This window comes from Chitinophaga vietnamensis (genome assembly GCF_902167635.1).
GTDB lineage: Bacteria > Bacteroidota > Bacteroidia > Chitinophagales > Chitinophagaceae > Chitinophaga > Chitinophaga vietnamensis.
The window spans coordinates 1-230,686 of sequence record NZ_CABHMS010000007.1 but is presented as its reverse complement, the minus strand read 5'-3'; the positions used below and the strand labels follow the sequence as shown (position 1 = coordinate 230,686).

Genomic DNA, 230,686 nt, shown 5'->3' with positions numbered 1-230,686 from the left:
TCAACGGCAACATCCGCAAATCCACTTTTGATGCGCTCGTGGCAAACGATACCATCAGCTGGATCACCGCCGCCAGCGGCCTGGTGAGCAGTGGCGCCTCTCTCGATCTGGAAACGTTTTCATTCACGCCGCGCAGCGGCAAATACGTTCGTATTGTAGGGCATGGCAACAGTACCAACCTCTGGAACAGCTATACAGAAGTAAAAGTGCAAACCGGCGCCCTCGCCGCCAGCAAAACAGCCGATAACAGCATTGTTCTGAACGCCTATCCCAACCCGTTCACCACCAACGTTACCACTTCTTTCATACTCAAACAGGCCGGCCATACCTCCCTGCTCATATACGATATCAACGGCAAAGTGGTAAAAGTACTGGCCAACGGCCTGCTGCCCGCCGGCGCGCACACCATCCCCTTCGATGCCGGCAGCCTGCCCCCGGGTGTTTATATCCTGCAACTCGGCTGTAACGGAAAGGTATATACGAAAAAAGTGCAGAAGCAATAGCGAAGGTTGTCTGGCTCAGGATTATAGGATTGAAAGGATTACCAGGATTTTTTTTGTCAGGATTAAAAAAGGATTCTTGAAGATTGATGGGAAGATCAACGAGGTTCCAGCCCTTGAAGCGCTTTGAGCGCTTCAAGGGCTATCGTCGCGAAGATCTTCTTATCAATCTTCAAGAATCCTTTTTTAATCCTGACAAAAAAAATCCTGGTAATCCTTTCAATCCTATAATCCTGAGCCAGACAACCTTCGCTCAAAAAGCATATATTTATGCAAACGTATCTTATGCGGCAGACCCAAATACCATCTTCGCGGAGTGTTGTAGAATCCATCCTGGTGCTGCTTTTGCTGCTGGGGTTGCTGTATGCATTGTATGATGTACTGAAAGTATTTTTTGGAGTATTCACTTTTGCGTTGATCTTTTTTGTTTCATTTTCACAACCCTATGAGTGGCTGGTACGCAAGCTCAACAAGCGCCGCAAACTGGCGGCAGTGCTGTATGCGGTAGTGTTGGTGATCATTGTGGCCTTACCCTTGATATACCTGGTTGCTGCACTGGGACGGCATTTGAAAGATACCTTGCTGCTCATCGATGATATTCGGGTGAATGGCTTGCCGCCTTTGCCGGATGGCATCACGCATATGCCGATGGTAGGCGAGAGCGTTGCTGCTTTCTGGCAGCAGCTGCGCGATAATCCCAAGGAAACGATTGCTGGTTATGAACACCATATCCGGATGGTATTGCGGCACCTGCTCAGTGGCGGTGCAGGCATATTGGGCGCAGCTGCACAGTTTGTGCTGGGCATCTTTATCTCTGCGTTTATGCTGGTGAGCGGACAGAAATTTTTCCAACCGTTGAAAACTACTTTGCAGCATCTGCTCGGTCGCCGCGACGGGCTTACCCTGATGAATGCCACCGCCAGCGCGATCAAAGGCGTATCTATTGGCGTGATGGGAACTGCTTTTATTGCAACGGTTATTTCCTGGATCGGCTTCACGATCGCAGGCGTGCATTATACTTTGTTGCTGTCGGCCCTGGTGTTTTTCTGTGTGCTGATACAAGTAGGCCCGCTGGTGGTGTGGCTGCCGCTCATCATCTGGATGGCTACGCAAGGGCATCCGGGCATGACGGTATTCCTCGCCATCTATGGCGCTGGCCTGCTCGTGGTGGATGCAATCCTCAAGCCGGTGCTCATTGCCAAGAGCGGCGGCAAGCTGCCGTTCATGGTGCTGTTCCTTGGCGTGATCGGCGGTTTGGCGGCATGGGGCTTTACAGGTATGTTCAAAGGCGCTATCATACTGGCAGTATTCCATACCGTATTCAAATCCTGGCTGGCACGAAAGGCCATACGGACGCGCCGTCACAACGATCCGCCGGCTGGTCAGGATATGTTAGTCATCTGATGATAAAAAGCAATAAACGACGGAGGGATTATCAACAGATAGCGGTATATTTAATGTAATATATCAACCATCATTTCATGTCACTATTGCGTTCCTACCGCGCACGTTCCGTCGATATCCTGCGCGGCATCGTGATGATCATTATGGCGCTGGATCATACACGTGATTATTTTCATGTTACAGCCATGACGGCCGATCCCCTGAATGCCGCCACCACTTCGCCAGCTTTGTATTTTACCCGTTGGGTCACACATTTCTGCGCGCCGGTGTTCGTGTTCTTGTCAGGGCTTTCCGCTTATCTCTCTTCACAAAAGAAATCTCCCGGCGAAGCCGCCGGCGGGCTCGTCAAACGTGGCCTGTGGCTGGTGTTCGTGGAAATAGCGATCATCACGATGGGGCTCACCTTCAACCCGCACTACGGATTTATCATCCTGCAGGTGATATGGGCCATCAGCTGGAGCATGGTGCTACTGGGCATCTTCAGCCGTATCTCTTTCCGGCTGGTGCTGGTAACAGGCATCCTGCTCTGTTGCGGACATAATATCACAGACCTCCTCAAACTGCCACAGGCCGGCGCCGCCGGCAACTGGTGGCATCTGTTGTTAACGGCAAGAGGTACCGTGATCGTGTTATCGCCCACGCATCTCGTCGGTGATTTCTACGCCATCCTGCCATGGACGGGCATCATGTTCCTTGGCTATTGCACCGGCACGCTCTACCGCGAATCCTATCCGGCAGAGAAAAGACAAAGACTCATCCGCAGTGCCGGTTTTGCCTTGATAGCGCTCTTCTTTGTATTGCGCTTTATCAATGTTTACGGCGATCCGGTACCCTGGCAAAAGCAAGACAGTTTCCTGAAAACGTTATATGTATTTTTTGACGTGAGCAAATACCCGCCTTCTCTGATGTATGATTGCATCACGCTGGGATCCGCACTGGTACTGCTTTCCCTCCTCGAGCAGGTACGCGGCAAATGGGCGGCTGTAGCAGAAGTATATGGCAGCGTGCCGTTCTTTTACTATGTGCTCCATTTCTATCTTCTGCATACCTTACTGGTAGTAGTGTTTTTCGCTACCGGCCATAGTGCGGACCAGATCGCGAATGTGCCTTTCTATTTCCGGCCGCAACAATTTGGTTTCAGTCTGCCGGTGGTGTATCTCATCTGGATCGCAGTGGTAGCCTCCTTGTATTATCCCTGCCGCTGGTTCCGGCGTTATAAGCAGGAACACCGGCAATGGTGGTTGCGCTACGTATAGGCGTAGGCGTGGTGACAGTATGGATACTGTATGGATCAAGCCAGTCATAAGCCGGTATAGAGTATGGTTACAGCTATTTCGTAACAAACCACTACAAAATAAATGCTGCATAAATCTGCCGCCCCTACGGGGCTGATTGTAGCGTAGATCGCATTTTGGTACCCGGGTTGACGCCCGGGCCTACCGGGCTAACGCTCCTACGGAGCTGATCGTAGCGTAGATCATACCCACGCGGGGCGTGATTAATACGATCGTTACCGCCCCGTAGGGGCGGCAGATTGGTAGGATGTGATGCCTGCTACCAATATATCGCCCCCTAGGGGCGAAAACCCGGTAAAAAATCGGCGATCTACGCTGCGATCAGCTCCGTAGGAGCGTCAGCCCGGGCATCAAAATGTGTAAACCCGTGGCAATAAATTCCGGCGCACCGAATTCATCTCACATCAAGAGATTTAAAAAAGTCTTGTTATCTTTAGTGTATGCAATATGCACAGATACCGCCACCTGATTTTTTGAGGCACCATGTCCGCTACTTCTGGACGCTGGAAAGCAGCGCCACAGAGACTTTGCCAAAAGTGTTCGGCCCGGTGGTGGATGGCTGTCCCGGCCTGATGTTCCAGCAACCGGATATGGGCGCTTTTTCCCAGGGAAACAAGCAGCTGGCGGATATCGCGATATATGGGCAGTCTACCAAACATTCAGTGCTCACCTTCACCGGGCAGTTGCACCTGGTTGGTATTGTATTCTATCCCAATGCACTGAAATCCATCTTTGGTATCAATGCCGGCGAATTAACGAATGCCTGTACAGACCTGGAGCTGCTGCCCGCCCGCCAGACTGCCGAATTATCCGGCAAATTGCAGCATGCGAGTTCGCTGACAGAACAGATCAACATCTTGTCGGATTATCTCTTTAAACAGATCGCTTCCAATCAACAGGAGAATGATCTTACCCAATATGCGATTGCGCAGATCGCCAAAACAAAAGGCGCCATCTCTTTAAAAGATCTGCAGGACGATCTGCGGATGACGGAGAGAAGTTTTGAACGCCGTTTCAAAGAACATGTAGGTATCACCCCAAAATTGTTCTCGCGCATATGCCGCTTCCAGGCCTCCCTGAGCCAGTTGCGCGCCAATCACTACAGCAAGCTGTCGGATGTGGCATTTGAAAATGACTATGCCGACCAATCTCACTTCATCCGCACCTTCAAAGAGTTCACCGGGTTCTCTCCTTATCAATACCAGAAACAACTGGAAGAAGTAGCGGAAAATTTCACCCTGTTCATCAATTAATGCCGCGTGTCGGATTTGTTCTATTTTAAGGTATGACCTTGTTCTAGTTTTGTGTTATCAATTTATCACACACTATGAACAAGCAAAACTTTTCACTCGTACTCGCATTCATGACTACCGCTTTAATGGCGGGCCTTTTCTATGGCTTTTCCGTGGCCGTTAATCCCGGCCTGGGTATGCTGACGGATCAACAATATATCGCTGCTTTTCAGGCGATCAATATTGCGATCATCAACCCTGCATTTATGTTTTGTTTCCTGGGGGCGGGCGCTTTCCTGGTATGGGCTACAGTGGCGCATCGTCGTTCGCCGCGTTTCCGCTGGCTGCTGATCGCTACCTTGTTGTATGTGATAGGCGTGCTGTTCATCACCTCTGCTTTCAACGTTCCGATGAACGACGCCATCGCAAAGTTCCAGCTGGCAGGCGCCACGCCGCAGCAGATGGCCGCTGCCCGCACGCAGTTTGAAGGCCCCTGGAATGGCTGGCATACCGTGCGCACCTGGGCCAATATCCTCGCTGCGCTGGCCTGCATTATTGCCGTTTTACAACCCGCGAAATACCAGGATTGACAGGGAGCAGGCCGGCAAGATGCCAAAAAGGCGCATGATCCAAACTGGTGAAGATTTTGAGCCAGCCCATGTATGGAAAATATTATCTCATTACTCGCACAAAATACCGCCAACGATACGGCCCTGCTGGATGCTTATTCCAGGACCATCACCGGCGTAGTGGGCACTGTAGCTGAATCTGTGGTACACATAGAAGTACAGAAAAAGGTGGCCAACAGGAATACCCCGGAGCGCAGAACGCAAGCTGGTACCGGCTCCGGGTTCATCATCTCCTCCGATGGTTTTATCATCACCAATAATCACGTAGTGGAGCAGGCCGAAAGTATCCGCGTATCTTTCGTGGATGGGCGCAAGGTAAATGCAGAGGTCAAAGGCGCCGATCCTTCTACGGACCTGGCAGTGCTGAAGATCGATGAAACCGGCCTCAAAGCCTTGACGCTGGCGGATTCCTCCACTTTGCAGGTAGGACAGATCGCCATCGCGATCGGTAACCCGATGGGTTTGCAATACACCGTTACCGCCGGCGTGGTGAGCGCTTTGGGACGTACGCTGCGCGCCAGCAACGGCCGCCTGATCGATAACGTGATCCAGACAGACGCAGCGCTCAATCCCGGCAACAGCGGCGGCCCGCTGGTAAATTCAAGCGGACAGGTGATCGGCGTGAACACCGCCATGATCGCCTCTGCACAAGGGCTTTGCTTCGCCATCTCCTCTAACCTGGCCGCACAGATTGCAGGACAGCTGATCCTGCATGGCCGCATCCGCCGGGCGCAGCTGGGTGTTGCCGCACAGCCGGTGAACCTCAGCAACCGCATGGTGGCAGCCAATAAACTGAATGCCCACACCGGCGTGTATGTGTTCGAGATCGTGCCCGATGGCAATTTCTATAACAGTGAGCTGCATATCGGTGATATCATTATCTCCTTCGATCACCAGCCCGTGGCTACGGTCGACGACCTGCACCAGTTACTGTCGGCCAACCAGATCGGCCGCCGTGTGATAGTGGAAGTGCTGAGAGGCGGACATAAGACAAATGTAACAGTAATACCCGGCGAAACGGCCAGCTGAGCGGCTGCCCGGTAAATTACCCCCCTGAGAATGTCCGATATGGCCCGCTTGCAAGCCGGCAAAGGACACTACTTTTATCTTGCAAACCCGATGCAATGAGAAAAGTAGTTTTATCCGCCAACGTGACCCTGGACGGTTTTATGTCCGGGCCTAACGGAGAGCTGGATTGGCATTTCTGTAACTGGAATGAAGAGCTGGGCGTATATGCCTACGAACAGTTACACACGATGGATACGATCCTCGTAGGCCGCCGTACCTATGAAACCATGGCCAGCCACTGGCCACATGCTTCGCGCCACAACGGGGCAAAGCAACAGGATATTGCATTTGCCGACCGTATGAACCAGCTGCCTAAAATAGTGTTCTCCACTACGCTCAAAAAAGTATACTGGAATAATTCAAGACTGGTGAAAGATCATATCAGCGAAGAGGTCCAGCGTCTCAAGCGGCAACCCGGCATGGATATGATCATGTGGGGCGGCGTAGGTATTGTATCCAGCTTCGTAAAGCTCAACCTGATCGATGAGTACCGCATCTTTGTAAGCCCGGTGGTGATAGGCCGCGGCAAGCCGCTCTTCCGCGAGGCCTTACAACAACAGCAACTACGGCTGTTGGAAGTAAGGCCTTTCAGCAATGGCGTGGTATTGTGCCGGTATCTCAAGGGGTTTTAAAATTTCAGCACCGCAATTAGTGCAGCCGTTACCGTTAGTGTCAGCAGCGTGATGATCGTTTTCCTGCTGGGTAGTTTGTTGCCGCCGATGGCATTGATCACCGTTACGGCCAGGAACAGCCCCGTCTTGGGCACTACCTTGTAATAGTTGATAGCAGGGTATTTCAGCGCTACCAGCGCGATGCCGGTGAGCAGGATAGTGATACCCAGTATCAAGCCGGTATACTCTTTCTTTACCGGCGGTACCCTTAACATGGATACAAGCAAAGCCACATAGGCAAGGAAGGCACAGAAATGTACGAGCAGCAGGATATTGAAGAACAACATTATTTTGTTTTTGAAGTGGTGAGCAGATAATAAGGTCCGAGGAGCAGGCACAGCACAACAGCAACGGCGTGCGCGATCAGCCGGGCAGGAATATGATCGGGATGCATATACACTATGCTGAAATCAACTGCAGGTATGATAACGGCGAGCAGCAGCACCCAGCCGAGGCCGCGGTATTCGCGGGTGAACAGCAGCACGCACAATATCAACCCGTAACAGAGGTCGCGTATACCTTTGATATAATGGAAAGAGGCATCGCTGGTGCTGACATGGATGCCGAACTGCCATTCACTTTCCTGCGGGCTCAACAGAAAATGTGCGCCGATATAGATCAGGCAAATACCCGTTAAGAGGGAGAGTACGAAGGCGGTTGTTTTAGTAGCTTGTTTCATGATGTTCATTTTTTATGATCACAAAACTAGCGGCCACCCGGAAGGATTTCATGCACCTGGGTTAATAAATCAGGTAGCTGCCAATCTTTTCCTGATACGGCTGAGCGACTGTGGTTTCACGCCTACATAAGAGGAGATATAGTATTGCGGCAAACGTTGCAGCAGGTCGGGATAGGTGGCCATGAACCGCAGGTAGCGCTGTTCCGGCGAATCGATGTACATCGAATGTACTTTGCTGATGGCATCTACATAAATCATCTCACAGGCCAGCCGGCCAAATTTCTGTCCTTCCCTGATCGTCTCATATAATATTTGCAGGTCATCATAAGAGATGATATACAGGAGGCTGTCTTCAATAGCCTGTATGCTCCTGGTAGAGATGGAATGATCGAGGAAGCTCTGATAATTGCAGACAAAATCATATTCTTTCCCGAAGTCGAAGATGAGCTCTTCGCCATCGTGGTTGGTGAAGTACCTGACCAGTCCCTGTTCTATGAAGCCTACTTCGCGGCATACCTGGCCTTCGCGGAGGAAGTAGCTGCCTTTGGGATAATGTTTTTCTTTAAAGAGATGGCTTACCTGTATTTTTTCAGCATCATCCAGGTGAATGAAATGTTGTATGGCAGTGAGGAGCGAATGCATGATAAAAATTATGTTGCCCGAAGATAAAGTTAATCCCGGGCAACACAATGGTATTACATCACTTTGATAACGGCGGATACCTGCTCATCGCTAAAGCCTGCGTCCATGGCTTTTTTGAAGAGGGTTTGCAGCAGTCCGGGGAAATGAGTGTCGATACCGGTTTCGCGGGCATGCGCTATCAGCATGTCGGCGCCGGCGGCACAGGTTTTCACGGAGCTTTGCGGTTGGCTGTGATCTTTGGCAACGATCTTGTCGCCGCTGTCGCGGATCATTTCGCCGAGGGCGGGCCACATTTGGCTCACGAGATGATTGAAAGCCGCTTCAGGTATGCGTTCCGCCTGACTGATGCGCATACCGTGCAGGAAGCCGGTGATGGCGCCGAAGAGGGTGGACAGCAGGGCGAAGTCCCAGGCAGAGGCTACGCCGGCATCATCGCCCATCAGGAGGAGGTTGCCGCCGAGTGCCTTCAGCACCGCTTCACTTTGCGTATAGGCGGCAGCGTTACCCGACAGGAAGATGGTGGTATCCGGACGGCCCATCTGTGGCGGGGTAGCGAGGATAGCGCCATCGAGATAATGGATGCCATGGCCCGCAGCCCAGGCGGCTGCTTTCCTGCCAGCCTCGGGCGTGCCGGTGCTGAGCTGTACCAATGTTTTGTTTTTGAGCGCCTGCCTTACTTCCGGCTGATCGAGCAATTGTTCAGTGGTGGCGTAGTCGGCTACACAAACGATGATCACGGAGCTGGCCGCTACGGCTGATGCTACATCTTGCGCTAAAGTAGCGCCCTGCTGTACGAGCGCCGCCGCCTTGTCGGCCGATCTGTTCCATACGGTTACCTGATATCCATTTTTCAGCAGCAAGGCTGCCAGTACGGAGCCCATTGCGCCAAGACCTATGACGGTGGCCGTTTTGGTGTTGTTGGTCATATATGCATAATTTGCTGCAAAGTGACGCCAATCAAGGTTTGTAAACAATAAGGGTGAAAATTTGCGGGTAGGGATAATTTTTTCCCTGCGGGTAATTTTAAACCATAGGCGTAAATTTGTGATGCCTAATACGAACCTTATGTACGAGAAAAAAATGCGGAAAACATTTGCTTGTGGCATGTCGGTGATTATGGAGATCATCGGCGGCAAATGGAAGGCCTATCTGATACATTGCATCAATCATGGCGTGCGCCGCCCCAGCGACCTGCAACGCCGCATCCATACGGCTTCCCGCCGGGTGCTCAACTTGCAATTGCGCGAACTGGAAGATCATGGCATCATCAAAAGAACCATCTATGCCGAGCTGCCGCTGCGCGTGGAATATTACCTGACCGATTTTGGAGAATCATTGCTGCCTGTGATCGCTGCCATGGAAACCTGGGGTGATCAGTATCTCGACACCTTCAACTTACTGGAAGAAGAGCGCCGTGCAAAAAAGGCGTCCTGACAATCATGGAAACATATACGCTTGAACAACCGGTAGCCGTATGCTGCCTTACAGTTGCCACTTACCCTGCTGGCGTGGCCGAAGCCTTTGATGCATTGGAGCTCCGCCTGCAAGGCTTTGAAGGGCGTTCCCTTTTCGGGCTGCTGTTCCGTGAAGATAATGGCCCCTTGTTTAAAGTGGCCGTATCCGCGCTGTATGATGGCGAAGCGGAGGCCTATGGCTGCGAAAGCTATACCATCGCCGGTGGCAAATATATTACAGCCACCATCACAGCATGGATGTGCCATCTGGAAAAGATTGATGAAGCATTTGATGTATTGGAAGAGGATCCGCGCATAGATAGCGCCGCGCCCTTGCTGTCGTGGTATCGAAGTGGAGAGGAGATGATTTGTATGGTGAGAATTAAATAAGACGAACCCCGCGTATGTTGCCTCTCATGCTATCTTTGTGGTATCATTTCGCACTTGGAAAATAAATATGGTAAATAAAACAAATATGGCAGTATCTGTTTAATTTTTGTCATTGCAGACAAGTGCCGGATGTGGTACTTTTGGGTATGGCTGATAACAAAAAACTAATTGTAATCGTTTCGCTGCCCGGTACCCGTTTGCTCACGCTGGCAGGGCCTTCCGACGTATTCGGCCTGGCGGCGACCTACAGCAATAACGAGGAATATGAAGTGATGATTGCAGCGGCCACCGTGTCCAGACAGGTGCATACCAATTCCGGTATTGACCTGCTCACGCCGGCCTCTGTACATGAGATCAGGAAAAAGATCGATACGCTCATCATCATCGGCTACAACCTGCCGGAAGAAAGTGAAGACTATAAGAAATTTTATCAATGGCTACAACGCCGGGCGCCGCAGATACGCAGGATCGGTTCGGTGTGCGTCAGCACTTTTGTGTTGGCAAAAGCGGGGCTGCTGCATAACAAGCGCGCCACAACGCACTGGGAGCGCTATGAGCAGCTGCAAAGCATGTATCCCGATATCCAGGTAGATACCACTCCTTTCTTTATCAAAGACGGTAACATCTATACTTCCGGCGGCGTTACTTCCGGCATTGACCTGGCGCTGGCGATGGTGGAAGAAGACCTCGGCCGCGAACTGGCCCTGCGCGTGGCGCGCAAGATGGTGGTGCATCTCAAACGCCCAGGTAACCAGTCGCAGTTTGGTGCGCTGCTGCCCGACTATGAGCTGAACAGTCACCTGTTGCGTAAGCTGCGCCCCTGGATCATGGACCATATCGATGAAGACCTGCGCGTGGAGCAGATGGCGGATTACATGAACATGAGCGCCCGCAATTTTGCAAGAGTATTTTTGAAAGATACCGGTCTAACACCGGCAAAATTCATCGAAAAGCTGCGCCTGGAGCTGGCCCGCAACTATCTTGAAAACAGCGACCTGAATATTGAACAGATCGCGGTGAAGTGCGGCCTCGGCGGCCTCGTGTCGATGCGCCGCGTCTTTTTACGGCACCTGGAAGTGTCGCCCAGTACCTACCGGAATAGTTTCCGCACCTCGCTGGCCCTGAACTGATCTATCATCTACCAAAAAAATTATAATCATGAAAGTCGCAATCAATGGATTCGGACGTATCGGAAGAATGACGATGAGAGTCCTGCAACAGCAGCCGGGCGTAGAAGTAGTAGCCATCAATGACCTGGCCGATATCAAAACCCTCACACATCTTTTCAAGCATGATACGGCACATGGAAAATTTCCGGGCGTCGTTACGGAAGATGGCCGTCATATTATCATCAACGGCAAACCGGTTTTATTGTTGAATGAAAGAGACCCGCTGAAACTGCCCTGGGGCGAGCTGGGCGTGCATGCGGTGATTGAATCCACCGGCCGCTTTACCCAGCGGGAGCAGGCGGCTGCGCACCTCCAGGCTGGCGCCAAAAAAGTGCTGATCACTGCGCCGGCCAGCGGCGGCGTGAAAACCGTTGTGGACGGCGTGAACAATCATATCATCTCCCCGGAAGATGAAATATTATCTTCCGCTTCCTGTACCACCAACTGCATTGCCCCGGTGCTGCACCTGCTGGATAAGGAATACGGTATTGAATCCGGTTACATGACCACCATCCATGCTTTCACGATGGACCAGATGTTGCAGGATGGTCCGCACAAAGACCTGCGCCGCGCCCGTGCTGCTACGCAATCCATCATCCCCACTACTACCGGCGCAGCTAAAGCTATCGGCGATGTGCTGCCGCAGCTCAAAGGCAAGCTGGATGGCTTCTCTTACCGTGTGCCGGTGATCGACGGTTCTATCGCCGAGCTGACCGTTAATCTCCGGAAAACGCCTACAGCAGCGGAAATCAACGCTATGCTGAAAGCGCATGCCGAAGGCGATATGCTTGGCATCATGGAATATTCCGATGAGCCATTGGTATCTTCCGATATTCTTGGCAATACGCATTCCGCGATCGTAGACAGTCTGCTCACAAGGATCATCGGTAACACTGCGAAAGTGGTAGCATGGTATGATAATGAAGTGGGTATTTCCAACCGGCTGGCAGCGCTGGTGTCAACCTTATAAAGAAGCATTCACAGGGCTGGTGTGCAGTATATCCGTTACCGTTAGTCCGGGCGGTATCCTGTACACCGGTATGCTGATGCCGTATTTGTGACAGCACTGCCGGATGGCGGTGTCGATCTGTTCCAGTGAGTATCTTGATGAAAAGTGCCCCAGTATCAGCTTGCCGATCCGGATATGGCTGACCATCTCCATCACTTCTTCCAGTGTGCTGTGTTTGTTGGCATGCGGTTTCTCTTTGATCTTTTCTGTTCCGCCAAGGAAGGTGGCTTCGTGGATGAGCACTTCGCTGCCATCGAAGCGTTGCCAGTCTTCCACGGGGGTGTCGCCGGAGTAGGCGAGGAGGGTATCACGTACTTCCATGGTGGTGTGCGCCTTGCCGCGTTCCATGATGATGCGGCGCAGTTCTTCCGGTGGTAGTTGCGCGAGTTCGGGTATTACTTTCTGGCGGGTTTGTATGAGCAGGTAGCTGAGGCTGCGGGTGATGTGATCCGCTGCGGGCACATGCCCGTTGCGGACAGGTTTTACCAGCAGGTCGTCGCGCAGCCAGATTTCATCCGTTGCTGATACGGGTTTCCAGATAGCGCCTGATACATGTGGGTCGAATAAGACGGAGAACTGTTGCAGGGCTGGAAAGGAGCGGCTATCGCGCGGGTAGCAGATCACCGGATATCCTTCGCGCGCATTGAGCTGGTTGAGTTGCAGCAGGCCGGTGAGATGGTCTCTGTCGGCATGTGAGATGAACACATGATCGATCTTCCGGCTTTTTTGCAGCAATGCGGAGATCAGGCCATCGCCGGCATCGAAGAGGATGCCTGCTTCTTCCACAAAATACCAGGTGGAAAAGAGCGCGGTGGAATATCCGGTGATCGTGAGGTGCATGTTATGATTCGTTCCCTTTCTTAGCGCCAGGGTAGCGGCCTCGCAGCCATTTGATCTGGCCGTTGTGATTGGATTCGTGTTCTACTACGTGGAAAAATTTGCAGTAGTTGTTGGTGGGGCCCCAGAACCATTTATCGTCGGTGGCGAGCAGCCATTGGTCGTCTCTCTTCTTCAGTTCCTCCAGGGTATGGTTGCGTACTTCATCGAGCGTGTCGAGGTAGAATTTAAGGTCGTGGCCTTTGATCTCTTTGCGGCCGGCGTCGCCCAGTTCGGAGGCGGCATGCCAGCGTTTTTTTTCGGCGTCGGGCCAGGCGCCCCATTTCAGTCCGTCGAAGCAGTGCATCTGGTAGAAACGTTCGGTGGCGGCCAGGTGCAGCAGCATGGCGCCGATGGTGTTGGCTTTATCGTCGAAGAGGAAGTCGAGTTCTTCCTGGTGCATGCCTTGTACAGACATCAGTACAACATTGCGCATCCAGTTCATCATGGATACGAGTGTGCCTATCTGCGGGCTGTAGCCGGGTTTGGGGCCTACGAAATTGATATTATCGGCAGTGCCGCTCATCACGGCTGGCGCTGAGAAGCCGGCCAGTGGCAGGATGCCGAGGCCTGCGGCCAGTATGGAGCCGGATCTCAGGAAGTCCCTGCGGCTATGGGTGGTGTCAGGTGTTCTCATATTTTGGTGCTTGTGTATAAAGATCAATATTTTTTTGCCAGCTCGCGGCATTGTTTTTCAAAGAAGAAAGCGCGTGGAAAGTTGCTGGTACTGTAAGCTACATTTTCCAGCATCACGATGCTCAGGTGTTTAGCCGGGTAGTAGAGATTGAGGGAGATGAATCCGCCATCGATGTAGCCGGTATGCCAGAAGGCCGTGGCGCCGTCGTTTTCATCGCTCATAATACCATAACTGTAATGGTTATTGCCAAATACGCTGTGCGTGTAGGCGGAACCGTTAGTGGTCATGTGCCGGTAGCTGCTGTCGGACAGGAGTTGGCCGCCATGCAGCAGTTCATTCCATTTCGCGAGGTCGGCTGCATTGGTGATGATGCCGGCGGGAGCCAGCGGTATGCGGTAGGGGCCTGTGTTGGTGTGCAGGCTGCCATCGGGCATTTCTTTGTGACCGGCCACCAGGTGTGCGGCATGCAGCGAGGCGGTGGTATGTTTTAACCCATAGCGCTGAAACAGGCTGTTGGCCAGCGTTTCGAAGGATTGGCCACTTACTTTCTCCAATATCTTTTCCAGGAGGCTGTAGTCGATATTCGCATAAGCAAAACGGGAACCAGCGGGAAATGCCAGCGCAGCGTCGAGATCGATACCATTGGGAGAGGTAAGGCCTGAAGTATGATTGAGCAACTGATGAATGGTGACGCTATCGGCCCAGGGGTATTGCAGATCGGGCAGGTAGCGCTTTACCGGGATGTTCAGTTGCAGCATGCCTTTATCTACCAGTTGCAGCACCATCACGGCGGTGAACTGTTTGCTCACGGAGGCGATGATGAACTGATCCTCCATTTGTAATGGCGGAGAGTCTTTATCGCCACGTACGCCATGGGCCAGTTGATAAATGGTTTTACCATTTTGGGAGATGAGGACCACGCCATTGAAGGGTCGTGGCTGAACAAGCCGGAACAGGGAATCCAGTTGGGCGGTGGCTGTATGAAAACAGCAGACGATTAACAGCAGGAGCCAGCAGGCGCGCATAGGTGCTTACTTTTTTCTTTCTTTCAATAGTTGGAAGGTATGGTCCAGCGAGGCGATATTTTCCCAGCTGCCGTGGCCGGGGATCACATATGCCGGATGCGGAAAACGTTTTTGTACGTTGCGGATGGAGGCGGGCCAGGCTTCGAGATTGGCTTCCGCGATGTAACCGAGGCCGGTATCTTCTGTACATTTTACGAAACATCCACCATACAGGACTTTATTTTGCGGTAGCCATAGCACGATGTTATCGGCCGTATGGCCTGGGCCGGGATAGTAGGTCTGGATGCGGCATCCACCGATATTAAAGGTAGTATCTTTCAGAAACCGGTAGGCGGCGGTATGCTCATGATGCACCACGCAGGTATCATACGTTTCCTGTGATGACCAGGTAGCGATACCTTCCCTTTGCAATATGCCGAATCCGCCGGTACGGTCGCCATGGGAATGTGTGGCAATGCACAGCACCACCTTTTGATGATGCCTGGCGTAGATGCTGTCCAGCAGCGGCTTGCATTCGGTAGTGTCCCAGGGGCTGTCGAGCAGTACAGCGCCTTTCGGTGTGAGCACATACAGGCCGTTGGCCGGTACGGGTTCTGATCGATACATGTTCCATGACGTGAACACGTAGCAGTTGCCCGTGAGATGGGAGATGCGCAGTGATGGCTTCTTTGATTGCGCGAAAAGCAGCATGGGCAGGCACCATGCCAGTAGTGTAGCACCTAGTTTTCTTGTGAGTAGCATGAAATTTTTGTTGAGGTATAAAGGTAAGATTATGGGGAGAGAATAGTAGTTTTATTTGAGATCTTTTTTTGATTTTTGCGGTATGAGAAAAAATAGAATAGCGCGGAAAGAAGTAGGACGGATCAGCATTGTGGCGATATTGCTTGGCTGGGTCTATGCCTTCCTGTACCAGATGGTGATAGTAAGCATGGCAGGCACATTAGTAGATAATTCTGGAAAATCTTAAAACACCTATAGATTCAGCGAGATTTGCTTGGACAGTGATGCTGATCCAGTCGAAGTGGTTGGTCTGTTTTCAGCTGGCATTTATTTCTCTTGCCGTCTGGCTGATATGCACACGTGGGAAAGGGTGGAAGGAGTGGCTTATATCATGGGGAACATTGACGACTGTTTTTGTAGCAGGGAGTAAGTTCATTTAATGATGGCTGTCGGAAAAAAAAGAAGATTCCCTGTTGGTAGCAAGTAGCAGTCAACGGATATTGATGCTTGGGAAATACTTTTCGGAGTTCAAAATTCAACAAAGACAAACTGGTTTTCTAAACTATTTTGACAGGATCAAAATATTTCAAAAAATGTAACATTAAAGTTGTATTATCGCCCTCGATTAATATTGTTTTCTTTGTAGTGTGTAGCATTTCGACTTAATTATGAAGTTCCTGTATCTATTTGTTTTGACCCTGATCCTTCAATTGTCTGTGACGTACGCGCAGGACAGTACCGTGCATAAAGCATTAAAAGTTCCCGATAAATATTTTTCTGAAGTAAACCGCAAGGCTTCCCGACTGGAAAGTCAGGTCACCAAACGTTCGCAGCAGGCCCTGAGCCGGATGATGAAGGAAGAAGACCGCATGCGCCGCCGCCTGATGGGAATGGACTCTTCAGCTGCCAGGCGCCTGTTCAGCCGCTCTGCCGATTCACTGGCTAACCTGAAACAACGGTTGCGTGGTAAACTGGGTAAGGTGCCCGGCGCTAACATGCTGGCCGGTAATATGTACCTGGATTCCCTGCAAAATTCGCTGGCATTTTTAAAAGACTCCAAAGGCTTGCTGAATCAGTCGAAAGGCCTTAGCGACAAGCTCAATGGCTCCATGCAATCTATCGATCAGCTGAAAGAAAAATTGCAAGCGGCGGAAGAGATCAAAGCGTATATCCGTGAGCGTAAGAAACTGTTACAGGAGCAGCTGTCGCAATACACTGGCTTCACCAAGGATCTGCAAAAGATGAACAAGGAAGCCTATTACTATGCGCAACAGCTGAAAGAATATAAAGAGATCTTTAAAGACAAGAAGAAAGCCGAACGGAAAGTGATGGAGGCCATCACCAAGGTGCCTGCATTCAACGACTTTATGCAGAAACATTCCTACCTCGCCAGCCTGTTCAACATACAAGGCGGCGGCGGTGGCGCCACGCCCAACCTCGAAGGGCTGCAAACCCGTTCACAAGTGGAAAGGCTGATCCAGCAAAGGATCGGCAATGGCCCCAATGCTTCGGCAGCGGTGAGTCAGCAGATGGCAGAAGCCCGCAGCAAGTTCGATGAGCTCAAAAGCAAATTCCCCGATCTCGACAATGCCGGCGAAATGCCCAACTTCAAGCCCAATGAAATGAAGACCAAGAGCTTCCTGCAACGCCTGGAATTCGGCAGCAACATACAGTTCCAGCGTAGCACCAAGTTCTTCCCCAGCACCAGCGACCTCGCCGGACAGGTAGCCTACCGCTTTCACAAAAACGGTAGCCTGGGCATCGGCGCTTCCTACAAATTGGGTATGGGCACCGGCTTCGATCACATACAGTTCACAAGCCAGGGCCTCGGCATCCGTTCATTTATAGACTGGAAGCTGAAAGGCACCTTTTTCATGAATGGCGGCTATGAACAGAACTATCAACCCGAATATACCTCTATACCCAATGGCGCCGGTCAGCAATGGACATCCAGCGCCTTATTGGGCATCAGCAAAAAATACAAGATCAACTCCAAACTGAAAGGGAGCGTGATGCTGCTCTTTGATTTTCTGTACAATCAGCATGTACCTATGACCGATCCTGTGAAGTTGAGGATGGGGTATAATTTTTAATAACCGGAAAATATATCTGTACTTTTTTAACCCTGGGCTCAAAGCCCTTTTAAACCGTGCTTGTGAAGTTTAGACTATTATTATTCGCACTATTTTCGTGTTTCATTGTAAATGCGCAAAATCAGAATCCATTTAATGTTACCAACATTTTCCCGCCTACGCCGGAAGCTTCTGCCATGGGGAAATATATAGAAATGCCGGTGGGATTGAGTACCGGGACTCCGGAAATCAATATTCCTTTGTATACGCTCCAGCAAGGTAAGTTATCAGTGCCGGTAGGATTGAGTTATAATGCCAGTGGTATCAAAGTGGAAGAAACGGCTTCCTGGACGGGGCTGGGATGGAACTTGCGTGGCGGAGGCTCCATCAATCGTGTTGTACGCGGGTTGCCGGACGATGTTGACCCATATGGATATATGTATACACCCAAAACAGTTGAATATATTATTGGATTGGACCATACCAGTCGGGAATATTACGATATCATGTACACGAATTATGCACGAGGAACACTGGATATCGAGCCCGATGTATTTATGTTCTCTGTACCCGGTTACTCGGGCCGCTTTTATTTTGATCAACAGGAAAAGAAATTCATCCTGACGCCATTACAAAGGATCAAAATAGACTATCAGGTGGATGCGAACAATCGCATAAAGGCATTTCAACTAACAATGCCAAATGGAATGAAATATTATTTCGGTATATCCAAAGATAATCTGAGACAGGCAACAGATGTAGTTCAGAATAACTTCGTTACCAATAAAAGTACGCCGGGTGGGATTTCTTTAGGCGAACCCGATAATACCGCACCGCACATTAGTGCATGGCAGTTGATGGATATTGTTTCTCCTGAGAATCGCATTATTAGTTACAGCTATGAAACGTATCGGGCTACTGATTTTGGTCGGGGTTCGGAAGTGAAAGACTTCGCTCAGGCAGGCAGATGTCAGGCAGTTACCGGAAATGTTACTACTTCTTATTATAAGCAATTGACCTCTAAATCAATACTCCGGAGTATTGTGAGCGACAACGTTACTGTGAATTTTATCCGTTCTGCTGCCAACAGGCTTGATGTAATGGGAGAAGGGAAACAACTGGATAGCATTGTTGTAATAAACTCGGCAAACACCAGAGTGAAAAATTTCGTTTTCGACTACGACTACTTTGTGAGTAGTGAAACAAGTGATATCCTGTGCCCGGGTGTCGGGAATGTAACAAATATTGTCAAGCGACGGCTCTACCTGAAATCATTGAGAGAGGTGAGCCTTGATAATGCTCTTCAGCTCTCCCATATATTCACATATAATACGAGCCCTTCATTACCCAATAGATTGTCCGCTTCACAGGATTTGTGGGGATACTACAACGGCAAAAGTAATAGTCAGATGATCCCCGCATTTGAAGCACAAGGGTTGGATGGTGCTGATAGGACGGTGAGTCTGCCTGAAGCAATGGCTGGAACGTTGTCGCGAATACAGTATCCAGGCGGGGGGACTTCTTCATTCACTTATGAAAGTAATACTGTGGATGGCAGTAATATGAACTTGTTGAAGAATGGATTTCAACTTTCCGGAAGAATAAATCGGGCTTATTTTTTTTATAAAGCCAATCAATTTCAGCAGCCGCCGGGATCGAATATATATATAGATACCTTTACAGTAGGCAATAGTGCTCCTGGCACCTCAGGACTCATCGTGGCTAAGGGCTGCGATGCATTTAATACTATCAGTTGCCCGCTGAAAATCACTATTACAGGAATAACAGATCCTTCATATTATTTATGGATTAAGCACCCTCAAATCAAAGGCCCGCTAGCCCCTGGAAAGTATCAAATCAAAACAATCGTTGACTCGGACAAACCTGATCAGGATTTTCAGGTGGAAGTATATTGGCAGGAATTAGATTCAAATTATATCAAAAATCTTATCGTGGGGGGGCTGCGTGTAAAGAAAGTTATCAATGAAGATGGCTACGGTGGACGATTGGTAAAACAATTCGAGTATAAGGACTTCGAGAAGCCGGGCAATAGTAGCGGATTACTGAAGAATATACCAGTTTTTGCGTTTAATATTTATTGTGGAATATCAGGTGAAACGATGCCTTCGGTATTGAGACGCGCTTCGCAAAATGCATTGCCGCTATTCGCCAATGATGGACAAGGTATCGTTTACAGAAATGTTACAGAATACCGGGATGAAAATAACGCCAACATGAAGACTGAATATGAGTTCTCTTATGATTTCCTTGGCTTTGTCGAACCCAGTACCAAATATCCTTACCCTGCAAACGTTGCAGCTGATTGGCGTACAGGTATTTTGGAACGAAAACGTGAGTATGAAAAACTTAGTAATAATACATATCGGATACTGACAAATAATTATTGGTTCTATGGAAATCATGATACCTACTTTAAGTATCATGACATCAGGATCAGCCCGGATGCCAGCTATCAGACCTATAGCTCCGCTTTAGGGCAATTCGCTACAGAGTGGTATACATTGGATTCGACTGTCAATAAATACTATACCTATAATGTCGATGGTAGTCTGCAGGCTGAAATACGAGATGTTATAGCTAACTATTATAACAAGGCTAACAATTATACACTATCAAATACACGAGCCATTAATAGTAAAGGCGGAATCATAGAGGACAGGACATGGTATCCTGGCGACTACAATGATATTACAGGCTATGGTTTTAATACATTGGTTGGTAAAAATATCGTAGAGGTACCTGTTAAACAGGAGACCTCCGTTGCTGGTAAACTAGTGAAGGGACAGGTATACAAGTATAATTCAAATGGACAACCTGTTAATCTTTTTGCGTATGAAAATGTGAATCCCAGAGATACATTATCACATGATAGAAATGTAGTAGTACCTGTCGATTATAAATTGAGGACTATTGCTGCTTATGAACCTTCCAAGGGAAATATGACCTTGGTATTGAATACAGATGATATTCCACAATCCATTATCTGGGACTATGCCGGCAATTATCCAATAGCACAATTCAGGAATGCCGATAGTTCTTCTATTGCTTATACTTCCTTCGAGGCCGATGGAAAAGGTTATTGGTCTTATGCTGGCCCTACCTATACTGCCGCAAAAGCCATAACTGGCAAAAGGTACTATGATTTGGCTGGCGGTCCTGTTACGCGATCCGGATTGCAGACAGGTACTAACTATATAGTTTCCTACTGGACCAAAAACACGAGCGCATTGAATATTGCGGGAACAACCAGCACAGTAAAAGGCAGAAGTTTCAATGGGTGGAACTATTTCGAGCATCGGATTACGGGCGTGAATAGTGTATCTCTTGCTGGTAGTGGGTTTCTTGATGAAGTGAAAATTTACCCCGCAAATGCGCAGTCTGTGACCTATACTTATGAACCTGAAATCGGGGTAACCAGCCAATGTGATGCCAAAGGACAGATCAGTTATTATGAGTATGATGCATTAGGTAGATTGGTAACTGTGCGAGACCTCGATGGAAACATACTCAAGAGAATAAGTTACGAATACAAAGCCCCTGTCACACAATAATTTTATCCATTTTAATAGCACTAACTTGAAAAAATATATTTATATATTAGGTGTGGCGAGTATTTTGAGTACCAAAATATCGCATGCCCAAAATATCCCCGACCCTTCCGTTGTGCGTCGTGCTGCTACGCCAGCCACTACCCCCGGCGCCTATACGAATACTACGGTGAACTATATACGCACCTGGGAGCCGAGTGCGCCTTTGTCTGATACAGCCGCTGTGACGGCTGCTGCGCGTACTGTTAAAGAAGTAAAGCAGAACACCCAGTACTTTGATGGCCTGGGCCGGCCATTACAAACGGTGGCTAAAGGGATGAGCAATAGCGGTAACGATATTGTAACGCCAATGGTGTACGACGAGTTCGGCCGGGAGCAGTTCAAGTACCTGCCTTATGCTGCGCAAGGCGCCAGTGACGGGAAGTTCAAGACAGATCCCTTTAATACACAAAAAACATTTTATCAGAATGCCGGTTTGAATCCCGGTGCAGCAGGGGAGAGCATTTATTATAGCCAGGTAGAATTTGAAGCCTCGCCGCTGAATCGTGTGCTGGGTACCTATGCAGCAGGTAATAGCTGGGCCAAAGGCAATGGCCACGGCGCTTCGCAACAGTATCTTGTGAACACTGTTACGGATTCAGTCCGCATCTGGACGATGCCGGCGAGTGGCTATCCAACTACCACGGCCGTTTATGCAGCAGGACAGTTGTACAAGAATGTAACCGTGGATGAAAACCGCGGCCAGGTAATAGAGTTCAAGGATAAAGAGAATCATGTAGTGTTGAAGAAGGTACAGCTGAGCGGAGTGAATGGAACCGGCCATATGGGTTGGCTTTGTACTTACTATATCTATGATGATCTTGGTAATCTCCGCTTTGTGATCCCTCCACTGGCGGTAGAGAAGATCACCAGTAATTGGAATGTAAATACTGTGGCCTCAGAATTGTGTTTCCAGTATACTTATGATGGCCGTAACCGTATGATCGTAAAACAGGTACCCGGCGCCGGCCCCGTGGAAATGGTATATGATCTGCGCGACAGACTGGTGTTTACCAGAGATAATAACTTGAGTAATAAGAACCAGTGGCTGGTCACTTTCTACGATAACCTGAACCGGCCGGTGGAAACGGCGATATATGCCTCTTCCTCTTCCCGCGATGCGCTGCAAACAACGATGAACGGGGTATCCGGCACTACCGGCGCCACCAGTTATACTGTACCACGTGTGGCGGATCTGGTAGTAGCTACCAATGACCGTAATCTCTATGAGGCTTCTAACAGCATCAGCGTAGAAAATGGCTTCGATTCCAACAGCGGCGCTGAACTGGATATGGTGATCAATACCAGCCCCAGCATGGATGTAGTGAATATAACGGTGAGCAACCCGCTGCCTAATATTCCCGCATCATCGCTCACACCGCTTACATATACGTTCTACGATAATTATAATTTCTCCGGCGCACAGGCGGCTGTTAGCGCCGATTTTACCAAACCAGCCCCCACCGGAGATTACTACGAACCGGTGAGCAATAGCAGCATGACAAAAGGCCTGGTAACGGGGACGCGTACACGAATTTTAAATACCAACACCTGGCTCACCACTACCACTTATTACAACGACAAAGGCCGTGTGTCACAAGTGATCAGCGACAACGCCTCCGGCGGCCAGGATATACTCACTACGCGTTATGATTTCAGCGGCAAGGTGTTAAGCACTTATCACCGCCACAAGAATCCGCGTAGTGGCGCCACCCCGCAAACCACGGTGCTCACCACGATGGCCTACAGCGATGCCGGCCGCCTGCTCAGCGTCAAGAAAAAACTCAATGATCAGGACAGTCTTGAACGCACAGTTGCCCTCAACGATTACGATGAGCTGGGACAGCTGAAAACAAAGAAGTTGGGAATCAACGGTACGAGTGCGCCACTGGAGCAGCTTTCCTATGAATACAATATCCGTGGCTGGCTGCGCAGCATCAGCAAGGATTATCTCAATGGCAGCACTACCGCATCCCACTTTGGTCAGGAGCTGAACTACGATTATGGTTTCAAGGATAGCACTTTCAATGGTAACATTTCCGGTATCCGTTGGAAAGGCTGGAATGACCCTACACCACGGGCCTATGGCTACAACTACGATAGCACCAACCGCCTGGTGAGCGCTAATTTCAGTCAGCAGAATGCTGCCGGCGCGGCCTGGACCAAAGATAACATCAATTTCTCCACCGACTGGATCACCTATGACGCCAATGGTAATATTAACAAGATGAGCCAGTGGGGCATGGATGGCGTGACCAAATCACAGATAGATCGTCTCGCCTATACTTACCGCCCCAATAGTAACAAACTGGCTGCTGTGTATGATTCCAGCGCTGTTACCACGCCGCTCGGCGATTTCAAAAACGGCGCCAACACCGGCGATGACTACGACTACGACGCTATGGGCAACCTGAAACAAGACCTGAACAAAGGCATCGCCTCTATCGTCTACAACCACCTGAACCTGCCTACAGACATCACGATCACCAACAAAGGCACGATCAGTTATCAATACGATGCAGCGGGTAACAAACTGAAAAAGATCGTCACTGACAACACCGGCGGCGCCTCAAAAGTGACCACCACGGACTATATCAGCGGTTTCGTGTATCAAAATGATACCTTGCAATTTGCTTCCCATGAAGAAGGCCGTGTGCGGCTGGTATATAAAACCAACCAATCACCCATGTATATCTACGATTATTTTGTCAAAGACCACCTGGGCAATACCCGCCTGGTGCTCACAGAGAAAAATGACGTAAGCATCTACGCCGCTACCATGGAAGCCCCGATGGCCGCCACTGAAACCGCCTTGTTCAGCAACATCGACAATACCCGTGCCGCCAAGCCAGCAGGCTATCCCGCAGATGAAAGCACCGGTAAGAATGAATCTGTTGCCAAACTGAATGCAGAAAGTGGTGGCAAAAAGATCGGCCCATCCATTGTGCTGCGCGTCATGGCCGGCGATACGATCCAGATCGGCGCTAAGGCCTTCTACAAATCGCAGGGCCCGAACAAAAAGTCCGATGCCAACCCGGAAAACATGCTGGCAGACCTGATTCAGGCCTTCGGTGGCAACGGTTCTTCCAGCAATACGCACGGTGCAGCTTTGGATAACACCACACCTTTCAATAACAACTTCTACAACAACGACTATCGTCACCTGAAAGAAAAGGACCCGAATCAAAACCGCAATGACAAACCGAAAGCCTATCTAAATTTCGTTTTGTTCGACGATCAGTTTAAATTAGTAGATGAGAACAGCGGGGTAAAACAGGTACAAGGCGAACCTGATCAGCTGCAAACACTGGCGCAGGATAAGATGCCGATCAAGAAAAGCGGCTTCCTGTATGTATACACCAGCAACGAAAGTGTGCAGCCCGTGTACTTTGACAACCTGGTGGTAACGCAGGCCAGCGGCCCGGTATTGGAGGAAACGCACTACTATCCGTTTGGACTCACCATGAGTGGAATAAGTTCAAATGCGCTGAAAGGAAGTAACTATCCTGAAAATAGGTTGAAGTATAATGGCAAGGAGTTGCAGAGTAAAGAGTTCAATGATGGTAGCGGTCTGGAGTGGTATGATTATGGAGCGAGGATGTATGATGCGCAGATAGGGAGGTGGCATACTGTTGACCCTCTTGCGGAGAAAATGAGGAGATGGTCACCATATAATTATGCCTTTGATAATCCTATTAGATTCATAGATCCTGATGGAATGGCACCATTTACAGATTACTATAACCTTAATGGCAAAATGGTAAAGCATGTTGATGATGGTAAAACTGATAAAGTAATGCTTCTGACGTTTAGTAAGAAAGAAGCAGATGTGAATACAGCAATTGACAACGGCCACACGTTAAAGAATCCAGGAGCCTCGCTAACGGATAAAATGGAAGATGCTTATACCAAAACAGAGGGAAATGGAAAAGAGCATTACTTTGCAGTAGGTAATGAGGGCAAAATATCAAAGACAGTGGAAGGATCAGAGGGAAAAGTTGAGAATAAAGAGATAATGGATGCAAGGAAAGATCTGGTGGCTCAAGGAGATTTATTTAATTATGATGCTCACACCCATCCTCTGGAAAAAGATCAGAATGGAAATATTGTCAATGTGGGTACGCCTAATCCATCCCAGGCAGACATGTCGGGCTCAGATACTAGACCTAATATTGTTCTGGGATATACACAAACTGTTACTCCTCCACCTGCTGGTCAAATAGGTGGTAGTGGAACGGTGGAAACCAAAAGGACAATCGGGTTTTATAACTCTGGTGGAACTATAATTACAATAAAATTTAATGATTTTAAAGACGCAGTAAAAAAGATAAATAAATAAAAATTAATTTATGAAATTAACGTATTCAGTAGTTTTTTGTCTTTTATTACTGCTGCTACTTCAAACAAGTTCCTGTAATCATCATATTGATAAAGTAACAGGAGAAAAGAAGATGCAAATAATGCAGGGTGATATGACCTTTTATCCGGACAGTAATATATTGATCTATAGAAGTGGTGTCGGGTTAAGGATGGATAACGAGGTTTTAAAACCTAAACCATTTTATGCAAAACTTCCCAAAGGGTTAAAATGGTACTCAATAGCGAACTCACAATCATTTGTGTTTTATTACTCCCATCAGCAGGTAGTTGCTATCAATATAGATTTATCCAATAAAGCATTTATGCGGGATACGATGTATGAACCGACAGGAGCCGAATTAGATAATTTTATCAATAGCAGCACTCCCGATCATGGCAAATATGATATACGCAAGATTAAATTTAATCCTCAAAGAAAGCAACGTGTTATAAAGAAAGAAGCAGCAACGATATTATTATATAATATCACTTCCGAGAACTTTAATAAGTTTAGCGAATATCTGGAGGGGTTTAGATTTTTATAAAATATAAGATTATTTTCCTTTTGCTGATGTCTTTTGGAATATGGGACACGTCAATAGCACAAATACTCGACAAAGCAAAGATCTCGCTCATAAAATAGGTATCACAGCTTGCGGTCTTTTATGCTTTTAATTTTTTAGCGGTAGTAGTAAGCTGAGCTTCTTTTAAGAACGCATCTACCACGCGCAGAATAGTATTACGATCTTCTTCAGAAATTTTATCCAGCAGCTCGGCTTTTCCACCTTGTGCCTGTGTTCAATGTACCCGACCGACTTGCTATATGGAGATTGGGTGCTGTGGGGAGTTGCTTTAACACTGCCTGTGAACATATTTTCACTAGGCATTCGTTACCTGCGGCTTTTTTTATCCCTCTCCCCAAAAAATAAATTTCATTATTATAAGTATACTTATTATATTTGCACGTACAATAAACGCACTATGATAACAGCTACCATCTCCACCACCACTACCGCCGCTACCAGCGCTCAACTCTGGAAACTCATGTCTAACGTAAACGCATGGTCCCAATGGGATGAAGGCGTAGAAACCGCCGAACTGCACGGCAACTTCGCCGCCGGCAACTACTTTACCCTCAAACCTAAAGGCGGCCCTAAAGTGAAAATCCTCATCGAAGAAACCCGCACGAACGCGTATTTCCGCGACAAGACTTCCTTCCCTTTGGCGAAAATGTATGGCGAACACTGGTATGAAGATACCCCCGATGGCACCAGGCTCACCGTTACCATGACCATGAAAGGCTTACTAGCGCCACTCTGGAACAAGATCGTTATGAAAAACATCATCGCCGGAATGGAGGCCGATCTCCAGGCACAGATCAACAACGCTAAAAAATTGCAAGCATGAAATACTGGATCGCAGTGGTATCAAAAGAACACACCATGCGCGGCGTGGCAGGCTGCTTTATGCAGGCCTGCCATGGCAAAGCAGCACCGCTCAGGCGTATGAGCCAGCAAGACTGGGTCATCTTTTATTCTCCCAAACAGTCTATGGCAGGTGCTGAAAAATGCCAGGCCTTCACCGCTATCGGACAAGTAACTGGTGATAACGTATATCCGTTCCGGATGTTCCCGGATTTCATCCCCTTCAGAAGAGACGTACAGTTTTATGATTGCCATGAAACGCCTATCTTGCCGCTTGTAAGTCAACTGGATTTCATCCCTCAGAAAGACAAATGGGGATACCCCTTTCGTTTCGGGTTCCTTGAAATCAATGCGCATGATTTCCATCTTATCAAATCAAAAATGCTACCCGATGAAGAAAGAAGAAAAGATATTCTCTGTTGATAATGCCGACGAAAGCTCCGGCTTCCTGCTATGGCAGGTCACCAGTCTTTGGCAACGTGGCATCCGCAAGGCATTGGAGAAATATGATATCACTCATTCGCAGTTTGTGCTGCTGGCCAGTGCCTTCTGGCTCAGCACGCAGGACCAGCCCGTAACTCAGGTGCTGCTGTCGTCGCATTCCAAAATAGACCCGATGACCACCTCCACAGTGCTCCGCAACCTGCAAAGCAAAGGCTTGCTCAAGCGCAAGGAACATGCTACCGATACCCGCGCCAAAACTGTTGCCCTCACTGAAGAAGGCAAGGCGCTTGTAAAGCAGGCCGTGAAAACGGTAGAGCAATTCGATAAAGAATTTTTCAGTGTGCTGGGCGACAAAACAGGCGCTTTTAACAAGAAGTTGCAAAGCTTGCTGAGCTGGAAAGAATAGCATATTTTCCAGTTATGAAGAGAATAAAATATGCACCTATAGCTGTACTGATCCTGGCACTCGCCTATAGTATTATTGTCACATCGAACTCCAATGTAGTTTTGGTGGCTAAGCACTATGCGGGAATGTTGTTTGTTGCTTTGAGTATTATTTTCCTGATTCGAAAACCACGAATAGGCAGGCACTTGACTTTTGTTACTTTATTACTCGGAACATTGGATGTACTTGAATTTACGCCCACCGTTACCAGGTACTACATTGGATTTACCTTTAGTCATATCAATCCGGAGCTGCAAATACAGGAGTTTTCACTATTGGTAATGCTGCTATTTTTAATAGTGAATATCCCGCTCATCCAATCTTATTTTGAAAAACGGCTAAACCGCACACAATGAAGATCATCATCTACATACTATATGCCTTAATATTATTGCTATACGGCACGAATAGTATCTATTGGGTTATGCAAAGGTTTTCAGTAGTACAATACACCACTACGGAACTATCTTCAGGGTTAACAGCTTTTTATATCATGGTGGCATACGCTCATTACCTGCGTGGCTACGATGTTTATCATGAAAGCTGTACACTCCAATCATCCCGGTATACTCTGCGCATTCCTGCTGCTGGATCTGCTGGCAGTGCCACTGAGTGCAACCATCCTCGCTTTATATCACAACAGTTTGATGGATAGCGCCAGTGATCTGCGAAGTACCATTAATATCAGTCCGGCCTTTGGTGCTGGCGTGCTACTCGCTACCTGTGCCTTCCTGAACCTGCTACTGTGGCTGCCGCTGAGGGTAGGAAGGACGAAATAATGAAATCGAAGCATCATGACAGCGAATATCTGATCATCTGCATCATTAGAAAAATAGTGGATGGCCATCAAGACCATCCACATTAAGGTATCACATCAGAATACTTTCTTCACCACTTTTCCTTTAGCGTCGATGGTTTCAAATAAAGGATTACCGAGTGTGTCTACGGTCAGGCGTATACGAACTTTACCATCCGGACCATTGATCTCCAGGCCGGCAACGCCGTTCACGGTGTGCAGCATCACCCGGTTAACGCCGCTGCCCACGGGGCCGCCAGGTTTCTTGTCATTGATGGCGAAGCCGGAGCGGAAGTGATTGCCTTCAATATCTTCCTGCGTCATCAGGCCGATGGCATCGCTGTTGTTGTAGTCGAAGGCGAGGGCGCGCACACCGGTCTTTTTATCAGGATTGGCCAGCGCGATGCCGCCACATTCATTCCCTTTTTCATCATAAAAGACAAAGCCGGCAGGATTGAATATCCGCTTGTACGTTTTACCTCCTACCAGCGGCGGCGGCATATGCTCTTCATTAGAGATCACGATGCGGTTATGGCCTTGTTCATCCACAATGTTGATACGTTTTACAGATATCTCTTCGAAACTTTCTTTTACATTCCTGAAGGCCATCAGCATCATCGCCAGCGCGATGGTGGTGATACCGGAATAAATCAGCAGGAAACGGTTGGCAGTACTGGTTTTCTTTAACATAAAAACAGGGTAATTGATAAAATTATTTTGGCGGCCTAAATTACAGGTATTATCATTATCACTATGAAATATTTATGTATGTTGCCACGCGCAGCTATGCGCAAAGATATTTCACCTCTGCTGAGGCCTCAGCTGCCAGTATCTCCCCGTATATTTCTCCCGTGGTATCTGCTGCTCCAGCAGCTCCATGATGGCAAGGAACCGCTTTTTAAAATAATAGCTGCGGGATATCTCCAGTTTCCGTTGTGATCCGTCCGTATTTTTATAATACAACATAATATAAGGAGTACTGTATTTCCCCAATAATTCCATATCCGCTTGCTCAATAGCGCTCCAGGGAAAGTCGTGCGGACGCAGGCCGCCTTTCAGGGTAATACCGCTATCGGAAAGGGTGAGCACGAGCCGCGTGTAAGCGTACATAGACCAGGCAAGGAAGAGGAAGATGAGGGTGAGGAAGATGAACATCGGCGATTCGTGGATCATCAGGATCATAGCGCCTGCCATAAACACCATCATCACTGCCATGATACGGAACAGCACCAGCTGGAACCGGGGTAACGTAAAACTTTCGGGTACATACCATTTCATCTGCGCAAGATAAAAAGCATGCGGCTATTTTACAGGTTTTTTATTTACCTTTCTATAGCAGAACCAATGTTTCCGTGTTATGAAAAGTATTTCCTTAGGGCTGCCAGCATTGCCAGCGGGCGCCGGACTGAAAAGGCGTTTCAGCCTGCTCGATACCGTCAGGAACAGGATCAACCTGATGATCTTCTGCGGCGTGTTCAGCTTCCTGTTTATGTACATCTTCCTGCCATTTAATATTAATAAATGGTACGAAGGCCAGGATATTTCACTGGTGCAGGTGTTGCTCATCTTCACTTTGTGCGGACTGACGGCCATGGGCATCTCGCAGTTCGGATTGTACAAACTCCGTTGCAGGCTGCATTTCACCAACAGCACGTATATATGCTGGTTCCTGGGCGAACTGGCCCTCATTGCCGCGATAGTAACCTTGGTAGATGTGTGTATCAGCCCTAACTTCTTCCTCAGCTGGCAGGAGTATACCCATACTTTGCAATATACCTCGCTCATTGTAGCGCTGCCCTATTGCGTGGCATTGCTATGGTTTTATAAAGAAGAGAAATGCGCCCGCCTGCGCGACCTCGAAAGCGCCATCCCGGAAGAAAAAGAGCAGGCACAGGAACAGCACCTGCTGCTTCGCGATGAACATGGCAAGCCGGTGCTCACCCTGCATCCTGCAAAATTACTGATGGTAAAGGCGGAAGATAATTACGTCCACGTCTATTATCTCGCCGGATCATCTCTCAAAAAAGAATTGATCCGCACCGCACTGAAAAAAGTGGAAGCAGATATCGCCGGTTTCGGCTTTGCACGGTCGCACCGTTCCTACCTGGTAAATATCGGCAAGGTGGTATTTTTCCGCAAGCATACCAAAGGGCATTACCTGCATATCGAAGGCCTCGATGATATGGAAGTGCCGGTATCCGGATCCTATCTGCCGGTTTTCATAGAAAGGTTTGCACCGGCCTGCTGATTTCACCCCGCGCAGGCACAATTTCGCCCCAAAGCCCGTGCAATCAGCACTTTAGCAAAAAGGATCAAATATTTTTGGAAGTAAGGATATGAGAATTTCCTGATCGGATCAAATCAAGAAATGCTCACATTCCAAAATCCGAAAATATGCATAGATGCCTACTATTCATCACCGCCTGCCTGTTTGCCTCCCTGATGGCAAATGCGCAAAACGTTATTTCAGGAAATGTGCGTAACAGCGTTACCAAAGAAGCAGTGCCGGCTGTTTCCGTAACAATCAAAGACCGACCCAATGGCGACTACACCAACGACCAGGGAAATTTTCGCTTTTCCACCCGCGCTGTTTATCCCTTTACCCTCATCTTCTCCTCGCTCGGATTTGAAACAAAAGAACTGGTGGTAAATAGCGCGGGCGCCATCCGCATCGAGCTGGAACCCGTATCTGTACTGGGAAAGGAGGTAGTGGTTTCCGCCAGCCGCAACGTACAGAAGAAAATTGAATCACCGGTTACCATCGAAAGGATCGGCAACAAAGACATCATCAACTCGCCACAGCCCAACTACTATAATATGTTACAGGGACTGAAAGGAGTAGACATCACCACATCCAGCCTCACCTTCACCACGGTCACCACCCGCGGGTTCAATACCAGCGGCAATACCAATTTCACACAGATCGTGGACGGGATGGACAACCAGGCCCCCGGCCTCAACTTCGCACTGGGCGCAGCCATCGGCCTCACCGAACTGGACGTCGATAACCTCGAAGTACTGTCTGGCGCTTCCTCCGCACTCTACGGCTCCCGCGGCCTCAACGGCACCATGGTGATGACCGGCAAAGACCCTTTTAAATACCAGGGCCTCAGCGTGCAGATCACACAAGGGGTGAACCATATTAAAAAAGGTGTCGCCAATGATCCTGTCGGGCCATCTCCATACTACGACTGGACCCTTCGCTGGGGTAAAAAAGTCAACGACAAGATCGCCTTCAAACTCAACGTGCAATACGTTCAGGGCAAAGACTGGGTAGCCGCCGATACCACCAACACCAATGGCCCCGGCTCTCAATATACCGATCCGAATTACAACGGCGTCAATTTCTACGGCAGCAAGACCTCTGTAGATATCAACCCTTTCCTGCAAGGCGCGCTGGCGCAGAACCCTGCACTGGCGCCCATCATCAACCCCTTGCTGGACAGCGCCAACAACTATGTAGCCCGCACCGGCTATCCCGAACACGGTTACCTCAGCAGCGACGCCAAACTGTTTAAGGCCAATGCAGAAGTGCGCTTCAAACTCACTTCCCGCCTGCAACTCATTACCAGCGCCACTTTCGGCAAGGGTAACGCCGTGTATAGCAACGATACCCGCTACGCGCTCACAGGCTATGAGCTGGGGCAATACCGCATTGAGCTGCGGAGCCAGCGCTGGTTTGTGCGCGCTTATTCCACCACCGAAAATTCCGGTAACACGATTATTGCCAGTCCTACCGCACAACTGATCAACGAAGCCTGGAAGCCCAGCTACAACGCCAATACCGGCGATGGCTGGTATCCGCAATATGTTGGCGCGCTCCTGCAGGCCATGGCCGCCGGCAGCAGCTATACTGATGCCAGCATGATCGCGCGCCGCTTCGCGGACCAGGGCCGCCCCGACGCCGGCAGTCCACTGTTCCTGCACCTGAAAGACAGCATCGCCGGCAAGCCTACGTCGCAGGGCGGCACCCTCTTTCTCGATAAAAGCCGTTTGCACAACGCCGAAGCGCAATATAATTTCAGTGACCTGATCAAATTTGCGCAGGTGATCGCGGGCCTCAACTATCGCCTGTACCGCCTCAACTCTAAAGGCACGCTATTCCCGGATAACGATGGGCCCATCGATGTAGCGGAATACAGCGCCTATGTGCAGGCGACCAAAAAAGTGATCCGGGAAAAATTAAGTCTCAGCGCTGCCCTGCGTTATGATAAAAATACCCTCTTTGAAAAGCCGCGCATCACCACGCGCACCTCCGCCGTGTTTGAAGCCGCTAAAGAGAATTATATCCGCTTCTCCTATCAGAATGCTTATAGTTTTCCATCGAACATACAATCGCTGCAAAGCACGCCCATTGATTATAACAGCTTTGCCTCCGGCGGCTCCGGGCGCTTGCTCAACGGCGTATACCAATTCGATAAATACCCGGCCTACACACTGGAAAGCGTAACGAAATACCAGAAAAGCAACAACCCCGCCGACCTGCAAAAATTTGTGCTGAAAGATATCAAGCCGCAGTCCGTAGATGCGTTCGAGTTAGGCTACTCCGCCTTGCTGGGCGGCCATGTGCTCGTTGATGTGCTCGGCTATTATTCTACCTGGAAGAACTTCATCGGCTATACGAATGTTGCCAATACGCCCGGCTCCGACGATGTCACGAAATTCAAGGACCACAGCACTTATGTGCAATACAACATCGCCTACAATGGCGCCGAAGGAGTGAATACTTATGGTTATGCCGCCAGCGTGGAAGTGGACCTCACGCATCATTTTATGGCGAAAGCGAACTTCTCGTCCGACTTCCTCAAGAACAGGAACAACAGCCAGGTGAATAATTTCAATACGCCGAATTACAAGTTCAATATAGATTTTGGCAATGAAGGCTTTGGCAAAAAACAACGTTACTCTTTTGCTACCACTTTCCGTTACCGGCCCGCATACTATTACCAGATCGGCTTTGGCAGCGGCACGGTACCTGCATCTGCTGTGGTAGATGCACAGATAAGTTATAAATTGCTACAGGCACATTCGAAAATAAAGCTGGGCGCTACCAATCTCACTAATACCTATTACAGAACAGGCTTTGGCAGCCCCGGTATCGGCGGTATGTATTACGTCACCTTCGCTTACAATGTATTCTGATCATCTCCCGAAAAAATCATTCTTATGCAGTTATATCGTTATAAACACTATCTGTTACTGGCGGCATCAGCATGGCTGATGGCCTGCAACCAGGGGAAACCCGCTAACGACAATGGTTTCCGGCATCAGCTCTCTTTTGGTCCCGGCGATGAAGCTAAAATCGTAGAGGCTTTTCTCACCATGAAAGACAGCAGCGAAGTATCCTTGCAGCCCGGCACCTACAAGTTCGATAATCTCAGTCTGGCCCAGCTGAAAAATATCAGCATCAAAGGCGCCGGCCCCGATAAAACCATCTTCGACTTCTCCGCGCAAAGTCAGGGTGGGGAAGGCATCCGCGTGACCGACGTAAAAGGATTTCATATCGATGGCATGACGCTCCGCGACTCCAAAGGAGATCTCATCAAGATCAACAAGAGCGAAGATGTGGTGATCACCAACCTGCACGCCATCTGGCAGGTAGCGGATTCCGCCAGCGGCGGCTATGCCATCTATCCCGTGATGTGCAAACGTGTGCTGGTGGAAAACTGCTATGCGCAAGGCGCTTCCGATGCGGGCATCTACGTCGGACAAACCGACAGCGCCATCGTGCGTAAATGCAAAGCTTTTAAAAATGTGGCCGGCTGCGAGATAGAAAATACTTCCAATGCACAGGTATATGATAACGAATTTTGGGGCAACACGGCAGGCTTTCTCATCTTCGACCTGCCAGACCTCTCCAAACGTGGTGGTCATGTAAAAGCCTACAACAATTATTTTCACGACAACAACGAAAAGAACTTCGCTAAATCCGGCAGCTTCGGCAGTACCTGGGGCGTTGGCAATGCCGCACCCGGCAGTGGAGTGGTGATACTTGCCGCATCAGATATCGAGCTGTATAACAACCGTATCATCAACAATAATTCCAGCGTAATATCAGTGGTATCAGGATTTTTTATTGATGAGAAAGCAGGAGAGAAGATGAACGATCACTATTTCCCGATCCCGAAAAATGTATCGATCCATGATAATGACCTGCAGATTGCAGACAGCTTCCCGCCTGCGGTATATGAGCATCACACCGGTAAAGTGCTGGTGGCCATTGAGCAGCAGCTGAAAGCGCAGGACCCTGCCCGTAAGAACAAACGCATACCTTTCATTACCTGGGATGGTATCAGCACCAACATCCTCACACATGGCACGGCGGCCAATCCTGATTCGTTGTGCATCCGTCAAAAGCAGGATAATCTTTTTGTAAATGCAGATGCGATGAATATCATGAAGAAAAACTGGCGCCCGACAACAGATGTGTCGCCGTTTGTTTGTAAATAATTTTTTGAGAGATGAGGAAACGATGCATTTTATTTTTAGGGATAGCACTCCTTTTTGCCTGTCAGCAAAAGGGAGCGTATACCCGCCACAGTGGCCCGTTTGAGTTCAAAGAAAAACTGTCCGACTATGGCTTTTTCACCGGTACACTGAAAGCGCTCACGCCGCGCAGGGGCGTGGAAAATTATGAACTGGCCACGCCCTTATTCACCGACTATGCCGTGAAAGACCGTTTCATTGTACTGCCCGCAGGAACGGCCTTGCAGTACAAAGATGCCGGCCTGCCTGATTTTCCGGACTCCACTTTCATTGTAAAGAACTTCGCCTATACGAATCCATCGCATCAGAAGGTGATGATAGAAACGCGTATCCTGTTTAAAGATCCATATGATCAGCAGTGGAAGGTGATGAACTATCTCTGGAAAGATGATCAGTCCGACGCCGTGAAATGGATCGTTGGTAAAAAGATACCCATCACTTTCCTCGACGACAGCGGCCAGCAGCAGTCTACCACTTACCAGATGCCTAACACCAATGATTGCAAACGTTGTCATATTAACAACAGCGTTCTTACGCCGATAGGTCCGAAGCTGCGCAATCTCAACTTCACGCGCAAAGGCGCTGCCACCAATCAATTGCAGCAATGGGCTTCATCAGGTATCCTCAAAGGATTGCCGGCGCTCAGCGAAGTAGCGCAGCTGCCCGCCTGGCAGGATAGCATTCATTTCACCGTCAGCCAGCGCGCCCGCGCCTACCTCGATGTAAATTGTGCGCACTGCCACATCAAAGGCGGCGATGCTTACAACACCGGCCTTTTCCTCAACTATGATGCACCCGACGAACATCTCGGTTTGCTCAAATCGCCCGTTTCCGCCGGCGGCGGCGCTGGTGGCCTCAACTACGATATCATCCCCGGCGATGCCGCCCACTCCATCCTCCCATATCGCATGAACAGCACCGAGCCCGGCACCGCCATGCCTGAACTCGCCCGCACCGTCATCCACAAAGAAGGCGTGGCGTTGATCACGAAATGGATTAACGAAATGAAGAAGTAGCGCGAAGGTTGTCTTTGCTCAGGATTATTTTGATTGAAAGGATTGCCATGATTTTTTTACAGGATTTCTGAAGATTAAAAAAAGGATTCGCGAAGATCAAATCGAAAATCTTTCTTAATCTTTAAAAATCCTGTAAAAAAAATCATGGTAATCCTTTCAATCAAAATAATCCTGAGCAAAGACAACCTTCGCGTTCTATCATAGAAAAGTCAAAATTCCTAACCTTCCTCTTCCTTGCTTCGTTTTATTTCCGAACTTGATCACCTAACCATTCCCCTTAAAGAACCATGACTCCAAAGTATTTACCAGCCATTATTTTATTACTGTTACTACATGTGAATGTCCGTTCGCAGGAGCGATGGAGTATTGCGCGTGCCGCCGCCTGGTATCAGCAGCAGCCCTGGCCCGTGGGAGCTAATTTTACGCCGTCTACTGCCGTGAACCAGCTGGAAATGTGGCAGGCCGCTACTTTTGATACGGCTACCATCAACCGGGAGTTGGGCTATGCGGAAAGTATTGGTATGAATTGCATGCGGGTATATCTGCATCATGTGGCCTGGGCTGATGATCCCGAAGGCTTCAAACGGCGCATGGGACAGTATCTGAGCATTGCGGCCGCGCATCATATCAAAACCGTGTTCGTTTTTTTTGATGATTGCTGGAATGATCATTATGCTTCCGGTCCGCAGCCGGCGCCGCTGCCAGCGAGGCACAACAGCCGCTGGCTCAAAGATCCCGGCAACCGCATCGACTCCCTGCCACTGCTGATGGACACCCTGCAACATTACGTGACCGATGTGCTGCAAACCTTCCGCAATGATGACCGCATCCTGATGTGGGACCTCTACAATGAGCCGGGCCATTTCGGCCACGGCGCCAAAAGCTGGCCCCTGCTTCGTAATGTGGTGGCCTGGGCCAGGGCGGTGCCGCTGCAACAGCCTATCACCATTGGCATCTGGCGTAAAGAGTTCAGCGATTTCAATCAGTACCAGCTGGCGCAATCGGATGTGATCACCTTTCACAATTATGCCGACAGCGCCTCCATGCAGGGCGCTATTGATACGCTGCTCGCCAGCGGCCGCCCCATCATCTGCACCGAATATATGAAAAGACCCAATGGCAGCAGGTTCGCTACGCATCTACCTATGATGAAAAAAAATAAAGTGGGAGCTATCAACTGGGGCCTGGTGGCCGGTAAAACGCAGACCAACTACCCGCAGGGTAAGCCTGAAACGCTGGAGGAGCCTGCACTTTGGTATCATGATATCTTCCGGCCCAATGGCGCGCCCTTCGATCCGGCAGAAACAAAACTGATCCATGAAATGACCGCTGCCGACTGATTTTCCCGATCGCGTAAATGGTTTTCCCGTTACGAGCAGGGCCGCTAATGGATATGCTGTTCCTTTGCAAAAAAATTAGCAGCATTGAAACAGGTTTATACAATTATCGGCCTGCTGCTCCTTAACCTGACTGTACTGGCACAAACTGGAACTATCAAAGGAAAGATCAGCACCGCAGACGGACAACCGGCAGCTTATGTAACGGTTGGCGTAAAAGACACAAAGAAAGGCACTATCACAGATGAAGCAGGTAGCTTCATCCTCAAAAATGTGAAAGCTGGCAGCCATGTATTGGTCATATCCTTTACCGGCATGCAAACCCTCCATAATACCGTCACCGTTATTGCAGACAAACCTACGGAAGTGGCCTACACCCTGCAATCCACTTCCAGCCAGCTCGGCGAAGTAGTGGTAGACGGTACCCGCACCCGCACCATCAATAAAAGACCTGTCACCATCGGTAAATTGCCCGTTCCCGCGATGGACCTGCCACAGAGCGTGGCCATCATTGGACATGAAGTACTGGAAGATCAACAGGCGCAACGCCTCAGCGATGTGGTGAAGAATGTGAATGGTATCTATATGGCCTCACAGCGCGCCGGCACGCAGGAAACCTTTAATGCCCGCGGCTATGGTTTCTCTTCTACCAATATGTTCAAAAATGGTACTCGTGTAAATGCCGGCGCCATGCCCGAAATGAGCTCCCTCGAAAGAGTGGAAATACTCAAAGGCAGCGCAGCCATCCTCTATGGTAACGTAACACCCGGCGCGGTGATGAACATGGTTACCAAACAACCTAAATTTGATTTCGGCGGCGAAGTGAACCTCCGCGCCGGCAGCTATGGCCTCTTCAAACCCGCTTTCGACGTATATGGCCCGCTGTCAAAAAATATCGCCTTCCGTGTAAACGGTACCTTTGAAACGGCCGACAGCTACCGCGATCAGGTACATTCCAAACGCTATTACGTAAATCCGTCTTTCCTCTTTAACCTCGGCAAAAAAACGACGCTGCTGGTACAAGGCGATTACCTCAAACATGATTTCACTCCTGATTTCGGTATCGGCTCCATCGCCGACACCGCCATCATCAAAGTGCCACGCAACACCTTCTACGGCGCGCCATGGCAATACGCGCACACCCAACAGGCTACCACATCTGCTACGCTGAAACACCAGCTGAACGACCGCTGGGCCATCAATGCTACCGTAGCCTATTCCAAATACCAGCGCGATTATTATTCCATCGAGCGTATACAAGCCACTAAAGACAGTCTGTGGAAACGTCCGCTGGGACGTAACGCTACCAACGAAGATTACTACGCCGCACAGATCGACCTCACCGGTAAATTCAGCACTGGCTCCATAGAACACACAGTGCTGGCGGGTGTAGACGGCGACAGGTATCTCACCGGTAACTATGTTTACGGCGTTCCTGCTTCTTACGATGTAGTGAATGTATACGATCTTAATAAATATCCCCGTCGTACTGATATGCCGGGCGATACCCTCAAAACACGCAACAACAATCCGATCAATCGTGTAGGCGTGTACGTGCAAGACCTGATCAGCATCTCCGAAAAGCTGAAAGTATTGGCTGGCGTGCGTTTCTCTTACCTGCAAACCGCAGAACAGGAAACGTATAATTTCCTGACCAACAAGAACAGCACTACCCAGAAGGCAAGATACGACCATGCCTTCTCTCCCAAGCTGGGCATCGTGTACAAGCCAACGCCCAACACGGCGCTCTTTGCCAGCTACTCCAACTCATTTACACCCAACAATGCGCTGGACATCTACGGCAAACAATTGCCTCCTTCCCTGATCGATCAGTATGAAGCAGGTGTGAAGAATGATTTCTTCCATGGTTTGTTATCTGTGAACCTTACCCTGTACCGCATCAAGAATAACAACTACGCACAAACGGCGCCATTCGACTCTGCCGGCAAACCCAACAACAATACGGCTATCAAGGCGCTGATCGGTGAAACATTGAGCCAGGGCGTAGAAGTGGATATTGCAGGCCATCCGTTGCCAGGACTGGACGTGATCGCAGGTTACAGCTATAACAACATGACCATCGAAAATACACCGGGCAAGTTCGGCAGCTCAGTATCCGGCGAGCGACTGGTAGGTAACCCGAATCACACCGCCAATGCCAGCGTGTTCTATACGTTGCAACAAACCAGGCTCAAAGGGCTGAAAGTGGGTGCAGGCTTCTATTACCTCGGACAACGTTTCGCAGGATGGAACAATACCCTCGATGCCAACGGCAACATCGCCAAAAACAGGTTGATCTCCGTACCAGGCTATGCTACGCTGGATCTCAGCGCTGGCTATAACTTCAAACGTTTTGCCGTAATGGGCAAGGTGTCTAACATCACCAACACCTATAACTATTACGTGCATGAGAACTACAGCATCAACCCGATCCCGCCAACACAGTTTACCGGAACAGTATCTTACAGGTTCTAGTTCGCATCAATAGCAGAGAGGTCCCACCCTTAGGGTGGGACCTCTCTGCTATTGATGCTTTTATTGTACTTTTGCGGCAATGCAAAAAGAAAAGTTCATGGCAGACCAGTTGCTCGCCAACCTGGGAATTGATACGCTCAACGAGATGCAACAAGCATCTATCGCTGCCAATACGCAACATGATGATGTAATATTGTTGTCGGCCACCGGCTCCGGCAAAACGCTCGCTTTCCTGCTGCCTGTAGTGGCTTTGCTGGACCGCGCCAGCAAAAAAACGCAGGCACTCATTGTAGTGCCTTCCCGCGAGCTGGCCTTACAGATAGAAAAGGTTTTCCGCCAGATGGGCAGCGGCTACAAGATCACTGCCTGCTACGGCGGCCACCTGCGCGAAACAGAAGAGAACAACCTCATCGAAGCGCCTGCCGTGATCGTTGGTACGCCTGGTCGCCTCGGCGATCATATCCGCCGTGGTAACATCACCACCGACAGCATCACCACCCTGGTGCTCGACGAATTTGATAAAACCCTGGAACTCGGCTTCCAGGAAGAAGTGTCGTTTATTACGGAGCAATTGCCCGCCGTAAAAAAACATATCCTCACTTCTGCCACAGAAGCCGTGGAGATACCGGCCTTCGTAGCGCTGAAAGACCCTGCCAGACTGAATTTCCTGCCAGAAGGCGGCGCACCTGCAGAACGTCTGGCTATTAAAAAGGTATTATCTCCCGAAAATGATAAAGTGGATACGCTCTTCCGTCTTATCTGTCATCTCGGCAATCGTTCTACTATCGTGTTCTGCAATCACCGCGAAGCGGTAGAACGTACCAGCGCACTGCTGGCCGAAAAAGGGATCATCAACACTTTCTATCATGGCGCCATGGAACAGCGGGATCGCGACAGCGCCCTTTGCAAGTTCCGCAATGGCAGCGTGAATGTGCTGGTCACCACCGACCTCGCCGCACGCGGGCTGGATATTCCTAATATCCGTTATATCATTCATTACCACCTGCCGCATACGCAGGATAGTTTCGTGCACCGCAACGGTCGCACCGCCCGCATGGAAGCCAGTGGTACCGCCATTATCATCCTCTCGCCTGAAGAAACGCTGATGCCTTACATCACGGAAGAAGTGGAAGAGATCACACTGCCGGAAAAAGCAGTGCTGCCCGACAAACCCAAATGGACCACGCTTTTCATTGCCGCCGGCAAGAAAGACAAGGTGAACAAGATCGATATCGTCGGTTTTCTTACCAACAAAGGAAGATTGAAGAAAGAAGATGTGGGGCTGATAGAAGTGAAGGACTTCTTTTCCTTTGTGGCCGTTGTGAAATCGAAGGTGAGCCATACTTTGCAGCTCATCAAAGATGAAAAGATCAAGAATAAAAAAGTGAAGATAGATGTAGCAAAATAAAACAGAAGGTCCCGGTTAGCCGGGACCTTCTGTTTTTACGCCGTGAATGATTGTGTAACCTCGATCAGGCCTACAATATGATCGTTGAATGTTTCCAGTTCTTCCGCCGGCACCCATAGTTCGTTATGGATCTCGCCGCCAACATTTTCTACTTTGAATTGCTTCACGTAATCTGTTTGTACGGCAAAGCGTGTAACAAAGCCGGCGCCATAGGCCGGCACATTCCATTCCACAGATATCTGGATAGCGTATGCTTCATTCATCACCGGGTAAAAGATAGGCTGGTCGGGCAATCGCGGCGGAAAACGTTTCCATCCGGATTCTTCGATGAGTGCCAGTTCTTTAGCGCCCACAGGGCGATACAATATCGTAAGTTCCATACATCAGGTTATTTATCTAATTTCACAAGATACAAATTATGCATATGCCAGTGAAGCCCGATATCCCGCAATTTGTGCTTACTAATTTCCGGCAGGAACACCGCCAGGAGAACGATAGCAGCCACTTTGGCTACAGCAATCTGCCCGATAGCAAGAAGATCAAAGGCTTTGAAATATATTCCAGCGAAGGCGTGAAGCCGGCGCTGGGCCCGCTCAAATCATTGTTCTACCGTATGAGCTTTTCCGTGAAAGGCAGTGTGGATGTGCAGATCGGGCTGGAAGAATTTTCCTGCCGCCCGGGCTCTGTGGCTTTCACCTTTCCGGGTCAGGTGTTCAGTAAAAGGAATATCAGCGCAGATGCTTTCGGGTATTATATCCTGTTTGATAAAGATTTTATGGAAGAGGTGATGCCGGCCGACCGTCTTGTGCAGGAATTTCCTTTCTTTGATTACAGCGGCATGCCGCATGTGGTATTGCCGCTGGAGGTAGTGGCCGCAACCGAAGACCTGCTTAAAAAGATGAATGAAGAAGTGCAGGAGATGCGCACTGGTAGAGAGAAGGCGATAAAGATGTACCTCTATCTTTTGTTGCTCGGCGTGAAACGTTGCTACGATACGCAGCAACCCGCCACCAATGGAAATGATTACCTGGTGGCGCGTTTCCGCAAACTGGTGAGCCAGCATTTTCTCACTAAAAGAAAAGTATCTGATTATGCAGAGCTGTTGAATGTGACGGCCAACCATCTTAACAGAACGGTGAAGAATAGCACCGGTAATACAGCTTCTGCGGCCATTTCAGAGATGCTGTTGCGCGAAGCAAAAGCGGTGCTTAAATATACAGATGCATCTGTTTCAGAAGTATCCTATCAACTGGATTTCAGCGATCCCGCGGCTTTCAGCCGTTTCTTCCGCGAGCAAACGGGCATTACCCCGATGGCTTTCCGCCGCAATGCATGATCGGGTTAATACAATGCATAATTGAGCCAATGATCCCCACTGTTTTCTGTTGCAATTTTGTTGTACTAAAAATTACAACATGAGCACCTCATTTGAAAACAGGAAAGTAGTGATCGCTGGCGGCTCTTCAGGCATTGGCCTGGCCACCGCAAAATTGTTGGCCAAAGAGAAAGCGGCAGTAACCATCACCGGCAGATCGGCAGACAGGCTGGAAGCCGCCACCAGGGAGGTGGAGGGCTTACAATCAGCGGTGCTCGACAGCTGCAACCGTGCAGCTATTGATAGTTTCTTTGCAGGCTATGGCCCGGTAGATCACCTGGTGGTGGCGCTCAGCGGCGCCAAGGGTGGTGGCCTGTTTGCCGATCTCTCTTTAGACGAACTGCGCGAAGGCTTCGAAGGCAAGTTCTGGCCGCAGCTGAACACTATACAGGCGGCATTGCCTTATCTGCAAAAGAATGGTAGTATTACGCTTATCAGTGCTATTTCTTCCGTGGCTGCTTTGCCCGGCACTTCCGGTCTGGCTGCTATCAACGGCGCGCTGGAGCTGATGGTGCCTGGCATCGCCAAAGAGATACAACCCTTACGGATAAACGCTGTTTCACCTGGCGTAGTAGATACTCCCTGGTGGGATTTCCTCCCCGAAGCAGCCAGGAAAGAGGCTTTCGGACAGTTTGCCAGTCAAACTGCCGTAGGCAGGGTAGGGCAGCCTGAAGAAGTGGCCGATGCCATTGTGTTCCTGATGCGGAATGGTAATATAACTGGAACGGTTATACGTTGCGATGGCGGTTTGCATCTTTAAAATGCTTAAGCCCTTGAAGCGCTTTAAGCGCTTCAAGGGCTTAAGCTACTACTTTGGTTGTGGGTGCAGCTATTGAGATCACTGTTTTTCTTTTCCTCAGCCGGCGTACCAGCTGCAAAGCCGCTTGGCTGCTCAGGTCCTGGTCTACGGGCTTTCCGTCGATAATAATTATTGGTTTGCAACAAACACGCTGCCTGTTTGTGTCTGCGCGCAGTATGATACGATCCGGCATTGGCTGTTGCAGGCAGGTGGCAGTATCTGTCAGTAAGCATTTCCAGCTGTTGCTGTGGAGGACATTGCTGTAAGGTGTGCAGCCATTGTTCATGCGCTTCGCAGGTGGTGATCAATGGCGGCTTTGCGCTATCTATGATATTCACCATGGCTTGTTGATGCATCCATTGCTTTCTAAGGCTATCCGTTTGCCGGGCGGTAGGCCTGTGTTGGGCAGGGGAGGCGGCTTTCAGCACTTGCAGCCGGTTGGCCGCCTGTCCGCTGTATAACGTTGACGCCAGTACGAATAGGATGGTGAGCAATCGTTTCATACCTGAAAGATAATCTTATTCCATTAAGGATACTGATAACTCACTTCCATCATCACACCAGGTTCGAGAAAGCAATAAAAGGTATAGCTGTTGCGTATCTTCCCGGGTGCGCGATCCGCCTGCACGGAGCTGTTTTGTAGTTGCCGGAAACATGCATCCACCGCCTCGGTGGAGTCCAGGAAAAATCCGAAGTGGAAGTTATCAGGATACATGGGCGTAGCCTTTCTGTTGGCCATGAGCACGAGGGTGAAGCCCGCCTCATTGGCTAGCACCACAATATCATTATTGCCTTTGGTTTCGATAGTGCGGAAACCGAGGCAGCGGGTGAAGATGTCAGTTGCGGCTGGTACATCGGCCAGCGGCAGGTTAAGATGATTGATAGTCATAGTATGTTTTTAATTAACGAACATTCGTTCGTTTTTATGATAAAAATTTTTTAAGGTTTCAATGCTTTAATCACGCGTTCAAAGGCCTGTTTCAATTTCTGTTCGCTGAGCGAGAAGGGTTTGCCCGACATATTACTATTATCCAGGTGAAATTTCACCAGTACATAAAAAGGTCCGTAAGCCAGGGCCCAGAACACTTCTACCGGCAGATCGGCGAGCTGTTTCTTTTTCACGGCGTTCTTCACAAAGCGGCGCATGGCATTGCGGAACACCTCTTCCTTTACGATCTGCTGATGGATCAGTGGCGAGTTGCGGAATTGTTCCGAAAAGTGGAAGTGCATAGGATGCCTGGCCACATATTTCAAACGGTTCTTCCATTGCAGCCAGAGGCCCGCTTCAAAGTCCATTTCCGGATCAAAATTGCGCAGCGTTTCCGTTGCAAATACCGCCGACACCTCCGCATAGAGCTGATTGAGCAGATCTTCCCGGTTCTTGAAATAAATGTAGATCGTAGATACAGAAATACCCACCGCCTTCGCCAGCTTATGCATGCTCAGGCCATCAAAGCCCTCCTCCACAATCATCGCAATCGCCCGCTCCCGGATCGCAGCTTCTTTCTGTTCATCTCTTGTTCTCATGATGCAAATATAAACGAATAATTGTTCTTTTAAGTGGATTTTAGCGAGGTTTGTCTTACTCAGGATTATAAAGATTTAAAGGATTAGCAGGTTTTTTTTAATCCTGTAAAAAAAAACCTGCTAATCCTTTAAATCTTTATAATCCTGAGTAAGACAAACTTCGCTTCCGGCCGCCAGTTCATACGCTTCTTTGCCGGGAAGGAATACACGTGCGCTAAGTGTGCCTTGCAAGGTGATGTGATCGCCTTTGATCTCGAGCCAGCTGCCTTCGCGGAGGCCGAGCACAGGGATATTGTTTTGTGTATGAAACTCACGGATACGGGTTTCGCGCGTTTCACCCATGTGCTGTGAGCCGGGAAGAGGATCGAGGTAATGCGGGTTGAGGTTGAAGGGAATGAGCCTCATAGTAGTGAAACTGGGCGGATATACGATGGGCATATCGTTGGTGGTTTGCATGTTCACGCCGCCAATGTTGCTGCCAGCGCTACAGCCCATATAAGGTTTGCCCGCTTCTACAGCGGATTTCAGCGGCAGCATCAGGTCTTGCTCATGAAGTTGTTTTACCAGGAGGAAGGTGTTACCGCCGCCAGTGAAAAATCCCTGTGCCTGTTGCAAGGCTGTCTTTTTATCTTGAAAAGTATGTAAGCCACGTACATGGATGCCGATCCTGGCAAAAGCCGCTGCCGCCTTTGCGGTGTAGTCGTCGTGTGAAATGCCGCCTGGACGGGCATATGGAATGAAAATGATCTCCGTGATGCCCGCATATAAGGTTTGCATTACCGGTTGCAGGTAAGCCAGGTATTCTTCCCCAAATAAAGTGGAAGTACTGGCCAGTACAATATGCTTCATGCGAAAAAAAATTTATCAAAAGTAAGTGAAGCTCCGGAAAAAAATTATATTTGATACGGAACCATAATGAGTGCACTATTCGGGCCATGTCATTTTTTTGTCGGTAGCATAGGGTAAATGAAGCCAACACTAAAAAAGATTGTCATAAATTTTTCAAAAATTAAAGAGGCATATTGACGTCGGTTTTACGCTTATTATTTTGTGTACGATAGTGAAGTGAAAAAGGAACAATGAAAATTTTTATCAACCAGTAAATTAACGATTGTAGTAACCACGATTGTGATGTAACAACATCCCTATCAAAACCAGACCCAAAATCAACGTGTAGCAAAGGAGCTGTAGTAGTAGCTGGAAATTCAAGAGAACATATCATGCCTCGTAGTGTATCTGCGCAACATGCGTATATACCTGCCTGTATGAACACGTTGGCGGCGCCGCACCCGCCAGGGAGAGCTATGTGTATTTGTCATTCTAAAAATATGAGAACAATGAAAAAGCGTTACGAAAAACGTATGCCGCGCAAAGCTGCGCCCATACCGGATTTTACCACCGTGCCTTCGCGGGTTTCATAACAACATATAGCTGAAAAACGGCGGCGTTCCGCCTGTGCACAGACATTGCAAAATGCCTGAATAGGACACTGTTGCCTACCATGAATCATTTTAAATATGTAATAGCCATGAGAGATCACCTTTCCACGCGCTTACGGGAAAAGAAGCGGCGCCGGATCTTTTCGCTGCTAACTGCCTGTTGCGTGCTGCCTGTTATCTGTTGCGCCGGCCCGCAACAGGCCATGGCAGCGCCTCAACAAACACCTGCTGCGGCCCGGGACTCCGTTCCCGCCACAGGAGATTCCACTGTTATCTCCGAATATGATGTGATACGCACCATCAACAGAAGAACAGCCCCAACTGTATTCAGGAACAATGATACGCTGGCCCTTGGCCAAACTGCCCTTTATCCCTATACCTCTGTACAACAGATGATGAAAGGTAATATCAGGGGCCTTTACGTGCAAGAGCCCAGTGGCGAACCTGGAACAGAACAATTCATGTATGTACGCGGTACGGCCATGCCACTGCTATCCAAAAGAGAAGTATACCAGGTGCAACCTGCAGTATACGTAAATGGCGTGCCGCTCGTCCAGGATAATACGATTATCTTCGATATCCAACGCAGCGAACGCAATCGCCTGGGGCCCGCCACCAACCTGTTGGCCGCCGTGAACCCTGACAATATACAGGAGATACAGGTGTTTAAAGATGCCAGCGCCATCAGCCTCTTCGGCCCACGCGGCGCCAACGGCGTGATCAACATCATCACCAAAAACGCTTCCAGCGGGCAACGCCGTATCAGCGTGAACAGCTACTTCGGCATCAACCTCTATGATCCTGTATTCACCACGAACGGCCAATATGAAAATCGCTTCCGCAAACCGTACTATGAAAAGTATGCGAAAACCGGCGACTCGCTCAGCTTCCCTTCCTGGCTCCGCGACTCTTCCAATGCGAGCTATTTCGGCCGCTCCAACTGGACAGATCTCTACTTCCGCAATACCACACAACATACCGTGAATGCCAGCATCTCCGGCGGCTCCGAAAGAGCTAACTTCCGCTTCTATGGCGACGAAACAAGGGCCAACGGCATCGCGGATAATACCCGGCTCGATAAATACTCCGCGTCGTTCATCGTAAATATGTCGCCCATCAAGTGGCTCATGGCCTCCGCCATGGTCAATGCCACACGCCTCGACCGGCAACGCAATACCGCTATGCAGGACCGCTTCGATGAAACGGCCTACATCCCGGATATCAGCAGCCCGCTGTCGCCCGACAAAAGCGCCTATGGCGACTATCTCAGTAACTTTAACAAAGGATTCGATAAGAATCATGTAAACAGCATACAGGGTACCTTCTCTCTCGCATTTGCGTTTAACCGTTTCCGTTATACTTCCCGTCTTCTCTACGACTACAACGAAAACCGCCGCGATGTGTTCTGGCCCGGCACCCTCATGGATGGCGCCAATTACGCCTCCAACTATTATGGCGGCAACCAGCGCGTAGGCTTCGAAAACGTCGTAGACTATGAATACAGCCCCTCCAGGGATCATCGCTTCAGCTTTGAGGCAGGACAATCATTACAGGCAGACCTCTATAAATATACCTACGAGCGCGCTTACAAAGGTATCAGCGACCGTATCAAAGTAAATATCGTGGAAAGCGATGCGAATAAAGCCAACTATCTCGCACCACTGTTCTTCGCCAATCAACTCGTTTACCGTTATATCGATAATGAAAAACAAAGGCTGCTGTCTTTCTACGGCCATGTGAAATACAACTATCGCGATATCTTCCGTCTCTCACTCACCCTGCGTAGCGACGGATCCTCACTGGTAGCGTCTTCCAGGCGATGGCTGTTCACGCCTGCCATCGGCGCGGAGTGGAATATGAAACAACATTTCCTGCAGGATCAGCCAGCGATCAGTGACCTTAGCGTACATGCCTCCTGGGGCCGCATAGGCCGGCTGCCCGGCGACGACCGATTCGCTGCAGGCCCCCAATATAAAGTGGACCTCGGCACCAGCGGCAATCCCAACATGTACTCTTACGCAGGCGTAGCGGGCATCTCACGGCCTTACTCTTATGGATGGGTAGGAGAGAACGTAGGATGGTCCTATGCAGATATCCTCACCATCGGCGCCAACACCGCCTTCTTCAACAACCGCCTCCGCATCGAAGCAGACTATTATTCGAAGAACGACAAGAACATGCTGCTGCCGATGCCGGTGGTAGCAGAATCTGGCTACATCAGCGCATATATGAGCGGCATGCAGGTAAACAACAGCGGCGTGGAACTCGGCATCGCGGGAGAGGTGATCCGCAGTAAAAATTTCCAGTGGACACCCAGCTTCAGTGCAGCATACAACAAAAATGAGCTGAAAGCCTTGCCCAATGGGGCCAGAGAGCTCATCATCGGCGACCGGAAATTTGAAGTGGGCAAAGCGGTAGATCAGTTCTGGCTATACGAAAACCAGGGCATCTACAACAGCAACAGCGAAGTGCCCATCAACCCGAAAACCAATATGCCGCTGAGTTTCAAAGGCGTGGCTTTCACTGCCGGCGATGCCAGGTGGCGCGATGTGAACGGAGATTATATCATCGATGATAAAGATAAAACGATGACCGGCCACAGCATGCCCGTGTATACCGGCAACTTCTGCAATACATTCCGTTATAAACAAGTGGACCTCTCCTTCTCTTTCTACTTCGCCGGAGGCCATAGTATCCTCAACAGCAAAACCGCTACACGGCTGGATTTCATCAACCACGACGGACAATCCAACATAGAGTCGGTGAAGGATATCACTTACTGGCAACGTCCGGAAAATATGAAAAGCTATCCGCTGTATAATCCGTGGAGCGCGGTGATCCCATACCGGGCAGACCAGGACCTGTTCCTCGAGCGCGCCACTTTCGTGAAGTTGCGCAGCATATCGCTGGGATATGACCTCGCCGGCAGCAAGTGGTTAAGCAGGGTAGCGCCAGGCGTCAAACGCTGCTACGTATATGCCACCGGTAATAACCTGCTTACGTTCAGCGGCTACAGTGGCGGCGATCCCGAGCTGAGCTACTACAATGGCTACGATAACGGCTATACGATCCCTATTCCGAAAACGTATACCGTAGGATTGAAACTGGATCTTTAATCATTTGTCATCTCATGCGTATGAATAATATATTTCGTTCAGTAAGAAAAGCCGCCCTGGCATTGGCACTCACGGCCACGGGCGTGTCGTGCAGCAAGATACTGGATGTAAAGTCCACCCGGCTGGTGACCGATAAAGATTTCTGGTCTACCGTGCAGGATGCACGTAGCAGTCTCATTGGCGTATATGGCCTCACCCGTGCCGCCCTCGCCGACAATGCCGCCTTCTGGATGTATGGCGAGTTTCGTAAAGGCGATTTTGTGCCGGTGTCACGTGCCGATCTCAAGGCGGTAGTGAACAACGAGCTGAATGTATCTTTTCCGCAATTGCAATCGTTGAAAAGCTGGCGCCGTTTTTATGCCGCTATCAACGCTGCTAACCTGTTCATCGAACGTTCGGGTAATATTGTAGCGAAGGACGCTTTTTATACCGCGGCCAACCATCGCCTGGACATAGCGCAGGCAAGGGCTTTGCGGGCATTCCTCTATTTTTATATGGTGCGTGTGTGGGGAGATGTGCCGCTGATCGTCACTTCTTATGATGGCCAGTTTCCGCAGTTGCCGCGCACACCGCAGGCCACCGTGCTCGATTTTGCAGAGAAAGAACTGGTAGCTGCTGCGAAAGATCTGCCCTTTATCTACCAGAGCGGCGATCCACAGATGCCCGGCGAGCTGTATTTCAATCAGGGATACGGTTTCTGGAAAGGCACGCTGGTGAACAAGATCAGCGCCTATGCCGTGCTGGCGCACATCGCAGCCTGGCAGCAGCATTACACCGATGTAATGTCCTATACACAATTCATCCTCGACAATTACACGCAAGCCGGTACCACCTTCACACCAAAAACAGAAGAGCTGTGCAGGAGCGACAGCGGATTTTTTGCACGCACAGGCCCCAGTCAGATACTCAATTTCGCTTTCGATTATAACAATTCAGAAGGCGTAACCGAAGGGCATTTGCAGGAGTATACCCTCGCGCAACCCATTACCAGCAACCGTTTGCCGGCGATGTATGTACCGCGCGATTCTATCCTGTCTTATTTCAACTGGCCCGGCGATGAGCGTTTCAGCATCAACCTGAATACCGGCTATCCGCTCACAGAATATTATTTCACCAACTACAATACCACTACACCGGTGTTCAGCAAGATCAAGATCATTGAAGATGGAAAGGCCGACAAAGGCATCTTCCGCATGTATAATGCTACCATGATGTTTTCACGCATGGAAGAGTTGATGTTGCTCCGCGCAGAAGCTGCCGTGGTAACCAACAATCCTGTGGAAGCAAACCAGTGGCTATCGGCGGTGATGGTGAGCCGGGGGATTGTAAGCCCGTCTTTCAAAGGCAAAGATATGCTCGACGAAATTTTCAGGGAGAGAAGGAGAGAGTTGATGGGAGAGGGATGGCGCTGGTACGACCAGGTACGCTATGCACGCCTGCGGCCCGGCAGGAGCGCCCTGGCGCCTTTGCTGAACAATGGCGGTATCTACTGGCCACTCGCCGATGAAGTGCTGGCGGCCAATCCCAAGCTCGTACAAAATTCTTATTGGCTTAAATAATCATGGCAATGCAGAAACGAAATATCTATAGCATACTGTGCTTTTCGCTGCTGGCAGCATGGCTGCTGGCAGGCTGCCAGAAAGATGGCGGCTACAAAGAATATTCAAAGGGTGTTACCCAGGTGGATGCTAACATGTACGACTATCTGAAAAGTAAGACCGGCGTATTTGACTCGATGGTGGTAGTGATGGACCGCCTCGGGCTGAAACGTGTGATGAGCAACACACAGATCACTGTGTTCGGCGCTACCAATACCAGCTTCGCTACGGCCCTGGGCAACCTGAATGTGCTGCGCCGCAAGCAGGGCCTGGCTCCTGTATCGCTTAATACCATCGATCTCAAAAACCTGGATACGCTCTTCTGCCGTTATGTGGTGCCTGGCGTATACCCGGCCGACAGTTTGCGCGAGTTCCCCGACGGACGCGGTATCAATTCGCTCAAATACAGCAGGGAGGTGAATTTGCAGCTGTTCACACAATCCGCCTCCGGGTTCTCCGGCGGCGGCCCGAAGTACATCATCTACAGCGATACCAAGGGCTCCTTCTACATCAGCAAATGGGTAAGGGCCAACACGATGTCGATGGACACTTACGTGAGGAATGGCGTATTGCACATCCTGAGCGGAGATCACGAGTTCGGATTCAATGAGTTCATCAGCAGGTTTGACAAATAAATTGATTTACCATGAAAAGATTGCAGCTACTGTTGGCAGCAGCCGGCCTGATAGGCACACAGGCCTGTGTGAAAGTGCCTGCTGATGTGGATTACATCAGCCCGGGCGCAGGCTACAACCAGACCACCTTTGAGCCGGTATTGGGCAGAACATCGCTCCTGCCCGGCGATCCGCAAACCAATATCTTCAATGCCGACCACTCCACCTTGCCGCTCACGTTCAAAGTGATGAACGTGCGCACGGCAGCAGGAGAGCCGGTAGATATCTTCAATAAAACATTTCCGGTGCTGGTGTGGAAAGAAGCCTATACCGGACTGGAAAAAACAAGGGAAGAGATAGAGAAAAAACGTACGATAGAAGAGCACCATCTCTTTGAAGTGCGGGAGCATTCCGGGCAGTTCGTGATGTGGACGCCCATCGATCCTGCTTATCTCAATGCCGTAAAAGTGCAGCCAGACCCCGGGTATAGGTTCGATGTGGAAGTATCCAACAGCGGCGGTACTAAAATGATCCGTAACATGGAGCTGAAACCTTTGCGGCAGCAGCCTTACGAGCCGAACACCATCGATCCGGTAACAGGCAATTCCTATGGTACCAACAACCCCAACCTCGTGGTCAACATCAAAGCAAAGAACTCGGACTACTATATGGGCAACAGCGCTATCAAACTGATCTTCTACAAGGATCCGAAATCGACCGGCAACAGCCTTACGTTCGAGTTCCGCGATTCTTCCTACAATCCCATCGATCCGAAAATGTTCGGCGATACCAAATGGGAAGAAGTAGTGCATCACTTTGGCGCCGCGCAGTTTGCGCCGGATGGCGTTACCTACGACGTGGCTTATCCCGTTCCACTAACGCCCTTGCCTACACGCTATACGAATAACCTGGGCAACCGCGCGCATGTGCAGTTCAGCTACAGTCGTATAGGCGTGGCCGGTATACGGGAAACAGCTTTGCTGGGCACCGACCTCGCCATCTATGAGCCGGGCAACTGGCGCGTGATCTTCTGGTTCTGGGCAAGAAATCCTGATTTCTCAAACAATTGACCACAGGAGAGATACAAATAATATCATCAATGATAAAATCAGACCTTCATGTATAAGTATACTTTTATACCAGGGAAGATGAAGCGGTTGCTTTACCTGTTGCTGGCGCTCATGCTGGCGGGTAGCGCATCTGCGCAAACAAACACGGTGACGGTGAAAGGTGTTGTCTATGAAAAAGGTAACAGCAATCCTATCCCTGGTGTGGTCATCTTCACCGGCAAACCGCCGAAAGGCGTGGGCGCCAGCGGCGGCGATGGCTCCTTCACCGTAAATGTGCCGGAGGGCGCCGATATCAGCTTCCAGGCCATGGGCTTCGGCGCTATGACCGTGAAAGCCAAAGCCGGAGAGATGATGCGCATCTATCTCTCCGTAAAAGAAAATAAACTCAATGAACAGGTGGTGATCGGCTATCAGCGCAAAACAAAAGAAACCACCACCGGTTCCACTGTGCTCATCAGCGGTAAAGACCTGCAGAACGTACCAGTATCGAACGTACTCGAACTGCTGCAAGGCAGAGTAGCCGGTATGAACATTCAGAACAACACCGGCGCACCCGGTTATGCCGGCACCATACAGATGCGTGGCCTTTCATCCCTGCGTATCTCCGGCTCCGGTGATAACGCCTTCCTCAGCCCCACTTCACCTTTGTATGTGATCGATGGCGTACCCATCGATCCTAATTCCGGTTATGAATATGGTTTCAACCAGGCAGGCCCGGGATTGAATCCGCTCTCACTCATCCCGCCGGAAGATATCGAAAGCATACAAGTGCTGAAAGATGCGCAGGCCACCTCGCTATATGGCTCCCGTGGCGCTTATGGCGTCATGCTCATCAACACCAAGCGTGGTAAATCCAAAGTGCCTATTGTGCAGTATAGCGGTAACTTCTTCATCAGCATACCGCCTACTTTGCGTAAAGTAATTGGTGGTAATGAAGAAAGACGCCAGCGCATCTGGCAAGTGCTCAATTATACCGACTCCCTGAAATATGCGCAGGCAGATATCAACAACACGCCCTTCCTGGCAGATAGTCTTAACCCGTATTACAACAACTCTACCAACTGGCAGGGATTGTTCTACAAATACACCTACAACCAAACGCACAACGTACAGGTATCCGGTGGCGACGACCGTTTCAATTATAAAGTGAACCTCGGTTACTATAATGAAAAAGGTATCCTGAAGAATACAGACTTCAACCGCTACAGCCTCAGCACCAACATGCAATACAGGCCCACGCCGCGTTTGAAGATATTTGCCGCCATCACTACCAGTTTGGGGCAGAACAGCAAAGGCAGTGGTAACGGTATCACACAATCAGACGTGGGCAAGGCCGGCCGGCAGTCGTCCTTATTGCCGCCGCCAGGTTTCTATTCCTCTTCTGCCAGCGCCATATCGGCCCTGCGCAATGATAATACCAACAAAACGGCCAACGTGCGCACCAATGTGGATGTGGATTATGAACTGTACAGGGGCTTACACCTCACCAGTACTTTCTCTTATGAGAATACAACGGGTACGGAAGATAATTTCATACCGGCCGCCATCAACAACAACTACTCCGAAGTACGGGCATTCAACGACCGTAATACTTCGCTGTACAGCCGCAGCGGCATCTCTTATTTCAAATCGTATAACGATAAACATAACTTCACGCTGTCGGCCTTCAATGAGCTGAACAAAGTGGGCTATCAGGCCACCATGCTGCGTATGCGCGGTACGCCGAATGATAACCTGCACGGGCCTATCGGCTCCGGCGGATTTTCAGATGCCGGCGGCATCCTGGATAATGCCAAAGATTTCCGCAGCGCTTCTTTCGCCGCCTCCTTCAGCTACAACTACATTCAGAAGTACATGCTGGACCTCTCGTTCCGTCGCGATGCTTCTTCCACCACAGGTAAGAGCACGCCTTATTCCAACAACCCTTCTGTTGGCGTGAGGTGGAACTTTAATAAGGAGAATACGCTGAAAGACCTGTCGTGGCTCGATTACGGCTCTCTCCGCGCGAGCTGGGGCCGCAACGTAACGCCGCAGGGCACCATCTTCGATGCCTACGGCGTATACAACGACCGTAACGGCGGCCGTTATAACGACCGTCCGATGAGTGGTATTGAATACGACTGGTTACCGAATGCCAACATGAAACCCGCTACCACCACGCAGCTCAATGGCGGTCTTGAACTAGGCCTCTGGAGAGGCAAGCTGCAGGCGGAGTTTGACGCCTATGTGAAACATGTGGACAATATGCTGATGGACCTTGCATTGCCTACCAGCAGCGGGTTCAGCAAAGTGCAAACCAATGATGCAGGCCTGATGGACGTAGGCTTCGAATGGACCTTCACCTACCGCCCGCTGCCCGCCACCAGCAAGTTTAACTGGACCATCGGCTTCAATGGCGCGCTTAACAGAGACTATCTCACTTACCTGCCCGGAGGCGCCAGGGAACTGATAAAATATGATGATGCCAACAACCAGAGCATCCTGTACCGGGTAGGCCGCAACAGCCTTACAAACGTATTGCTCTATAACCGCGGTGTATACGCCGATGCCGCCAGCGTGCCCGTTGATCCCGCTACCGGCCGCCCGATACTCGTGGCAGACGCCAAAGGACAGAACTTCTATCCCATGCGCCCCGGCGATCCGCGCTGGGTAGACCTCGACGGCAATTACATCATTAACGGTAACGACTATATTTATGCAGGTAACTCACAACCGCTGATCACCGGTGGTTTGAACTCCTTCCTGCAATACAAGGCCTGGTCGCTCAACGTGGTGGCATCATACACCGCTATCCGTGATATCCTTACCAATGCCACTGCCGCCAGGTTTGCGAGCTTCTCTACACCCCTGACTAAAAACAGTGATGGTATCCTCTCCGGGCTCGTACCCATCGATGATTATAATTACTGGACCAAGCCGGGCGACAAAGCGCAGTATCCTAACCCTTACGACTATACGCGTTTTGGAAAGGTGCGCCCTTACCGGGTGGACCAGACCCTGTTTGAAGAAGACGGTTCTTATTTCAAGATACAGTACATCACGGTGGCCTACACCATCCCGCGCGACCGTACCATCCGCTGGGGCATCACCTCCTGCCGTACATACGTGACCGTTACTAATCCCTGGCTCTTCACCCGCTACAGCGGGCCTAACCCGGAGAATGTGTCCGGGCTGGGCAGGGACCAGGCAGATGGTTACCCGATCCGGAAAACAGTGACCCTCGGGTTGAATGTACAGTTCTAGTTAAACAATTATTCAAGCAATTAAACTGAGATATATGAAGCGTTTTGTTATGGTGATAGGAATGGCAGCCTTGCTGTGCACCAGCAATACAGGATGCAAGAAATTCCTGGATGCAGAATCGCCCACCAAAGAATCCGGCGCCAGTTTCTGGAAAACGAGGTCGGATGTGGAGCGTTTCACCAACAACCTCTATGGTGAGATCGCGGATGTGTTGCTCAATAACTCTTTCTTCCTGGCGGCGGAGTTCCGTTGTGGCATCTACCGTCAAACCGCCCGTTCCCGCTCGATCTGGGGCCGTCCGTACTACGATTACCTCGTGTACAACAACCTCAAGGCGCTCATGCAGGACTATTGGAACCAGTGGTTCCATTTCAACGATATTCCCAACTGGCAGGGATACTACCGCGTAATACAATCCGCCGGTATCCTCACCGACCGTATCGATGATATCCCCGGCTCGGAAATATCGGCAACGGATAAACGAAGATACAAGGCCGAAGCAGTATGGGTAAGGAACTTCCTGTACTTCGTGATGGTACGTCTCTATGGCGATGTGCCTTATTACAACAAGCCTTATTTCAATGAGATCATCGGCCGTACGAGATTCACCGATGTGCTCAATGCCTGCATCGCAGATATGGCGCAGTATAAAGACGATCTGCCCTGGGCTTATACCGATCCGAAGATGAAGGCCGTACGCCCCACCCGTGGCGCCGCCATCGTACTGATGATGCACATGAACATGTGGAATGCCGGCTTCGACGAAGGTAACAAGGATAAGTACTACAAAGCGGTAGCCGCGCTCGGCAAAGAGCTGATCGAACAGAACGGCGGCGCACACCGGCTGCTTACTGTATCAGAGTTCCGGCAGCTGTTCAGGGGTGGATCACAGGAAGGCATATTTGAGCTCACACAGAACGTGAACTATGGCGAAGTACGCGGCCTCGGCTACCAGTACCTCAATGACAATGTGCTGGAACATGCCGGTGGTGGCTACTCTTACGTGAACTATGTAGGCAAGTTCATGGAAAAAATGTATCCACCCGGCGTGGCCGACAAACGCAAAGACCTCTGGTTTGACGCCAACACCATGTACCGCGAAGGCAACCTGGTAGAGTTCCGCAAGTTCATCGGCAACACAGGCAGTAACATTGCCTTTGATGGTAACCTTATCGTATTCCGTTATGCAGATGCCATCCTGCTGGCAGCAGAAGCCAACGCAGAACTGGGCGATGAAGGAGAGGCCACACGCCTGCTCAACATCATCCGCGCACGTGCGGAAACAGCGCCCTACACCGGCGGTGGCGGCACCGAACTGAAAGACGCCATCTTCTGGGAACGCGCCAAAGAACTGATGGGAGAGGGCCATGCCTTCTATGACCTGGTACGCACGCACCGCATCCTCAACTCTGAATACTGCACGGCGCCCATTTCGCAATCGGCATTCCAGCGCGGCGCCTGGACCTGGCCCATCGCGGAGAGCGCGCTGACCAACAATCCACTGATGAAACTGAATGAATACTGGCGTTAAACTTAAAGCTGTATGAACATGAAAAAATATGCTTTGCCGCTCATGGCGGGTTTCGCAGTAGTAGTGATGCTGCTCACCGCCTGTAAAAAAGATTATTACCAGGATACCGGCCACGCCAATGGCAAGTTCAATGGCACCGTGCTGCAATACCTGCAAGCCAAACCGGAATATTTCAGCGACTTGTTGAAAGTGATCAAGCTGGCAGGTATGGAAGATATTTTCCAGAAAGAGAACATCACCTTCTTTGCACCGGCCAATCCCTGTTTCGATACTACCCTGAAGTATGTGAATGCGCAACTGTTCCTCATGGGAAAAGATACGATCAAAACGCTGGAACAGGTGCCGCCAGTGATCTGGCGCGAGATGCTCGGTCGTTACATCTTCAAAGGGAAGCTGATGCTCAATGATATTCCACAGGTAGATTTCACCAATTTCAAAACCTACAACGGCGTGTATACGCGCACGTATGACGGGCAAACCATGCACCTCGGCGTAGTGTACAACAGTGAAGGCGGCGCACAATATGTAGGCTATCGGCAGCTGCATATCTCGTATGATCCCAGCCCGGCGCAAACGAGCCCGCCGCCTTACCGTGCGCCCGTAGCCTCGGTGAATATTGAGCCAACGAACGGCGTAGTACATGCCCTGGCATTTACGCGGCATCCGTTCGGGTTCTCCTGGTTTGAATTTCTCTCCCGTATCAATCAATACGGCTTGTTGGGAAAATGATCATCTACCTAAAATATCCAGCTAATGCAAATGATCAAAAAACATATGTACCTGCTGCTGTTAGTTGCCTTGGCAGCCGCTTGTAAAAAAGATAACGAAACGGTATACCCCGATCCGTATGCCGGCGGCAAACCACCGCTGGGCGTGGTGTTCAGCACGGAGCTGCCATCGCCGGCCGTAGGCTCTTCCGGTGATAAAGTGACTTTCAAGGTAACAGGACTGTTGCCTTATAAAGACTCCCTGCATTTTTTCCTTTCCGGCCAGCAGGCGCAGGTAACATCGGTGACAGATAACAGCATCACTGTAGTGGTGCCGCCTGCCGCCAGCTCCGGCACCGGATCGGTGAATATCGGCCAGCAAACATTTTATACAGCTGTATTCAAGGTAAAAGGGAAAGCCAGGATAGATAATACATTCAAATCGGGCACCGGCACCGATCAAAGTATCAACCAGCTCATAGCTACGTCTGATAACCGCTACCTGCTGCTGGGCGCTTTTAAAGTGTATAACAGCAATGGCATCGGCAACCCGCTCAATGGTATCGCGATGATTGAAAAGCATGGTGATTTTGTTGCCGCGTTCAAGACCGATTCGGCGGTAGGCCGCACAGGCATGATATCCAGCGGTATCCAGCTCTCCGATAATAAATTCATCCTCGGTGGATTCTTTGACCGCTATGGCTACCGCAAAGAACTGAACAATGTGGTGCGCATACATCCTGCCGGATTGATAGATACCGCAGTTGTGCAGATCATTCCTGCCGACGATGCCGCTGGCAGCACAGATCCTGCCCAGCAGGAGAACCGCTCGAAAGATACCGTATCAGCCCTGAATGGCGGCGTTACAGGCCAGGTGAGTAATATGTATCAATCGGGCAACCGCGTGCTGATGCTGGGTAACTTCTACGGCTATGTGCAGTACTTCTACAAGAACTCCACTAAAACGCAGCGCACCATCGACCGCCGCGATATCAACAGTGTAGCGGCTATCGACCGGAATGGCAATCTCGATTCTACCTACCACTATGATCTTAACATGCACAGGGGTAAACCCGGCGCTGCCGGCTTCCTAACAGACGGCGCCCTGCTGCCCGATGGCAGGCTGGTGGTAGGCGGCTTTTTCAACAAGTTCGACAATGTATCCGCTGCTAACATTGCCTGCCTGGATGTTAATGGTAATATAGACGGATCGTTCAAAGCAGGTACCGGTGCGAATGACAGGATCTATTCCCTTCGCTACAACAAGAATACGAAGAAGATCATCGTTACCGGCAACTTCACCACTTTCAACGGGGTGCCTTGCAATGGTATCGTGATGTTGAATGAAGATGGATCGATGGTGACCAGCTTCCAGTCACGCACCTTCACCGGCGGCGTACCTAATCACGCCATCCAGCTGAACAACGGCAAACTGGTGGTGGCAGGCAATTTCGAGAAATATGACGGCTATGTGCGCCGCGGGCTGATGATCCTCAACCCTGATGGCTCGCTGGCCGCCGGTTATAATAACACCGGTATGCTGGCAGGTTTTGTAAACGGTATGGTAGAATCAGTATCCGCGGAAGGAGAGCCCGCCGTGATCATATACGGCAGCATCGTCGCCTTCGACAACACCAGTGTGGGCAATATTTTCAGGCTGGTTTTAGAGAAATAATTCAGTAATCACCACAATCAGATCATAGTATGAAAAAGATGATTCCGCTACTGGGTGTTGCCGCGATGCTCGCTTTCGGCGCTTGTAACAAGGATAGCCAGGGCGTGTTGCGGGAACAGGAATATAACAACGATCCCGGCAAGCTGTCGGGCAAGCCTAAAGTGCTGGTGCTGGTGGTAGATGGCGCCAGAGGCCTTACGCTGCAATCCATCAAGCCGCCGGTGATCTGGAACCTGCGCGACAGCGCCGTGTTCTCCTGGAATGGTATTTCCGATACATCCGGCGCCAACGGCGCCGGATGGGCCGATATATTGACCGGCGTTACCAGCGCCAAACACAAGGTTAACGGTAACGACTACACGCATGCTGACCTGGCTACCTATCCCGTGTTCAGTAAAAGACTGAAAGATGCCGGCGCTAATATCCGCACGGCGGCCTTTTGCGCCTCCGCCGCGCTGAGCCAGCAAGTCGTGGGTAACAACATGGATGAAAACAAACTGCTCGCCTCCGACGATGCCGTTAGCGCCGCCGTGATCAATGAACTGGGTAATGACAATGCCGGTATCGTATTCGCTGAATTTAACGGCGTAGATGCCGCCGGTAAACAATATGGTTACGATGAATCGGTATCGCAATACACTGATGCCATCTACCAGGCCGATGCACGTATCGGTGATATCATGACCGCCCTGCGCGCCCGCAAAAATATCGGTAATGAAAACTGGCTGGTGGTGGTCACCTCCAACCACGGCGGCCCCTGGCCGGTACGCCCGGAAGATAATGACGGCACACCGTTCTCCAACCCGGTACAAAATACTTTCACCTTCTTCTTCAACCCGCGCTTTGAAAGCCAGGTGATCGTACGTCCGGAAAATATCCGTGTGCCCTATGAAGGCAGCGAAGTACGCCTCTTTGGTCCTCCGGATAATAACGTGCGCGCAGAGATCAACGATGGTAATTTTTATAACATCAACGGCCGTAACATGACCTTCGAAGCCAAAGTGAAGTTCATGCCCGGGCCTAATAATAACTATACCTACACCTGGCCGCCGTTCTTCGGGAAATGTACGCAACGTTCCGGCACAAACCCGGGCTGGGCCTTCTTCCGCAATGGCCGTAACATCTCCTTCTATGTAGCGGATGGCTCACAGAAAGCAGAAATAGGCGGGGGTGATTATGCTGACGGCAGCTGGCATACCATCAGCGGCACCGTGGAGATCAGCGGTACCACCGTGAAAACCGCGCTGTTCATAGATGGCGATAACAAAGCAACCGGCCAGATCGTGAATGCGAATATCGCCGGTCTCTCCACCACCAAAAATACCGTGCTGGGCTACTTTGAAGCCGTGTTCTCTACACAGTACATCGATATGTACGTGTCTGATGTTCGTATATTCAATACCGTAGTTTCTGATGAGAACATCAAACGCTGGGCGTCCCGCACCTATGTGAACGCCTCGCATCCCAACTTCAATAACCTGATCGGCTACTGGCCCTGCCTGGATGGACAAGGCGCTGTATTTGCCGACAAGAGCCCATCGAAAAAGAATTTCTCGCTGCTCGGAAAATACAAGTGGGAAGCCTTCAGCGATGCCAGCGGATACCTCTTCCCGGTAATACCCTTCCAGGAAAAATATGTGCCCAACCCGGCAGATATTCCCTTCGCGATCTTCGACTGGCTGCATATACCGGTACAGGCGGATTGGGGCCTCGACGGCAAAGCCTGGCCCGCCCGCTACCGCGATTTTCCGAACACCACGAAATAATCAAAGGCATTCAACTTAAAACACTGATCAATGAAAATATCCATTACCAGGACCGTTGCAGGTATATCGTTGTTGCTGCTGATGATCTCGGCCTGTAAGAAAGATTATAATTATAAAGATGGCTACAATACGCCGCTGAAAAAAGATACCACTGGCCTCGGCGGCGTGGATACCAGCATGCTCAGGATCGACAGCAGCGGGTTTCCCGACGCGCGCAAATTCCCGGGGCTGGTATCTGTAGTAGAGCCGCGCTTGCAGAACGTTCAAGTGACCCTCGATCTCAATTACAAGATCGCCTCCCCGCAGATACGTATCAGCGTACCGCCCGGCCAGTGGCTCAGCACCGGCTACTACGCCGCTCCCGGCGAACTGGTGAAGATTGAAATGCCACAAGGCGCCGAAGGCATGACCGTACAGGTAGGATCGCATACAGATAATATAAACGGCAAATATCCGCAACTACGTGCAGGCGTGATCGTTACCAACAAGACCGTACTGCCCGGCGTGAACTATATCCGCAATATCTACGGAGGGCTTATCTACCTGATCCCCACAGGCCCTTCTAACAAAAAGATCACCGTAACACTCAGTAATGTGTGCAAATCGCCCGACTTCGTGCTCGGTGAAAGCGCTGATGCCACCTGGAAAGAGCAGGTACGCCACTCACAGGTGCCGGTATTGGAATTGCGCGGCAAACGCTTCATCATGACCCTTTACCGCAAAGTGCTGATAGGCATGTTGGATAATTTCAGCGCCGATGCCGTGGTGAGAAAATGGGACGAGGTGATAGAGAAAGATTACCACGAATGGTACGGCCTCTCTGATAATCCTGCTGATCCGATAGACCAGGCGCCAGGCACGCCGCACCGCTTTGTGCTCGATATCCAGATATCGGCGGGGAGCGGCCATAATGGCTATCCTTGCATGGCGTACCTCGACTGGCACAGTGAGTTCCTCGATACAGCTGCCATCAACCACGGCGCCAGCTGGGGGCCTTTCCACGAGGTAGGCCACAACTTCCAGATGAATGACATGTGGAGCTGGAGCGGCCCCGATGGCCTTGGCGAAACTTCCAACAACCTTTTCGTTTTCCAGATCGCACAACGTCATGGATTAAAACCGCCACGCGTGTATGACCCGGTCCAGAACTTCGTTGGCAGCGCGCTCGACTGGGTGAACAAAGGCGATACCACCCGGCCCTTTTCACAGATCACCGATGTGTTTCAGCGCCTCGTGCCCTTTGTACAGCTGTTCCAACGTTACGGCTATGGCATGATGGGATATATCTGTAAAGAAGCCCGCCACGAACAAAGGTTGTCATACATCAACGAAGTGAAGAAAAATTTCTTCTACGTAAAAGCCAGTCGCTACGCAGGTGTGAACCTGAAGCCTTTCTTCACGCATTGGGGCATTAACGTGTCCGCCGCGGCACAGGCCGATGTAAGCGACCTGCCGCTGCTGACAGAAGAGATATGGAAGAACGATATCAGGTAATTATCTAGAAAAAAATTATGCGCATGATCTCTGTAAAATATCTGAGGAGATGTACACTCGCCGCCACCATGCTGCTGGCGGCCTGTACAAAGGTGGGGCTGGTATCCAGCGATAATACACCGCAACCGAAGTTCTCCGACAAAAGTAAGGTGCTGGTGATCATAGTGGACGGACTGTCGGGCCTGGAGCTGAAAAAGGCCGTACCGCCTGTGCTTCAGGGGATGATGGAACACAGTACCTATAGTTATGAATCGCTGGCCGACAGCGTCACCAACGATGGCGCCTCCTGGGCCAATATCCTGACCGGTGTAAGCGTGGCTAAAAATAATATCCGTGATAGCACGCTCACGCCGCGATCCGCCAGTGGCGCGCGTTATGCGCCTTTTTTGTCGCTGGTGAAAAAATCGGGGCAGCGTAACCTCAAAACCGTATCTGTAACGGGTTGGGAACAATTGCACAAAACTTTGCTGGCCGATGTGGTAACGAAAGTGACTACGAAAGATGATGATGCCGTAGTGCGCGACTCTGCAGTTGCACATCTGAAAAAAGATAGCCTGGACCTGATGTTCGCACATTTCAACAGCATCAACAAAGCCGGTCGCGCTTCGGCCTTCAGCGCATCTTCGCCGGCCTATGCTGCTGCCATCACTAAGGTGGACGGCTATATTGGCAGCCTCATTGATGCGATGAAAAGCCGCCCTGATTTTGCGAATGAGAACTGGCTCGTGATCGTGCAGTCCACACATGGCGGTATCGATAACAGCTATGGTGGCGACTCTAACGAGGAGATGAATTGTTTCTCCCTGTTCTATTGCCCGGATCTGTTCAGGCACCAGGTCGATATGCCACAGGCCATCAAATACGGTGTGCGCATGTATGACCAGGGCGCATCAGCAGTAAATGCGGTGTTGGGAGATAAGAGCATGTATAATTTCGGCAGCACGGGTAACTATACCATAGAGTGTAAGATGCGTACTGCTACCGCGGGCTTTACCGCCAACTATCCTGCGTTCCTGTCCAAGCGTGCCTCCTTTGATGGCGGCGTGCCTGGCTGGTGTTTCTTCCAGGAAGGCAGCTACTGGCAAATTAATTTCGGCCGTAAATCCGGCGGCAATATCCAATGCAAGGGAGCTAATATGAACAATGCGCTCTGGCATCAGCTTACGGCGGTGATCTATACAGATGCCAACAAGAAGCGATGGGTGAAAACCTTTACCGATGGTGTTTTCAACAACCGTAAGGAGATCACGGCCATCGGCGATGTAACTACTACAGCGCCACTCACGATGGGGTATATCCCGGGGTCGCTGGGTACGCCGGAAAACATGTATATGACAGACGTACGCATCTGGGCAGATTCGCTGGCAGAAGATGTGATCACGAAATATTCCTGCACCAATGTGATCGATGCCTCGCATCCTTACTACGGTAAATTGATCGGCTACTGGCCTTGCAAGGAGCGTAAAGGCGGCGTATTCCGCAATATGGCGCCGGGCGCCAGGGGTAAGGATTTCGCGTTACAAGGCGGCTATACCTGGGACCTGCTGGATTATGTGTTGCCCTGCGCCGGTAACATCGATCTGCAAACACCACCCTATAGTTCCGAAGTATTTTACCAGATCGCCTACTGGCTCAATTTGCAGATCAATCCCGAGTGGGAGGTCAGCGGCCGCCTGTGGCTTAAATTCTTCTAACCTTAAATGATCGCATTATGCAGAAATTAATATCAGGACATATACGCGGTGGCGTGATAGCGGTGGCAGTGGCACTGGCGGCAGGTTTCAGCGCCTGCAAGAAAGAGGCGCCCTCGCTGGCGCATTACGACCGCGACTCGGTTGATCAAACTTTCGGTGGCGCCAGGTTGCGCAAGAAAAAGGTGCTGCTGATCGGCATCGATGGCGCACCGGGCAAGCTGGTGCAAAGTATCAACCCTTCCGTGATCGCCAGCCTGCTGCCACATAGCGTATATACGTGGAGCGGCGTAAATGATACCGTATCTACTGTCGCCGCCGGCTGGGCAGGGCTCACCACTGGTATGCCTTATCTCAAGCACCAGATCGGCGACAGCACGCTCATACCCAAATCTGTCGAGGGTGGCCATAGCGATATCAAATACTACGAGAGCTTTATTCACTACCTGAAAGCAGATGACAGCAAGACGAAAGTGACTGCCATCACACAATGGGAAGATCTTAACAACTTCCTGCTCAACCAGGCCGATAAAGTGATCAATGTAAGTCGTACGGATGGCGACAAAGGCGTGGCCAATGCCGCCATTGCACAACTTGCGAACGGCAGCGAGCAAGTTGTGATCGCAAATTTCAGCAGCCCTGCTAAAGCGGGACTGCAAGCGGGTTTCAGCGATAATCCGGTGTACCGGCAAGCCATCACCGATGTGGATAGTTATATCGGGAAGATGATGGACGCCCTGAAGGCGCGTAAAGATACCGCCAATGAAGACTGGCTCGTGGTGATACAATCTACCAGTGGCGGTTACGCCCAACAGATGGGGGGCAAATCGGAAATGGAACGTAGTACTTTCACGGTATTTTACAGTCCGCTCATCGTGCCCGGCAAAGTAGACGGGCCTCGTATGATGGACTATGGCGTGCGCTATCATGGCGGCGATCCGGGCTATGTGCGTGCGGAAAACAATGACGGCGGCCTTTACAACCCCGGCAGCGGCAACATGACAATAGAGGCGCAGGTGAAATTCAACAAAGGGCCTAATGGCAACTATCAATTTACCTTTCCGCCTTTCCTCACCAAGTGTGTACGCCTGGATGGAACGATCCCGGGCTGGTCTTTTTACCGCAGTTATGATAAAGTAGTATTCGTGATGCAGGATGGCGCCAACGCTACCGAAACAGAGATGTCGCAGGGCATCAACGATGGTAATTTCCATTCGATAGCCGCTACTATCACACATACCAACGATGCAACTAACGGTCACGTATATACGGCAAATGTGTACATGGACGGTATTCCTGCCGGTACCGGCAAGATCCTGCATGGCGCGCCAACACTGGAGTCGCCCAGTCCGCTTATTATCGGCTATAACCCTGAAGTATGGTACCCCGATAACGTAGTGGACATGTACATGGCCAATGTACGCATCTGGAACGCTGCGCTGCCGGCAGATGTGGTGAAGAAGTATGCTTTCATCACCGATATCGACGCGGCACATCCGAACTATAAAAACCTGATCGGTAACTGGCGCAGTAATGACAAGAGCGGCAACAAGCTCAAAGACAGCAGTCCTTCAAAGAAAGATTTCACCATCGTAGGCAATTACAGCTGGGATTTTGTGGGCGCTGCGCTGGATAAGACAGATCCGGCCCCGTCTATCTTTGATGTGGTGCCATCTATTATGGACTGGATCGGTATTACATTGCAGGGCAACGACAAGCCCGCTGGCAAGAGCTGGTTGAGGATTGTTGGGAACAAGTAAAATATTATTTGATCCGGGTTACCGCCTCGCCGGGGTGGTGGCCCGGTAAACTTTTGCGGATCAGCTGAAGATGCGCGTTGGCATCTGTGCCGTAGTTCGGGAACCAGTCGTAGATAAATTGGCGAATGCCTCGTTTTCCAAAACAAATTAATCCGTTTCGAAAGATTTTAATTGTATAAATGACAATTATTTCTTTTTTTTGGGAGAGATATACATTCCCGTTATGCAACAACCACGTTTTTTGATACAGGCGCTCATGTGCCTGTTGTTACTGACACAGCGCACGGCTGCGCAAAATACTGTTTCTCTCCGTCAGGACGCCGCAGCGCCGGTGATCAGCCGTAACATCTACGGACATTTTGCCGAGCACCTCGGACACTGCATCTATGGCGGCTTTTACGTAGGCGACACCGCGCATATTCCCAATACCGCCGGCGTACGCAATGATGTGATCGCCGCATTGCGCAATCTGAAGATACCTAACCTGCGCTGGCCAGGTGGCTGCTTTGCCGATACCTATCACTGGAAAGATGGCATCGGTCCGAAAGACAAGCGGCCCGCTATTGTAAACGCCTGGTGGGGCGGCGTTACAGAGAATAATAGTTTCGGCACCCACGACTTCCTCGACATGTGCGAGCGCCTCGGCGCAGAGCCTTACCTGGCGGGCAATGTAGGCAGCGGCACCGTGCAGGAGCTGGCCGACTGGGTACAGTACGTGAACTTCAGCGGTCAAAGCCCGATGTCGCAGCTTCGGGAGAAAAATGGCCGTAAAGATGCCTGGAAAGTACATTTCTGGGGCGTAGGCAACGAAGCCTGGGGCTGTGGCGGCAACATGCGCCCCGAATACTACGCGGACGTGTACCGCAAATACGCCACCTTCATGAGCGCGGCGCCCGCCGGCGGAAAGCTTTTCCGCATTGCCTCCGGCGCCAACTCTTCCGATTATAACTGGACAGAAGTGCTCATGAAGAACATCCCGCATCATATGCTGGAAGGTATCGCGCTGCATCACTATGCCGTAATCAACTGGGACAATAAAAGCGATGCCGTCAACTATTCCGAGCAGGAATATTTCCGTACCATGCAATCGGCACTGCGCATGGAAGAGCTGATCAACAAGCATTCCGCCATCATGGATAAATATGACCCAGGGAAGAAAATAGCGCTGGTGGTAGATGAGTGGGGAGGATGGTATAATGTGGAAGCCGGTACCAACCCGGGTTTCCTGTACCAGCAAAACACCATGCGCGACGCCATGATCGCCGGCGTTACCCTCAACATCTTCAATAACCACGCCGACCGCGTGCGGATGGCCAACCTCGCACAAGCCATAAATGTGCTGCAATCCGTGATCCTCACCAAAGGCGATTCCATGCTGCTGACGCCTACCTATCATGTGATGGAGATGTACAATGTGCACCAGGACGCCACCCTGATACCCGTACAGGCTAACGTAAACGTATACACGTACCAGGGAGAATCGCTGCCGGCCGTTTCCGTATCCGCTTCAAAGAACAAAGCAGGCATCACACATATCTCGCTGGTGAATATCGATGCCAGCCGCCCGCAGGAGATCAGCATCAACACCGGCGGCCAGCAGTACCATAAAGTGAGCGGCCGCATACTTCGCGCTGCAAAATTGCAGGATTATAATACCTTTGCGAAACCTGACAGGATCAAGCCTGCTTCCTTTAAAGATGTTACCTTGGGAAGCAGCATACAGGTAAAACTGCCTCCATTTTCTGTAGTAGTGCTGGAGCTGCAGTAAACACAACCAGGTTATGAAAAGATATGCCCACCAGACAAGATTGTTACTCGCTGTAGATTGTATCCTCTTTGGCTTCGATGGCCAGGATCTGAAAGTGCTGCTCATCAGGCGCGGCTTCGAGCCCTGCAAAGGCCGCTGGAGCCTGATGGGCGGTTTCGTGCAGGAAGAAGAAAGCGCCGATGATGCCGCCGCCCGCGTGCTCAAAGACCTGAGCGGCCTCGATGACATCTACATGGAACAATTGCAGCTGTTCAGCGCCCCTGGCCGCGATAGCGTAGAGCGCACCGTATCGCTGGCATATTTTGCATTGATAGATATCCGCAAATACCAACAGCCGCTGCGCACCGATTTCCATGCAGAATGGTTCTCCATACATCATCACCCGGAACTGATCTTCGATCACAACGAAATGGTGCAAACAGCCATCACACAGCTGCGACTCAAAGCGGCCATACAACCGCTGCTCATGGAACTGCTGCCCACCCGCTTCACCATGCCACAACTGCAACAACTATACGAAAGCGTGTATGATACCGCCCTCGACAAAGGGAACTTCAGCCGCAAGATGCTCGCCTCCGGCCTGCTCGTAAAACTCAATGATAAAGACATGGAAGGATCACGGAAAGGCGCCTTCTACTACCGCATCGATCGCAAGAAGTATAGGGATGTTTTCCGCTTTTGATCTGAAAGCAGAAAATTGCCTATATTCATCGATCGTTAAATACCAAAATAGTATACGTTATGGAAATGAAAACCAGGGCAATAGCTGCTCTCTTTGTAACCGGCGCCGCAGTGCTGGGTTCCTGTAACAACCACTCCACTTCGACGGAAAACACGAAAGACACGACCATGACCACCACCGCCAATCCGCGCCACTATGGCGAAACAGACGGGCAGGAAGTATTGCAATACACCCTGCAAAACCAGCAAGGCACCATCGTAAAAATATTGAACTATGGCGGCATCGTCACCGATATCATTACCGCCGATAAAAATGGCAACAAAGGCAATGTGGTGCTCAACTACGACACACTGGCCGGCTACCAGCAGAAAGGACAGCCTTACTTCGGCGCCCTCATCGGCCGTTATGCCAACCGCATCGCCAACGCCGCCTTCAAACTGGATGGCAAAGAATACAAACTCGCGCCTAACGACCACGGCAACACGCTGCATGGCGGTCTTAAAGGTTTCGATAAAGTGATCTGGAACGCCACCCTGCGTGGCGACAGCAGCCTCACGCTTTCCTACACCAGCAAAGACGGTGAAGAAGGCTACCCTGGCGCCTTGCAGGCAACGGTAGTGTACACGCTCACTCCCGACAATGCCCTGCAGATCGCCTACAAAGCTACTGCCGACAAACCCACACCGGTGAATCTCACCAATCACAGTTATTTCAATCTCTCTGCCGGCAGCGATAGCACCATCCTCGGTCATGAGCTGCAACTCAATGCCAGCAAATACACGCCCGTTAACGACAAACTCATTCCCGACGGCCGCCAGCTCCCCGTGAAAGGCACGCCGATGGACTTCACCACCGCCAAAAAAGTGGGCGCCGACATCGACAAAGTAAAAGGCGGCTTCGATCACAACTGGGTCCTTGATAAAAAAGCAGGCGCCCTCGAAACAGCAGCCACCCTCTATCATCCTGGCAGCGGGCGTTTCATGGAAGTGCTCACCACAGAACCCGGCATCCAGTTCTATTCCGGTAACTTCCTTGATGGTACCCTCACCCACACCGGTAACCGCAAATACCCGCAACATGCAGGCCTTTGCCTCGAAACACAGCATTTCCCGGACTCTCCCAACCAGCCTACTTTTCCAAATGTCATCCTCAAACCCGGCGAAACATACACACAAACAACAGTGTACAGGTTTAGTGTGAAGTAGCACGCGAAGGTTGTCTTGCTCAGGATTATAAATGATTGAAAGGATTAGCAGGATTTTTTTACGGGATTAATAAAGATTGAAGGAGATTGGCGGGAAGATCAACGAGGTTCCACCTCTTGAAGCGCTTTGGGCGCTTCAAGAGCTATCGTCGAAAAGATCTCCCCATCAATCTCCTTCAATCTTTATTAATCCTGTAAAAAAAATCCTGCTAATCCTTTCAATCATTTATAATCCTGAGCAAGACAACCTACGCTAAATCCTTCGCGTAACTCCGCGGGGCCTTTCCGGTGACGCTTTTGAATACGCGGTTGAAGTTGGCGATGCTATTGAAGCCGCAGCGGTAGGCTACATCGGCGATGCTGTCGAAAGAGCCATTGGTGAGGGCTTTGCAGGCTTCGTTTACGCGTACTTCGTTCAGGAAGGAGACAAAAGTGAGGCGCGTGTGCTTTTTGAAATAGCGGCAGAAGGCCTGGGGCGTCATATGGGCTTCGCGGGCAATATCTTCCAGGCGTATCTCATTGTCGAAGTGCTGCATGATATAGTTATAGATCGCGCCGATGCGGATACCTTCCTGTTCATTGGTGACGGCCAGTTTGGAGCCGGTGATCAGGGGTTGCAGATCTTTCATGGTCAGGAAACGGTGCAACAGCTCTGTGAAGGCGAGGAACTGCGCAATACCTTGTGTAGTGTGGATCTTGCGCATATGTGCGGCTACGGCGGCGGCATGGGCTGCGGGAATCTTGCAGCCATTGCGGCATTGTTCTATCAGGGATCGTACCTTTTTAAATTCGGGCAGGTCCAGCAAGGGTTTCAGCTTGCCTTCCGGGTTGAAGAATACGGTGAGGGCTTCGGCGTTCTTTTTATTTTTGACGTTGGTAGCGGTGTCGCTGCTTTTGAATACATGCGGCTGATTGCTGCCGATCCAGTAGATTTCATCAGGCCGGAAGGTATGCATGTTATTTTCCACGATCAGCGTGCCTTCGCCGCGCTGTACCCAGGTGAGCTGAATCTCTTCATGCCGGTGCAGGTGCGGGTAGAAATAGGGCAGCTGGTCTTTCTGCGTAATGATCGTTTTGTCATGCGCTACAGGTATCGTAAACTGTAATACTTTCATTGCGTGGTATTCTCCGCCTGAAAGATAACAAAAAAAGAGGCGGGGCTAGCCCGCCTCTTGCTGTTATTTGAAATTTGGATTCTGGATGATCACCCCTTTGCTTCGGTCTATTTCCTGTTGAGGTATGGGGAAATAGTAGTTTTTAGGCCGGGCAAAGGTGCGCGGAGCGCCGCCCCGCGTGATGACGTTGCCGGCGTAATCGAGTTTGGGCTGATTATACAGCGATACAATATCGATCAGTTTGGCCTTGTCCCAGCGGAGGAGGTCCTGGTGGCGTTCATTTTCGCCACAGAGCTCTACGCGGCGTTCGTGCATGAGCGCTTTCATATCGGCGCCTTTGATATCCGGTAATGCGGCGGAGGCGCGGCGGCGTACGGCCCTGATCTCGGCATCGCCAGCGCCCGGGCCACCCGTGCGGATCTTGGCCTCCGCTACCAGCAGGTAGATATCGGCGGAACGGAGCAGCGGCGTTTTCAGTGAGTAGTTAAGACCACCGGAAGGTTTCCAGGAACAGAACTTCTTATAGTGATAGCCCGACCAGGAGAGATCGGCAGTATAGGTAGCGATCTCGGTGCCGATGTCTATCTTGTCGCCAGGCTTCATGATGCAGACATCTTTGCGCGGATCGCCGGTTTCAAATTCATCTACCAGCCCTTTGGTAGGGTAGAAGAAGCTCCAACCGTTCCATTTACGGGGCGCATGATAGGTGATGAAGTCGGAATAGCCGCCGCCATCCAGCGTTTGCACGGCAAAGAGCATCTCTGAATTGTTGCCGGTGGCCGGACTGAAATTATCTGCATAATTGGCCGCTAATGCATAGTTAGGATTGCTAATTACTTTGGAGCCGAATGCTATTGCTTTATCGAGCTTTTCCCAGTTCATATATAATTTACAGAGGAAGCCCCAGGCGGTACCTTTGCTCACGCGGCCTTTGTCGGCGCTGCCATAGCTTTCAGGCAGCAGGTCGGCGGCAGCGAGCAGGTCGCGCTCTATCTGTGCACGTAAAGTATCTGCGTTTACTTTCGGTTTATTATAATTGCCTTTCGCTACATCATCTTCCGTGATCATCGGCGCTTCGCCATAGATCAGCAGCAGGCGCCAGTAGGAGAAGGCGCGGAAGAAATGCGCTTCGCCCAGGCAGCGGCTCTTGATGGCGGGGTCGATGTCTGTGATCTTCGGAATGTACATCAGGGCATTGTTGGCGCGGTTGATCGTCTCATATTTCCATCTCCATCCCACTCTTACGCTGTAGGTAGAAGGGTCGTAGGTGAAATCTTCTATCACCGCATCGTAATCGTGGTCGCCACCTCTTACCTGGTCGTCCGAGCAGTTATCGAATACAAATTCGTTGAAGCCGGTATAATCTTCTTCCAGTAAAACGTTGTAGATGCCGGTGATGCCGTCGACGGCATCGCTCTGGTTACGCCAGTAGTTGCCGGTGGTGTAGTTACCTTTGGGTTGTACGTCCAGCACGCTTTTGCAGGCAGACAGTGACAGTGCTGCGAGCAATAATATATGAGATAGTTTTATCCTTTGCATGGTTTGATGTTTAGAAGTTGAGAGTAGCACCGAAGGTGAAAGTCCTGGCTTGCGGGTAGGCCGCTACATCCACGCCGCGTTGGCGGTTGCCGTCGCTGGTACCGCTGGAACCGTTGCCGCTGAAACCCAGTTCTGGCGTCAATCCGCTGTAGTGGGTGAGGATGAAGAGATTTTGTGCAGCCACGTATACACGAATATCGGAGATGCCGGAGTGGCCCCATACTTTCGCGGGGATGGTGTATCCCAGCGCCACATTGCGCAGCGTGAAATAGTTGCCGTTTTCAACGAAGCGGTCGGAGGTGCGGTTATTCTGGTTGGCATTGCCGAGCGTCATGCGCGGCACGGTGTTGCTGGTGCCGGGGCCATGCCAACGTTGAAGGGCGTCTGCATAAAGGTTATATGGATAGTTAGCATCCATGCCTTGCATTTTGTCGGCATTGAAAAGTTTTACGCCGCTTACGCCTGCGAAAGACAGACTAAGGTCGAAGCCTTTCCAGCTGGCGCCTGCCTGTATGCCGTACACCATTTTCGGGTTGGGATCGCCGAGGTACACGCGGTCTTTTTCATCGATCACGCCATCCCCATTTGTATCCAGGAAACGCACGTCGCCAGGCTTGATGCTGCCTTTGTTCGGGTCTTTCGCGATGTTGGGATCTTTGTCGATATCAGCCTGTGTTTGATAGATGCCATCGGTTTTCCAGCCATAGAAAGAAGCGATGGGCTGGCCTTCGTAGGTGCGTGATATCTCTTGTCCCTGGCGGCCATACAATGAAGAAGAGATATAGCTGCCCGCTTCATACAAGCGTGTAACGCGGTTTTTGATGAAGGAAGCATTGGCGCCGATGTTGTAATGGAAATCGCCATTGCCGCCATTGTAGCTCAGTTCCACTTCCCATCCTTTGTTATTCAGTGCGCCGATGTTCCGGTCGGGGATATCGGCGGTGCCGTGCAGATCCAGTTCTGGCGCGGGTACCAGCATGTCGGTGGTATTTTTGTTGAACCAGGTAACAGTGGCATTGAGTTTATTCTGGAAGAAGCCCGCTTCAACGCTGATGTTGGTCATCTCTGCTTTCTCCCAGGTGATGGCGGGATTGGCGAGACGGGCATTCCACACGCCGGTGTAAGGGTTATCACCGAAAGCATAGCGGCGATCTTTATTCACTGGCGCGAGGAATTGGAAATCGGCCACATTCTGATTACCCAGCTGTCCCCATCCACCGGTGATCTTCAGGTTGCTTACAAATTTCACATTATTGCGGAAGAAGTCTTCGTCTGAAACGCGCCACCCTGCGGAGAAAGCGGGGAAATAGCCCCAGCGTTTATCCGGCGGGAAGCGGGAGGAGCCGTCTGCACGGAAGGTGAGGGTGAGGAGGTATTTATCTTTATAGCCATAGAAGCCTCTTACAAATCCTGATGCGATGGCGCTGGCAGGATTGAAGTTGCCGGTGGCGTCGTGGATATCATTACCATTGCTAAGTACGCGCTGGTCGGGCGATTCATCGTTGAAGCCCCAACGGTCGGCACGGAAGAAATAGCCATTGAAAGTTTGCTGAGAGTAACCGCCGGTAACGGTGATATGATGTTTCTGTGCCAGTATTTTGTTGTAGGTGAGGAAAACCTCTTCGAGCTGCGAGCCATTGGTTTCGCTGCGGTTCCAGAGTTCGGCATGGTCGCGGGTGCGGGTCTGGTCGAGCACTTTAGGGCTCCAGCTATATTGGTTGATGATGCTGCCATCATAGGCGTAGTTGCCACGCAGGGTGAGGCCGTCGATGATCTCAAGTTCGGCATATACGTTGCCGAGCATGCGGTAGTTTTTGATCCAGCCATCAGACGTTTCAGCGGTATACACCGGGTTGTTGATATCGCCGAGTTCATTGCTGGCTTTGGAAGAGCCCCAGCTGCCATCAGGATTATGTACCGGGATGGCAGGGTTGAAGCGCAGCGCGCTGAAGATAAGGCCTGTTTGCGAAGAGTAGGTATCGAAGCCGTTGTTTTCGCGGTAGGTGAGCTGCAGGTTTTCTCCTATCTTGAAACGCTTGCCCAGCTTGTGTTCTGAGTTGATGCGCACAGAGTATCTTTTGAAATAGGTGTTAACGATCAATCCTTTCTCATCATAATATCCTGCGCTGAACATATAGTTGGAGCGGGCGTTGCCACCGCGCAAGCTGGCATCTGCGTTGGTAACGCTGCCGCTGCGGAGCAGGGCACGTTGCCAGTCGGTGCGTTGCGTGCTGTAGTAAGGGTCCTGCCAGAGCGGATCTACGGGCACGCCATCGTTAGTATAGCGTTCGCGTTTGAGCATGGCCAGGTCGGGTGCGGTGAGCAGGTCTACATAGCGGACGGTATTGGAAACGCCGCGATATACGTTCACGGTGGCTTTGAGCTTTTCGCCATAGGTACCTTTTTTAGTGGTGATGATCACTACGCCGTTGGCGGCGCGGGTACCGTAGATGGCGGAAGAGGAGGCATCTTTGAGTATCTCCATGGAGGCGATATCATTCGGGCTTACGTCACTGATGCCGCTGGCGGGCACGCCGTCGATGATCACGAGTGGTTCGGAATTGTTGATGGTACCGGTACCGCGTATACGAATACTGGGGGTAGTGCCGGGAGAGCCGTCGGAGCGGACGATGTCTACGCCGCTTACGCGGCCCTGAATGGCCTGTGCGGCATCACTTACGGGCAGGTTTTTGATATCGCTGCCTTTTACAGACGAGATGGTACCGGTTACGTCGCGTTTGTTCTGCACGCCATAGCCTACTACCACTACTTCGCCAAGACCTTTAGTGCTGGCCTGTAAGGATACATTGATCACCTGCTGGCCGTTGATGGCGATGGTTTGCGCCTGATAGCCCACATAGGTGAAAGACAGGTTGGTGGCGGTTTCCGGTACTTTGATGCTGAAGGCGCCTTTGGCATCGGTGCTGGTGCCGGCCCCGGTGCCAGCTGCGGTGACAGTTACGCCCGGTAGTCCGTTACCATCATCAGCACTGGTGACCTTGCCGGTGATGGTCTTCTGGGCGAAGGCGGCGGTGGCTGCAAATAATAGCGTGAGCAGCAGCAAGCCTTTTCTGTAAAAGAGTGATAGCCTCATAAGGAAATAGATAAAAGGTGAATGAAAGTGTGTGTGTTGACTGGAATGAATCGCTGGTAGGTGTTGGTTTTTCGTTAGAACTAAATCGATTGAGCAAATGGTGATAATAGCTACACGTTTTTCATATTCTCGGACGAAAGATAATATTTTTGATGAATGGTAGTAGGGGGAGGGGAGTTATTTTTTCTTTCTGTTCTGCTTATCTACTCCAAAAAATAAAATATACTTTGTATTGCAAAGTACTTTTTATTTTATAGTTTTGTGCTGTTCTAAACCCTGTATCATGGAAAGCACTGTTTCAAAGCCGGACAGCATCTGGTGGATAGGCCTTGGTTTGCTGCTGATGGCGTTCGGCGTGTTCTGCACCGGCGTTATTGTCAGCGATGAATTTTCTCTCTTCCTTGCGGTACATATCTTCACTGGTATTTACCTTGTCATCTATCTGGCATCTGGTAAATGGCGAAGAGGGAGAGGTGGAATTACTCACCTGTCATTATTGCTGGGCATGTTGATGATCGACGCATGGTTGATGAACAGGGAGATGAAAGTGTTTGACACGCCGGTACCCTGGTTTACCATTATGAATGTACTCATCTGTGTAAATGCCATCCTGTTGCCCTTTTCGGGGCAGTGGCCTCAATGGATAAGGATACTACTGAGTATTGTTACTGGATTATCGGTTAGCTTGTTGTGCTATCTCTCTATCTTCTTGCTCCCCTTGTACCCGCTCAGTGTAATTGGCTGTATCCTTTTCCTTTTTTCAATTGTTACCTTTTGTCCTCTTTTTTATCTGTGGTTGAATGTAGTGGCGATAAAAAGATTTATATGGAGAGATAAATATTGCCGCTATGCCTGTTTGGGTACGATCGCGGCCGCAGCGTTATGGACGGGCATATTTTCCATTGGTTACGTGATCGACAAGAACGGGATGGAACGCATTTATTCCATGCCAGTCAACAATCAACAAATGAGCGTACCAGCCTGGGTGCCGGTGGCGCAACGTATGCCAAGCGGCCGCATGGCGGAGCTGGTGCTGAAATGCGGTATTACTTATAGCGCACCGGTAGCTGATTTTGGCGAACTGGATTGGGTGCCAAAACGCTACAACGAAAAACGGATGCATGATCCTTTATTAATGATCGCCGCATTTTTTGGCGGCCGCTCCATTATCAATGAAGAAGACCGTATCCGTTTGCTGGAAGTAATGTACGACAAGCGCCATCAAGCTACTGAGCAATTGTGGAGCGGCGACGGCTTGCACACCACTGACGTACAAACCCGTGCGGAGGTGTGGCCCGACCAGCATGTGGCTTATACGGAACGCACGATCAGTGTAAGAAATAACAGCGAAGGCTGGAGCAATACGGGAGAAGCGCTCTATACATTTTATCTTCCTCCCGGCGCGACCGTCACATCGCTTTCCCTGTGGATCAATGGCAAGGAGGAGAAAGCCTTGCTCACCACAAAAGATACCGCTGTTAAGGCTTACACGCAGATAGTACGGAGAGAGAGGCGTGATCCGGCCGTCGTGCATTGGCAGGAAGGCAACCGTGTTACATTGCGGGTATTCCCTGTTACACGTGGAGAAGCAGAACGCAAGTTCAGGATCGGTATCACCTCGCCCTTACAGTTGGATAATAACCAGCTTGTATACCAACCAGGCTGGTTTGAAGGCCCCGACTGGCACGGCGCACCGGAACGGGTAAAAGTGATGCTGGCCTCCACTCCGCAATATATAAGCCTGCCTTACGGTTTCGGCCGCACCAATAATGAAATTGACTACAGTGGTAGTTATAGTAATGACTGGGAGCTGCGTTTCAGCAACGAGAAACCACCACGCGGCACTTTTACGTTTAGTGGTCAACGTTATAGTATCTTGTCTTACCAACCTGCCTTCGAACATTTCATCCCGGATGAAGTTTATCTTGATATCAGTAACAACTGGACATATGCAGCATATACAACACTATTGCAGGCCCTGGGCAAAAAGCCGGCGTATGTTTTCCATCCGGTAAAAGGCAAAACACTGATCAGCGCCGATAACAAGCAGCAGTTGTTCGATGAACTGCACCGTAACCGTTTCTCTTTATTCCCTTTCCAGTTATTGCTTTCGCCTGAAAAGTCGCTGGTGATCACCAGTTCGGGGAAATATGCTCCACAGCTGAGTGACCTGGATTCATCGCAATTCCGCAACGATGTCCGCGCTTTCTTCTCGCAGCGCCGGGTGCGGGTATTCGACCTGGCCGCTCGCCCTTCTCCCTATCTGGCAGCCTTGTGGGATACCAGGTCGCTGATATACGACAGTGGCGATCTGCGCGCCCTGCTTGCACAAATGAGTCAGGGCATTTTCCTTCGGTTGCAGGACAATGCCACCGAAGTTACTTTACCTGCCGCCGGTATCAGCATTGTACAAACAGCCGATACAACGCTGCCTGCTTGTACGGCGCCCGACCACCTGGCCCGGCTGTTTGCTTTCAATCATGTAATGCAGCAGCTGGGGCCGAAAGCTACGGACGATCATCCTGCTTTTGATCCGGCATTGTTGGCAGAGGCGCAACAGGCCAATGTGGTGTCGCCTGTTTCGAGTCTCATAGTACTGGAAACGCAGCAGGACTATGAGCACTTCAATATTTCCGAAAGCATCAATAGTTTGAAGAATGCAGCGCTGCGGGGCCATGGAGCGGTACCGGAGCCGCATGAGTGGGCGTTATTTATCGTAGCGCTGTGCTTCCTGGGGTATGTGCGTTATGGCAAACTGATCATCAAAAAAGAAGCATGATAACGTTAATGTATATACGCTACCGGATGATTACAGGCGGCTTGCTGATAGTCTTATACGCTATAATGATGATCCAGCGTTTATCGGATTATTTCCAATGGCGGAGCGCCGCCTTTGCATTGGGAATGCTTACAGTGGCTGTTGTTTGGAGAGTTGAGCGGCAAAGCGCCGGCAGTTTCCGTTTTGGATGGATATCTGCGATATGCTTGCTGCTGGCCTTTCTACTGCCAGTATATACTTTACAATATGCAGCCTTGGTAACCGGCCTGTTTTTTATTGTGGAAACGTTTTTCGGCAGAATAGACAAACTCCTGATCCTGGCGGCGTTATTCATCGCCCCGGTAATGGAATATGCTGCAAACGTTTTCAGCTTTCCGGTGAGATTGTGGTTGACGGCTGTGGCAGGAAAGATGATCAGCTGGACAGATCCACAGGTACATACTGCGGGCAATCTGATCATCCGTGGCGACAGGGAGTTTGCGGTGGACCCCGCCTGCATGGGTTTACAGCTGACCATTACCTCGCTGCTTTGCTGCCTCATGGCAGTAGCGATTTATCAACGCCGCTGCCAGCGGAGCTTGCCGTGGATGCCGTTGCTGGCGCTGATCGGCGTGGTATTGTTGCTGGACCTGGTCGCCAATCTTTGCCGGATTATCGTTTTAGTGATGTTTGCATTACCCCCGGGAACAATGGCTCATGAGTTTGTAGGGCTTGTTTCGCTGGGTATTTATACCATCGCTCCCATGGCCTTTCTCGTAAAATGCCTGCTGTATCGTTACGGCAAACCGCCGGTAACGCAAACGTATGCCCGCCGCAGTAGGCAATGGTGGCTATTATGCCTGGCGCCGGCCACAATACTCCTGCCCAAAAAGCTGACAGAAAAGAGCAATATGAAAACGTTTTCATTGCCTGGCTATGAAAGCACACAGTTGACAACAGGCATTACCCGCCTCTATTCCCAGGAGGCGCTCATCTATATCAAACCTATACCAGGATTTTATTTTACGGATCATCAACCTATGATATGCTGGAAAGGAAGCGGGTTTGAATGCAGGCAAATGCAACAAGACAATATAGATGGCGTAGATGTATATACCGGCATATTACAACGTAATAAAGAGAGATTATACACAGCCTGGTGGTATGAGAATGGTTTTCACAGAAGTATCAGTCAGCTGGAATGGAGATGGGATGCGCTTCGCAGCGGCCGTCATTATTATCTCGTAAATATCACCACAGCGTCGGAAACATTATTGCGGGAGAAAGTTCATGATTTTCTCCATATCTGCCGCATCCCTACTGCATCGCATACACCACAATATTCACCCCGAACTTCGTATTATCCTCTGCCATAAAACGCTTGTTCCTGAAATCATAATCCCATTCGCAGCCATAGTCTTTATTGCTGTACAGCACACCGATGCGGCCATTCACCTCAATCGCCTTGAGGTATTCATGTACAAGGTCATCTCCCCAGCCATTGAGTTCAAAGCTGGTATTGGGCGGACCTTGCTCGAAACGGAAAAAGGAATGATAGATAGGGTGGTGCTGTGGTATCTTTTTAAGCGCGCCTTTGCCAAACAGGCTAGCCATCTGCGTTTCAAAGGAGCGGGCAAAAAGCCCGTCGATATCATGGTTGCAATCGTCTACAAAAACAAAACCGCCACGCAGCACATATTGTTTGAAATTATTGGCTTCCTGCGCATCAAATTGTACGAGCTTATGGCCACTGAGATAACAGAAGGGATACTGAAATATCTCTGCACTGCCAAGGTCGATCACCTTCTCTTGTGGCGCTACAGGAATAGTGGTGTATTCGATCAGCGAATTGAGGATGTTGGAAGGCATCCGCTGATCGGTGTCCCAGTCGCCCGACCGGTATCTTAGTCTTACAAAAGTAAATACGTTCCCTTGCATGCGCTTATCCTTGGCTGTTACCGTCAATCTAATTTATTTTTTAAATTTCATCTTTTTATTTCAAATTTAAAACAATAGCTTTCTAACAGCTAACGCGTTACTATATGCTTAATGAGAAAACGTTGCAACAGTTGCTGGACAAACTGCCGCGGCTGAAACAAGAGATACGTAAGGTGATCGTAGGACAGGAAGCCGTGCTGGATGAAGTGCTGGTAGCCTTGCTGGCGGGTGGCCATTGCCTGCTCGAAGGCGTGCCGGGGCTGGCCAAAACATTGCTGGTACGCACGCTGTCGCAAGCGCTGCACCTGCCTTTCCGCCGCATACAATTCACCCCCGATCTCATGCCTACGGATATCATCGGTACGGAAGTGCTGGAAGAAGATCATGCTACCGGCAAACGTTTTTTCAAATTCAACAAAGGACCGCTCTTCGCTAATATCATCCTTGCTGATGAGATCAATCGTACGCCGCCGAAAACACAATCGGCCCTGCTGGAGGCGATGCAGGAATTTGAAGTGACTTATGCAGGGCAAACGTATGCGCTCGACAAGCCATTTTTTATTCTCGCTACACAGAACCCGATAGAGCAATCCGGCACCTATCCTTTGCCGGAAGCGCAGCTCGACCGCTTTCTTCTGTACATAAAGATCGGCTACCCTTCCGAGCAGGAAGAAACTGCGATCCTCACAGGTACCACCGGCACACAACAAACTGTGATACAGCCTGTGCTCGATGGCGAGGAGATCCGCCAGCTGCAACAACTTGTGCGCGAGGTGTCCATCGATGCCGACCTGGTCAGTTATGTAAGTCGCCTGGTGCGTGCCACCCGTCCGGATACTACCGTCAACGCCTATGTGAAAGAATGGGTGAGATGGGGCGCCGGCCCACGTGCCGGACAAGCGCTCATCCTAACCGCCAAAGCATTTTCGTTGTGCCGTGGCCGTTATACCGTCACGATAGATGATATTAAAGCAATGGCCTTTCCTGTGCTGCGCCATCGCATCCTGATGAACTTCAGGGCCGAAGCCGAAGGCGTAACGCCCGACCAGGTAACCGCCACCTTGTTACAACAGATCGAAAGAACTGCCACCCGCTTATCCTGATCATTATGAGCCGCCTGCTGGACCCGAAAACGATACTGGCCATCAAAGACCTGCCACTCGCCGCAAGAACAGTGGTGGATGGCTTCATGGCAGGCATCCATACCAGCAGGATGAAAGGCGCCGGACTGGAATTCAGCCAGTACCGCAGCTATCAGCCCGGAGATGACCTACGTTGGCTCGATTGGAAAATGTACGCACGGTCCGACCGCTACTATATCCGCGAATCCGAAATGGAAACAAGTATCGCGGTACGCCTGGTGATCGATGCGAGCAACTCCATGCGCCACCAGGAAGAGGGGATCGTGAAGATCGAATATGCCCGCTACCTTGCGGCTGCCCTGGGCTATCTTTCCCATTTACAGGGAGATGCCACCGGACTGTCCGTGCTGCAACAGGGACAGCTCGTCAATATGGACCCACGCCGCGAAGCGCAACAGATGGCCCGCTTCTACTACCAGTTAGAACAGATCAGCTCCGGTGGACGCTTTGCCGCGCCCGCACATTATCGTGATCTGATAACGGGAACGAATACACGCCAGCTGATTATTTTCATTACCGATTATTACGAGCGGGAGGGAGAGATCACCGCGCTGCTGCAAACACTGGCAGCGCAACGCCATGAGGTAATGGTGTTCCAGCTACTGGGCCGGCAGGAGAGAGAAGGGCATTTTACCGGGTATCAGGCAGTGGAAGACCTGGAGACAGGAGAGATCATGGCGATAGATAATATCGCTAACGGGGAAGACTATACGAATAATTTCAATCAATATATTAACGCCTTGCGCAGCCGCCTGCTGGAAAAGAATATCTGGTACAGGCAGCTGTGGCTACAGGAACCGCTGGATACCGCCCTGCGCGATGTGCTGAACCAGCGCAATAAAATGAGGAGATAAGTATTGCTGCAATTGCTACAACCCATATGGATGCTGATGACTGCCGGGATCGCTGTTCCGGTGTTCATTCATTTGTGGCGCCGCCGCCCCGGCAAAGTGCTCAAAGTAGGCAGCGTACAGCTGTTACAGGCGGCATCTGTACGGCATGCGCGCAGCACACGTATTTCAGAATGGTGGCTCTTACTGCTGCGTTGCCTGCTGATCCTGCTGCTGGCATTGCTCTTGTCGGCGCCCGTATGGCAGCAATCCATCGATGCCCGCTCACAACGCGGCTGGGTACTGGTGGAGAAAGGCGCCTATCCTCATTTTCAACATACAGTAGATTCGCTGTTGCAGGCAGGCTATCGTTTGCATAACTGGGACACTTCTTTCGGCAGCACCAATGTGCAATCCTTGTCAGGCATAGATACCGCGCAAATACCCTATTGGCAGCTGTTAACTCTCTTGCAAGAGAAAGTGCCGCCCGACCTGCCGCTTTACCTCTTTACCGGCAATCGCCTCAGCCGCTTCTCCGGCGCACGCCCGGAACTGGCCCTGCAACTGCATTGGAGCACCTACACTCCCGCAGACTCCATTACTCACTGGAACGCCTATACGTATCCTGTTAGCAAGGATAGCGTTTATACGATTACCGGCGCCGCTACACCCACCGGTGTGACTTATACCGGCAAAACGGCTGCAGGCAGCGATAGCGGCATCTGCCGCATCAGCATCTTCGCAGATAATAACGCCGACGCAGCTTATGTGGCTGCGGCATTGCAAGCCTTGCAGCAATACACCCGGCGGAACATGCAGGTGGAAGTGGTTACGGCAGCGGCGCAATTACCGCCTTCGCCAAACTGGCTCTGGTGGCTGTCAGAAAAGTCCCTGCCGCCCGGTGTCAAAGCCTTGCATACCGTGCGCTATGCACCTGGCAAACCACAGTATTACCACGCTTATTTACAAGGTTCGGACATCGCCGTAAATGCGCATATCCCTGCAAACGATAGCGCTGCCTTATGGCGCGACAGCTACGGTAATTCCCTTTTGTCTGCTAACGGAAACGATTATACGTTATATACCCATATCCATCCCTCATGGACTGAAATGCCCTGGAGCAGCGTATTTCCGCAATACCTGCTGCCGCTTTTCTTCCCGGAACAGGATACCCTGCTGCAAGACCGCCGCCAGATAGCGCCGGACCAAATAATGCCGGCACAAAAAGAGCCCGGTAATACCAACAAGTCATTCACGGTGCTTAGCTCCCTGGAACAGCCCTGCTGGATACTTCTCCTGCTGGTTTTTTGCATGGAAAGATATCTGTCTGCCAGACGGAAAAAGGAGGATGCACATGAATAACGCAAGAGGATATACGAAGATAGAAAGCGTCCGCCGCCGCTGGAACATCATCAAACTGCTGGCCATCCTGCTGCAATCCTTGGCTGTAGCGGCGCTCGGCTGGTCGCTGTTCGGCGCCCGGGGCATATGGGCGAGTATAGTCGCACTGGCCTTGCTGCTGTATCTTTTCCGGCGCAAACCTTTGCAAAGGGAAGAGGTAGCGCGTTACCTGGATCAAACGTTTCCGCAGCTGGAAGACAGTTCCGCACTTCACCTGCTCCCATCGGCAGCGTTGAACATGTTGCAACGTTTGCAGCTGGAAAAAACAACCGGGCCAATGGAGCAACTATTGCTACCCCGCAGTTTCTATAAACCGCTGCTGCGTGCTGCCGTAGTATTACTGGCAGCCATGGTTGCAAGCGCGGCGATCCGCTACTGGCGGCCATCATGGCAGCAGCGGGCCGCTGCTGCTGACCAAACAACTATCCCCGAAAAAATATTGCCCGGCATCACGCAGGTGAAAGTGCGGATCATACCACCCGCATATACGAAACTACCTGCCCGCGAACAGGCCGCTTTTCATATCAGGGCGGAAGATAGTGCCCAACTGCGCTGGGAGCTGCATACCAACCACGCCGTGAAGCAGCTGGCATTGCTTTTCAGCGACAGCACCCGTATTAATCTGCAACCCGATGCCGACAGCACTACGTGGACGGCTACACGCCTGCTGCAACATCCCGGCTTTTACCAGGTGCAGCTGGACAAAGATCTCTCCGAATTTTATCAGCTGGAAATGATCCCCGATCAGCCGCCCACCGTGAAGATCTCATCGCCACAACCTTATACCGTCATCGACTTTGGCATGCCATTAAAGGTAGCAGTGAAAGCCGCCATTGCCGACGACTACGGCATCCGCGATGCCGTGCTCCACGCCACTATTACCAGCGGCAGCGGGGAAGCCATACGCTTCCGCGATACCCAGTTCGTATTTGACCAGTCACTGAATGCCCACCTGCCGCGTTATGAACTGAGCCGTCAGCTCAACCTCGGCGCATTGCACCTCCAACCCGGCGATGAGCTTTATTTTCATATAGCCGTTACCGATAGCCGCCGCCAGCAAACCCTGTCAGACGTTTATATCGTTACCCTGCCAGATACGGCCCAATTGTTCAATCTCGAAGGAGTGGCCAACGGCGTTAACATCAAACCGGAATATTTCCGCAGCCAGCGGCAGATCATTATTGAAACAGAACAATTGATAAGGGAGAGAGACAGTTTGCCGGTAGAGAAATTCAAAGACCGCAGCAATGGCCTCGGCACAGATCAGAAGCTGCTCCGCCTGCGCTACGGCAAATTCCTGGGCGAAGAGTCGGAATCTAATGTAGGCGATTCCCGTGTAGCGGAAGAAGACGATCACGACCACGGTCAGCATGCGCCGGAAAAAAATGATGCCAGCGATTTCGGTAATGCCGCTAAAATACTGGACGAGTTTACAGACAAGCACGACAATGCCGAAGATGCATCTTTCTTTGAGCCAGCCGTAAAGCAGCAGCTCAAAGCCACGCTCAATGAAATGTGGAAAGCCGAATTGCAATTGCGTCTCTTCAAACCGCAGGACGCCCTGCCTTTTGAATACAAAGCCCTGCGCCTGCTCAAGGACCTGCAACAGAAGTCACGCGCATACGTTGCTAAAACAGGCGTGAAAACCACACCGCTGAAACCGGAGAAGCGCCTCAGCGGCGAGCTGGATAAAATAGACCCGTTGGTATTGAAAGATGAAATGCAGGTAAAAGACGATAAGCACATACTACGTATAGCCTTGTCCGTGTTAGATCATACAGGTCCGTACGATGCGGCTTCGCTGGCCGTATTGCAGCAGGCATTGCCGGCGCTCGGCAGTCGCGCAGCGGCGGAGCCGGCAGCCTTCCTGCCAGCCATGGAGGCGCTGTCGCGCATCGTGCAGGGCAAAAGCAAAAGTGCGACGGATGCCGCCGCCGCACAGCGGGGGCTTTTGAAAATGTTGCCGGCGCCGCTTGCGCCGCAGCCGGATACGCGCACGCCGCAAAACCGCCTGCAACAATACTATTGGAAAAACCTTTATCAGCGCAAAGGAACATGAACTATTGGAACGATATCGTGATGGGCGCCGGCATAGTGCTACTGCTGGTGTTGCTGCGGCAGGAATACCGGCGGCCCGGTAAACGGCGCCTTCTCTTCCGGCTGATAGCCACCACCATCGCGGTAGGCAGTCTCGTGATGTTAGCATGGCCTGTTTATCTTCCCAAAAAAAATACAAGGCCCGCAAATAATGTCCGTACTCCGGAGCAGGCATCGAAAAATGGGTTCATCGCCTGCAACTGGCCACAGCGCCTCGCTTATGGCAAACCTTTGCAGATAAGCGGCCGTTACCGCAATGGCAGCAATGCCGCAGTATGGCTGCAACTGCGCTATGCAGGCCTTACGCAAGACTCGCTGAAAATACCTGCACAAACAGATACTACTTTTTCCCTGCAAACGTTTCCGCCATTCCTGGGGCCAGGCGAATTCGAGCTGAGGGCAGGCAAGCGCAGCGCGCCCGTGCCTGTGGAAGTATTGCCGGTAAAGCGTTTTGGCATACTGTTCCTCGCCGCATCGCCGGATTTTGAAAACCGCTTCCTGGCCGACTGGCTCGGAAAAGGACAGCAGGAGGTAGCCATGCGCACCTTGGTGTCGAAAGGAAAATATGCCACGCGCTTCTTCAACAGGAAAACGATACCGATAGACGTTAATGCCGCCCTGCTCGACCAGTTCGCCCTGGTGATCGCCGATAAACAAGCATTGACCGCCACGGAGTGGAATAACGTGAACGCCTACACGCGTACGCACGACCTGGGCCTTATCATCCGCGGCGACAGCGCCGGCGCCGGCAGTCGCGCCGTGAGCCTGCAACTGAGTGGTGGCGAACGGCTACCGCCCATTGCCGCAGATCCCGCACTGGCAGGGCGTTCCGGCAATACAAAGGTACCCTTGGTGAAAGACAGCGCCGGTAACATATACGTGAGCATGACGATGGAAGGAGCAGGAAAACGTTTGCAGTCGCATATCAACAACACCTATACCTGGCAACTGGCAGGAGAGGAGCGCGCCTATAGCCATTACTGGTCGGCCCTGATCAACGCCGCTATGCGCAGCGAGGAAACGCCCGCCGCTATTACCCTTTCGCCTCAACTGCCAAGGGTAAATGAACCGGTAACCATTACCCTCGCCACCACAGATACTGTAGCAGCGCCGGTGGTAGCCACTAAGAACGGGAATGTTTACCTCGCACAGCACCTGTTGCTGCCCGGCGTATGGACGGGCCGCTACTGGCCCTTGCAAAGCGGCTGGCAAAGTTTCACGGTGGCCGGACAAACCACGCATGGCTATATTTACCAAGCGAGCGATTGGCCGGAATTGATGCCGGAAAAAGCGGAAATGCCTGCCGCCACTGCCAATGCGGCCCGGAAACGTTTGCCCCTGTGGTACTTTGCCCTTGCCCTGGTACTTTCCTGCGCAGGGCTGTGGATAGAGCGGAAATTGTGACAAACGGTTTAAAATAAACAGAAAAAAAATATAGCTTAGGACAATGGTTTGAAGCTATGAGAACACATCTCCGTTATGTGTGTTGCTGTATTGTTTGCAAACCTTTGCCGTATCAACTTAATCTAAATCAAATCTAAACCGGAGGACTTTCTATTGAAACGTAAAGACTTTATCCAGCTTTCCGCAATGGGACTGGGCGCCCTCATGATGCCGAAATTCGCTGCATTCGGCAACCCTGTTGATCCATCCCGTTTTCTGAATGATGGCATCGACGTAAAGGTGAAGAAACAACTGGCGGATGTAGCGCTCAACGCAGCCCGCGCTAAGGGCGCCACCTATGCAGACGTTCGCATAGGACGCTATCTCAACCAGTTCATCGTTACCCGCGAAAATCGTGTGCAGAACATTGCCAACACAGAATCTTTCGGGGTAGGCATCCGCGTAATTGCCAATGGCTGCTGGGGCTTCGCCGCCACCAACAACGTGACGAAAGAAGAGATCGCCAAAGCCGCCGAACGCGCCGTAGCAGTGGCCAAAGCCAACTCCCGCGTGAAGGCCGATCCCGTGCAACTCGCGCCACAAGAAGGCTATGGCGAAGTAGCGTGGAAAACGCCCATCCTGCAAAATACCTTCGCCATCCCCGTGAAAGACAAAGTAGACTTGCTCCTGTCGGTGAATGACGCAGCCCTCAAAGGCGGCGCTAACTTCGTCAATTCTGTGATACTCGCCGTCAACGAACAGAAATATTTCGCTTCCACCGATGGCTCCTACATCGATCAGGATATTCATCGCATCTTCCCCACCTTCACCGTCACGAAAACAGATCGTAGCACCGGCAAGTTCGAAACACGTAAATCGCTCAGCTCACCGGTAGGCATGGGATACGAATACCTCACTGCCTCCGCCGCGGATAAAGTGAGCGGTGTAGTAACACGCTACCGCAACCGCTACGATATGCTGGAAGATGTGAAGAACGCCACCGCGGATGTAGAACAGAAGCTGAAAGCTAAATCAGTAGAGCCGGGCAAATACGATCTCATCCTCGATCCTTCACACCTCTGGCTTACCATCCATGAATCCGTGGCGCACCCCACAGAGCTGGACCGTGTGCTCGGCTATGAAGCCAACTACGCCGGCACCAGTTTCCTTACGCTGGATAAATGGAGATCAGGCAAATTTAACTTCGGCAGCAAACTGGTGAACATCGTGGCCGACAAACTCCAACCCGGATCCCTTGGCGCGGTAGGCTATGACGATGAAGGCGTGAAATGCGGCCAGTGGGACCTCATCAAAGAAGGAGTGCTGGTTAATTACCAGGCCATCCGCGACCAGGCACATATCATCGGGTTGAAACATTCGCAAGGCTGCTGCTACGCCCAAAGCTGGGCGGATGTGCAGTTCCAGCGCATGCCCAACGTCTCCCTGCAACCCGGAAAAGAAAAATTAAGTGTAGATGATATGATCAAAAATGTAGAGAAAGGCATTTACATCATCGGCGACGGCTCTTTCTCCATCGATCAACAACGATATAATTTCCAGTTCGGCGGACAAACATTCTATGAAGTCAGGAACGGAAAAATCACCGGTATGCTCAAAGATGTAGCCTACCAGGCCAATACACAGGAGTTCTGGAATAGTTGTACCGCGATCGCCGACAAGAGCGACTACCGCCTTGGCGGCGCTTTCAATGATGGCAAAGGCCAGCCGGGCCAGTCGAACGCCGTATCGCACGGCAGCGCCACCACCCGCTTCAATGGTGTAAACGTAATCAATACTGCAAGAAAAATCTGATTCAAGCACAATGGCTATACTACATAAAGAAGAAGCGAAAGCGCTGCTGCAAAAAGTGCTTTCTTACTCTAAAGCAGACGAATGCGAAGTGAGCCTCCGTGGCACGGAAGGCGGTAATATCCGCTATGCGCGCAACGCCATCTCCACTGCAGGAGATATCAGCACCCTCACGCTGTCTGTTACCTCTACCTTTGGCAAACGCTCCGGCAGCGCCACCATCAATGAATTTAACGATGCGGCCCTGCAGCGCGTGGTGCAACGCGCCGAAGAACTCGCGAAGCTCGCCCCCGAAAACCCGGAATACATGCCGCTTTTAGGGCCAGCCACTTTCAAAGAGTCCATCGCATTCGTGCCGGCTACCGCCGCTATCACACCGGATAACCGCGCGGATGCTGTAGCAAAGAGCATCGAGGTGGCCAAAGGCGCCAACCTTGAAGCCGCCGGCTTTATCGAAAATACCACGGCCTTCAATGCCGTGCTCAATTCCAAAGGACTTTTCGCATACGATGCAGATACCGGCGTGGTGTTCACCATCACCACCCGCAACAGCGCCGGCACCGGCTCAGGCTATGCCGCGCGCGGCTTCAACGACGTATCCAAACTGGATACTTACGAGGCCACGAAAATAGCCGCTGCCAAAGCGAACAGCTCCGCCGCCGCCAAAGCGCTGGAACCAGGCAAATACACCGTGATCCTCGAACCCGTAGCCGCTACCTACATGCTGGAAAATATGTTCCGCGGCCTCGATGCCCGCAGCGCCGACGAAGGTCGCAGCTTCATGAGCAAACCCGGCGGCGGCAACCGTTTGGGCGAACAGCTCATGGATGAAAAAGTAACCATCTACTCCGATCCCTTTCATCCGGAACTGCCATCGTCTACCTGGAGCCGCGAAGGACAAGCGCTGGAAAAGATCAACTGGATCGAGAATGGCAAAGTTAAAAACCTGATGTACTCCCGCTACTGGGCAGAGAAAAAAGGCGTAGCCCCCGTGCCCATGCCTTCCAATATCATCATGCAGGGCGGTGATGCCTCCCTCGAAGAGCTGATCAAAAGCACCGAGAAAGGGATACTTGTATCCAGGCTGTGGTACATCCGCCTGGTGGATGCCCAGACCCTGCTGCTGACGGGCCTCACCCGCGACGGAACTTTCTACATCGAAAACGGGCAGATCAAACATCCCGTTAAAAATTTCCGATTTAATGAAAGCCCGGTGATCATGCTTAACAACGTAGAAGCCCTGGGCAAGGCAGAAAGAAGCGTGAGCGTGGAATCTTACAGAAGCTATCTCATACCGCCAATGAAAATCCGTGACTTTACATTCACATCATTGTCGGATGCCGTATAAATCGTCATTCTAAAAACCAACAAAAAAGTTGCCGCAATGAAAAGAAGAGACTTCTTACATTACGCCGGCATGGGCATCGGGGCAGGAATGCTTTCGCAGATACCCATCGTCGGAAAGGCGATCCCCTTGGAAACTCCATGGTATAATGTAGATACCTCGAAGAAAAAGGAGATGGCCGATATTGCCCTGAATGCCGCCCGCAGCAAAGGCGCTACGTACACGGATGTACGAATTGGCAGGTATCTCAACCAGTATATCATCACCCGGGAAGACAAGGTAGAGAACATCGTGAATACCGAATCCTTTGGTATCGGTATCCGTGTGATCGCCAATGGCAGCTGGGGCTTTGCTGCCACCGACCAGCTGGATCGTGATAACATCGCTAAAACCGCTGCCCTCGCAGTGGCCATCGCAAAAGAAAATGCCAGGTTGCTTACCACCCCCGTACAACTCGCGCCACAGAAGGGTTACGGCGAAGTGAGCTGGAAAGCGCCTATCGAAAAAAATGCTTTCGAGGTACCCGTGAAAGAAAAAGCCGACCTGCTGTTGTCTGTCAATGATGCAGCCCTCAAAGGCGGCGCTAACTATTGCGGTTCTTATCTCTTCCTGGTGAATGAACAGAAATATTTCGCCAGCAGCGACGGCTCTTATATCGATCAGGATGTACACCGCATCTGGCCTACCTTCCAGATCACCAAGATCGATGCCGCCACCGGCAAGTTTGAAACCAGGCGTGCGCTCAGCGCACCCCGCGGCCTCGGTTATGAATACCTCATCCCGAAAGAATCCGAGAAGATCAAAGGCGTCACTACGTTGTACCGTGACCGTTATGATATGCTGGAAGATGCCCGCCAGGGCGCCGCACAGGTAGGGCAGAAGCTCAAAGCCAAATCTGTAGAACCCGGTAAATATGATCTCATCCTCGATCCTTCGCACCTGTGGCTTACCATCCATGAATCGGTAGGACACCCGACAGAATTGGACCGCGTACTGGGCTATGAAGCCAACTTCGCCGGCACCAGCTTCCTCACGCTAGACAAATGGGAATCGAAGAAATTCAACTTCGGCAGCCCTATCGTAAATATCGTGGCAGATAAACTGCAACCCGGCTCTCTCGGCGCCGTAGGCTACGACGATGAAGGCGTAGGCACCCAGAAATGGGACCTCATTAAAAATGGCGTACTGGTGAACTACCAGGCCATCCGCGATCAGGCGCACATCATCGGCCTGGATCATTCGCAGGGTTGCTGCTACGCGCAAGGCTGGTCGGATGTGCAGTTCCAGCGCATGCCCAACGTATCGCTGCAACCCGGCGCCGCCAAACTCACGCCTGCGGAGATGATCAAGAATGTAGAGAAAGGCATCTTCATCGCCGGCGATGGCTCTTTCTCCATCGATCAGCAACGTTATAATTTCCAGTTTGGCGGACAGATATTCTACGAGATCAAAAACGGCGAGATCGTAGGCATGCTGAAAGATGTAGCTTACCAGAGCAACACACAGGAGTTCTGGAATAGTTGCAAAGCGATCGCGGATGCCCGCGACTACCGCCTCGGCGGCTCTTTCTTCGATGGAAAAGGCCAGCCACAGCAGGTGAGCGCCGTGTCACACGGTTCTTCCACCGCCCGTTTCAATGGAATCAATGTTATTAACACCGCCAGAAAAATTTAATTATGCCTCTACTCACGAAAGAAGAAGCGCAGGCATTATTGAAGAAAGTGCTTGCCTATTCCAAAGCAGATGAATGCCAGGTCAACCTCTATGGCATCGACGGCGGCAATATACGCTACGCCCGTAACGCCGTATCTACCAGCGGTGGCAATAGCAGCGGACAGCTGCAAGTGTCTTCCGCCTTCGGCAAAAGGCTGGGAACAGCCACCATCAACGAATATGATGATGCTTCGCTGGAAAAGGTAGTCCGCCGCTCGGAAGAGCTGGCGCGCCTCGCCCCGGAAAATCCTGAATACATGCCTTTCCTCGGCCCGCAGGATTATGGTCCTGAAGCGCCCACCTTTGAGGCAGCCACTGCTGCCATCGATCCGAAATTCCGCGCAGAAGCCGTAGGCAAGAGCCTGGAGATATCCAAAAGCAACCACCTCATCGCGGCCGGATTTCTCGAGAACGATGCAGCCTACAGCGCCATCATGAACACCAAAGGACTGTTTGCCTACAGCACCAGCACCAATGTCAACTTCAACGTGACCCTGCGCACGGAAGATGGCACCGGCTCCGGCTATGCTTCCCGCGGCTATAACGACGTTAACCAGCTCGATGTAGCCGCCGCCACCAGCATCGCCGCTAAAAAAGCCGCCGGCTCCAAAGGCGCGAAAGCACTGGAACCCGGCAAATATACCGTGATACTGGAACCCGCTGCCGGCGTCGTATTGCTGGAACAACTAGCTTTCAACATGGATGCCCGCAGCGCCGATGAAGGCCGCAGCTTCCTCAGCAAACCCGGTGGCAAAACAAAGCTGGGCGAGAAAATCATGGACGACAGGGTCACCATCTATTCTGATCCCTGGGACAAACGCCTTCCCACCACTCCCTGGAATGGCGATGGCCGCCCGCAGGAGAAAACAGTGTGGATCGATAAAGGCGTCGTGAAAAATATGTACTACTCCCGCTTCTGGGCGCAGAAGAATAATGTGAAAGCCGTACCAGGACCAGATGCCATGATCATGACAGGCGGCGACGCTTCCCTCGAAGACCTGATCAAAAGCACGGAGAAAGGTATCCTCGTAACGCGCCTCTGGTACATCCGCCCGGTAGATCCGCAAACGCTCTTGTTTACAGGCCTCACCCGCGACGGGACTTTCTATATCGAAAATGGTGAGATCAAATTTCCGGTGAAGAACTTCCGCTTCAACGAAAGCCCGGTGATCATGCTCAATAACCTCGAAGCATTAGGCCGGCCGGAACGCATCGTGAGTAGCGAATCCAATGCACATGCGCTCATCCCGCCCCTGAAGATCCGCGATTTCACTTTCACTTCGCTGTCCGACGCTATATAAATATCAACGTTTGGAACGTGCTGCTACAGCGCGTTCCAAACTTATTGTACTATCACTTCCCCGACCGGAGAGACTAACTTCTTATAAGGATCAGCCATAAACAAATCAAGAAAACTGGCCCCTTTCACCCCAAAACCTGGGCCATGGCCACGGTCGTGGATCAGCAGTAACTGACTGTTAGGCATTGTTCGTTTGATAAGCACATTGTAGAACGAGGGGCACCAGGGATCAATATCGCCCGCAGAGATCAATGCCGGCACATTGGAATATACCGGCGTTTTAGCGCTTGCCGGCTCCGGTTGTACTTCCCAACATTTACATATGGCATGATTCACGTTGTTGAAGGCATAACCTGCAAACCAGGGCAGCACCTCGTATTGCCGCCGGACAAGGTCTTCGCTGGAATAGGCGATCTGCTCCGAACAATATACCGACAGGCGCATGCCATAGGCCAGCTGGGTATTATCTGAAAATACATTATCCAGGCTCTCTTTCACATAGGCTTCATGATGGCCGTTTATCAGTTCCAGCATCACGAAGGGCACTTCTTTCACCTGCCTTTCATTCAGGCGGTCGATCACTGCATCCATCAATTGCTGCTTGGTATAATCTACCAAGATATCTTCATTCGTTTTCTTTACCAGGTAATGCATCGTGAAAGTTTTACCTGTAATGTCTGTAAAGTATTGATGGAAGCGGTTCCGGAGGTTTTTGTATACTGCCTGTGCGGAGTCTTTTTCACAATGGCTGAACACCTGTTCAAGTGCTTCATTCATATTGAAAAGTGCATGCTCTTCATAGTTTACAAAACCTGGTAAAGGGGAGTTGAGGAGGAGCGCCTTCACAGCTTCCGGATGATTTCTGGCCACGGTAAGCATCAATCCACCGCTATAGGAGATACCTACCAGGTAGAGTGAATCGAGTGTGAGCGCTTTGCGCAGATCATTGATATCTTCCGCACTCTCGATAGTATTATAGGCAGAGAGATCAATGCCTTGTCCGGCAAGCCTTTTGCGGCAGGCGCGCAGGGCCAGTAGCCGCATGCTGTCTACGGATAGCCGTTCCCGGTAGGCCCTTTGTATGGCAGGCTGCACTTCTTCGCAAGTAAGACAGGGAACGGTATTTTTTGTGCCGCGCTGATCGAGGAAAATAAATCCACCGTAGCTCAGATAATCGGAACGATACTTCACTTGCGTAACTTGACGGGTAGTACTGTATCCCGGGCCGCCGGTACATAGGAGCGCGATGTTTTTGTGCGCATCCTGCGTGTCTCTCCGTATAAAAACAAAAGGCAGTTTAATCGTGCGGCCACGGGGACCTTGCCGGTTCTCCGGTACAATGAGATAGCCGCATTTCGCTACTACGCCGCTATCTATTTTTATCATGCAGGGGCCATATTCAATCTTTGGCGTATAACCCTGCGCTGCCACACTGGTCGCAATAGCAATAAGGATCAATGTTAACAGAGAAGAGCGTTGCATGAGATGGTGGATTGTCTTCCTGAATATAATAAATTATACGATCTCCTCTGTCTCTTCTTTATGCCTGGGCTGATAGTACAGGTAATAATACGCCAATATCAATACCCCGATCGTAAATGGTATCACCGCCAGGTGTTTGTATGTGATGCCGCCATACACATGGTGTTCATCGAAATGGAAAAATTCGCTGATCATCCAGTAGGAGTTGGCGCTGATCCATACGGTGATAGCCAGGTTATGACATAGTTCCGCCACAAACTGCCGGGTGCGCCAGGCGATCACGATGGAGATGATGAGGGTAGGGAAGATCATGGCAATGCCCAGCGGCTTCCAGATCATACACCAGCTCACATCTTTCAGTAACCAGAAAACGATGTGCAGGTTCTCCATTTTGCGGTAGCTTAAGGGAATGCTGTAAACCGGTGATGAAGGCTTGTCTTCACGCATGTTGATAGATTGGTGGATTGGTTGAATGTTGATTGCTTTCTCTCGGGGCACAAAGATATTCTTTATCTTCGTTTTGTTCCAATAATCAGCAATGAACGATTTTTACTGGTCTTCCCACAACACGCGTTTTCATGGTATCAACTGGATACCGGCAGATTTTTCCAGGGTGATGATCATGGTGCATGGCATTGGCGAGCATGTGGGCCGTTACAGTCATGTAGCGGAATACTTCATGCAGCAGGGTTATGCGGTAACGGGCATCGATCATTATGGCCATGGCAAGAGCGATGGCAGGAGGGGCGCCTCCCGCGGAATGGAATTTACCTTCGATTATCTGCAGGCTTTTGTGGCCCATGTAAAAGACCTGTATGGCAAGCCGGTAGTGATGTACGGGCACAGCATGGGCGGCGGGATACTGACCGGTTTTCTCTTACAGCGTCAGCCGCAGCTGCTGGCGGCGGTGATCTCCGCGCCGGCGCTTATCATCGGCATGAGGCCGGGCCCCTTGCTGAAAGGCTTGCTGCGCGTGCTCAGCGCGCTGGCGCCCAACCTGCGCATCAAACAAGGCCTTGACATCAACAAGATATCACATGATCCCGATGCCGTGCAACTATTCCAGCGCGATCCTTTGCGGCATGATAAACTGAGCCTCCGACTCGCAAACGATATGATCCGCAACGGCGCCTGGTGCCTGGAACATGCGCAGGAACTTACCACCAGATCTTTGCTCATCCACGGCGATGCCGACGCCTTTACCGCGGTAGAAGGCTCCCGGCTGTTTGCGCTGCGCGCGCCCGCCACGCTGCTCACCTACAAAGAATGGCCCGGCAGCTATCATGAACTGCATAATGAAACGAATAAAACCGCAGTGTTACAATTCATTTGTGAATGGCTAAGACATGTGTAGGGATTTATGGATTTATGGATTTTTTGATTTACGGATTTGATGGCCCGCTACCGCTCTTCAAATCCGTAAATCAAAAAATTCGAAAATCCCTACATTTGTGGCTTAATTCATCATTATGAAAATCCCTTCATTTAAATTCCTCGTGGCCGCATCCCTGTTGATGATCGGCATGGAAGCCAGTGCACAGGTTGATATCGGCGCAAGAGGCGGTATCAGCATTCCTAAACTCTCCGCGGGAGGTAACGAAAAAAATCCTTTGAACAGCGGCTATAGCTCAAGACTGGGGCCTGATTTCGGCGTTTTCGCAGAGTATCATGTGAGTAAACTTTTTTCCGTACAGGCCATGGTAGAGTATTCATCGCAAGGCGGCCAGAAGAGCGGTTTACAGGCTTATCCCACACCCGACGAGATGAAGCCTTACTTCGCTCCCAATCCGGCGCCTACCTACCTTTACGCTGATTTCAAGAGCGAAGCCAAGCTCAATTACCTGATGGTGCCCATCCTTGCTAAATTTGGCTGGGACCTCGGCAAGCAATCACCCTGGCGCCTATACGTAGATGCAGGCCCGTTCTTCGGCTTCCTGCTCTCTGCCAAACAGGTGACCAGCGGCAGCAGCGCGGTATTCCTCGATCCTGAGGGTAAACAACCCATCACGGCAGCAGGTACACCGTCCTTCGATGCCACCAAGGACATCAAAGACCAGTTGAACACTTTCAACTTCGGCATCAGCGGAAACATAGGACTGGCCTATCATTTCAACCGCAGCCAGATATTTGTGGAAGGCGGCGGTAACTACGGCTTCCTGAATATCCAGAAAGGGCACGACAACGGTAAGAACAATACCGGCGCCGCCACCGTGGTGTTAGGATATGCCTATCGCTTAGGTAAATAAGGCTAAAAGCCCTTGAAACGCCAGGAGCGCTTCAAGGGCTTTTAGATTATCTTTGCTAAAACACCCATCCACATGGTTCGCATTTCCAACGAAAAACTCACCGTCGCCATCGCTGAAAAAGGCGCGGAGCTGCAAAGCATCGTGCGCAACGATAACCACCTCGAATACTTATGGAGCGGCGACCCTGCCTTTTGGGGCAAGAAGAGCCCGGTACTGTTCCCCATCGTAGGCGGACTGAAAAACAACACTTACCATTATAACGGACATGACTACACGCTGGGCCGCCATGGCTTCGCCCGTGATGAAACATTTGTAGTAACAGAACAAGGCGATAACTACGTAGTATTAGCCTTAGCGCACAACGACCATACGCTCAAAGTATATCCTTTCCATTTTATTTTCAGTGTGAGATATATGCTGGAAGATGACCAGCTGCAAGTAAGTTATCATGTAAAGAATATGGGGCATGATGTGATGTTATTCTCTGTAGGGGGGCATCCTGCCTTCCGGGTGCCGTTGACGCCCGATACCGTTTACACCGATTATTATCTTCATTTCAATAAAGAGGAAACCGCGGGCCGCTGGCCTTTATCTGCCGCAGGCCAGATCGAAATGGCGCCGGCTCCTTTGCTGCAACACACGCAGGAGCTGCCTTTATCAAAACCACTGTTCTACGAAGATGCTTTAGTATTCAAAGGGCTGGCTTCTACCGCTATCAGCATCCGTAGCCACAAAACGCCTCACGGCCTCACCCTCGCCTTCGACGGCTTCCCTTACATGGGCATCTGGGCCGCCAAAGATGCCGACTTCGTCTGCATCGAGCCCTGGTGCGGCATCGCCGACAACGTCAACGCCACCGGCGAACTCGCCGCCAAAGAAGGCATCCATTCACTCTCTCCCGGAGAAATATTTGAAAAAACGTGGACAGCCACATTCTATTGATGCGAAGGTTGTCTTGCTCAGGATTATTTTGATTTTAAGGATTACCAGGATTTTTTTATCAGGATTAATGAGAATAAAAAAGGATTCACGAAGATCATTTCGAGATGATCTTCGTGAATCCTTTTTTATTCCAGAAAAAAATCCTGGTAATCCTTAAAATCAAAATAATCCTGAGCAAGACAATCGTCGCGTTAAAAATTATACCCTGCCTTCAGGCCCCAGAAGCCATGGGTGCCGTCTTTGAACCAGGCTTCGTATTTGCCTTCTACATCCAGGCCCAGCAAGCGGACGCCGATACCAGGAGCTACCAGCGCACCTACGCCATTGTTGTAGTCGCCGGTGAATTGCGCAGTACCGCCTTCTACTTTTACATACAGCGGACCTACTAAACTATATCTCAAACCAAGACGGATAGGAATCACTTTGGCAGATGGATAAGTGGTAGTGGTAGTACCGGTAGGCACATCTTTCTTGCCTTTGAAATACATAAAGCTGACGGAACCTACTGCCGTTAAGCCGGCCACCAGTTTAATATCGGCGCCCAAACCAATGCCATAGCCCGTTTGATGGCTATTGCTGAAATCCCCTGTGGGAAAACCCGCTTCAATAAAAGGACCGATACTAAACCTTTTCAATTGCGCCTGCGACGATTGCACACTCGCACAGATCATCAGCAACAGGCTGAAAGATACCAGAATGATTTTTTTCATAAGATCTATTTTTTCAACAGGAAATGGTGAACTAATTATTGGTAAATGTACTGATAATTAGTTGATATTTAAGCTCCCGCGTTGTGCGGGAGCTTAAATATCTACATCATTGCCTCTTCCAGTTGTTGTTGTGCCGCCGCACGGCTTTTAGCCAATACTTCCACTTTGGGCGGAATTAATTTATACACTACCGGCGTTACAATACGTGATAGCAAAGTAGAACTGATCAAACCGCCTATCAACACTATCGCCAGCGGCGCAATCAGCGGATTGGTGGAGATGGCAATGGGAATCAGGCCGCCGATGGCCGTGAGCGAGGTGAGCACGATCGGCAGGAAACGTACCTCACCCGCTTCGCGTATAGCCGCTTCGAGTGAGTGCCCCTGCGCACGCAGCTGATTAGTGAAATCCACCAGCAGGATCGTATTCTTTACCTCTATACCCGCCAGCGCTATCAAACCGATGATCGCCACGAATGATAAAGTATTGCCCGTCATCCACAAGGCGATAGCCGCGCCCACAATGCCCAAAGGTATTACCGACAGCACGATCAGCGTGCTTTTGAAAGTCTTGAATTCCAGCACCAGCACCGCAATGAACATAAATACCGTGACGATGATGATCGTGAGGAAGCCACCGAAAGAATCTTTGCGGCTCTCGATCTCTCCCCCCATTTCATAACTGTAACCATTGGGCAGGTGCAAAGCATCCATCTGTTTGATCACATCTTTGATCACATTATCTACCAGGAAACCTTTCTTCACAAATGCCGTTACGGCTACTACACGGTTCTTTTCCTGGTGGCGGATACTCAACGGAGAGGTTTCCAGTTGCAGGCTCGCCACCTGCGAGAGCGGAATAGCCGTGCCAACGCTGTTGTTGACATACAGATCACGGAACACATCCATCGTGGGCTTGCCATTTTTTTCTTTGGTCACCAGCACATCGTAGTCGTTATCGTTCTTGTCATTGTACTTGCCGAGGTTCACGCCGGCGATGGCCAAACGTACTACCTTATCGATGTTGGCCGTTGGAATGCCCAGCTGCTGCGCTTTTTCACGATCGATGTGTACACGGATATCTGATTTAAGATTGCTCACCGGGTTATTGATATAGATGGTGCCAGGCGTTTTTTCCAGCATACTTTCCACGATGGCGGCCTGCGAACGCAAGGTGTCGAGGTTATCACCAAAGAGGCGCACTTCAACAGGAGCCGCTACCGGCGGGCCTTGCTCAAAGTTCTTCACTTCTACTTTGGCGCCAGGGAAAGGCGTCCATTTTTTGCGCAGCGATTCAATGAGTGCTGTTTTCGTAGCCGGACTGGTATTCGGATCAAGCTGCACAAACAGCTGTGCATAGTCGCTGTGCTCATTTTCCGGTATCTCGTTGTAATAGATGCGGGGATTGCCTTTCCCGATGTTGCTGGCAATATATTTCACCGCCTTCTCTTTCTTCAGCTCCGTTTCCAGTTGCTTCACGATGTTATCGGTATAGGCGAGATTAGATTGCGGTGGCGCGATCACATTCACCAGGAACTGCGGCTTTTCAGAAGAAGGAAAGAGGCTGAACCCTACTGCTTTGAATAAGAACAATGCGCCGCCAAAGATGAACAAAGACACCACGATGGTAATCAGCGGACGTTGCAGGGCTTTGTCGAGCAAACGCGCATAGCTGCCATGGATCAGCCTTTTAAGGGCACGCATAAAAATATTGCCTTCAGGATTACCGGTATGTTCTTTCAGTAAACGGCTGGACAGAAAAGGGATAATAGTGAGCGATACCGCCATAGATGCCAGTACGCTGAAGATCACCGCCAGCGGTAACCCGCGGATGAAATCACCGGCGCCTTCCGGCATGAACACCAAAGGCATAAAGGCGATGATGAGTGCGGCGGTGCAACCGATCACGGCGAGGCCTATCTGTGAAGTGGCTTTCAGCGTGGCTTCGAGGCGACTATGTCCTTCCAGCATCCATCGTTCAATATTCTCTACCACAACAATGCTGTCATCTACCAATAGCCCCAATGCTACTACCAGCCCTACAATGCTCAGCTGGTTGAGGTTGTAGCCGAAGAGTTGCAATAACACGATGCCAATGGAGAGCGATAAAGGAATGGAGATCATCACGATGATGGCGGGCCTTTGCCCCAGTGGCAGCAGTGTGATGGCTACCAGTAATATCGCGATGAGGAAATCCTTGCCAAGCCCGCTCAGCCGGTGGTTCACGGCTTCGGCCTGATCAAAATATTGCACGGCGTCAATGTTGGATGGCAAGGTTTTTTTGAACTGCGCGATCACAGGCTGATAGGCCAGTTGCGTTTTAGTGATGTTCTCGCCCGTCTTCTGCGCAGCAGAAACAATAACGCTGCGGTGGCCGTTCAGTCTTACGAAATACTTCTCATCATCGAAACCATAGTATACACGGGCCAGGTCACGAAGGAAAATATTCTTGCCATTCTGTGCAGATACGATGGTGTTGTTGATTTCATCGAGCGACTGAAAATTGCCGCTGGTTTTGATGTTGAAGCTCTTGTCGCCGGCTTCAATGCTGCCGCCGGGGATGTTGGCCATTTCGCTTTGCAATGCGCCCAAAACCGCGTTCACAGGGACTTTCAGCTGGGCCATTTTGTCGAGTTGCAATTCCACCCGCACCTGCTGATCCGGCAGGCCATGCAGTTTTACATTTTTGAGGGCGGGTACTTTTTCCAGGTCTTCCTGCAATTTTTCTGCATAGTATCGGAGTTTGTCGCGGGAAGCGTTTTCAGAGATCAAGGCTACCTGCAACACGTTCACATCAGAGGGTTCACTCTTCAGTACTTCCATGCTATAGATATCGCCGGGCAGGTCTTTCCGTTTATTGTTGACTTCCCGCACCAGCTCCTGGTATTTCTGATCTACGTTGGAACTGTATTTATATTCCACGCGCAGGGTGGCTACCCCGTCGCTGATATTGGTACGTATGCGTTTGATATCGTCGAGTGCATAGATATCTTTCTCTAGTGGATCTACCACGAGATCTTCCATGTCTTTCGGGCTGGTACCCGGATATACCACTACCACGGTATATTGCGGGGCGCGCATTTCCGGATCTTCCGAGCGGGGCATATTGAGGATGGTGGAGATACCGAGCACGATGATCATGATGAATATCACCAGCGTGAACTGGTAATTCTTGACGGCGTAATTGGATATTTTCATGATGCGGGAGATTATTGGATGATGCGAATAGGGGAGCGGTCTTTCAGGTACGCGCTACCGGAAACGATGAGGGCTTTGGCCTGTTCCATGCCGGCGCTGATGAGCACATTATTTTTTTCCATGCCGGCGATGGTAACAGGTATGCGTTCTGCGGTTTTGTTGTCGTTGGTCACGAAAACGAAGCCGGTGCTGCCATTGCCGTCAAGTAATGCGGCATAGGGAATGCTCCAGGAAGTGTTACCGCTGGTGTTGGCCGTGGTGATATGACAGCGGCCGAACATGCCGGCCGCGATAGCGGCGGGCTTGCTGCCGGTGAGTTGTACGTCGATGATGAAGGTGCCGCTTTGCGGATCGATGCCTTCTGATTTACGTGTAACCGTTCCCGGTAGTACGGTGCCGGGCAGCGATTGTGTTTCGATGGTGGCTTTGTCGCCAGTCTTTACGCTGGCCCATTCATGGTCGCTTACGCCAACGCGCAGCAGCCAGTGGGCATTGCGGGCGCCGTTGGTTTGCAGCACTGCCGTGCCGGCATTTACCAGTTGACCGGTATTGGCAAGTTTATGCAGTACATAACCATCTTGTGTGGCATGGATGGCGGAGTAGCTACGGTTGAACTGTGCGGTGCTGAGTTGCTGGCGGGCCATATCCAGCGCGGTTTTCGCGTTCTGCAATTGTTCCAGCGTAGCTACGCTGTCGTTGTGCAGGTTCTGCGTGCGTTGATAGTCGCGCTGCGCTTTTTCGAAGCCCAGTTGCGCCTGTTGCACCTGTGCATCTATTTCGGTGAGGTTGAGCGTAGCGAGCAGCTGTCCGGTATGTACAGGATCGCCTTCTTTCACGAAGATATTGCTGATGATACCGCCGGTTTTGAAAGAGAGATACACTTCATCGTCGGTGGTGAACTGGCCGGAGGCATTGATAGAGAGGCCTGCGCCCTGGCGTTGCAGTGCCATCACTTTCACCGGGATGATCTCGGTGGAGTCGGTAGTGTTTTGCTCAGGCTTGTGGCCGCAGGAGAAAAGCAATATAGAGAGCGGAAGAATGAGCCATGTGTGTTTCATATAGAGAGCGATTTTTTATTTATTAAGATCGATGTTGTAAGATGCCTGCGCACGTTCTACTGCGGCGAAGGCGGTTTGTACGGAAGCCTGTGCCACGGAGGTTTGCAGGCGTGCCTGGGTAAGTTGGTTCTGGGCATCCAGCAGTTCGATGTAGAGCAGCTGACCGGCCTTGTATACTTTGAGTTGATCGCGGTAATAGCGTTCTGCAAAGGAGAGCTGGCTTTGCGCTGTCTGGTAATTGCGGATGGTGGCGCTATAGTTGTTCACAGCTTCGTATAGCTGTAAGCGTAGTTGATCGGCGGTACGCTCGGAAGCTGTGATGGTGGCCTGTTCATCGATCTGCGCCTGTTTTATTTTGTATTTGTTCCTGTTGGAGGCGAAGAGGTTCCATTCCAGGTTTACGCCAAAGAGATAGTAGCGTGTTTGGTTATCGAAATGTGCCATGGCGCCTTGTGAGCCAAGATCGATGAAGGTGCTGAGTTTCGGGATGAGGTAGGAGCGTTGCAGCTGCTGATTGAGGTGCCAGGCGCTGATAGCATATTTGTATTGCTGCAATTCTTCCCGGCTATTGATGTCGCCGTTGTTGGCGGCAACAGGAATATTGAGCAGGGTGCTGTCCAGCTGGATATCCTTGTCCAGTGTGCGGTTCAGGAGAAAGTTGAAATAGGCGCGGGCATTGTCGCGGGTATTGTTGGCGCGGGTGATATCGGCGCTGATCTTTTCTTTCTCTGTTTGCGAGCGGTATAATGCGGTGTTATTACGCACGCCGTTGCGCACCATGCTTTCGTTGATCCGGATATTTTCTTCGATGAGGCCCAGGGCGCTGTTATAAATGGCTACTGCCTGAGAGGCCTGGTAGTACTGGAAGTACGCGGTTTTGATATCTTGTACCAGCTGGCGTTTGTAAACGTTCAGCGCGGCTTGTTGCTGGGAGAGTTGTTCTCTTTTTATTTTGTTGTTGTAGTAAATTTCGGCGTTGATCAGCGGCAGACTCGCTCTTACTTTCGCATCATAGAAATTGTCGGGGTTGAGCAGGAAGGACTGGTTTGCCAGTTGCGGAAATTTCTGGCTGCTGGTGAGCTGATTGAGGGTATTGTATACCGGGTTGAGCATATCGCCTACCGGCACATCGATGGTGCGGCCGCCTTTCGCTTTGGTATAACTGGCCAGCATGGCTACGTTGGGGCCAAAGAGGCTTTTGGCTTCTTGCAATGCATACAGCGAGCGGTCGAGCTGAAAGTGTTGCTCTTTCAGTCCTTTATTGTTGTTGAAGGCTTCCTGTATGTATTGGTCCAACACAGTGTTCTGGGCAAAGGTGCTGAAACTGGCTATGAGCAGGCCTGTTAACAATGCTCCTTTTGTAATTAATGTTGACATAATGAACAGTGTTTATTGATATCGAAAAAAATAAAGCCTGTAGCGGCTTTGGCGTAATCGTTGTTGATATACTGAACGGTGTTTAATTCTCTCGCTAAAAAAAAGCCCGCGGGCTTTTTATGCTGATGGTGCTTTGATCATCCGGAGGTATTCTTTAACAGCGGCTTCTGTGAAAGGCCGCACCTGATCTTCCGCCAGCTGCGATACTTTGATACGGCAGCGGAGGTTCAGGCTCACCAGGCCGTGTACGAAGCTCCATATCGACAAAGAGGCCATCATCGGGTCTTTGAAGCGGATAAGTTTTTGCTTGATACACGCTGCAACGGTTTGTTCCAGGAAGGAGAAGGCATCTTCTCCGTTCTTCCAGCTCTCTTCTTCTTCTACGGTATTCATCGGCGCTTTGATGATGAACATGAGATCATACATCTCGGGATGATCGTAGGAGAACTGTGTATAGGCCATCCCCAATTGCTCCAGGCGTTTAAAAGGATCTTTGGCGGTTACTTTTTCGCGGAAAGATGCCGCCAGGTAATCGAAGGCTTCGCGCTGCACATCGTACAGCAGCTCGTCTTTGTCCTTATAGTAGAGATACAGCGTAGCCGGACTGTATTCAATCTCATCGGCTATCTTGCGGATAGATACTTTTTCATATCCTTCTTCCACAAACATTTTGATGGCAGCATCTACGATACGCCTCCGCATTTCTGCTTTCTCACGTTCTTTTCTTTCTGATATTCCCACGTTGAAATGTTTACAGTGCAAATATACTGAACGGTGTTTATTATTTCCAAATATTTTTTTGGGAAAGAGAAGAATAAGGCCCGGGCAGGGCCGGAACATCGCGCGGGGCGCGGGTTTGGAGAATGTTATATGCCGCCCCTACGGGGCGTATGGTGTTTGTTCTTCGTGTTTCTACCAATATGTTGCCCCTACGGGGCATATTGATATTTGCTCTTTGTGTTTCTACCAATATGTTGCCCTACGGGGCATATTGATATTTGTTCTTTGTGTTTCTACCAATATGTTGCCCCTACGGGGCATATTGATATTTGTTCTTTGTGTTTCTACCAATATGTTGCCCCTACGGGGCATATTGATATTTGTTCTTTGTGTTTCTACCAATATGTTGCCCCTACGGGGCATATTGATATTTGTTCTTTGTGTTTCTACCAATATGTTGCCCCTACGGGGCGTATGGTGTTTGTTATTCGTGTTTCTACCAATATGTTGCCCCTACGGGGCATATTGATGTTTGTTCTTTGTGTTTTACCGCTATGCCGCCCCTACGGGCATATACGTTCCGCCCCGTAGGGGCGAAATATTGGTAGCATTGGTGCATCTCCGCGCCAGCGCCCCATCGGGGCGCCATATTGGTGGGCCTATCATCTACTCCACAAAAATCTCATCGCAACAAATCGCGGGGCGTTTACCCGCCACATGCCTCCACGCCGGCAAGGCCGCGGGGCATTGCGCGCTCACCCTGATATAACGGGCATTTGCACTCACCGGGAAATTAAAATGTTTGATCTGCACTTCGTAATCTTCCGCGGGCACAGGAATATCCTGCTGGCCCGCTACCGTGTAATGCTGGCCATCCGCGGAGGTTTCCACCAACACATGCGCCGGATGGAAAATATAATGCCGGGGATCGAACAGGAAATTCATGCTTACCTGCTGTATCTTTTTGCTGCTGCCGAGGTCCACGGTAGCGATCATATCTTTATCATAAGTGTACAGCCAATTATAGCTGAAATCTTTGCCGCCGGGAAGTCCGTCGGTAAGCGTGCGTTCCCCTTTGGGCGTGTATTCCGGCGTATAGGCATTGGCCAGTTTCACTGGGGCGCCAAAGGCCAGGCCTTGTACCCAGGCACGGTTGAAGAGCGCCTGCCATTCCTGCGCATAGGTATCCGGTGAAGCGCCGCCTTCTGATAGTTCCTTTACCATGGCCGTTTTGCAGGCGGCCACAAAATGTTGTACCCTGGCGGGCCATTTCGGATTAACCTTAAAGCTGTTGCCATCGGGCAGCAGGTAGCCAAATTTATCGGTGCCATAGGAGCGCGATTGTTGCAATACCGTGTACTCCAGTGGCAGCCGGACCTTCAGCACACGTTTGAGCAATACGGAATCACTGCCGGCAGCAGCTTCGGCTTTGTCGAGCAATACGGAATATTGATCGATCTTTTCGGGCGACAAATAATCCTTCGCACTATACACCGGGCTGCCGTAGATATCCAGTACGGCATGCGTCGATTTTACGGCAGCGCTGAGCGCTTCCTGGTATTGTTGTATATAAGGGCCGGCAGCGCCATAATAGCTCTTGAAGAAAGCCTTGTTGAGGGCCGCCATATCAGCATTGGGCTGCCATAACAGTGACGCCTGTACGTAGCTGTTGTATTCGGCCATATCGCCGTAAGTGTCGCCGCTGCCTTGTGAAAATACGCCCTGCACATGATGCGCGGCAAAGTATTGCAGGTTGGCCTGCAAATGCGTATAGTCCGGAAAAGGAGCGAGGTAATTGGTGAACTGCGTGGTATAGTCCCAGATGAACAGATGATCGGTGAGCGCTTCCCATCCTTGCAGGTGGTTGCGGAACGCCGCAGCGGAAGGCGCCGTGGCCAGCGGCTCCTGACGATATGCATCAATGGTGCTCAACATGATATAAACATTGGGCGCAGGCTTTGTTTTCGGCGGTTTCGCCGTATAGCCATAGGCCAGTGTGGTGAAGCGCTGCTCCGGGAATTGTTGTGCAATGCGGTTCACGAAACGGATCAAAGAGCCGGCAGCACTGCCTTCCGCGGCATCGGCTGCACGGCATTGATCGCAGGTGCAGGCGCCAGGGCCATCTTCTGCGGCGATGGACCAATACATCGCATCGGGATTTTCCCTGATCGCCTTTTTGAAATAAGCCACAGCCAGTTCAAATACTTGCGGGTTGCTCAAACAAAGCTGCATGGGCTGGCGTTTTCCATCTACCAGCGAAAAATATTCCGGATGTTCCGCGAAATATGTTTTAGGCGGCACTATCTTGAAAAAGGAATGTCCCCAAACGCCCCACAAGTCCTCAAAGCGATGCAGACCGTGCCAGTCGAGGTATTCGGGATCGGTGGAAGCAGGGTAGTAGGTTTCGCGGTAAATAAAAGCGGGTTCCCGGAGATCGTTCAATGATCCGGGCAATTGTATATTTTTTTCCTTGGGCACATAGGCGGGTACATCGGCGTCCTTACGGCAATGCATATACGTTTCCAATACATAATACACGCCATGCAACACGCCCTGGCCGCCGCCACCGCGGATGTACAGGTTTTTGTTATGCATGCCGGCGAAGAAGCCATCCGCCTTTATTTTGTCGGGGCCGCTGCTATGATTGGTTTGACCAATAAATACTGCGGGCTCTTGCTGATAGCTACCTTCCGGCACGATGGGTAGCCGGGCGCCGGATATCTTGTTCACCATATCCTGAAACACGGTGGCAGCCTTGCTTTCCGCCTTGGTAGGCGTCGCCGGCGTAACAATCACATAAGCGCTCTTGCCGCCGGATACCAGGCTGATCTCGTTTTCGGGCGGCGTACAACTGTGCACCACCAGCATCGAGGCTAATAATAAACTATTCATCTTCACTAACATTGCGGTAATGGCCGAAAGGTGTTTCAATAATCCGGCCAGTTTCAAATCACGTTGAATATGAGTATGTTTGAATACATTTACGACGAAATTATGCAGAAATGATGAAGCAACAACAAACTTTCACGATCCTGTTGGCAGATGATGGCCCTGGCCAGCTCTTCTCACTGGAACCTGTGCTGGAAGCGGATCATCGCGTAATCATCAAAGTTGCTACCCTGGCGGATGTGGCCTCTCATCTGCCTGTTCATCTCATCATTATGGATGCATCAAAAGGCATCGATATGGCGCCGCAGTTGCAGCACATCCCGCTGCTGCTGCTGCATGCGCCGCTGGATACGCGTTTGGCTCAACTGCAAGTGGATATGTTTGAACGCATGTACCATGAGCAACAGGAAAAAGAAACGCGCATCCGGCAGCAGGAGCAGTTCATGTACATGGCCGTGCATGATCTGAAGTCGCCACTGGCCAGTATTGTAGCCTTATTAGGATTGGTGAATGAGGATGAACAGGTACAAGGCGCACCAGACCTGAAAGAGTATATGCAGATCGTGATGGGGGCTACGCACCATCTTACAGATATGGTTGCATCTATCCTCGATTATACCCGGCAAACCGCTGCACCATTGCAAAAAGAGCATGTATCCGTAGCGGAATTGCTACAAGGCTTGTCTGTGCCGGCACACATACGCATGAGCATCGCGTCGCAGCTGCCGGTATTGTATACCTACCGCGATCGCCTGCAGCAAGTGTTTCAGCAGCTGGTATCGCATGCTGTGCTGCACATGGATAAGCCCCGGGGGGAGATTATGATCGGGGGAGCAGCGCAGGACGATTACTATGCGTTTTTTGTAAGAGACAACGGGCCTGGCCTCACCCGTATTGATACAGATCTTGTCTTCAAATTATTTGAGCGGGTAGAGAAAGATGGTAAAACAAGTACCCGTTTGAATCTTTTCAAACTGTTGGTAGAAGAACAAGGCGGCAAAGTGTGGGTGGATACGCGACCCGGCGAAGGCAGCACCTTTCATTTCCTCTGGCGCAGGTATTGATCTCACTCTTCAAATATCCATAGTCTGCCGCTTATCTGCTGTGTGTTTACGGGCAGGCAGGATACTTTACAGGTTTTATTTTCCGGATCATCGAACTGCCATATCCAGTTACGTATCTCATTATCGGGAGATGCAAAGAGGCGGATGGCTTCTTTGTAAATATCCTGGGTATTGGTGGTGCGGTTGCGCAATTGTGTGAGCGCATCGGAGAGGATCACGGGCAGTTGTTCGCCGGGGCCGGGCAGCTTCAGCAGCTGTGCGCCTTGCTGGTTCACCCATCCGGAAAAGCCGTCGTTGTCGATGAATACCAGCGCATGCGGGATAGTATGCATGATAGCGGCAAAACGTTGTGATAGCTTCCGCAGATAGGATTGCTGCTGTGATTGCAGCCGCAGCTCTTTCATGCGCAGGCGTATTGTTTCCACGCAGGCGGTGAAAGCATCATCGAACGTTTGCATGGCATGCCAGCCAAGGAGTATCACGCTGATATCAGGCGTGGTGCTGCTAACAGGTATGAGCACGGCAGAGGCGCAATGTTGCAGCAGCGCTTGTATGGCGGTACTTTCCTGTGGTACGTCTTTCCACCAGATGGTTTTGAAACCATTCTGATGCAACAGTTTCCTGACGGGGCCGGCTTGAATCACCTTGCCGTTGATGGTAAGGGGTTCGTCTGTCAGCTCCAGTTGCAGTACTACATCGGCATCCATCAATTGTTTCAACAGATCGAGGCTGAAGGCCGGAAGAGGGGATGGTTGTTTGTCCTTGTCCCAATGGGCGGTTTGATTAATAAAATGCAATGCTTTGCGTTCCCAGGAGTCCACGTGAATGATTTATGAGGGATAAAAACGAGGGTTATCTTGACCATCATAAATATAAAAAATAATGGCGAATGAAAAGCCCTTTTTACGGGCCTTTCATTCGCCATTCATCATTATTTTCCTTGCTATTTGGTCACTTTCAGTACCTGGAAGCTGCCAGGAGCCGCTTGAGGCTTGGCGCCGGCGGCGGCAGCCAGCAGATCGGCGGTGGGCAGGTATACGGCATGTGTAGCCGGATCTACCACCAGTGTGCGTGCGCCTTTTTTGGTAGGCACGTTTACAGGTGCGCTGTATTTATCGGCTGATTGCTCTTTGATCACGGTGAGGGTGCCTTCGCCGTTGGCGGCGAAGATATTGTGTTCTGCTTCGTCGAACGCTACGCCATCGCAGCCGTCGCCGATTGGCAGGGTGGTCACTACTTTACCGTTGGTGGCGTTCATCACTACGAGCAGTTTGTTATCGCAACCGGCAAAGAGGCGTTTGGTTTTGGTGTCGATAGCGAGGCCGGTAGGCGCTTCGCCCTTGCCGAGCGGCCAGTGCGCGCCGGCAGTGAAGGTGGTCGCATCTACCACTACGATCTCGCTTTTATCTTCCAGGTTCACATAGATCTTGCCGGCATCATCGCTCACGGCTGTTTCCGGGCGACCGCCAACCGGGATGGTATGCACTACCTGGTCGGTAGCCGGATCGATCACGCTCAGGTCTTTACTTTTACCATTGCAAACGATGATCTTTTTGGAGAAAGCATCATACAAGATGGCATCGGGGTTCTCGCCTGTTTTCACTTCACCCAGCACTTTGTTGCTGTGGATATCGAATACAGTAGCGGTATTCAGCTTGCCGTTAGTAGTATAACCTTTATGGAAGGCAGGCGCAAAACCGATACCATGCACGCCGGTGGTGTTAGGGATCACGCCAACGGAATCGCCGCTGTTCTTGTCCAGGATATTGACCTGCGTGCCGTGAGAGGCGTACAGCTGCTGCGTAACAGGGTTCAGGGCTATGTAATCCCATTTGCCATCGCTTTTGATATGGAAGGTACTGGCTACATGCCAGGACTGAGCCTGTGTGGCACAGGCGGCCAGCAGTGCGGCCGACAGGAAAAGTGCTTTCATATGAACATATACGTTAAGGTTACAAATCTCGAAGGCGATTCTGTATGTAATCTGTAGTCTGGCATCTTTCCGTATATTCTTCATTTTAATTTAACCCGCAATAAAATTTTATTACTTTTGTCCTGTGCTGAAGATAAGAGCCATACTATTGTTAAGCATCTATCTGCTGAACTTCACAGAATGCAACCAGCTGTTGAAGATACCCGTGTTCTTTGCCCACCTGCATGAGCACCGGATGGAAGACCCGCACATCTCCATCATCACATTTATCAAACTGCATTATTTCAGTGGTAATATTCACGACAAGGATTATGACCGCGATATGGAATTGCCATTCAAAACGCATGACTATATCGGTTATGCTGTGATGCCCGCCATCGCGCCACCGGTGAGCTATACCGTTACCGTGCCGTATAGCGGCGATATCCGCATCAACTATCCTTCTTATCTTAACAAGATGCGCCCGGTGATCCCCGGCGCCGATATCTGGCAACCTCCCCGGACCTTCACTGCCGCTTAATCGTCTTTACCATAAACATTTATTACCTTTTCAACACGTTACTTGACGTGAACAGGTACATTTATTGACATGTGCCCTGCGCAGCGCTCCTGCACAGGCATATAATCCATGGGATATGCTCAACCGCATTATTCAGTTTTCCATACGGAACAAGCTGATTATAGGACTATTTATTCTAGCGCTGGTGGCCTGGGGCAGCTACCAGTTTACATTGTTGCCGATCGATGCCGTCCCGGACATTACCGATAACCAGGTACAGGTTATAACGGTAACGCCTGCACTGGGAGCCCCCGATGTGGAACGCCTCATCACCTTCCCGATAGAACAGGCCAACAGCAACATTCCCGGCCTGAAGGAGATACGCAGCTTCTCCCGTTTCGGCCTCTCGCTCGTCACCATCGTTTTCTCCGATAATACCGATGTGTACTGGGCGCGGCAACAGGTGTCCGAACGCCTGCAACAAGTGCAGGCCTCCTTACCAAAAGATGTAGGCACGCCTGAACTGGCGCCGGTAACCACCGGCCTCGGAGAGATCTATCAATATGTGGTGAAACCAAAGCCCGGCTACGAAAACCGGTATGATACCCGCATGCTGCGCAGCATACAGGACTGGATCATCCGCCGCCAGCTGCTTGGCACGCCCGGCGTGGCCGACGTATCCAGCTTCGGCGGTGTGCTCAAACAATATGAAGTGGCCGTAAACCCCGCCAAACTCAAAGCCTTCAATGTAACGCTGCCGGCGCTCTTCGATGCGCTGCAGCAAAACAATCAGAATACCGGCGGCGCTTACATCGAGAAAGGCCCTACGGCACTTTTCATCCGCAGCGAAGGCCTCGCAGGGTCCATAGAAGATATCGCCAACATCGTTGTGAAAACTTCTGAAAAAGGCCTGCCCGTGCTGGTGCGCGACGTGGCCACCGTGAAGATCGGCGGCGCCAACCGCTATGGCGCCATGTGTTACAACGATCAGGGCGAAGTAGCCGGCGCAGTTGTGATGATGCTCAAAGGCGGCAACTCATCTGCCGTCATCAAAGAAGTGAAAAAGAAAGTAGCCGCTATCAGTAAAACATTACCGGAAGGCGTGGAGATAAAACCCTTCCTCGACCGTTCTAAAATGGTGAATCACGCCATCAGCACCGTGAAGAAGAACCTGATGGAAGGCGCGCTGATCGTGGTGTTGGTGCTGGTGTTCTTCCTGGGCAATTTCCGCGCAGGGCTGATCGTGGCATCGGTAATACCGCTGTCCATGCTCTTCGCCGTGATATTGATGAACGCTTTCGGCGTAAGCGGTAACCTCATGAGCCTCGGTGCGCTCGACTTCGGCCTGATCGTAGACGGCGCCGTCATCATCGTGGAAGCCGTGCTGCACAAGCTCACGCAGGGGCGCGACTATGCAGGGGTGCAGCGGGTAGACCAGCAACATATGGATAACGAGGTGAGCACAGCCGCCTCGCGGATGATGAATGCCGCTGTATTCGGGCAGGTCATCATCCTGGTAGTATACCTGCCGATCCTTACACTGCGCGGCATCGAAGGAAAGATGTTCCGCCCGATGGCGCAAACCGTGTCCTTTGCGGTGCTCGGCGCTTTCTTCCTCTCGCTCACCTATGTGCCCATGATGAGCGCTTTGTGCATCAATAAAAAAATATCCCACAAGCAAACGCTGGCCGACCGTATGATGGCATGGCTGGAAAAGGCCTACGGGCGCATGTTACAGCGTGTGATACATTTCAGGAAAACGATGATCCTCACCTGCCTGGTATTACTCGCCTGCGCCGTGTGGTTATTATCAACGATGGGCGGCGAATTTATCCCGCAGCTGGAAGAAGGCGACTTTGCCGTGGATACCCGCGTGCTTACCGGCAGCAGTTTACATACCACCATCAACAGCACGCAACAGGCCGCCAGCGTACTGCTGAAGCACTTCCCCGAAGTGCAGCAGGTAGTAACGAAGATCGGCAGCGGAGAAATACCTACCGACCCGATGCCGATCGAAGCGAGCGATATGATGGTGATCCTGAAAGACAAGAAAGAATGGACTTCTGCCAAAAGTTTTGATGAACTGGCAGAGAAGATGGGAGAGCAGATGGCTACTGTGCCCGGCATTACCACCGGTTTTCAATATCCTGTGCAGATGCGTTTCAATGAACTGATGACTGGCGCCCGTCAGGATGTGGTGTGCAAGATATTCGGTGAAAACCTCGATTCGCTGGCCATCTACGCGGAAAAGCTGGGCGCGCTGTCCAGCACCATACGCGGCGCAAAAAGTTTATACGTAGAAAAAGTAACGGGCATGCCGCAGATCGTAGTGAAATATAAACGCCCGCTCATCGCGCAATACGGCCTCAATATCGCTACGGTGAACCAGGTGCTGAATACTGCTTTCGCAGGACAAAGCACCGGTTATGTATTCGAAGGCGAGCAGCGTTACGACCTCGTGGTGCGCATGGACAGCAGTTTGCGTACACAGGCCGAAGATGTGCGCCAGTTGCTTATCCCCGCACCCAATGGGCAGCAGCTGCCACTGGGCCTGCTGGCGGATATCGAGGTGGTGGATGGTCCTAACCAGATACAGCGCGAAGATGCCAAACGCCGCATCATCGTTGGTTTCAATGTACGTGGCCGCGATGTGCAGAGCGTGGTGGAAGAGCTGCAGGCCAAAGCAGGCCGCCAGCTGCATTTGCCGCCGGGTTACTTTATAACTTATGGCGGCGCCTTTGAGAACCTCGCTGCCGCAAAAGCGCGTTTGGGTATAGCCGTTCCCGTTGCCCTGCTGCTGATATTCCTCTTGTTATATTTTGCATTCGGTTCTATCCGGCAAGGGCTGCTGGTATATTCCGCCATCCCGCTCTCGGCCATCGGCGGGGTGCTGGCGCTGTGGGTGCGGGGCATGCCTTTCAGCATCTCCGCAGGCATCGGCTTTATTGCCTTGTTTGGCGTGGCAGTGCTCAACAGCATTGTATTGATCAGTCATTTTAACCGTTTGAGAAAAGATGGTATGGAAGATATGATGGAGATTATTTCACAAGGCACGAAAGATCGTTTGCGTCCCGTGCTGATGACGGCCATGGTGGCCTCTCTTGGCTTCCTGCCGATGGCGCTGAGCACCGGCGCCGGCGCAGAAGTGCAACGCCCGCTCGCCACTGTGGTGATCGGCGGGCTGGTGACCTCTACGATCCTCACTTTGCTTGTGCTGCCCTCCCTTTACCTGATGTTCGGAAAAGGCCGCAGCAGCAAAGGTGGCGGCGTAGCGGCAGTTGTCATATTGTTGTTAGTATCTGGCACGCCTGCCTTTGCACAACAGCGCATTCCGCTGCCGGCTGCACTGGACATGGCCGCGAAACACAATTATGCCTTACAGGGCAAATCCCTGCAAACGCAGCAACAGCAGGCCTTGCAGCGATCGGGATTCGATCCTTCCAAAGCCATGCTGGGTGCAGAGTATGGGCAGATGAACAGTATCGCCAATGATACGCGTATTGGTATCACGCAGACTATCAGCTTTCCTTCTGTATATACCAGCCAACGCAAAGCTTTGCAGGAAAATTACCGCGCCGCCATGGCCGACCGCCAATGGTCGGAACGAGAGATACAGATCGCAGTGAAACAAAGCTACTACCAACTGTTATGGCTATACGAAAAAGAAAGACTGCTGCATTATGCAGACAGCATCTATGCTTTGTATGTCAATAAAGTAGAACTGGGCTTGAAGCTGGGAGAGAACAATATCGTGGAAACCACGGCAGCACGGCAACAGAGCAGCCAGGTGAAACATCAGCTGCAACAGTTGCAACCCGATATCCAGATCGCCTTGCAACAGTTCAACTTTCTGCTGGGCGAAGTCACCGTGCAATATGCCCCGGAACCTGCGCCGCTGCAATATACGCCGGTCCTCAGCGCCGATACCAGCTGGATCGCGCAACATCCGCTGTTACAGCGGCAACAGCATCTTACCCAAGCGGGCGCTCATCTCTATCAAAAAGAAAAAAGAAAACAGCTTCCTGATCTGATGTTGGGATACAGTAATCAATCGATTATCGGTTACCAGCGCGAGAATGGCGCCGAAACCTACTATGGCGGCGGCAAGCGTTTCTCTGCGGTGCAGGCGGGGGTGGGCATCCCGCTGTTCAACAGCGGCAACCGTGCGCTCATCAAAGCCAGCGCGCTCAATTACCAGCAACTGAAGATAGCCGAGGAGGCTACCCGCGTGCAGCTGCAAAACAGCTATGCCAGCGCATTGGCCAATTACCGCAAACAGGCCGATAACCTGCGCTATTACCGCGATACCGCCCTCGCCCAGTCACAGCAATTACTCGATGCCGCCGCGCAGCAGATCGCGAATGGCAACATCGGTTTCCTGGAATGGGTGCTGCTGGTAAACCAGGGCATCGGCGTACAGAACGATTACCTCAATGCAGAAGATAATTACAACCAGGCTGCCTTCCAGCTGGAAAAGATCACAGGCACGAATTAAAAAAAATTAGTATCATGGAAAAATACCTGGCAGGTTTGATGATATTGCTCGCCGCCTGCGGCGACGCCCGCCAGCCAAAGGCGGCAGAACAAACGAACAATAATAGTAACACCGTTACCCTCAACGATGATCAGCTGAAGAATGCACACCTGACCATCGCTGCACCACAGCAATTGAAGATCAGCCGCACCATTCATCTGAATGGCCTGATCGACGTGCCGCCGCAAAACCTGGTGAGCATCAGCGCGCCGCTGGGCGGTTATGTGAAACAGCTGAAACTATTGCCTGGCATGCACGTCACGAGAGGCGAAGTATTGGCCGTACTGGAAGATATACAGTTCATCCAGCTACAGCAGGACTACCTCGCTGCCAACGCCAAATTACAGTTCCTCGAACAGGAATACCACCGGCAAAAAGAATTGAACCTCAACAAAGTGAGCAGTGATAAACTGTTTCAGCAGGTGCAGGGAGAATATACGGCGCAGCAGGTAACGGTGCGCGCGCTCTCTGAAAAGCTGGCGCTGATCGGCATCCGCGCGGATCGTCTCAGCGAACAGAATATTTCGCGCAGCATACCCGTCACCGCGCCGATCAATGGTTACGTGGCTACGGTGAAAGTGAATACCGGGAAATATATAAGTCCTACTGAGGTGATCTGTGAGCTCATCGATCCCTCCGATATTCATCTCAACCTGAACGTTTTTGAAAAAGATATCAACGCGCTGCAAGTGGGGCAAACCGTAAAAGCCTTTACCAATGAGCATCCGGAAGATATTCATGAAGCGAAGATCATCCTCGTTACCCGCAACCTCGATGCAGAGCGGGCCGGCGAAGTGCATTGTCATTTTGAAAAATATGATACGAAACTGGTGCCTGGCATGTTCATGAATGCAGATGTAGCAGTGAGCGGCGAAGAAGTGCAGGCCGTTCCGGATGATGCCGTACTGCGCTGGGAGAACAAGAACTATGTGTTCATCGCCCGCGATGCGCACACCTTTGAACTGTGGCCGGTGGAGAAAGGCGCTTCCAGCAACGGTTATACCGCTATCACCAGCCCAGGCGGAAAAGCGCTCCCGCAGGAGAAAATAGTAACGGCTAACGCCTACACGCTATTGATGAAGATGAAAAATAAAGTAGAAGAAGAGTAATTGAAAATTTACGGATTTACGGATTTTGGGATTTACGGATTTTCGAATTTGAGAATGGGGCCTTATTTTCGTCCATCAAATCCGAAAATTCGTAAATCAATAAATACCAAAATATTTATGGCTTTTATTTTTGACATGAACGGCACAATGATCAATGACATGACCTATCACCTGGAAGGATGGTATAACATGTTACAGCGGCTGGGTGCTAACCTTGATAAAGAAGCGGTACGTGGGCACATGTATGGCAAGAACGAGGAATTGTTGACCCGTGTTTTCGGAAAAGATCATTTTACATTGGAAGAGATGCGGGAAATTGCGCATGAGAAGGAAGTACTGTACCAGCAAGCGTTCCGGCCGCATCTCGCGCTGATCGAAGGTCTGCCTGCGTTTCTCGACCAGGCGGTGGCGAAACATATTCCCATGGCAATTGGTACGGCCGCTGATACTTTCAATATCAACTATGTGCTGGATAACCTGGATATCCGCCACTATTTCAAAGCGGTGATCAGCGCGGCGGATGTTACGCACAGCAAACCTGATCCCGAGGTTTTCCTGAAAGCCGCTGCTGCCATTGGTGTTGAACCTGGCCGCTGTATCGTATTTGAAGATGCGCCTAAAGGCGTGGAAGCCGCCGCCAACGCCGGTATGAAAGCAGTGGTACTAACAACTATGCATACACGCGACGAATTTGCCGCATACAATAATATCATCGCATTCGTGAATGACTACACTGATCCGGTATTGCAACAATTATTATAAGGGATTTTGGGATTTTGGAATTTATGGATTTAATTGGAGCGGAGATGAACAATGTAGTCATCTCCGCTCCAATTAAATCCATAAATCCGTAAATCCATAAATTCAAAAATTCTATTTCCGGATGCCAAAGCACTGGAGCATCTTGGCATAGATCTCATTGTTTTCGTATACGCCTCTGAACAGTTGGGAGTTAGGACCGTAGGCAAATACCATCACGGGGATACCGGTATGGTCGTTGGTGGCGAAGTGCCCGCGCAGCTGGCCGGTAGCGATATCGCCATCCATGAGGGCAAGGCCGCTGGTTTCATGGTCTGCTGTTACGATCACCGTGGTTTGTTTATCCTGGTCGGCAAAGCGCAGCGCTTCTCCGATGGCTTCGTCGAAGTCGAGCATTTCACGTACGAGGTAGTCCAGGTCGTTGAAGTGGCCGCCATGATCGATGCGGGAGCCTTCCACCATCAGGAAGAAACCTTTGCCGGAGGCGTTCAGTTGCTGCAAAGCCTTTTTCACAGCGCGTTTGAGGTAGTCGCCGCGCCCTTGTTGCATGGAGCCTACCGCTTTATTGCTGAGGATCACCAGGGTCCTGTTTTTCGTTTGTGCGTTCCAGTTATCCAGGTTATCCACTACATAAACGCCTTTGGCGGCGAGCTGTTGCTGCCATTGCGGGCCGAGGTCCTGGTCAAAATCTTCCTTGCCGCCACCTACCGCGAGTTGGAGCGGGCTGGTGGTGAGCGCCTGCGCCAGGAGACGGGTGCTGTCGCGGTCGGTGGTATGACCGTAGAAAGACGCCGGTGTAGCCCCGGTGATTTCTTCGGTCACTACCACGCCGCTCTGGATGCCTTTCGGCGCAAGGGTTTCAGAGAGCACAGGGATAGATACGTATGTTTTGTCCATACCGATCTCGCGGTTATTGGTTTTGACGCCGGTGCCCATGGCGGAGCCGCCGGCGGCGGAATCGGTGTGGTAGTTGTCTATGGATTGTGTTTTGGAAAGCCCCAGCTGCTTCATTTTAAAGAGGCTGAGGGCGCCTTTGTTGGCCGTGTAACCGGCAAACATCTGCGCAAGGCCAGTACCATCGCCGATCATCAGGATCACGTTTTTGGAACGTACCTGTGTAGCATCGGAGGCGTAGGTAGGCGTATATATTTCGTGTACAGGAAGCCCGGCCACAGTGGTTTTGGCGGTATTGCTGATCACGTCGTAGAGTTCTGTGGGCTTATCGGTGCCGATGATGTCTACACCGAGGTCCATTAATTTATAGTAGCAGCTTTTGGAAGAAGGGGCGCCCCAGAAGCGGAAAGGATAGCCTTGTGCATGCGCTTTGTCGATCACCTGTTTTACTTTTTCGAGATCGGCGGGGGTAAGGGTGCCTTTGCCGTTCCATTTTGAGTAATTGGTGAAACTCACACTGACCATAGCGATGCGGGGTTTCAGGCTGGCAGGGTAGGTGCTGTCTGGCCGTCCATCAAAGAAAAAGAGTGGATCGTACTGGTTCCATTCAGCAGCCGGTGGCACATTACCGGAGAGCACGATCTTCACTGCTTCCGGGTTTACGCTACGGTCGAAGTACTGGCGGTACGGTATTAGCAGCTCCTGCAGGGCTTTGAGCGTAGAGCGGCCTTCAGTTTTTATATCTACCAGCAATTGCATCGGGCTGCCATCCGGGTAGGCTTTACCGTTATTAACGGCAAACTGACGCACTACAGGCAGCAGGTACATTTCCTTGAAAGTGCGGAAGGCCTGGATATCTTTATGGTCATGTGCTACATACAGCACACCATCTTTCAAATGTATATCAGCTTCAATAGAACCGAAGCGGAGAGAAGCGGCCTCGTAGAAGGGAGTACTCCGCTCATAATCATTGTGGGAGTGGGCCTGCGCGATACTGTATGTTTTCGTTTGTGCGTGCACGTTAATAGCGAGTATCAGCGCCGGGAGAAGAAACAGCTTTTTCAAAATTTGTAGATTTTCGGATTTTCGAATTTTCGGATTTCCTGATCTGAGATACAGTAAAATAAAATCCCAAAATCCGAAAATCCGAAAATTCTCACATATTTTTTACCAGCCCTGGTTCTGCGCGATCTTGCCGCCGCTGGCGTCAATTTCACGTTGTGGAACAGGCCATACGGCGTTTACCACTGGATCGAAGGTACGGGCGGGCCATATTACTTTCACGGGATCGTAACCATGGAGTGGTTTTGCGTAGGCTGCCTGTGCATCGCCCCATCTTACGAGATCGCGGTGGCGGTCGGCCCATTCGCCGGCCAGCTCGCATCTTCTTTCGTGTTTGAGGTTGGCCATGGTGGCGCCGGTGATGGGTGCAAGACCAGCACGTTTACGGATCATGTTGATCTCGTTATCTGCATTCTTGCCTTGCATCAGCTCTGCTTCTGCTTTGATGAGCAGCACTTCTGCGTAGCGGAGCAGCGGCGGATTCAGCGCTGTGGTGGGGTGGTCGCCATTGCGGCTGAGATAAGTGCCGATTGGATCTTTATAACCAAATGGCTCCATATACTTACGGAACTGATAACCGGAACGGCTGTTGCTGGATTGATATACCATTGAGTCGCCGAAGTATTTGAATTTGTCGCCCGGTTGCAGGATGGTGGCAGCGAGGCGTTTATCGCCCGGCTCATATTCCTGTACCAGTTCACGGGTAGGCATGTAATAGCCCCAGCCATTGTATTTGCCCCAGCCGGTGAGTTCGAGCATTACACCCGGCAGGATGCTGCCCCAGCCGCTGTTACCAGCTGCGGTGCTGTAAGCGGACCAGATGTATTCAGATGTCCAGTTGTTAGCGATGGTGAACACATCAGAGAAATTATCCAACAGGCGGTGTTTGCCGCTGAGGATCACAGAGTCGGCATATCTTTCTGCGTTCGCATAATCTTTCTTATACAGATATGTTTTAGCGAGATAGGCAAAGGCCGCCGTTTTATGTGCGTGGCCGTAGTCTTCCGGCTTGTAAGTATCGAAGTAAGGCAACAGCTCTGCTGCGTGCTTCAGGTCAGTGATAATGGAGTCGTAGTTCACGTTTACGTTAGCTGCTCTCGGTACTACAACGCCTGGAGTAGGATTGTATTTGCTTACGATAGGAACCCCTGCGCGGCTGTCGCCATAGTTATAGGCCAGCTGGAAGTACATCAGGCCGCTAAGGAAGTAAGCTTCGCCAAGATAGCGTTGTTTCAGCTGTGCATCCATATTGATGCCGGGTACATAGCGCAGCACATCGTTGGCGCGTTTGATCACGATATAGCGCAATGACCATTGGCCCTCAGTATAACTGCCACCAATAAACGAAGGATTGAAGTTTTTGATATTCTCGGCTTCCGGTTTACCACGGCCTACTACCATGTCATCACTGGCATCGATGAACCAGAAACATCCACGTCCGTAGAAGTTCTCATCATCAAATTGATCGTATGCAGCATTCATGCCGCTGGTAGCATCCTGCGATGTTTTCCAGAAATTAGCCAGCGAAGGAGAGCCTTCCGGCACAACGTCCAGCTTTTTATTACAAGCACTTGTAAGGGCAATACCAGCAAGTGCAGAAAGGGTATAAATGAGCTTTTTCATTTTCTTGTGTTGCTTGATAGTTTAGAAATTCAGGTTCAGACCTACAAGGAAACCTCTTGCCTGCGGATAACGGCCCAGGTCAATACCGTAAGTATCGGTACCTACTTCAGGATCCATGCCGCTGTATTTGGTGAAGGTGAACAGGTTGTTAGCGGTAACGTATACACGCAGTTTGTTGATGCCTGCACGTTTGATCAAGGCATCGGGCAATGTATAACCGAGTGTCACGTTTTTCACGCGCATATAAGAACCATCTTCGATGTACCAGTCGGAAGTAGTACCGAAGTTACCGTTAGGATCGGTGATGGATACACGTGGAATGTTGGAGCCGGTATTGGTTGGCGTCCAGGCGTTCTTCACATCGGCGAGCAGGTTGTAACCCTGGCCTGTTACGAGTGGCGCAAGACCGGTGTATTTGAGGGCATTGAAGATTTTGTTGCCATGTACGCCCTGTAAGAAAATGTTGATGTCAAAACCTTTGTAGCTGCCGTTGAAGCTCAGGCCATAAGTGAATTTAGGATAAGGAGAGCCAACGAATTGTCTGTCGAGGTTGTCGATCTTGCCATCGCCGTTGGCATCTACAAATTTCAGATCACCCGGACGTGCTTTGGGTTGTATTTTATTACCGTTCTTATCTACATAAGCATCAATCTCTGCCTGGTTCTGGAAGATACCGGCTGTTTTCACTACATAGTAGGAATAGAGCGGATGACCTACTTCTATTCTAACCGGGGTGATGGAACTGCGGATATTGATATCGGAAGTAGGTAATACTTTATCATCAAATCCGAGCGACAATACTTTGTTGTTAATAGTGGAAAGATTACCGCTGATGCTGTATTGGAAGTCGCTGCCCGCTTTGCTGTTGTAGGTCAGCCCCAGCTCGATACCATTATCTCTTACTTCGCCTACGTTAGACCAGGTACCTTTAGGCACGCCGTCTGTGCTCAGTGGTGCGCGCTGACGCAGCATGTCTTGTGTTGTTTTAATATAGTAGTCAGCGTTCAATGTTAACCTGTTGTCGAGGAAACCTGCATCCAGGCCGATATTGGTTTGACGGGAGCTGGCCCATTTGATATTGAGGTTAGCAATGGCGCTTTCAGCATAACCACGGGAGATGGTAGATCCTGTACCAAAGTAAGTGTTGGTTTTTAACAGCAGCGGATTTACAGCACCTGATGGAAGACTGGCGAGGTTACCGAGTTTACCAACGTTACCGCGGATCTTTAGGAAGCTGAGCGCATGATCGATGTAGAGATTCTTTATGAAGTCTTCGTTGGTGATCACCCAGCCGGCAGAAGCAGAGTAGTAGCTGGCGTAGCGGTTCTGCGGCGCTACCAATGAAGAACCATCACGGCGGCCGATGAGTGATAACAGATACCTGCCCTTGTAATCATAGTTCGCACGTGCGAAGTAAGATTCCAACGCGGATTTTTCGATCCCACCCCAGAAGCCATTCGGATCTACGCCGTCAGCATTTTGTGGGTAACGAAATTCGGGCCGTTCGTCGTTGAAGCCAGTTACCAACAGATCGAAATATTCACGTTTAGACTGTTGATAGCTGTAACCTGCCACTACATTTACGCTATGGCCACCAAAATGTTTGTCGTAAGTCAGTGTTTGCTCTGCGAGCAGATCGTTGGAATTGCTATTGTATTGTTCGAGATTGTTGAAGTCGAATTTCTTTCCTGTTTCGAGTACGCGTGAAGTGAAAGTTTTATCTGTTTCAAAAACTTTGTTTATTGCAAGGTTGGAGCGGAAAGTCAGGTCTAATGGCAGTTTAACCTCGATATAAGGATTGATCAGCAAAAAGTTTTTAGGTTTTTTGCTATCCAGTCTTTTCAGGTAAGCAACGGGATTGATCACATCGCCATAAGCATTGGCCCACGCATCAGGCAAGCCGTTGTAGGAGCCGTCAGCTTTGTAAGGCGTTACGCTGGGCGTATAGTACATGGCGGTGAGGAGCGCGCCGGTATAAGCGTTGGTAGTGTTAGCGCCGTTACCGTTGGAGAAAGCATAGGAGAGATTCTCACCGATCTTCAGCCAGGGATTGAACTGGTGCTCGGAATTGAGGCGGAAATTATAACGTTCGTTAAAGGTATTGATCAGGATACCGTCTTGCTTGCGGTAACCGAAGCCCATGAAGTATTTGGATTTATCATTACCGCCGCTGAGGTCTGCGTTGTATTCCTGTACCATGGCGCTTTGCGTGATAGCGTCGAGCCAGTTGGTGCGGGTGATGTTGCCATCCGGGTTTTTAGCAGGATCATAGGCCGGGTTCCTGGCTACGCCGGCGTTGTCATAAGCCTGGTTCATGACATTGTTGAATTCAGCTGCATTCAGCACTTTCAACATTTTATAGGTATGCTGCACGCCCATTTTAGCATCCAGGTTGATGCTCATCTTACCCTGTTTGCCTTTTTTGGTGGTGATGAGGATTACACCGCCGGAGGCGCGTGCGCCGTAAATGGCCGCAGCACCGTCTTTCAGCACAGTCATCGATTCGATATCAGCCGGGTTGATCAAACCATCATAGATAGTACCATCTACTACATACAAAGGGTTTTCACCGTTGATACCGCCTGTACCGCGGATATATACTTTAGGAGCGGAGGTAGGGTCGCCGCCCTGGTTTTGTACTACCACGCCGGGAGCCTTGCCCTGCAATGCTTCTTCCACGCTGTTTACAGAACGGGAGGAGAGCTTGTCGAGCTTCACATCTGTGATAGCGCCGGTGATCTTGGTTTTGCTCTGTGAGCCATAACCTACTACCAGCACCTGGCTCAGCTCTTTGCTGCTCACTTCCATGGTTACATTGATTGGCGCGCCATTGAAGGTAGCCTCTACTGTTTTATAACCTACCATAGAGATGCTGAGGATCACATCGCCGGTATTGGCCGTGCTGATGGAGAAGTTACCGTTTACATCGGTGATGGCGCCTTTGGTAGTGCCTTTGATCACTACTACTGCGCCGATGAGCGGGCCGTTGGCATCCGATACCTTTCCCGTGATCTTGCGCTCCTGGCGTGTTTCGCCTGGTGTAGCGCTACTCCCGGGATAGATGAGGATGGTGTTCTGGCGTTCTTCAAACTGCAAGCCTGTATTGCTCAACAGGTCAGACAGGATATGCGATACGGTTTCATTTTTCCAGGAATGCTGTGCTACCTGCACGTTGGCCAATGCGCGCTGGTCGAAAGAGATCTTTACGCCTCCCTTCTTTTCCAGCGTGGAAATGGCATTCGTAAGACTACCCGTTTTTACTTGCATGCCGGGAACTACATTTTTGAGTGCCTGGCTGTAGGCAGAATAGCTTTCAGCAAAAGGAGCGGTTGCCAGCAATAGCAAAAGCAACGGCTTGATCCCTTTCCGCGGATGCCTGAGATGATGACGCAGTGTTGATTGCATAGTGATTGGTATTAAAGATTGAATGCTGTTGTGGTGACTGTTGTATAGAGATAATTAATAAACTTCGTACTGGTGATCCCCCGTTTTTTTGAAATGTACTTTTGGCGCTACACTGACAGTGGAGATCACATCCAGTTTCTGTTCCAGCGTCATGTTGCTGGTAAGACTGAGGTTCAGCCTTCCCTGTCCGAGGTTGAGATGGCTGCTGAACTGCACGCCATAGAAGCTTTCCAGCTCCCACAGCGCTTGTTGAAGCGTGCTGTTATATAGTATAAGGTCCCCTTTGGTGGAGGCATTGAGCACCGCGGTATCTGTGTGACAGATGAGGGCAGTTTCATGATAATAGAACAATTGCTGCGCGGCCTGCAATGTGCCCAATACCTGGCGTTCGGTGGTCACCTGTACCTTTCCGCTGGCAACGGCGATCCTGGACGGTTGCCCCTTGATATTGCGTACCAGGAACGAGGTGCCTAATACATGTACCTGCAAGGGCCCTGATGCTACGGTGAAAGGCTTTTGCTGATCCTGATGTACATCAAAAAATACCTGTCCCTGCACTTTTACGGTACGGTCATGAGCACTGAACTGCTTTGGATATTCCAGTACGGATGCGGCGCTGAGCCATGCATGCGTACCGTCAGGCAAGATGATATCCTTGCTTTCGCCAATGCCGGTGCGGTATTGCAGCCAGGCGAGGGCAGGGGCTTTGCTTTGCGAAGGATGTTGATGCCACCACCAGGCGCCTGCGATACATAAAGGCAGTAATACCGCAGCAGCAGCCAGTGAGCGGCGCAACCAGGTAATACGGCGTTTCGGCGCCGCGCCGATATGCTGGAACACCGCTGATTTCACGGCGTCCTGTGTTTCCTGTGGCAAAGACGCCGGTGTTTCATCGGCGGCCATCTTATCCAACCAGGTGAAGAGCATCACCACTTCATCTGTGCTGCATTTGCCTTCCCGGTATTTTTTCAGTAAACGGTATATCTCTTCCTGATCCACTATCTGATCGATTTAGCAGATGATCATGTTGTTCATCTGTAGTAAAGTCACACGTCAGAAAACAGATAACTATTCCCTTATTGCACTTAACAATTAGGTAACATTGGATCAGAGAAAGAAAGAAAGGAAAGAAGATCTCAATTGTAGTTTCAGCCGCTGGTTAGCGGTATTGAGCTGGTTGCGGACAGTTTGCTCTGAAGAGCCGGTGATGCCGGCGATTTCCGCTACAGACTTATGTTCGAAGCGGCTCATATGAAATACCTGGCGTATGCGGGGAGGCAGCATGCCTACATGCTGTTGCAGCTGCGTATATATTTCTTTGGTATGTAACTGGTCGGTGGCGTTGACGGTATTTTCGTGTAAGAGTGCGGCAAACTGATGCTCATGCCGGGCGCGGATGTCTTCCCGGCGCAAAGCATTGAGGATACGGAGTTTCAGCAGGAACACCAGGAAGGCCTCCGGTTGCCGGGGCGCCGGTATGGTGCTGCGTTTCTCCCATAATTCAATAAAAAAATTCTGTAACACATCTTTCGCCATTGCCTCATCGTCGATAATGCTGCAAGTGTAGTGCATCAGCTTATCCCAATGGGTGTTGAAAATGCGCTCAAAAGCGGCAGCATCGCCACTTCGGAAATCTTCCCATAATTTGCTGTCAGACATAAATTCCCCTTTACACGTAAAACAGATAAGCACGTCAAAGGTAGGGTCAAAGCTGCTATACTATCCCCTCGCGATTTTATGTTTATGTTAATTGTTGCCCCTGCTTCATGAACGTGGTAAATCGATTTAGACTTGGTTTTTACAAGAATAAAGATATATGTTTCAATAAACGAAAGCAAGAAAAAAAGAATTATAATGTTGGCCAGTTGCGTACGAGTTCATGTAACAGTTTTTGCCCCTCGGGCCATTCGCCCAGCCCGGAATCTGCATTAATATGTCCTTTGGCGCCCAGGTTCACAAAGCGGCTGCCCCAACTTTGGGCAAACTGCTTGCTCCGGGCAATACTGCAATAAGGATCATTGGTGCTGGCCACCACAATATTACGGAAAGGTAATTTGATCATCGGCACAGGGCTGAAGCCTGTAGCCACTTTGGGAAAGTCGGCCCGCTCCGCATCCGCCGGGGCTACCAGCAAGGCGCCGGTGATATGAAGCCTTGTTTGCCGCGCCCAATGCGCCACCGCCATACAAGCGAGGCTATGCGCAGCAATCACCACCTGCGGCCCGGCCGCCTTTACATCTTCTTCTATCTGCGCCACCCAGTCGGCACATACCGGCGCGCTCCAGGAACGCTGCTCAATACGCTTTGTGCCGGGAATCGCTTGCTCCCAGAGGCTTTGCCAATGCGAAGGACCAGAACCGTCAAGGCCCGGCGCTGTAAGAACACTTATCTCCATAAGATAAAGGCGTGGTTAGTAGTGAAAGATAATAAGATAAAAATAAAAAGGTCGAAAGAATTCGACCTTTATTGCTAAATTCCACGTTATGGCACTCAGGTCCATAAAAAGTTCATCAGTTATAGATAATTGATATTGTCGGTATTGTTGGCTTTTTGAGAGAATAGTATTTGTATACAAATGTATGTGATGCTAAAACCATTGTCAAGTATTAGCAGAGATATTTTTATAAAAGCCGGAAAATAGCCGTGGTGGCCTATCTTAGGCTGTCAAGATAATTATACTGTCTCCCCTGTTATAAAATTCTGAAATTATTGATTACTTTTTTGGGAGAATCTGATACAATATGCCACGTTCATTTTTTTCCTGCCTCATCATCGTGATGGGTGGCGCCTGGCTGAATACTGCGGCCGCACAATCGTCTCCACGAACCTTAACGGTTACACTCGATTATTATTATAATCATGAATTTAAAAAAGATAAATCAGGCAATACCCAACGCTGGCACTATACCTGGGAAGACCAGGCCAGCAGCGGTTATTCCATATGGGGCCATATCTTCGACTCGCTCGGCGTAAAGCGGGATACCCTCGCCGCAGCGCCTACAGCGGCCAATTTGCAGCATTCCGATATTTATATGATCACCGATCCGGATACAGAACAGGAATCCCCTTCACCGAATTACATGAATGAAAAAGATGCAGCAGCCATCTACAACTGGGTGAAAGCCGGCGGCGTATTGGTTTTGCTGGAAAACGATTCCCTCAACGCGGAGTTCACGCATTTCAATATTCTCGCAGAACGTTTCGGCATTCACTTCAATGGCGACAGCCGCAATCGTGTACAGGGCCGTCAATGGGAGCAAGGCGCCTTCCTGATCCCGCCGCATCATGAAATTTTCCCGCATGTGCAGAAAGTGTATATCAAGGAATTATCCTCCCTCCGCATACAAGCGCCTGCCCGCGCGGTGTACAAGGATGGCGACCATGTGATCATGGCCGTTGCCAAAGTAGGCAAAGGCGCCGTATTCGCCGTTGGCGACCCCTGGTTCTATAACGAATACACGGATGGCAAACGTTTGCCCGCCGACTACCAGAACTATGAAGCCGCTGTTGATCTCAGCGCATGGCTCATCAGGCAGGCCAGGAAATAATAAAAACTATTGTTGTAAAAAATCAAGGTTCCTGCGGATACCCGCGTATTTGCTGCGTTTCAAGGGAGAGTGGCGGAAGATATGTTTGAACGCTTCTTCGCTCAACTCTTCCCAATCTTTGGTAGTGAAGTTCAATATTTCAGGGATAGGCGTAAACTCGGCCTCCTGGTGCGCTTTGGCGAAACGGTTCCAGGGGCATACATCCTGGCAGGTATCGCAGCCAAACATCCAGTTGTCGAACTGTCCCTTCATCTTCTCAGGGATCAGCTGATCTTTCAGCTCTATTGTAAAATAAGAGATACAACGACTGCCGTCTACCACGCCAGGGGCCACCAGTGCGCCGGTAGGGCAGGCATCCAGGCAACGGGTGCAGCTGCCGCAATAATCGCCCACCGGGCTGTCGTATTCCAGTGGTATATCCGTGATGAGGGTGGCGATAAAAAAGAAGGACCCCGCTTGCTTGTGGATCAGGTTTCCGTTCTTGCCGATCCAGCCCAGGCCGCTGCGCTGCGCCCAGCTGCGTTCCAGCACCGGCGCGGAATCCACGAAGCCGCGGCCCTGCACCGGCCCTATATGCTCCTGCATGCGCAGCAGCATGGTTTTGAGCCGGGCACGTATCACCTCATGGTAATCTTTGCCGTAAGCGTACTTGGAAATTTTAGGAACATCTGCCCGCTGCTGCTCCGAAGGAAAATAATTGAACAGTAAAGTGATCACCGACTGCGCCCCTTCTACCAGTTTCCGCGGATCTATGCGCTTGTCGAAATGGTTCTCCATATACTGCATAGAACCATGCATACCTTTGCCCAGCCAGGATTCCAGCCTGCGGGCATCCTCATCCAGCTGCACCGCCCGCGCAATCCCGCAATGGTCAAAACCCAGCTCCCGCGCCAGCGCCTTTATGAAAGTAGTATGTGTCACAAAGCAAAATTACGAATTACGAATTAAGAATTACGGACCACGCTACGGGTCGTAATTCTTAATTCGTAATTCGTAATTCAAATTATTTTATCTTCGCCCCGGCATTTTATCCCTGCCCCTAAACTGTATGCGCCTTATATCTGTTGTGTTTGTCGCCTGTACCTTCTTGTGTTTGACAGCCCTGAATGTCTTCTCACAAGATAGCAGCAAACTGAAATTTGGAAAAGTATCAAAAGAAGAGTTTAACGTCCAACGTGTCGAAAAAGACACAGGAGCCCACGCTATCGTGATCTCCGAAATCGGCTCCTCCGCATTCGAAACAACGGGAGGCAGCCTCCAGCTGGTCTTCAAAGTTCATCGCCGCCTCAAGATCGTAGACAAGAACGGCTATGACTACGCCACCATCCGCATTGGCCTGTATAAAAGCGATGGCAGGGAAGAAGAAAAACTGAGCAACCTCAAAGCAGCTGCCTATAATCTCGAAAATGGCGAAATCGTAGAAACGAGAATGGAGAATAAAAACGTTTTCTCCGATGCAGTAAGCAAGAACTATAACGTGAAGAAATTCGCTATACCGGCCGTGAAAGAAGGGTCGATCATCGAATATTCCTATACGATCACCTCGCCCTACTTCCAGCACCTGCGCCCCTGGACCTTCCAGAATGATGTGCCCACCCTGTGGAGCGAATACAGCGTAAGCCTGCCCGAGTATTTCGATTATGTGCAGATAGGACAAGGCTTTGAAGACTTCGCCGTGAAAACGAAGACTTCCTCCCGCACCACCTTTTCCTTCCGCGACGATTCGCGCGGCGCCACCGGCCCCTCGCAAACGTTTACCGTTACGCCAAACGTCACCACCTACCGCTGGGCACTGCGCAACGTAGCGCCTATCAGGGATGAAAATTATATCACCACCATCGATAACTATGTCAATAAAATAGAGTTCCAGCTGGCATCTGTCAACTGGCCCGAACAAGCGCCCAAGCCTTTTATGAGCACCTGGCCCAAGCTCATGGAAGACCTGCTCAAAGACGAGGACTTCGGCAGTGCACTGGATAAAAATAACGGCTTCCTCGCCGATGCAGTAGATGAAGCCATCAAAGATGCCAAAACCGATAAAGAAAAAGCAAACAAGATCTATAACTGGGTACGCAGCAATTTCACTTGTACTGATCACTCTTCGCTATGGATGAAGAAATCGCTGAAATCCTTGCTCCACGATAAATCCGGCAACGAAGCCGAGATCAACCTGCTGCTTACCGCCATGCTCAAACGTGCGAAACTGGATGCAAGCCCTATCATCCTCAGTACCCGCGATCACGGTTACGTATATCCGTACTACCCGCTGCTGTCGCGCTTTAACTATGTGATCGCCGGCGTGAACACCGGAGATGAGTTTATCAGCATGGATGCCTCGCATCCCTTGCTGGGCTTCGGTAAGCTGCTCGGTAGCGCCTACAACGGCGATGCCCGTATCGTTAATACCGATGCTACGCCTATGGTCTATTCACCCGACTCCCTGCGCGAACAGGCCTTTACCAGCGTCGTGTTCCACAAGATCGAGAACGGTGAACTGTACGGCGAATTCCAGCAAAGGCCCACCTATCTTAACTCTTACGGCATCCGTAATACCGTGAAGGAGAAAAAGAAAGAAGAATATTTTAAAACGGTAGAGAAGAATTACAATGGAGATGTAGAGTTATCAGATACAGAGATCGAAGGGTTGGACGACCTGGAATCCCCGGTGCTCGTGAGATACAACTTCAAATACAAAATAGGGGAGGACGATGTACTATACCTCAACCCCTTGTTCGGAGAGGCTTACAAGCATAATATCTTCAAGTCGATGGAAAGAAAATTCCCTGTAGAGATGAATGCCGTTTACGACGAAGTATATTCTTTCAACATGCAGGTGCCTCCGGGATATGTGGTGGACGAACTGCCCAAACCCGCTGTGGCCAAGTATAACGAAGATGAAGGCTTCTTCCAGTACCTGATCCAGCAATCAGATGACCGCATCCAGCTGCGTTGCCGTGTGAAACTTGCCAAAGCTGTTTTCCCGCCGGAGGAATATCCCACCCTGCGCCAGTTCTTCGACCTGGTAGTGAAAAAACAGGCAGAACAGATCGTCTTAAAAAAGAAAAAATAATTTATGCCGAAACATTGCATATCCATCATCTGTTTGTTGACAATGCTCGCTGGCAGCGCATTTGCCGGTGAGCCCCTATACCCCGCCAGCGCCATCCCAGCCGCCCTGAAGAAAGACGCGCATGTAGTGGTGCGCACAGATGAAACAGCCTACGAGATCAGCGATCCCGGCAACATGCGGTACACACATCACTATGTGCTCACCGTGCTCGATGAAGGCGGTGCGGATGATGTAAAATTCAGTGAAGACTATAGCAAGAATTTCGATATCCGCTCTATCAGTGGCGCGCTTTATGATGCAGAAGGCAAACTGGTGAAACGCCTGAAACAGAGTGATATCAAGGATTTCGGCTCGCCCGGCGAAGCCAGTCTGATGACCGACACCCGCTACAAGGTACACGAGTTCAATTACAACGTATATCCGTATACGGTAGAATACGAAGTGGAGATGAAAGTGAAATCTGCGTTCTACATGCAACGCTGGATACCACAGGTGCACGACGACTGGACCATTGAACAGGCGCAGCTGACAATAACCACCCCGGCGGATTTCAAACTGATGTACCGTAACTACCTGTATAACGGTCAGCCGGAAACTGCGACAGATAAGGACCTCAAAACCTACAAGTGGACCGTAAAACAAGTACCGGCGCTGAAAGAGGAGAACTATGCCGCAGAGATTTACAAACGTACCACCTGTGTATTGTTGGCCGCCGGCCAGTTCCAGATGGATCGCTACCAGGGCAGCCTCAACTCCTGGAAAGACTTCGGCGCTTTCGGTTACCAACTCAACGAAGGCCGCGATGTGCTGCCCGATAACATGAAACAGAAAGTGCATCAACTTACCGATGGCCTCTCTACAGAAAAAGAAAAGATCAGCGTACTGTATAAATATCTTCAGCAGAACTACCGTTACATCAGCATACAGCTCGGCATCGGCGGCTTGCAAACCTTCGACGCTGTTACTGTCAACAAAACGGGATATGGCGATTGTAAGGCGCTCTCCAACTATATGATGGCCATGCTCAAGGAAGCGGGCATCCGTTCTAACTGCGTATGGATAAGGGCGGGAGAAACGGAACGTTCCTTCCCGGAAGATTTCCCGCTCGACTGGTTCAACCACGTGATCCTTTGTGTACCTGGTAAAGATACTACCTGGCTGGAATGCACCAGCGGTATCCTGCAGCCGGGATACCTGGGTTCCTTTACGGCCAACAGGCCGGCCTTGCTCCTCGATGCGCAAAGCAGCCAGCTGGTACATACGCCGGCTTACGGCATCGAACAAAACCAGCAGTTGCGCCGTATCGATGCCGTGGTAGCGGCATCCGGCGATATCGACATTACGGCTGTCACGCTGCGTACCGGCGAGTTACAGGATGATCAGCGTGCAGAGTTACATTACCTCAGCCGCGAAAAGCGCCTGGAGCGGCTCAAAAGCTCCCTCGATCTTTCCAGCTACGATATTGTAGATTATAATTGCAAGGAACTGGAAACAGCGCTGCCCTCCATCGAAGAGCAACTGAAGATAGCCGGTCACAGCTACGCTACGGTAACGGGTAAACGAATGTTCCTCGTGCCTGATATCCTGAGCCGCACCTCCATCAAACTCGACAAAGATACTGCGCGACAATCGCCCATCCGTTTCATCACCTCCACCCGCATCGTCGATACTGTCGTGATCAAAATACCGGAAGGCTACAAGCTGGAAACACTTCCCGCGCCTGTCATGATGAAGAACAAATTCGGCGCCTACACCTCCATGCTCTCCGTAAAAGATAACACGATCACGTATATACGAAAACTGGAACACTACGCAGGCTCCTTCCCGCCCTCCGATTACCCTGAACTGCTCAAATTCCGCAACACCATCTACAAAGCCGACCGGAGCAGGGTAGTGCTGGTAAAGGAGGAGTAACGCGAAGGTTGTCTGGCTCAGGATTATACTGATTGAAAGGATTACCAGGATTTTTTTTATCAGGATTAATAAAGATTAAAAAAGGATTCGCGAAGATCAAATTGAAATGATCTTCACAAATCCTTTTTTAATCTTTATTAATCCTGATAAAAAAAATCCTGGTAATCCTTTCAATCAGTATAATCCTGAGCCAGACAACCTTCGCTTATTTTTCTCTTACGCTGATAGAAATATGTCTGTCTTTCTTCCTTTCTTCGTCTGGTGCGGTGGCTGCGGCTTTGGCGAATTGTGAGCCATAGCCTTGGGCGCCCAGCAGTTGTGCGGCGTCGGCGTTGAGTTTTTTCAGTGAGGACTCTACGGCTTCGGCACGTTGTCCGGAGAGTTTGAGGTTGATGGTGCTATCGCCGGTGCGATCGGTGTAGCCGCCGATCTTGATCTTTGTTTTAGGGAAGGCCTTGAGGATGGCGGCGATGTTGCCTACCTGTTTCATGCTTTCCTCGGTCAGTTCGGCGCTGCCGGTTTTGAAGTTGAGGTTATCGAAATCAAACCATACATCTTTGCCTGGTTTGCGTGAATCATCTTTGAGGAAGGTCACCAGCTGGTCTTCGATACCGCCTTTATAAGCATCGAGTGTGGTGCCGTCGGGCAGTGTCACTTTGATGCTTTCGCGTGTCTCGGTGGTAGTGGGTGTAGCTACCTGTGAACTGGCGGTGGAGTCGGTGAGCTGGCCGGTGGTAACACTGTCGCTGGTGCCGCTGCCGGTATTATGACCGCCGCCACAGCCGCGCATCAGGTACCATAACAGGATGATGGCTACCAGTATGAGTAATAAAGACCATATCCAACGATTGCTGCTACCTTGTTTAACGGTGTTAATGGTGGCATTGGCAGCATTGCTGGCGCCCGCACCGAAGCTGGATGCAAGGTTGCCTACTTTTTTGCCAAGATCGCCCAAGCTGGCCAGTCCTAATATGCCCGCGAGGTTCAGGCCACCGGGAAGCGCGCCCAGTATCTTGTCTTTCTGCGAATTGAGGAACGACATCAGGCCGCCGGCATTCAGGTTGTTCTGTGCGGCATATTGGCCTACTGTGCCCAAAGTGGCCGGTGCAGCGGATTGCAGCAGGGTGCTGGCCGATGATTCTTTAATGCCTGCATAGTTGGCCAGCATACTGGTGATAGAGCTTACCTTGTCGCCAAATAAATTTCTCAGCATATCGGCGCCCTTGCTGAGTATGCCCCCGGCGCCTCCCTGTAAGGCGCTGGTAACGCTGTTAGGATTGGCGTCGCCGGCCGCTCCCTTCACGAGGTTCAGTAATCCGCCAGCATCTCCCGTGGAATCGGCCTTATGGAACAATCCTGATAATACAACAGGCACTACGCCTGTCAACGCCTTCTGTATTCCCCCTTCACTCTCTCCTAATTGTGAGGATGCCTGACTGATTACATTACTGTTAAAAAGATTTTTTGCACTTTCTAATAAGTCAAAAGACATAATTGTAGGGTTTAATGATGAAGAAAAATATCGGGAACGGCTTTGCCGCTGGTCGAAATTCACAGACGATCGCTTCGGATTTCTATAACAATAAAGCATCCCGTCTTGTTTGAAATATCGCTACAATTATTGGTCTATGACTGGTTTACAGAGATATCTGTTTGATAATCAATTTTGAAGAAGAAGTTTTTTGATTTAGAGCAAACTAACATATTATAAAAATCACAACGATGTTACGGCCAAAACAAAAAGATTAAAGCATAACTTTAAAGAAAGACGGATCATGAGAAATGGACTACTCATCGCACTCGCCTTTGTGGTAGCAGGTTTCACAGCCTGTAAACACGGCGGCGGCAACGACAGGAAGATTACTATTGCCTATGTAAACTGGGCCGAAGGCATAGCCTTGACACAACTTGCCAAAAACCTGCTGGAGAAAAAGGGTTATACCGTGACCCTTAAAAATGCAGACGTAGCCCCGGTATTCGCCGCGGTAGCCGGTGGCGACGCCGACGTTTTTATGGACACCTGGATGCCCGCCACCCACAAAGATTACATGGACAATTTCGGCAGCAAGGTCACCATCCTCAACACCAACTTCGACGGCGCTAAAACAGGTCTCGTAGTACCGGACTATGTCAACATCAACAGCATCGAAGAACTCAACGCTGCCAAAAAACACTTCGGTGGTAAAATAATCGGCATAGATGCCGGCGCTGGCATCATGAGCAAAACACAAGATGCTATCAAAACATACCACCTCGATCTCCAACTGCAATCTTCCAGCGAAGCAGCCATGATGGCCACTCTCAAAAAGTGCATCGACGAAATGCAACCCATCGTCATCACCGGATGGGCGCCACACTGGATGTTCGCACGCTATAAACTTCATTTCCTCGAGGACCCTCTGAACACCTTCGGCAGCGAAGAAAAAATACTCACCATCGCCAACAACGAATTCAGTGTACGCGATACCGTCGCCGTCAACTTCTTCCGCAAATTCCAACTCAACAGCCAGCAACTCGGCTCCCTCATGGGCTCCCTCGCCGATGCCGATGGCAAAGAAGACGCCGTCATCGAAAGATGGACCTGGGAGAACGCCGAATGGATAAAAAATATGGCTCAGGATTAAATGATTAGAAGGATTAGCAGGATTTTTTTACAGGATTAACAAAGGATTCACGAAGATTATTTCGAAGATCTTCGCGACGATAGCCCCTCGTTAATCTTCTCATCAATCTCCTTAAATCTTTATTAATCCTGTAAAAAAATCCTGCTAATCCTTCTAATCATTCAATCCTGAGAAAGACAGCCTTCGCTGGTTTCTAAATATTTCCACTTTCTCCCCGCTATGCTTCTCCGCTGCGCGCAGCAGGTCTTTGATGTTGTTCACTGGCGTATTGCCTACTTTCAGGATTACATCGCCGGCTTGCAGTCTGGCATTGAAGGCCTTGGGCGTTTCCACAATATATACGCCGTTATTGTCAGGAAGGCCGGTGGCGGAACGTTCGCCGAGTGTTTCTATGTTCTTGATCTTGCCGCCTTTCCAGTTGATGATCTTGCCTTGTGCTTCGCTGCTGTGGCGTAATACGGGGAGGGGCGGGCGCTGGGCAATCGCTTTCAGGGCAGGAGAGGTAACGCCGAAATCAGTGGTGGAAAAATTTTTGAATCCAATGGCTAATGCAGGAGAGGTGCGGCTCACGCGGTAGTCGCCGGTGGCAGGCTGCACGAACTGCGGATCGCCGGCATGTGAATGTGCATCGGTGCCGCTGGACTGCGCTGCTGCTAAAGCGCGACTGTCGGGGAAGAGGTTATAATCGATCTCGTCGCCCCAATAACGGATGCCAATGGGCTTATAATCGCTGGTAACAATATTATGCCGGAAGTTATCGTGGCTATCCTGAAACCACACATGCGGATGAAAAGAGTTGTTAAGCATAATGTTGTTTTCTACGGTACGGTAAAATCCTTCGCGCAGTTTGAGGCCGCCGTTCAGGCAAACGTTTTCATAGATATGGTAGTTGGAGGAACCATCGTCCAGGTCTATATCCCAGCCATGATCGCAGCGGAAACGATTGTGATAAAGCACATTGGTGTACATGGCATCCTGCTTTACCATCCAGGGATGTATTGCGGCAAGACTATCCATCTCTTTCCGGTCGGGATACCACCAGCGGTCGCGGCCCCAGGAGTTGAAAGCGCCATGGTCGCCGGTTTCCAACACCGTGTTGAATACGTCGTTATATTCGATCAGGTGCCCGCCCCAGGTGCCTTCACTAACGTTGATGCCTGCACGCGGAACATCATAAATGGTATTATGGGAAATGACCAGGCGCATCGACATCGATATCTGGATGCCCGCACTTTGTTTTTCTATGCGCCCGGTACGATAGATGAGGTTATCGACAGCGGTGCAGGAATCAGGATAGTGGCTGGTTTTAGGGCCGGCAAGGGTATCTGTCTCCTCAAATTTTCTCGATTGATTGTATTCAAACAAAGGAGAGCGCACCGCGTCAGGATTACCGACAAAGCAGATGCCGCTGGCGCCTGCATCATGAATATGATTGCCGGAGATAAGATGATGACGGTTATAATTACTGAGGAAGATGGCATTGCCGCCGTTGTGATCAAATTCGCAATCATGGATGGTGCAATAGGCCGCGCCATCCAGCAGTATAGCGCCGCCACGGTAGATGGCCCAGTCGCTGCGCAACAGAGGTTCTCGTGTATCCATGAACGTTGGTGCAGTGTGCGCAAAGCGAAGCCCTTCGATGCTTACATTTTTTACGGGCGCCGCTGCACTGCCTTTAAGTACGATCACCTCCTTGTGCCTGGAAACCGTAACAGTGGCCTTTTTCAGGTCAAGGCCAGCTGCAGGCTTGTAGTAAAGTATTTTATGAGCGGCATCATAATACCATTCATGAGGCGCATCTAGTTCTTCAAATATATTCTCTACAAAGCGGTATTGGTGGTGCATCCCCATCTGGCGGTTATTCTGATAGCCGCCTTCGAGCTGTAAGGCGCCATCAGCATTTACCCCGGTGATACGGTAATGATAACCGCCCCATTCAGCGGCATGCAAGGCATGTACGTAGCCGCCCTCGGGGTGTTGCCATGTTTTTACACGCGCCGGGCTGATGGCATCGGCAGCAGTGCCATTATAATGCTGTGCGCTACTGTCGTAATTAGGATAACGGGCGCGTACCTGCTGCCGGTCATTGATATATAACTGATCAAACTGGAAAGGCAGGTCCAGGGCTGCTTTATAGATGCCGTTCTTCCACGGTTCCCATTGCACTTTTACTGGCAGTCCGCCACTCAGCGTAGCTTTGCCATCGCCGTAGAAAATAATATGTCCTTTACCGTTAGTAAGCGTACTGCTGATCTCCAGCGGCGTTTCCAGGTAATGTGTGCCTGGCTCAAAAAATACGCGGATGTCTTTATCGGGTTGCTGTTGGTGCAGGCGTTCCAGTTCGCCTTTCAGGCGACTGGCGGTTATGCCCCGGTTGCCGGTGCTTACCTTTATATCGTAATGTTGTTGTGCATAGAGTACAGGCGTTACCGTTACTAACGTGGTCGCATATACGAGAATAGATAGCAGTCTTTTCATGTGTTGGTTTGATAAGAGCTAATTTAAGTCGCCCTTAGCGCCCATGTTAATGAAAATTTAGCAGTTACTGAACGGATTTTCTGCAAAAAATGCAGTACTTTTTATGATCATCTGTCAAAATTACTGCATACCGAACATTGGATCGGCCTTTGTTGTTAGGAATACACGCGTTGATAACGTAAAAAAAGAGAAAACAGAAAGATATGAATTTAAATAATTTCACTATTAAATCGCAGGAAATACTGCAACAAGCGCAACAACTGGCGTTCAATCATCAGAACCAGGCCATAGAAACAGGACATATCCTGAAGGCCTTGCTCGATGATCAGGACAGTCCTGTTGAGTATTTACTGAAAAAGAACGACGTGAATACGAACTTCCTCAGCACCAAGCTCAACGAACAGTTGCAAAAATATCCCCGCATGGCGGGAGGCGACGGTGGCCAGATGCTGAGTCGCGATGCCAACAATGCCATGCTTCGCGCAGGTGCGGCCATCAAAGAATTCAAGGATGAATTTGTGAGTGTGGAACACCTCTTACTAGGTATCCTCGGCGGCAGCGATGATTCCGCTAAACTGCTGAAAGATGCCGGCCTTACAGAAAAAGGCCTCAAATCCGCTATCCGTGAACTGCGTAAAGGCGAAACCGTTAACTCGCAGACCGGCGGCGCACAATTCAATACCTTGCAGAAGTTCGCTAAAAACCTCAATGAGCTCGCCCGCGATGGCAAGCTCGATCCGGTGATAGGCCGCGATGAGGAAATACGCCGTACCCTGCACATCCTTTCCCGCAGATCAAAGAACAACCCGATCCTCGTGGGCGAACCCGGTGTCGGTAAAACCGCCATTGTAGAAGGGCTCGCGCATCGTATCCTCAATGGCGATGTGCCCGAGAACCTTAAATCAAAAATTATCTACGCTCTCGATATGGGCGCACTCATGGCGGGCGCCAAATACCGCGGCGAGTTTGAAGAAAGATTGAAAGGCGTAGTGAAAGAAGTGGCCGAAAGCAATGGAGAGATCATCCTCTTCATTGATGAAATACATACGCTCATCGGCGCAGGCGCCATGGAAGGCGCGATGGATGCCGCCAACATCCTCAAACCGGCACTGGCCCGCGGTGAGCTCCGTGCCATCGGCGCCACCACCCTCAACGAATACCAGAAATATTTCGAAAAAGATAAAGCGCTGGAACGCCGCTTCCAGAAAGTGTTGGTGGATGAGCCCAGCGTGGAAGATGCCATCTCCATCCTGCGCGGACTGAAAGAAAGATATGAAAGCCACCACCATGTGCTGATCAAAGATGAAGCAATCATTGCTGCCGTGGAGCTCTCACACCGCTATATCACCGATCGCTTCCTGCCCGATAAGGCCATTGACCTGATCGATGAAAGCGCGGCCAAACTCAGGCTGGAAATGAACTCCATGCCGGAAGAACTCGATGAACTGGAACGCAGGATACGCCAGCTCGAAATTGAAAGAGAAGCTATCAAACGCGAAAACGACGAAGAAAAACTCCGCGAGCTCGCAGAAGAAATAGCCCGCCTCGGTGAAGAACGCAATACGTTCAAAGCCAAATGGCAAGCGGAGAAAGAAGTCGTAGACCAGATACAGAACGCTAAATCAGCGATCGAAAATCTGCGCCTCGAAGCCGAACAGGCGGAACGTAACGGCGATTTCGGCCGCGTAGCCGAGATCCGCTACGGTAAGGTGAAAGAAGAAGAAAAACGTGTGGTAGACCTCACAGAAGAATTGAATAAAATATCTGCCAATCATAAACGTCTGCTCAAAGAAGAAGTAGATGCGGAAGACATCGCGGAGAACGTGGCCAAAGCTACAGGCATCCCGGTGGCCAAGATGATGCAGAGCGAAAAAGATAAATTGCTGCACCTCGAAGATGAGCTGCACCAGCGTGTAGTAGGCCAGGAAGAAGCGATCATCGCAGTATCCGACGCCATCCGCCGCAGCCGCGCAGGCTTGCAGGACCCACGCCGCCCGATCGGTTCCTTTATCTTCCTCGGTACCACCGGCGTTGGTAAAACGGAACTGGCAAAAGCCCTCGCCGAATATCTCTTCGACGATGAAAGCATGATGACCCGCATCGATATGAGCGAATACCAGGAGAAACATTCCGTGAGCCGGCTGGTAGGCGCGCCTCCGGGATATGTAGGTTATGATGAAGGCGGTCAGCTCACTGAAGCCGTTCGCCGCAAACCTTACTCTGTAGTGCTGCTCGACGAAATTGAAAAAGCGCACCCGGATACTTTTAACATCCTCCTGCAAGTGCTCGATGATGGCCGCCTTACCGATAACAAAGGCCGCGTGGTGAATTTCAAAAACACCATCATCATCATGACCAGCAACATGGGCAGCCATATCATCCAGGAAAATTTCGAGGGCATCAACGACAAGAACAGGGAAGAAGTAGTGGATAAAACGAAAGAAGAAGTGATGTCGCTGCTCAAACAAACGATCCGTCCTGAATTCCTGAACAGGGTCGATGAAGTGATCATGTTCCAGCCTTTGATGCGCGATGAAATTAAAGGAATAATTAACATTCAGTTACAACAACTGAAAGACATGGTAGCAAAAAATGGCATGATATTGGAATTTTCAGACTATGCGATTGAATACCTCTCCGTACAGGGCTATGATCCGCAGTTTGGCGCAAGGCCGCTTAAAAGGCTCATTCAGAAAGAGATCATCAATTTGCTGAGCAAGAAGATACTGGCCGGCGATATTGATAAGTCCAAACCCGTACTGGTTGATGTGTTCGACGGTGTGGTAGTAATCAGAAACAAGTAATTCTAAATACGACGATACATAGTTAACGATAAACCCCGCGATTCTTCGCGGGGTTTTTTTATGCATCTTTCAGTAAATTTGAATAGACCAAAATATTAGCAGCATGATTGGAGAAAGAGAAAAGAAATTTATGCAATACGCTGTGGAACTGTCGCGCAAAGGAATGGAAACCGGCGATGGCGGCCCCTTTGGTTCCGTTGTAGTGCGTGGAGACGAGATAGTGGGAGAGGGATGGAACCAGGTGCTCTGCCATAATGATCCTACCGCGCACGCAGAGGTAGTAGCTATCCGCGATGCCTGTCAGAAACTAGGCACTTTCCAGCTGCACGATTGCGAAATATTTACCTCCTGCGAGCCTTGCCCCATGTGCCTGGGCGCTATCTACTGGGCCAGGCCGCAGCGCGTATATTACGCCAATACCAGAGAAGATGCGGCCGCCATCGCTTTCGATGATTCATTTATCTACCGCGAAATAGATGTGCCCAATGATGAAAAGAAAATCCCGCTGATCCACCTGCCCGGTGAAGAAGCATTACATGTGTTTAAGCAATGGGAGAAGAAAGGAGACAAGAAATTATATTGAGATTTTTTGATTGACGGATTTCTTGATTTAAATCAAAAAATCCGTCAATCAAAAAATCACTAAATCATTTATGGTGTGTCGCAAAATGAAAACCCCAGAACAAAGCCAGTAACAGGAAGAGGATTGCCAGGATAATAACGGTAAGGTATATATGATTTTCTGATTTCCTGCGCTGGCGGTAGCGTGAGCGCAGCTTCTTCAGCAAGCTCCATTTCATCTCGCGGAGCCATCCTGGTATCTTTTCCTTGTCTTTAATAGCGGCCAATCCCTCTAATGCTTCGCTGCAAAGATCACAGTCGGCCAGGTGCATTTCCACCTCGTGTTGTTCTTCCGGCGACAGCCTGCCCTGCACATAGTCCAGCAGCTGCTGTTGCGAAGGACAGCCCGTAGTGATGAATATATCGTTGAAATGCTCGTTCATATCACGTTGATGCAAATTAACTATTGTTTTGCGCGTTGTATTTTTTCCAGTAAAAGTTTCAGGTTCCGTTTGCCGTTCTGGATGTAGCTTTTCACCTGTAACAGGCTGTAGCCTGTTTGTTCAGCGATTTGCTGGTAAGATTTTTTTTGCAGATAGAACAGCTGTACACAAACTTTCTGCTCAGGATTCAGCAGATCAATTGCGCGTTCCATATGTTCCAGCATGATGTCTTTTTCCTGGTACACGCGTTTGTCTTCCTCTTCGGCGGCCATAGTTTCCATACTTTTGTCGGATATCTCTTCCTTGTATTTCATATGGTTTTGCCTTAACTGCATGAGGCAATAGTTTTTCGCCACCTGGTAGATCCAGGCGCGAAAATACTGGATTTCGTGTTTGTGGACATCGGATAATACCTTCAGGAATATTTGCTGTACGCTGTCGCGCGCATCCTCTTCATTTTTCAGGTATTTCATGCACATACCGAGCAACAGTAAGGCATAGCGGTCGAAAAGCACACCGATCCAATCACTGTTGCCATCAGCTTTGTACCGTTGGAGTAGCTCCTGATCTGTTAGTTGTTGTATCGCTGGATTGTTCACAGGTTAAAGATGGAAATGCCGACAAATTTCCATAAAAAAAGTGATATTAAACAAAAGGCTCACCACGGTGAGCCTTTTGTTTAATATCACATACTATCAAGCGCTTGCTGGGCCGCATTCTTCATCGATCCATCCATTCGGATTACTTCTCTGAACATGCGGCGGGCCTTGCCCATCTGGCCTTTGCTGCGGTAGCAGATGGCGAGCTGGTAGCGGGCCATCTCCACATATTTGCCGGTGCTCACAGATTCAATACGCCGGTAGCGGTCTATCGCTTCGCTGAGGTTGCCTTGTTGCTGATATAACATCGCGGCGCGGTAGAGGTATTCATCGCTGTTTACCGGCGGCTGACTGGCAGGCGTTTCCTTTTTAGGCGCTTCTGTTTTTTTAGGTTCTGGCGCTGGTTGTTCCTTGGCCACCGTAACTTTGGCCTCGCTGTCTGCTTTTGCTTTTTCTTTTTCCTTGTCGCGCTGCTCATTTACTTTTTTGATGGAATCAGCTGCGCGGGCCAGGGCTTGTTTTTTAGCAAGACTATCGGCCGCTGCTTTTTTACGCGCTGCAATTTTTGCAGCGGCGGCAGCTTTTATTTTGGCGGAATCCACAGCTGGCGTGGGCGCCGGAGCAGTAGCGGGCGTAGTGGCCGGCGCTGGTGTTGTTGCCGCAGTGGTATGTGTAGCCGGTGTACCTGCAGTATGATTCTCTGTAATGATGGGCTGCTGCGGAATATCCTGTGTGATGGTGGCGGCGCTGTCTTTTGGCGGGGTAGCCGCTGCCATGATCTTGGTAGCAACAGGCTGGTTGCGCAGGTGGCCGCGTAATACATAGATGCCGCTTACGCCCAGTGCTGCAAAGGCTACCAGCCAGAAGTATACCAGCAGGTTTTCTTTGTTGCGTTCCTTACGGGTGTATTTTGCTACTTTCTGTACATAGGAAACAGGCTGTATGCTTTGATGGATATAGCGTTGCAGCTTACCGGTAAGGTCGTTGTACTGATCGAAATTGTTTTCTTTTTCCAGCGCTTGCAATGCCTCAAAGCAAAGGTCGCAGTCCGTGAGATGCTGCTCCACCAGGTGTTTTTCCACGTCGGTGAGGCGGCCTTCCATGTAACGGGGCAGCTGATCTTTGTTGAGGCAACGGATGCCGGAAAAGATCTTTAATATTTTTTCGTTATGGGGCTGATTATTTGGCATAACTCTGATTCATGAATATCTTGGCAAGTTTTCCTTTGGCCGCTTTCAGCTGTGCACGCACCTTTTCACGTGTCCAGCCTTTGGCGGTGGTCAGTTCTCCGAAAGTTTTATTTTCAAGGTAAAATTGCGTGATGAGGTCGCGCTCTTCTGCGCTGAGGCGCTGTAAAGCCTGCTCCAGCTGCACGATCAGCTCCTGGCGGTCGATCGTATTGGTAGCGGCTTTGTCTACCTTGTTCTCGATATGCAGCAGGTCCCTGCCATCTCTCGAAGGATAGAAGGGCGTGTTTTTCTCTGGCTTGCCGAGATAACCTTTTTGTATATGCAGCATCCATTCGTTGGCCTTGTAAATAGACTGTGTTTTGATGCTGGAACTCAAGCGCTGTAACAATGCAGGGAATACGATATTGGGGTCGAGGCTGGGGTTGCTGCGTAAATGAGGCAGGGTGATCGCCACCAGCAAATGACTATACCTGTCCATCAATACACCTTCTGCTTCCCGGTCTTTCTGCTTCCGGGCCCGGGATATCAATTCCTTATCCGATAAATTGGTTAACTGCTGGTGCATAAACTTATTACTTTATATTTACGTATTAAAGCGGAAAAAGTTCAATCCGGAACAAGAATTTGAATAGTAAAACGGATTTATACAATTTATATGCCATATGCCATTGTTATTGTGCCAGTTGCGCCTTTGCGAGCAGAGGCGGCACACAGAAGTGAAATGATCTCGCAACTGTTATGGGGTGAATGTGTGGAGATCATCAACACCGCTCCCGGTGCTTGGGTGCAAATCAAAAACCAATATGATGATTATATCGGTTGGGCTACAGCCTCGCACCTCGAAACGATAGACTCAGCGCTATATCAGGCTCCGGTATCCGGGTACCTGCCATCATGGATTAACGAGGTAACAATGAACGGCCAGCCGATGATAGTGCCTTTCGGCTGCCTGGTCAAAAGTAACCTGCAATGGGGGAGCATCACTGTTGTCACACCACAACCGGTGCCCACTGAACTGACGTCTGCGCGTCTGGCTTCCGTTATCAAAGATAATGCTTTCACGCATCTAAATACTGCCTACCTGTGGGGCGGACGCAGCGTGTTTGGGATCGACTGCTCCGGTTTCACACAAGGGGTTTTCAAGACGGCAGGCCTGCGCCTGCTGCGCGATGCCTACCAGCAGGCCACGCAGGGGCATGTGGTTGATTTCCTGCAGGAAGCGCAGCCTGGTGATCTCGCTTTTTTCGACAATGAGGAAGGACGCATCACGCACGTAGGTATCCTGCTCAACGATCACGAGATCATACATTCATCCGGTAAAGTACGGGTAGACCCGATCGATAACCAGGGCATCACTAACGCCGATACCGGCATACGTTCTCACAAACTACGCATCATTAAAAGGATTTTTTGATTTAAGGATGTGAGGATTTATAAATTTAAATGGCGCCTGCAACAGGCGCCATTTAAATTTATAAATCCATAAATCAGAAAATCCGTAAATCTGTAAATCAATAAATTCCTAAATGATTCAGCTTTGTTTGAAGATCTTCCTGTAGTCTTCAAAGCTCTGTTTGATGATCTCTTCTGCTTTCGCTTTGTTCTGGAATTCTTCCACGATCACGGTTTTCTTTTCCAGTGTTTTGTATTCTTCAAAGAAATGACGCATTTCTTCGATGAAGTGGGGCGGCAGTTCGGAGATGTCGTTGATATGATTTACGCTCATATCATTGGCAGCAACGGCAATGATCTTGTCGTCGGCTTCGCCGCCATCGATCATTTGCATCACGCCGATCACTTTGGCTTCGATGATACACATAGGTACGCATTCGATCTGCGACAGTACCAGGATATCCAGTGGATCATGGTCATCGCAATATGATTGAGGAATAAAACCGTAGTTGGCGGGGTAGTATACAGATGAGTATAATACACGGTCCAGTTTCAGTAATCCGCTTTCTTTATCCAGTTCATATTTGGCACGGCATCCCTTTGGAATTTCAATGATTGCATTCACGATGTGTGGCACTTCTGCTCCGGGAGTCACGCTGTGCCAGGGATTTGTCATCATAATTTAATCTACTTTACTTTAAGGTTTATTGTTCAATACTTGCTTACTGCGGAAAAGTGAATAATCTATTCACTTCACTATTCATGAAGATATGGTTCGGTTTCCGTGAATATTCAACACGAAATCAGCCACACATTCCTGTCCGTTTAATGCGTGGCAAAATTAAGGAACTCGCCGTTAATAGCTAAGAAAAATTATCGCTATTTGGCGGCGGGTGCGCTGTTACCGCCTGTGGTGGCGGAATCTGGAGGTAGTACAGCGGTGGTGGTATCAAAAGCTGCTCCGCCGTTGGCCGGGGGAATATAGTTAGGAATGATACTTTCGAATGTCAGGGAAATTTTCCACTGGCCTCCTTCTTTCACCAGTTGCAGTACTTCTTTCTGGTGGGCGGAGGAATTGAGGATGGTGACAGATGCCTTGTCGCCGTTCTCTTCCATGTTTACCACTTCAATTTTTGCATTCCGGATCTTTTCTCTCTCAGCATCACTGCGGCGGGCATCGAAGAAGGAATACAATTGTATCACCTGTTGGGACTCTTTGGTGGCATAATCCCTGGCCTGGTCAAAGTTCGAATCCTGTATGGCATGCATAAACGACAGTGCTACTTCCTGTGGGGTAGCCCTTTTTTTACAGCTGCTGAACAGCAGGGTGGAGAATACTGCCAGTATGAGGATCCGACAAAAATTGGTCATGCGGTCGATAAATTATTATATATCACGAACAAAAATAGGGGTAAACATTCAAATCTGCAAAGTCATAAATATTTTTAAATGTAAGAATTTTGGAATTTGAGGATTTATCGGGGGAAGATGATCCCGGCAAAATCCTCAAATTCTCAAATTCTCAAATTCTTACATCAAGAAATTCCACAATATTTTATGGTTCCTTATTGGCGTCGTACGCCCTGATGATGGCTTTCACGAGGCGGTGCCTTACTACGTCTTCTTCGTCGAGCTCCAGGTAGCCGATGCCGTCGATATTCCGGAGGATGCGGGTAGCTTTGTCCAGACCGGATTTCTGGTTTTTGGGCAGGTCGATCTGGGTGAGGTCGCCGGTGATGATCGCTTTGGCGGAGGCGCCGATACGGGTCAGGAACATTTTGATCTGCAGGTCCGTGGCGTTCTGGGCCTCGTCGAGGATGATGAACGAATTGTCCAGGGTACGGCCACGCATATACGCCAGTGGCGCGATCTCGATCACGCGGTTGGTCATATAGTAGCTCAGCTTCTCTGCCGGGATCATATCGTCCAGCGCATCGTAGAGCGGGCGCAGGTACGGATCGATCTTCTCTTTCAGGTCGCCGGGCAGGAAACCAAGGCTTTCGCCAGCTTCTACCGCAGGACGGGTAAGGATGATCTTTTTGATAGCCTTGTTCTTGAGCGCGCGTACGGCCAGTGCTACGGCAGTATAGGTTTTACCGGTACCTGCCGGGCCGATAGCAAAAATGATATCGTTCTTGTCGGCCAGCGCCACCATCTTTTTCTGATTGGCAGTGCGGGCACGTACCGTGCGTCCGTTGGGGCCAAACACCAATACTTCGTTGGGATTGCGGTCGCTGAAGTTGTCGATACGGCCACCTTCTTCGTCACCGAGGATCTGTTCGAAATAGTTTTCCGTAAGGTTTCCGTTACGTTCCAGATATTTAACGATCTGACTGATCTTTTCCTCCGCAGTGGCCACTTCTTCCGGAGACCCACTCAATTTTAACTGGGTACCCCTGGACAGGATCTTCAACAGCGGGAATTTCTTTTTCAGCAGATCCAGTTTTCCGTTATTAACACCGAAAAACTCGATGGGATTAATACTATCTAAGTTAATAATGGATTCAGTCAATCTTTCTATGATTTAATTGTCCAGGAAATGATCGGATTTTTCAATCCGAATATATTTAATTCTTGTACAACCTGGATGGCAGCCGTGTTAAGCTATCACTAAATCCTGTAGCCATTCTGCTTGAACGACTCTACTTTAGCAGCGATGGCCGGGTTGCCCAGCGCCAGGATGCGTGCAGCCAGTATGGCAGCATTGCGGGCGCCTGCCTTGCCTACTGCCAGGGTACCTACCGGCAAACCGGCGGGCATCTGTACAATGGAATAAAGTGCATCAACACCACCAGGCAGTCCACCATCCAAAGGTACGCCCAATACGGGTAATGAAGTGTAAGCAGATACTACGCCAGGTAAGGCAGCCGCCATACCAGCCGCGGCAATTATTACGCCAAAGCCCTTTTCCTGCGCCGTAACACACAATTCGCGCACCTTGTCAGGATTACGGTGAGCGGATGCTACGATCATCTCGTTTTCAATACCAAAATATTGCAGATGTTTCTGCGACTCTTCCATGACGGGTTTATCACTCTCGGAACCCATGATAATCATTACTTTCATCTTGTAAAATTTTTGCTGACGGATGTATCTCGCTGCGAAGATATTGATCGTTTAACAATTTCAGAAAATAGAAAATCCACAATCGTGGATAAACAACATCGAACCATTTTATTACATTTACTTCTGCAATGGTGTTTTTTTGTCATATATTGCCTATTTTGTCCGATCGCAAGTCACAACGATAATGATTCCGCTACCATATGAATGAAGCTATGCTGGAAGAGCATTACAAGCGCCTGCAACACCTCGAAGCCGCTATCAATGCATGTGCATGGTCAATCACCATGGATGCAGCGGGGAACCTGATGGCCGCCAATCCGCTGGTAACACAGGCTTTACAGCTGCCCGCCCCCGTACTTCAGGGCAGGCCGCTTACCGATTTTCTCCTGCCGGCCAACGAAGGCCAGTGGGCGCACATCTGGCAATCTGCCCGTAAAGGTGAGAACATACAGGAACAGCTATGTTTCCTGATCGCCGGAAAACAGCCCCTGTGGCTGGAAGCAGCCATCAGCCCGCAAATGGACGCCCATGGCGCTCTCCAGCAATGCCTGCTCCTCGGCCTCGATATCACGGCCAGGAAATTATCCGAGATCAGGCTCAAAGAAGATGAACAATATTTCCGGCAGATACTGGAAAATCTGCCCATCGGTCTGCAACAGTTCTCTCTCGAAGGCGATAACATCGAGATGAACAGCCGCCAGCGGCAGATATGGGGCAGCGATCATGCCTTCTTCTCCAACCCGCACTACAACTGGCTGCAAGATCCCTTCTACCGCCACAATGGCCTCGCACGCCTGTTCGAAGAAGCACGCGACGGCCGCAAAACACTCAAACGCGAAATACTGCTCAACTACTCTGAAAAACATTACGAAGGTATCACCCGCATACATCCCATGTACTTCGACGCTACCATCTTCCCGGTGGTGGACCGCCAAAGCAACATGACCAATATCTTCCTCATCCTAGATGATATCACCGAGAAAAAACTCGCCGAGATCAGCCTCCAGAAAAGCGAACGCCTGCTCGATAATATCATCGAAAACCTGCCTATCGGCTATATCCAGTTCGATAACTTCGGCTTTATCCGCCGCATCAATCAAACGCAACGTTTCTTCTTCAACTCGCCGCATCCCGCTGCCCGCCGGCAGTTCAACGTGATGAACGACGATTTCGCCACCATGTTCCAGCTGGATGACCTCTTCCAGCAAGCCTTGCAGGAAAACAAAACCCTGCGCGTGGAAAAGAAAGTAGACTTCTCCCGTGATGAACGATGGACCAAAGTAGGCCGTGAAGTATATCTCGATCTCACCGTATTCCCCGTGGTAGACCCGGTGGATAAAGAAAAAATAGTGGTCGTACTGGTGAATGACATCACCGATAAAAAAGAGCAGGAACTGGAGAATATAAAGAACCAGGAATTCCTGCTGCAAACCGGCGAAATAGGCAAGATCGGCGGATGGGAAATGGACATGAACACCCGCCAGGTGCGCTGGTCCAGGCAAACATATAACATCCACGGTTGCCCGGAAGGCACCGCCATGAACTTTGAAACAGCCAGGTCTTTTTACACAGAAGAATCCCGCCGCAACCTCGACCTGCTGCTGGAACAATGCGCCACCAGCGGCCGGCCCTTCGATGCGCAGCTGTCGATCATCACCGACAAACCGCAGCCTAAAAGAGTGCGCGCCATCGGCCAGCCTGCGTACGACAATGGCCAACTGGTACGCATGTACGGCGTAGTGCAGGATATCACCGAGCAATCCGAGATCAGGGACGCACTCACCCGCAACACAGAGCTGATGCGGCTTTTCTTCGATACCGTAGATATGGGATATGCTGCCATGGAACCCGATGGCAAGCTGAACTTCCTCAACCAGAAAGCGGAAAAAATGATCGGCCGCAAAGTGCAGATGGGCAGTAACATCTTTGAAGTGTTCCCGAAACTCAGCGACACCGTGTTCTACGCCAGGATGCGGGAATGCGTGAAACAAGGGGCCTCGCAATCGTTCGGCATCTATTTCCCGATCCAGGATAAATGGTACGATTTCCTGCTCACCGCCATGGAAGATGGCGGTATCTCTGTATTCATGCGGGATATCACCGAAAGCCGCAAGATGCAGAAAGACCTGCGCAAGGCCAATGATCAATTATCCAATCTCAATAAAAATCTCCTCAATCAAAATAAACAGCTGGAAGATTTTGCGCACATCACCTCACATAACTTGCGTGCGCCGATCGCCAATCTGAAGGCGCTCATGCAAATGCACAATGAAGCTATTTCCCCGCAGGAGCGCGAGTTGTACCTGGGCATGGTGCATGAGGTGATCAAAAAAATAGATGAAACACTGAACGACCTGGTAGAAGTAGTGCAGATCAGGAAAGATGTGAATGTAGAACGGGAGAAATTAGTATTCGCAGAACGTTTGCAGAAGGTGAAAGATATTTTACTGGTGGATATTGAGAAGAGCCATATTCATATCACCTACAATTTTGACGAGGTGCCGGTAATCGAATATCCACGGGTGTACCTGGATAGTATCTTACAGAATTTTATCACCAATGCGATCCGTTACCGTTCGCCGGAACGCACGCCGGCGCTGCATTTGCAGACCTCGAGAGGGCAGGAGTCCATTGTGCTTACGGTAGAAGACAATGGCGTAGGCATTGATATGGAACGTTTCGGCAATAAATTATTCGGTTTCAGAAAAACTTTTCATAAGAACAAAGATGCAAAAGGGATCGGGCTTTTCATCACGAAAACGCAGGTGGAAGCCATGGGAGGAAGCATACGTGCAGAGAGCACCCCTGGCAACGGAACCAAATTTATTATTACATTTAGGCCCGAATAATCTGCTTATATGAACCTGATCAATATGATTTTTATTGTCGACGACGACCCAATCCACCAGCAGATAGCGAAGATCATGATCGAGCGGCAAGGTATCAGCAGTAATGTCCGGGTGTTTTCAGATGCACAGGACGTGCTGGATTACCTGAGGGAAAATACGGGTGCAAGCGATGCGCTGCCCGACCTGATCCTGCTGGATCTTAACATGCCGGTGATGGATGGCTGGGAATTCCTCGACGAATTTGCGGGCTTTCAGGCCGGCTTGCCCAAGCAGATCAGGATTTTTGTGTTAACCTCCTCTATCGATGAAAAAGACAAAGAGCGGGTACGCAGCTATCGGTTTGTAGATGGCTATCTGACAAAACCGCTGTCTAAAGAGATTATCGCCCACCTTTCATAACAGCAATTGTTTTTTCGGGATCGGGAGACGAGAAGATGGCACTGCCAGCCACCAGCACGTTGGCGCCTGCCTGTATGAGCTGTGCCGCATTCTCGGGGCTCACGCCGCCGTCTACTTCCACCAGTGCATGCGCGTTGCTATCGCGTATCAGCTGGCGTATCTCTGATAGTTTATGATAGGTTTGTTCGATGAAGGTTTGTCCGCCGAAACCAGGGTTCACACTCATGATGAGCACTACGTCGATATCCCGGATCACATTTTCCAGCAGCTGTACCGGGGTGTGCGGATTGAGCGCCACACCGGCTTTCATGCCCAGCGACTTAATCTGTTGGATATTGCGGTGCAGGTGAGGGCAGGCTTCATAATGTACAGTGAGGATATCGGCGCCGGCTTTCTGAAATTCAGCGGCATATCTTTCGGGCGCTTCGATCATCAGGTGCACATCGCAGGGTTTGCGTGCGCGCTTCTTGATCTGTGCGATCACTGGCAGGCCATAGCTGATATTCGGCACAAAGCGGCCATCCATCACATCAAGGTGAAACCAGTCGGCCTCGCTGCGGTTGACCATATCCACATCTTTTCCCAGTTCCAGGAAATCTGCTGCCAGTAAGGACGGCGCTATTAAAACAGGTGTATTTTCCAAAACGCTCTTTTTTGATCTGTGTAAATGTAAACAATTACTTGTTCAGACGTTTTAACGCCTCCTTTGCTTCTGTAAAATCTTTTTTGAAGGAAGACGCTTTGCTGTAGTCTTCGACGGCGGATATCTTGTTGCCTGATTTTTCATGGCAGAGGGCGCGGTAATAATAGGCCCAGGCATCGGTGGGGGCTGATTTTGCGGCGAGGTTATACCAGGTGAGCGCTTCTTTCCAGTTCTGGTCGTCGAGATAGAGGTGGCCCATCGCAAGGTAGGCAGCCTCATAACCGGGATCGGCCACTACGGCCTTCTTGAAAGCAGCGATGGCGGCGGGTTTGTTGCCCAGCTCCTGTTGAAACACGCCGATGCTGAACATCGGCTCCGCATTGGTGGAGTCTAACTGCCATGCCTGTACGTAATATGAGATGGCCTGTGGCGCCTTTCTGCTATGGAGCAGGTCGCCCAGCTCCATCAGCGCTTCATATTCCGGCGTAGCGCCTGCGGCGTGGATGGCGGAAGTAAGATGCTGTATAGCCGTCACCGTATCTTTATGATCTTCTGCGATGCGTGCTTTCAGGTAGAAGGCTTTGTCGCGCGCATCGGCCGTCTGTGCCAATACGCTGGCTACGCTGTCGGCAGTGGCGTACTCTTTATTTTCTATCATGGCAGTAGCGAGGCGGTATCGCAGGTAAGCATTGCCTGGCGCGGTGCCAAGCGCTTGTGCAAACATCTGCTCTGCTTTTTTGAAGTGCTCGCTCACGAGGGCGGCTTCGCCGGCGCCGGCCCAATAGTCGGTGTTGGCGGGCATCAGCGAGGCGCCCTTTTCAAAGTCTGGCTCCGCCAGCGCCGGGTGTGTATTGAACAGCAGCATGGCGCGGCGGTAATAGAGTTCGTGGTTGTTCGGAAACTGTTGCAGGGAATCTGTTACCGGCCTGATGATATCGCTGTAGAGGACGGAATCGGCGGTGCTGGCGGCTGCGCCGCCGCTGTTGCTTTGTTCATGACAGGCAACAGCGGCCAGGCATACGAAAAGGATAGGTAGGTACTTCATACAGCTGCCAAAGCTAATGGCTAAAATCTGATTTCCGAAATCTTACTGTAGCAACGCTTTTTTAAAGGCAGTATAATCTGCGGGCAGCAGGGTAGCGGATTTCTCTTTGCCATAGAGCTGCATCACGCGGGCCGGCGCATGTATCTCTTCCCGCAAGGATGGCGGCGCCGTGTCTTCAAACTTCACGGGGTGGGCCGTTTCCAGGAAAACGCCGGTTACATCGGGATGGGCAGACAGATATTCCTGCAAGCCGAGGTAGCCCACTGCGCCATGCGGATCAAGCATATAGTGATTCTCTTTCCAAACTTTTTCCATGGTGAGCAGGGTGTCCTTGTCATTGAAGCTATAGGCGCTGAAGCGCTCCTGTAATTTCGGCAAGCTGTTGCCGAATAACTGTAACACCCGTACGAAATTGCTGGGATCAGCTACGTCCATGGCATTGGAAAGGGTGGGAGCGGCCTTCCCTGGCTGGTATACGCCGCTGGCCATAAAGCGAGGCACCGTATCGTTGATATTGGTAGCGGCCACGAAATGCTCCACCGGCAGGCCGATAGCGGCCGCCATCATGCCCGCGCAGATATTTCCAAAATTGCCGCTGGGCACAGAGAACACCAGCTGCGGATGTGCGGCCTTCATCTGTTTCCAGGCAAGGAAATAATAAAACATCTGCGGCAGCCAACGCGCTACATTGATGGAATTGGCGGAAGTGAGCGGCCGCTTGTTTTGCAGCTCCTGGTCGAGGAAGGCGGTTTTCACCAGCTGCTGGCAATCGTCAAAAGTGCCAATGATCTCGAACGCGCTAACGTTGCCGCCCAATGTAGTGAGCTGTTTCTCTTGCAGGGTGCTTACTTTTTTGGAAGGATAAAGTATCACCACCTGTATGCCCGGCACATTATAAAAGCCACTGGCCACGGCGCCGCCGGTATCGCCGGAAGTGGCCACCAGCACGGTTACGGGCTTGGTGCTGTTGCGGCGGAAGTAGCCAAGACAGCCCGCCATAAAACGTGCGCCTACATCTTTGAAGGCAAGGGTAGGGCCGTGAAAGAGTTCCAGTGCGTAGGTCGATTTCGAAACTTTCTGCACGGGGAAAGGGAAGTGCAGGGTGTCTGCCACAATCTTCTTCAATTGTTCTTCCGGTATTTCATCTCCCACAAACGGGCGTATCACGTTGGTACCAATCTCCTGGTCTGAATACTGATGGATATTTTTGAGGAAGTCCGGGTCCAGTGCCGGTATCTCTTCCGGAAAGTATAATCCTCTATCGGGCGCTAATCCTTGTGTAACGGCGGTTTCAAAAGATACTTTGTGCTGTGCGTTCTGAAGACTGAAGTACTGCATGAATCATTCTTTATTTTGTTAGTCAATCACCTTTACACCTGCTGTATTGATGCGGGACACATAAATTTTATAATCTACGCCGAGGGGCGCGTATACGCTATCCATGGTGGCGGCCACTTTGCGGGCATTCTCTTCTCCTTTGCTGAGCATGAACACCGATGGCCCTGAGCCGGAGATGCCGCCGCCGAGCGCGCCGGCCTCCTTGCATTTCAGTTTCAGTTCATAGAATGCGGGGATGAGGATGGCCCTTACCGGCTCTACGATTACATCTTCCAGGGAGCGGCTGATCAGGTCATAATCTTCCTGGTACAGCGCGGCTACCAATGCGCCTACGTTGCCCCACTGGCGGATCGCGTCGGTCATCAATACTTTTTGTTTCAGTATCTCGCGTGCGTCCGATGTCTTTACTTCTATCTGTGGATGTATCACGGTTACCCACAGTTCCGATGGCGTATGCAGGCTGGTGATATCCAGCGGGCGATAGCTGCGTACCAGCGTGAAACCCCCGAGGATGGCCGGTGCTACGTTGTCGGCATGCGCAGAGCCACAGGCCAGTCTTTCGCCTTCCATCGCAAAACGTACCAGTTGTTTGGGCGTAAAAGGTTCGCCCAGCAATTTATTTACGCCTACCACGGCGCCCGCGCTGCTGGCGGCGCTGGAGCCAATGCCGCTGCCGGGATGTATATGTTTGAATATCTCTATCTCTATGCCGGTGTCGGGTTTTTCATATTTCTGTAACAGCGCCTGAACGGCTACGCCAGCTACATTCTGTGAGGTTTCCAGGGGAAGATCGGCGCCGTGGATCGCGGTAATACGGATGCCGGGTTCACTGCTCCTGCGTAAGATCATTTCGTCGCCGGGGGCGTCCATGGCCAGTCCTATCACATCAAAACCGCATGCTACGTTGGCAACGGTGCCGGGCGCAAATACTTTTATACAATCCATAAATTAATAATTGATTTTTATGTTTACAAGCACATTTTTTATAAACGTGCACTGCGGATGATGTCGGCAAAGATGCCGGAGGCGGTTACGTCCGCGCCGGCGCCGGCGCCCTTCACGATCAGCGGCTGCTCTTTGTAGCGGCTGGTGGTATACAGCACGATATTATCTTTTCCTTCCAGCTGGTAAAAAGGATGATCGGGCGATACACATTGCAGGCCTACCGATGCCTGGCCATCCACATAGCTGGCCACGAACTTGAGGCGTTTCCCTGCGGATTCTGCTTCTTCGCGCAGCCGTTGGAAATGGGCGGCATGGGTGTCCAGTTCCTCGTAGAAACCGGCGACAGACGGCGCATCCAGGCAGGCTGCCGGCAGGAAGGAGTGATTGGTGATATCTTCCATCTCTATCGCCGCGCCGCTCTCCCTGGCAAGGATGAGTATCTTGCGCATCACATCTTTCCCGCTGAGGTCTATGCGCGGATCCGGTTCGGTGTAACCCTCGTCCTGCGCGGCTTTCACCACTTCGCGGAAACTGGCGCCATTTACGAAATGATTGAATACGAAATTGAGACTGCCGGATAATACTGCTTGTATGCTATGCACTTTGTCGCCACTCCTTACGAGATCGTTGAGGGTGTTGATCACCGGCAAGCCTGCGCCCACATTGGTTTCGAAGAGGAAGGAGGCATTGTATTTACGCGCCAGGTCTTTCAGCTTCTTATAATATTCATAGTCGGAGGAGCAGGCAATTTTGTTGCAGGTAACTACCGAGATGCCGTGTTGCAGGAACTCGTGATAGGTAGCTGCTACTTCTGCGCTGGCGGTATTGTCTACAAATACGCTGTTGCGCAGGTTGAATGATTTGATCTGCTGTACCAATGCGTTCATATCCATGGGATCGCCCTGTGGGAGCGCGTTACGCCAGTCGTGCAGCCCGATGCCATATTCGCTGAGCAGCATGTTTTTGCTGTTGGCGAGGCCGGCAACCCTGATCTGGAGGCCCAGTTCCTGTTGCAGGTAATCCTGCTGTTGCTGTAGCTGTTCCAGCAGTTTGCCGCCTACGTTACCAACACCTGCTATGAAAAGGTTGACCTGTTTGAGTGGTGCTTCGAAGAACGCTTCGTGGATGAGGTTGAGCGCTTTTTTTACATCCGCTTTGTTGATCACTGCGGAGATATTTTTTTCGGTAGATCCCTGTGCGATGGCCCTTACGTTTACGCCGTTACGACCGAGGGTGCCGAACAGTTTGCCGCTGGTGCCGTGATGGTTTTTCATTTTGTCGCCCACTACGGCTACAATGCAGAGATCTTTTTCTACCAGTAAAGGTTCGATACGTTTCTCCTGTATCTCTTGCGCAAACTCGCTGTCCACAGCGGTTTTGGCCTTGAGCATATCGGTGTCATGAATGCCGACAGTGATAGAGTGTTCGGAAGAGCTCTGGGTGATGAGGATTACGTTGATGCGTTCCCGTAGGAGCGATTCGAACAATCTTTTTGAGAAGCCGGGGATGCCCACCATGCCGCTGCCTTCGAGGGTGAGCAGCGCGATGTGCTGTATGCCGGAGATGCCGGTTACCGGGAAGCTGCGGTCCGCGCCGTCATGTATCAGCGTGCCGTGGTCTTCCGGGGCAAAAGTATTTTTGATCCATACGGGGATGCGTTTGTCCATCACCGGTTGGATGGTAGGTGGATAGATCACTTTGGCGCCGAAGTGCGACAGCTCCATCGCTTCGGCATAGGAGATGTGCGCGATGGGGATGGCTTGCGATACGAGGCGCGGATCGGCGGTCATCATGCCGCTTACATCTGTCCAGATATCGAGTACGCTGGCATGTACGGCGGCGGCGAGGATGGCGGCGGTGTAGTCGGAGCCGCCGCGGCCCAGCGTGGTGGTTTCGCCTTCGGGCGTAGCGGCCACGAAGCCGGGGAATACAATGTAGTCGGCCGTTTGCTGTGCAAAATACTGACTGATATGATGGTTGGTGGCGACGAAGTTAACGGTGGCATGGCCGAAGTTGTTATCGGTCACGATCAGCTCGCGGCTGTCTTTGCAGGTGGCGGAGAGACCTTGCTGTTTTAATTTCTCTGCTACGATGGTGCAGGAGATGAGTTCGCCGAAGCTCATGATCTTGTCTAATGAGCGGGGACTGAGTTCACCTACCTGGAAGATGCCATCACAAAGGTTTTCGAGGGCATTCAGTTTTTTCTTGAGCTGGCTGATAAGGCCGCTCTGCATGGTGATAGGGAACAATTCGCGGATAGCGTCGAGGTGGCGGGCTTCTATTTCCTGTAGTACGGCCTTGTATTGTTCCTGGCCTTCTCCGGCGAGCTGTCCGCAACGTATAAGCTTGTCTGTTATGCCGCCCATGGCGGATACTACGATGGCATATTTTCCTGCCGGTTTATATTTTTTCAGTATGAGGCAAACTTGTTCTATCGCTTTGGCGCTGCCGACGGAGGTGCCGCCGAATTTTAGTACTTGCATGTCAAATAAAGTTTATACGTAGAAATGGTCCGGGTCCTTTCCGGTTGTGTACCACCTGTGTGGTCGTTGGATGATATGTGAAAACTAACCCCGCAGTGGGGTTGTAATAATGGTGGATGTAATGGCAATAGTGCGGGTGCATTCCCGATAGGAGGCGGGAGCGGAGGAGATCAGATATGTAGATACTGCTTGCACTATTGAAATATGACGATTGTGTAACAAAAGTCTATCTTTTCACTGGTAAATAAAAGCACCCGTTCGATATTTTGAAATGTTTTAAAAAATGGATGTTCTATTAGTATTTGATTATAATTTTCGATTTATTTTAGATGATAAGATGATTTTGTGCTGATTTGGTTCGATTTGTTTGATGGTTGGATAGATTTAAAAATGCGTTTTTATGACATTTTGATGACAAATTATTGTTTGTTTGGTTTATTTCAAAATATCCTTACCTTTAATCGTCTAAACTATATATCCTTGTCGGAATCGTTGAAATATACTTCCAATAGTCAGCTCCGCTACTATTTTCTCATGGCCACCCTCGCCATGGATTCGACTTTGGCATAACCCTCTGAAACGGCCTGTACGGGCCGGTCTTCCTGTTTTTATACCGTAACTTTGTAGTAGTCTTTCCGTACCTGCTATTTCAGTTCATGTATATATCTCTACTCGTAAATTTTTTATTAACGATCAACATAGCGTATTACGTTGTGCATCATTGATCATACACCAGAGCAATTAGATCATACACCATTACAATCCCGTTTTGAAAAAATTCTCAAAAACCAGTTATGCCACATTATCATAAGCTAGGACAGATACCACATAAGCGCCATACACAGTTCCGCAAGCCCGACGGCAAGCTGTATTCGGAGCAGTTGTTCTCTACGGAAGGCTTTTCATCGCACTCTTCTTTATTGTATCATTGTCATCCGCCCACCGAGATCGTAAAGGTAGAAGAGCCTTATTCCGTAGCGCCGCGCGTGGCAGAAGAAAAAATGCTGAAACACCGCAGCTTCCAGGGGTTCAACATCGCGGCGGAAGATGATTTCCTGAAAAGCCGCAAGGCCGTGCTGGCCAACAGCGACCTGCACATCGTACTGGCAGCGCCAAGGCACAGCATGAAAGATTATTTCTATAAGAATGCCGATGCAGATGAAATGATCTTTGTGCATGAAGGCAGCGGCCTCCTCAAAACGCAATACGGGCAGCTTACTTTCGGCTATGGCGATTACCTCGTGATACCAAGAGGCACGATCTACCAGATCAGCTTCAGCAATGAAAACAATCGCCTTTTCATCGTGGAATCGTTTAGCCCTATCCGTTATCCGAAACGTTACCTCAGCAAATACGGGCAACTGCTGGAAAATTCACCTTATTGCGAGCGCGATATCCGCCAGCCGCAAAACCTGGAAACCATCGACCAGGAAGGTGATTTTGTCATCAACGTAAAAAAGAAAGGCGTGATGTATCCCATCCATTACAAACACCATCCCTTCGATGTTGTTGGCTGGGATGGATGCGAATACCCCTTTGCCTTTTCCATCCACGATTTTGAGCCGATCACCGGCCGTGTGCATCAGCCGCCTCCGGTGCATCAAACTTTTGAAGGCAATAATTTCGTGGTATGCTCCTTCTGCCCCCGTCTGTTCGATTACCATCCGCTGGCCATTCCTGCGCCCTATAACCACAGCAATATCGACAGCGATGAAGTGCTGTATTATGTAGATGGCGATTTCATGAGCCGCAAACATGTAACGAGAGGCATGATCACCCTGCATCCGGCGGGCATCCCGCACGGGCCGCATCCCGGTGCAGTGGAGAAGAGCATCGGCGCAAAAGAAACAAAAGAACTGGCAGTGATGGTGGATACTTTCCATCCGCTGCAAATAACGGAAGCCGCTCTCGGCATCGAAGATGCCGGTTACGTCATGAGCTGGGCAGAATAGGTCAAATACCAACCAACATTATTAAAACCAAAACAATTTGAACGTCATGGAAACAGCAACAGTAAATGCTTCCAGCCTTACGGGTCAGCAGGATTTTTTACCGCTCAATGGTACCGACTATGTAGAATTCTATGTAGGCAATGCCAAACAGGCGGCACATTATTATAAGACCGCTTTCGGTTTTCAGTCGGTAGCCTATGCAGGCCCCGAAACCGGCGTGAAAGACCGCGCCTCCTATGTGCTTGTGCAGAACAAACTGCGCTTTGTGCTCACCACGCCCTTGCAGCCGGACAATGAGATGGCCCGCCACATCGCCGAACATGGCGACGGCGTAAAAGTGCTGGCGCTTTGGGTAGATGATGCCCGTTCCGCTTTTGAAGAAACCGTGAAACGCGGCGCCAAACCATACCTGGAGCCGGTTGTAGAGAAAGATGAATTCGGCGAAGTAGTGCGCAGCGGTATTCATACCTATGGCGATACCGTGCACATATTTGTAGAACGCAAAAATTACAAAGGCCTTTTCCTGCCGGGTTACAAGGAATGGAAAACAGCTTACAACCCCACTGATACCGGTCTTCAATATGTAGATCACTGCGTAGGCAATGTGGGTTGGAATGAAATGAATACCTGGGTAGAATTCTACGAGCGCACCATGGGCTTCCGCAATCTCATCTCCTTTGATGATAAAGATATCTCTACGGAATATTCTGCGCTCATGAGCAAAGTAATGAGCAATGGCAATGGCCGTGTGAAATTCCCGATCAACGAGCCTGCCGAAGGAAAGAAGAAATCGCAGATCGAGGAGTACCTTGATTTTTATGGCGGTCCGGGCGTACAGCACGTGGCCATCGCCACCAACGATATTATCCACACGGTGTCTGAACTGCAGCAGCGTGGCGTGGAATTCCTGAAGGTGCCGGCCTCTTATTATGAAACGCTGCTCGACAGGGTGGGCAAGATCGATGAGCAGGTAGCGCCGTTGCAGGAGCTGGGTATCCTGGTAGACCGGGATGATGAGGGATACCTGCTGCAGATCTTTACCAAGCCTATCCAGGACAGGCCGACTGTTTTCTTTGAAATTATTCAGCGTAAAGGGGCGCAGTCTTTTGGTAAAGGCAATTTCAAGGCTTTGTTTGAATCCATTGAAAGGGAACAGGCGCTGCGTGGCAACCTCTGATGCAATGTTTTTCGTTTGTTACGCTACCTGTTGAATAACCCTTAAATTCCGCTGAAAGGTTACAACAAATTTCAGCCTGCTAATCCGTTCCGGCTCTGACCGGAACGGATTTTTTTTATTATTTTAAATAAATTATTATTACTTTTAATATATAAATAGAGATAAATATAAGACGGGGTATATGGATGAGATGGCGGCCGATTAACATATTAATAACGAGTTTACAGGGTTCAACAGGCAGGCTTTGGCATAATTTTGTGAACGAGAGTACGCATTTCAAAAAAAATCATAACCTATGCACAAAACAGTTACCCACGGGGTTGCCTGCGCCATGCTGCTGGCCTCCGTAACTTTTATGTCTTCATTTAAAAATGACGATGGCACATCAGGTACTTACCTGAAAAAGATCTCTTCCGCTTCCGGCCAGACTACGCTGGAATACAACAGTGACAAAACCATCCGGAAGATCGTGCAGCATCACAAAACAGAGAATGCCAGCTACACCGACGTTACATTGCCGGTGTACGAAAATGGCCATCTTGTAAAGACAATGCTCGCAGATGATGAGAACGCCAGTTCTGGCGACCTTTACGCGGCTTATGACTATGTACAAGGCAGCGACAAGATCGCGAAAGTGAGCTTCTATCGCGATAATGCCGTGTACACCTACGATTCACTGGCATATGATGCCAATGGCAGACTGGCCTTCCGTTACCAGTTCAGCAAAGTGCCCGGCAAAGGCGCCTGGGAAAACAGCGGTTATCAGCAATTTACCTGGAACGACAAAGGCGATGTGGAACGCATGGACAATTACGGCAAACAGCCCGGCTATAGCAAATTTGTGAACACTTCCAGCATTAACTACACTTACGACGACCGTCAGAACCCGCAATTGCAGCAACCTGCACTCGCTTTTGTGCTGGATGCCAATGCAGCCAACCTCTCGGCGCACAACATCCTGTCCGAGAATTTAAGCACGCCGCATTCCTCCCGCGTGATCACCAACACCTACGTATATACGTATGCCGGACGCTACCCTGTTCGCGCTACCTATAACTCCGGTGCAGATCAGGGAATCGTAAAACTGGAATGGGCAAAGTTGTAGTGAAAGAAGAATGACTTAACTTTACAGGCAATATAACCAGTAATTGTTTCGTTTTTTTCTATGACCAATCAAACGCTGTTTGGAATTTTGTTTCTGTTGGGTGGAGTTTTTCAGGCTTTTACGGCAATTCTTATCTATCAAGGTCACAAACATTACCTGTTAAGATTTGCCAGTAAAAAAGTAAGTATAGTGATTTATATTATCTTAGCACTGTTGTTATTTTTCCTGGCCTACATCAACCTGGTATAAAATTTAAATTTGTTGTATTTGATATGAAGCGACTTGTTCTCGTCCTGATGATGATATTGACAGGCGGCAGTTTATTTGCCCAGCAATCCTTCCTCGATAACCAAAAAATGTTTCCCAAGGTAGGAGAGGCTTACCGCGAAAAGGAAGAACTGCTGAAAAAAGAATTTGAGAAGAAAGGACTGACTTATCCCGCAAAATATATTTTCATCCGTTCCTTCAAGCTCGACAGCGAAATGGAGATCTGGGTGAAAAACAATGCAACAGACACTTTCCGTCTTTTCAAGTCCTACCGGGTGTGCACGCTCTCCGGAAGAATGGGGCCGAAACGTAAGGAAGGCGACCGCCAGGTGCCGGAAGGATTTTATTATATCAATGATTTCAATCCAAACAGCAATTATCATCTGTCGCTCGGCATCAATTATCCTAACTTTTCCGACCGTATCCTGAGTGACCCGAAAAAACCGGGCAGCGAAATTTATATCCATGGTAACTGTATTACCGTTGGCTGTATCCCGCTGACAGACGAATTTATCGACGAGGTGTACATCCTCGCGGTGAATGCCAAGAATGCCGGCCAGGATTTCATTCCTGTGCATGTGTTCCCCGTGAAGTTCGGTAATGTTCGTTCTATGGATTATCTTGGTACGGTATCGCTCAATGATAATTCTTCCCAGCAATTCTGGGTAGAATTGAAAACTGCCTACGATTATTTCGAAAAGCATCACCGCCTGCCGGTAGTGCTCATCGACGACAAAGGCAAATATATTATGTAAGCTGAGTTTTTCAGATATATCAACAAAGGGGTGGACAACGGTCAGTAGTCCACCCCTTTGTTTTTAGATACGTTCTTATTTAATATTAATTTGGATTTTAGAGAATTTTTTTGAAACTTGTCCAAAGGTCAAATCAATTTACTATTTATGCACAGAAGAGACGCAATCAGGAATGTGGCGATTTTGTTGGGTACAGCCATTTCCGCTTCCACGTTATCAGCTCTGGAGAGCTGCACAGGTTCCGCACCGAAAAACTATGAACTCAATAAGCCACAAACCAAAGCGTTGCTGGCAGAAATAGCGGAAACGATCATACCCACCACCGATACGCCCGGCGCCAAAGCGGCGAAAGTAGACGATTTCATCATCACCATGATGAACGATTGCTACAAAAAATCAGACCAGGAGGTATTCCTCCAGGGATTGAAAAAGATCGACGAGGCCAGCGATAAGAAATTCAAGAAGACTTTCATGGACCTTACACCGGATCAACGCACGCAGCTCCTGACAGATATCGACAAGGAACGCGTTGAATACAACAAACGTAAGGACAAAAAAGAGGGCGATCCTACCCATTACTTCCAGTATCTGAAAGAGCTGACCCTGCTGGGGTATTTCACCTCCGAACCCGGGGCTACCAAAGCATTGCGCTATGTGCCGGTGCCCGGCAAATTCGAAGGTTGCATCCCTTATAAAAAAGGTGATAAAGCCTGGGCGGTCTGATCCGCGGTTATCTTCATATAGCCGTCCACGTTATTACATTACATCTCCTTAAAAAGACATTCCATGAATTTGAATATAAAAGCGCAAGAGCAAAACACCTACGATGCCATCGTTATCGGTTCGGGTGTGAGTGGTGGATGGGCCGCCAAAGAATTGACCGAAAAAGGCCTGAAAGTGCTGATGCTGGACCGTGGTAAAAAGCTCGAGCATGTGAAAGACTACGACACCGCCACTAAAGATCCCTGGGAGTTCCCCCACCGCGGACGTATCACCGTTGATCAACGCGAAACGCATCCCAAGCTGAGCCGCGACTATCCTTATAGTGAACACAACGAAAAATACTGGATCAACGATTCCCAGAGTCCATATAACGAAGTGAAACGCTTCGACTGGTACCGCCCGGATATCGTAGGTGGCAAATCCATCATGTGGGGTCGCCAATCGTACCGCTGGAGCGATATCGATTTTGAAGCGAACCTGAAAGATGGCATCGCCGTGGATTGGCCAATCCGCTACAAGGACATTGCGCCCTGGTACGACTATGTAGAAAAATTCGCCGGCATCAGCGGACAGCGCGAAGGCCTGCCACAGCTGCCCGACGGCCAGTTCATGCCCGCCATGGAAATGAACTGCGTAGAGAAAGATGTGAAGAAAAGTGTAGAAAGCAAATTCAAAGGCCGTATCATCACCATGGGGCGTGTGGCTAACATCACACAACCATTGCCCGGCCGTGAAAAATGCCAGTTCCGCAACCTGTGCAGCCGCGGATGCCCCTTCGGCGCTTATTTCAGCACGCAATCATCCACGCTGCCCGCAGCCATGGCTACCGGCAACCTCACGCTGCGCCCCGATTCCATCGTTCACTCCATTATCTACGATGAGAAAAAAGGCAAAGCTACCGGCGTGCAAGTGATCGACAAGCATACCAAGGAAATGGTAGAATATTACGCGAAGATCATCTTCGTAAATGGCTCTACCCTCGGTTCAACCTTCGTACTGATGAACTCCATCTCCACCCGTTTCCCTAATGGATTAGGCAACGACAGTGGCCAGCTGGGTAAAAACCTGATGGATCACCACTTCCGCACCGGCGCTTCCGGCACGGCAGAAGGCTATGATGATAAATATTATTTCGGCCGCCGTGCAAACGGTATCTATATTCCGCGTTATCGTAACATCGGCAGCGACAAGCGCGATTACCTCCGTGGCTTCGGCTACCAGGGCGGCGCAGGCCGCGGCGGATGGGCGCGCGGTATCGCTGAAATGGGCGTGGGTAAAGACTTTAAAGAAATGCTTACCGAACCAGGCCAATGGTCTATGGGCCTCGGCGGTTTCGGCGAATGTCTGCCTTATGAAGATAACAAGGTAACCCTCGACACATCCACCAAAGATGCATGGGGCCAGCCTGTTCTCAAATTCGATGTGGAGTTCAAAGAGAATGAAAAGAAAATGCGCGTGGATATGATGAACGACGCCGCCGAAATGCTCGAAGCAGCAGGGCTCAAGAACGTGAAGACCTATGACAATGGCTCCTGGCCAGGCATGGCGATCCACGAGATGGGCACCGCACGCATGGGCCGCGATCCTAAAACATCTGTCCTCAATGGCAACAACCAACTGCACGCCGTTCCGAACGTGTTCGTAACAGACGGCGCCTGCATGACCTCCGCCGCCTGCGTGAATCCTTCACTGACCTACATGGCATTGACTGCACGCGCTGCCGACTACGCCGTGAAAGAACTTAAAAAAGGGAACATCTAATTATTTTGTTATTTGGTTATTTGATTATTTGGTTATTTAAACTTCCGGACTATCATCGGAGTTTAAATAACCAAATAATCAAATAACCGAATAACAAAATTCCAAAATGGTTTTATGAATCTTAATATAAAAGCTGAGAAAGAAAATACTTATGACGCCATTGTGGTAGGGTCGGGGATCAGTGGTGGATGGGCTGCTAAAGAGCTTTGTGAGAAAGGCCTGAAAACATTGGTGCTGGAACGTGGCCGCAATGTGGAGCACGTAAAAGACTACAAGACTGCTATGATGGCTCCCTGGGAGTTTCCCCACCGTCTGCATCATACCAACGAGATGCGTGAGAAACATCCCATCCAGAGCCGCTGCTATGCCTTCGATGAAGCCACACAGCAATACTGGGTGAACGACCTGGAAAATCCTTACAACGAAGTGAAGCCCTTCAACTGGTTGCGTGGCTACCATGTGGGCGGACGTTCCCTCATGTGGGGCCGTCAGGTATATCGCTGGAGCGACCTCGATTTTGAAGCGAACGCAAAAGACGGGCACGGCGTAGATTGGCCGATCCGTTATAAAGATATTGCACCCTGGTATTCATACGTGGAGAAATTCGTTGGCGTGAGCGGACAGCACGAAGGGCTGGCACAGCTGCCTGATGGCGAGTTTCTGCCGCCGATGGAAATGAACTGCCTCGAGAAACATGTGGCGGCACGCGTCAAGGAAAAATTCAATGACCGCATCATCACCATCGGGCGTGTAGCGCACCTGACCAAAGGCATGAAAGACCGTGGACCTTGCCAGTTCCGTAACCTCTGCGCCCGCGGATGCCCATTCACCGGCTATTTCAGCAGCAATGGCGTTACGTTGCCTGCCGCTGCCGCCACCGGCAATCTCACGCTGCGCCCGGATTCTATCGTGCTGGAAGTTTTGTACGATAAAGATAAAGGCAAAGCTACCGGCGTACGCGTGATGGATGCGCATACACAGCAAACTGTAGACTACTACGCCAAGATCGTTTTCCTGAATGCCTCTACACTGGGCACCACCTGGGTCATGCTCAACTCTGTGTCCGACCGCTTCCCGAACGGGTTTGGTAACGACAGCGGCCAGTTGGGCCATAACCTGATGGATCATCATTTCGGTGTGGGCGCCGGCGGTGATTTCGATGGTTTTGAAGATCAGTACTATGATGCAGGCCGCAGGCCCAATGGTATCTATATCCCGCGCTTCCGTAACGTGAACGCACAAACGCTGCGCAAAGATTATGTGCGCGGCTTCGGCTACCAGGGCGGCGCAGGAAGAGGTCGCGGCACCAGCTGGGAGGGCATCGGCGCACAACTCAAAGCTGCGCAGGAAGTGCCTGGGCACTGGAGCATGGGCATCGGCTCATGGGGCGAGCATCTCCCTTATTACGAGAATAAAGTATCTCTCAACAAAAACAAAAAAGATAAATTCGGTCTGCCTACGCTCGACATCGACTGTGAATTTAAAGAGAATGAAAAGGCGATGCGTAAAGACATGCAGGAAAGCGCCAAGGAAATGCTGGAAGCTGCCGGTCTGAAAAACGTATATGGTTACGATGGCGCGCCGCCTCCGGGCCACTGTATCCACGAGATGGGCACCGCGCGTATGGGCAAAGATCCGAAAACCTCTGTGCTCAATGGTTTCAACCAGGTGCATGACGCGAAGAATGTATTCATCAGCGATGGGGCCTGCATGGCTTCTTCCTCCTGCGTAAATCCTTCTATCACTTATATGGCCCTCACCGCCAGGGCCTGTGATCATGCCCTGAGTGAACTGAAGAAAGGAAATCTTTGATCATTTGATTTATTTTAATTGCATAAAGGCCCCCGCGGTACCGCGGGGGCCTTTATGCAATTAAAATAAATCAAATGATCAAAGATTTCCTTTCTTCAGTTCACTCAGGGCATGATCACAGGCCCTGGCGGTGAGGGCCATATAAGTGATAGAAGGATTTACGCAGGAGGAAGAAGCCATGCAGGCCCCATCGCTGATGAATACATTCTTCGCGTCATGCACCTGGTTGAAACCATTGAGCACAGAGGTTTTCGGATCTTTGCCCATACGCGCGGTGCCCATCTCGTGGATACAGTGGCCCGGAGGCGGCGCGCCATCGTAACCATATACGTTTTTCAGACCGGCAGCTTCCAGCATTTCCTTGGCGCTTTCCTGCATGTCTTTACGCATCGCCTTTTCATTCTCTTTAAATTCACAGTCGATGTCGAGCGTAGGCAGACCGAATTTATCTTTTTTGTTTTTGTTGAGAGATACTTTATTCTCGTAATAAGGGAGATGCTCGCCCCATGAGCCGATGCCCATGCTCCAGTGCCCAGGCACTTCCTGCGCAGCTTTGAGTTGTGCGCCGATGCCCTCCCAGCTGGTGCCGCGACCTCTTCCTGCGCCGCCCTGGTAGCCGAAGCCGCGCACATAATCTTTGCGCAGCGTTTGTGCGTTCACGTTACGGAAGCGCGGGATATAGATACCATTGGGCCTGCGGCCTGCATCATAGTACTGATCTTCAAAACCATCGAAATCACCGCCGGCGCCCACACCGAAATGATGATCCATCAGGTTATGGCCCAACTGGCCGCTGTCGTTACCAAACCCGTTCGGGAAGCGGTCGGACACAGAGTTGAGCATGACCCAGGTGGTGCCCAGTGTAGAGGCATTCAGGAAAACGATCTTGGCGTAGTAGTCTACAGTTTGCTGTGTATGCGCATCCATCACGCGTACGCCGGTAGCTTTGCCTTTATCTTTATCGTACAAAACTTCCAGCACGATAGAATCCGGGCGCAGCGTGAGATTGCCGGTGGCGGCAGCGGCAGGCAACGTAACGCCATTGCTGCTGAAATAGCCGGTGAATGGGCATCCGCGGGCGCAGAGGTTACGGAACTGGCAAGGTCCACGGTCTTTCATGCCTTTGGTCAGGTGCGCTACACGCCCGATGGTGATGATGCGGTCATTGAATTTTTCCTTGACGCGTGCCGCCACATGTTTCTCGAGGCAGTTCATTTCCATCGGCGGCAGAAACTCGCCATCAGGCAGCTGTGCCAGCCCTTCGTGCTGTCCGCTCACGCCAACGAATTTCTCCACGTATGAATACCAGGGTGCAATATCTTTATAACGGATCGGCCAATCTACGCCGTGCCCGTCTTTTGCGTTCGCTTCAAAATCGAGGTCGCTCCAGCGATATACCTGACGGCCCCACATGAGGGAACGTCCGCCCACATGGTAGCCACGCAACCAGTTGAAGGGCTTCACTTCGTTGTAAGGATTTTCCAGGTCGTTCACCCAGTATTGCTGTGTGGCTTCATCGAAGGCATAGCAGCGGCTCTGGATGGGATGTTTCTCACGCATCTCGTTGGTATGATGCAGACGGTGGGGAAACTCCCAGGGAGCCATCATAGCAGTCTTGTAGTCTTTTACGTGCTCCACATTGCGGCCACGTTCCAGCACCAATGTTTTCAGGCCTTTCTCACAAAGCTCTTTAGCAGCCCATCCACCACTGATCCCCGACCCTACCACAATGGCGTCATAAGTATTTTCTTTCTCAGCTTTTATATTAAGATTCATAAAACCATTTTGGAATTTTGTTATTCGGTTATTTGATTATTTGGTTATTTAAACTCCGATGATAGTCCGGAAGTTTAAATAACCAAATAATCAAATAACCAAATAACAAAATAATTAGATGTTCCCTTTTTTAAGTTCTTTCACGGCGTAGTCGGCAGCGCGTGCAGTCAATGCCATGTAGGTCAGTGAAGGATTCACGCAGGCGGCGGAGGTCATGCAGGCGCCGTCTGTTACGAACACGTTCGGAACGGCGTGCAGTTGGTTGTTGCCATTGAGGACAGATGTTTTAGGATCGCGGCCCATGCGTGCGGTGCCCATCTCGTGGATCGCCATGCCTGGCCAGGAGCCATTGTCATAGGTCTTCACGTTCTTGAGCCCTGCTGCTTCGAGCATTTCGGCGGCGTCGTTCATCATATCCACGCGCATTTTCTTTTCATTCTCTTTGAACTCCACATCGAATTTGAGAACAGGCTGGCCCCATGCATCTTTGGTGGATGTGTCGAGGGTTACCTTGTTATCTTCATAAGGCAGACATTCGCCGAAACCGCCGAGGCCCATAGACCATTGGCCTGGTTCGGTAAGCATTTCTTTAAAGTCTTTACCCACGCCCATTTCAGCGATACCGCGCGCCCATCCGCCGCGGCCTGCGCCGCCCTGGTAGCCGAAGCCACGGAGGTAATCGCGCTTGTCGCTGCCGATGTTACGATAACGCGGAATATAGATACCGTTTGCACGGCGGCCGAAATAATATTTATCATCATAGCCTTCTGCCGTGCCGGAAGCGCCGGTGCGGAAGTGGTGATCCATCAGGTTTTTACCCAGCTGGCCACTGTCGTTGCCTAATCCATTAGGGAAACGGGTGGAGATGGAGTTCATCAGTACGAAGGTTGAACCGAGGGTAGAGCCATTTACGAAGATGATCTTCGCGTAATATTCTACCATTTCCTTGGTATGCTTGTCGATCACTTGCACGCCGGTAGCTTTGCCTTTTTTCTCATCGTAGATAATGGAGTGAACGATGGAATCGGGGCGCAGCGTGAGGTTGCCGGTAGCCATGGCTGCGGGCAGCGTGGATGATTGCGTGCTGAAATAAGCGCCGAAGGGGCATCCGCGGCTGCACAGGTTGCGGAACTGGCATTTTTCACGGCCGGGCAATGGTTGTGTGATGTTAGCCACACGCCCCATGGTGATGATACGGCCTTTGAATTTGCTTTCTACACTTTTCTTCACATCTTTCTCTACGCAGTTCATTTCCATGGCGGGCATGAACTGGCCGTCGGGCAGCTGTGGCAGGCCTTCGCGCTGTCCGCTGATGCCGGCGAATTTTTCTACATAGTCGTACCAGGGCGCAATGTCCTTGTAGCGGATTGGCCAATCCACGGCGATGCCATCTTTCAGGTTCGCTTCAAAATCGATATCGCTCCAGCGGTACGATTGGCGACCCCACATGATGGATTTGCCACCTACGATATCCGGGCGGTACCAGTCGAAGCGTTTCACTTCGTTATATGGACTCTGGGAATCGTTGATCCAGTATTTTTCGTTGTGTTCACTATAAGGATAGTCGCGGCTCAGCTTGGGATGCGTTTCGCGTTGATCAACGGTGATACGTCCGCGGTGGGGGAACTCCCAGGGATCTTTAGTGGCGGTGTCGTAGTCTTTCACATGCTCGAGCTTTTTACCACGGTCCAGCATCAGCACTTTCAGGCCTTTTTCGGTCAATTCTTTGGCGGCCCATCCACCACTCACACCCGAACCGATAACGATGGCATCGTAGGTGTTTTGCTCTTGCGCTTTTATATTCAAATTCATGGAATGTCTTTTTAAGGAGATGTAATGTAATAACGTGGACGGCTATATGAAGATAACCGCGGATCAGACCGCCCAGGCTTTATCACCTTTTTTATAAGGGATGCAACCTTCGAATTTGCCGGGCACCGGCACATAGCGCAATGCTTTGGTAGCCCCGGGTTCGGAGGTGAAATACCCCAGCAGGGTCAGCTCTTTCAGATACTGGAAGTAATGGGTAGGATCGCCCTCTTTTTTGTCCTTACGTTTGTTGTATTCAACGCGTTCCTTGTCGATATCTGTCAGGAGCTGCGTGCGTTGATCCGGTGTAAGGTCCATGAAAGTCTTCTTGAATTTCTTATCGCTGGCCTCGTCGATCTTTTTCAATCCCTGGAGGAATACCTCCTGGTCTGATTTTTTGTAGCAATCGTTCATCATGGTGATGATGAAATCGTCTACTTTCGCCGCTTTGGCGCCGGGCGTATCGGTGGTGGGTATGATCGTTTCCGCTATTTCTGCCAGCAACGCTTTGGTTTGTGGCTTATTGAGTTCATAGTTTTTCGGTGCGGAACCTGTGCAGCTCTCCAGAGCTGATAACGTGGAAGCGGAAATGGCTGTACCCAACAAAATCGCCACATTCCTGATTGCGTCTCTTCTGTGCATAAATAGTAAATTGATTTGACCTTTGGACAAGTTTCAAAAAAATTCTCTAAAATCCAAATTAATATTAAATAAGAACGTATCTAAAAACAAAGGGGTGGACTACTGACCGTTGTCCACCCCTTTGTTGATATATCTGAAAAACTCAGCTTACATAATATATTTGCCTTTGTCGTCGATGAGCACTACCGGCAGGCGGTGATGCTTTTCGAAATAATCGTAGGCAGTTTTCAATTCTACCCAGAATTGCTGGGAAGAATTATCATTGAGCGATACCGTACCAAGATAATCCATAGAACGAACATTACCGAACTTCACGGGGAACACATGCACAGGAATGAAATCCTGGCCGGCATTCTTGGCATTCACCGCGAGGATGTACACCTCGTCGATAAATTCGTCTGTCAGCGGGATACAGCCAACGGTAATACAGTTACCATGGATATAAATTTCGCTGCCCGGTTTTTTCGGGTCACTCAGGATACGGTCGGAAAAGTTAGGATAATTGATGCCGAGCGACAGATGATAATTGCTGTTTGGATTGAAATCATTGATATAATAAAATCCTTCCGGCACCTGGCGGTCGCCTTCCTTACGTTTCGGCCCCATTCTTCCGGAGAGCGTGCACACCCGGTAGGACTTGAAAAGACGGAAAGTGTCTGTTGCATTGTTTTTCACCCAGATCTCCATTTCGCTGTCGAGCTTGAAGGAACGGATGAAAATATATTTTGCGGGATAAGTCAGTCCTTTCTTCTCAAATTCTTTTTTCAGCAGTTCTTCCTTTTCGCGGTAAGCCTCTCCTACCTTGGGAAACATTTTTTGGTTATCGAGGAAGGATTGCTGGGCAAATAAACTGCCGCCTGTCAATATCATCATCAGGACGAGAACAAGTCGCTTCATATCAAATACAACAAATTTAAATTTTATACCAGGTTGATGTAGGCCAGGAAAAATAACAACAGTGCTAAGATAATATAAATCACTATACTTACTTTTTTACTGGCAAATCTTAACAGGTAATGTTTGTGACCTTGATAGATAAGAATTGCCGTAAAAGCCTGAAAAACTCCACCCAACAGAAACAAAATTCCAAACAGCGTTTGATTGGTCATAGAAAAAAACGAAACAATTACTGGTTATATTGCCTGTAAAGTTAAGTCATTCTTCTTTCACTACAACTTTGCCCATTCCAGTTTTACGATTCCCTGATCTGCACCGGAGTTATAGGTAGCGCGAACAGGGTAGCGTCCGGCATACGTATATACGTAGGTGTTGGTGATCACGCGGGAGGAATGCGGCGTGCTTAAATTCTCGGACAGGATGTTGTGCGCCGAGAGGTTGGCTGCATTGGCATCCAGCACAAAAGCGAGTGCAGGTTGCTGCAATTGCGGGTTCTGACGGTCGTCGTAAGTGTAGTTAATGCTGGAAGTGTTCACAAATTTGCTATAGCCGGGCTGTTTGCCGTAATTGTCCATGCGTTCCACATCGCCTTTGTCGTTCCAGGTAAATTGCTGATAACCGCTGTTTTCCCAGGCGCCTTTGCCGGGCACTTTGCTGAACTGGTAACGGAAGGCCAGTCTGCCATTGGCATCATATGCCAGTGAATCGTAGGTGTACACGGCATTATCGCGATAGAAGCTCACTTTCGCGATCTTGTCGCTGCCTTGTACATAGTCATAAGCCGCGTAAAGGTCGCCAGAACTGGCGTTCTCATCATCTGCGAGCATTGTCTTTACAAGATGGCCATTTTCGTACACCGGCAATGTAACGTCGGTGTAGCTGGCATTCTCTGTTTTGTGATGCTGCACGATCTTCCGGATGGTTTTGTCACTGTTGTATTCCAGCGTAGTCTGGCCGGAAGCGGAAGAGATCTTTTTCAGGTAAGTACCTGATGTGCCATCGTCATTTTTAAATGAAGACATAAAAGTTACGGAGGCCAGCAGCATGGCGCAGGCAACCCCGTGGGTAACTGTTTTGTGCATAGGTTATGATTTTTTTTGAAATGCGTACTCTCGTTCACAAAATTATGCCAAAGCCTGCCTGTTGAACCCTGTAAACTCGTTATTAATATGTTAATCGGCCGCCATCTCATCCATATACCCCGTCTTATATTTATCTCTATTTATATATTAAAAGTAATAATAATTTATTTAAAATAATAAAAAAAATCCGTTCCGGTCAGAGCCGGAACGGATTAGCAGGCTGAAATTTGTTGTAACCTTTCAGCGGAATTTAAGGGTTATTCAACAGGTAGCGTAACAAACGAAAAACATTGCATCAGAGGTTGCCACGCAGCGCCTGTTCCCTTTCAATGGATTCAAACAAAGCCTTGAAATTGCCTTTACCAAAAGACTGCGCCCCTTTACGCTGAATAATTTCAAAGAAAACAGTCGGCCTGTCCTGGATAGGCTTGGTAAAGATCTGCAGCAGGTATCCCTCATCATCCCGGTCTACCAGGATACCCAGCTCCTGCAACGGCGCTACCTGCTCATCGATCTTGCCCACCCTGTCGAGCAGCGTTTCATAATAAGAGGCCGGCACCTTCAGGAATTCCACGCCACGCTGCTGCAGTTCAGACACCGTGTGGATAATATCGTTGGTGGCGATGGCCACGTGCTGTACGCCCGGACCGCCATAAAAATCAAGGTACTCCTCGATCTGCGATTTCTTCTTTCCTTCGGCAGGCTCGTTGATCGGGAATTTCACACGGCCATTGCCATTGCTCATTACTTTGCTCATGAGCGCAGAATATTCCGTAGAGATATCTTTATCATCAAAGGAGATGAGATTGCGGAAGCCCATGGTGCGCTCGTAGAATTCTACCCAGGTATTCATTTCATTCCAACCCACATTGCCTACGCAGTGATCTACATATTGAAGACCGGTATCAGTGGGGTTGTAAGCTGTTTTCCATTCCTTGTAACCCGGCAGGAAAAGGCCTTTGTAATTTTTGCGTTCTACAAATATGTGCACGGTATCGCCATAGGTATGAATACCGCTGCGCACTACTTCGCCGAATTCATCTTTCTCTACAACCGGCTCCAGGTATGGTTTGGCGCCGCGTTTCACGGTTTCTTCAAAAGCGGAACGGGCATCATCTACCCAAAGCGCCAGCACTTTTACGCCGTCGCCATGTTCGGCGATGTGGCGGGCCATCTCATTGTCCGGCTGCAAGGGCGTGGTGAGCACAAAGCGCAGTTTGTTCTGCACAAGCACATAGGAGGCGCGGTCTTTCACGCCGGTTTCGGGGCCTGCATAGGCTACCGACTGAAAACCGAAAGCGGTCTTATAATAATGTGCCGCCTGTTTGGCATTGCCTACATAGAATTCTACATAGTCGGTACCATTGAGCGGTAAAAAATCCTGCTGACCCGTAAGGCTGGAAGCATTTACTGTTGCTGTTTCCATGACGTTCAAATTGTTTTGGTTTTAATAATGTTGGTTGGTATTTGACCTATTCTGCCCAGCTCATGACGTAACCGGCATCTTCGATGCCGAGAGCGGCTTCCGTTATTTGCAGCGGATGGAAAGTATCCACCATCACTGCCAGTTCTTTTGTTTCTTTTGCGCCGATGCTCTTCTCCACTGCACCGGGATGCGGCCCGTGCGGGATGCCCGCCGGATGCAGGGTGATCATGCCTCTCGTTACATGTTTGCGGCTCATGAAATCGCCATCTACATAATACAGCACTTCATCGCTGTCGATATTGCTGTGGTTATAGGGCGCAGGAATGGCCAGCGGATGGTAATCGAACAGACGGGGGCAGAAGGAGCATACCACGAAATTATTGCCTTCAAAAGTTTGATGCACCGGAGGCGGCTGATGCACACGGCCGGTGATCGGCTCAAAATCGTGGATGGAAAAGGCAAAGGGGTATTCGCATCCATCCCAGCCAACAACATCGAAGGGATGGTGTTTGTAATGGATGGGATACATCACGCCTTTCTTTTTTACGTTGATGACAAAATCACCTTCCTGGTCGATGGTTTCCAGGTTTTGCGGCTGGCGGATATCGCGCTCGCAATAAGGTGAATTTTCCAGCAGTTGCCCGTATTTGCTGAGGTAACGTTTCGGATAACGGATAGGGCTAAACGATTCCACGATGAAAAGGCGATTGTTTTCATTGCTGAAGCTGATCTGGTAGATCGTGCCTCTTGGTATCACGAGGTAATCGCCATAGCCGAAAGTAAGCTGCCCGTATTGCGTTTTGAGGAGGCCGCTGCCTTCATGCACAAAGATCATTTCATCTGCATCGGCATTCTTATAGAAATAATCTTTCATGCTGTGCCTTGGCGCTGCCAGTACGATGTGCAGGTCGCTGTTGGCCAGCACGGCCTTGCGGCTTTTCAGGAAATCATCTTCCGCCGCGATGTTGAACCCCTGGAAGCTGCGGTGTTTCAGCATTTTTTCTTCTGCCACGCGCGGCGCTACGGAATAAGGCTCTTCTACCTTTACGATCTCGGTGGGCGGATGACAATGATACAATAAAGAAGAGTGCGATGAAAAGCCTTCCGTAGAGAACAACTGCTCCGAATACAGCTTGCCGTCGGGCTTGCGGAACTGTGTATGGCGCTTATGTGGTATCTGTCCTAGCTTATGATAATGTGGCATAACTGGTTTTTGAGAATTTTTTCAAAACGGGATTGTAATGGTGTATGATCTAATTGCTCTGGTGTATGATCAATGATGCACAACGTAATACGCTATGTTGATCGTTAATAAAAAATTTACGAGTAGAGATATATACATGAACTGAAATAGCAGGTACGGAAAGACTACTACAAAGTTACGGTATAAAAACAGGAAGACCGGCCCGTACAGGCCGTTTCAGAGGGTTATGCCAAAGTCGAATCCATGGCGAGGGTGGCCATGAGAAAATAGTAGCGGAGCTGACTATTGGAAGTATATTTCAACGATTCCGACAAGGATATATAGTTTAGACGATTAAAGGTAAGGATATTTTGAAATAAACCAAACAAACAATAATTTGTCATCAAAATGTCATAAAAACGCATTTTTAAATCTATCCAACCATCAAACAAATCGAACCAAATCAGCACAAAATCATCTTATCATCTAAAATAAATCGAAAATTATAATCAAATACTAATAGAACATCCATTTTTTAAAACATTTCAAAATATCGAACGGGTGCTTTTATTTACCAGTGAAAAGATAGACTTTTGTTACACAATCGTCATATTTCAATAGTGCAAGCAGTATCTACATATCTGATCTCCTCCGCTCCCGCCTCCTATCGGGAATGCACCCGCACTATTGCCATTACATCCACCATTATTACAACCCCACTGCGGGGTTAGTTTTCACATATCATCCAACGACCACACAGGTGGTACACAACCGGAAAGGACCCGGACCATTTCTACGTATAAACTTTATTTGACATGCAAGTACTAAAATTCGGCGGCACCTCCGTCGGCAGCGCCAAAGCGATAGAACAAGTTTGCCTCATACTGAAAAAATATAAACCGGCAGGAAAATATGCCATCGTAGTATCCGCCATGGGCGGCATAACAGACAAGCTTATACGTTGCGGACAGCTCGCCGGAGAAGGCCAGGAACAATACAAGGCCGTACTACAGGAAATAGAAGCCCGCCACCTCGACGCTATCCGCGAATTGTTCCCTATCACCATGCAGAGCGGCCTTATCAGCCAGCTCAAGAAAAAACTGAATGCCCTCGAAAACCTTTGTGATGGCATCTTCCAGGTAGGTGAACTCAGTCCCCGCTCATTAGACAAGATCATGAGCTTCGGCGAACTCATCTCCTGCACCATCGTAGCAGAGAAATTAAAACAGCAAGGTCTCTCCGCCACCTGCAAAGACAGCCGCGAGCTGATCGTGACCGATAACAACTTCGGCCATGCCACCGTTAACTTCGTCGCCACCAACCATCATATCAGTCAGTATTTTGCACAGCAAACGGCCGACTACATTGTATTCCCCGGCTTCGTGGCCGCTACGCCCGAAGGCGAAACCACCACGCTGGGCCGCGGCGGCTCCGACTACACCGCCGCCATCCTCGCCGCCGCCGTACATGCCAGCGTACTCGATATCTGGACAGATGTAAGCGGCATGATGACCGCCGATCCGCGCCTCGTATCGCAAGCCATCCCCATCGCGCACATCTCCTATGCCGAAGCGATGGAGCTGTCGCACTTCGGCGCCAAAGTGATCTATCCACCTACCATCCAACCGGTGATGGACAAACGCATCCCCGTATGGATCAAAAATACTTTTGCCCCGGAAGACCACGGCACGCTGATACATGACGGCGCGGACCGCAGCTTCCCGGTAACCGGCATCTCCGGCATACAGCACATCGCGCTGCTCACCCTCGAAGGCAGCGGCATGGTGGGCATCCCCGGCTTCTCAAAAAGATTGTTCGAATCGCTCCTACGGGAACGCATCAACGTAATCCTCATCACCCAGAGCTCTTCCGAACACTCTATCACTGTCGGCATTCATGACACCGATATGCTCAAGGCCAAAACCGCTGTGGACAGCGAGTTTGCGCAAGAGATACAGGAGAAACGTATCGAACCTTTACTGGTAGAAAAAGATCTCTGCATTGTAGCCGTAGTGGGCGACAAAATGAAAAACCATCACGGCACCAGCGGCAAACTGTTCGGCACCCTCGGTCGTAACGGCGTAAACGTAAGGGCCATCGCACAGGGATCTACCGAAAAAAATATCTCCGCAGTGATCAACAAAGCGGATGTAAAAAAAGCGCTCAACCTCATCCACGAAGCGTTCTTCGAAGCACCACTCAAACAGGTCAACCTTTTCATAGCAGGTGTTGGTAACGTAGGCGGCAAACTGCTGGAACAGCTACAGCAACAGCAGGATTACCTGCAACAGGAACTGGGCCTCCAGATCAGGGTTGCCGGCCTCGCCAACAGCAAAAACATGCTGCTCAGCGAATATGGCATCGGGCTGCACGACTGGCGTAACGCGCTCCCACAGGGCGATCCCATGGATATGAACGCATTGGTACAGCAGATCAAATCATTCAACCTGCGCAACAGCGTATTTGTAGACAATACCGCCAGCGCAGAAGTAGCAGCTACCTATCACGAGTTCCTGCAACACGGCATCTCGGTAGTTACCTGCAACAAAATTGCCTGCTCCTCCGACTATGAATATTATAAGAAGCTGAAAGACCTGGCGCGTAAATACAATGCCTCCTTCCTCTTCGAAACCAATGTGGGCGCAGGCTTGCCGGTGATCAACACCCTCAACGATCTCGTAAGGAGTGGCGACAAAGTGCATAGCATACAAGCAGTATTATCCGGCAGTCTCAATTTCGTATTCAATCATTTCGTAAATGGCGCCAGTTTCCGCGAAGTGGTGAAAGCCGCGCAGGACGAGGGTTACACCGAACCGGATCCGCGCATAGACCTCAGCGGGAAAGATGTGATGCGCAAGATACTCATCCTTGCCAGGGAGAGCGGCGCGGCGATAGAGATGGAAGATATCACCAATCACTCCTTCCTGCCGGCAGCCTGCCTGGATGCGCCGTCTGTCGCCGGTTTCTACGAGGAACTGGACACCCATGCCGCCCATTTCCAACGGCTGCGCGAAGAAGCAGAATCCGCAGGGAAACGCCTCAAGTTCGTGGCCAGCTATGTGGATGGCCAGGCATCGGTAGGCCTGCAATGTGTATCGCCCGATCATCCTTTTTACCAGCTGGAAGGAAAAGATAATATCGTGCTGTATACCACCAGCCGCTACAAAGAGCAGCCGCTGATCGTGAAGGGCGCCGGCGCCGGCGCGGACGTAACCGCCTCCGGCATCTTTGCCGACATCATCCGCAGTGCACGTTTATAAAAAATGTGCTTGTAAACATAAAAATCAATTATTAATTTATGGATTGTATAAAAGTATTTGCGCCCGGCACCGTTGCCAACGTAGCATGCGGTTTTGATGTGATAGGACTGGCCATGGACGCCCCCGGCGACGAAATGATCTTACGCAGGAGCAGTGAACCCGGCATCCGTATTACCGCGATCCACGGCGCCGATCTTCCCCTGGAAACCTCACAGAATGTAGCTGGCGTAGCCGTTCAGGCGCTGTTACAGAAATATGAAAAACCCGACACCGGCATAGAGATAGAGATATTCAAACATATACATCCCGGCAGCGGCATTGGCTCCAGCGCCGCCAGCAGCGCGGGCGCCGTGGTAGGCGTAAATAAATTGCTGGGCGAACCTTTTACGCCCAAACAACTGGTACGTTTTGCGATGGAAGGCGAAAGACTGGCCTGTGGCTCTGCGCATGCCGACAACGTAGCACCGGCCATCCTCGGGGGTTTCACGCTGGTACGCAGCTATCGCCCGCTGGATATCACCAGCCTGCATACGCCATCGGAACTGTGGGTAACCGTGATACATCCACAGATAGAAGTAAAGACATCGGACGCACGCGAGATACTGAAACAAAAAGTATTGATGACCGACGCGATCCGCCAGTGGGGCAACGTAGGCGCATTGGTAGCCGCGCTGTACCAGGAAGATTATGACCTGATCAGCCGCTCCCTGGAAGATGTAATCGTAGAGCCGGTAAGGGCCATCCTCATCCCCGCATTCTATGAACTGAAACTGAAATGCAAGGAGGCCGGCGCGCTCGGCGGCGGCATCTCCGGCTCAGGGCCATCGGTGTTCATGCTCAGCAAAGGAGAAGAGAATGCCCGCAAAGTGGCCGCCACCATGGATAGCGTATACGCGCCCCTCGGCGTAGATTATAAAATTTATGTGTCCCGCATCAATACAGCAGGTGTAAAGGTGATTGACTAACAAAATAAAGAATGATTCATGCAGTACTTCAGTCTTCAGAACGCACAGCACAAAGTATCTTTTGAAACCGCCGTTACACAAGGATTAGCGCCCGATAGAGGATTATACTTTCCGGAAGAGATACCGGCACTGGACCCGGACTTCCTCAAAAATATCCATCAGTATTCAGACCAGGAGATTGGTACCAACGTGATACGCCCGTTTGTGGGAGATGAAATACCGGAAGAACAATTGAAGAAGATTGTGGCAGACACCCTGCACTTCCCTTTCCCCGTGCAGAAAGTTTCGAAATCGACCTACGCACTGGAACTCTTTCACGGCCCTACCCTTGCCTTCAAAGATGTAGGCGCACGTTTTATGGCGGGCTGTCTTGGCTACTTCCGCCGCAACAGCACCAAGCCCGTAACCGTGCTGGTGGCCACTTCCGGCGATACCGGCGGCGCCGTGGCCAGTGGCTTTTATAATGTGCCGGGCATACAGGTGGTGATACTTTATCCTTCCAAAAAAGTAAGCACCCTGCAAGAGAAACAGCTCACTACATTGGGCGGCAACGTTAGCGCGTTCGAGATCATTGGCACTTTTGACGATTGCCAGCAGCTGGTGAAAACCGCCTTCCTCGACCAGGAGCTGCAAAACAAGCGGCCGCTCACTTCCGCCAATTCCATCAATGTAGCGCGTTGGCTGCCGCAGATGTTTTATTATTTCCTTGCCTGGAAACAGATGAAGGCCGCACATCCGCAGCTGGTGTTCTCTGTGCCCAGCGGCAATTTTGGAAATATCTGCGCGGGCATGATGGCGGCCGCTATCGGCCTGCCGGTGGAGCATTTCGTGGCCGCTACCAATATCAACGATACGGTGCCTCGCTTTATGGCCAGCGGCGTATACCAGCCAGGGAAGGCCGCTCCCACCCTTTCCAATGCCATGGACGTAGCTGATCCCAGCAATTTCGTACGGGTGTTACAGTTATTCGGCAACAGCTTGCCGAAATTACAGGAGCGCTTCAGCGCCTATAGCTTCAATGACAAGGACACCCTGCTCACCATGGAAAAAGTTTGGAAAGAGAATCACTATATGCTTGATCCGCATGGCGCAGTGGGCTACCTCGGCTTGCAGGAATATCTGTCTGCCCATCCCGATGTAACCGGCGTTTTCCTGGAAACGGCCCACCCCGTGAAGTTTGAAGACACGGCGCCGCCATCCTTGCGGGAAGAGATACATGCGCCGGCCCGCGTGATGCAGCTCTATGGCAAAGAGAAATCCGCTACCCTGCTGCCCGCAGATTATACTGCCTTTAAAAAAGCGTTGCTACAGTAAGATTTCGGAAATCAGATTTTAGCCATTAGCTTTGGCAGCTGTATGAAGTACCTACCTATCCTTTTCGTATGCCTGGCCGCTGTTGCCTGTCATGAACAAAGCAACAGCGGCGGCGCAGCCGCCAGCACCGCCGATTCCGTCCTCTACAGCGATATCATCAGGCCGGTAACAGATTCCCTGCAACAGTTTCCGAACAACCACGAACTCTATTACCGCCGCGCCATGCTGCTGTTCAATACACACCCGGCGCTGGCGGAGCCAGACTTTGAAAAGGGCGCCTCGCTGATGCCCGCCAACACCGACTATTGGGCCGGCGCCGGCGAAGCCGCCCTCGTGAGCGAGCACTTCAAAAAAGCAGAGCAGATGTTTGCACAAGCGCTTGGCACCGCGCCAGGCAATGCTTACCTGCGATACCGCCTCGCTACTGCCATGATAGAAAATAAAGAGTACGCCACTGCCGACAGCGTAGCCAGCGTATTGGCACAGACGGCCGATGCGCGCGACAAAGCCTTCTACCTGAAAGCACGCATCGCAGAAGATCATAAAGATACGGTGACGGCTATACAGCATCTTACTTCCGCCATCCACGCCGCAGGCGCTACGCCGGAATATGAAGCGCTGATGGAGCTGGGCGACCTGCTCCATAGCAGAAAGGCGCCACAGGCCATCTCATATTACGTACAGGCATGGCAGTTAGACTCCACCAATGCGGAGCCGATGTTCAGCATCGGCGTGTTTCAACAGGAGCTGGGCAACAAACCCGCCGCCATCGCTGCTTTCAAGAAGGCCGTAGTGGCCGATCCCGGTTATGAGGCTGCCTACCTTGCGATGGGCCACCTCTATCTCGACGACCAGAACTGGAAAGAAGCGCTCACCTGGTATAACCTCGCCGCAAAATCAGCCCCCACCGATGCCTGGGCCTATTATTACCGCGCCCTCTGCCATGAAAAATCAGGCAACAAGATATCCGCCGTCGAAGACTACAGCAAAGCGTCTTCCTTCAAAAAAGATTTTACAGAAGCAAAGGAGGCGTTAAAACGTCTGAACAAGTAATTGTTTACATTTACACAGATCAAAAAAGAGCGTTTTGGAAAATACACCTGTTTTAATAGCGCCGTCCTTACTGGCAGCAGATTTCCTGGAACTGGGAAAAGATGTGGATATGGTCAACCGCAGCGAGGCCGACTGGTTTCACCTTGATGTGATGGATGGCCGCTTTGTGCCGAATATCAGCTATGGCCTGCCAGTGATCGCACAGATCAAGAAGCGCGCACGCAAACCCTGCGATGTGCACCTGATGATCGAAGCGCCCGAAAGATATGCCGCTGAATTTCAGAAAGCCGGCGCCGATATCCTCACTGTACATTATGAAGCCTGCCCTCACCTGCACCGCAATATCCAACAGATTAAGTCGCTGGGCATGAAAGCCGGTGTGGCGCTCAATCCGCACACCCCGGTACAGCTGCTGGAAAATGTGATCCGGGATATCGACGTAGTGCTCATCATGAGTGTGAACCCTGGTTTCGGCGGACAAACCTTCATCGAACAAACCTATCATAAACTATCAGAGATACGCCAGCTGATACGCGATAGCAACGCGCATGCACTGGTGGAAGTAGACGGCGGCGTGAGCCCCGAGAATGCGGCACAGCTCATACAGGCAGGCGCCAACGTGCTGGTGGCTGGCAGTGCCATCTTCTCGTCTCCCGATCCCGAAAAAACAATTGCTGTTATGAAAGGTGGGCGATAATCTCTTTAGACAGCGGTTTTGTCAGATAGCCATCTACAAACCGATAGCTGCGTACCCGCTCTTTGTCTTTTTCATCGATAGAGGAGGTTAACACAAAAATCCTGATCTGCTTGGGCAAGCCGGCCTGAAAGCCCGCAAATTCGTCGAGGAATTCCCAGCCATCCATCACCGGCATGTTAAGATCCAGCAGGATCAGGTCGGGCAGCGCATCGCTTGCACCCGTATTTTCCCTCAGGTAATCCAGCACGTCCTGTGCATCTGAAAACACCCGGACATTACTGCTGATACCTTGCCGCTCGATCATGATCTTCGCTATCTGCTGGTGGATTGGGTCGTCGTCGACAATAAAAATCATATTGATCAGGTTCATATAAGCAGATTATTCGGGCCTAAATGTAATAATAAATTTGGTTCCGTTGCCAGGGGTGCTCTCTGCACGTATGCTTCCTCCCATGGCTTCCACCTGCGTTTTCGTGATGAAAAGCCCGATCCCTTTTGCATCTTTGTTCTTATGAAAAGTTTTTCTGAAACCGAATAATTTATTGCCGAAACGTTCCATATCAATGCCTACGCCATTGTCTTCTACCGTAAGCACAATGGACTCCTGCCCTCTCGAGGTCTGCAAATGCAGCGCCGGCGTGCGTTCCGGCGAACGGTAACGGATCGCATTGGTGATAAAATTCTGTAAGATACTATCCAGGTACACCCGTGGATATTCGATTACCGGCACCTCGTCAAAATTGTAGGTGATATGAATATGGCTCTTCTCAATATCCACCAGTAAAATATCTTTCACCTTCTGCAAACGTTCTGCGAATACTAATTTCTCCCGTTCTACATTCACATCTTTCCTGATCTGCACTACTTCTACCAGGTCGTTCAGTGTTTCATCTATTTTTTTGATCACCTCATGCACCATGCCCAGGTACAACTCGCGCTCCTGCGGGGAAATAGCTTCATTGTGCATTTGCATGAGCGCCTTCAGATTGGCGATCGGCGCACGCAAGTTATGTGAGGTGATGTGCGCAAAATCTTCCAGCTGTTTATTTTGATTGAGGAGATTTTTATTGAGATTGGATAATTGATCATTGGCCTTGCGCAGGTCTTTCTGCATCTTGCGGCTTTCGGTGATATCCCGCATGAATACAGAGATACCGCCATCTTCCATGGCGGTGAGCAGGAAATCGTACCATTTATCCTGGATCGGGAAATAGATGCCGAACGATTGCGAGGCCCCTTGTTTCACGCATTCCCGCATCCTGGCGTAGAACACGGTGTCGCTGAGTTTCGGGAACACTTCAAAGATGTTACTGCCCATCTGCACTTTGCGGCCGATCATTTTTTCCGCTTTCTGGTTGAGGAAGTTCAGCTTGCCATCGGGTTCCATGGCAGCATATCCCATATCTACGGTATCGAAGAAAAGCCGCATCAGCTCTGTGTTGCGGGTGAGTGCGTCCCTGATCTCGGATTGCTCGGTGATATCCTGCACTACGCCGTACATGCGTACCAGTTGGCCATTGTCGTACGCAGGCTGGCCGATGGCGCGCACTCTTTTAGGCTGCGGTTTGTCGGTGATGATCGACAGCTGCGCATCGAAGGGCCGGCCGCTGGTGGCGCATTGTTCCAGCAGCAGGTCGAGGTTGCGGCGGGATTCTTCTGTGTAAAAAGACCTGGCTGTTTCAAAGTTCATGGCGGTGCCTTCCGGGCAACCGTGGATGTTATATGTTTGCCTGGACCAGCGCACCTGGCGGGTGTTCATGTCCATTTCCCATCCGCCGATCTTGCCTATTTCGCCGGTTTGCAGCAGGAATTCCTGGTTCTTTATATTCTCCAGTTCCTGCTCTTTTTTATCGGTGATGTCATTCACCAGTACGACCACTATTTTTTCTTTATCCACCGGGTCTACCACGGGGAATACGGTGAGATCGAGATATACTTCACGGCCTACTTTGGTCCATCGTTCATCACGGGAGAAGTCTACTTTCTTTTCCACGCGCAGGGTTTTGTTTTCCTGCAAGGCTTGCTGGAAGAGGTCATCCAGCTGGAACATGGTGGCGAAATCGTCGTTCATCACGTTGAACTGCCGGCGGGCAGCGGGATGCGGCGAGTTGAAGAAGAAACGTTGCGTTTGATTGATGCGGCGGATAAAGCCGAAGTTATCGAACTGGATATAGCCGATAGGCAGGTTTTCGATGATATTATCGAGCAGGCGTTCGCTTTTCTGGAGGCTGATCTCGGCGAGTTTTTTCTCGGTGATATCATCTAGGATGAGGAAGATATTGGTCATGTTGCTTTGGCGGTCCACCACCGGGAAGATGGTAGCGTCGAAGTACATGGGATGTATGCGGGTGATACCTTCGTAATGTTTTTCAGAGTAGTTGAGCAGTATTTCGCGTTTGAGTGTTTTGCGGCCGTCGCGTGCTTCTTCGAACAGGCGTGCGAGGCCATTGTGGCGGTAGAAGGGATCTTGCAGCCAGTTGTAGTGCGGGTTGGAGAAGAAGGCATGATCGCTGCCCCATATCTGCCGCTGGCGGCTGTTCATCTCGATGTTATCGCCTTCGAGAGAGAACTGTTGCAGACCGATGGGCAGATTTTCCAGTATCTGCCGGAAATATTGTTCATCTTCTTTGAGCCTGATCTCGGATAATTTCCTGGCCGTGATATCGAGGCCGAGGAGCAGGCATTGCTGGAGAGCGCCATGGGCGTCCATTTGCGGGCTGATGGCTGCTTCCAGCCACAGGGGCTGTTTTCCGGCGATCAGGAAACATAGCTGTTCCTGTATGTTCTCACCTTTACGGGCAGATTGCCAGATGTGCGCCCACTGGCCTTCGTTGGCCGGCAGGAGAAAATCGGTAAGCGGCCTGCCCTGAAGTACGGGGGCGGGCAGCTGTAAAGCCTGTGTTACCAGCGGATTGGCGGCCATCAGGTTCCCCGCTGCATCCATGGTGATTGACCATGCACATGCATTGATAGCGGCTTCGAGGTGTTGCAGGCGCTTGTAATGCTCTTCCAGCATAGCTTCATTCATATGGTAGCGGAATCATTATCGTTGTGACTTGCGATCGGACAAAATAGGCAATATATGACAAAAAAACACCATTGCAGAAGTAAATGTAATAAAATGGTTCGATGTTGTTTATCCACGATTGTGGATTTTCTATTTTCTGAAATTGTTAAACGATCAATATCTTCGCAGCGAGATACATCCGTCAGCAAAAATTTTACAAGATGAAAGTAATGATTATCATGGGTTCCGAGAGTGATAAACCCGTCATGGAAGAGTCGCAGAAACATCTGCAATATTTTGGTATTGAAAACGAGATGATCGTAGCATCCGCTCACCGTAATCCTGACAAGGTGCGCGAATTGTGTGTTACGGCGCAGGAAAAGGGCTTTGGCGTAATAATTGCCGCGGCTGGTATGGCGGCTGCCTTACCTGGCGTAGTATCTGCTTACACTTCATTACCCGTATTGGGCGTACCTTTGGATGGTGGACTGCCTGGTGGTGTTGATGCACTTTATTCCATTGTACAGATGCCCGCCGGTTTGCCGGTAGGTACCCTGGCAGTAGGCAAGGCAGGCGCCCGCAATGCTGCCATACTGGCTGCACGCATCCTGGCGCTGGGCAACCCGGCCATCGCTGCTAAAGTAGAGTCGTTCAAGCAGAATGGCTACAGGATTTAGTGATAGCTTAACACGGCTGCCATCCAGGTTGTACAAGAATTAAATATATTCGGATTGAAAAATCCGATCATTTCCTGGACAATTAAATCATAGAAAGATTGACTGAATCCATTATTAACTTAGATAGTATTAATCCCATCGAGTTTTTCGGTGTTAATAACGGAAAACTGGATCTGCTGAAAAAGAAATTCCCGCTGTTGAAGATCCTGTCCAGGGGTACCCAGTTAAAATTGAGTGGGTCTCCGGAAGAAGTGGCCACTGCGGAGGAAAAGATCAGTCAGATCGTTAAATATCTGGAACGTAACGGAAACCTTACGGAAAACTATTTCGAACAGATCCTCGGTGACGAAGAAGGTGGCCGTATCGACAACTTCAGCGACCGCAATCCCAACGAAGTATTGGTGTTTGGCCCCAACGGACGCACGGTACGTGCCCGCACTGCCAATCAGAAAAAGATGGTGGCGCTGGCCGACAAGAACGATATCATTTTTGCTATCGGCCCGGCAGGTACCGGTAAAACCTATACTGCCGTAGCACTGGCCGTACGCGCGCTCAAGAACAAGGCTATCAAAAAGATCATCCTTACCCGTCCTGCGGTAGAAGCTGGCGAAAGCCTTGGTTTCCTGCCCGGCGACCTGAAAGAGAAGATCGATCCGTACCTGCGCCCGCTCTACGATGCGCTGGACGATATGATCCCGGCAGAGAAGCTGAGCTACTATATGACCAACCGCGTGATCGAGATCGCGCCACTGGCGTATATGCGTGGCCGTACCCTGGACAATTCGTTCATCATCCTCGACGAGGCCCAGAACGCCACGGACCTGCAGATCAAAATGTTCCTGACCCGTATCGGCGCCTCCGCCAAAGCGATCATCACCGGCGACCTCACCCAGATCGACCTGCCCAAAAACCAGAAATCCGGTCTGGACAAAGCTACCCGCATCCTCCGGAATATCGACGGCATCGGCTACCTGGAGCTCGACGAAGAAGACGTAGTAAGGCACCGCCTCGTGAAAGCCATCATCAGGGCGTACGACGCCAATAAGGAACCATAAAATATTGTGGAATTTCTTGATGTAAGAATTTGAGAATTTGAGAATTTGAGGATTTTGCCGGGATCATCTTCCCCCGATAAATCCTCAAATTCCAAAATTCTTACATTTAAAAATATTTATGACTTTGCAGATTTGAATGTTTACCCCTATTTTTGTTCGTGATATATAATAATTTATCGACCGCATGACCAATTTTTGTCGGATCCTCATACTGGCAGTATTCTCCACCCTGCTGTTCAGCAGCTGTAAAAAAAGGGCTACCCCACAGGAAGTAGCACTGTCGTTTATGCATGCCATACAGGATTCGAACTTTGACCAGGCCAGGGATTATGCCACCAAAGAGTCCCAACAGGTGATACAATTGTATTCCTTCTTCGATGCCCGCCGCAGTGATGCTGAGAGAGAAAAGATCCGGAATGCAAAAATTGAAGTGGTAAACATGGAAGAGAACGGCGACAAGGCATCTGTCACCATCCTCAATTCCTCCGCCCACCAGAAAGAAGTACTGCAACTGGTGAAAGAAGGAGGCCAGTGGAAAATTTCCCTGACATTCGAAAGTATCATTCCTAACTATATTCCCCCGGCCAACGGCGGAGCAGCTTTTGATACCACCACCGCTGTACTACCTCCAGATTCCGCCACCACAGGCGGTAACAGCGCACCCGCCGCCAAATAGCGATAATTTTTCTTAGCTATTAACGGCGAGTTCCTTAATTTTGCCACGCATTAAACGGACAGGAATGTGTGGCTGATTTCGTGTTGAATATTCACGGAAACCGAACCATATCTTCATGAATAGTGAAGTGAATAGATTATTCACTTTTCCGCAGTAAGCAAGTATTGAACAATAAACCTTAAAGTAAAGTAGATTAAATTATGATGACAAATCCCTGGCACAGCGTGACTCCCGGAGCAGAAGTGCCACACATCGTGAATGCAATCATTGAAATTCCAAAGGGATGCCGTGCCAAATATGAACTGGATAAAGAAAGCGGATTACTGAAACTGGACCGTGTATTATACTCATCTGTATACTACCCCGCCAACTACGGTTTTATTCCTCAATCATATTGCGATGACCATGATCCACTGGATATCCTGGTACTGTCGCAGATCGAATGCGTACCTATGTGTATCATCGAAGCCAAAGTGATCGGCGTGATGCAAATGATCGATGGCGGCGAAGCCGACGACAAGATCATTGCCGTTGCTGCCAATGATATGAGCGTAAATCATATCAACGACATCTCCGAACTGCCGCCCCACTTCATCGAAGAAATGCGTCATTTCTTTGAAGAATACAAAACACTGGAAAAGAAAACCGTGATCGTGGAAGAATTCCAGAACAAAGCGAAAGCAGAAGAGATCATCAAACAGAGCTTTGAAGACTACAGGAAGATCTTCAAACAAAGCTGAATCATTTAGGAATTTATTGATTTACAGATTTACGGATTTTCTGATTTATGGATTTATAAATTTAAATGGCGCCTGTTGCAGGCGCCATTTAAATTTATAAATCCTCACATCCTTAAATCAAAAAATCCTTTTAATGATGCGTAGTTTGTGAGAACGTATGCCGGTATCGGCGTTAGTGATGCCCTGGTTATCGATCGGGTCTACCCGTACTTTACCGGATGAATGTATGATCTCGTGATCGTTGAGCAGGATACCTACGTGCGTGATGCGTCCTTCCTCATTGTCGAAAAAAGCGAGATCACCAGGCTGCGCTTCCTGCAGGAAATCAACCACATGCCCCTGCGTGGCCTGCTGGTAGGCATCGCGCAGCAGGCGCAGGCCTGCCGTCTTGAAAACCCCTTGTGTGAAACCGGAGCAGTCGATCCCAAACACGCTGCGTCCGCCCCACAGGTAGGCAGTATTTAGATGCGTGAAAGCATTATCTTTGATAACGGAAGCCAGACGCGCAGACGTCAGTTCAGTGGGCACCGGTTGTGGTGTGACAACAGTGATGCTCCCCCATTGCAGGTTACTTTTGACCAGGCAGCCGAAAGGCACTATCATCGGCTGGCCGTTCATTGTTACCTCGTTAATCCATGATGGCAGGTACCCGGATACCGGAGCCTGATATAGCGCTGAGTCTATCGTTTCGAGGTGCGAGGCTGTAGCCCAACCGATATAATCATCATATTGGTTTTTGATTTGCACCCAAGCACCGGGAGCGGTGTTGATGATCTCCACACATTCACCCCATAACAGTTGCGAGATCATTTCACTTCTGTGTGCCGCCTCTGCTCGCAAAGGCGCAACTGGCACAATAACAATGGCATATGGCATATAAATTGTATAAATCCGTTTTACTATTCAAATTCTTGTTCCGGATTGAACTTTTTCCGCTTTAATACGTAAATATAAAGTAATAAGTTTATGCACCAGCAGTTAACCAATTTATCGGATAAGGAATTGATATCCCGGGCCCGGAAGCAGAAAGACCGGGAAGCAGAAGGTGTATTGATGGACAGGTATAGTCATTTGCTGGTGGCGATCACCCTGCCTCATTTACGCAGCAACCCCAGCCTCGACCCCAATATCGTATTCCCTGCATTGTTACAGCGCTTGAGTTCCAGCATCAAAACACAGTCTATTTACAAGGCCAACGAATGGATGCTGCATATACAAAAAGGTTATCTCGGCAAGCCAGAGAAAAACACGCCCTTCTATCCTTCGAGAGATGGCAGGGACCTGCTGCATATCGAGAACAAGGTAGACAAAGCCGCTACCAATACGATCGACCGCCAGGAGCTGATCGTGCAGCTGGAGCAGGCTTTACAGCGCCTCAGCGCAGAAGAGCGCGACCTCATCACGCAATTTTACCTTGAAAATAAAACTTTCGGAGAACTGACCACCGCCAAAGGCTGGACACGTGAAAAGGTGCGTGCACAGCTGAAAGCGGCCAAAGGAAAACTTGCCAAGATATTCATGAATCAGAGTTATGCCAAATAATCAGCCCCATAACGAAAAAATATTAAAGATCTTTTCCGGCATCCGTTGCCTCAACAAAGATCAGCTGCCCCGTTACATGGAAGGCCGCCTCACCGACGTGGAAAAACACCTGGTGGAGCAGCATCTCACGGACTGCGACCTTTGCTTTGAGGCATTGCAAGCGCTGGAAAAAGAAAACAATTTCGATCAGTACAACGACCTTACCGGTAAGCTGCAACGCTATATCCATCAAAGCATACAGCCTGTTTCCTATGTACAGAAAGTAGCAAAATACACCCGTAAGGAACGCAACAAAGAAAACCTGCTGGTATACTTCTGGCTGGTAGCCTTTGCAGCACTGGGCGTAAGCGGCATCTATGTATTACGCGGCCACCTGCGCAACCAGCCTGTTGCTACCAAGATCATGGCAGCGGCTACCCCGCCAAAAGACAGCGCCGCCACCATCACACAGGATATTCCGCAGCAGCCCATCATTACAGAGAATCATACTGCAGGTACACCGGCTACACATACCACTGCGGCAACAACACCAGCGCCGGCCACTACGCCCGCTACTGCTCCGGCGCCCACGCCAGCTGTGGATTCCGCCAAAATAAAAGCTGCCGCCGCTGCAAAAATTGCAGCGCGTAAAAAAGCAGCGGCCGATAGTCTTGCTAAAAAACAAGCCCTGGCCCGCGCAGCTGATTCCATCAAAAAAGTAAATGAGCAGCGCGACAAGGAAAAAGAAAAAGCAAAAGCAGACAGCGAGGCCAAAGTTACGGTGGCCAAGGAACAACCAGCGCCAGAACCTAAAAAAACAGAAGCGCCTAAAAAGGAAACGCCTGCCAGTCAGCCGCCGGTAAACAGCGATGAATACCTCTACCGCGCCGCGATGTTATATCAGCAACAAGGCAACCTCAGCGAAGCGATAGACCGCTACCGGCGTATTGAATCTGTGAGCACCGGCAAATATGTGGAGATGGCCCGCTACCAGCTCGCCATCTGCTACCGCAGCAAAGGCCAGATGGGCAAGGCCCGCCGCATGTTCAGAGAAGTAATCCGAATGGATGGATCGATGAAGAATGCGGCCCAGCAAGCGCTTGATAGTATGTGATATTAAACAAAAGGCTCACCGTGGTGAGCCTTTTGTTTAATATCACTTTTTTTATGGAAATTTGTCGGCATTTCCATCTTTAACCTGTGAACAATCCAGCGATACAACAACTAACAGATCAGGAGCTACTCCAACGGTACAAAGCTGATGGCAACAGTGATTGGATCGGTGTGCTTTTCGACCGCTATGCCTTACTGTTGCTCGGTATGTGCATGAAATACCTGAAAAATGAAGAGGATGCGCGCGACAGCGTACAGCAAATATTCCTGAAGGTATTATCCGATGTCCACAAACACGAAATCCAGTATTTTCGCGCCTGGATCTACCAGGTGGCGAAAAACTATTGCCTCATGCAGTTAAGGCAAAACCATATGAAATACAAGGAAGAGATATCCGACAAAAGTATGGAAACTATGGCCGCCGAAGAGGAAGACAAACGCGTGTACCAGGAAAAAGACATCATGCTGGAACATATGGAACGCGCAATTGATCTGCTGAATCCTGAGCAGAAAGTTTGTGTACAGCTGTTCTATCTGCAAAAAAAATCTTACCAGCAAATCGCTGAACAAACAGGCTACAGCCTGTTACAGGTGAAAAGCTACATCCAGAACGGCAAACGGAACCTGAAACTTTTACTGGAAAAAATACAACGCGCAAAACAATAGTTAATTTGCATCAACGTGATATGAACGAGCATTTCAACGATATATTCATCACTACGGGCTGTCCTTCGCAACAGCAGCTGCTGGACTATGTGCAGGGCAGGCTGTCGCCGGAAGAACAACACGAGGTGGAAATGCACCTGGCCGACTGTGATCTTTGCAGCGAAGCATTAGAGGGATTGGCCGCTATTAAAGACAAGGAAAAGATACCAGGATGGCTCCGCGAGATGAAATGGAGCTTGCTGAAGAAGCTGCGCTCACGCTACCGCCAGCGCAGGAAATCAGAAAATCATATATACCTTACCGTTATTATCCTGGCAATCCTCTTCCTGTTACTGGCTTTGTTCTGGGGTTTTCATTTTGCGACACACCATAAATGATTTAGTGATTTTTTGATTGACGGATTTTTTGATTTAAATCAAGAAATCCGTCAATCAAAAAATCTCAATATAATTTCTTGTCTCCTTTCTTCTCCCATTGCTTAAACACATGTAATGCTTCTTCACCGGGCAGGTGGATCAGCGGGATTTTCTTTTCATCATTGGGCACATCTATTTCGCGGTAGATAAATGAATCATCGAAAGCGATGGCGGCCGCATCTTCTCTGGTATTGGCGTAATATACGCGCTGCGGCCTGGCCCAGTAGATAGCGCCCAGGCACATGGGGCAAGGCTCGCAGGAGGTAAATATTTCGCAATCGTGCAGCTGGAAAGTGCCTAGTTTCTGACAGGCATCGCGGATAGCTACTACCTCTGCGTGCGCGGTAGGATCATTATGGCAGAGCACCTGGTTCCATCCCTCTCCCACTATCTCGTCTCCACGCACTACAACGGAACCAAAGGGGCCGCCATCGCCGGTTTCCATTCCTTTGCGCGACAGTTCCACAGCGTATTGCATAAATTTCTTTTCTCTTTCTCCAATCATGCTGCTAATATTTTGGTCTATTCAAATTTACTGAAAGATGCATAAAAAAACCCCGCGAAGAATCGCGGGGTTTATCGTTAACTATGTATCGTCGTATTTAGAATTACTTGTTTCTGATTACTACCACACCGTCGAACACATCAACCAGTACGGGTTTGGACTTATCAATATCGCCGGCCAGTATCTTCTTGCTCAGCAAATTGATGATCTCTTTCTGAATGAGCCTTTTAAGCGGCCTTGCGCCAAACTGCGGATCATAGCCCTGTACGGAGAGGTATTCAATCGCATAGTCTGAAAATTCCAATATCATGCCATTTTTTGCTACCATGTCTTTCAGTTGTTGTAACTGAATGTTAATTATTCCTTTAATTTCATCGCGCATCAAAGGCTGGAACATGATCACTTCATCGACCCTGTTCAGGAATTCAGGACGGATCGTTTGTTTGAGCAGCGACATCACTTCTTCTTTCGTTTTATCCACTACTTCTTCCCTGTTCTTGTCGTTGATGCCCTCGAAATTTTCCTGGATGATATGGCTGCCCATGTTGCTGGTCATGATGATGATGGTGTTTTTGAAATTCACCACGCGGCCTTTGTTATCGGTAAGGCGGCCATCATCGAGCACTTGCAGGAGGATGTTAAAAGTATCCGGGTGCGCTTTTTCAATTTCGTCGAGCAGCACTACAGAGTAAGGTTTGCGGCGAACGGCTTCAGTGAGCTGACCGCCTTCATCATAACCTACATATCCCGGAGGCGCGCCTACCAGCCGGCTCACGGAATGTTTCTCCTGGTATTCGCTCATATCGATGCGGGTCATCATGCTTTCATCGTCGAAGAGATATTCGGCGAGGGCTTTTGCCAGTTCCGTTTTACCAACGCCGGTGGTACCGAGGAAGATAAAGGAACCGATCGGGCGGCGTGGGTCCTGCAAGCCTGCGCGGCTGCGGCGGATGGCGTCGGATACTGCGATGATCGCTTCTTCCTGGCCTACTACACGCTGGTGCAGCTCATCTTCGAGGTGCAGCAATTTATCTTTTTCGCTCTGCATCATCTTGGCCACCGGGATGCCTGTAGCTTTGGCCACGTTCTCCGCGATGTCTTCCGCATCTACTTCTTCTTTGAGCAGACGTTTATGATTGGCAGATATTTTATTCAATTCTTCTGTGAGGTCTACCACACGTTTTTCTTCTTCTTTCACCTTACCGTAGCGGATCTCGGCTACGCGGCCGAAATCGCCGTTACGTTCCGCCTGTTCGGCTTCGAGGCGCAGATTTTCGATCGCTGATTTAGCGTTCTGTATCTGGTCTACGACTTCTTTCTCCGCTTGCCATTTGGCTTTGAACGTATTGCGTTCTTCACCGAGGCGGGCTATTTCTTCTGCGAGCTCGCGGAGTTTTTCTTCGTCGTTTTCGCGTTTGATAGCTTCTCTTTCAATTTCGAGCTGGCGTATCCTGCGTTCCAGTTCATCGAGTTCTTCCGGCATGGAGTTCATTTCCAGCCTGAGTTTGGCCGCGCTTTCATCGATCAGGTCAATGGCCTTATCGGGCAGGAAGCGATCGGTGATATAGCGGTGTGAGAGCTCCACGGCAGCAATGATTGCTTCATCTTTGATCAGCACATGGTGGTGGCTTTCATATCTTTCTTTCAGTCCGCGCAGGATGGAGATGGCATCTTCCACGCTGGGCTCATCCACCAACACTTTCTGGAAGCGGCGTTCCAGCGCTTTATCTTTTTCGAAATATTTCTGGTATTCGTTGAGGGTGGTGGCGCCGATGGCACGGAGCTCACCGCGGGCCAGTGCCGGTTTGAGGATGTTGGCGGCATCCATCGCGCCTTCCATGGCGCCTGCGCCGATGAGCGTATGTATTTCATCAATGAAGAGGATGATCTCTCCATTGCTTTCGGCCACTTCTTTCACTACGCCTTTCAATCTTTCTTCAAACTCGCCGCGGTATTTGGCGCCCGCCATGAGTGCGCCCATATCGAGAGCGTAGATAATTTTTGATTTAAGGTTCTCGGGCACATCGCCATTGAGGATACGATGCGCGAGCCCTTCTACAATGGCGGTTTTACCGACACCGGGTTCGCCCACGAGGATCGGGTTGTTCTTTGATCTGCGGGAAAGGATGTGCAGGGTACGGCGTATTTCCTCATCGCGGCCTATCACCGGATCGAGCTTGCCATCGCGGGCGAGCTCATTGAGGTTTTTAGCGAACTTCTGCAAGGTATTGAATTGTGCGCCGCCGGTCTGCGAGTTAACGGTTTCGCCTTTACGCAGTTCACGGATAGCGGATTTGAGGCCTTTTTCTGTAAGGCCGGCATCTTTCAGCAGTTTAGCGGAATCATCGCTGCCGCCGAGGATACCTAGTAAGAGGTGTTCCACACTCACAAATTCATCCTTGAATTCTTTGATGGCCGCACCTGCGCGAAGCATGGCATTGTTGGCATCGCGACTCAGCATCTGGCCACCGTCGCCTCCCGCCATGCGGGGATATTTTTGCAACTGTTCGTTGAGCTTGGTGCTGAGGAAGTTCGTATTCACGTCGTTCTTTTTCAGTAAATACTCAACAGGACTGTCCTGATCATCGAGCAAGGCCTTCAGGATATGTCCTGTTTCTATGGCCTGGTTCTGATGATTGAACGCCAGTTGTTGCGCTTGTTGCAGTATTTCCTGCGATTTAATAGTGAAATTATTTAAATTCATATCTTTCTGTTTTCTCTTTTTTTACGTTATCAACGCGTGTATTCCTAACAACAAAGGCCGATCCAATGTTCGGTATGCAGTAATTTTGACAGATGATCATAAAAAGTACTGCATTTTTTGCAGAAAATCCGTTCAGTAACTGCTAAATTTTCATTAACATGGGCGCTAAGGGCGACTTAAATTAGCTCTTATCAAACCAACACATGAAAAGACTGCTATCTATTCTCGTATATGCGACCACGTTAGTAACGGTAACGCCTGTACTCTATGCACAACAACATTACGATATAAAGGTAAGCACCGGCAACCGGGGCATAACCGCCAGTCGCCTGAAAGGCGAACTGGAACGCCTGCACCAACAGCAACCCGATAAAGACATCCGCGTATTTTTTGAGCCAGGCACACATTACCTGGAAACGCCGCTGGAGATCAGCAGTACGCTTACTAACGGTAAAGGACATATTATTTTCTACGGCGATGGCAAAGCTACGCTGAGTGGCGGACTGCCAGTAAAAGTGCAATGGGAACCGTGGAAGAACGGCATCTATAAAGCAGCCCTGGACCTGCCTTTCCAGTTTGATCAGTTATATATCAATGACCGGCAGCAGGTACGCGCCCGTTATCCTAATTACGACAGTAGCGCACAGCATTATAATGGCACTGCTGCCGATGCCATCAGCCCGGCGCGTGTAAAAACATGGCAACACCCCGAGGGCGGCTACGTACATGCCTTGCATGCCGCTGAATGGGGCGGTTATCATTACCGTATCACCGGGGTAAATGCTGATGGCGCCTTACAGCTCGAAGGCGGCTATCAGAATAACCGCCAGATGGGGATGCACCACCAATACCGCTTTGTAGAGAATATATTTGAAGAACTAGATGCGCCTCATGAATGGTATTATGATGCCGCTCATAAAATACTTTACTACAAGCCTGCAGCTGGCCTTGACCTGAAAAAGGCCACTGTTACGGTTTCCAGGCACAAGGAGGTGATCGTACTTAAAGGCAGTGCAGCGGCGCCCGTAAAAAATGTAAGCATCGAAGGGCTTCGCTTTGCGCACACTGCACCAACGTTCATGGATACACGAGAACCTCTGTTGCGCAGCGACTGGGCCATCTACCGTGGCGGCGCTATACTGCTGGATGGCGCGGCCTATTGCACCATCCATGATTGCGAATTTGATCACAACGGCGGCAATGCCATCTTCCTCAGTAATTATAACCGTCATCATCTTATCTCCGGCAATCATATTCATGATGCAGGCGCCAGCGGCATCTGCTTTGTCGGTAATCCTGACGCGGTGCGCTCTCCTTTGTTTGAATACAATCAATCGAGAAAATTTGAGGAGACAGATACCCTTGCCGGCCCTAAAACCAGCCACTATCCTGATTCCTGCACCGCTGTCGATAACCTCATCTATCGTACCGGGCGCATAGAAAAACAAAGTGCGGGCATCCAGATATCGATGTCGATGCGCCTGGTCATTTCCCATAATACCATTTATGATGTTCCGCGTGCAGGCATCAACGTTAGTGAAGGCACCTGGGGCGGGCACCTGATCGAATATAACGACGTATTCAACACGGTGTTGGAAACCGGCGACCATGGCGCTTTCAACTCCTGGGGCCGCGACCGCTGGTGGTATCCCGACCGGAAAGAGATGGATAGTCTTGCCGCAATACATCCCTGGATGGTAAAGCAGGATGCCATGTACACCAATGTGCTTTATCACAATCGTTTCCGCTGCGATCATGGCTGGGATATAGACCTGGACGATGGTTCCTCCAACTACCATATCTATGAAAACGTTTGCCTGAACGGCGGCCTCAAACTGCGCGAAGGATTTTACCGTACCGTAGAAAACAACATTATGCTTAACAACTCTTTTCATCCGCATGTGTGGTTTCAGGATAGCCACGATAACTTCCGGCATAATATTGTTACCAGCGATTATAAGCCCATTGGCATCCGTTATTGGGGCGACGAGATCGATTATAACCTCTTCCCCGACAGTCGCGCTTTAGCAGCAGCGCAGTCCAGCGGCACCGATGCACATTCACATGCCGGCGATCCGCAGTTCGTGCAGCCTGCCACCGGCGACTACCGCGTGAGCCGCACCTCTCCTGCATTAGCCATTGGATTCAAAAATTTTTCCACCACTGATTTCGGCGTTACCTCTCCTGCCCTGAAAGCGATTGCCCAGCGCCCGCCCCTCCCCGTATTACGCCACAGCAGCGAAGCACAAGGCAAGATCATCAACTGGAAAGGCGGCAAGATCAAGAACATAGAAACACTCGGCGAACGTTCCGCCACCGGCCTTCCTGACAATAACGGCGTATATATTGTGGAAACGCCCAAGGCCTTCAATGCCAGACTGCAAGCCGGCGATGTAATCCTGAAAGTAGGCAATACGCCAGTGAACAACATCAAAGACCTGCTGCGCGCAGCGGAGAAGCATAGCGGGGAGAAAGTGGAAATATTTAGAAACCAGCGAAGGCTGTCTTTCTCAGGATTGAATGATTAGAAGGATTAGCAGGATTTTTTTACAGGATTAATAAAGATTTAAGGAGATTGATGAGAAGATTAACGAGGGGCTATCGTCGCGAAGATCTTCGAAATAATCTTCGTGAATCCTTTGTTAATCCTGTAAAAAAATCCTGCTAATCCTTCTAATCATTTAATCCTGAGCCATATTTTTTATCCATTCGGCGTTCTCCCAGGTCCATCTTTCGATGACGGCGTCTTCTTTGCCATCGGCATCGGCGAGGGAGCCCATGAGGGAGCCGAGTTGCTGGCTGTTGAGTTGGAATTTGCGGAAGAAGTTGACGGCGACGGTATCGCGTACACTGAATTCGTTGTTGGCGATGGTGAGTATTTTTTCTTCGCTGCCGAAGGTGTTCAGAGGGTCCTCGAGGAAATGAAGTTTATAGCGTGCGAACATCCAGTGTGGCGCCCATCCGGTGATGACGATGGGTTGCATTTCGTCGATGCACTTTTTGAGAGTGGCCATCATGGCTGCTTCGCTGGAAGATTGCAGTTGGAGATCGAGGTGGTATGTTTTGATAGCATCTTGTGTTTTGCTCATGATGCCAGCGCCGGCATCTATGCCGATTATTTTACCACCGAAGTGTTTTTTGGCAGCGTTGAGTTCTTCGATGCTGTTGATGTTGACATAGTCCGGTACTACGAGACCTGTTTTAGCGCCGTCGAAGTTGGTGTTGAGGATGGTGACCTTGCTGCCGAAATTGTCCATGTAATCTTTGTGGGTGGCGGGCATCCAGGTGTCCATAAAAACGTCGGCGTCGCCACCGGCTACCGCGGCGAATACCGGGGCTACGTCTGCATTTTTAAGGGTCACGGTATAACCCTTTTTCTCCAGCAGGTTTTTGGCAAGTTGTGTCAAGGCTATGCCTTCGGCCCAGTTTACATAGGCAATAGTAATCTTCCTGTCGTTGCCGCCGCCGTGTTTACAGGCTGTGAAACCTGCTACCACAAAGGCGAGTGCGATGAGTAGTCCATTTCTCATGATCCGTCTTTCTTTAAAGTTATGCTTTAATCTTTTTGTTTTGGCCGTAACATCGTTGTGATTTTTATAATATGTTAGTTTGCTCTAAATCAAAAAACTTCTTCTTCAAAATTGATTATCAAACAGATATCTCTGTAAACCAGTCATAGACCAATAATTGTAGCGATATTTCAAACAAGACGGGATGCTTTATTGTTATAGAAATCCGAAGCGATCGTCTGTGAATTTCGACCAGCGGCAAAGCCGTTCCCGATATTTTTCTTCATCATTAAACCCTACAATTATGTCTTTTGACTTATTAGAAAGTGCAAAAAATCTTTTTAACAGTAATGTAATCAGTCAGGCATCCTCACAATTAGGAGAGAGTGAAGGGGGAATACAGAAGGCGTTGACAGGCGTAGTGCCTGTTGTATTATCAGGATTGTTCCATAAGGCCGATTCCACGGGAGATGCTGGCGGATTACTGAACCTCGTGAAGGGAGCGGCCGGCGACGCCAATCCTAACAGCGTTACCAGCGCCTTACAGGGAGGCGCCGGGGGCATACTCAGCAAGGGCGCCGATATGCTGAGAAATTTATTTGGCGACAAGGTAAGCTCTATCACCAGTATGCTGGCCAACTATGCAGGCATTAAAGAATCATCGGCCAGCACCCTGCTGCAATCCGCTGCACCGGCCACTTTGGGCACAGTAGGCCAATATGCCGCACAGAACAACCTGAATGCCGGCGGCCTGATGTCGTTCCTCAATTCGCAGAAAGACAAGATACTGGGCGCGCTTCCCGGTGGCCTGAACCTCGCGGGCATATTAGGACTGGCCAGCTTGGGCGATCTTGGCAAAAAAGTAGGCAACCTTGCATCCAGCTTCGGTGCGGGCGCCAGCAATGCTGCCAATGCCACCATTAACACCGTTAAACAAGGTAGCAGCAATCGTTGGATATGGTCTTTATTACTCATACTGGTAGCCATCATCCTGTTATGGTACCTGATGCGCGGCTGTGGCGGCGGTCATAATACCGGCAGCGGCACCAGCGACAGTGTTACCACCGGCCAGCTCACCGACTCCACCGCCAGTTCACAGGTAGCTACACCCACTACCACCGAGACACGCGAAAGCATCAAAGTGACACTGCCCGACGGCACCACACTCGATGCTTATAAAGGCGGTATCGAAGACCAGCTGGTGACCTTCCTCAAAGATGATTCACGCAAACCAGGCAAAGATGTATGGTTTGATTTCGATAACCTCAACTTCAAAACCGGCAGCGCCGAACTGACCGAGGAAAGCATGAAACAGGTAGGCAACATCGCCGCCATCCTCAAGGCCTTCCCTAAAACAAAGATCAAGATCGGCGGCTACACCGATCGCACCGGCGATAGCACCATCAACCTCAAACTCTCCGGACAACGTGCCGAAGCCGTAGAGTCCTCACTGAAAAAACTCAACGCCGACGCCGCACAACTGCTGGGCGCCCAAGGCTATGGCTCACAATTCGCCAAAGCCGCAGCCACCGCACCAGACGAAGAAAGGAAGAAAGACAGACATATTTCTATCAGCGTAAGAGAAAAATAAGCGAAGGTTGTCTGGCTCAGGATTATACTGATTGAAAGGATTACCAGGATTTTTTTTATCAGGATTAATAAAGATTAAAAAAGGATTTGTGAAGATCATTTCAATTTGATCTTCGCGAATCCTTTTTTAATCTTTATTAATCCTGATAAAAAAAATCCTGGTAATCCTTTCAATCAGTATAATCCTGAGCCAGACAACCTTCGCGTTACTCCTCCTTTACCAGCACTACCCTGCTCCGGTCGGCTTTGTAGATGGTGTTGCGGAATTTGAGCAGTTCAGGGTAATCGGAGGGCGGGAAGGAGCCTGCGTAGTGTTCCAGTTTTCGTATATACGTGATCGTGTTATCTTTTACGGAGAGCATGGAGGTGTAGGCGCCGAATTTGTTCTTCATCATGACAGGCGCGGGAAGTGTTTCCAGCTTGTAGCCTTCCGGTATTTTGATCACGACAGTATCGACGATGCGGGTGGAGGTGATGAAACGGATGGGCGATTGTCGCGCAGTATCTTTGTCGAGTTTGATGGAGGTGCGGCTCAGGATATCAGGCACGAGGAACATTCGTTTACCCGTTACCGTAGCGTAGCTGTGACCGGCTATCTTCAGTTGCTCTTCGATGGAGGGCAGCGCTGTTTCCAGTTCCTTGCAATTATAATCTACAATATCGTAGCTGGAAAGATCGAGGGAGCTTTTGAGCCGCTCCAGGCGCTTTTCGCGGCTGAGGTAATGTAACTCTGCACGCTGATCATCCTGTAACTCGCCGGTACGCAGCGTGACAGCCGTAATGTCGATATCGCCGGATGCCGCTACCACGGCATCGATACGGCGCAACTGCTGGTTTTGTTCGATGCCGTAAGCCGGCGTATGTACCAGCTGGCTGCTTTGCGCATCGAGGAGCAAGGCCGGCCTGTTGGCCGTAAAGGAACCCAGGTATCCCGGCTGCAGGATACCGCTGGTGCATTCCAGCCAGGTAGTATCTTTACCAGGTACACAAAGGATCACGTGGTTGAACCAGTCGAGCGGGAAATCTTCCGGGAAGGAACGTTCCGTTTCTCCCGCCCTTATCCATACGCAGTTAGAACGGATGCCCGCTTCCTTGAGCATGGCCATCATATAGTTGGAGAGCGCCTTACAATCGCCATATCCCGTTTTGTTGACAGTAACAGCGTCGAAGGTTTGCAAGCCGCCGATGCCGAGCTGTATGCTGATGTAACGGTAGTTCTGCTGAAGATATTTATACAGTACGCTGATCTTTTCTTTTTCTGTAGAGAGGCCATCGGTAAGTTGATGCACTTTCTGTTTCATGTTATCGGGCAGCACATCGCGGCCTTCGTTGAGTTGGTAACCGAAAGCGCCGAAGTCTTTCCAGGAGTTGAGGCTGCCCTGGTAGCGATCCATCTGGAACTGGCCGGCGGCCAACAATACACAGGTGGTACGTTTGTAAATCTCTGCGGCATAGTTCTCCTCTTTCAGCGCCGGTACTTGTTTTACGGTCCACTTGTAGGTTTTGAGGTCCTTATCTGTCGCAGTTTCCGGCTGACCGTTATACAGGTAGTTACGGTACATCAGTTTGAAATCCGCCGGGGTGGTTATTGTCAGCTGCGCCTGTTCAATGGTCCAGTCGTCGTGCACCTGTGGTATCCAGCGTTGCATGTAGAACGCAGATTTCACTTTCATCTCCACTTCGTATTCTACCGTATACGGATATACGTTGTAATTGAACTCGTGTACCTTGTAGCGGGTGTCGGTCATCAGACTGGCTTCGCCGGGCGAGCCGAAATCCTTGATATCACTCTGTTTCAGGCGTTTCACCAGTTTGCCTTCTGCATCATAAAGCGCGCCACTGATAGAGCGGATATCGAAATTCTTGCTATAGTCTTCACTGAATTTTACATCATCCGCACCGCCTTCATCGAGCACGGTGAGCACATAGTGATGTGTGTACCGCATGTTGCCGGGATCGCTGATCTCGTAGGCTGTTTCATCTGTGCGCACCACTACATGCGCGTCTTTCTTCAGGGCGGCTGGGATGGCGCTGGCGGGGTATAGGGGCTCACCGGCAAATGCGCTGCCAGCGAGCATTGTCAACAAACAGATGATGGATATGCAATGTTTCGGCATAAATTATTTTTTCTTTTTTAAGACGATCTGTTCTGCCTGTTTTTTCACTACCAGGTCGAAGAACTGGCGCAGGGTGGGATATTCCTCCGGCGGGAAAACAGCTTTGGCAAGTTTCACACGGCAACGCAGCTGGATGCGGTCATCTGATTGCTGGATCAGGTACTGGAAGAAGCCTTCATCTTCGTTATACTTGGCCACAGCGGGTTTGGGCAGTTCGTCCACCACATATCCCGGAGGCACCTGCATGTTGAAAGAATATACTTCGTCGTAAACGGCATTCATCTCTACAGGGAATTTTCTTTCCATCGACTTGAAGATATTATGCTTGTAAGCCTCTCCGAACAAGGGGTTGAGGTATAGTACATCGTCCTCCCCTATTTTGTATTTGAAGTTGTATCTCACGAGCACCGGGGATTCCAGGTCGTCCAACCCTTCGATCTCTGTATCTGATAACTCTACATCTCCATTGTAATTCTTCTCTACCGTTTTAAAATATTCTTCTTTCTTTTTCTCCTTCACGGTATTACGGATGCCGTAAGAGTTAAGATAGGTGGGCCTTTGCTGGAATTCGCCGTACAGTTCACCGTTCTCGATCTTGTGGAACACGACGCTGGTAAAGGCCTGTTCGCGCAGGGAGTCGGGTGAATAGACCATAGGCGTAGCATCGGTATTAACGATACGGGCATCGCCGTTGTAGGCGCTACCGAGCAGCTTACCGAAGCCCAGCAAGGGATGCGAGGCATCCATGCTGATAAACTCATCTCCGGTGTTCACGCCGGCGATCACATAGTTAAAGCGCGACAGCAGCGGGTAGTACGGATATACGTAACCGTGATCGCGGGTACTGAGGATGATAGGGCTTGCATCCAGTTTCGCACGTTTGAGCATGGCGGTAAGCAGCAGGTTGATCTCGGCTTCGTTGCCGGATTTATCGTGGAGCAAGGATTTCAGCGATTTCTTCATCCATAGCGAAGAGTGATCAGTACAAGTGAAATTGCTGCGTACCCAGTTATAGATCTTGTTTGCTTTTTCTTTATCGGTTTTGGCATCTTTGATGGCTTCATCTACTGCATCGGCGAGGAAGCCGTTATTTTTATCCAGTGCACTGCCGAAGTCCTCGTCTTTGAGCAGGTCTTCCATGAGCTTGGGCCAGGTGCTCATAAAAGGCTTGGGCGCTTGTTCGGGCCAGTTGACAGATGCCAGCTGGAACTCTATTTTATTGACATAGTTATCGATGGTGGTGATATAATTTTCATCCCTGATAGGCGCTACGTTGCGCAGTGCCCAGCGGTAGGTGGTGACGTTTGGCGTAACGGTAAACGTTTGCGAGGGGCCGGTGGCGCCGCGCGAATCGTCGCGGAAGGAAAAGGTGGTGCGGGAGGAAGTCTTCGTTTTCACGGCGAAGTCTTCAAAGCCTTGTCCTATCTGCACATAATCGAAATACTCGGGCAGGCTTACGCTGTATTCGCTCCACAGGGTGGGCACATCATTCTGGAAGGTCCAGGGGCGCAGGTGCTGGAAGTAGGGCGAGGTGATCGTATAGGAATATTCGATGATCGACCCTTCTTTCACGGCCGGTATAGCGAATTTCTTCACGTTATAGTTCTTGCTTACTGCATCGGAGAAAACGTTTTTATTCTCCATTCTCGTTTCTACGATTTCGCCATTTTCGAGATTATAGGCAGCTGCTTTGAGGTTGCTCAGTTTTTCTTCTTCCCTGCCATCGCTTTTATACAGGCCAATGCGGATGGTGGCGTAGTCATAGCCGTTCTTGTCTACGATCTTGAGGCGGCGATGAACTTTGAAGACCAGCTGGAGGCTGCCTCCCGTTGTTTCGAATGCGGAGGAGCCGATTTCGGAGATCACGATAGCGTGGGCTCCTGTGTCTTTTTCGACACGTTGGACGTTAAACTCTTCTTTTGATACTTTTCCAAATTTCAGTTTGCTGCTATCTTGTGAGAAGACATTCAGGGCTGTCAAACACAAGAAGGTACAGGCGACAAACACAACAGATATAAGGCGCATACAGTTTAGGGGCAGGGATAAAATGCCGGGGCGAAGATAAAATAATTTGAATTACGAATTACGAATTAAGAATTACGACCCGTAGCGTGGTCCGTAATTCTTAATTCGTAATTCGTAATTTTGCTTTGTGACACATACTACTTTCATAAAGGCGCTGGCGCGGGAGCTGGGTTTTGACCATTGCGGGATTGCGCGGGCGGTGCAGCTGGATGAGGATGCCCGCAGGCTGGAATCCTGGCTGGGCAAAGGTATGCATGGTTCTATGCAGTATATGGAGAACCATTTCGACAAGCGCATAGATCCGCGGAAACTGGTAGAAGGGGCGCAGTCGGTGATCACTTTACTGTTCAATTATTTTCCTTCGGAGCAGCAGCGGGCAGATGTTCCTAAAATTTCCAAGTACGCTTACGGCAAAGATTACCATGAGGTGATACGTGCCCGGCTCAAAACCATGCTGCTGCGCATGCAGGAGCATATAGGGCCGGTGCAGGGCCGCGGCTTCGTGGATTCCGCGCCGGTGCTGGAACGCAGCTGGGCGCAGCGCAGCGGCCTGGGCTGGATCGGCAAGAACGGAAACCTGATCCACAAGCAAGCGGGGTCCTTCTTTTTTATCGCCACCCTCATCACGGATATACCACTGGAATACGACAGCCCGGTGGGCGATTATTGCGGCAGCTGCACCCGTTGCCTGGATGCCTGCCCTACCGGCGCACTGGTGGCCCCTGGCGTGGTAGACGGCAGTCGTTGTATCTCTTATTTTACAATAGAGCTGAAAGATCAGCTGATCCCTGAGAAGATGAAGGGACAGTTCGACAACTGGATGTTTGGCTGCGATACCTGCCAGGATGTATGCCCCTGGAACCGTTTCGCCAAAGCGCACCAGGAGGCCGAGTTTACGCCTATCCCTGAAATATTGAACTTCACTACCAAAGATTGGGAAGAGTTGAGCGAAGAAGCGTTCAAACATATCTTCCGCCACTCTCCCTTGAAACGCAGCAAATACGCGGGTATCCGCAGGAACCTTGATTTTTTACAACAATAGTTTTTATTATTTCCTGGCCTGCCTGATGAGCCATGCGCTGAGATCAACAGCGGCTTCATAGTTCTGGTAGTCGGCGGGCAAACGTTTGCCATCCGTGTATTCGTTATAGAACCAGGGGTCGCCAACGGCGAATACGGCGCCTTTGCCTACTTTGGCAACGGCCATGATCACATGGTCGCCATCCTTGTACACCGCGCGGGCAGGCGCTTGTATGCGGAGGGAGGATAATTCCTTGATATACACTTTCTGCACATGCGGGAAAATTTCATGATGCGGCGGGATCAGGAAGGCGCCTTGCTCCCATTGACGGCCCTGTACACGATTGCGGCTGTCGCCATTGAAGTGAATGCCGAAACGTTCTGCGAGAATATTGAAATGCGTGAACTCCGCGTTGAGGGAATCGTTTTCCAGCAAAACCAATACGCCGCCGGCTTTCACCCAGTTGTAGATGGCTGCTGCATCTTTTTCATTCATGTAATTCGGTGAAGGGGATTCCTGTTCTGTATCCGGATCGGTGATCATATAAATATCGGAATGCTGCAAATTGGCCGCTGTAGGCGCTGCGGCGAGGGTATCCCGCTTTACGCCGAGCGAGTCGAAGATATGGCCCCATATGGAATAACCGCTGCTGGCCTGGTCTTCCCAGGTATAGTGCCAGCGTTGGGTATTGCCTGATTTATCTTTTTTAAATTCATGATTATAATAATAATCGAGTGTAACCGTTAAGGTTCGTGGAGACGATTGTGCGGCCGCAGTATTCAGCCAGGCGCCACCCATCACGATGATGAGGCAGGAAAAAAATGAACGTGGCATATTGTATCAGATTCTCCCAAAAAAGTAATCAATAATTTCAGAATTTTATAACAGGGGAGACAGTATAATTATCTTGACAGCCTAAGATAGGCCACCACGGCTATTTTCCGGCTTTTATAAAAATATCTCTGCTAATACTTGACAATGGTTTTAGCATCACATACATTTGTATACAAATACTATTCTCTCAAAAAGCCAACAATACCGACAATATCAATTATCTATAACTGATGAACTTTTTATGGACCTGAGTGCCATAACGTGGAATTTAGCAATAAAGGTCGAATTCTTTCGACCTTTTTATTTTTATCTTATTATCTTTCACTACTAACCACGCCTTTATCTTATGGAGATAAGTGTTCTTACAGCGCCGGGCCTTGACGGTTCTGGTCCTTCGCATTGGCAAAGCCTCTGGGAGCAAGCGATTCCCGGCACAAAGCGTATTGAGCAGCGTTCCTGGAGCGCGCCGGTATGTGCCGACTGGGTGGCGCAGATAGAAGAAGATGTAAAGGCGGCCGGGCCGCAGGTGGTGATTGCTGCGCATAGCCTCGCTTGTATGGCGGTGGCGCATTGGGCGCGGCAAACAAGGCTTCATATCACCGGCGCCTTGCTGGTAGCCCCGGCGGATGCGGAGCGGGCCGACTTTCCCAAAGTGGCTACAGGCTTCAGCCCTGTGCCGATGATCAAATTACCTTTCCGTAATATTGTGGTGGCCAGCACCAATGATCCTTATTGCAGTATTGCCCGGAGCAAGCAGTTTGCCCAAAGTTGGGGCAGCCGCTTTGTGAACCTGGGCGCCAAAGGACATATTAATGCAGATTCCGGGCTGGGCGAATGGCCCGAGGGGCAAAAACTGTTACATGAACTCGTACGCAACTGGCCAACATTATAATTCTTTTTTTCTTGCTTTCGTTTATTGAAACATATATCTTTATTCTTGTAAAAACCAAGTCTAAATCGATTTACCACGTTCATGAAGCAGGGGCAACAATTAACATAAACATAAAATCGCGAGGGGATAGTATAGCAGCTTTGACCCTACCTTTGACGTGCTTATCTGTTTTACGTGTAAAGGGGAATTTATGTCTGACAGCAAATTATGGGAAGATTTCCGAAGTGGCGATGCTGCCGCTTTTGAGCGCATTTTCAACACCCATTGGGATAAGCTGATGCACTACACTTGCAGCATTATCGACGATGAGGCAATGGCGAAAGATGTGTTACAGAATTTTTTTATTGAATTATGGGAGAAACGCAGCACCATACCGGCGCCCCGGCAACCGGAGGCCTTCCTGGTGTTCCTGCTGAAACTCCGTATCCTCAATGCTTTGCGCCGGGAAGACATCCGCGCCCGGCATGAGCATCAGTTTGCCGCACTCTTACACGAAAATACCGTCAACGCCACCGACCAGTTACATACCAAAGAAATATATACGCAGCTGCAACAGCATGTAGGCATGCTGCCTCCCCGCATACGCCAGGTATTTCATATGAGCCGCTTCGAACATAAGTCTGTAGCGGAAATCGCCGGCATCACCGGCTCTTCAGAGCAAACTGTCCGCAACCAGCTCAATACCGCTAACCAGCGGCTGAAACTACAATTGAGATCTTCTTTCCTTTCTTTCTTTCTCTGATCCAATGTTACCTAATTGTTAAGTGCAATAAGGGAATAGTTATCTGTTTTCTGACGTGTGACTTTACTACAGATGAACAACATGATCATCTGCTAAATCGATCAGATAGTGGATCAGGAAGAGATATACCGTTTACTGAAAAAATACCGGGAAGGCAAATGCAGCACAGATGAAGTGGTGATGCTCTTCACCTGGTTGGATAAGATGGCCGCCGATGAAACACCGGCGTCTTTGCCACAGGAAACACAGGACGCCGTGAAATCAGCGGTGTTCCAGCATATCGGCGCGGCGCCGAAACGCCGTATTACCTGGTTGCGCCGCTCACTGGCTGCTGCTGCGGTATTACTGCCTTTATGTATCGCAGGCGCCTGGTGGTGGCATCAACATCCTTCGCAAAGCAAAGCCCCTGCCCTCGCCTGGCTGCAATACCGCACCGGCATTGGCGAAAGCAAGGATATCATCTTGCCTGACGGTACGCATGCATGGCTCAGCGCCGCATCCGTACTGGAATATCCAAAGCAGTTCAGTGCTCATGACCGTACCGTAAAAGTGCAGGGACAGGTATTTTTTGATGTACATCAGGATCAGCAAAAGCCTTTCACCGTAGCATCAGGGCCCTTGCAGGTACATGTATTAGGCACCTCGTTCCTGGTACGCAATATCAAGGGGCAACCGTCCAGGATCGCCGTTGCCAGCGGAAAGGTACAGGTGACCACCGAACGCCAGGTATTGGGCACATTGCAGGCCGCGCAGCAATTGTTCTATTATCATGAAACTGCCCTCATCTGTCACACAGATACCGCGGTGCTCAATGCCTCCACCAAAGGGGACCTTATACTATATAACAGCACGCTTCAACAAGCGCTGTGGGAGCTGGAAAGCTTCTATGGCGTGCAGTTCAGCAGCCATCTCAACCTCGGACAGGGAAGGCTGAACCTCAGTCTTACCAGCAACATGACGCTGGAACAGAAACTGGATGTGATCTCCACTGTCAGTGTAGCGCCAAAAGTACATTTCAAAAAAACGGGGGATCACCAGTACGAAGTTTATTAATTATCTCTATACAACAGTCACCACAACAGCATTCAATCTTTAATACCAATCACTATGCAATCAACACTGCGTCATCATCTCAGGCATCCGCGGAAAGGGATCAAGCCGTTGCTTTTGCTATTGCTGGCAACCGCTCCTTTTGCTGAAAGCTATTCTGCCTACAGCCAGGCACTCAAAAATGTAGTTCCCGGCATGCAAGTAAAAACGGGTAGTCTTACGAATGCCATTTCCACGCTGGAAAAGAAGGGAGGCGTAAAGATCTCTTTCGACCAGCGCGCATTGGCCAACGTGCAGGTAGCACAGCATTCCTGGAAAAATGAAACCGTATCGCATATCCTGTCTGACCTGTTGAGCAATACAGGCTTGCAGTTTGAAGAACGCCAGAACACCATCCTCATCTATCCCGGGAGTAGCGCTACACCAGGCGAAACACGCCAGGAGCGCAAGATCACGGGAAAGGTATCGGATGCCAACGGCCCGCTCATCGGCGCAGTAGTAGTGATCAAAGGCACTACCAAAGGCGCCATCACCGATGTAAACGGTAACTTCTCCATCAGCACGGCCAATACCGGCGATGTGATCCTCAGCATCTCTATGGTAGGTTATAAAACAGTAGAGGCTACCTTCAATGGCGCGCCAATCAATGTAACCATGGAAGTGAGCAGCAAAGAGCTGAGCCAGGTGCTGGTAGTAGGTTATGGCTCACAGAGCAAAACCAAGATCACCGGCGCTATCACAGATGTGAAGCTCGACAAGCTCTCCTCCCGTTCTGTAAACAGCGTGGAAGAAGCATTGCAGGGCAAGGCTCCCGGCGTGGTAGTACAAAACCAGGGCGGCGACCCTACCTCCGCTCCTAAAGTATATATCCGCGGTACAGGCGGTATCAACGGTGAAAACCCTTTGTATGTAGTAGATGGTACTATCTATGATGGTTTGATCAACCCGGCTGATATCGAATCGATGACTGTGCTGAAAGACGGTGCTGCGGCCATTTACGGCGCACGCGCCTCCGGCGGTGTAATCCTCATCACCACCAAAAAAGGCAAACAGGGTAAGATGAGCATCAACCTGGATGCTAAAATGGGCGTGCAGCATACCTATAAAATGTTGAAAGTGCTGAATGCAGCTGAATTCAACAATGTCATGAACCAGGCTTATGACAACGCCGGCGTAGCCAGGAACCCGGCCTATGATCCTGCTAAAAACCCGGATGGCAACATCACCCGCACCAACTGGCTCGACGCTATCACGCAAAGCGCCATGGTACAGGAATACAACGCAGACCTCAGCGGCGGTAATGATAAATCCAAATACTTCATGGGCTTCGGTTACCGCAAGCAAGACGGTATCCTGATCAATACCTTTAACGAACGTTATAATTTCCGCCTCAATTCCGAGCACCAGTTCAATCCCTGGCTGAAGATCGGTGAGAATCTCTCCTATGCTTTCTCCAACGGTAACGGCGCTAACACTACCAACGCTTATACCGGCGCGCTCCTCACCGCCATGTACTATACGCCCAGCGTAACGCCTTACAAAGCTGACGGCTCCTACAACGGCTTGCCTGATGCGTGGGCCAATGCTTATGGCGATGTGATCAATCCCGTTGCTTACCTGAAAAGACTGGATAGCAAAAAACCTAAAAACTTTTTGCTGATCAATCCTTATATCGAGGTTAAACTGCCATTAGACCTGACTTTCCGCTCCAACCTTGCAATAAACAAAGTTTTTGAAACAGATAAAACTTTCACTTCACGCGTACTCGAAACAGGAAAGAAATTCGACTTCAACAATCTCGAACAATACAATAGCAATTCCAACGATCTGCTCGCAGAGCAAACACTGACTTACGACAAACATTTTGGTGGCCATAGCGTAAATGTAGTGGCAGGTTACAGCTATCAACAGTCTAAACGTGAATATTTCGATCTGTTGGTAACTGGCTTCAACGACGAACGGCCCGAATTTCGTTACCCACAAAATGCTGACGGCGTAGATCCGAATGGCTTCTGGGGTGGGATCGAAAAATCCGCGTTGGAATCTTACTTCGCACGTGCGAACTATGATTACAAGGGCAGGTATCTGTTATCACTCATCGGCCGCCGTGATGGTTCTTCATTGGTAGCGCCGCAGAACCGCTACGCCAGCTACTACTCTGCTTCTGCCGGCTGGGTGATCACCAACGAAGACTTCATAAAGAATCTCTACATCGATCATGCGCTCAGCTTCCTAAAGATCCGCGGTAACGTTGGTAAACTCGGTAACCTCGCCAGTCTTCCATCAGGTGCTGTAAATCCGCTGCTGTTAAAAACCAACACTTACTTTGGTACAGGATCTACCATCTCCCGTGGTTATGCTGAAAGCGCCATTGCTAACCTCAATATCAAATGGGCCAGCTCCCGTCAAACCAATATCGGCCTGGATGCAGGTTTCCTCGACAACAGGTTAACATTGAACGCTGACTACTATATTAAAACAACACAAGACATGCTGCGTCAGCGCGCACCACTGAGCACAGACGGCGTGCCTAAAGGTACCTGGTCTAACGTAGGCGAAGTAAGAGATAATGGTATCGAGCTGGGGCTGACCTACAACAGCAAAGCGGGCAGCGACTTCCAATACAGCATCAGCGGTAATCTTTCCACTATTAACAACAAAGTATTGTCGCTCGGATTTGATGATAAAGTATTACCTACTTCCGATATCAATATCCGCAGTTCCATCACCCCGGTTAGAATAGAAGTAGGTCATCCGCTCTATTCCTACTATGTAGTGAAAACAGCCGGTATCTTCCAGAACCAGGCAGAGATTGATGCTTATGTAGATAAGAACGGTAATAAAATACAACCCAAAGCACGTCCGGGTGATCTGAAATTTGTAGATGCCAACGGCGATGGCAAGATCGACAACCTCGACAGACAATTCGTTGGCTCTCCTTATCCTAAATTCACTTATGGCCTGAGCTTCAACGGCAGCTACAAAGGTTTTGACATCAACATTTTCTTACAGGGCGTACATGGCAACAAAATCTTCAATGCCCTCAAATACACCGGTCTTGCGCCACTCGTAACAGGCCAGGGTTACAACCTGCTCGCCGATGTGAAGAACGCCTGGACGCCAACCAATACCGGCTCCAACATTCCACGTGTATCCATCACCGATCCTAACGGTAACTTCGGTACTACTTCCGACTGGTACATCGAAGATGGTTCTTATATGCGCGTGAAAAACGTGACACTCGGTTATACATTGCCCGATGCCTTGATCAAACGTGCAGGCATCAACAAACTGCGTGTATACGTTACCGCTAACAACCTGTTCACCTTCACCAAATACAGCGGCATGGATCCTGAAGTAGGTACCGATACTTACGGTATTGACCTGGGCCGTTATCCGCAGGCAAGAGGTTTCCTTGTAGGTCTGAACCTGAATTTCTAAACTATCAAGCAACACAAGAAAATGAAAAAGCTCATTTATACCCTTTCTGCACTTGCTGGTATTGCCCTTACAAGTGCTTGTAATAAAAAGCTGGACGTTGTGCCGGAAGGCTCTCCTTCGCTGGCTAATTTCTGGAAAACATCGCAGGATGCTACCAGCGGCATGAATGCTGCATACGATCAATTTGATGATGAGAACTTCTACGGACGTGGATGTTTCTGGTTCATCGATGCCAGTGATGACATGGTAGTAGGCCGTGGTAAACCGGAAGCCGAGAATATCAAAAACTTCAATCCTTCGTTTATTGGTGGCAGTTATACTGAGGGCCAATGGTCATTGCGCTATATCGTGATCAAACGCGCCAACGATGTGCTGCGCTATGTACCCGGCATCAATATGGATGCACAGCTGAAACAACGCTATCTTGGCGAAGCTTACTTCCTTAGCGGCCTGATGTACTTCCAGCTGGCCTATAACTATGGCGACAGCCGCGCAGGGGTTCCTATCGTAAGCAAATACAATCCTACTCCAGGCGTTGTAGTACCGAGAGCAGCTAACGTAAACGTGAACTACGACTCCATTATCACTGACCTGAAGCACGCAGCAGAGCTGTTGCCTTACTTCGATACTTACAAGCCGGAAGACTACGGCCACGCACATAAAACGGCGGCCTTTGCCTATCTCGCTAAAACATATCTGTATAAGAAAGATTATGCGAACGCAGAAAGATATGCCGACTCTGTGATCCTCAGCGGCAAACACCGCCTGTTGGATAATTTCTCTGATGTGTTCACCATCGCTAACAACTGGACATCTGAATACATCTGGTCCGCTTACAGCACCGCAGCTGGTAACAGCGGCTGGGGCAGCATCCTGCCGGGTGTAATGCTCGAACTCACCGGCTGGGGCAAATACAATGGCTGGGGCTATTACATGCCTACCCGTGAACTGGTACAGGAATATGAGCCGGGCGATAAACGCCTCGCTGCCACCATCCTGCAACCGGGCGACAAATTCAAATACTTCGGCGACTCAATGGTATATCAATCCAGCAACAGCCGTTCCGGTTATCAGTTCCGTAAGTATATGGAGCCATTTGGTTATAAAGATCCAATCGGCACTTATCTCAGCCGCAATGGCGACCACCCCACCACAGCGCTGAATCCGCCGCTGCTCCGCTACGCAGAAGTGCTGCTCATCAAAGCAGAAGCAGAGCTGATGCAAGGCAAGAATGCAGATAACGAGATCAACATGATCCGTAAACGTGCTGGTCTTGCACCCATCACCGGCGCCACCATGGCCAACCTCAAACACGAAAGAAGATGCGAGCTGGCCGGCGAATGGGCCGACCGCCACCGCGATCTCGTAAGATGGGGCGATGCACAGGCAGCCTACGCAAAACCACTCCATGGTTACGATCCCGTGAAAGTAATATGGCCCGCCCGTACCTTCGATCCAGTGGTAAACGCCGTATGGCCTGTTCCACAACGTGAAATTGACGCCAGCGGCGGCAAGATCGCGCAGAACCAGGGCTGGTAAAAAATATGTGAGAATTTTCGGATTTTCGGATTTTGGGATTTTATTTTACTGTATCTCAGATCAGGAAATCCGAAAATTCGAAAATCCGAAAATCTACAAATTTTGAAAAAGCTGTTTCTTCTCCCGGCGCTGATACTCGCTATTAACGTGCACGCACAAACGAAAACATACAGTATCGCGCAGGCCCACTCCCACAATGATTATGAGCGGAGTACTCCCTTCTACGAGGCCGCTTCTCTCCGCTTCGGTTCTATTGAAGCTGATATACATTTGAAAGATGGTGTGCTGTATGTAGCACATGACCATAAAGATATCCAGGCCTTCCGCACTTTCAAGGAAATGTACCTGCTGCCTGTAGTGCGTCAGTTTGCCGTTAATAACGGTAAAGCCTACCCGGATGGCAGCCCGATGCAATTGCTGGTAGATATAAAAACTGAAGGCCGCTCTACGCTCAAAGCCCTGCAGGAGCTGCTAATACCGTACCGCCAGTACTTCGACCGTAGCGTAAACCCGGAAGCAGTGAAGATCGTGCTCTCCGGTAATGTGCCACCGGCTGCTGAATGGAACCAGTACGATCCACTCTTTTTCTTTGATGGACGGCCAGACAGCACCTACCCTGCCAGCCTGAAACCCCGCATCGCTATGGTCAGTGTGAGTTTCACCAATTACTCAAAATGGAACGGCAAAGGCACCCTTACCCCCGCCGATCTCGAAAAAGTAAAACAGGTGATCGACAAAGCGCATGCACAAGGCTATCCTTTCCGCTTCTGGGGCGCCCCTTCTTCCAAAAGCTGCTACTATAAATTAATGGACCTCGGTGTAGACATCATCGGCACCGATAAGCCCACAGAACTCTACGACGTGATCAGCAATACCGCCAAAACCACTGTGGCCGGGCTTCCTGTACACGAAATATATACGCCTACCTACGCCTCCGATGCTACACAGGTACGTTCCAAAAACGTGATCCTGATGATCGGCGATGGTACTGGCCTTGCGCAGATGTTTGCCGGTTACACGGCCAACAAAGGCGCCCTCAGCCTCTTTAAAATGAAGCAGCTGGGGCTTTCCAAAACACAATCCATAGACAACTACCACACCGATTCCGCCGCCGGCGGCTCCGCCATGGGCACCGGCGTCAAAACCAATAACCGCGAGATCGGTATGGACAAAACATACGTATCTATCCCTGTGCTCTCTGAAACCCTTGCGCCGAAAGGCATCCAGAGCGGCGTGGTAGTGACCGAAGAAATCACCGGGGCTACACCGGCGTCTTTCTACGGTCATACCACCGACCGCGACAGCACCCGTCTCCTGGCGCAGGCGCTCACCACCAGCCCGCTCCAACTCGCGGTAGGTGGCGGCAAGGAAGATTTTGACCAGGACCTCGGCCCGCAATGGCAGCAACAGCTCGCCGCCAAAGGCGTTTATGTAGTGGATAACCTGGATAACTGGAACGCACAAACGAAAAACAGGACCCTGGTGATCCTCAGCAATAAAGCGGTAGGCTCCATGCAACAAGGGCGCGGCGACTACCTCAAACGCGCTGTGAAAAAGGCTTTGCAGCAACTGAACGCCTCCGGCAAAGGTTTCTTCCTGATGGTGGAAGGCTCCCGCATCGATCATGGCGGCCACTTCAACGACCTGGACTACCTCGTACGTGAAATGCTCGACTTCGACGAAGCCATCGGAGAAGCGCTGCGCTTTGCCGACCAGGATAAACAAACCACGGTGATCGTAACAGCAGACCATGAAACCAGCGGCCTTGCCCTCATGGATGGCGATATCGCTACCGGCCAGCTGCGCGGGCACTTCGCCACCAACGACCATACCGGTATCCCCGTGATGGTATTTGCCTACGGTCCTAACTCCCAACTGTTCAGAGGCGTATACGAAAACAATGAGATCTATGCCAAGATGCTCCAGTGCTTTGGCATCCGGAAATAGAATTTTTGAATTTATGGATTTACGGATTTATGGATTTAATTGGAGCGGAGATGACTACATTGTTCATCTCCGCTCCAATTAAATCCATAAATTCCAAAATCCCAAAATCCCTTATAATAATTGTTGCAATACCGGATCAGTGTAGTCATTCACGAATGCGATGATATTATTGTATGCGGCAAATTCGTCGCGTGTATGCATAGTTGTTAGTACCACTGCTTTCATACCGGCGTTGGCGGCGGCTTCCACGCCTTTAGGCGCATCTTCAAATACGATACAGCGGCCAGGTTCAACACCAATGGCAGCAGCGGCTTTCAGGAAAACCTCGGGATCAGGTTTGCTGTGCGTAACATCCGCCGCGCTGATCACCGCTTTGAAATAGTGGCGGATATCCAGGTTATCCAGCACATAGTTGATATTGAAAGTATCAGCGGCCGTACCAATTGCCATGGGAATATGTTTCGCCACCGCCTGGTCGAGAAACGCAGGCAGACCTTCGATCAGCGCGAGATGCGGCCGGAACGCTTGCTGGTACAGTACTTCCTTCTCATGCGCAATTTCCCGCATCTCTTCCAATGTAAAATGATCTTTTCCGAAAACACGGGTCAACAATTCCTCGTTCTTGCCATACATGTGCCCACGTACCGCTTCTTTATCAAGGTTAGCACCCAGCCGCTGTAACATGTTATACCATCCTTCCAGGTGATAGGTCATGTCATTGATCATTGTGCCGTTCATGTCAAAAATAAAAGCCATAAATATTTTGGTATTTATTGATTTACGAATTTTCGGATTTGATGGACGAAAATAAGGCCCCATTCTCAAATTCGAAAATCCGTAAATCCCAAAATCCGTAAATCCGTAAATTTTCAATTACTCTTCTTCTACTTTATTTTTCATCTTCATCAATAGCGTGTAGGCGTTAGCCGTTACTATTTTCTCCTGCGGGAGCGCTTTTCCGCCTGGGCTGGTGATAGCGGTATAACCGTTGCTGGAAGCGCCTTTCTCCACCGGCCACAGTTCAAAGGTGTGCGCATCGCGGGCGATGAACACATAGTTCTTGTTCTCCCAGCGCAGTACGGCATCATCCGGAACGGCCTGCACTTCTTCGCCGCTCACTGCTACATCTGCATTCATGAACATGCCAGGCACCAGTTTCGTATCATATTTTTCAAAATGACAATGCACTTCGCCGGCCCGCTCTGCATCGAGGTTGCGGGTAACGAGGATGATCTTCGCTTCATGAATATCTTCCGGATGCTCATTGGTAAAGGCTTTTACGGTTTGCCCCACTTGCAGCGCGTTGATATCTTTTTCAAAAACGTTCAGGTTGAGATGAATATCGGAGGGATCGATGAGCTCACAGATCACCTCAGTAGGACTTATATATTTCCCGGTATTCACTTTCACCGTAGCCACGTAACCATTGATCGGCGCGGTGACGGGTATGCTGCGCGAAATATTCTGTTCGCTGAGACGATCCGCGCGGATGCCGATCAGCGCCAGCTTTTCAGAGAGCGCGCGCACCGTTACCTGCTGCGCCGTATATTCTCCCTGCACCTGCTGAAACAGTTTATCACTGCTCACTTTGTTGAGGTTCAATTCTTTTTGCCGGTGGTATTCCTGTTCGAGGAACTGTAATTTGGCGTTGGCAGCGAGGTAGTCCTGCTGTAGCTGGATGAACTGTATATCTTCCAGTACGGCCAATACTTCGCCTCTCGTGACGTGCATGCCAGGCAATAGTTTCAGCTGTTTCACATAACCGCCCAGCGGCGCGCTGATGCTCACCAGGTTTTGCGGCGGCACGTCGATCAGGCCATTCAGATGAATGGTGCGGCTGATCTTCAATTGCTGTGGTGCAGCGATGGTCAGGTGTGCATTCTTCAGCTGATCATCGTTGAGGGTAACGGTGTTACTATTATTGTTCGTTTGTTCTGCCGCCTTTGGCTGGCGGGCGTCGCCGCAGGCGGCGAGCAATATCATCAAACCTGCCAGGTATTTTTCCATGATACTAATTTTTTTTAATTCGTGCCTGTGATCTTTTCCAGCTGGAAGGCAGCCTGGTTGTAATTATCTTCTGCATTGAGGTAATCGTTCTGTACGCCGATGCCCTGGTTTACCAGCAGCACCCATTCCAGGAAACCGATGTTGCCATTCGCGATCTGCTGCGCGGCGGCATCGAGTAATTGCTGTGACTGGGCGAGGGCGGTATCGCGGTAATAGCGCAGGTTATCGGCCTGTTTGCGGTAATTGGCCAATGCGCTGGCATAGCTGTTTTGCAGCTGCACGCGGGTAGCCTCCTCGGCTATCTTCAGTTGCTGGTAATTGAGCGCGCTGGCTTTGATGAGCGCACGGTTGCCGCTGTTGAACAGCGGGATGCCCACCCCCGCCTGCACCGCAGAGAAACGCTTGCCGCCGCCATAGTAGGTTTCGGCGCCATTCTCGCGCTGGTAACCGATAATCGATTGATTACTGTATCCCAACATCAGATCAGGAAGCTGTTTTCTTTTTTCTTTTTGATAGAGATGAGCGCCCGCTTGGGTAAGATGCTGTTGCCGCTGTAACAGCGGATGTTGCGCGATCCAGCTGGTATCGGCGCTGAGGACCGGCGTATATTGCAGCGGCGCAGGTTCCGGGGCATATTGCACGGTGACTTCGCCCAGCAGAAAGTTGAACTGTTGCAAGGCGATCTGGATATCGGGTTGCAACTGTTGCAGCTGATGTTTCACCTGGCTGCTCTGTTGCCGTGCTGCCGTGGTTTCCACGATATTGTTCTCTCCCAGCTTCAAGCCCAGTTCTACTTTATTGACATACAAAGCATAGATGCTGTCTGCATAATGCAGCAGTCTTTCTTTTTCGTATAGCCATAACAGTTGGTAGTAGCTTTGTTTCACTGCGATCTGTATCTCTCGTTCCGACCATTGGCGGTCGGCCATGGCGGCGCGGTAATTTTCCTGCAAAGCTTTGCGTTGGCTGGTATATACAGAAGGAAAGCTGATAGTCTGCGTGATACCAATACGCGTATCATTGGCGATACTGTTCATCTGCCCATACTCTGCACCCAGCATGGCTTTGGAAGGATCGAATCCCGATCGCTGCAAGGCCTGCTGTTGCTGCGTTTGCAGGGATTTGCCCTGTAAGGCATAATTGTGTTTCGCGGCCATGTCCAGTGCAGCCGGCAGCGGAATGCGCTGTTGTGCAAAGGCAGGCGTGCCAGATACTAACAACAATATGACAACTGCCGCTACGCCGCCACCTTTGCTGCTGCGGCCTTTTCCGAACATCAGGTAAAGGGAGGGCAGCACAAGCAAAGTGAGGATCGTAGAGGTCACCAGCCCGCCGATCACCACAGTGGCGAGCGGGCGTTGCACTTCTGCGCCGGCGCCGGTGCTCAGCGCCATCGGCAGGAAGCCAAGAGAGGCCACCATGGCCGTCATCAGCACGGGACGCAAACGATCTTTCGTGCCTTGTGAAATAATCTCCATCATATCTTCCATACCATCTTTTCTCAAACGGTTAAAATGACTGATCAATACAATGCTGTTGAGCACTGCCACGCCAAACAAGGCAATAAAGCCGATGCCTGCGGAGATGCTGAAAGGCATGCCCCGCACCCACAGCGCCAGCACCCCGCCGATGGCCGAGAGCGGGATGGCGGAATATACCAGCAGCCCTTGCCGGATAGAACCGAATGCAAAATATAACAAGAGGAATATCAGCAGCAGGGCAACGGGAACGGCTATACCCAAACGCGCTTTTGCGGCAGCGAGGTTCTCAAAGGCGCCGCCATAAGTTATAAAGTAACCCGGCGGCAAATGCAGCTGGCGGCCTGCTTTGGCCTGCAGCTCTTCCACCACGCTCTGCACATCGCGGCCACGTACATTGAAACCAACGATGATGCGGCGTTTGGCATCTTCGCGCTGTATCTGGTTAGGACCATCCACCACCTCGATATCCGCCAGCAGGCCCAGTGGCAGCTGCTGCCCATTGGGTGCGGGGATAAGCAACTGGCGCACATCTTCGGCCTGTGTACGCAAACTGCTGTCCATGCGCACCACGAGGTCGTAACGCTGCTCGCCTTCGAATACATAACCGGTGCTTTGTCCTGCGAAAGCAGTATTCAGCACCTGGTTCACCGTAGCGATATTGAGGCCGTATTGCGCGATGAGCGGGCGTTTATATTTCACTACGATCTGCGGCATGCCCGTTACTTTTTCTACGTATAAACTTTTTGCGCCGCGTATGGTGCTGGACAGCGCGCCCAGCTTTTCCGCGTAGATGGCCAGCGAATCGAGGTTTTCACCGAATATCTTGCACACCACATCCTGACGGGCGCCAGTCATCAGTTCATTGAAACGCATCTGCACAGGATATTGAAAACCGGTGGTAATGCCGGGCACAGTAGCCATCTGCTCTCCCATCTTCTCTGCCAGTTCATCAAAACTTTTGGCAGAAGTCCATTCTTTCTTGTCTTTCAGGATCACCATCATATCGCTCGCTTCGATCGGCATCGGGTCGGTAGGTATTTCTCCGCTGCCGATCTTCGTTACTACCTGCTGCACTTCGGGGAAGTGCTTCAGCAGTACGCTGGCGGCCTGTTGCGTGCTGTTGATGGTGGTATGTAAACTGCTGCCGGTAAGCACGCGGGTATCCACGGCAAAGTCGCCTTCTTCCAGCTGCGGGATAAATTCGCCGCCCATCGTTGATAATAACCACACGGCGCAGGCGAGTAATACCAGGCAGGTGAGGATCATCGTTTTCCTGAAATGTATCACACGCTGTAACATGCGCCCGTAGGCCTTTTCCAGCCATGCCATCATACGGTCGGCCAGCGTTTGCTTGTGGGATATTTTTTTATTGATGCACAAAGCGCTCATCATGGGCACATAGGTGAGCGAGAGGAAGAAAGCGCCGAGCACCGCAAAGGACACGGTTTGCGCCATCGGGCGGAACATCTTTCCTTCGATGCCGCGCAGTGTAAGGATCGGCAGGTATACTACCAGGATGATGACCTGCCCGAATACAGCGGCATTCATCATCCGCGAGGCGGCTGTGCTCACCTCGTTATCCATATGTTGCTGGTCTACCCGCTGCACCCCTGCATAGTCGCGCCCCTGCGTGAGCTTGTGCAGCACGGCTTCCACGATGATGACGGCGCCGTCTACGATCAGGCCGAAGTCGAGCGCACCGAGGCTCATGAGGTTACCGCTTACGCCGAAAGCGTTCATCAATATCACGGCGAAGAGCATGGACAGCGGTATTACCGATGCCACGATCAGCCCTGCGCGGAAATTGCCCAGGAAGAACACCAGCACCAACACCACGATCAGCGCGCCTTCCATCAGGTTCTTCTTCACGGTGCTGATGGCGTGATTCACCATTTTAGAACGGTCGAGGAAGGGTTTTATCTCCACGCCTTCCGGTAATGTTTTACTGATAGCGGCTACTTTCTTTTTCACTTCTTTGATGACGGCAGATGAGTTGCCGCCTTTGAGCATCATCACAACTGCGCCGGCTACTTCGCCCTGATCGTTGTAACACATGGCGCCATAGCGGTTGGCGCCGCCGATCTTCACGGTGGCCACGTCGCGCACCAGCACGGGCAGGCCTTTTTCAGAAGTTTTCACAACGATGTTGGCGATATCTTCTATGGACCCTGCGAGGCCTTCGCTGCGGATGAAAAGTGCCGTAGGGCCTTTCTCGATGTAAGCGCCGCCGGTATTCTGATTGTTTTGCTGCAGCGCATCGAAGAGCGCCGGCAGCGTTACATTGAAGGCTTTGAGTTTGGCGGGGTTTACGGCCACTTCATATTGTTTGAGCACACCGCCGAAGCTGGATACGTCGGCCACGCCGGGCGTGCCAAGCAGCTGGCGGCGGATGATCCAGTCCTGTATGCTGCGCAGCATGCGGGTATCATACCGGTTTTCGTAGCCGGGCTTTGGTTTCACCACATATTGATAGATCTCTCCGAGGCCGGTGGTTACCGGCGCCAGTTCAGGCGTGCCTACATCTTTTGGTAAGGAGGCCTGCACTTGTTGCAGGCGTTCGGACACCTGTTGCCGCGCCCAGTACACATCGGTATTATCGGAGAAAACGATGGTGACGAGCGAGAGGCCGAAACGGGAGAAGCTGCGTATCTCCTTCAGGCCGGGAATGTTGCTGTTGGCCTGTTCTATCGGGAAGGTGATGAGGCGTTCCACATCGGGGGCTCCCAGTGCAGGCGTTACCGTTATAACCTGTACCTGGTTATCGGTAATGTCCGGGACGGCATCGATCGGCAACAATGTAAACTGGTAGCTGCCCCAGGCCACCAGCGCTAGAATAAATAGTCCTATAATCAGCTTGTTCCGTATGGAAAACTGAATAATGCGGTTGAGCATATCCCATGGATTATATGCCTGTGCAGGAGCGCTGCGCAGGGCACATGTCAATAAATGTACCTGTTCACGTCAAGTAACGTGTTGAAAAGGTAATAAATGTTTATGGTAAAGACGATTAAGCGGCAGTGAAGGTCCGGGGAGGTTGCCAGATATCGGCGCCGGGGATCACCGGGCGCATCTTGTTAAGATAAGAAGGATAGTTGATGCGGATATCGCCGCTATACGGCACGGTAACGGTATAGCTCACCGGTGGCGCGATGGCGGGCATCACAGCATAACCGATATAGTCATGCGTTTTGAATGGCAATTCCATATCGCGGTCATAATCCTTGTCGTGAATATTACCACTGAAATAATGCAGTTTGATAAATGTGATGATGGAGATGTGCGGGTCTTCCATCCGGTGCTCATGCAGGTGGGCAAAGAACACGGGTATCTTCAACAGCTGGTTGCATTCTGTGAAGTTCAGCAGATAGATGCTTAACAATAGTATGGCTCTTATCTTCAGCACAGGACAAAAGTAATAAAATTTTATTGCGGGTTAAATTAAAATGAAGAATATACGGAAAGATGCCAGACTACAGATTACATACAGAATCGCCTTCGAGATTTGTAACCTTAACGTATATGTTCATATGAAAGCACTTTTCCTGTCGGCCGCACTGCTGGCCGCCTGTGCCACACAGGCTCAGTCCTGGCATGTAGCCAGTACCTTCCATATCAAAAGCGATGGCAAATGGGATTACATAGCCCTGAACCCTGTTACGCAGCAGCTGTACGCCTCTCACGGCACGCAGGTCAATATCCTGGACAAGAACAGCGGCGATTCCGTTGGCGTGATCCCTAACACCACCGGCGTGCATGGTATCGGTTTTGCGCCTGCCTTCCATAAAGGTTATACTACTAACGGCAAGCTGAATACCGCTACTGTATTCGATATCCACAGCAACAAAGTGCTGGGTGAAGTGAAAACAGGCGAGAACCCCGATGCCATCTTGTATGATGCTTTCTCCAAAAAGATCATCGTTTGCAATGGTAAAAGTAAAGACCTGAGCGTGATCGATCCGGCTACCGACCAGGTAGTGCATACCATCCCGGTTGGCGGTCGCCCGGAAACAGCCGTGAGCGATGATGCCGGCAAGATCTATGTGAACCTGGAAGATAAAAGCGAGATCGTAGTGGTAGATGCGACCACCTTCACTGCCGGCGCGCACTGGCCGCTCGGCAAGGGCGAAGCGCCTACCGGCCTCGCTATCGACACCAAAACCAAACGCCTCTTTGCCGGTTGCGATAACAAACTGCTCGTAGTGATGAACGCCACCAACGGTAAAGTAGTGACCACCCTGCCAATCGGCGACGGCTGCGATGGCGTAGCGTTCGACGAAGCAGAACACAATATCTTCGCCGCCAACGGCGAAGGCACCCTCACCGTGATCAAAGAGCAATCAGCCGATAAATACAGCGCACCTGTAAACGTGCCTACCAAAAAAGGCGCACGCACACTGGTGGTAGATCCGGCTACACATGCCGTATACCTGCCCACCGCCGATCTGCTGGCTGCCGCCGCCGGCGCCAAGCCTCAAGCGGCTCCTGGCAGCTTCCAGGTACTGAAAGTGACCAAATAGCAAGGAAAATAATGATGAATGGCGAATGAAAGGCCCGTAAAAAGGGCTTTTCATTCGCCATTATTTTTTATATTTATGATGGTCAAGATAACCCTCGTTTTTATCCCTCATAAATCATTCACGTGGACTCCTGGGAACGCAAAGCATTGCATTTTATTAATCAAACCGCCCATTGGGACAAGGACAAACAACCATCCCCTCTTCCGGCCTTCAGCCTCGATCTGTTGAAACAATTGATGGATGCCGATGTAGTACTGCAACTGGAGCTGACAGACGAACCCCTTACCATCAACGGCAAGGTGATTCAAGCCGGCCCCGTCAGGAAACTGTTGCATCAGAATGGTTTCAAAACCATCTGGTGGAAAGACGTACCACAGGAAAGTACCGCCATACAAGCGCTGCTGCAACATTGCGCCTCTGCCGTGCTCATACCTGTTAGCAGCACCACGCCTGATATCAGCGTGATACTCCTTGGCTGGCATGCCATGCAAACGTTCGATGATGCTTTCACCGCCTGCGTGGAAACAATACGCCTGCGCATGAAAGAGCTGCGGCTGCAATCACAGCAGCAATCCTATCTGCGGAAGCTATCACAACGTTTTGCCGCTATCATGCATACTATCCCGCATGCGCTGGTATTCATCGACAACGACGGCTTTTCCGGATGGGTGAACCAGCAAGGCGCACAGCTGCTGAAGCTGCCCGGCCCCGGCGAACAACTGCCCGTGATCCTCTCCGATGCGCTCACACAATTGCGCAACCGCACCACCAATACCCAGGATATTTACAAAGAAGCCATCCGCCTCTTTGCATCTCCCGATAATGAGATACGTAACTGGATATGGCAGTTCGATGATCCGGAAAATAAAACCTGTAAAGTATCCTGCCTGCCCGTAAACACACAGCAGATAAGCGGCAGACTATGGATATTTGAAGAGTGAGATCAATACCTGCGCCAGAGGAAATGAAAGGTGCTGCCTTCGCCGGGTCGCGTATCCACCCACACTTTGCCGCCTTGTTCTTCTACCAACAGTTTGAAAAGATTCAAACGGGTACTTGTTTTACCATCTTTCTCTACCCGCTCAAATAATTTGAAGACAAGATCTGTATCAATACGGGTGAGGCCAGGCCCGTTGTCTCTTACAAAAAACGCATAGTAATCGTCCTGCGCTGCTCCCCCGATCATAATCTCCCCCCGGGGCTTATCCATGTGCAGCACAGCATGCGATACCAGCTGCTGAAACACTTGCTGCAGGCGATCGCGGTAGGTATACAATACCGGCAGCTGCGACGCGATGCTCATGCGTATGTGTGCCGGCACAGACAAGCCTTGTAGCAATTCCGCTACGGATACATGCTCTTTTTGCAATGGTGCAGCGGTTTGCCGGGTATAATCGAGGATAGATGCAACCATATCTGTAAGATGGTGCGTAGCCCCCATCACGATCTGCATATACTCTTTCAGGTCTGGTGCGCCTTGTACCTGTTCATCCTCATTCACCAATCCTAATAAGGCTACAATACTGGCCAGTGGCGACTTCAGATCATGCACGGCCATGTACATGAACTGCTCCTGCTGCCGGATGCGCGTTTCTTTTTCCTGTTGCTCATGGTACATGCGTTCAAACATATCCACTTGCAGTTGAGCCAAACGCGTATCCAGCGGCGCATGCAGCAGCAGCAGCGGGATGTGCTGCAACTGCGGCGCCATATCGATGCCTTTTGATGCATCCATAATGATGAGATGAACAGGCAGATGAGAGGCCACATCCGCCAGGGTAGCAACTTTGATGATTACGCGATGATCCGCTTCCAGCACAGGTTCCAGTGAGAAGAGCTGGCCAGGGCCATCATCTGCCAACAGGATCGTGAAAGTTTGTTGTTGCTTCATCATTTCTGCATAATTTCGTCGTAAATGTATTCAAACATACTCATATTCAACGTGATTTGAAACTGGCCGGATTATTGAAACACCTTTCGGCCATTACCGCAATGTTAGTGAAGATGAATAGTTTATTATTAGCCTCGATGCTGGTGGTGCACAGTTGTACGCCGCCCGAAAACGAGATCAGCCTGGTATCCGGCGGCAAGAGCGCTTATGTGATTGTTACGCCGGCGACGCCTACCAAGGCGGAAAGCAAGGCTGCCACCGTGTTTCAGGATATGGTGAACAAGATATCCGGCGCCCGGCTACCCATCGTGCCGGAAGGTAGCTATCAGCAAGAGCCCGCAGTATTTATTGGTCAAACCAATCATAGCAGCGGCCCCGACAAAATAAAGGCGGATGGCTTCTTCGCCGGCATGCATAACAAAAACCTGTACATCCGCGGTGGCGGCGGCCAGGGCGTGTTGCATGGCGTGTATTATGTATTGGAAACGTATATGCATTGCCGTAAGGACGCCGATGTACCCGCCTATGTGCCCAAGGAAAAAAATATACAATTGCCCGGATCATTGAACGATCTCCGGGAACCCGCTTTTATTTACCGCGAAACCTACTACCCTGCTTCCACCGATCCCGAATACCTCGACTGGCACGGTCTGCATCGCTTTGAGGACTTGTGGGGCGTTTGGGGACATTCCTTTTTCAAGATAGTGCCGCCTAAAACATATTTCGCGGAACATCCGGAATATTTTTCGCTGGTAGATGGAAAACGCCAGCCCATGCAGCTTTGTTTGAGCAACCCGCAAGTATTTGAACTGGCTGTGGCTTATTTCAAAAAGGCGATCAGGGAAAATCCCGATGCGATGTATTGGTCCATCGCCGCAGAAGATGGCCCTGGCGCCTGCACCTGCGATCAATGCCGTGCAGCCGATGCCGCGGAAGGCAGTGCTGCCGGCTCTTTGATCCGTTTCGTGAACCGCATTGCACAACAATTCCCGGAGCAGCGCTTCACCACACTGGCCTATGGCTATACGGCGAAACCGCCGAAAACAAAGCCTGCGCCCAATGTTTATATCATGTTGAGCACCATTGATGCATATCGTCAGGAGCCGCTGGCCACGGCGCCTTCCGCTGCGGCGTTCCGCAACCACCTGCAAGGATGGGAAGCGCTCACCGATCATCTGTTCATCTGGGACTATACCACGCAGTTCACCAATTACCTCGCTCCTTTTCCGGACTATACGCATTTGCAGGCCAACCTGCAATACTTTGCCGCGCATCATGTGCAGGGCGTATTTTCACAAGGCAGCGGCGACACTTACGGCGATATGGCCGAATACAACAGCTACGTACAGGCGTCACTGTTATGGCAGCCCAATGCTGATATGGCGGCCCTCAACAAGGCTTTCTTCAAGAGCTATTATGGCGCTGCCGGCCCTTATATACAACAATACCAGGAAGCGCTCAGCGCTGCCGTAAAATCGACGCATGCCGTACTGGATATCTACGGCAGCCCGGTGTATAGTGCGAAGGATTATTTGTCGCCCGAAAAGATCGATCAATATTCCGTATTGCTCGACAAAGCCGAAGCTGCTGCCGGCAGTGATTCCGTATTGCTCAAACGTGTGCTGAAGGTCCGGCTGCCACTGGAGTACACGGTATTGCAACAATCGCGCTCCTATGGCACCGATAAATTTGGCTACCTGCTGCCCGATGGCAACAGCTTTAAGGTTAATCCGAAATGGCCCGCCAGGGTACAACATTTTGTGGCCGCCTGCAAAACGGCCATGGTAAAGGAACTATCAGAAGGCGGCGCTTCACCGGATACCTATGCGCAGGAATGGCAGGCGCTCTTCAACCGTGCCTGGGTACAAGGCCTGGCCTTTGGCGCCCCAGTGAAACTGGCCAATGCCTATACGCCGGAATACACGCCCAAAGGGGAACGCACGCTTACCGACGGACTTCCCGGCGGCAAAGATTTCAGCTATAATTGGCTGTACACTTATGATAAAGATATGATCGCTACCGTGGACCTCGGCAGCAGCAAAAAGATACAGCAGGTAAGCATGAATTTCCTGTTCGATCCCCGGCATTATATTTTCCATCCGGCGCATGTGTTGGTGGAAACCTCCGCGGATGGCCAGCATTACACGGTAGCGGGCCAGCAGGATATTCCTGTGCCCGCGGAAGATTACGAAGTGCAGATCAAACATTTTAATTTCCCGGTGAGTGCAAATGCCCGTTATATCAGGGTGAGCGCGCAATGCCCCGCGGCCTTGCCGGCGTGGAGGCATGTGGCGGGTAAACGCCCCGCGATTTGTTGCGATGAGATTTTTGTGGAGTAGATGATAGGCCCACCAATATGGCGCCCCGATGGGGCGCTGGCGCGGAGATGCACCAATGCTACCAATATTTCGCCCCTACGGGGCGGAACGTATATGCCCGTAGGGGCGGCATAGCGGTAAAACACAAAGAACAAACATCAATATGCCCCGTAGGGGCAACATATTGGTAGAAACACGAATAACAAACACCATACGCCCCGTAGGGGCAACATATTGGTAGAAACACAAAGAACAAATATCAATATGCCCCGTAGGGGCAACATATTGGTAGAAACACAAAGAACAAATATCAATATGCCCCGTAGGGGCAACATATTGGTA

General features: G+C 50.3%; 177 protein-coding genes (1 of these 177 cut by a window edge). 105 read left to right on the top strand and 72 right to left on the bottom strand.

The window, feature by feature from the left end:
* The 7 genes from FPG75_RS19620 to FPG75_RS19590 form a co-directional block, all read left to right on the top strand.
* Window positions 1-503: the end of a chondroitinase-B domain-containing protein gene (locus FPG75_RS19620; protein WP_143309055.1), read on the top strand. It extends 1,549 nt beyond the left edge of the window; only the last 503 of its 2,052 coding nucleotides appear in the window; the start codon falls outside the window, past its left edge; its stop codon occupies window positions 501-503.
* Window positions 504-785: 282 nt separating this feature from the next.
* The gene (locus FPG75_RS19615; RefSeq protein ID WP_161596853.1) at window positions 786-1,904 is read left to right on the top strand and encodes an AI-2E family transporter; all 1,119 of its coding nucleotides are present in this window, start codon (window positions 786-788) and stop codon (window positions 1,902-1,904) included.
* Window positions 1,905-1,981: 77 nt separating this feature from the next.
* On the top strand, window positions 1,982-3,160 hold the full coding sequence (locus FPG75_RS19610) for a DUF1624 domain-containing protein (protein WP_143309051.1): 1,179 nt from the start codon (window positions 1,982-1,984) through the stop codon (window positions 3,158-3,160).
* 479 nt (window positions 3,161-3,639) lie between these two features.
* On the top strand, window positions 3,640-4,452 hold the full coding sequence (locus FPG75_RS19605) for an AraC family transcriptional regulator (RefSeq protein ID WP_143309049.1): 813 nt from the start codon (window positions 3,640-3,642) through the stop codon (window positions 4,450-4,452).
* Window positions 4,453-4,526: 74 nt separating this feature from the next.
* Window positions 4,527-5,021, top strand: a complete 495-nt coding sequence (locus FPG75_RS19600; protein WP_143309047.1) for an anthrone oxygenase family protein — start codon at window positions 4,527-4,529, stop codon at window positions 5,019-5,021.
* Window positions 5,022-5,093: 72 nt separating this feature from the next.
* Entirely contained in the window at window positions 5,094-6,089 is a 996-nt protein-coding gene (locus tag FPG75_RS19595; protein WP_143309045.1) for a S1C family serine protease, read from the top strand.
* Between the two features lie 95 nt (window positions 6,090-6,184).
* Window positions 6,185-6,760, top strand: a complete 576-nt coding sequence (locus tag FPG75_RS19590) for a dihydrofolate reductase family protein (RefSeq protein WP_143309043.1) — start codon at window positions 6,185-6,187, stop codon at window positions 6,758-6,760.
* On the opposite strand, the gene FPG75_RS19585 is transcribed toward FPG75_RS19590, so the two are convergent.
* The 4 genes from FPG75_RS19585 to FPG75_RS19570 form a co-directional block, all read right to left on the bottom strand.
* Entirely contained in the window at window positions 6,757-7,086 is a 330-nt protein-coding gene (locus FPG75_RS19585; protein WP_143309041.1) for a hypothetical protein, read from the bottom strand. The two genes, FPG75_RS19590 and FPG75_RS19585, sit on opposite strands and share 4 nt — an antisense overlap.
* The gene (locus tag FPG75_RS19580; protein ID WP_143309039.1) at window positions 7,086-7,478 is read right to left on the bottom strand and encodes a DUF4267 domain-containing protein; all 393 of its coding nucleotides are present in this window, start codon (window positions 7,476-7,478) and stop codon (window positions 7,086-7,088) included. The genes FPG75_RS19585 and FPG75_RS19580 overlap by 1 nt, the downstream gene beginning before the upstream one ends.
* 69 nt (window positions 7,479-7,547) lie before the next feature.
* Window positions 7,548-8,120: a Crp/Fnr family transcriptional regulator gene (locus FPG75_RS19575; RefSeq protein ID WP_143309037.1), complete on the bottom strand. Its 573-nt coding sequence runs from the start codon at window positions 8,118-8,120 to the stop codon at window positions 7,548-7,550.
* A gap of 53 nt (window positions 8,121-8,173) precedes the next feature.
* Complete coding sequence (locus FPG75_RS19570; RefSeq protein WP_143309035.1) at window positions 8,174-9,226, bottom strand: NAD(P)-dependent oxidoreductase; 1,053 nt, start codon at window positions 9,224-9,226, stop codon at window positions 8,174-8,176.
* Between FPG75_RS19570 and FPG75_RS19565 the strand changes: the two genes are divergently transcribed.
* The 4 genes from FPG75_RS19565 (at window position 9,186) to gap (ending at window position 12,103) form a co-directional block, all read left to right on the top strand.
* On the top strand, window positions 9,186-9,554 hold the full coding sequence (locus FPG75_RS19565; RefSeq protein ID WP_143309033.1) for a winged helix-turn-helix transcriptional regulator: 369 nt from the start codon (window positions 9,186-9,188) through the stop codon (window positions 9,552-9,554). The two genes, FPG75_RS19570 and FPG75_RS19565, sit on opposite strands and share 41 nt — an antisense overlap.
* A 5-nt stretch (window positions 9,555-9,559) precedes the next feature.
* A complete protein-coding gene (locus FPG75_RS19560; RefSeq protein WP_143309031.1) occupies window positions 9,560-9,964 on the top strand; it encodes a hypothetical protein in 405 nt (134 codons plus the stop codon).
* Window positions 9,965-10,110: 146 nt separating this feature from the next.
* Window positions 10,111-11,094 carry a GlxA family transcriptional regulator gene (locus tag FPG75_RS19555; protein WP_143309029.1) on the top strand — a complete coding sequence of 328 codons (984 nt, stop codon included), beginning with the start codon at window positions 10,111-10,113 and terminating at the stop codon, window positions 11,092-11,094.
* 28 nt (window positions 11,095-11,122) lie between these two features.
* Window positions 11,123-12,103, top strand: coding sequence for a type I glyceraldehyde-3-phosphate dehydrogenase (gene gap / locus FPG75_RS19550; protein ID WP_143309027.1), 981 nt, complete (start codon window positions 11,123-11,125; stop codon window positions 12,101-12,103).
* Here the strand turns inward: gap and FPG75_RS19545 are convergent.
* The 4 genes from FPG75_RS19545 to bla are packed head-to-tail and all read right to left on the bottom strand — an operon-like array spanning window position 12,098 to window position 15,421.
* Complete coding sequence (locus FPG75_RS19545) at window positions 12,098-12,982, bottom strand: MBL fold metallo-hydrolase (protein ID WP_143309025.1); 885 nt, start codon at window positions 12,980-12,982, stop codon at window positions 12,098-12,100. The two genes, gap and FPG75_RS19545, sit on opposite strands and share 6 nt — an antisense overlap.
* 1 nt (window position 12,983) lies before the next feature.
* On the bottom strand, window positions 12,984-13,655 hold the full coding sequence (locus tag FPG75_RS19540; RefSeq protein ID WP_143309024.1) for a DinB family protein: 672 nt from the start codon (window positions 13,653-13,655) through the stop codon (window positions 12,984-12,986).
* Window positions 13,656-13,678: 23 nt separating this feature from the next.
* Window positions 13,679-14,680, bottom strand: coding sequence for a serine hydrolase domain-containing protein (locus FPG75_RS19535; protein WP_143309022.1), 1,002 nt, complete (start codon window positions 14,678-14,680; stop codon window positions 13,679-13,681).
* A gap of 6 nt (window positions 14,681-14,686) precedes the next feature.
* Window positions 14,687-15,421: a subclass B1 metallo-beta-lactamase gene (gene bla, locus FPG75_RS19530; RefSeq protein WP_143309020.1), complete on the bottom strand. Its 735-nt coding sequence runs from the start codon at window positions 15,419-15,421 to the stop codon at window positions 14,687-14,689.
* Window positions 15,422-15,503: 82 nt separating this feature from the next.
* Here bla and FPG75_RS26055 point away from each other — a divergent pair, with 82 nt between their 5' ends.
* The 10 genes from FPG75_RS26055 (at window position 15,504) to FPG75_RS19485 (ending at window position 28,531) form a co-directional block, all read left to right on the top strand.
* The gene (locus FPG75_RS26055) at window positions 15,504-15,647 is read left to right on the top strand and encodes a hypothetical protein (protein ID WP_161596852.1); all 144 of its coding nucleotides are present in this window, start codon (window positions 15,504-15,506) and stop codon (window positions 15,645-15,647) included.
* 445 nt (window positions 15,648-16,092) lie between these two features.
* A complete protein-coding gene (locus FPG75_RS19525) occupies window positions 16,093-17,493 on the top strand; it encodes an apolipoprotein A1/A4/E family protein (RefSeq protein WP_236652843.1) in 1,401 nt (466 codons plus the stop codon).
* Between the two features lie 62 nt (window positions 17,494-17,555).
* Window positions 17,556-21,044, top strand: coding sequence for an RHS repeat domain-containing protein (locus tag FPG75_RS19520; RefSeq protein WP_143309016.1), 3,489 nt, complete (start codon window positions 17,556-17,558; stop codon window positions 21,042-21,044).
* 25 nt (window positions 21,045-21,069) lie between these two features.
* Entirely contained in the window at window positions 21,070-25,419 is a 4,350-nt protein-coding gene (locus tag FPG75_RS19515) for a DUF6443 domain-containing protein (RefSeq protein ID WP_201747989.1), read from the top strand.
* Window positions 25,420-25,429: 10 nt separating this feature from the next.
* Window positions 25,430-25,984 (top strand): hypothetical protein, encoded by a 555-nt coding sequence (locus FPG75_RS19510; RefSeq protein ID WP_143309014.1) that lies wholly within the window; start codon window positions 25,430-25,432, stop codon window positions 25,982-25,984.
* 436 nt (window positions 25,985-26,420) lie between these two features.
* On the top strand, window positions 26,421-26,846 hold the full coding sequence (locus tag FPG75_RS19505; RefSeq protein ID WP_143309012.1) for an SRPBCC family protein: 426 nt from the start codon (window positions 26,421-26,423) through the stop codon (window positions 26,844-26,846).
* Window positions 26,843-27,286, top strand: coding sequence for an EVE domain-containing protein (locus FPG75_RS19500; RefSeq protein WP_143309010.1), 444 nt, complete (start codon window positions 26,843-26,845; stop codon window positions 27,284-27,286). The genes FPG75_RS19505 and FPG75_RS19500 overlap by 4 nt, the downstream gene beginning before the upstream one ends.
* The gene (locus FPG75_RS19495) at window positions 27,255-27,713 is read left to right on the top strand and encodes a MarR family winged helix-turn-helix transcriptional regulator (RefSeq protein WP_143309008.1); all 459 of its coding nucleotides are present in this window, start codon (window positions 27,255-27,257) and stop codon (window positions 27,711-27,713) included. The genes FPG75_RS19500 and FPG75_RS19495 overlap by 32 nt, the downstream gene beginning before the upstream one ends.
* A 14-nt stretch (window positions 27,714-27,727) precedes the next feature.
* The gene (locus FPG75_RS19490; protein WP_143309006.1) at window positions 27,728-28,108 is read left to right on the top strand and encodes a hypothetical protein; all 381 of its coding nucleotides are present in this window, start codon (window positions 27,728-27,730) and stop codon (window positions 28,106-28,108) included.
* A 180-nt stretch (window positions 28,109-28,288) separates the two neighbouring features.
* On the top strand, window positions 28,289-28,531 hold the full coding sequence (locus FPG75_RS19485) for a hypothetical protein (protein ID WP_143309004.1): 243 nt from the start codon (window positions 28,289-28,291) through the stop codon (window positions 28,529-28,531).
* Window positions 28,532-28,626: 95 nt separating this feature from the next.
* On the opposite strand, the gene FPG75_RS19480 is transcribed toward FPG75_RS19485, so the two are convergent.
* Together FPG75_RS19480 and FPG75_RS19475 are read right to left on the bottom strand one after the other, a co-directional pair.
* On the bottom strand, window positions 28,627-29,238 hold the full coding sequence (locus FPG75_RS19480; protein ID WP_143309002.1) for a hypothetical protein: 612 nt from the start codon (window positions 29,236-29,238) through the stop codon (window positions 28,627-28,629).
* A 111-nt stretch (window positions 29,239-29,349) separates the two neighbouring features.
* Window positions 29,350-29,826, bottom strand: coding sequence for a hypothetical protein (locus FPG75_RS19475; protein WP_143309000.1), 477 nt, complete (start codon window positions 29,824-29,826; stop codon window positions 29,350-29,352).
* 79 nt (window positions 29,827-29,905) lie between these two features.
* On the opposite strand from FPG75_RS19475, the gene FPG75_RS19470 reads away from it, so the two are divergent.
* The 7 genes from FPG75_RS19470 to FPG75_RS19440 all read left to right on the top strand — a co-directional run bounded on the left by FPG75_RS19470 (window position 29,906) and on the right by FPG75_RS19440 (window position 41,270).
* Entirely contained in the window at window positions 29,906-30,796 is an 891-nt protein-coding gene (locus FPG75_RS19470) for a LytTR family DNA-binding domain-containing protein (RefSeq protein ID WP_143308998.1), read from the top strand.
* Window positions 30,797-30,942: 146 nt separating this feature from the next.
* A complete protein-coding gene (locus FPG75_RS19465) occupies window positions 30,943-33,690 on the top strand; it encodes a TonB-dependent receptor (protein WP_143308996.1) in 2,748 nt (915 codons plus the stop codon).
* A 24-nt stretch (window positions 33,691-33,714) separates the two neighbouring features.
* Complete coding sequence (locus tag FPG75_RS19460) at window positions 33,715-34,998, top strand: parallel beta-helix domain-containing protein (protein ID WP_143308994.1); 1,284 nt, start codon at window positions 33,715-33,717, stop codon at window positions 34,996-34,998.
* 11 nt (window positions 34,999-35,009) lie between these two features.
* A complete protein-coding gene (locus tag FPG75_RS19455; protein ID WP_143308992.1) occupies window positions 35,010-36,050 on the top strand; it encodes an SO2930 family diheme c-type cytochrome in 1,041 nt (346 codons plus the stop codon).
* A gap of 287 nt (window positions 36,051-36,337) precedes the next feature.
* Entirely contained in the window at window positions 36,338-37,390 is a 1,053-nt protein-coding gene (locus FPG75_RS19450) for a cellulase family glycosylhydrolase (protein WP_143308990.1), read from the top strand.
* Between the two features lie 84 nt (window positions 37,391-37,474).
* Window positions 37,475-39,862 carry a TonB-dependent receptor gene (locus FPG75_RS19445; protein WP_143308988.1) on the top strand — a complete coding sequence of 796 codons (2,388 nt, stop codon included), beginning with the start codon at window positions 37,475-37,477 and terminating at the stop codon, window positions 39,860-39,862.
* A 97-nt stretch (window positions 39,863-39,959) separates the two neighbouring features.
* Window positions 39,960-41,270, top strand: coding sequence for a DEAD/DEAH box helicase (locus tag FPG75_RS19440; protein ID WP_236652842.1), 1,311 nt, complete (start codon window positions 39,960-39,962; stop codon window positions 41,268-41,270).
* Between the two features lie 35 nt (window positions 41,271-41,305).
* Here the strand turns inward: FPG75_RS19440 and FPG75_RS19435 are convergent, their stop codons facing one another.
* The gene (locus FPG75_RS19435) at window positions 41,306-41,650 is read right to left on the bottom strand and encodes a hypothetical protein (RefSeq protein WP_143308984.1); all 345 of its coding nucleotides are present in this window, start codon (window positions 41,648-41,650) and stop codon (window positions 41,306-41,308) included.
* A gap of 44 nt (window positions 41,651-41,694) precedes the next feature.
* Here FPG75_RS19435 and FPG75_RS19430 point away from each other — a divergent pair, with 44 nt between their 5' ends.
* Together FPG75_RS19430 and FPG75_RS19425 are read left to right on the top strand one after the other, a co-directional pair.
* On the top strand, window positions 41,695-42,606 hold the full coding sequence (locus tag FPG75_RS19430; protein ID WP_236652841.1) for a helix-turn-helix domain-containing protein: 912 nt from the start codon (window positions 41,695-41,697) through the stop codon (window positions 42,604-42,606).
* 79 nt (window positions 42,607-42,685) lie between these two features.
* Window positions 42,686-43,405 carry an SDR family oxidoreductase gene (locus tag FPG75_RS19425; RefSeq protein ID WP_143308980.1) on the top strand — a complete coding sequence of 240 codons (720 nt, stop codon included), beginning with the start codon at window positions 42,686-42,688 and terminating at the stop codon, window positions 43,403-43,405.
* A gap of 32 nt (window positions 43,406-43,437) precedes the next feature.
* Here FPG75_RS19425 and FPG75_RS19420 read toward each other — a convergent pair whose 3' ends face one another.
* From FPG75_RS19420 to pepE, 4 genes are all read right to left on the bottom strand, one after another.
* Complete coding sequence (locus FPG75_RS19420) at window positions 43,438-43,947, bottom strand: hypothetical protein (RefSeq protein ID WP_143308978.1); 510 nt, start codon at window positions 43,945-43,947, stop codon at window positions 43,438-43,440.
* A gap of 23 nt (window positions 43,948-43,970) precedes the next feature.
* Window positions 43,971-44,333 (bottom strand): VOC family protein, encoded by a 363-nt coding sequence (locus FPG75_RS19415; RefSeq protein ID WP_143308975.1) that lies wholly within the window; start codon window positions 44,331-44,333, stop codon window positions 43,971-43,973.
* Window positions 44,334-44,383: 50 nt separating this feature from the next.
* Entirely contained in the window at window positions 44,384-44,971 is a 588-nt protein-coding gene (locus FPG75_RS19410; RefSeq protein ID WP_143308973.1) for a TetR/AcrR family transcriptional regulator, read from the bottom strand.
* A gap of 120 nt (window positions 44,972-45,091) precedes the next feature.
* Window positions 45,092-45,820, bottom strand: coding sequence for a dipeptidase PepE (gene pepE / locus FPG75_RS19405; protein ID WP_143308971.1), 729 nt, complete (start codon window positions 45,818-45,820; stop codon window positions 45,092-45,094).
* 679 nt (window positions 45,821-46,499) lie between these two features.
* Between pepE and FPG75_RS19400 the strand changes: the two genes are divergently transcribed.
* The 15 genes from FPG75_RS19400 to FPG75_RS19330 all read left to right on the top strand — a co-directional run bounded on the left by FPG75_RS19400 (window position 46,500) and on the right by FPG75_RS19330 (window position 70,330).
* The gene (locus FPG75_RS19400) at window positions 46,500-49,526 is read left to right on the top strand and encodes a SusC/RagA family TonB-linked outer membrane protein (RefSeq protein ID WP_161596851.1); all 3,027 of its coding nucleotides are present in this window, start codon (window positions 46,500-46,502) and stop codon (window positions 49,524-49,526) included.
* Window positions 49,527-49,546: 20 nt separating this feature from the next.
* Complete coding sequence (locus FPG75_RS19395) at window positions 49,547-51,085, top strand: RagB/SusD family nutrient uptake outer membrane protein (protein WP_143308967.1); 1,539 nt, start codon at window positions 49,547-49,549, stop codon at window positions 51,083-51,085.
* 8 nt (window positions 51,086-51,093) lie between these two features.
* A complete protein-coding gene (locus tag FPG75_RS19390; RefSeq protein WP_143308965.1) occupies window positions 51,094-51,759 on the top strand; it encodes a hypothetical protein in 666 nt (221 codons plus the stop codon).
* An 11-nt stretch (window positions 51,760-51,770) separates the two neighbouring features.
* On the top strand, window positions 51,771-52,808 hold the full coding sequence (locus tag FPG75_RS19385; RefSeq protein ID WP_143308962.1) for a DUF5007 domain-containing protein: 1,038 nt from the start codon (window positions 51,771-51,773) through the stop codon (window positions 52,806-52,808).
* A 78-nt stretch (window positions 52,809-52,886) separates the two neighbouring features.
* Window positions 52,887-56,051: a SusC/RagA family TonB-linked outer membrane protein gene (locus tag FPG75_RS19380; protein ID WP_161596850.1), complete on the top strand. Its 3,165-nt coding sequence runs from the start codon at window positions 52,887-52,889 to the stop codon at window positions 56,049-56,051.
* Between the two features lie 34 nt (window positions 56,052-56,085).
* A complete protein-coding gene (locus tag FPG75_RS19375; RefSeq protein WP_143308958.1) occupies window positions 56,086-57,582 on the top strand; it encodes a RagB/SusD family nutrient uptake outer membrane protein in 1,497 nt (498 codons plus the stop codon).
* 12 nt (window positions 57,583-57,594) lie between these two features.
* Window positions 57,595-58,311, top strand: coding sequence for a fasciclin domain-containing protein (locus tag FPG75_RS19370; protein WP_143308956.1), 717 nt, complete (start codon window positions 57,595-57,597; stop codon window positions 58,309-58,311).
* Window positions 58,312-58,335: 24 nt separating this feature from the next.
* Window positions 58,336-59,964, top strand: coding sequence for a DUF5008 domain-containing protein (locus FPG75_RS19365; protein ID WP_143308954.1), 1,629 nt, complete (start codon window positions 58,336-58,338; stop codon window positions 59,962-59,964).
* Between the two features lie 29 nt (window positions 59,965-59,993).
* Window positions 59,994-61,730 carry a DUF4983 domain-containing protein gene (locus FPG75_RS19360; RefSeq protein ID WP_143308952.1) on the top strand — a complete coding sequence of 579 codons (1,737 nt, stop codon included), beginning with the start codon at window positions 59,994-59,996 and terminating at the stop codon, window positions 61,728-61,730.
* Between the two features lie 30 nt (window positions 61,731-61,760).
* Window positions 61,761-63,224 carry a M60 family metallopeptidase gene (locus tag FPG75_RS19355; RefSeq protein ID WP_143308950.1) on the top strand — a complete coding sequence of 488 codons (1,464 nt, stop codon included), beginning with the start codon at window positions 61,761-61,763 and terminating at the stop codon, window positions 63,222-63,224.
* Between the two features lie 23 nt (window positions 63,225-63,247).
* Window positions 63,248-64,918, top strand: a complete 1,671-nt coding sequence (locus FPG75_RS19350; RefSeq protein ID WP_161596849.1) for an alkaline phosphatase family protein — start codon at window positions 63,248-63,250, stop codon at window positions 64,916-64,918.
* 17 nt (window positions 64,919-64,935) lie between these two features.
* Window positions 64,936-66,675, top strand: a complete 1,740-nt coding sequence (locus FPG75_RS19345) for a DUF4983 domain-containing protein (RefSeq protein ID WP_143308946.1) — start codon at window positions 64,936-64,938, stop codon at window positions 66,673-66,675.
* Between the two features lie 223 nt (window positions 66,676-66,898).
* Window positions 66,899-68,443, top strand: a complete 1,545-nt coding sequence (locus FPG75_RS19340) for an alpha-N-arabinofuranosidase (RefSeq protein ID WP_143308944.1) — start codon at window positions 66,899-66,901, stop codon at window positions 68,441-68,443.
* A gap of 13 nt (window positions 68,444-68,456) precedes the next feature.
* Window positions 68,457-69,125 (top strand): NUDIX hydrolase, encoded by a 669-nt coding sequence (locus tag FPG75_RS19335; RefSeq protein ID WP_143308942.1) that lies wholly within the window; start codon window positions 68,457-68,459, stop codon window positions 69,123-69,125.
* Window positions 69,126-69,184: 59 nt separating this feature from the next.
* Window positions 69,185-70,330, top strand: a complete 1,146-nt coding sequence (locus tag FPG75_RS19330) for an aldose epimerase family protein (protein WP_236652840.1) — start codon at window positions 69,185-69,187, stop codon at window positions 70,328-70,330.
* Window positions 70,331-70,577: 247 nt separating this feature from the next.
* On the opposite strand, the gene FPG75_RS19325 is transcribed toward FPG75_RS19330, so the two are convergent.
* The 3 genes from FPG75_RS19325 to FPG75_RS19315 form a co-directional block, all read right to left on the bottom strand.
* Window positions 70,578-71,444 (bottom strand): AraC family transcriptional regulator, encoded by an 867-nt coding sequence (locus FPG75_RS19325; protein WP_143308940.1) that lies wholly within the window; start codon window positions 71,442-71,444, stop codon window positions 70,578-70,580.
* A 63-nt stretch (window positions 71,445-71,507) separates the two neighbouring features.
* A complete protein-coding gene (locus tag FPG75_RS19320) occupies window positions 71,508-72,983 on the bottom strand; it encodes a RagB/SusD family nutrient uptake outer membrane protein (RefSeq protein ID WP_143308938.1) in 1,476 nt (491 codons plus the stop codon).
* 10 nt (window positions 72,984-72,993) lie between these two features.
* Window positions 72,994-76,077 (bottom strand): SusC/RagA family TonB-linked outer membrane protein, encoded by a 3,084-nt coding sequence (locus tag FPG75_RS19315; RefSeq protein WP_143308936.1) that lies wholly within the window; start codon window positions 76,075-76,077, stop codon window positions 72,994-72,996.
* Between the two features lie 283 nt (window positions 76,078-76,360).
* On the opposite strand from FPG75_RS19315, the gene FPG75_RS19310 reads away from it, so the two are divergent.
* Both FPG75_RS19310 and xrtN read left to right on the top strand, forming a co-directional pair.
* A complete protein-coding gene (locus FPG75_RS19310) occupies window positions 76,361-78,856 on the top strand; it encodes an XrtN system VIT domain-containing protein (protein WP_143308934.1) in 2,496 nt (831 codons plus the stop codon).
* Window positions 78,853-80,211 carry an exosortase N gene (gene xrtN / locus FPG75_RS19305; protein WP_143308932.1) on the top strand — a complete coding sequence of 453 codons (1,359 nt, stop codon included), beginning with the start codon at window positions 78,853-78,855 and terminating at the stop codon, window positions 80,209-80,211. Before FPG75_RS19310 ends, xrtN begins: the two co-directional genes overlap by 4 nt.
* Here xrtN and FPG75_RS19300 read toward each other — a convergent pair.
* Window positions 80,153-80,800 carry a DUF4159 domain-containing protein gene (locus FPG75_RS19300; protein ID WP_201747988.1) on the bottom strand — a complete coding sequence of 216 codons (648 nt, stop codon included), beginning with the start codon at window positions 80,798-80,800 and terminating at the stop codon, window positions 80,153-80,155. The genes xrtN and FPG75_RS19300 overlap by 59 nt on opposite strands.
* Before the next feature lie 77 nt (window positions 80,801-80,877).
* Here FPG75_RS19300 and FPG75_RS19295 point away from each other — a divergent pair, with 77 nt between their 5' ends.
* The 9 genes from FPG75_RS19295 to FPG75_RS19255 all read left to right on the top strand — a co-directional run bounded on the left by FPG75_RS19295 (window position 80,878) and on the right by FPG75_RS19255 (window position 93,794).
* A complete protein-coding gene (locus FPG75_RS19295) occupies window positions 80,878-81,876 on the top strand; it encodes an AAA family ATPase (protein ID WP_143308930.1) in 999 nt (332 codons plus the stop codon).
* 5 nt (window positions 81,877-81,881) lie between these two features.
* Window positions 81,882-82,769, top strand: coding sequence for a DUF58 domain-containing protein (locus FPG75_RS19290; protein ID WP_201747987.1), 888 nt, complete (start codon window positions 81,882-81,884; stop codon window positions 82,767-82,769).
* Between the two features lie 3 nt (window positions 82,770-82,772).
* The gene (locus FPG75_RS19285; protein ID WP_317130754.1) at window positions 82,773-84,107 is read left to right on the top strand and encodes a BatA domain-containing protein; all 1,335 of its coding nucleotides are present in this window, start codon (window positions 82,773-82,775) and stop codon (window positions 84,105-84,107) included.
* Window positions 84,100-86,205, top strand: coding sequence for a DUF4175 domain-containing protein (locus FPG75_RS19280; protein ID WP_143308926.1), 2,106 nt, complete (start codon window positions 84,100-84,102; stop codon window positions 86,203-86,205). Before FPG75_RS19285 ends, FPG75_RS19280 begins: the two co-directional genes overlap by 8 nt.
* Entirely contained in the window at window positions 86,202-87,647 is a 1,446-nt protein-coding gene (locus FPG75_RS19275; RefSeq protein ID WP_143308924.1) for a hypothetical protein, read from the top strand. Before FPG75_RS19280 ends, FPG75_RS19275 begins: the two co-directional genes overlap by 4 nt.
* A gap of 153 nt (window positions 87,648-87,800) precedes the next feature.
* Window positions 87,801-89,438 carry a TldD/PmbA family protein gene (locus tag FPG75_RS19270; protein WP_143308922.1) on the top strand — a complete coding sequence of 546 codons (1,638 nt, stop codon included), beginning with the start codon at window positions 87,801-87,803 and terminating at the stop codon, window positions 89,436-89,438.
* Window positions 89,439-89,448: 10 nt separating this feature from the next.
* Entirely contained in the window at window positions 89,449-90,783 is a 1,335-nt protein-coding gene (locus tag FPG75_RS19265; protein ID WP_143308920.1) for a TldD/PmbA family protein, read from the top strand.
* A 36-nt stretch (window positions 90,784-90,819) separates the two neighbouring features.
* The gene (locus tag FPG75_RS19260; RefSeq protein WP_143308918.1) at window positions 90,820-92,454 is read left to right on the top strand and encodes a TldD/PmbA family protein; all 1,635 of its coding nucleotides are present in this window, start codon (window positions 90,820-90,822) and stop codon (window positions 92,452-92,454) included.
* Window positions 92,455-92,456: 2 nt separating this feature from the next.
* Window positions 92,457-93,794: a TldD/PmbA family protein gene (locus tag FPG75_RS19255; RefSeq protein WP_143308916.1), complete on the top strand. Its 1,338-nt coding sequence runs from the start codon at window positions 92,457-92,459 to the stop codon at window positions 93,792-93,794.
* Window positions 93,795-93,835: 41 nt separating this feature from the next.
* Here the strand turns inward: FPG75_RS19255 and FPG75_RS19250 are convergent, their stop codons facing one another.
* Window positions 93,836-95,275: an alpha/beta fold hydrolase gene (locus FPG75_RS19250; protein WP_143308914.1), complete on the bottom strand. Its 1,440-nt coding sequence runs from the start codon at window positions 95,273-95,275 to the stop codon at window positions 93,836-93,838.
* Window positions 95,276-95,308: 33 nt separating this feature from the next.
* Window positions 95,309-95,722, bottom strand: a complete 414-nt coding sequence (locus tag FPG75_RS19245) for a hypothetical protein (RefSeq protein ID WP_236652839.1) — start codon at window positions 95,720-95,722, stop codon at window positions 95,309-95,311.
* A gap of 91 nt (window positions 95,723-95,813) precedes the next feature.
* Here FPG75_RS19245 and FPG75_RS19240 point away from each other — a divergent pair, with 91 nt between their 5' ends.
* The 3 genes from FPG75_RS19240 to FPG75_RS19230 all read left to right on the top strand — a co-directional run bounded on the left by FPG75_RS19240 (window position 95,814) and on the right by FPG75_RS19230 (window position 98,463).
* The gene (locus tag FPG75_RS19240; RefSeq protein ID WP_143308912.1) at window positions 95,814-96,629 is read left to right on the top strand and encodes an alpha/beta hydrolase; all 816 of its coding nucleotides are present in this window, start codon (window positions 95,814-95,816) and stop codon (window positions 96,627-96,629) included.
* Window positions 96,630-96,744: 115 nt separating this feature from the next.
* A complete protein-coding gene (locus FPG75_RS19235; RefSeq protein ID WP_143308910.1) occupies window positions 96,745-97,521 on the top strand; it encodes a porin family protein in 777 nt (258 codons plus the stop codon).
* A 72-nt stretch (window positions 97,522-97,593) separates the two neighbouring features.
* Entirely contained in the window at window positions 97,594-98,463 is an 870-nt protein-coding gene (locus FPG75_RS19230; RefSeq protein ID WP_143308908.1) for an aldose 1-epimerase family protein, read from the top strand.
* Window positions 98,464-98,654: 191 nt separating this feature from the next.
* Here FPG75_RS19230 and FPG75_RS19225 read toward each other — a convergent pair whose 3' ends face one another.
* From FPG75_RS19225 to FPG75_RS19200, 6 genes are all read right to left on the bottom strand, one after another.
* Window positions 98,655-99,173, bottom strand: coding sequence for an outer membrane beta-barrel protein (locus tag FPG75_RS19225; RefSeq protein WP_143308906.1), 519 nt, complete (start codon window positions 99,171-99,173; stop codon window positions 98,655-98,657).
* A gap of 101 nt (window positions 99,174-99,274) precedes the next feature.
* Entirely contained in the window at window positions 99,275-102,370 is a 3,096-nt protein-coding gene (locus tag FPG75_RS19220) for an efflux RND transporter permease subunit (RefSeq protein ID WP_143308904.1), read from the bottom strand.
* Window positions 102,371-102,381: 11 nt separating this feature from the next.
* A complete protein-coding gene (locus FPG75_RS19215; RefSeq protein WP_143308902.1) occupies window positions 102,382-103,428 on the bottom strand; it encodes an efflux RND transporter periplasmic adaptor subunit in 1,047 nt (348 codons plus the stop codon).
* Window positions 103,429-103,443: 15 nt separating this feature from the next.
* On the bottom strand, window positions 103,444-104,805 hold the full coding sequence (locus tag FPG75_RS19210) for a TolC family protein (protein WP_143308900.1): 1,362 nt from the start codon (window positions 104,803-104,805) through the stop codon (window positions 103,444-103,446).
* A 117-nt stretch (window positions 104,806-104,922) separates the two neighbouring features.
* Window positions 104,923-105,546: a TetR/AcrR family transcriptional regulator gene (locus FPG75_RS19205; protein ID WP_143308898.1), complete on the bottom strand. Its 624-nt coding sequence runs from the start codon at window positions 105,544-105,546 to the stop codon at window positions 104,923-104,925.
* 645 nt (window positions 105,547-106,191) lie between these two features.
* On the bottom strand, window positions 106,192-108,417 hold the full coding sequence (locus FPG75_RS19200; protein WP_161596845.1) for a DUF4838 domain-containing protein: 2,226 nt from the start codon (window positions 108,415-108,417) through the stop codon (window positions 106,192-106,194).
* Window positions 108,418-108,527: 110 nt separating this feature from the next.
* Between FPG75_RS19200 and FPG75_RS19195 the strand changes: the two genes are divergently transcribed.
* Window positions 108,528-109,478 carry a sensor histidine kinase gene (locus tag FPG75_RS19195; RefSeq protein WP_143308814.1) on the top strand — a complete coding sequence of 317 codons (951 nt, stop codon included), beginning with the start codon at window positions 108,528-108,530 and terminating at the stop codon, window positions 109,476-109,478.
* A gap of 2 nt (window positions 109,479-109,480) precedes the next feature.
* Here the strand turns inward: FPG75_RS19195 and FPG75_RS19190 are convergent, their stop codons facing one another.
* Window positions 109,481-110,299 (bottom strand): hypothetical protein, encoded by an 819-nt coding sequence (locus FPG75_RS19190; RefSeq protein ID WP_143308816.1) that lies wholly within the window; start codon window positions 110,297-110,299, stop codon window positions 109,481-109,483.
* A 122-nt stretch (window positions 110,300-110,421) separates the two neighbouring features.
* The gene (locus FPG75_RS19185) at window positions 110,422-111,411 is read right to left on the bottom strand and encodes a YncE family protein (protein WP_143308818.1); all 990 of its coding nucleotides are present in this window, start codon (window positions 111,409-111,411) and stop codon (window positions 110,422-110,424) included.
* Window positions 111,412-111,535: 124 nt separating this feature from the next.
* Here FPG75_RS19185 and FPG75_RS19180 point away from each other — a divergent pair, with 124 nt between their 5' ends.
* From FPG75_RS19180 to FPG75_RS19165, 4 genes are all read left to right on the top strand, one after another.
* Window positions 111,536-111,931: a hypothetical protein gene (locus tag FPG75_RS19180; protein ID WP_143308820.1), complete on the top strand. Its 396-nt coding sequence runs from the start codon at window positions 111,536-111,538 to the stop codon at window positions 111,929-111,931.
* A 115-nt stretch (window positions 111,932-112,046) separates the two neighbouring features.
* On the top strand, window positions 112,047-116,405 hold the full coding sequence (locus FPG75_RS19175; RefSeq protein ID WP_143308822.1) for a CusA/CzcA family heavy metal efflux RND transporter: 4,359 nt from the start codon (window positions 112,047-112,049) through the stop codon (window positions 116,403-116,405).
* A 14-nt stretch (window positions 116,406-116,419) separates the two neighbouring features.
* Entirely contained in the window at window positions 116,420-117,553 is a 1,134-nt protein-coding gene (locus tag FPG75_RS19170) for an efflux RND transporter periplasmic adaptor subunit (RefSeq protein WP_143308824.1), read from the top strand.
* Window positions 117,554-117,664: 111 nt separating this feature from the next.
* A complete protein-coding gene (locus FPG75_RS19165; protein ID WP_201748063.1) occupies window positions 117,665-118,315 on the top strand; it encodes an HAD family hydrolase in 651 nt (216 codons plus the stop codon).
* 111 nt (window positions 118,316-118,426) lie between these two features.
* Here the strand turns inward: FPG75_RS19165 and FPG75_RS19160 are convergent, their stop codons facing one another.
* The 6 genes from FPG75_RS19160 to FPG75_RS19135 form a co-directional block, all read right to left on the bottom strand.
* Window positions 118,427-120,271: an alkaline phosphatase gene (locus tag FPG75_RS19160; protein WP_143308827.1), complete on the bottom strand. Its 1,845-nt coding sequence runs from the start codon at window positions 120,269-120,271 to the stop codon at window positions 118,427-118,429.
* A 102-nt stretch (window positions 120,272-120,373) separates the two neighbouring features.
* Entirely contained in the window at window positions 120,374-121,891 is a 1,518-nt protein-coding gene (locus FPG75_RS19155) for a RagB/SusD family nutrient uptake outer membrane protein (RefSeq protein WP_143308829.1), read from the bottom strand.
* 21 nt (window positions 121,892-121,912) lie between these two features.
* The gene (locus FPG75_RS19150) at window positions 121,913-125,296 is read right to left on the bottom strand and encodes a TonB-dependent receptor (protein ID WP_143308831.1); all 3,384 of its coding nucleotides are present in this window, start codon (window positions 125,294-125,296) and stop codon (window positions 121,913-121,915) included.
* Window positions 125,297-125,350: 54 nt separating this feature from the next.
* The gene (locus FPG75_RS19145) at window positions 125,351-126,295 is read right to left on the bottom strand and encodes a FecR family protein (protein ID WP_143308833.1); all 945 of its coding nucleotides are present in this window, start codon (window positions 126,293-126,295) and stop codon (window positions 125,351-125,353) included.
* A 108-nt stretch (window positions 126,296-126,403) separates the two neighbouring features.
* Window positions 126,404-126,955, bottom strand: coding sequence for an RNA polymerase sigma factor (locus FPG75_RS19140; protein ID WP_143308835.1), 552 nt, complete (start codon window positions 126,953-126,955; stop codon window positions 126,404-126,406).
* Window positions 126,956-127,145: 190 nt separating this feature from the next.
* Complete coding sequence (locus FPG75_RS19135) at window positions 127,146-127,691, bottom strand: RBBP9/YdeN family alpha/beta hydrolase (protein WP_143308836.1); 546 nt, start codon at window positions 127,689-127,691, stop codon at window positions 127,146-127,148.
* Between the two features lie 346 nt (window positions 127,692-128,037).
* Between FPG75_RS19135 and FPG75_RS19130 the strand changes: the two genes are divergently transcribed.
* Window positions 128,038-128,844: a DUF4350 domain-containing protein gene (locus tag FPG75_RS19130; RefSeq protein WP_143308838.1), complete on the top strand. Its 807-nt coding sequence runs from the start codon at window positions 128,038-128,040 to the stop codon at window positions 128,842-128,844.
* Between the two features lie 6 nt (window positions 128,845-128,850).
* On the opposite strand, the gene queG (FPG75_RS19125) is transcribed toward FPG75_RS19130, so the two are convergent.
* The gene (gene queG / locus FPG75_RS19125; protein ID WP_143308840.1) at window positions 128,851-129,765 is read right to left on the bottom strand and encodes a tRNA epoxyqueuosine(34) reductase QueG; all 915 of its coding nucleotides are present in this window, start codon (window positions 129,763-129,765) and stop codon (window positions 128,851-128,853) included.
* A gap of 127 nt (window positions 129,766-129,892) precedes the next feature.
* Here queG (FPG75_RS19125) and FPG75_RS19120 point away from each other — a divergent pair, with 127 nt between their 5' ends.
* Window positions 129,893-131,914 carry a DUF3857 domain-containing protein gene (locus tag FPG75_RS19120; RefSeq protein ID WP_143308842.1) on the top strand — a complete coding sequence of 674 codons (2,022 nt, stop codon included), beginning with the start codon at window positions 129,893-129,895 and terminating at the stop codon, window positions 131,912-131,914.
* 3 nt (window positions 131,915-131,917) lie between these two features.
* Window positions 131,918-133,828 (top strand): DUF3857 domain-containing protein, encoded by a 1,911-nt coding sequence (locus tag FPG75_RS19115; RefSeq protein WP_143308844.1) that lies wholly within the window; start codon window positions 131,918-131,920, stop codon window positions 133,826-133,828.
* Between the two features lie 205 nt (window positions 133,829-134,033).
* Here FPG75_RS19115 and FPG75_RS19110 read toward each other — a convergent pair whose 3' ends face one another.
* Window positions 134,034-135,320 carry an OmpA family protein gene (locus FPG75_RS19110; protein ID WP_161596847.1) on the bottom strand — a complete coding sequence of 429 codons (1,287 nt, stop codon included), beginning with the start codon at window positions 135,318-135,320 and terminating at the stop codon, window positions 134,034-134,036.
* Window positions 135,321-135,603: 283 nt separating this feature from the next.
* Here FPG75_RS19110 and FPG75_RS19105 point away from each other — a divergent pair, with 283 nt between their 5' ends.
* Window positions 135,604-136,452 (top strand): glycine betaine ABC transporter substrate-binding protein, encoded by an 849-nt coding sequence (locus tag FPG75_RS19105; RefSeq protein WP_143308848.1) that lies wholly within the window; start codon window positions 135,604-135,606, stop codon window positions 136,450-136,452.
* A gap of 153 nt (window positions 136,453-136,605) precedes the next feature.
* On the opposite strand, the gene FPG75_RS19100 is transcribed toward FPG75_RS19105, so the two are convergent.
* Window positions 136,606-138,930, bottom strand: coding sequence for a PDZ domain-containing protein (locus FPG75_RS19100; protein WP_143308850.1), 2,325 nt, complete (start codon window positions 138,928-138,930; stop codon window positions 136,606-136,608).
* 203 nt (window positions 138,931-139,133) lie between these two features.
* On the opposite strand from FPG75_RS19100, the gene clpB (FPG75_RS19095) reads away from it, so the two are divergent.
* Window positions 139,134-141,734: an ATP-dependent chaperone ClpB gene (gene clpB, locus FPG75_RS19095; RefSeq protein WP_143308852.1), complete on the top strand. Its 2,601-nt coding sequence runs from the start codon at window positions 139,134-139,136 to the stop codon at window positions 141,732-141,734.
* Window positions 141,735-141,837: 103 nt separating this feature from the next.
* The gene (locus FPG75_RS19090; protein WP_143308854.1) at window positions 141,838-142,317 is read left to right on the top strand and encodes a nucleoside deaminase; all 480 of its coding nucleotides are present in this window, start codon (window positions 141,838-141,840) and stop codon (window positions 142,315-142,317) included.
* Window positions 142,318-142,381: 64 nt separating this feature from the next.
* Here the strand turns inward: FPG75_RS19090 and FPG75_RS19085 are convergent, their stop codons facing one another.
* The 4 genes from FPG75_RS19085 to FPG75_RS19070 all read right to left on the bottom strand — a co-directional run bounded on the left by FPG75_RS19085 (window position 142,382) and on the right by FPG75_RS19070 (window position 145,092).
* Entirely contained in the window at window positions 142,382-142,738 is a 357-nt protein-coding gene (locus FPG75_RS19085; protein ID WP_143308856.1) for an anti-sigma factor family protein, read from the bottom strand.
* A gap of 20 nt (window positions 142,739-142,758) precedes the next feature.
* Complete coding sequence (locus tag FPG75_RS19080) at window positions 142,759-143,337, bottom strand: RNA polymerase sigma factor (RefSeq protein ID WP_143308858.1); 579 nt, start codon at window positions 143,335-143,337, stop codon at window positions 142,759-142,761.
* An 86-nt stretch (window positions 143,338-143,423) separates the two neighbouring features.
* Window positions 143,424-144,527, bottom strand: coding sequence for a zf-HC2 domain-containing protein (locus FPG75_RS19075; protein WP_143308859.1), 1,104 nt, complete (start codon window positions 144,525-144,527; stop codon window positions 143,424-143,426).
* Window positions 144,517-145,092, bottom strand: coding sequence for an RNA polymerase sigma factor (locus tag FPG75_RS19070; protein WP_143308861.1), 576 nt, complete (start codon window positions 145,090-145,092; stop codon window positions 144,517-144,519). The genes FPG75_RS19075 and FPG75_RS19070 overlap by 11 nt, the downstream gene beginning before the upstream one ends.
* Before the next feature lie 90 nt (window positions 145,093-145,182).
* Here FPG75_RS19070 and FPG75_RS19065 point away from each other — a divergent pair, with 90 nt between their 5' ends.
* The gene (locus FPG75_RS19065) at window positions 145,183-145,941 is read left to right on the top strand and encodes a C40 family peptidase (protein ID WP_143308863.1); all 759 of its coding nucleotides are present in this window, start codon (window positions 145,183-145,185) and stop codon (window positions 145,939-145,941) included.
* A gap of 117 nt (window positions 145,942-146,058) precedes the next feature.
* Here FPG75_RS19065 and FPG75_RS19060 read toward each other — a convergent pair whose 3' ends face one another.
* From FPG75_RS19060 to purE (FPG75_RS19045), 4 genes are all read right to left on the bottom strand, one after another.
* Window positions 146,059-146,598 (bottom strand): inorganic diphosphatase, encoded by a 540-nt coding sequence (locus FPG75_RS19060; RefSeq protein ID WP_201747986.1) that lies wholly within the window; start codon window positions 146,596-146,598, stop codon window positions 146,059-146,061.
* Between the two features lie 200 nt (window positions 146,599-146,798).
* Complete coding sequence (locus tag FPG75_RS19055) at window positions 146,799-147,290, bottom strand: nuclear transport factor 2 family protein (protein WP_143308865.1); 492 nt, start codon at window positions 147,288-147,290, stop codon at window positions 146,799-146,801.
* A gap of 184 nt (window positions 147,291-147,474) precedes the next feature.
* Window positions 147,475-148,431, bottom strand: a complete 957-nt coding sequence (locus tag FPG75_RS19050; protein WP_143308866.1) for a PhoH family protein — start codon at window positions 148,429-148,431, stop codon at window positions 147,475-147,477.
* A 98-nt stretch (window positions 148,432-148,529) separates the two neighbouring features.
* The gene (purE, locus tag FPG75_RS19045; RefSeq protein WP_143308868.1) at window positions 148,530-148,985 is read right to left on the bottom strand and encodes a 5-(carboxyamino)imidazole ribonucleotide mutase; all 456 of its coding nucleotides are present in this window, start codon (window positions 148,983-148,985) and stop codon (window positions 148,530-148,532) included.
* A gap of 200 nt (window positions 148,986-149,185) precedes the next feature.
* On the opposite strand from purE (FPG75_RS19045), the gene FPG75_RS19040 reads away from it, so the two are divergent.
* Window positions 149,186-151,834, top strand: coding sequence for a PAS domain S-box protein (locus FPG75_RS19040; protein ID WP_143308870.1), 2,649 nt, complete (start codon window positions 149,186-149,188; stop codon window positions 151,832-151,834).
* 9 nt (window positions 151,835-151,843) lie between these two features.
* Window positions 151,844-152,233 carry a response regulator gene (locus tag FPG75_RS19035; protein WP_143308872.1) on the top strand — a complete coding sequence of 130 codons (390 nt, stop codon included), beginning with the start codon at window positions 151,844-151,846 and terminating at the stop codon, window positions 152,231-152,233.
* Here FPG75_RS19035 and rpe (FPG75_RS19030) read toward each other — a convergent pair.
* Genes rpe (FPG75_RS19030) through thrA (FPG75_RS19010) form a run of 5 tightly spaced genes read right to left on the bottom strand, consistent with a single transcriptional unit; the run spans window position 152,214 to window position 158,687 of the window.
* Entirely contained in the window at window positions 152,214-152,876 is a 663-nt protein-coding gene (rpe, locus tag FPG75_RS19030) for a ribulose-phosphate 3-epimerase (protein ID WP_143308874.1), read from the bottom strand. The two genes, FPG75_RS19035 and rpe (FPG75_RS19030), sit on opposite strands and share 20 nt — an antisense overlap.
* A gap of 34 nt (window positions 152,877-152,910) precedes the next feature.
* Entirely contained in the window at window positions 152,911-153,921 is a 1,011-nt protein-coding gene (locus FPG75_RS19025) for a tetratricopeptide repeat protein (RefSeq protein ID WP_143308876.1), read from the bottom strand.
* A 42-nt stretch (window positions 153,922-153,963) separates the two neighbouring features.
* Entirely contained in the window at window positions 153,964-155,259 is a 1,296-nt protein-coding gene (gene thrC, locus FPG75_RS19020) for a threonine synthase (protein WP_143308879.1), read from the bottom strand.
* An 18-nt stretch (window positions 155,260-155,277) separates the two neighbouring features.
* On the bottom strand, window positions 155,278-156,204 hold the full coding sequence (locus FPG75_RS19015; protein ID WP_143308881.1) for a homoserine kinase: 927 nt from the start codon (window positions 156,202-156,204) through the stop codon (window positions 155,278-155,280).
* Window positions 156,205-156,242: 38 nt separating this feature from the next.
* Entirely contained in the window at window positions 156,243-158,687 is a 2,445-nt protein-coding gene (thrA, locus tag FPG75_RS19010; RefSeq protein WP_143308883.1) for a bifunctional aspartate kinase/homoserine dehydrogenase I, read from the bottom strand.
* 794 nt (window positions 158,688-159,481) lie between these two features.
* On the opposite strand from thrA (FPG75_RS19010), the gene FPG75_RS19005 reads away from it, so the two are divergent.
* The 7 genes from FPG75_RS19005 (at window position 159,482) to FPG75_RS18975 (ending at window position 168,239) form a co-directional block, all read left to right on the top strand.
* Window positions 159,482-160,639: a homogentisate 1,2-dioxygenase gene (locus tag FPG75_RS19005; protein ID WP_143308885.1), complete on the top strand. Its 1,158-nt coding sequence runs from the start codon at window positions 159,482-159,484 to the stop codon at window positions 160,637-160,639.
* 46 nt (window positions 160,640-160,685) lie between these two features.
* Complete coding sequence (hppD, locus tag FPG75_RS19000; RefSeq protein WP_143308886.1) at window positions 160,686-161,816, top strand: 4-hydroxyphenylpyruvate dioxygenase; 1,131 nt, start codon at window positions 160,686-160,688, stop codon at window positions 161,814-161,816.
* A gap of 295 nt (window positions 161,817-162,111) precedes the next feature.
* Window positions 162,112-162,921: a hypothetical protein gene (locus FPG75_RS18995; protein ID WP_143308888.1), complete on the top strand. Its 810-nt coding sequence runs from the start codon at window positions 162,112-162,114 to the stop codon at window positions 162,919-162,921.
* 272 nt (window positions 162,922-163,193) lie between these two features.
* The gene (locus FPG75_RS18990; RefSeq protein WP_143308890.1) at window positions 163,194-163,943 is read left to right on the top strand and encodes a L,D-transpeptidase family protein; all 750 of its coding nucleotides are present in this window, start codon (window positions 163,194-163,196) and stop codon (window positions 163,941-163,943) included.
* Between the two features lie 147 nt (window positions 163,944-164,090).
* Entirely contained in the window at window positions 164,091-164,666 is a 576-nt protein-coding gene (locus FPG75_RS18985; RefSeq protein ID WP_143308892.1) for a gluconate 2-dehydrogenase subunit 3 family protein, read from the top strand.
* 63 nt (window positions 164,667-164,729) lie between these two features.
* A complete protein-coding gene (locus FPG75_RS18980; RefSeq protein WP_143308894.1) occupies window positions 164,730-166,427 on the top strand; it encodes a GMC oxidoreductase in 1,698 nt (565 codons plus the stop codon).
* Window positions 166,428-166,541: 114 nt separating this feature from the next.
* Complete coding sequence (locus FPG75_RS18975) at window positions 166,542-168,239, top strand: GMC oxidoreductase (RefSeq protein ID WP_143308896.1); 1,698 nt, start codon at window positions 166,542-166,544, stop codon at window positions 168,237-168,239.
* 78 nt (window positions 168,240-168,317) lie between these two features.
* On the opposite strand, the gene FPG75_RS18970 is transcribed toward FPG75_RS18975, so the two are convergent.
* The 7 genes from FPG75_RS18970 to FPG75_RS18940 all read right to left on the bottom strand — a co-directional run bounded on the left by FPG75_RS18970 (window position 168,318) and on the right by FPG75_RS18940 (window position 177,075).
* Complete coding sequence (locus FPG75_RS18970) at window positions 168,318-170,015, bottom strand: GMC oxidoreductase (RefSeq protein WP_143308896.1); 1,698 nt, start codon at window positions 170,013-170,015, stop codon at window positions 168,318-168,320.
* A 114-nt stretch (window positions 170,016-170,129) separates the two neighbouring features.
* A complete protein-coding gene (locus FPG75_RS18965; RefSeq protein WP_143308894.1) occupies window positions 170,130-171,827 on the bottom strand; it encodes a GMC oxidoreductase in 1,698 nt (565 codons plus the stop codon).
* A 63-nt stretch (window positions 171,828-171,890) separates the two neighbouring features.
* On the bottom strand, window positions 171,891-172,466 hold the full coding sequence (locus tag FPG75_RS18960) for a gluconate 2-dehydrogenase subunit 3 family protein (RefSeq protein WP_143308892.1): 576 nt from the start codon (window positions 172,464-172,466) through the stop codon (window positions 171,891-171,893).
* Between the two features lie 147 nt (window positions 172,467-172,613).
* Window positions 172,614-173,363, bottom strand: a complete 750-nt coding sequence (locus tag FPG75_RS18955; RefSeq protein ID WP_143308890.1) for a L,D-transpeptidase family protein — start codon at window positions 173,361-173,363, stop codon at window positions 172,614-172,616.
* Window positions 173,364-173,635: 272 nt separating this feature from the next.
* Entirely contained in the window at window positions 173,636-174,445 is an 810-nt protein-coding gene (locus tag FPG75_RS18950) for a hypothetical protein (RefSeq protein ID WP_143308888.1), read from the bottom strand.
* A gap of 295 nt (window positions 174,446-174,740) precedes the next feature.
* Window positions 174,741-175,871, bottom strand: coding sequence for a 4-hydroxyphenylpyruvate dioxygenase (hppD, locus tag FPG75_RS18945; RefSeq protein WP_143308886.1), 1,131 nt, complete (start codon window positions 175,869-175,871; stop codon window positions 174,741-174,743).
* A gap of 46 nt (window positions 175,872-175,917) precedes the next feature.
* Entirely contained in the window at window positions 175,918-177,075 is a 1,158-nt protein-coding gene (locus FPG75_RS18940; RefSeq protein WP_143308885.1) for a homogentisate 1,2-dioxygenase, read from the bottom strand.
* A gap of 794 nt (window positions 177,076-177,869) precedes the next feature.
* On the opposite strand from FPG75_RS18940, the gene thrA (FPG75_RS18935) reads away from it, so the two are divergent.
* The 5 genes from thrA (FPG75_RS18935) to rpe (FPG75_RS18915) are packed head-to-tail and all read left to right on the top strand — an operon-like array spanning window position 177,870 to window position 184,343.
* On the top strand, window positions 177,870-180,314 hold the full coding sequence (thrA, locus tag FPG75_RS18935) for a bifunctional aspartate kinase/homoserine dehydrogenase I (protein ID WP_143308883.1): 2,445 nt from the start codon (window positions 177,870-177,872) through the stop codon (window positions 180,312-180,314).
* Window positions 180,315-180,352: 38 nt separating this feature from the next.
* Window positions 180,353-181,279 (top strand): homoserine kinase, encoded by a 927-nt coding sequence (locus FPG75_RS18930; RefSeq protein WP_143308881.1) that lies wholly within the window; start codon window positions 180,353-180,355, stop codon window positions 181,277-181,279.
* Between the two features lie 18 nt (window positions 181,280-181,297).
* Window positions 181,298-182,593: a threonine synthase gene (gene thrC / locus FPG75_RS18925; RefSeq protein WP_143308879.1), complete on the top strand. Its 1,296-nt coding sequence runs from the start codon at window positions 181,298-181,300 to the stop codon at window positions 182,591-182,593.
* Between the two features lie 42 nt (window positions 182,594-182,635).
* Window positions 182,636-183,646 (top strand): tetratricopeptide repeat protein, encoded by a 1,011-nt coding sequence (locus tag FPG75_RS18920; RefSeq protein WP_143308876.1) that lies wholly within the window; start codon window positions 182,636-182,638, stop codon window positions 183,644-183,646.
* A gap of 34 nt (window positions 183,647-183,680) precedes the next feature.
* On the top strand, window positions 183,681-184,343 hold the full coding sequence (rpe, locus tag FPG75_RS18915) for a ribulose-phosphate 3-epimerase (protein WP_143308874.1): 663 nt from the start codon (window positions 183,681-183,683) through the stop codon (window positions 184,341-184,343).
* Here the strand turns inward: rpe (FPG75_RS18915) and FPG75_RS18910 are convergent.
* Together FPG75_RS18910 and FPG75_RS18905 are read right to left on the bottom strand one after the other, a co-directional pair.
* Window positions 184,324-184,713, bottom strand: coding sequence for a response regulator (locus FPG75_RS18910; protein ID WP_143308872.1), 390 nt, complete (start codon window positions 184,711-184,713; stop codon window positions 184,324-184,326). The genes rpe (FPG75_RS18915) and FPG75_RS18910 overlap by 20 nt on opposite strands.
* A gap of 9 nt (window positions 184,714-184,722) precedes the next feature.
* Window positions 184,723-187,371 carry a PAS domain S-box protein gene (locus FPG75_RS18905; protein WP_143308870.1) on the bottom strand — a complete coding sequence of 883 codons (2,649 nt, stop codon included), beginning with the start codon at window positions 187,369-187,371 and terminating at the stop codon, window positions 184,723-184,725.
* A 200-nt stretch (window positions 187,372-187,571) separates the two neighbouring features.
* Here FPG75_RS18905 and purE (FPG75_RS18900) point away from each other — a divergent pair, with 200 nt between their 5' ends.
* From purE (FPG75_RS18900) to FPG75_RS18885, 4 genes are all read left to right on the top strand, one after another.
* Window positions 187,572-188,027: a 5-(carboxyamino)imidazole ribonucleotide mutase gene (gene purE / locus FPG75_RS18900; RefSeq protein ID WP_143308868.1), complete on the top strand. Its 456-nt coding sequence runs from the start codon at window positions 187,572-187,574 to the stop codon at window positions 188,025-188,027.
* 98 nt (window positions 188,028-188,125) lie between these two features.
* Window positions 188,126-189,082 (top strand): PhoH family protein, encoded by a 957-nt coding sequence (locus tag FPG75_RS18895; RefSeq protein ID WP_143308866.1) that lies wholly within the window; start codon window positions 188,126-188,128, stop codon window positions 189,080-189,082.
* A gap of 184 nt (window positions 189,083-189,266) precedes the next feature.
* Window positions 189,267-189,758, top strand: coding sequence for a nuclear transport factor 2 family protein (locus FPG75_RS18890; RefSeq protein WP_143308865.1), 492 nt, complete (start codon window positions 189,267-189,269; stop codon window positions 189,756-189,758).
* 200 nt (window positions 189,759-189,958) lie between these two features.
* Complete coding sequence (locus FPG75_RS18885) at window positions 189,959-190,498, top strand: inorganic diphosphatase (RefSeq protein ID WP_201747986.1); 540 nt, start codon at window positions 189,959-189,961, stop codon at window positions 190,496-190,498.
* Window positions 190,499-190,615: 117 nt separating this feature from the next.
* On the opposite strand, the gene FPG75_RS18880 is transcribed toward FPG75_RS18885, so the two are convergent.
* On the bottom strand, window positions 190,616-191,374 hold the full coding sequence (locus tag FPG75_RS18880) for a C40 family peptidase (protein ID WP_143308863.1): 759 nt from the start codon (window positions 191,372-191,374) through the stop codon (window positions 190,616-190,618).
* 90 nt (window positions 191,375-191,464) lie between these two features.
* Between FPG75_RS18880 and FPG75_RS18875 the strand changes: the two genes are divergently transcribed.
* The 4 genes from FPG75_RS18875 to FPG75_RS18860 all read left to right on the top strand — a co-directional run bounded on the left by FPG75_RS18875 (window position 191,465) and on the right by FPG75_RS18860 (window position 194,175).
* A complete protein-coding gene (locus FPG75_RS18875; RefSeq protein WP_143308861.1) occupies window positions 191,465-192,040 on the top strand; it encodes an RNA polymerase sigma factor in 576 nt (191 codons plus the stop codon).
* On the top strand, window positions 192,030-193,133 hold the full coding sequence (locus tag FPG75_RS18870; RefSeq protein WP_143308859.1) for a zf-HC2 domain-containing protein: 1,104 nt from the start codon (window positions 192,030-192,032) through the stop codon (window positions 193,131-193,133). Before FPG75_RS18875 ends, FPG75_RS18870 begins: the two co-directional genes overlap by 11 nt.
* Window positions 193,134-193,219: 86 nt before the next feature.
* Window positions 193,220-193,798 carry an RNA polymerase sigma factor gene (locus tag FPG75_RS18865; RefSeq protein ID WP_143308858.1) on the top strand — a complete coding sequence of 193 codons (579 nt, stop codon included), beginning with the start codon at window positions 193,220-193,222 and terminating at the stop codon, window positions 193,796-193,798.
* Window positions 193,799-193,818: 20 nt separating this feature from the next.
* Window positions 193,819-194,175: an anti-sigma factor family protein gene (locus tag FPG75_RS18860; protein WP_143308856.1), complete on the top strand. Its 357-nt coding sequence runs from the start codon at window positions 193,819-193,821 to the stop codon at window positions 194,173-194,175.
* A 64-nt stretch (window positions 194,176-194,239) separates the two neighbouring features.
* Here the strand turns inward: FPG75_RS18860 and FPG75_RS18855 are convergent, their stop codons facing one another.
* On the bottom strand, window positions 194,240-194,719 hold the full coding sequence (locus FPG75_RS18855; RefSeq protein WP_143308854.1) for a nucleoside deaminase: 480 nt from the start codon (window positions 194,717-194,719) through the stop codon (window positions 194,240-194,242).
* A 103-nt stretch (window positions 194,720-194,822) separates the two neighbouring features.
* The gene (gene clpB / locus FPG75_RS18850; protein ID WP_143308852.1) at window positions 194,823-197,423 is read right to left on the bottom strand and encodes an ATP-dependent chaperone ClpB; all 2,601 of its coding nucleotides are present in this window, start codon (window positions 197,421-197,423) and stop codon (window positions 194,823-194,825) included.
* A 203-nt stretch (window positions 197,424-197,626) separates the two neighbouring features.
* Between clpB (FPG75_RS18850) and FPG75_RS18845 the strand changes: the two genes are divergently transcribed.
* Window positions 197,627-199,951, top strand: a complete 2,325-nt coding sequence (locus FPG75_RS18845) for a PDZ domain-containing protein (protein ID WP_143308850.1) — start codon at window positions 197,627-197,629, stop codon at window positions 199,949-199,951.
* A 153-nt stretch (window positions 199,952-200,104) separates the two neighbouring features.
* Here FPG75_RS18845 and FPG75_RS18840 read toward each other — a convergent pair whose 3' ends face one another.
* Complete coding sequence (locus FPG75_RS18840) at window positions 200,105-200,953, bottom strand: glycine betaine ABC transporter substrate-binding protein (RefSeq protein ID WP_143308848.1); 849 nt, start codon at window positions 200,951-200,953, stop codon at window positions 200,105-200,107.
* Between the two features lie 283 nt (window positions 200,954-201,236).
* On the opposite strand from FPG75_RS18840, the gene FPG75_RS18835 reads away from it, so the two are divergent.
* The gene (locus FPG75_RS18835; protein ID WP_161596847.1) at window positions 201,237-202,523 is read left to right on the top strand and encodes an OmpA family protein; all 1,287 of its coding nucleotides are present in this window, start codon (window positions 201,237-201,239) and stop codon (window positions 202,521-202,523) included.
* Between the two features lie 205 nt (window positions 202,524-202,728).
* Here the strand turns inward: FPG75_RS18835 and FPG75_RS18830 are convergent, their stop codons facing one another.
* Complete coding sequence (locus tag FPG75_RS18830) at window positions 202,729-204,639, bottom strand: DUF3857 domain-containing protein (RefSeq protein WP_143308844.1); 1,911 nt, start codon at window positions 204,637-204,639, stop codon at window positions 202,729-202,731.
* A gap of 3 nt (window positions 204,640-204,642) precedes the next feature.
* Window positions 204,643-206,664, bottom strand: a complete 2,022-nt coding sequence (locus FPG75_RS18825) for a DUF3857 domain-containing protein (protein ID WP_143308842.1) — start codon at window positions 206,662-206,664, stop codon at window positions 204,643-204,645.
* A gap of 127 nt (window positions 206,665-206,791) precedes the next feature.
* Between FPG75_RS18825 and queG (FPG75_RS18820) the strand changes: the two genes are divergently transcribed.
* Entirely contained in the window at window positions 206,792-207,706 is a 915-nt protein-coding gene (gene queG, locus FPG75_RS18820) for a tRNA epoxyqueuosine(34) reductase QueG (RefSeq protein WP_143308840.1), read from the top strand.
* Between the two features lie 6 nt (window positions 207,707-207,712).
* Here the strand turns inward: queG (FPG75_RS18820) and FPG75_RS18815 are convergent, their stop codons facing one another.
* Window positions 207,713-208,519, bottom strand: coding sequence for a DUF4350 domain-containing protein (locus tag FPG75_RS18815; protein ID WP_143308838.1), 807 nt, complete (start codon window positions 208,517-208,519; stop codon window positions 207,713-207,715).
* 346 nt (window positions 208,520-208,865) lie between these two features.
* Between FPG75_RS18815 and FPG75_RS18810 the strand changes: the two genes are divergently transcribed.
* From FPG75_RS18810 to FPG75_RS18785, 6 genes are all read left to right on the top strand, one after another.
* Window positions 208,866-209,411, top strand: coding sequence for an RBBP9/YdeN family alpha/beta hydrolase (locus FPG75_RS18810; protein ID WP_143308836.1), 546 nt, complete (start codon window positions 208,866-208,868; stop codon window positions 209,409-209,411).
* 190 nt (window positions 209,412-209,601) lie between these two features.
* Window positions 209,602-210,153: an RNA polymerase sigma factor gene (locus FPG75_RS18805; protein WP_143308835.1), complete on the top strand. Its 552-nt coding sequence runs from the start codon at window positions 209,602-209,604 to the stop codon at window positions 210,151-210,153.
* A 108-nt stretch (window positions 210,154-210,261) separates the two neighbouring features.
* Window positions 210,262-211,206 (top strand): FecR family protein, encoded by a 945-nt coding sequence (locus FPG75_RS18800; protein WP_143308833.1) that lies wholly within the window; start codon window positions 210,262-210,264, stop codon window positions 211,204-211,206.
* 54 nt (window positions 211,207-211,260) lie between these two features.
* Window positions 211,261-214,644: a TonB-dependent receptor gene (locus FPG75_RS18795; protein WP_143308831.1), complete on the top strand. Its 3,384-nt coding sequence runs from the start codon at window positions 211,261-211,263 to the stop codon at window positions 214,642-214,644.
* Between the two features lie 21 nt (window positions 214,645-214,665).
* The gene (locus tag FPG75_RS18790; protein ID WP_143308829.1) at window positions 214,666-216,183 is read left to right on the top strand and encodes a RagB/SusD family nutrient uptake outer membrane protein; all 1,518 of its coding nucleotides are present in this window, start codon (window positions 214,666-214,668) and stop codon (window positions 216,181-216,183) included.
* A 102-nt stretch (window positions 216,184-216,285) separates the two neighbouring features.
* The gene (locus FPG75_RS18785) at window positions 216,286-218,130 is read left to right on the top strand and encodes an alkaline phosphatase (protein WP_143308827.1); all 1,845 of its coding nucleotides are present in this window, start codon (window positions 216,286-216,288) and stop codon (window positions 218,128-218,130) included.
* 111 nt (window positions 218,131-218,241) lie between these two features.
* On the opposite strand, the gene FPG75_RS18780 is transcribed toward FPG75_RS18785, so the two are convergent.
* The 4 genes from FPG75_RS18780 to FPG75_RS18765 form a co-directional block, all read right to left on the bottom strand.
* The gene (locus tag FPG75_RS18780; protein WP_201748063.1) at window positions 218,242-218,892 is read right to left on the bottom strand and encodes an HAD family hydrolase; all 651 of its coding nucleotides are present in this window, start codon (window positions 218,890-218,892) and stop codon (window positions 218,242-218,244) included.
* A gap of 111 nt (window positions 218,893-219,003) precedes the next feature.
* Complete coding sequence (locus FPG75_RS18775) at window positions 219,004-220,137, bottom strand: efflux RND transporter periplasmic adaptor subunit (protein WP_143308824.1); 1,134 nt, start codon at window positions 220,135-220,137, stop codon at window positions 219,004-219,006.
* Window positions 220,138-220,151: 14 nt separating this feature from the next.
* Complete coding sequence (locus tag FPG75_RS18770; protein ID WP_143308822.1) at window positions 220,152-224,510, bottom strand: CusA/CzcA family heavy metal efflux RND transporter; 4,359 nt, start codon at window positions 224,508-224,510, stop codon at window positions 220,152-220,154.
* Window positions 224,511-224,625: 115 nt separating this feature from the next.
* A complete protein-coding gene (locus tag FPG75_RS18765; RefSeq protein ID WP_143308820.1) occupies window positions 224,626-225,021 on the bottom strand; it encodes a hypothetical protein in 396 nt (131 codons plus the stop codon).
* 124 nt (window positions 225,022-225,145) lie between these two features.
* Here FPG75_RS18765 and FPG75_RS18760 point away from each other — a divergent pair, with 124 nt between their 5' ends.
* Both FPG75_RS18760 and FPG75_RS18755 read left to right on the top strand, forming a co-directional pair.
* Window positions 225,146-226,135, top strand: coding sequence for a YncE family protein (locus FPG75_RS18760; protein WP_143308818.1), 990 nt, complete (start codon window positions 225,146-225,148; stop codon window positions 226,133-226,135).
* 122 nt (window positions 226,136-226,257) lie between these two features.
* On the top strand, window positions 226,258-227,076 hold the full coding sequence (locus FPG75_RS18755) for a hypothetical protein (protein ID WP_143308816.1): 819 nt from the start codon (window positions 226,258-226,260) through the stop codon (window positions 227,074-227,076).
* Window positions 227,077-227,078: 2 nt separating this feature from the next.
* Here the strand turns inward: FPG75_RS18755 and FPG75_RS18750 are convergent, their stop codons facing one another.
* A complete protein-coding gene (locus tag FPG75_RS18750; RefSeq protein ID WP_143308814.1) occupies window positions 227,079-228,029 on the bottom strand; it encodes a sensor histidine kinase in 951 nt (316 codons plus the stop codon).
* A 110-nt stretch (window positions 228,030-228,139) separates the two neighbouring features.
* On the opposite strand from FPG75_RS18750, the gene FPG75_RS18745 reads away from it, so the two are divergent.
* Window positions 228,140-230,365 carry a DUF4838 domain-containing protein gene (locus FPG75_RS18745; protein ID WP_161596845.1) on the top strand — a complete coding sequence of 742 codons (2,226 nt, stop codon included), beginning with the start codon at window positions 228,140-228,142 and terminating at the stop codon, window positions 230,363-230,365.
* Window positions 230,366-230,686: the final 321 nt, after the last annotated feature.

Coding starts and splice junctions, on each gene's coding strand:
- FPG75_RS19615 (WP_161596853.1), top strand. CDS start 786: ATGCGGCAGACCCAAATACCATCTTCGCGGAGTGTTGTAGAATCCATC.
- FPG75_RS19610 (WP_143309051.1), top strand. CDS start 1,982: ATGTCACTATTGCGTTCCTACCGCGCACGTTCCGTCGATATCCTGCGC.
- FPG75_RS19605 (WP_143309049.1), top strand. CDS start 3,640: ATGCAATATGCACAGATACCGCCACCTGATTTTTTGAGGCACCATGTC.
- FPG75_RS19600 (WP_143309047.1), top strand. CDS start 4,527: ATGAACAAGCAAAACTTTTCACTCGTACTCGCATTCATGACTACCGCT.
- FPG75_RS19595 (WP_143309045.1), top strand. CDS start 5,094: ATGGAAAATATTATCTCATTACTCGCACAAAATACCGCCAACGATACG.
- FPG75_RS19590 (WP_143309043.1), top strand. CDS start 6,185: ATGAGAAAAGTAGTTTTATCCGCCAACGTGACCCTGGACGGTTTTATG.
- FPG75_RS19585 (WP_143309041.1), bottom strand. CDS start 7,086: ATGTTGTTCTTCAATATCCTGCTGCTCGTACATTTCTGTGCCTTCCTT.
- FPG75_RS19580 (WP_143309039.1), bottom strand. CDS start 7,478: ATGAAACAAGCTACTAAAACAACCGCCTTCGTACTCTCCCTCTTAACG.
- FPG75_RS19575 (WP_143309037.1), bottom strand. CDS start 8,120: ATGCATTCGCTCCTCACTGCCATACAACATTTCATTCACCTGGATGAT.
- FPG75_RS19565 (WP_143309033.1), top strand. CDS start 9,186: ATGTACGAGAAAAAAATGCGGAAAACATTTGCTTGTGGCATGTCGGTG.
- FPG75_RS19570 (WP_143309035.1), bottom strand. CDS start 9,226: ATGCCACAAGCAAATGTTTTCCGCATTTTTTTCTCGTACATAAGGTTC.
- FPG75_RS19560 (WP_143309031.1), top strand. CDS start 9,560: ATGGAAACATATACGCTTGAACAACCGGTAGCCGTATGCTGCCTTACA.
- FPG75_RS19555 (WP_143309029.1), top strand. CDS start 10,111: ATGGCTGATAACAAAAAACTAATTGTAATCGTTTCGCTGCCCGGTACC.
- gap (WP_143309027.1), top strand. CDS start 11,123: ATGAAAGTCGCAATCAATGGATTCGGACGTATCGGAAGAATGACGATG.
- FPG75_RS19545 (WP_143309025.1), bottom strand. CDS start 12,982: ATGCACCTCACGATCACCGGATATTCCACCGCGCTCTTTTCCACCTGG.
- FPG75_RS19540 (WP_143309024.1), bottom strand. CDS start 13,655: ATGAGAACACCTGACACCACCCATAGCCGCAGGGACTTCCTGAGATCC.
- FPG75_RS19535 (WP_143309022.1), bottom strand. CDS start 14,680: ATGCGCGCCTGCTGGCTCCTGCTGTTAATCGTCTGCTGTTTTCATACA.
- bla (WP_143309020.1), bottom strand. CDS start 15,421: ATGCTACTCACAAGAAAACTAGGTGCTACACTACTGGCATGGTGCCTG.
- FPG75_RS26055 (WP_161596852.1), top strand. CDS start 15,504: ATGAGAAAAAATAGAATAGCGCGGAAAGAAGTAGGACGGATCAGCATT.
- FPG75_RS19510 (WP_143309014.1), top strand. CDS start 25,430: ATGAAATTAACGTATTCAGTAGTTTTTTGTCTTTTATTACTGCTGCTA.
- FPG75_RS19505 (WP_143309012.1), top strand. CDS start 26,421: ATGATAACAGCTACCATCTCCACCACCACTACCGCCGCTACCAGCGCT.
- FPG75_RS19500 (WP_143309010.1), top strand. CDS start 26,843: ATGAAATACTGGATCGCAGTGGTATCAAAAGAACACACCATGCGCGGC.
- FPG75_RS19495 (WP_143309008.1), top strand. CDS start 27,255: ATGAAGAAAGAAGAAAAGATATTCTCTGTTGATAATGCCGACGAAAGC.
- FPG75_RS19490 (WP_143309006.1), top strand. CDS start 27,728: ATGAAGAGAATAAAATATGCACCTATAGCTGTACTGATCCTGGCACTC.
- FPG75_RS19485 (WP_143309004.1), top strand. CDS start 28,289: ATGAAAGCTGTACACTCCAATCATCCCGGTATACTCTGCGCATTCCTG.
- FPG75_RS19480 (WP_143309002.1), bottom strand. CDS start 29,238: ATGTTAAAGAAAACCAGTACTGCCAACCGTTTCCTGCTGATTTATTCC.
- FPG75_RS19475 (WP_143309000.1), bottom strand. CDS start 29,826: ATGAAATGGTATGTACCCGAAAGTTTTACGTTACCCCGGTTCCAGCTG.
- FPG75_RS19470 (WP_143308998.1), top strand. CDS start 29,906: ATGAAAAGTATTTCCTTAGGGCTGCCAGCATTGCCAGCGGGCGCCGGA.
- FPG75_RS19465 (WP_143308996.1), top strand. CDS start 30,943: ATGCATAGATGCCTACTATTCATCACCGCCTGCCTGTTTGCCTCCCTG.
- FPG75_RS19460 (WP_143308994.1), top strand. CDS start 33,715: ATGCAGTTATATCGTTATAAACACTATCTGTTACTGGCGGCATCAGCA.
- FPG75_RS19455 (WP_143308992.1), top strand. CDS start 35,010: ATGAGGAAACGATGCATTTTATTTTTAGGGATAGCACTCCTTTTTGCC.
- FPG75_RS19450 (WP_143308990.1), top strand. CDS start 36,338: ATGACTCCAAAGTATTTACCAGCCATTATTTTATTACTGTTACTACAT.
- FPG75_RS19440 (WP_236652842.1), top strand. CDS start 39,960: ATGGCAGACCAGTTGCTCGCCAACCTGGGAATTGATACGCTCAACGAG.
- FPG75_RS19435 (WP_143308984.1), bottom strand. CDS start 41,650: ATGGAACTTACGATATTGTATCGCCCTGTGGGCGCTAAAGAACTGGCA.
- FPG75_RS19430 (WP_236652841.1), top strand. CDS start 41,695: ATGCCAGTGAAGCCCGATATCCCGCAATTTGTGCTTACTAATTTCCGG.
- FPG75_RS19425 (WP_143308980.1), top strand. CDS start 42,686: ATGAGCACCTCATTTGAAAACAGGAAAGTAGTGATCGCTGGCGGCTCT.
- FPG75_RS19420 (WP_143308978.1), bottom strand. CDS start 43,947: ATGAAACGATTGCTCACCATCCTATTCGTACTGGCGTCAACGTTATAC.
- FPG75_RS19415 (WP_143308975.1), bottom strand. CDS start 44,333: ATGACTATCAATCATCTTAACCTGCCGCTGGCCGATGTACCAGCCGCA.
- FPG75_RS19410 (WP_143308973.1), bottom strand. CDS start 44,971: ATGAGAACAAGAGATGAACAGAAAGAAGCTGCGATCCGGGAGCGGGCG.
- pepE (WP_143308971.1), bottom strand. CDS start 45,820: ATGAAGCATATTGTACTGGCCAGTACTTCCACTTTATTTGGGGAAGAA.
- FPG75_RS19400 (WP_161596851.1), top strand. CDS start 46,500: ATGAGAGATCACCTTTCCACGCGCTTACGGGAAAAGAAGCGGCGCCGG.
- FPG75_RS19395 (WP_143308967.1), top strand. CDS start 49,547: ATGAATAATATATTTCGTTCAGTAAGAAAAGCCGCCCTGGCATTGGCA.
- FPG75_RS19390 (WP_143308965.1), top strand. CDS start 51,094: ATGCAGAAACGAAATATCTATAGCATACTGTGCTTTTCGCTGCTGGCA.
- FPG75_RS19385 (WP_143308962.1), top strand. CDS start 51,771: ATGAAAAGATTGCAGCTACTGTTGGCAGCAGCCGGCCTGATAGGCACA.
- FPG75_RS19380 (WP_161596850.1), top strand. CDS start 52,887: ATGAAGCGGTTGCTTTACCTGTTGCTGGCGCTCATGCTGGCGGGTAGC.
- FPG75_RS19375 (WP_143308958.1), top strand. CDS start 56,086: ATGAAGCGTTTTGTTATGGTGATAGGAATGGCAGCCTTGCTGTGCACC.
- FPG75_RS19370 (WP_143308956.1), top strand. CDS start 57,595: ATGAACATGAAAAAATATGCTTTGCCGCTCATGGCGGGTTTCGCAGTA.
- FPG75_RS19365 (WP_143308954.1), top strand. CDS start 58,336: ATGCAAATGATCAAAAAACATATGTACCTGCTGCTGTTAGTTGCCTTG.
- FPG75_RS19360 (WP_143308952.1), top strand. CDS start 59,994: ATGAAAAAGATGATTCCGCTACTGGGTGTTGCCGCGATGCTCGCTTTC.
- FPG75_RS19355 (WP_143308950.1), top strand. CDS start 61,761: ATGAAAATATCCATTACCAGGACCGTTGCAGGTATATCGTTGTTGCTG.
- FPG75_RS19350 (WP_161596849.1), top strand. CDS start 63,248: ATGATCTCTGTAAAATATCTGAGGAGATGTACACTCGCCGCCACCATG.
- FPG75_RS19345 (WP_143308946.1), top strand. CDS start 64,936: ATGCAGAAATTAATATCAGGACATATACGCGGTGGCGTGATAGCGGTG.
- FPG75_RS19340 (WP_143308944.1), top strand. CDS start 66,899: ATGCAACAACCACGTTTTTTGATACAGGCGCTCATGTGCCTGTTGTTA.
- FPG75_RS19335 (WP_143308942.1), top strand. CDS start 68,457: ATGAAAAGATATGCCCACCAGACAAGATTGTTACTCGCTGTAGATTGT.
- FPG75_RS19330 (WP_236652840.1), top strand. CDS start 69,185: ATGGAAATGAAAACCAGGGCAATAGCTGCTCTCTTTGTAACCGGCGCC.
- FPG75_RS19325 (WP_143308940.1), bottom strand. CDS start 71,444: ATGAAAGTATTACAGTTTACGATACCTGTAGCGCATGACAAAACGATC.
- FPG75_RS19320 (WP_143308938.1), bottom strand. CDS start 72,983: ATGCAAAGGATAAAACTATCTCATATATTATTGCTCGCAGCACTGTCA.
- FPG75_RS19315 (WP_143308936.1), bottom strand. CDS start 76,077: ATGAGGCTATCACTCTTTTACAGAAAAGGCTTGCTGCTGCTCACGCTA.
- FPG75_RS19310 (WP_143308934.1), top strand. CDS start 76,361: ATGGAAAGCACTGTTTCAAAGCCGGACAGCATCTGGTGGATAGGCCTT.
- xrtN (WP_143308932.1), top strand. CDS start 78,853: ATGATAACGTTAATGTATATACGCTACCGGATGATTACAGGCGGCTTG.
- FPG75_RS19295 (WP_143308930.1), top strand. CDS start 80,878: ATGCTTAATGAGAAAACGTTGCAACAGTTGCTGGACAAACTGCCGCGG.
- FPG75_RS19290 (WP_201747987.1), top strand. CDS start 81,882: ATGAGCCGCCTGCTGGACCCGAAAACGATACTGGCCATCAAAGACCTG.
- FPG75_RS19280 (WP_143308926.1), top strand. CDS start 84,100: ATGAATAACGCAAGAGGATATACGAAGATAGAAAGCGTCCGCCGCCGC.
- FPG75_RS19275 (WP_143308924.1), top strand. CDS start 86,202: ATGAACTATTGGAACGATATCGTGATGGGCGCCGGCATAGTGCTACTG.
- FPG75_RS19265 (WP_143308920.1), top strand. CDS start 89,449: ATGGCTATACTACATAAAGAAGAAGCGAAAGCGCTGCTGCAAAAAGTG.
- FPG75_RS19260 (WP_143308918.1), top strand. CDS start 90,820: ATGAAAAGAAGAGACTTCTTACATTACGCCGGCATGGGCATCGGGGCA.
- FPG75_RS19255 (WP_143308916.1), top strand. CDS start 92,457: ATGCCTCTACTCACGAAAGAAGAAGCGCAGGCATTATTGAAGAAAGTG.
- FPG75_RS19250 (WP_143308914.1), bottom strand. CDS start 95,275: ATGCAACGCTCTTCTCTGTTAACATTGATCCTTATTGCTATTGCGACC.
- FPG75_RS19245 (WP_236652839.1), bottom strand. CDS start 95,722: ATGCGTGAAGACAAGCCTTCATCACCGGTTTACAGCATTCCCTTAAGC.
- FPG75_RS19240 (WP_143308912.1), top strand. CDS start 95,814: ATGAACGATTTTTACTGGTCTTCCCACAACACGCGTTTTCATGGTATC.
- FPG75_RS19235 (WP_143308910.1), top strand. CDS start 96,745: ATGAAAATCCCTTCATTTAAATTCCTCGTGGCCGCATCCCTGTTGATG.
- FPG75_RS19230 (WP_143308908.1), top strand. CDS start 97,594: ATGGTTCGCATTTCCAACGAAAAACTCACCGTCGCCATCGCTGAAAAA.
- FPG75_RS19225 (WP_143308906.1), bottom strand. CDS start 99,173: ATGAAAAAAATCATTCTGGTATCTTTCAGCCTGTTGCTGATGATCTGT.
- FPG75_RS19220 (WP_143308904.1), bottom strand. CDS start 102,370: ATGAAAATATCCAATTACGCCGTCAAGAATTACCAGTTCACGCTGGTG.
- FPG75_RS19215 (WP_143308902.1), bottom strand. CDS start 103,428: ATGAAACACACATGGCTCATTCTTCCGCTCTCTATATTGCTTTTCTCC.
- FPG75_RS19210 (WP_143308900.1), bottom strand. CDS start 104,805: ATGTCAACATTAATTACAAAAGGAGCATTGTTAACAGGCCTGCTCATA.
- FPG75_RS19200 (WP_161596845.1), bottom strand. CDS start 108,417: ATGAATAGTTTATTATTAGCCTCGATGCTGGTGGTGCACAGTTGTACG.
- FPG75_RS19195 (WP_143308814.1), top strand. CDS start 108,528: ATGATGAAGCAACAACAAACTTTCACGATCCTGTTGGCAGATGATGGC.
- FPG75_RS19185 (WP_143308818.1), bottom strand. CDS start 111,411: ATGAAAGCACTTTTCCTGTCGGCCGCACTGCTGGCCGCCTGTGCCACA.
- FPG75_RS19175 (WP_143308822.1), top strand. CDS start 112,047: ATGCTCAACCGCATTATTCAGTTTTCCATACGGAACAAGCTGATTATA.
- FPG75_RS19170 (WP_143308824.1), top strand. CDS start 116,420: ATGGAAAAATACCTGGCAGGTTTGATGATATTGCTCGCCGCCTGCGGC.
- FPG75_RS19155 (WP_143308829.1), bottom strand. CDS start 121,891: ATGAAAAAGCTCATTTATACCCTTTCTGCACTTGCTGGTATTGCCCTT.
- FPG75_RS19150 (WP_143308831.1), bottom strand. CDS start 125,296: ATGCAATCAACACTGCGTCATCATCTCAGGCATCCGCGGAAAGGGATC.
- FPG75_RS19140 (WP_143308835.1), bottom strand. CDS start 126,955: ATGTCTGACAGCAAATTATGGGAAGATTTCCGAAGTGGCGATGCTGCC.
- FPG75_RS19135 (WP_143308836.1), bottom strand. CDS start 127,691: ATGGAGATAAGTGTTCTTACAGCGCCGGGCCTTGACGGTTCTGGTCCT.
- FPG75_RS19130 (WP_143308838.1), top strand. CDS start 128,038: ATGCCACGTTCATTTTTTTCCTGCCTCATCATCGTGATGGGTGGCGCC.
- FPG75_RS19120 (WP_143308842.1), top strand. CDS start 129,893: ATGCGCCTTATATCTGTTGTGTTTGTCGCCTGTACCTTCTTGTGTTTG.
- FPG75_RS19115 (WP_143308844.1), top strand. CDS start 131,918: ATGCCGAAACATTGCATATCCATCATCTGTTTGTTGACAATGCTCGCT.
- FPG75_RS19110 (WP_161596847.1), bottom strand. CDS start 135,320: ATGTCTTTTGACTTATTAGAAAGTGCAAAAAATCTTTTTAACAGTAAT.
- FPG75_RS19105 (WP_143308848.1), top strand. CDS start 135,604: ATGAGAAATGGACTACTCATCGCACTCGCCTTTGTGGTAGCAGGTTTC.
- FPG75_RS19100 (WP_143308850.1), bottom strand. CDS start 138,930: ATGAAAAGACTGCTATCTATTCTCGTATATGCGACCACGTTAGTAACG.
- clpB (WP_143308852.1), top strand. CDS start 139,134: ATGAATTTAAATAATTTCACTATTAAATCGCAGGAAATACTGCAACAA.
- FPG75_RS19090 (WP_143308854.1), top strand. CDS start 141,838: ATGATTGGAGAAAGAGAAAAGAAATTTATGCAATACGCTGTGGAACTG.
- FPG75_RS19085 (WP_143308856.1), bottom strand. CDS start 142,738: ATGAACGAGCATTTCAACGATATATTCATCACTACGGGCTGTCCTTCG.
- FPG75_RS19075 (WP_143308859.1), bottom strand. CDS start 144,527: ATGCCAAATAATCAGCCCCATAACGAAAAAATATTAAAGATCTTTTCC.
- FPG75_RS19070 (WP_143308861.1), bottom strand. CDS start 145,092: ATGCACCAGCAGTTAACCAATTTATCGGATAAGGAATTGATATCCCGG.
- FPG75_RS19065 (WP_143308863.1), top strand. CDS start 145,183: ATGCCATATGCCATTGTTATTGTGCCAGTTGCGCCTTTGCGAGCAGAG.
- FPG75_RS19060 (WP_201747986.1), bottom strand. CDS start 146,598: ATGATGACAAATCCCTGGCACAGCGTGACTCCCGGAGCAGAAGTGCCA.
- FPG75_RS19055 (WP_143308865.1), bottom strand. CDS start 147,290: ATGACCAATTTTTGTCGGATCCTCATACTGGCAGTATTCTCCACCCTG.
- purE (WP_143308868.1), bottom strand. CDS start 148,985: ATGAAAGTAATGATTATCATGGGTTCCGAGAGTGATAAACCCGTCATG.
- FPG75_RS19040 (WP_143308870.1), top strand. CDS start 149,186: ATGAATGAAGCTATGCTGGAAGAGCATTACAAGCGCCTGCAACACCTC.
- FPG75_RS19035 (WP_143308872.1), top strand. CDS start 151,844: ATGAACCTGATCAATATGATTTTTATTGTCGACGACGACCCAATCCAC.
- FPG75_RS19025 (WP_143308876.1), bottom strand. CDS start 153,921: ATGAAGTACCTACCTATCCTTTTCGTATGCCTGGCCGCTGTTGCCTGT.
- thrC (WP_143308879.1), bottom strand. CDS start 155,259: ATGCAGTACTTCAGTCTTCAGAACGCACAGCACAAAGTATCTTTTGAA.
- FPG75_RS19015 (WP_143308881.1), bottom strand. CDS start 156,204: ATGGATTGTATAAAAGTATTTGCGCCCGGCACCGTTGCCAACGTAGCA.
- thrA (WP_143308883.1), bottom strand. CDS start 158,687: ATGCAAGTACTAAAATTCGGCGGCACCTCCGTCGGCAGCGCCAAAGCG.
- FPG75_RS19005 (WP_143308885.1), top strand. CDS start 159,482: ATGCCACATTATCATAAGCTAGGACAGATACCACATAAGCGCCATACA.
- hppD (WP_143308886.1), top strand. CDS start 160,686: ATGGAAACAGCAACAGTAAATGCTTCCAGCCTTACGGGTCAGCAGGAT.
- FPG75_RS18995 (WP_143308888.1), top strand. CDS start 162,112: ATGCACAAAACAGTTACCCACGGGGTTGCCTGCGCCATGCTGCTGGCC.
- FPG75_RS18990 (WP_143308890.1), top strand. CDS start 163,194: ATGAAGCGACTTGTTCTCGTCCTGATGATGATATTGACAGGCGGCAGT.
- FPG75_RS18985 (WP_143308892.1), top strand. CDS start 164,091: ATGCACAGAAGAGACGCAATCAGGAATGTGGCGATTTTGTTGGGTACA.
- FPG75_RS18980 (WP_143308894.1), top strand. CDS start 164,730: ATGAATTTGAATATAAAAGCGCAAGAGCAAAACACCTACGATGCCATC.
- FPG75_RS18975 (WP_143308896.1), top strand. CDS start 166,542: ATGAATCTTAATATAAAAGCTGAGAAAGAAAATACTTATGACGCCATT.
- FPG75_RS18970 (WP_143308896.1), bottom strand. CDS start 170,015: ATGAATCTTAATATAAAAGCTGAGAAAGAAAATACTTATGACGCCATT.
- FPG75_RS18965 (WP_143308894.1), bottom strand. CDS start 171,827: ATGAATTTGAATATAAAAGCGCAAGAGCAAAACACCTACGATGCCATC.
- FPG75_RS18960 (WP_143308892.1), bottom strand. CDS start 172,466: ATGCACAGAAGAGACGCAATCAGGAATGTGGCGATTTTGTTGGGTACA.
- FPG75_RS18955 (WP_143308890.1), bottom strand. CDS start 173,363: ATGAAGCGACTTGTTCTCGTCCTGATGATGATATTGACAGGCGGCAGT.
- FPG75_RS18950 (WP_143308888.1), bottom strand. CDS start 174,445: ATGCACAAAACAGTTACCCACGGGGTTGCCTGCGCCATGCTGCTGGCC.
- hppD (WP_143308886.1), bottom strand. CDS start 175,871: ATGGAAACAGCAACAGTAAATGCTTCCAGCCTTACGGGTCAGCAGGAT.
- FPG75_RS18940 (WP_143308885.1), bottom strand. CDS start 177,075: ATGCCACATTATCATAAGCTAGGACAGATACCACATAAGCGCCATACA.
- thrA (WP_143308883.1), top strand. CDS start 177,870: ATGCAAGTACTAAAATTCGGCGGCACCTCCGTCGGCAGCGCCAAAGCG.
- FPG75_RS18930 (WP_143308881.1), top strand. CDS start 180,353: ATGGATTGTATAAAAGTATTTGCGCCCGGCACCGTTGCCAACGTAGCA.
- thrC (WP_143308879.1), top strand. CDS start 181,298: ATGCAGTACTTCAGTCTTCAGAACGCACAGCACAAAGTATCTTTTGAA.
- FPG75_RS18920 (WP_143308876.1), top strand. CDS start 182,636: ATGAAGTACCTACCTATCCTTTTCGTATGCCTGGCCGCTGTTGCCTGT.
- FPG75_RS18910 (WP_143308872.1), bottom strand. CDS start 184,713: ATGAACCTGATCAATATGATTTTTATTGTCGACGACGACCCAATCCAC.
- FPG75_RS18905 (WP_143308870.1), bottom strand. CDS start 187,371: ATGAATGAAGCTATGCTGGAAGAGCATTACAAGCGCCTGCAACACCTC.
- purE (WP_143308868.1), top strand. CDS start 187,572: ATGAAAGTAATGATTATCATGGGTTCCGAGAGTGATAAACCCGTCATG.
- FPG75_RS18890 (WP_143308865.1), top strand. CDS start 189,267: ATGACCAATTTTTGTCGGATCCTCATACTGGCAGTATTCTCCACCCTG.
- FPG75_RS18885 (WP_201747986.1), top strand. CDS start 189,959: ATGATGACAAATCCCTGGCACAGCGTGACTCCCGGAGCAGAAGTGCCA.
- FPG75_RS18880 (WP_143308863.1), bottom strand. CDS start 191,374: ATGCCATATGCCATTGTTATTGTGCCAGTTGCGCCTTTGCGAGCAGAG.
- FPG75_RS18875 (WP_143308861.1), top strand. CDS start 191,465: ATGCACCAGCAGTTAACCAATTTATCGGATAAGGAATTGATATCCCGG.
- FPG75_RS18870 (WP_143308859.1), top strand. CDS start 192,030: ATGCCAAATAATCAGCCCCATAACGAAAAAATATTAAAGATCTTTTCC.
- FPG75_RS18860 (WP_143308856.1), top strand. CDS start 193,819: ATGAACGAGCATTTCAACGATATATTCATCACTACGGGCTGTCCTTCG.
- FPG75_RS18855 (WP_143308854.1), bottom strand. CDS start 194,719: ATGATTGGAGAAAGAGAAAAGAAATTTATGCAATACGCTGTGGAACTG.
- clpB (WP_143308852.1), bottom strand. CDS start 197,423: ATGAATTTAAATAATTTCACTATTAAATCGCAGGAAATACTGCAACAA.
- FPG75_RS18845 (WP_143308850.1), top strand. CDS start 197,627: ATGAAAAGACTGCTATCTATTCTCGTATATGCGACCACGTTAGTAACG.
- FPG75_RS18840 (WP_143308848.1), bottom strand. CDS start 200,953: ATGAGAAATGGACTACTCATCGCACTCGCCTTTGTGGTAGCAGGTTTC.
- FPG75_RS18835 (WP_161596847.1), top strand. CDS start 201,237: ATGTCTTTTGACTTATTAGAAAGTGCAAAAAATCTTTTTAACAGTAAT.
- FPG75_RS18830 (WP_143308844.1), bottom strand. CDS start 204,639: ATGCCGAAACATTGCATATCCATCATCTGTTTGTTGACAATGCTCGCT.
- FPG75_RS18825 (WP_143308842.1), bottom strand. CDS start 206,664: ATGCGCCTTATATCTGTTGTGTTTGTCGCCTGTACCTTCTTGTGTTTG.
- FPG75_RS18815 (WP_143308838.1), bottom strand. CDS start 208,519: ATGCCACGTTCATTTTTTTCCTGCCTCATCATCGTGATGGGTGGCGCC.
- FPG75_RS18810 (WP_143308836.1), top strand. CDS start 208,866: ATGGAGATAAGTGTTCTTACAGCGCCGGGCCTTGACGGTTCTGGTCCT.
- FPG75_RS18805 (WP_143308835.1), top strand. CDS start 209,602: ATGTCTGACAGCAAATTATGGGAAGATTTCCGAAGTGGCGATGCTGCC.
- FPG75_RS18795 (WP_143308831.1), top strand. CDS start 211,261: ATGCAATCAACACTGCGTCATCATCTCAGGCATCCGCGGAAAGGGATC.
- FPG75_RS18790 (WP_143308829.1), top strand. CDS start 214,666: ATGAAAAAGCTCATTTATACCCTTTCTGCACTTGCTGGTATTGCCCTT.
- FPG75_RS18775 (WP_143308824.1), bottom strand. CDS start 220,137: ATGGAAAAATACCTGGCAGGTTTGATGATATTGCTCGCCGCCTGCGGC.
- FPG75_RS18770 (WP_143308822.1), bottom strand. CDS start 224,510: ATGCTCAACCGCATTATTCAGTTTTCCATACGGAACAAGCTGATTATA.
- FPG75_RS18760 (WP_143308818.1), top strand. CDS start 225,146: ATGAAAGCACTTTTCCTGTCGGCCGCACTGCTGGCCGCCTGTGCCACA.
- FPG75_RS18750 (WP_143308814.1), bottom strand. CDS start 228,029: ATGATGAAGCAACAACAAACTTTCACGATCCTGTTGGCAGATGATGGC.
- FPG75_RS18745 (WP_161596845.1), top strand. CDS start 228,140: ATGAATAGTTTATTATTAGCCTCGATGCTGGTGGTGCACAGTTGTACG.